We start from the raw sequence: 230686 nt of genomic DNA on the forward strand, positions 1-230686 counted from the left end.
ATGGAAAAAACTTGTACAGAAGTATGGAAGAACTGTCTTCAAATTATTAAGGATAACATTCCGAGCCAAAGTTTCAAAACTTGGTTCGAGCCAATAACGGCTCTTAAATTGGAAGGCAAGGTTTTAACTATACAGGTGCCAAGTTTGTTCTTTTACGAATGGCTTGAAGAACATTATGTGGGCTTGCTGCGCAAGACTGTAAAAAAACAACTTGGAGAGGATGGCAGGTTGGAATATAACATCGTTGTAGATAAATCATCAAACAGCGGTAATCCTTATACTACCAATATGCCCTCAAATGGAAATGGAGCGGAGGCAAAGGTACAATCGATGCCGATTCCGGTTTCCATTAATAAGGATATTAAAAACCCATTTATTATCCCAGGATTAAAAAAATTAAATGTTGATCCACAATTAAACGCAAACTATACTTTCGAAAATTACATTGAGGGAGATTGCAATCGCTTGGCACGTTCTGCAGGTTACGCTGTAGCTGCTAAACCAGGTGGTACATCTTTTAACCCTTTGATGATTTACGGTGGAGTAGGTTTGGGCAAAACGCACCTGGCACAGGCAATCGGTAACGAGATTAAACGCAGCATGCCAGATAAATTGGTGATCTATGTAAGTTGTGAGAAATTCTGTCAGCAGTTTGTAGATTCCTTAAAAAACAACACCATTAACGATTTCGTTAACTTTTATCAGGCAATGGATGTGATCATCATGGATGATGTGCACAACTTTGCAGGTAAAGAAAAAACACAGGATATTTTCTTCCACATTTTTAATCATCTGCATCAGTCGGGCAAACAGGTAATCTTAACATCTGATAAAGCACCGAAAGATTTAGCCGGTTTGGAAGAGCGTTTATTAAGCCGTTTTAAATGGGGTCTATCTGCAGATTTACAGATTCCTGATCTGGAAACCCGTATCGCTATTTTAAGAAAGAAAATGTATGCTGATGGTATTGAGTTGCCAGGCGAAGTGGTAGAGTATGTTGCGCACAACATTGATAACAACGTACGTGAGTTAGAGGGCGCTATGGTATCTCTTTTGGCACAGGCTACTTTGAACAAGAAGGAAATCGATTTAGCCCTGGCTAAACAGATGTTGAAGAACTTTATCAAAAATACTTCAAAAGAAATTTCAATGGAATACATCCAGAAATTGGTTTGCGAGTATTTTGAGGTTCCTGTTGATATGGTAAAATCGCAAACACGTAAACGCGAAATTGTTCAGGCACGTCAGATTTCGATGTATCTATCTAAAAGCCATACTAAATCATCATTGAAAACAATTGGCGCTTTCTTTGGTGGGCGTGATCATAGTACCGTAATTTATGCTTGCCAAACCGTAGAAGATTTAATCGATACCGACAAGAAGTTTAAAGCTTACGTACACGATATCCAAAAGAAATTAAAAATGAGCTAAAACCGGTTCAGGAATAGAAAGGTAGAAGGGTTTAAATTAAAACCTTTCGTTCATGTTCAAAGGTTTATGCAAATTAATAAAGGCTAGGTTTTATGCAATGGCCCCGGAAAGTCTAACTTCTTGGGGCCATTGCAATTAAGAAACTTCGTATTTCAATGTGAACTTCTAAAGTTTTTCCAGTTCTGCTAAGCCGTAGTATAAAGCGGCAACATGTAGTGCCTGGGCTATTTTGTTTTCCTTGATGAACTGTTTTACCTCGTCTACAGTATATTCTTCTACATTTAAAATTTCATGTTCATCTAAATGCTGTTCATGGGTTTTAATGCCGCCTGTTAAGAAATAGGTAAAGGTTCTGTTATCTGAGGTTGCCGGATTGGGATAAAGTTCTGCAATAAACTTACAGGTTTTAAAACTGTAACCGGTCTCTTCTAAAAGTTCACGTTTAACGGCAAATTCTGGAGCCTCATCACCATCAATTACACCACCCGGAACTTCAAGAGAAAGAATATCAGCTGCATGGCGGTACTGGCGTACCATAATTATTTTTCCTTCTTCAGTTAATGCAACCGCATTTACCCAGTTGGGGTATTCTAAAACATAATAATCATCTTTTATCACACCACCCGGAAGTTTCACTTCATCAACGCGCAAGGTAGCCCACTGTTCGCGTACTAAATATTTAGAGGCAAGTTTCTGCCACTTTTCTATAATCATTTATTTACGTTGTTTATTTTATTTAGCGCAGGTATTGTTGTATTGTTTTCTGGCGGTGCAAGTTTACCAAATGTACAATCTTGTGCTGATCTGACAGGTGTTTATAAACTAAATTAAGTTTTGGTGCAATGCTTTGGTTGCGATCCTGACTCACACCTAACTCATAATACAGAAATTCGCTTAACGAGTCGAGCTTTTCAGGAGGAAGGTTGCCTTCGGTTAACCAATTTTTAAAAACAGAAAGATCTTCATTTTCAAGAATTTCTTTAGGCAATTGAAAGCCACCTTTCATGGTTTCTTCAAAAAGCTGATTGGCTTCAGCCAACTTGCCTTCTAATTTTAAGCCCATAATACGGGCCAAAACCTGTGCAAGTTTCTGTATTTCAGCTGTAATTAAATCTCTTCGGTACATTATTGTTGTAATGTTAGGTTGTTGAAAAGTTAAAATGTTCTGTAACGTTCAAAACAAAATCTTTTCCAATCTATGGACTATGGACTATGGACTATGGACTATGGACTATGGACTATGGACTATGGACTATGGACTAAACTACCAGCTTCCGCTGCTTCCGCCACCGCCAAAGCTTCCTCCGCCAAAACCACCGAATCCACCGCCTCCTCCACCAGAAGAGCCACCTCCCCAGCCACCGCTGCTTCGGCCTCCGCCACTTCCAAACAGCATAGCCCAAAATAGCGCATTAGATGCCCCGCGTCCGCCAATTACTTCGCTTCCGCCTCCGCCACCTTTTCGCATGATGATGATGATTACGATGACAATGATGATAATAATTACAATACTGCCACCTCCGCCACCTTTTTTTGAAGAAGCTTTTGGGTTATCATTTTTATATTCGCCCTGGGTATATTTTATTATTGAAGTAGTAGCTTCATCCAGGCCGACATAATAATTTCCAGCTTTAAAATTGGGTTTAATGTCGTTATCAATAATGCGCTTGGCATAAATATCGGGCAATGCACCTTCCAAGCCATAACCTGTTTGAATAGAGATTTTTCGGTCGCCAACTGCAACAACGATCATAATGCCATTGTTTTTGCCGCTTTGGCCAACGCCCCATTTCCTGCCCAGTTCTACAGCATACTCATTAATGTCGTAATCGCCGACTGATTTTAATATCGCTATAGCAATTTGTGTTGATGACGAATCATTAAAGGTCACTAATTTAGTTTCCAGTTGCTGCTTTTGATCGGCTGATAATACATTAGCGTAATCATTAACCAAAGTATTGGGTTTCTCTGGAAAATCCTGTGCAAAGGCGAAAGTGAATAATAAACTCAGTAACGAGAAAAGGAATATTTTCTTCATCGCTTATTTCTGCTCTAGATTGTCCATAAAAACGATATCATTTGGCAATTCATTAATGTCACCTTTTTGAGGCGGGAAGAACAAGGCCAGTTTTTCTCCAGCCAAGGCTACACCTGCAATAATGCCATCGGCTAAATTTCCTTTTGCAAAATGTGCAGTCATCGCTATTTTGGTTGTTTCCCAAAAATCTTCAGGTACAACCTGATTAATGCCCACATCGCCAATAATGGCAAATTTATGATCGGCATGCGCCAGGTATATCAGTACCCCATTTCTTTTTGCTGTTTTATCCATGTCAAGTTTAGCAAAATATTCGGTGGCTTTTTCATACGGATCGCCTGCGCAATGTTTATCAATAGCAATCCTAATTTCTCCGGAAGTTGCTCTTTCTGCATCGGAGATCGCGTTTGCTATTCTTTCTTGTTCAATATCTGAAAATAACGACATGTGTTTATTTTATATGAAGTAAAAAGGGTAATAAATGTTCAGTTAAACATTCACTACCCTTATATGTTGTGTTAAGAATAATTAAAATTCTACTTTAGGTGCATTTTTAGCTGAAGCATCAGCCTCGAAATACCCTTTTGGTTTAAAACCGAACATGCCGGCTGTTAAATTGGTTGGAAATGACCTTATTTTACCATTATATTCCTGTACTGCATCGTTAAAATCTTTTCGGGCAACAGTGATCCTGTTTTCAGTACTTTCTAATTGTGCCGACAAATCACTGAATTGTTGCGTAGCCCTTAACTCAGGATAATTCTCGGTAATGGATAATAATTTACCCAATGCCTGACTTAATTCTCCCTGCGCAGCTTGGAATTTTTTGATGTTTTCTGGTGAAAGATCATCCGTGTTAACCGTCATCTGAGTGGCTTTTGCACGCGCCTCAGTTACCGCTGTTAATGTACCCTGTTCAAATTTAGCAGCTCCTTTTACGGTTGCTACCAGGTTAGGAATCAAATCTGCTCTTCTCTGATATTGGGTTTGTACTGTTCCCCATTTCGATTTAACGTTCTCATCCAATTTAACCATGCTGTTATATCCGCATGAACTTAAAGTGCTCACTGCAATAACTGCAGCTAAAATTCCAAATATTAATCTTTTCATTTTTATGGTTTTGTCTTTTTAATCAAACTGAATTTTAATTCAATTTACGAATTAGATATCAAATTGCATGCCTTTGTTACAGTTTAGGTATTTATCTGACAGGTTGACAAGCTACTCATTGAATTTAACAAGGAAAAATCAGGATATTTGATTAAGTAATTTGTGGATATCAAGCCTGTTCTTTTGTTTTGGAGCGCAGGGCTTTTCGCTTTTTTGTATCGTTGTCCCGCTCTTTGCTTTATCCCGATAGAAACCCTGTGAAACAAGCAAGCACACCAAATATAACATAAGCCAGTCCTTAAATCGGGATGCCCGCTCCGATCGGGGCTATAAACTTAGGTCTGCAGCACAGAAAACCGGCATAGTAGTAGAAAAATAACTTCATTAAACCCGATCCGAGCGAGATGCCTATTTCTTCAATCGGCAGAAGCGGGAGCCGGACTGTAGTTTCCAATGAAATACTGCAATTGCTTTCCAAAAAAATAAAAGCATTACTTAGTCTGCTAATAGTTTTTATTCATATGCTGAAATCATCAAATATGCTGTCATATATCTATCTTTGTACTGTTCGGGATAAAAACCTGACATGATATGCAAAAAGACATCGAAATTACGCTGCTCCCGCAAGAGGTAGAGCAAACAGAGATGATTAACCAGAAACTGGCTGAAGCGCTAAAATTACCTGGTTCAAGAATTAAAGGCTATGAGATCTTGAAGCGATCAATAGATGCCCGTTCCAGAAAAGTGATTTTCCGCTTGCAGGTAAAGGTTTTTGTTGATGAGGAAGCCATTGCTGGAGTTTATACCATTAACTATCCTAATGTAAAAGAAGCGAAACCCGTAATTATTATAGGCGCAGGTCCTGCAGGTTTGTTTGCTGCTTTGCAATGCATTGAAAATGGATTAAAGCCCATTATTATCGAACGTGGTAAGGATGTAAAACAACGCCGGAGAGATTTGGCTGCCATAAATAAGCAGGGATTAGTAAATACAGAATCTAATTATTGTTATGGAGAAGGTGGCGCAGGGACTTATTCGGATGGTAAACTATACACCCGTTCCAACAAACGGGGCGATATTAATAAAGTGCTTCAGGTTTTTGTAAACCATGGGGCGGAGCCAGATATTGCTATTGATGCCCGTCCACATATTGGTACCAACAAACTGCCGCATATTATTACTTCCATAAAAGATACGATTCTGAATGCCGGCGGAGAAGTGATGTTCGATAGCCGGATGACTGATATTCTAATTGAATTTGGAAAAGTAAAAGGCATTGAGATCAATTTTGAAGAAAAGTTATTCGCTGATCACATTATCTTGGCAACAGGACATTCTGCGAGAGATGTGTACGAATTGTTGAACAGTAAAAATATCCTGATCGAAGCAAAACCTTTCGCTTTAGGAGTCAGGATTGAGCATCCTCAGGAAATTATTGATTCAGCCCAATACCATTGCGATATCCGATCGGAGTTTTTACCTCCTGCCTATTACAGTTTAGTTGAGCAGGTTGGTGCCCGCGGGGTATTTTCTTTTTGCATGTGTCCGGGTGGGATTATTGCACCTTGTTCTACAGGCGAAAACGAAATCGTGGTAAATGGCTGGTCGCCTTCTAAGCGAAACAACCCATATGCCAATTCCGGAACGGTGGTTCAGGTGACTTTAAATGATGTTCAGGGTTACGATCCGCTAAGGATGTTGAATTTTCAATCCGAAATAGAAAAAGCTGCCTTTGAAGCTGGAGGAGGAAACCTCGTTGCCCCCGCACAACGTATGGTCGATTTTGTAAACAACAGATTATCATTGGATCTCCCGAAGAATTCTTATCTGCCCGGTACCAAAAGTTCGATGCTCGATAATATTCTCCCTGAATTTGTATCTGAGAGTTTGCGCGCAGCATTGCCTTTATTTGGCAAAAAAATTAAGGGTTATTACACAAATGAAGCTATTTTGGTAGGCGTAGAGAGCAGAACCTCTTCTCCGGTAAGGATTCCAAGAGATAAAGAGACTTATCAGCACCCTCAGGTAAAAGGTTTATATCCTTGTGCAGAAGGTGCGGGTTATGCGGGTGGAATCGTTTCGGCAGCAATTGATGGAATTAACTGTGCAAATGCGATATTGAATGCATCTTAACAAACTTTATAGTGCACAGATTGTTGTTTTGGTATGTTTAATATCACGAACGAAATAAAAAAAGCTTTCAATGGTGATGCGTGGCATGGTAATCATGTAATGCAAACATTGAATAATGTAAATCCGGAAAAAGCGTTTAGCCATTTAGTGCCAGGGGCACATTCGATAGCCGAAATTGCACTGCATTTAACCGCTTGGACAGAAGAAGTTTCGTCTAGATTAACCGGTAAACCAGCTGCTGAACCTGCAAGAGGCGATTGGCCCGAGCCTGAAGCAAGAACACCACAGGCTTGGGAACGCATTATCTTTGATTTTAAGATCGCGAACGAAGAACTGATCCGTGTTTGCGAAAGCCTGAAAGACAACCAATGGAATGATGAAGTAAAGAACGAGCGTAATCCTGCTTTAGGTACAGGGGTAACCAATATTGAATTGGTAAGCGGGCTTGCACAACACCATGCTTACCATTCCGGTCAGATTGCTTTATTGTCTAAATTTTAATCTGTGTAATCACATTATGAAAAAGACTTTGATTATTGGCGCCTCGCCAGATCCTTCAAGATATTCGTACAAAGCAGCGCACATGCTTAAGCGCTTTAACCATGATATTGTCAATGTTGGCATAAAAAAAGGAGAAGTTGCAGGCATTGAAATTGAAAAGCCTGGAGAAATCCACCATGATATTGATACTATCACTTTGTATATTGGTCCTGCTCTACAGCCGCAATACCACGATTATATTCTGGCTACCAAACCAAAGCGGGTAATCTTTAACCCAGGAACAGAGAATTACGAATTGGAAAAGCTCTTGGATCAGCATGATATAGAGCCTGTTGAAGCCTGCACTTTAGTATTGCTTAGTACCGGACAATATTAAAAACGGTATACCACGCCCCAGTTTACAAAATCAGCCTGGGCAAAATGCATATAGGTTTTTGCCTGTAAACCAATATGTGGTGTAATATTAAATGTAGGTCCAAATGTCCAGTACCAGTTTGCTTTATCCATCAATCTATTGTAGTGGATGTATTTACCAACTTGTGCCGCGACAGTTATGCGCCATAGGTTGATATCAGCGCCAATGCTGATCCCGGTGCGCCAGCGGTCGTAAGAAGTGCCATAGTTTTGGAAAGTATCCCCATAATTATTAGGGTCAAATACGGTATAATAATAAACGGCATCCGCACCGGCTTTAAGCGATATGACATCATTAAGGTAAAAATTGTAACCAGCATATAATCCACTTTTGTACAAGCTTTTAGTTCTATTCGCAAATACGCCCCTTGCGCCTAAACCAGCACTCAACTCAATAGAATTTCGCTTCAAAGTAGTGTAGGTGCTTTTCTGCTCAGCAGTTAATGTTTTAGGGTTGTTTAATTTAATTCCGACATAAATGTTTCCCGTATTCAAGCCACCATTTGGAACAGTTGCCCCTCCGTTAGATACATGTAGAAAACCTAAACCTAAAAGTAAATCAGTGTATTTGCTCATTGGCAGCTCCATTCCTAAATCTGCTTTAATGGTTTCATTAATCGGGCTTCCCAAAAATCTGTTTTTGGTATTGTTGTAATAATACTTATTCGTGTATCCTAAACCAACCCCTGGGGTGAAATTAATTTTAGTCTTTCCAATTTTAAACAATTGGAAATCCATCTGAGCCACCAAACTATATACCTGCCCAAAGGCATGTTCCGAATTATCTTTTGTTCCCTTTAATTTGCTTAGGTCTCTGAAAATAAAACCGATCCCGTAAGATTTAGCACCACTAAATCCAATCCATTTATCGCTATTCTGGCTAATCTCCTTGAAATAAGCTGCGTCAAATCCTGTAATCTGATCCTGAAACAGATGCCCCTGATCATTATTGATGTGTGTGCCAAATATAGGCTTAATGATAATAGAATGGTTTTCCGGAGCAATCTGAGCCTCCGCAAATGCCCAGCCTGTAATCACGAAAATAAAAGTAAGTAATTGTTTTTTCATTAGTTTTTACTAAAACGGTAAGCAAGACTATAAAAGGCATAACGGTAGCCGGTGGCGCTGTTTTTAACTTCGTTAGATGTAAAAGTAGCGGTGTAGTTGGCTGTCCAGCGTGCAATGGCGAAAGTTAATCCCATCTGTGTGGTAAAAACAAAAGGTTTTGGTTTAAAGGTAATTGGTCCCTTATCACTCCTAAATAAACCACCCTGCAAGCTCGAATCAAACGCAACAGCATGTAATTGCGGATTAACCGAAAGAAAAAGTTCGTATTTACGCGTAGTTTTGTAGTTATTGTTATTACTCACCAAACTGTTAAAAGCTGCTGAGCCTTCCATATCGTTAAATCTGCCTAACCGCAACATGGCGCCAAGATTGGCCTTTGTAATTACGTTGCCTAGCGCAGCCGAAGCCGTTCCAGTAGCATCAAATACCTTATTATTGGTGGTGATTAAAAGCTTGTTGTATTCGGCGCCAAGGTTCAGTGTCGGCTCACTTTTTAAACCGTATTCCCAACCTTCAATCTGGTTTTGACCAACTAGTTTATGAAATGCTTTTTGAAACTTTTCGCCCAAAGCATCTTTTCCGGTAATTCCAATTTGTGTAGAAACCTTTAGCATTTGTTTATTGCTATAAAAACGGCTATAATTTGCTTCGCCATAAAGGTAGGCTGTAAAAGGGCGGTCGTGTAGAGCAGGGTTTGGTACAAAGCTGTAGTAGGGATTATATATTTTTTGACCAAGCTCAAAGCCAATAATCTCTTTGCTTCTCCCGGTTTTCAGGTTTTCACCATTTAAAGCGTGCCTAAATTTAATAAAAGCACCGTTTGTATAATAGCGGTCGCTTGTAATATCAATGTAAGCATCGTTCTCGGAAATAATAACAAGCTCATTTTTATAATTTTGCGCGTAACTGATTTCTGCTATGCCGATAAATAGCAGAGAAAAGTATAATTTGAGCATCAACTTCATTTGTTTGGATGATTTATTAAGGGTATAAAAGTATTAATTATTGTTCAAAATATCGATACCACACCCCTTAGTTAAGCTTTATTATTCATTTCGTATCTATTATGCTATTTGTTTTTTTAGCAAAGCAGTTGTTATGCTACTATATAAGTATGCTCCCGCTTTCCGTTTATAGTGCCGGCGTGAAGCCGGCAGCTACCACTTCAATCGGGTTTAGGTGGCGGAGGGCAGGGGTAACTTACGAAGTTTCTAATGGCAGGGTGCAGGGAAATCGTAAGTTTTTAGGTCAAACCTCGCAGGTTTTTAAAACCTGCGAGGTTTATAAGGAGGTGTAAACACCTTTCCTTTCAAAAAGTTTTGCTGGAGGCAAAACTTTTTCATGCTGTAAACCATCAACTTACACCAATCCATACAGGATTTGACAAATTTCCTTTGCGGAAGCGATAAAAAATCCTACTTTTGCATCCCGCTTCGGAGGAAGAGGTTAATAAACTGAAAGGGTGGCATAGTGATACGGAGAGCGGGATTTATTTTAAAATAAATATTGCTAAAGAGAAAAAGATTGTTACCTTTGCAGCCCGGTTCGGAAGAATGGGAAGCCAGTTAAACCTGGCATATTGAAAAGCAAACAAGGAAAGAATAGAGCTTGAAAAAATAAAATTTATTTTATTTGGAAGTTTAAAAAAGTTCCTTACCTTTGCACTCCCAACCGAAAGGAAGCGGGAAAATCGGAACGGCGGATGTTGGGAAGATAGAAAAAAAAGATTGAAACAGACGTAAACACGTTTAAGACTAACAAGACTTGAACGAACTGAAGTTTGAAGATATATAAGTGATCGGCCGTGAGGTTTACCAGATCAGAAAGTTCTTAAAAGAGATGTCAATGTAGCGTAGCGAGGTAATGGAGTACTGATCAAAGTACATGATTACGTAGCTTTATTTTAAAGGTGGTGTCTAACAGACAACATAACAAAAAAGAAGACTATTTTTAACAATAGTTAAAACTGGTCAGCATCTTACAACACATTTTACAATGGAGAGTTTGATCCTGGCTCAGGATGAACGCTAGCGGCAGGCCTAATACATGCAAGTCGAACGATATTTTCCAGCTTGCTGGAAGAAAAAGTGGCGCACGGGTGCGTAACGCGTATGCAACCTACCTTAATCTGGGGGATAGCCCGGAGAAATCCGGATTAACACCGCATAAAAACACAGGATAGCATTATCCAATGTTCAAATATTTATAGGATTGAGATGGGCATGCGTGTCATTAGCTAGTTGGCGGGGTAACGGCCCACCAAGGCGACGATGACTAGGGGATCTGAGAGGATGACCCCCCACACTGGTACTGAGACACGGACCAGACTCCTACGGGAGGCAGCAGTAAGGAATATTGGTCAATGGAGGCAACTCTGAACCAGCCATGCCGCGTGCAGGAAGACTGCCCTATGGGTTGTAAACTGCTTTTATCCGGGAATAAACCTCTTTACGTGTAGAGAGCTGAATGTACCGGAAGAATAAGGATCGGCTAACTCCGTGCCAGCAGCCGCGGTAATACGGAGGATCCAAGCGTTATCCGGATTTATTGGGTTTAAAGGGTGCGTAGGCGGCCTGTTAAGTCAGGGGTGAAAGACGGTAGCTCAACTATCGCAGTGCCCTTGATACTGATGGGCTTGAATGGACTAGAGGTAGGCGGAATGAGACAAGTAGCGGTGAAATGCATAGATATGTCTCAGAACACCGATTGCGAAGGCAGCTTACTATGGTCTTATTGACGCTGAGGCACGAAAGCGTGGGGATCAAACAGGATTAGATACCCTGGTAGTCCACGCCCTAAACGATGAACACTCGCTGTTGGCGATACACAGTCAGCGGCTAAGCGAAAGCGTTAAGTGTTCCACCTGGGGAGTACGGTCGCAAGATTGAAACTCAAAGGAATTGACGGGGGCCCGCACAAGCGGAGGAGCATGTGGTTTAATTCGATGATACGCGAGGAACCTTACCCGGGCTTGAAAGTTAGTGAATGATTTAGAGATAGATCAGTCCGCAAGGACACGAAACTAGGTGCTGCATGGCTGTCGTCAGCTCGTGCCGTGAGGTGTTGGGTTAAGTCCCGCAACGAGCGCAACCCCTATGTTTAGTTGCCAGCACGTTATGGTGGGGACTCTAAACAGACTGCCTGTGCAAACAGAGAGGAAGGAGGGGACGACGTCAAGTCATCATGGCCCTTACGTCCGGGGCTACACACGTGCTACAATGGATGGTACAGAGGGCAGCTACATAGCAATATGATGCGAATCTCACAAAGCCATTCACAGTTCGGATTGGGGTCTGCAACTCGACCCCATGAAGTTGGATTCGCTAGTAATCGCGTATCAGCAATGACGCGGTGAATACGTTCCCGGGCCTTGTACACACCGCCCGTCAAGCCATGGAAGTTGGGGGTACCTAAAGTATGTAACCGCAAGGAGCGTCCTAGGGTAAAACCGATAACTGGGGCTAAGTCGTAACAAGGTAGCCGTACCGGAAGGTGCGGCTGGAATACCTCCTTTCTGGAGTAGACTCACCTACTCGCCACGCAACATGATATTTCGATAAGGTAGAAGGTAATAAGGTAGAAGGCTTAAGGTCTTGATACTTGATACCATATACTTTATACTAAAAAGAGAAAAAAGAAACACCCAGAAGAAAACGGTGGGCTACTATAAAGGTAAGCTTAACGGAGACAAGAAGGGGAAGCCAAAGGAAGCAGTAGCGGTAAGATACTATATACTGCAAACAATGCTTACCTGGAATTAAGAAGTCCCGTAGCTCAGCCTGGTTAGAGCACTACACTGATAATGTAGGGGTCTCCAGTTCAAATCTGGACGGGACTACACATTTAAAATCCTTTTGGGGGATTAGCTCAGCTGGCTAGAGCGCCTGCCTTGCACGCAGGAGGTCAACGGTTCGACTCCGTTATTCTCCACCATTAAGGTTGAGGGTTGAAAGGTGTAGGGTAAAACCTATAGCTGAAACAAACCACAACAGAATACACACCTTATTATCGGGATAGATAATATACATTGACATAAAGATTAAGAAAGAAGAAACGCCATGGGGCACATATATAGATATAATGATATCGAAATATGAAACGGTTCGAGACCGCAGTTTTTACTAATAAGGAATAAGCTATAGGCTTAGGTTAGGGCACATTAAACCCTACACCTTTATACCCTCAGCCTTATACCTTAATAAAGTTCTTTGACATATTGGAAGAAGTTAAAAAAGAAGAGCAAACAACAATAGGCGACTGTTGTGTTTGTGCTCACCAACCCAAGAGGCAACTCGAAGGAAGGTATGAGACATCATAACAAGAGCAAAAAAGCATACCATATGGCGCAAAAGGCATATGAGTAGAAGAAAGTAATAAAGAGTACACGGGGGATGCCTTGGCTCTCAGAGGCGATGAAGGACGTGATAAGCTGCGATAAGCTTCGGGTATTTGCAAATAGGAATTAATCCGAAGATTTCCGAATGGGGCAACCCGGCATGTTGAAGACATGTCACATATAATGAGCAAACCTGCCGAACTGAAACATCTAAGTAAGCAGAGGAAGAGAAAATAACAATGATTTCCTAAGTAGTGGCGAGCGAAAGGGAAAGAGCCCAAACCTACTTTGTTACGGCAAAGTGGGGGTTGTAGGACTGCAACGTGGCATTAGCAAACAGAAGTGGAATGGGATGGGAAGCCCAGCGATACACGGTGATAGCCCGGTACACGTATAGAATGCTAGCCTAGCAGTATCCTGAGTACCGCGAGGTCGGAGACGCCTTGTGGGAATCTGCCGGCACCATCCGGTAAGGCTAAATACTCCTGAGAGACCGATAGTGAACCAGTACCGTGAGGGAAAGGTGAAAAGAACCCCGAACAGGGGAGTGAAATAGAACCTGAAACCGTGTACTTACAAGCGGTCGGAGCGTCCAGGTGGCGTGACGGCGTGCCTTTTGCATAATGAGCCTACGAGTTACTCTTCTCTGGCAAGGTTAAGTGCTTCAGGCACGGATCCGAAGCGAAAGCGAGTCTGAATAGGGCGTATAGTCAGAGGAGGTAGACGCGAAACCTTGTGATCTACCCATGGACAGGTTGAAGGTGCGGTAACACGTACTGGAGGACCGAACCGATAAACGTTGAAAAGTTTCCGGATGATCTGTGGGTAGGGGTGAAAGGCTAATCAAACTGGGAAATAGCTCGTACTCCCCGAAATGTTTTTAGGAACAGCGTCGACGTTGAGTTATATAGAGGTAGAGCTACTGATTGGGTGCGGGGGAGTCAAATCCTACCAAATCCAGACAAACTCCGAATGCTATATAATATAGTCGGCAGTGAGGCGCGGGGTGCTAAGGTCACGCGCCGAGAGGGAAAGAACCCAGACCATCAGCTAAGGTCCCCAAGTTACAGTTAAGTTGAACTAACGAGGTCCGATTGCACAGACAGCTAGGATGTTGGCTTGGAAGCAGCCATTCATTTAAAGAGTGCGTAACAGCTCACTAGTCGAGCGATCGGGCATGGATAATAAACGGGCATTAAATTGTACACCGAAGCTATGGGATTGAAATATATCGGTAGGGGAGCATTCTATCGGCAGCGAAGGTATCTGGTAATGGGTGCTGGAGCTTATAGAAAAGCAAATGTAGGCATAAGTAACGATAAGGCGGGCGAGAAACCCGCCCACCGAAAGGATAAGGTTTCCTGATCAACGCTAATCGGATCAGGGTTAGTCGGGACCTAAGGAGAACCCGAAGGGGAAATTCGATGGACAACGGGTTAATATTCCCGTACTTTTTATAACTGCGATGTGGGGACGGAGTAGTGACACTGCCGCGATCTGACGGAATAGATCGTTAAAGACAGTAGGTATTAGAACGGTAGGCAAATCCGCCGATCTAGCTGAAAGTCGATAGTACCAAGAGGCTTCGGCTAATTGGATAGCGCAGGTAATCAGACTTCCAAGAAAAACCGCTAAGCTTCAGGTTATAAAAACCCGTACCGCAAACCGACACAGGTATCCGGGAAGAGGATTCTAAGGTGCTCGAGTGAATCATGGCTAAGGAACTCGGCAAAATGGCCCTGTAACTTCGGGAGAAGGGGCGCTGGCAGCAATGTCAGCCGCAGTGAAAAGGCCCAGGCGACTGTTTAACAAAAACACATGGCTTTGCAAAATCGAAAGATGAAGTATAAGGCCTGACACCTGCCCGGTGCTGGAAGGTTAAGAGGGGATGTCATCGTAAGAGAAGCATTGAATCGAAGCCCCAGTAAACGGCGGCCGTAACTATAACGGTCCTAAGGTAGCGAAATTCCTTGTCGGGTAAGTTCCGACCTGCACGAATGGTGTAACGATCTGGGCGCTGTCTCAGCCATGAGCTCGGTGAAATTGTGGTCCCGGTGAAGACGCCGGGTACCCGCAACGGGACGGAAAGACCCCATGCACCTTCACTACAATTTAACATTGACATTGGATACAGGATGTGTAGGATAGGTGGGAGGCTTTGAAGCGGCGTCGCTAGGCGTCGTGGAGCCAACGTTGAAATACCACCCTTTCTGTATTCGGTGTCTAATCCCTCTAAGAGGGAGACATTGTTTGATGGGTAGTTTGACTGGGGTGGTCGCCTCCAAAAAGGTAACGGAGGCTTTCAAAGGTAAGCTCAGTACGCTTGGTAACCGTACGCGGAGTGCAATAGCATAAGCTTGCTTGACTGTGAGACAGACAAGTCGATCAGGGTCGAAAGACGGATATAGTGATCCGGTGGTTCTGCATGGAAGGGCCATCGCTCAAAGGATAAAAGGTACGCTGGGGATAACAGGCTGATCTCCCCCAAGAGCTCATATCGACGGGGAGGTTTGGCACCTCGATGTCGGCTCGTCACATCCTGGGGCTGGAGAAGGTCCCAAGGGTTCGGCTGTTCGCCGATTAAAGTGGCACGCGAGCTGGGTTCAGAACGTCGCGAGACAGTTCGGTCCCTATCTGTTGTGGGCGTAGGAATTTTGAGTGGGGCTGACCTTAGTACGAGAGGACCGGGTTGGACTAGCCTCTAGTGAATCTGTTGTTCCGCCAGGGGCATTGCAGAGTAGCTACGCTGGGAATAGATAAGCGCTGAAAGCATCTAAGTGCGAAACTAGCCACGAGATGAGAATTCCATATAGGACCGTAGAAGACTACTACGTTGATAGGCTATAGATGTAAAGCTGGCGACAGCACAGTCGAGTAGTACTAATCATCCGAAGCTTTCAAAGCAAACAGACTGTTGTTTGTTCTTCAAACTAACTTCTTTCAATACTGTTTAAGGTTTAAGGCGAAAGGCTTAAGGTTTAGGGATTCCCCTCCACCTTTATACCCTCTACCTTCTACCTCAATAAAATATTCAGGTGCCTATATCGGTGGTGTCCACCTCTTCCCATTCCGAACAGAGCAGTTAAGCCCACCAGAGCCGATGGTACTGCGGTAACACGTGGGAGAGTAGGTCGGTGCCAGATCTTAAAAAGAAACCCTTTAGCAGAAATGTTAAAGGGTTTTCTTGTTATATACAAGGCCTTGTGTTTAAGGCCAGCGAAATTGAAATACTGAAAGGCTAAAAGCTGAAAGAGCAAAGACCAAAGGTGGATTACGCTTTAGTCTTTAAGCTTCTTCTTTAGTCTTAAATAAAAATATTCAGGTGCCTATATCGGTGGTGTCCACCTCTTCCCATTCCGAACAGAGCAGTTAAGCCCACCAGAGCCGATGGTACTGCGGTAACACGTGGGAGAGTAGGTCGGTGCCAGATCTTAAAAAGAAACCCCTCAACAGAAATGTTGGAGGGGTTTCTTGTTTTAATGGCTTTGTGAAGTATATTATTTAAAACTGTTAAAGCATTAAATGGGATTATGCAAAGGTTCTTTTCTTAATGTCCTTAATCCCTTAATGGTAAAGGGGCCATAAATTTTTCTCACCATTAAGGCGTTAAGCAAAGTTAAGGGTTTGCTCCCGCAGATCACGCTGATCTCCGCAGAGGCCATTCATCATCCATTTTACATCTTACCTGTTTAGTTCCAGCAAAACGTTAAAAATGATTAGGCAAAGGTTCTTTTTCTTAATGTCCTTAATCCCTTAATGGTAAAGGGGCCATAAATTTTTCTCACCATTAAGGCGTTAAGCAAAGTTAAGGGTTTGCTCCCGCAGATCACGCTGATCTCCGCAGAAGCCATTCCATCATCCATTATCCATCTTACCTGTTTTCCTTCTTCTTTCCTGTTTAATAGCCCTGATGGGAGTGAGCACGGAGACAATTCTTCATTGGCGGAGTAAAACGGACAGCAGGACGGAACCTAACCTAATGGTTACTGCTGCTGCGCTTCAAAAACAGATTGACTCTCTTGTTAAAAAATGTAAAATCTTTCAACCTCAAGGTAATAAAACCGTATTATTGTAGTATTTCGTACATATTATGATGATGAATGTGAATCTTAAGAAATTAACTTTTCTTGCTTTTATTTTGTGTGTAAATTTTAGTGTTTTTGCTCAAAGTAAAAATGTACAACTCCCTGCAAATTGGTTTAACCTCGATTTACAGGAAAATGGATATTTTGGTATTAGCACGGAGAAAGCTTATCGTGAACTTCTAAAGGATAAAAAACCAAAACAAAACGTTATCGTGGCAGTAATTGATGGTGGTGTTGATATCAATCATCCTGATTTGCAAAGTGTTTTATGGACAAATAAAAAAGAGATTCCTGGAAATGGAATAGACGATGACGGCAACGGTTATATTGATGATATTCATGGCTGGAATTTTATCGGTTCTAAAAAAGGTAATCTGGAGTTCGATAATTTAGAACTGGTGCGTTTGTTAAGAATTTATACTCCGAAGTATCAATCAACAACCAATTTAACTCCTTTAGATAGCACGCAAAAGGAAGAATTTAAGCTTTATAAGAAAATGGTTGGCGATTTTGGTAAAAAATATGAAGATGCCAGCAATACTTTTTCTGTTTTGATTGCCATTAACAAAGTATTAGATTCTGTAGCAAAGATCAATAAAAAAGAGATCCCAACGATGGCGGATGTTGATCAGTATAAAGCTGATGATGAAACTGAAGAGCAGGTAAAAACAATCATCAGAAAAGGGGCTAAAGAAGATGGTAGTTTCGAGAAGTTTTATAAGAACATAAAGGAAGGATATAAGCAATACGATGCAATGCTGAAGTATAACCTAAACCCTAAATACGATATGCGCGCGGAACTGGTTGGCGATGATTATAGCAATTCTTACCAAAAGGATTATGGAAACAACGATGTTAAAGGTCCCGATGCTTTTCATGGTACGCACGTATCGGGCATTATTGGTGCCGATCGTACGAATTCAACAGGTATTTTGGGGGTAGCCAATCATGTAAGTATTATGGCTATCAGGGTAGTGCCTACTGGTGATGAACGGGATAAAGATGTGGCTAATGGCATTAGGTATGCAGTTGATAATGGCGCCAGGGTAATTAATATGAGTTTTGGCAAAAGTTACAAGTGGGATAAAAAAGCAGTAGATTCGGCGGTAAAATACGCAGAACTTAAAGGTGTATTGTTGGTACATGCAGCCGGAAACGACAACCAGAACAACGATATTGAAGAGAATTTCCCGAATAAGTTTTTTGACAATAAAGAGGCAGAAAAGTACAAGGAAGCCAATAAAAAACCCAGCAAGCCAGATTTTACGCCACCTAAGCCTATGGCACAAAATAACGGAATGGGCATGAGACCACCTTATAACCGCCCTTCATTCGTAAAGCCTGCACCAATCGACTCAGCAAAGTTTAATCTACCCCATGCTAATAATTGGATTGAAGTGGGTGCAAGTGCTTATAAAGATGATGATAATCTAAAAGCCGATTTCTCTAATTATGGCAAGTACAGCGTTGATGTTTTTGCACCAGGGTTTTTGATCAAATCGACAGTGCCAGATAATAAATATGAAGAAGCTGATGGAACAAGTATGGCTTCGCCGGTTGTTGCTGGTTTAGCTGGTTTAATTTTAAGCTATTATCCAGAATTAACACCTGTTCAGGTAAGAGAAATAATCATGAAATCGGTTTCGAAAGTAGCACATAAGATAAAATACAAGAATGATAGAGGGGAGAACACCCGTGTGCTTTTTAGCGAAATATGTGTGAGCGGAGGTATTGTAAATACTTATAACGCACTTAAATTGGCAGAGTCGTATAAATAAAGAAGAGGTTTTTAGTTTTTTGGAGCGCAAGGGCATTACAACTATTTAGGTTTGTTCCCTTGCTCCGCTATATCCCTTCGCTGCGCTTTCGGGGATGCCGCTTCGCCCGGGGCTAAGCACTCCCAATGTCAGCTCTGCAAATGTAAACTTAACTACAGATATAAAAGCCCGTGTTTATCTGTGTGCATCTGTGGTTAAAAAACTTAATTAATAACATAAAAACAAAAACTACGAAACCAGGGTTTTAATAAACTCCTGAAAGGTGCCAAACGGATAATTTTTATGCTTCATCCACGAAATTAGCGCTTCCATACGTTCGATCATTTTTATACCTGTATTCTTCCTTACATAACCAGGGAAGCCAAAGCGTTCGAAATCATTTAAATCGGTAAATTCCCAGGGGTGAAAATATATATTCAGGTATTTATCCTTTTTATAAGTCCAACTGGCTAAGGTTTTGTAAATGCTTAAAGGAAGATTGTGGAAAGAGAGCCAGAATAGCGGGAACCGGACCATCGGGCTAACAGAAGCAGGGATCTGCAAAACATTATCTTTAATAAAATGCGTTCGCGAAATATTAAAATTATTATAGCGTCCGGGTAGATAAGTTGGATTGATGGATGTGTTGTACGTGTATCCAGCCTTTTCAATCTCCTTTTCATCAACAGGCATCATTCTCGCCATGCGGTAACCTGTAATTTCTTTACCTGAAAGTTCTTCGAGTTTGAGCTTAGATTGAAGCAGGTGTTCAGGTTTAAAATCAGAATGATAATAACCGTGAGAGGCCAGTTCATGCCCTGTTTCAGTAATCCGCTTAATCAGATCAGGTATATTTTCGGCAAAAGTAACCGTGCAGAAAAAAGTAGCTTTCACACTATATTTATCCAAAATGTCTAAAATAGCGATAGTCCCTGCTCTCGAAATGGCAATCTGATCTTCAAAGGAGATTTCTTTTCCGTATTCAAAAGGCATGTCAAACTCTTCGATATCAAAACTTAACAGTACCATTTTATTTTTGCTGGATATTGGTTGAACGGATAATATAATTTGGACGATTTTTAGTTTGCATAAACATCTTACCTACATAAATGCCTATAATACCCAAGATAATAAGCTGTAGTCCCCCAAAAAAGACGATGGTCATAATTACTGATGCCCAGCCAGAAACTTCTACATGGTTTACAAATGCGTAGATAATGTAAGGGATATACAGTACAGATGCAAAGGAAAGAATGAAACCAAGGTATACCGCAGAATATAGGGGTTTTATACTGAATGAGGTAACGCCATGTAGCGCCAGCCTTAACATCTTTTTAAAAGTATATTTGCTATTTCCCGAAAAACGTGCTGCAGGATTGTAACGAATGGCATACTGCTTAAAGCCAAGCCACTTTACCAAACCACGTAAAAATGGCTCATTTTCATGAAAATTCCTGAAAACACTTACAACTTTTCGATCAAGTAAGCGGAAATCGGCAGCACCTGGCTCAAGATCAATATCTGATAACCAGTTTAAGGTTTTATAAAATAAGCTTGAGGAGCTTCTTTTTCCTTTTGATAAATTCTTATCTTCTTCTCTGATGGTGTACACCACTTCGAAGCCTTCCTGCCACTTCTGCAACATTTGGGGAATTAACTCAGGAGGATGTTGCATATCGCAGTCCATAGAAATTACGCAATCGCCAAACGCATGGTCCATACCTGCTTTAACTGCCAATTGATGACCAAAATTTTTGGAGAATTCGAGAAAGAATATGTTGCCAGCAGTTGAAGCGTATTCTTTTATTGTTTCGAGGGTATGATCGGCGCTTCCATCATCCACCAGGATAATTTCATAATCGTAATTGATGGTTGAAAAAACTTTTTTAATACTTTCGGTTATTACAAAAATATTATCGGCTTCGTTGTAAGCAGGGATTACTATAGAAACTAATTTATTCATTTATCGGCAATCAGATAAGACTCAAAATCCTCTTTCATCATCTGGTAAATTATGGTTAGCCAAATGATAACGCAAGGTAGGGCTTTAAGAGAATATAGACGAATAAATTCTTTTACCGGCCTTGGGAAAATATCGGTTGGCGACAGGCTGGTTAATATAAATGCAAAAATAAACAAGGCAATTATCAACCCTTTTTTTGGGTTTTGCTGCACCATAAACCAAATGGCAACACCTGCGAAAGCAATAATATAGGTTGGGGATTCAGAACCACTGCTAAATATAACGGTAAAAATAAGGGTTGATGCCAATAACATTAACCTAAAGCCAATGTGTTTATATTGCTTTATCCGTAAATAGGGCAAAGCAAATAATATAAGACCACCTAATAAAAACGGGAGATTGGGAATGTTTACGTTTCCTGTTGCTCTCCTTACGATCCCCATTAAAGAAATATCCTGAAATGAAGTTAATGATGCATTTAAGTCATTTTTATGGGCTAGGGAATGGTACCAGTCGCTATATGATTGAATTACAAATGCCGGAGATGAAATTACCATTGGTAAAACAAAAAGTACTGCAAAAGCGATTAAGCCGCCTATGATAAATTTTAACTTATTTTTAGTGAAGAAGAAAAATGCCAATCCAACAATTCCGTAAAGTTTAACCAATGTGCCGAAGGCGATAAAAAAAGCCGATTGTACTTCCTTCTTTTTAATCAGATGGGAGAAACTTAGTAATATTAATCCTGTTAGTGCAATGTTAAACTGAAAGCTGAAAAGTGCAGTTAATGTTTCATTTGCACAGATCCATGCAATTATGGTTCGCTTGTTAAGTGAAATGGGTAGGCTGTAAATTCCCCAAAGTAATATGGCAATATTGGCGATGTTCCAAAGTATACAGCCCAATCCATCAGGTAATAAGGCAAAAGGCGCTATGAAAATCGAAAACACAGGACCATAATGGTTACTATCAAAGTATTCAGGATAATTATTGTATAAATTCTCTAAATCGATGGTATGCCAGTATACATATTTAAAAATCAGGTAATTATTATAGGAATGGTGATGGTATTGCTTAAAACCAGCTACAAGAGCCAATAGGAGATAAATGGCAAATACACATTGCTTTTTTAAAAGTAATGAGGACAGTTTACCAAGATTAGTTTTTGTGTAAGTGTTCATTATAATTTGGTGCCGCAATATAACTATTTTAACAGCTCACATAGACATCTATTCTTTTAAAGCTTTGCTTTTTGTTCCCGATTGAAATACATATGGAAGATTAATTTGGCTAGGGTTAATTTTTTTTTCTTTAATACACAAAACCCTGTACAAAGTCAATTGTACAGGGTTTTTAGGTTTTATTACCAGAACCTAATGCGCTTTAAATCTTAAAACGGTAAAAGAGTAAGCCGGTAGCTCAAGTTGTCTGCTTGCATCTGTATCGATTGTTGTCATAACCGGAACAGCTTTTTTATCTGCCGGGTTACCTGAAATTACAGTTTTGATGGCACTTTTTCCAAGTTGTTGCTGATTTAAATCGAGCGAGGTTTTCACGGTAACCGGAAGCAGGTTAACAAGTTTAATTATCAAATCGCCGGTTTTGGCATCTTTAACCATCGAACAGGCCATCCGTTTATTTACATTTTCCTGGTTTGAAGAAAGAACCACAGTTGATGGGATATACTCATCACCAGCATTCTGTCCGTATAATTGTTGTACGAAATAGCCAATTGTGGGTTTTACCTCTGCATTATTAAAATAAATCAGGTCAGGATCCCATTGCGTATGCCCCTCTTTAGCGATAAGTGGCGCATAAGATGCCATACTCACCACATCACCATTGCGCTCCAGAGAAATAAGGTATAGTGCTTCAGCAAGTGACGTTTCCAGGTTCGTTCTATTACCTCCAGGTAAACTTGCAGCATATTCGCCGAGGTAAACTTTCGATTTAGAACGATCGTAACTGTCGTAAAAATTTTGATTATTGATAAACCAACCCGGCGATTGGTAATAATGTTCATCAATAATAGGAACGTTAAGGTTTGAAGCAATTTGCCAGCCAGCTTCATAATCAGTTCCTTCGTAAAACGGACCTGCAGTACCAATAATTGTAATCTCGGGATGCGATTTTCTCAGTGCTTTATAGATCATCGTAAACCGTTCAGCAAATACTTCAGTAATCTGGTCTTCATTGCCAATGCCTATATATTTCAGGTTAAATGGTTTTGGATGGCCTGCTTCAGCACGTTTTTTACCCCATTCGGTTTTTACATCACCATTGGCATATTCTATTAAATCTACAATATCTTGTATATATTGCCCCATTTCACTCATTGGTATACCACCCTGTTGACCACCACCACCTGTAGCTGAATTTTGGCAGGGTACACCGGCAGCTACTACCGGAACGGGTGCAGCACCAATATCTTCGCAGAATTGAAAGTACTCGTAATAACCAAGCCCCATGGTTTGATGGTAGCCCCAAAGGTTTCGATCTGGTTTACGCGCGGCTAAGGGACCAATTGAGTTTTTCCATTTGTAGATGTTGGCTATACCATCACCATGCGCAAGACAACCTCCTGGAAAACGTACAAAACGAGGGTGTATATCTCCAATGGTTTGAGCGAGATCTGCCCTTAATCCATTTTTCCGGCCTTTAAAAGTATGCTTTGGAAACAACGAAACCATATCAATTGCAATACGCCCAGGATTGCTAATCACGATTTCGAGTTTTGCATCAGTCACATCTGCAGAAGATACCAAAGTTAATGCTTCTGTTTTCCAGTTGCTAGAAGTGATGTTTACATTTGATTTAGCCAAAATTCCCTGTTTATCACTTACCAGCCTTACTTCGAGATTTACCTTTTTTGTATTCAATAGCTTTGCTGATAACGAAAAATCATAAGTTTCGCCTTTTTTCAAAGCTATTCCATCGAAACCACTATTAAGAAAGAATGCTCCTGCAAGGGGAATATCCAAAACCGCATAGTGCGGATTATTGGGATGAATTGGCGAAATTGAATCTATTTTCATGGTAGCGCGATCACCCTTCAATATCCAGGCATAACTGCTGTTCCAGTTTTGGTCTTTGTATTCTTTATCACGGGGGTGATATTCAAAATCCCGGTTTTGGATCAGTTCGGCATACAAACCGCCGTCAGCTGCATAATTTAAATCTTCGAAAAATACACCTGTTAGCATATTGCTGATCGCTTTTGCTTTACCGGGATGGAAAGTTATTTTTGCCTCCACATTTTTAAGCCCAGCAAAACGTTGTGCATCATCCTTAGTAGTTTCTCTATCTTGTTTGTTTTTGTAATCTTTTAGTTCATATGCTTTTTTTAAGCCCAGAATAACTTTCCATGGTAAACGATGCACTTGTCCGTTAGTTGCATTGGATAGATTAACTGTTGTACTCCCATTGAGATAAGCTGAAGCAGGCACTTCTTTTACAGGGCTGTAATGTTTTAAATCTTTGGTTTTCGTTTGGAAATATTTTTCGTTAGCATCTGCATAAGTTACCGTATATTCATCTAGGTTACCATCATATTTAATAATTGGACGCAAAACATTTTTACCTTGCTTTACATAAGGATAGTTTTGCGGGCTCCAGTTTACAAGATCTTTCGAACTTGAGGTGGCAAACTGTAGCGTATGGTCATTCAGGCTCCAAATACACACCCAAAGTCCGTTTTTGCCCTGCATAAGAAAAGGCGTTATCATTTTTTTTTCGCTTCCCCATCGGCCATAATCGCTTTTCAGATAGGTATAATCGTTTCCTATTGGAGTCCAGTTCTTTTTATCTAAACTCCAGGCAAATCGAAGTCCGTTTGCATTATAAGCAAATAAATAAGCCGAATCGGGCTCGTTGATTGGTTTTTTATTTATGGCAGATACATTTACTACGGCTAAAATCAGCGCTGCAAGAAGCCAAAATTTTCTTTCCATTTTTTGTTAAAATTTAATTGTTAAATTCCATTTATTGGCCAATGCCTGGTGGTCATTTAGTTAGAAATTTTTTCTAATTTAATAATAATCGTTATAACTACGATTATTATTGATGTTACTTATCCAGAAATAATTTGGTGAGGAATCGATTAATCCAAATGCAAAGATAAAAATACAGGCCTATAGCCACGTTTTAACGCTGTTTTGCGAATTAACTTGAGTTAGCGTGCAGGTGCTAAGATCGCGATGGAATTAAATTAAGCATCGTCAATAAACTGATCATTTTATCTGCAAGGCCAATCAGACTGATGTAAGTGCACGGAAGAAATTGTTTAGTCTCCAATCATTGACTATGAGAGATTGCATATCACAGTATGGCAAATACCAATATGAAAAAAACCTTTCCAAAATGGAAGGGTTTTTTTATATCTAATTCTAATTGATGTAATGGTTATTTGTTTAACTTTATGATTATCAGTTATTTATTTGATTAGTCTCTTTTGTGGTATAAGAGTTGGCTAAGGCTTGTAAAATCATTAAAATCATGACAATATTACTTTTTTTAATCCTGGTACTGCTTTGCTGGGCTACTTACAAATCGATAAACTGGTTCGAAAAAATCTAACACTATGATCGCATTATTTATTATCGCCATCGCCGTATTTATCTATATGATTTACGTGCTGATCAAACCCGAAAAATTTTAATCCTTACCTCCTTCAACGGAGCAATTAACAAATTAAGAAATGAATACTGAATTAACCGGCATTATTGCCACATTTCTGCTCACCCTGGTTATCGCCATCCCTTTGGGTAAATACCTGGCCAAGGTTTTTGCAGGAGAAAAAGTCTGGACAGATTTTTTAAAACCATTGGAAACTGGTATTTACAAGCTTTCCGGAATCAATATTAAAGAACAAATGAACTGGAAACAGCAGTTAAAAGCACTGCTTACCATTAATATTCTCTGGTTGTTTTATGGTTTTTTTGTGCTCATTTTTCAGGATAAGCTTCCATTCAATCCAGATGGAAATCCTGGGATGACACCTGACCTCGCTTTTAACACCATTATCAGCTTTGTTGCCAATTGTAACCTGCAGCATTATTCTGGAGAGAGTGGCGTAAGTTACCTTACCCAGCAATATGTGCTCATGTTTCTTCAGTTTGTAAGTGCTGCAACAGGTATTGCTGCTGCTGTAGTTCTTTTTAAAGCTTTTAGAGATAAAACAACAACGGAACTTGGTAATTTCTGGGAATTTTTTGTGAAATCAATTACCCGTTTATTGTTGCCTTTGTCATTTGTAATGGCTTTAATCTTAACTTTTAGCGGTACACCTGCAAGTTACGATGGTAAAGATAAATTCATTTCTCTACAGGGCGATACGGTTAATGTTTCGAGAGGACCGGCTGCTCAAATGATTGCCATTAAACATCTGGGTACAAATGGCGGAGGTTATTTTGGGGCCAATTCTGCACATCCATTTGAAAACCCAAGTTACTTTACCGATATGGTTGAGTTGATTGCTCAGGTCATTATTCCAATTGCCATGGTAATTGCTTTCGGTTATTTTATCCGCAGGAAAAAATTGGCCTGGACTATTTTTGGGGTCATGACCATCGGTTTGTTTATGTTGCTCATCCCTATGCTTAGTTCAGAACTGGGTGGAAATCCAGCTTTGGCAAAAATGGGTATTTCACAAACTACAGGAGCAATGGAAGGAAAAGAAGTTCGCTTCGGTCCGGCTGCCTCTGCTTACTGGTCAACGGTAACTACGATTATTTCTACGGGTTCTGTAAACGGTATGCACGATAGTACCATGCCTATGTCGGGTACATGGCAGTTACTTGGAATGATGATCAACTCATTTTATGGCGGTTGTGGTGTAGGTTTATTGAATTATTTCATCTACCTGATCGTTGCTGTATTTATTTCGGGATTGATGGTAGGGAGAACACCAGAATTTCTTGGCCATAAGGTAGAAGCCAGAGAGATTAAGATTGCGGCCATTATTACTTTGCTGAGTCCGTTTTTGATCCTTGCCGGTACAGCCATTGCAAGTTATATTTTTACCAGTCATGGCAATGCTGCCTGGGCTGTTCAACCTAAAAGCTGGCTCAATAATCCTGGTTTCCACGGGTTCTCTGAGATGCTGTATGAAATGACTTCATCAAATGCTAACAATGGTTCGGGATTTGAAGGATTGGGAGATAACAATATGTTCTGGAATGTATCCACTGGTATTGTGATTTTCTTAGGTCGTTTCTTACCGATTATTGGCCCGGTTGCTATTGCCGGATTACTGGGAGCCAAAAAATTCATCCCTGAATCGGCCGGTACGCTTAAAACAGATACCAAAACTTTCGCACTGATGACTTTTGCGGTGATTATCGTGTTAAATGCACTTTCTTATTTTCCTGCCCTGGCTTTAGGTCCTTTGGCAGAATATTTTACCATGCTTAAATAAACAATACAATGAAACCCAATAATAAATTGTTCGAACCTGCCTTGGTGCAGACCGCACTAAAACAATCTTTCATCAAGCTTGATCCACGGGTGATGGTACGGAACCCGGTAATGTTTACCGTAGAAATCGGAACACTGGTAATGGCTTATGTTACCGTGTACTCTTTCAGCCATAGTGGACAAGGATCGCCTTTGTACAATTTCTTCATCTTTTTAGTTTTATTGCTTACCGTTCTGTTTGCAAACTTCGCTGAAGCAATTGCAGAAGCAAGAGGCAAGGCACAGGCCGACAGCCTTCGTAAAACAAGGGAAGAAACTCCAGCCAAAGTGCTTTTGGCCAATGGAACTATCGAAATCCGTTCATCCAATCAATTAAAAAAAGGAGATGTGTTCGTTTGCGAAACAGGCGATACCATTCCAACAGATGGAGAGATTATTGAAGGGATTGCTACTATTGACGAATCAGCCATTACTGGTGAGTCTGCCCCGGTAATCCGCGAATCAGGAGGTGATAAATCTTCGGTAACTGGTGGTACAAAAGTTTTATCTGATGAGATTAAAGTTCAGGTAAGCACTGCTCCAGGCGAAAGCTTTTTGGATAAAATGATTGCTTTGGTTGAAGGTGCATCACGTCAGAAAACACCAAATGAGATAGCTTTGACCATTTTGCTGGCCAGTTTTACCCTTGTGTTTATCATTGTATGTGTAACCTTGAAACCTTTTGCTGATTATGCCAATACCCCAATAACCATTGCATCGTTAATTTCTCTGTTTGTATGTTTAATCCCAACCACCATCGGCGGACTGTTATCTGCTATTGGTATTGCAGGAATGGACAGGGCATTAAGAGCCAATGTGATTACCAAATCGGGTAAAGCGGTAGAAACTGCGGGTGACATTGATGTATTACTTTTAGATAAAACCGGAACCATCACCATTGGTAACCGTAAAGCCACTAATTTTTACCCAACAGCAGGTGTAAACATTAAAGCTTTTACCGATGCCTGTGTATTAAGCTCGTTGGCCGATGAAACCCCGGAAGGAAAATCGATCATTGAATTGGCTGCTGAACAAGGTTTCAAATCTGCCGGAACGCCAGAGGGATCAACATTCATCAAGTTTACTGCCGAAACCCGTTCGAGTGGATTGGATACTGTAGATGGAAGAAGGATCAGAAAAGGTGCCTTCGATTCGATCAGGAATATTGTTGAAAAAGCCGGAAATATTTTCCCTTCTGATATCGAAAACCATGTAAAGGCTATTGCTACCAATGGAGGAACACCACTTGTAGTGTCAGAAAATGAAAAAGCCCTTGGCGTAATCGAATTACAGGACATTATTAAACCTGGTATCAGCGAACGTTTCGAGCGCCTAAGGAAAATGGGTGTAAAAACAGTAATGGTTACCGGCGATAATCCATTAACAGCTAAATACATTGCAGAAAAAGCAGGTGTTGATGATTTTATTGCAGAGGCTAAACCCGAGGATAAAATGAACTACATCAAAGATGAGCAAACCCTTGGTAAGCTGGTAGCCATGATGGGCGACGGTACCAATGATGCCCCTGCTTTGGCGCAGGCCGATGTTGGTGTAGCTATGAACAGTGGAACACAGGCTGCAAAAGAGGCCGGTAACATGGTCGATTTGGATAATGACCCTACCAAGCTGATTGAGATCGTAGAAATCGGTAAACAATTGTTGATTACCCGCGGTACATTAACCACTTTTTCCATCGCGAATGATGTGGCCAAGTATTTTGCAATCGTTCCGGCTTTGTTTATTGCCTCAATTCCAGCACTGCAAAGTCTGAATATTATGGGCTTGCACTCGCCAGAATCAGCGATCATGTCGGCTGTGATTTTTAATGCGATCATTATTCCAATCCTGATCCCACTGGCTTTAAAAGGTGTGGCCTACAAACCTATCGGTGCAACTGCCTTATTACGCAGAAACCTATTTATATATGGTATCGGCGGTGTGGTAGCGCCATTTATAGGGATTAAAATAATCGATTTATTGGTCGGATTATTTGTGTAAAAGTTTCCGTCATTCCCGCGTATGCGGGAATCGTAATGCAAGCGCTTTAAGATTCCCAATCAAGTTGGGAATGACGAATCGAATAAGAATTTAAAAAAATAAAAAGATGAAAAAGTACATCATTCAATCCATCCGCTTAACACTTGTATTATTGGTACTGTTATGCGTAATATATCCGGTTACTGTTGCCTTTATCGGTAAAATGTCTAAAGGAAACGGGGGAGGAGAAAAAATCACCAAAAATGGTAAAACAGTAGGTTATGCATTATTGGGTCAGTCGTTTACCAAACCTCAATATTTTTGGGGAAGACCATCAGCTGTGGCCTACAATGCAGCAGGTTCTGCAGGTTCTAACAAAGGGCCATCAAATCCTGACTACTTAAAAGAAGTGCAATCGCGTATTGATACTTTATTGAAATACAATCCGGGCATCAAAAAATCAGATATCCCTGCCGATATGGTTACTGCTTCAGGAAGCGGACTTGATCCAAATATTTCTGAACAAGGTGCAGCCATTCAGATCGATAGGGTTGCTGCAGCACGTAAAATCGATGTGAAAAAAGTGAAAGAACTGGTTGCCATGAACACACTTAAACCATTTATGGGTGTATTCGGCCCTTCATCAGTAAATGTGCTGAAATTAAACCTTGCTCTTGATGCACTTTAATTAGAGCTTCTAAGTATCTTCATCTCGACCGTAGTGGAGAGATCTAATTCCTACAAGTTTAAAGATCTCTCCATTCCACTGCGTTCCATCCGATAGCTATCGGATCGAGATGACGACCGTTTAAAACAAAATATTTCCCAAAACAATAACAACGGCAATGCTTTAAGGCCTGGTATCAAACGAGCCTTGGCCTTAGGCTTTGCCTAATACAAACAATCAGTAAAATGAAAAAAATACTATTACTTGCCGCTACACTTACTACAGGGTTCTTTGCTAAAGCACAGGATGAACCAAAAATTAAAGTTACGGGTTACCTTGAAGCTTATTACGGATACGATTTTAACAAGCCTGCAGACCATAACCGTCCGGGTTTTATTTATTCGCATAACCGGGCAAACGAAGTAAACCTGAATCTTGGTTTTATCAAGGCCGCTTATGATAGCGGAATGATCAGGGCTAATTTAGCAGTAATGGCAGGAACTTATGCCAATGCTAATCTTGCTGCCGAGCCTGGTGTATTAAAAAATATCTTTGAGGCCAATGCCGGGGTAAAATTATCCAAAACAGAAAATCTTTGGATCGATGCCGGAATCTTTTCTTCGCACATCGGTTTTGAAAGTGCGGTTTCGAAAGATTGTTGGGTACTTACCAGAAATATTTCTTCAGAAAATACACCTTATTACGAATCGGGTGCGAAAATTACTTATGGTACCAAAGATGGAAAATTTACAGCTACCGCATTGTACCTGAATGGATGGCAGCGCATTACCCGCCAGAATGGAAATAATAAACCTGCCGGTGGACTTCAGCTGACCTGGAAACCAACCGATAAAATTACCGTAAATTACAGCAATTATCTTGGAACAGAAGGTGCTGATTCTGTTCGCGTAAACAGGTTTTACCACAATGTTTATGGGGTTTTTCAACTTACCGATAAGTTTGGTGTAACCCTTGGGTTTGATTACGGCACGCAACAAAAACAAAAAGGCAGCAGCGATAAAAGCGAAGTCATTTCTCCGGTAGCCATTGCACAATACAAATTTGCACCAAAATGGGCCGTTGCCGGGAGGTTTGAATATTATGAAGATAAAAACGGAATTTTTATTGCCACAGGCACGCCACAAGGTTTTAAAACCAAGGGTTATTCTTTAAATCTTGATTACTCGCCAATCGCCAATGCTGTTGTGAGGTTGGAAGGAAAAGCCTACGATAGCAAAGACAAAATATTTGCCAGGGAGGGCGCTGCGGTTAATGCCAATGCAAGTTTAACGGCAAGTATTGCGGTGTCGTTTTAAAAAATAAGTGCCGTCATCTCGAACGTAGTGGAGAGATCTGTTGAGTATCTGTTACATAGATCTCTCCATTTCGTTGCACTCCAGTCGAGATGACGACCCTTTAGAAATGAATTTTTTGAAAATCCAAAAACAATGCATCCCTATATAGAAATTATATTTAGCCTCTTTTTAGCGTTCTTAGGAATATTAATGATGCGAAAATTGAATTCGTTGAAAAGGAATAAAATAAGTGTAAAAAAAAGAAGTTATGCCACAGAAAAATACTTTAAACTGCTTTATAATAAGCTCTCTTTTAGGTTTATGATCGTATTATTTACATTGGTTATGATTGTTGCAATTACTATATTGATAGAAAAAGGAATAATGAATGTTACCTGGTAAATATGATGGAAGAAGAACAAAAAGAAGAGTCGGTCAGACATTTTTTAGATCTGGTTAAAAAATCCAGGCGCGGAAAGCTCAAAATCTATATTGGCATGAGTGCTGGTGTGGGTAAAACTTACCGTATGCTTCAGGAATCGCATGCATTACTGCGAAATGGGGTAGATATTTGTATCGGTTATGTAGAAACCCACAAAAGGGTAGAAACAGAAGCCCTTGTTACAGGCCTTCCGGTTATTCCGAGGCGGAAAATCTTTTATCGGGGCAAGGAAATCGAAGAGATGGATCTTAAAGGAATCATGAATCGCCATCCGGAGATTGTTATTGTAGATGAACTTGCCCATACCAATGCCGAAGGTAGTAAAAACACCAAACGCTGGCAGGATGTTTTCGATCTGCTTGAGGCAGGGATCAGCGTAATCTCTGCAGTAAATATTCAGCACCTGGAAAGCATTAATGAAGAAATTGAGCAGATTACAGGCATAGCTGTTACCGAACGGATCCCGGATAAGATATTGGAGCTAGCCGATGAGATCGTAAATATCGACCTTACAGCTGATGAACTGGTTACCCGCCTTAAAGAAGGCAAAATTTACGATCAATCAAAGATCGAAAGGGCATTGGGTAATTTTTTTCAATCTGATAAAATTCTTCAGCTGCGCGAGCTGGCCTTAAAAGAGGTAGTACACCAGGTAGAACGCAAAATCCAGACCGAAATTCCCAAATCAATTAAACTTAGGCCCGAACGCTTTTTGGCCTGTATTTCTTCCAACGCCGAAACTGCAGGCGTAGTGATCAGGAAAACAGCAAGACTTGCTTCCTATTATCGGTCGCCATGGATGGTGCTGTATGTACAAAGCGATAGTGAAAGCATGGAACGCATTAAACTGGATAAACAACGCCATCTGATTAACCATTTTAAACTGGCTACCGAACTGGGTGCTGAAGTAATTAAAATAAAAAGTAACGCTATTACCAGGACCATCATCGATATCGCCACTGAAAAAGAAGTAACCACGATATGCATTGGTAAACCTCATCTTAATATTTTTCAGGTAATTTTACGTACTGCGGTTTTTAATGGCTTGCTCAAGAATCTGGCGATGAAAGATATTGATCTCGTTATCCTATCTTAAAAATAAAAATTGCTGATCACACAATTCTCAATTAATCAAAACCATATTCCTTTATGTCGGTTGAAATAATAGGACCTAAGGATAGTGATATGGAAAAAAAGGATACTAAAACACATTTGATTAATGAAATTACCACTACAGGATTGCAAGCTGCGGCGAAGAAACTAGGTGCTTCGGCAAGTAAGGCACAGATTAAAAAGGGTGTTTCAAAACACATCAGTTTAATAGATGAGCTAATGCATATTGCTTTAATCAAAAATAAGGATTCATCGAAAAGGGTGCAGCGCAATATTGAATTTGTTGGCCTGGGTATAATGGCGGCGCATACTTTTTACCGTGGTTTTAAAACGAGAAAAAGGTTATTGATTTTCGAAGGGATTTTTCTTACAGCTGCTCTTGGTGGAGTGTTATTGGCCACGCAACTTAAAGCATTAAACGGCAAATAGTGTGATGTATAGGAGTTGCGGAAAGTCGTCATCTCGATCCGAGAGCTATCGGATGAAACGTAATGAAATGGGGCGATCTTCAATAGATTTAGCTTCGCTAAGCACTACCTGGTTTCTAGACTGCGTTGCCCTCTGATCGAAATGACGATTTTTTTATTGTGAATTACACCAATACCGAACCACCATCTACCACAATTACTTGCCCTGTGCCGTATTGTTGTTTCATGGTGTATAAAAATGCCTGTGCAATATCGCCGGCTTCTCCAACGCGCTTTACAGGTAAACGTTCACCCACACCAACATAGAGGTTATTTCTATCCTCATCGCTCATGCTGTTCCATAAATTGGTTTTAACCACACCTGGCGATACCAAATTTACACGTACTGGTGCCAGTTCTACAGCCATTGCACGGGTAAAACCTTCCATGGCGCCACAAATACTGGCTGCTACGCCCCAGCCGGCACTTGGCCGTGGGCTGGCAATACCTCCTGTTAAATTAATAGAACCACCTGCCTTAATTTTCTTTGCTGCATATTTAACTGCAGCAAAAGCACCCCAATACCTTAATGTAAAAAACTGACGGGCATCATCCAGGTCAGTTTCATCAATCGTATTCAAGACCAGATTTTCGCCTGCGGTATATACCAGGTGATCGAAAGATTCCACTGAATTAAAAAACTGTTTGATGTTTTCTTCTTTACTCAGATCTACGGCAAAGCCTTTGCAGTTTTCGGGTAAGGATTTTAATGCCTCATTAATCCTGTTTTCATTACCGGAAACAATTACCACTTTTGCACCATCGTACGCTGCGGCCTGTGCGGTTGCAAAACCTAGACCTGAGCTTCCACCTAATATGATCACTGTTTTTCCTTTGAGTGTAAATTCATTTGCTTTTATTTTCATGATGTTGTAAATTGAAGTGCAAATTTTGAGATATCAACGACCAATTCACTTACCAATTGGTAAAAACGGTCTGAGCTTGTATTTTTGTTACTCAACTCCATATCATATATAAATCCCAATGCCGAACAAACTTATCAGCTACCTGAAACTGTACCATCAAATTTCGGCAGAAGAAGAACAGTATATCATAGAAGCCTTTAATCTCAAAATGTTTAAAGAAGGAGAAGCGCTTTCCCAGCCAGACAGTATTAGCAAAGAACTTTTTTTTATTGTTGATGGCGTACTCCGGATCGTTATCCGAAATGAAAAGGGGAATGAAGTGACTCATTATTTTTTAAAGGAAAATCAGTTTTGTACGATATTGAATAGTTTCCATAAGCAGATACCAGCAGAAGAGTGTATACAAGCAGCCTGCAATTGTGAAGTTTTAGGCATTAGCAGAACAGCACTTTTGAAACTTTACGAACAGGTACCCTATCTAAAAACACTTATTGATCAGATTACACAACAAGCTTTGATAGACAAGATTAATATCCGAAATGCCTATTTGGGGCAGGATTCTGCCAATAGATACCGGTTGTTTGTTGCCCGTCAGGCCGATATTGCCCTGCGCGTATCATTAACAGATGTAGCTTCTTATTTGGGCATCACACCACAATCTTTATCCAGGATCAGAAGGCAGATCAATAGCTAGTTATTATCTTCACTAATTACAGGAACACTTTTTTAATAGTAGATAAAACATTGGCGTAGTGGCCATACCCGGCCAAATATTGATCAAGCCATTAAAAAAGCATCCTTATACATTAGGATTACTTTTTAGTGCCTCATAGGTACGTTCATTTAAGTGTGGTTAGAGGCTACTTTTGCATTTCTTACTTTAGCCTGTCCTTGTTCAAAAGCAATACCCGATTTTTGTAGCCTTGTCATTCATTTTAACATATTTATATGACACTTTTTAGCCAGAAAATTGTTCAATTTATATCACCACATAGCAATAGAAATTTTATCGTAAACATTATTAAAAATCAAAGAATGGATTTACAGTTAAAGCATAAAACAGCTTTTATAAGTGGCTCTACCGCTGGGATCGGATTCGCCATTGCTGAAAGTTTATTAAAAGAAGGTGTAAAAGTGATTATCAATGGCCGGTCGCAAAGCAGTGTGGATGATGCCGTGAAGTCGTTGCAAGGTATTGCCGGGAAAGATTTTATTTCAGGCATAGCTGCTGACTTTTCGAAAGCTGATGAAGTAAATAACCTGATTGATAAACTTCCGGAGATCGATATACTGATCAATAATGCGGGGATTTTTGAACCTAAAGCCTTTGAAGATATCAGTGATGATGATTGGTTTAGGTTTTTCGAAGTCAATGTAATGAGCGGAATCAGGTTATCTCGGCAGCTATTCCCTAAAATGTTAAAGAAAAATTGGGGCAGGATTATTTTTATCTCCAGTGAATCGGCAGTGTTTATTCCGGATGAAATGATCCACTATGGTATGACTAAAACTGCACAGCTGGCGGTTAGCCGTGGTTTGGCTGAACTAACCAAAGGTACTGAAGTAACCGTCAATTCAATTTTGCCTGGTCCTACCAAATCAAAAGGAGTTGGTGGTTTTATTGAAGATTTGGCTAAAACTGGAAACATTACCGTTGCTGAGGTAGAAGCCGATTTCTTTAAGAACATGAGGCCTACTTCATTACTGCAACGCTTTCTTGATGTAAGTGAAATCGCAAACGCAGTTACTTTTTATGTAAGTCCATTAGCCTCGGGAACCAATGGGGCAGCCATTAGGGTAGAGGGCGGTTTGGTGAGATCGATATTGTAGTTGGTTACTTTCAGGCTATGCTTACAGATCAGAATGGCTTCAGTTAATTAAATGGCTGCATTTGATAACTAATTTAGAGCCTGTTTAAATTTTTATGACAAAAATAAATGGCTTTTTGCTGTCACAAGAGCGTAGTCTAAGTGTTTTATTAATGCGTTGAAATGGTCTTCGACTACGCTCAGACTGACATACGAAATAAATTTTATTTAATTTTAAACAAGATCTTATAATATCTCATTATTTATCCAGCAATGCAGGAGAGCTTTATCAACTGAATAAAGAATGGTTTCACTAAGACTATGGTTTCTTAAATTGGATTTAAGGTTTAAAAAAAAATATTAATGTCTCAGAAATTAGAAGTTTGGCAACGAGGGCCGCTGCCCGAAATTATTCCGATGTTACAGCCTGTAGCACATGCCTTATTGCAGGCAAGGGAAGAGATTAATGATTATATGCTCGATTTCCCAGTCGAACTGCTTTGGCAACGCCCCGCAGGAATGGCATCTACAGGTTTTCATCTTCAACATTTAAGTGGGGTGCTTGATCGGGTATTTACTTATGCCAGGGCCGAGGGCCTTTCTGAATTTCAATTTGCCCAGTTGGCCGAAGAGGGTAAAGATTCAGCAAAGAGATATACCGTAGCAGATCTTGTTAACCGTTTCAATAAGCAGGTAGATCAGGCCTTAGTGCAAATCAAGAGTACAAACGAATCAACACTGTCCGATTATAGGGGCGTAGGGCGCGCAGGACTTCCTTCAACGGTTATTGGCCTGTTGTTCCATGCAGCAGAGCATACCATGCGCCATGTAGGGCAATTGATGGTTACCGTAGCCGTAGTGAAGAATAATAAATAAATTTAATTATTTGATAACCAGTTGTATATATTCTAATTTCATAAAAGATAATTCACTACTGCCATAAGGTTGTCACTAGGCTTGTTAAATTTGCTGAATGATTAAAATAATTTATGGATCACCTTAAATTAGCTACTACAATCAATCCCCACATTTTTAAAGATGGATATTACCAAAAGATTTGACCGGATACTACAGATATTTTTTTTATTGCAGTCTAAATCGATAGTCACTACTGAAGAATTACAAAAGCGTTTCGAAATCAGTTTAAGAACAATTTACAGGGATTTAAAAGCATTGGAGATTGCAGGTATTCCGATCGTAAATGAATCAGGATCTGGTTATTCAATTATGGAAGGTTTTAGGCTGCAGCCATCCAGGTTTAGTCAGGAAGAAATTCTTAGTTTAATGGTTGCCGAAAAAGTGATGCAGAAACATGAAACTGAATTTATTAAGAAACACTTTGAGGCGGCACTTATCAAAATAAAAAGTTCTTTTCAGGTGCATCAAAAAAGAGATTTCCTTCATTTAGAAGATACGATACATCTTAAAAACAACTTTACATCCAATGATTACCTGCCCAATATTATCGATGTTTTACTCAATAGTACTTTAAAGAAGAAAGTAGTTCATATTCATTACCTTAAAAGTGGCGATATTCACACGGTAGATAGATCTGTAGAACCCATAGGCGTATTCTACGAACACAGCCTTTGGTATCTTTTAGCTTATTGCCATCTAAGAAAAGATTACCGCAATTTTAGATTGGACAGGATTAAAAAAGTTTTGGTGCTTGAAGAAAAATTTACTATTGCACACCCACCAATTAACGAATTCAGGAATAAAAGTTTAGCCGAAAATGTGTTTAAAGTCGAAATTAAGGTAGACAGGAAGTATGCTCATTTTCTATATTGGGAGCGGCAGATTTTCGGATTTACAGGCGAAGAAATTTCAGATGATTTTGTGGTGATGTATTTCGACTGTTCCCTTGCAGTGGTTTCTTTTGTCCGCTGGTTTGTTAAATTTGTTGATGTGGCCGAAATTATAGAACCAGCCCATTTAAATAATGAGCTGGTTGAAATAATGGAATCTGGTTTAAAAAGGATAAACAATAAAAGAGCTATTTAAGCTCTTTTATTGTTTAATAACGATCCCAGAAAAATGGAGGCTCAATGCCTAAGGCCCTTAAATACACAAAGCCTTGCCCGCGGTGGTGTATTTCGTTATCAATGAAATATAAAATGTGGCTAATTATCGTAAACTCGTACTGCCCGAATAATTTAATTGTTTCGTGAAGCTGATCTTCAGAGATTTGGTTGAAGTATTCCACAATTTTTGGGGTATCCTCATCCCATTTATTTAGGATCTCTTCTTTGGTATTGAGTGGAAGATCATGACTAAAAGGCACTGTTTCTCTGGTAACCATTTCTTTTAAACCCGGAACATCAATCGATAACAACTCCTTAATTAATGCTGAAAAAGGTCTCATTCCGCCGATTGAAAATTCAAATAATTCTTTTTCAGGAAATTTTTCAATGGTTTTTCGGGTTAGTTTTCTGTGGCCTAACCAATGTTCTAGTAATTCGCCTTTAGTAATCATAGTTGCTGACATTTTGTTATATTATTTAATAGAACAAAGCTAAAACTGGCCTATGACAACTGTTTGTCAGTAGAAAAATGATATGTTACATTTTTTAAAAATTTCTATTCAGCGGGTTACCGATAGTTGTGGTTACTCAATGCTGTCCTTTATTTCAAACCTCTTTCTTTTAAAAGATTTTCTATCTCCTGACTGTTATATTTTGAGTTATTAGTTAGCTTATAGATGAAAAATAAAGGGATGAGCGTCAAAAGGCCTAAAGTATTTTTCATCACGCTGTAAAATATAATACCAGCCAGAAAGCCTATTAATATTGCATTGGTTATAACTGCTGATTTCCTTTTTTTTGCTTCTAGCAAGAGTTCTTGATCGGTTAATTCAGATAGTGTTTTTTGCTCCATTTTTGGTTTATTTAGATCATTTTTTAAAGGGCATTCATCCCTTAGCGAATACTCAAATATAATTAATACCTGCTATTGGTAAAACAGAGATTGCGGTTATAATCCTGCGTTATTAATTTGGTTAGCTAAGGGCTTGTGAAAATTGAAAGCCATAAAAATAACCAACATTCTTTACCCTATAACTTTGCATCTACAATGATACGTAATATACTAAGGCGGGTTGAAAAGATTGAGAAGTTGCTTATAAGAAAGGATTTTCAATACTATTGTTTTAGGAGTACTAAGTCTTGCAAGGCTATTGATGGATAACAACAAGACTTGAGCACTCAGCCATTGAAATAACAACTACCACTCGCTTTCTAACGTTCTATCGATAACCCAAGGAATTATGATTTCAATTTCAATCTGAATCAAATTATTTTTATCTTTAAAATAGGTTAGATCATCGCCCTTGGTGAAACCGATTTTAAAAGAATCTGTTATAGGATTTAGTTTAATTGTTTGTGAGCCATTAACTGAGACTAAACTATCAGTGCCCTCAAAGCTTCCTTTAAAATGAAATATTGCGCTATAGCGGTGTGTTCCGTCGTTTTCTTTACACATTCGCCAAACCTCACTTTCTTTGTGGTAATCTACACCAAGTTGATTGAATAAATGTTTAACCTGTTCTGGGAATATGTTATCTCTATTCTGAATATAATTCAAGCAGTCATTACAATTACAATCCTCTGCGCTACCATTTTCAACGGCAGCGTAGGTTGATTTCGTGCTTTCCTGATCAACAGTTAAAACCCAATCTTTAAATGTAAATACGGTCATTGGCATTATATTCTACCTCCTTCTTGCGCGAAAGTCTTGGTGAGTAAGGGAAAAAGGCAAGTTGGCTTCTACATTCATTGTTTAATGAATTAGGGTTTTCTAAAAAAAAATAAACGGATTTAACAAAAGCATAAGCCTTGCCTTTTTGAGATCTAAAAGCTAACGATTTTGCTATATAGGTTTTTACCTTTTTTCAATCTTCACTAGCCCTTGTCTTGTTGCTAAATATAGATTGCCTTTTTCATCAAGCGTCATGGTCGAAATGTAAGATGTTGGAATGTCAGAATTTTCATTATGATAATTTTCCCAACCATCTTTAAGATCATATCTTATTAATCCAGCTCTATCCGTTGAAATCCAAATCACATTTTCATTTTTGTCATAAACAACACAGTTGGTATGGTTAAATGGCATTCCAGAATTTTCTGTTGTAAACTGTTTGATAATTCCGTTAGCATAGCTAATTGCGATACCTTCATCATTGTTTACTTTTCCTTTTTCTTTTCTTTCAAATTCGTATAGCGAAAAATAAAGGTTCCCGTTTTCATCTTCAGCCATTGAAGTAATGCACTTACCTTTTAACACTGTTGATGTGTTTTCAAAATTTGTTGCCTTTCCATTTTCATCAATCATTACTGTTCCGCTAAAAGTTCCGATCCAAATCCTGTTTTTTGAATCTCTTTTAGCATAAGTAACCCTGTTTGAAGGAAGCTCTTTAATTTTTGCTTTGTTAATATTCGACCATTTTCCATTTTTATAGATCGTCAACCCTTCATCAGAGCAGAAAAATACTTCGCTAGTTTTTGGATTATTTATTATTTCATATGCCCCATCAATCCCAATTTCAGTCGAATCGTGTTTTGTCCACTTAGTGTTGTCAAAACTGTAAATGTTTTTTGTTCCATATACCCATTTCACATTGTTATTGTCGGATGCAATTGCATAGTAAGAGAAAAACTTCCCTTTATCGGTTATATTTTGTTCAGCTTTTTTAAAATCTTTACCATCAAAAGTAACCAGGCCCTCATCAACAGTTAGCCAGATCAACCCATTTTTGTCAACAGTAATATTGTCATTCATATTGTTCGGAAGATTTGAATTTTTTGCATTCCAAACCGTTATTTTATAATTTTTTAAATGGTCGTTTTTATAATTGTAAGTTTTGTTGAATATTTCAGGACTTGTTGGTTTGTCAAAAGACCTTTTGAACGATGAAATATCAACCCGTTCAATCTTTCCTATAATTTTGTTTTCATTTATGCTAAAAATCATGGTGATCGATGATTTTTCTTCCTTTTTTCCTGCTGTTATTGCTGGTGTCCATTTTTTAAAATTATCCAGTTCTTCAATAATTTTTAATGAAATTGGATTTTTTGATTGGTCGGTGTGACTTAAAACACAAGCCTCGCCTTTTGAATCAATAAGAACTTGAAATTTAACTGCACCTTTTATTCCTGTAAGATTTAAAGATTCCTGTAATTTGGTTTGTAGCTTCAAAAACTCTTGTTCCTCATACCCTGCCTTTACATCTCCACAATCAAGACAAAATTTGTCAGTTTTACAATTGTCCAATTTCACAGGAAAAATATTCTGAGCATTAAGACTCAATGAGAATACTGTTAATAAAATTAAAATTGTGTTTTTCACTTGTTCTTTTGTTTACTGTTATTGGTTAATATTGATGTTATATCTAAATACGCGTAATCTTCTCATTATAGATGAGATACAATGTAAATATTTTAGGATGATCTCATACTTGCCCTTTTTGACTTATATTATAAATATTTAAAGAGGATCGGTGGAGCTAGAGCATGATCGTTAATTTAGTTCCACAAGATATCAATTTTCATCGGGAATGGTTATCAATTAATAAATAGACAGATGGTTTTTTAACCACTAAAACAGAACAGAAATTAAATGAAAACGGGCTTTATGAATTAAAAACATAAATCATTACATTTGCCTTTGGTGAAAAACTTTGTATTCCTTTTTTCTCTTTATCTGATCCTTCTGGGCCTAATGCCCTGCCAGGACAAGGAAGATATGGTTTCCAAGTCTCACACCGAAAGCTTTGTGCACAGCGATCAATCAAAAGCTGAACATATGCATGGCGAATCCTGTCCACCGTTCTGTAGCTGTGCCTGCTGTTCTGTCGGTCAGCACTTTCCATCCGAAAAGTTAACAAATCTTATTGTTCCGGTATTTCGGAAACCATACCCGGTTTTCCAGTGCTCGGCATTGAAAAAACAACCACTAGATATCTGGCAACCGCCTAAACTCGTTTAATCAAATTTTCTACTCATGGCGATGCCCATGAAAACGTGCTATTTACACGCATATTTTGCACCATGATTGCAATGATGCCTGCTATTTATTGATTTTGATTATACACAATGCTGAACAGAATAATACAATTCTCCATCAGGCAGAAACTGCTTGTGGGAATTATGATGCTGGCGCTGATTGCCTGGGGTATATACTCCCTTAGACAGCTGCCCATAGATGCCCTTCCAGATATTACCAATAACCAGGTACAGATTATTACTTCCTCGCCAAGCAACGGTGCAGAAGATATTGAGCGCTTTGTAACCTATCCGGTAGAGCAAACCATGGCCACTATTCCTGGAATAGAAGAAATCCGTTCTTTTAGCAGGTTCGGCCTTTCAGTTGTGACAGTGGTTTTTAAGGAAAATGTAGAGATTTATTGGGCCAGGCAACAGGTGAGCGAAAGACTTACTGAAGTGGAAAGAGCCATTCCAAAGGGGATTGGTACACCTGAGATTGCGCCATTAACTACCGGACTGGGAGAGATTTACCAGTACGTAATCCATCCCAAAAAAGGATATGAAAAAAAATACGATGCTACCGAGCTTCGCACCATTCAAGACTGGATTGTTCGTCGCCAACTCCTGGGCGTAGAGGGCGTAGCTGATGTGAGCAGCTTTGGAGGGTACCTCAAACAGTATGAAATTGCCCTCAATCCCGACAAGCTCAGAAGCATGGATATATCCATCAGCGATATCTTTAAGGCGCTTGAAAAAAACAATCAGAACACTGGCGGATCTTACATTGATAAGAAACCCAATGCCTATTTTATCAGAAGCGAGGGATTGATCAACAGTATGGAAGACATTGAGAACATTGTTGTACGGACCAACGAAAATAGCATTCCCGTGCTGATCAGAAATGTAGCTGAAGTAAGGATCGGTGCGGCCACCAGGTACGGTGCCATGACCAGAAACGATGAGGGTGAGGTAGTAGGGGCGGTAGTGATGATGCTAAAGGGCGCCAACTCTTCCAAGGTTATCGCAAACGTAAAAACCCGGATGGACCAGATTGCAAAGAATCTGCCTGAAGGCGTGGTTATAGAGCCATTTCTCGACCGCACAAAACTGGTCGACAGCGCTATTGGCACGGTGACCAAAAACCTGGCAGAAGGCGCATTGATTGTGATTTTTGTATTGGTACTGCTTTTGGGGAATTTCCGCGCCGGACTGATTGTGGCTTCTGTTATTCCGCTTGCCATGCTTTTTGCCATATGCCTGATGAATCTTTTTGGCGTCAGCGGAAACCTGATGAGCCTTGGCGCTATAGATTTTGGACTAATTGTAGATGGAGCGGTAATCATCGTAGAGGCATCGCTTCATCATCTGGGTATCCGAAAAAACAAAAACAGGTTAAGCCAACAGGAGATGGATGCAGAGATTTTTGAATCTGCTTCCAAAATCCGTAACAGCGCAGCTTTCGGCGAGATCATTATCCTCATCGTTTACCTGCCAATTCTGGCACTGGTTGGTATAGAAGGCAAGATGTTCAGGCCAATGGCCCAAACAGTGGCTTTTGCCATCCTCGGCGCTTTTATCTTGTCGTTAACTTATGTGCCGATGATGAGTGCGCTTTTCCTGAACAAAACCATCAGCACCAAAAGAAATACCTCAGACAGGATTATGTCCTTCTTTCAAAGGGTATATACCCCAATGCTCAATTTTGCACTTAGGGCAAGGGTGGCCGTTGTAGGCATTGCAATAGGATTATTTGCCGTGTGTCTTATTATTTTCAATTACCTGGGTGCAGAATTTATTCCCACACTGGAGGAGGGTGACTTTGCTGTAGAAACACGGGTGCTTACTGGGAGTAGTCTTTCGCAAACCATTGAGGCAGCTACACGGGCATCAAAGGTATTAAAAGCAAATTTTCCAGAGGTTAAGGAGGTGATCGGAAAGATCGGCTCTAGTGAAATTCCTACCGACCCAATGCCGGTAGAAGCCTGTGACCTGATCATTATCTTAAAGGATAAAGGTGACTGGACAAATGCTTCGACGAGAGACGAGCTTGCAGGAAAGATGCAGGCCAAGCTTGAACAGTATATTCCTGGGGTTACTTTCGGGTTTCAACAACCCATACAAATGCGTTTTAATGAACTCATGACTGGCGCCAGGCAGGATGTTGTAATCAAGGTTTATGGAGAGGATTTTTCAAAATTAATTGCCTATGCAGTTAAGATCGGTGCTATAGCCAGAAAAATCGAGGGTGCACAGGATGTTTATGTGGAACAGGCTTCAGGACTTCCACAGGTCATCATCAAATTTCATAGAGAAAAGATAGCGCAATTCGGCCTGAACATCGAGGATGTGAATACGGCTATCCGCTCAGGCTTTGCCGGAGAGGCTGCGGGACTTGTATTTGAGGGAGAAAAGAGGTTCGATATGGTGGTCCGCCTGGAAAAAGAAAACAGGCAGTCGCTGGAAGATGTAAAGAATCTGTTTGTAACAGCGCCGAACGGTAATCAGATTCCCTTGGAGCAACTGGCTGATATTCAGTACAAGGAAGGACCAAATCAGATCCAGCGTGATGATGCAAAGCGGCGAATTACGGTCGGTTTTAATGTGAGGGGAAGAGATGTGGAAAGTGTTGTAAAGGAAATTGAGCAGAAGATTGATACAGAGGTTAAGTTTTTGCCAGGTTATTATCCAACTTTTGGCGGCACTTTTGAGAACCTGCAGGCAGCCACTAAAAGATTGGGTATTGCCGTGCCATTGGCACTATTGCTCATTTTATTGTTGCTTTATCTTACGTTTTCATCGGTTAAACATGCGCTTTTAATTTTTACCGCAATTCCATTATCGGCGATTGGTGGCATATTGGCCCTATGGGTACGGGGCATGCCATTTAGCATCTCAGCGGGTATCGGCTTTATTGCACTTTTTGGTGTGGCGGTATTAAATGGTATCGTACTAATCAGTGAATTTAACAGGTTAAAAAAAGAAGGAATGAAAGATATTCTCGAAATTATCAGAACAGGAACTTCGGTTAGGCTTCGTCCGGTTATTATGACGGCCCTTGTAGCCTCTCTGGGATTTCTTCCAATGGCTATCTCAGGCGGAAGCGGGGCTGAAGTGCAGCGCCCATTGGCAACGGTTGTTATCGGCGGACTAATCTCAGCAACATTGTTAACGCTTTTGGTGCTTCCAGTGCTTTATATCTGGGTAGAAAAAATGGGCAGAAAAAAAGTAAAAATAGCTCCGGTATCGGGAATAATTGTAGTGTTTATTACGCTGTTTGGATTTCAACCTGCTAAGGCCCAAACTGTGTTAACCCTTAAGCAGGCCGTATCTTCAGCACTGGAAAACAACAGGGCAATTAGCGGGGCTGACCTTGGTGTAGGGTTGCAACAGGCACTCAGGAAAAGCGCTTTCGAAATGCCTAAAACTGAAGTTTCTATGCTTTATGGACAGTATAACAGTCTGGTTAAAAACGACAACAACTTTACCGTTTCGCAAAACATTCCCTTCCCGACACTTTTCGCCGCAAATGCGGCATTAGGTGATGAACGCATCAAAGCAGGCCAGCTTCAGGTCGCTTCAAGTAAAAACGAGCTTATTTATCAGGTTAAAACAGTTTACACCAATCTTCAGTACCTATATTCGAAAGAGAAACTGTTGCTGGAGCAAGACAGTATCTATAAGGGTTTTGTAAAATCGGCTTCGCTAAAGTACAAAACAGGCGAGGGCAACCTGCTTGAAAAGGTAGCCGCCGAGACACAGCTCAAGGATGTACAAAACCTGCTCGATCAGGATAGGTCTGACATTGAAATTTATAAAGCGCAGCTGGCTACACTTCTTGGCAAGGGCGGGTTATCGTTAATCGCCGACAAGTTTTTAAAAGAAACACCCGAGATTTCGATAGGCGATACGGCGCTTCTAAATGAAAATCCAGCCATTGCCTACTTCAGGCAGCAGATCGTGATTGCCGAAAAACAGCGAAAGGTAGAACTTGCCAAAGCATTACCCGATTTTACCTTGGGATATTTTAACCAGTCGCTAACTGGTTTTCAGAACGTTAATGGAAATGACGTTTTCTTTGGCCGTGACAAACGTTTCCAGGGCTTTCAGGTGGGCCTTTCTGTTCCGATATTTTACAGATCCTATTCTGCAAAGGCAAAGGCTGCATCAATTAATCGTGATATTGCTTCGAATGATCTGGAACTCCAGCAGCGAAAACTAACAGGCCAGTACCAGCAGGCCCTGGGCGAATACCTGAAAAACAGGAAACGTTACGATTATTTTATCACTTCGGCTACAGCCAATGCGGCGTTGATCTTAAAAAATAGCCGGATTGCTTATCAGAACGGAGAAATAGGCTATTCGGAATACCTGTTAAACCTTAAACAGGCAAACGGTATTTACGAAGGTTGCCTGATAGCCCTGCTCCAGTTAAGCCAGAGCATCAACCAGATAGAATTTTTAACCGGTAATAACCAATCATTTTAAGCATAAATCTCATGAGATCCATATATAAATATCTTATCCTGCTATCCTTCCCGTTTTATCTGGCTGGCTGCGGCCGTCCAGGTGAGGAAAAGGAACCTGAAAAAGAAACCATTCACGAAAAAAGCGATACCATAACCCTTACCCCAGAGCAGCACAAGCTATCGGAAATTACCCTGGGAGATATCGAACTGAGGGAATTAAGTGGAACAACAAAAGTAAACGGGATGCTCGACCTCCCCCCACAGAGCCTGGTATCTATTTCTACACCGCTGGAAGGGATTGTAAAAAGTACCAATATGTTGCAGGGAAAACGCGTAGCCAAAGGAGAACTCGTAGCGGTAATGCAGAATCCGGAATTCATTCAGATGCAACAAGACTACCTGGATTATAAAAGCCAGCTGCAGTTCTTAAAGCAAGAACTCGATCGCCAGGAAGAATTGGCAAAGGAAAATGTAAATTCTAAAAAAGCATTGCAGAAAGCAAGGAGCGAATACCAGAGTGTAAGTGCAAGATTGCTGGGGCAACGTTCAAAACTTTCCATTATGAATATCAGTTTTCCGGCACTGGAAAAAGGAAAGATCCAGACAACTTTTAACCTCTATACACCAATGGCGGGTTATGTTACACAGGTTAACACCAACATTGGCGCCTTTGCCAGTACAACCGATGTATTGTTCAAGATCGCCGATACCGAGCACCTGCATGCAGAGCTTACCATATTTGAAAAAGATGTACCCAAGCTTAAGCTTGGGCAGAAAGTCCGCTTTGTGCTGGCCAATGAGGAAAAAGAACGTATGGCTACGGTTTATCTCATCGGCAGGGAAATCAGTAAAGAGCGTACCGTACAAATTCACTGTCACCTGGACAAAGAGGATACACAGTTGCTTCCGGGCATGTACCTCAAGGCTTATGTAGAAAGTGGCATGAACAAGGTAGAAGCATTACCCGATGCGGCAATTGTTGAATTTGAAGGCAAAAAAATCGTGTTTATCAATCAGCCTGCTGATAAAGGCAATAATACTTACCGGTATAGGATGATGGAAGTAAAAACAGGTGTTGCCGAGAATGGTTACACCCAGGTTTCTTTTGCCGGGCAAATTAATAATGCGAAGGTGGTGATCAAAGGCGCTTATGATCTTTTGAGTAAGGTAAAGAATACCGAAGAGGAGGGAGAAGGACATTAAATGTTTAAGCCAGGTTCATCCTTGGTAAGAATAGCTTAATCTATTGGCTATTTAGGGGTATTTGCGGTGATGGCCGTTAATTCTATTTGCATTAATGGTCAATTTTTTAGTTCAAACCAGGCCGCAAATCATATCTTGAAAACTAAATGTAACTGGCAGGTGTTAGGTATCATAAAGTAAATCAGTTAATTAAGCGGTAAAATGGGTAATCGCAATGTTGCTTACTGTTTTTGCTGAATAGGGACATATAGCTACAGGATAATATGAATACCAGAAGAGATTTTCTACAAAAAATGGGTGCATCAGCATTGATGCTGCAATTGGGGTCGATATCAGCATTTGCTAACGCTCCAGATCTTATCGAACAGCCTTACGAGGGTAGGGTGCTTAGGTTAGCTATTATGGGTTTAGGTGGATATGGCACCCGTGTAGCAGAAGCGATGAAGGCTTGTACCAGGGCGAAGCTGGTAGGTGTAATTAGTGGCACGCCTTCTAAAATTAAAGATTGGCAAACGAAGTATAATCTCCCTGAGAAGAATTGTTACAACTATGACAACTTTGATGAGGTTAAAAATAATCCGGACATAGATGCGATTTATGTGATTACGCCAAATGCATTGCACCATAGTCAGGTTATTCGGGTTGCAAAAGCAGGAAAACATGCCATATGCGAGAAACCGATGGCATTGAATGCTAAAGAGGGACAGGAGATGATTGATGCATGCAAAAAAGCAAATGTAAAATTACTGGTTGGCTATAGGTTACATTTTGAGCCCCATACACTGGAGGTGATCAGAATGAGAAATGCTGGCGACTTCGGCAAGATCAGGTTTTTCCAGGGACAATGTGGTTTTAAAGCAGGCGACCCTACACAGTGGCGATTAAACAAAGCGCTTGCAGGAGGTGGATCAATGATGGATATTGGAATTTATGCCATTAACGGAGCCAGGTATATGGTGGGTGAAGAGCCAATTTGGGTGACGGCTCAGGAAACCAAGACCGACCCTGTAAAATTTAAAGAAGGGGTAGATGAAACCATACAATTTCAATTGGGTTTCCCGGGCGGTGCAGTAGCTTCCTGCTTGTCTAGTTATAACATCAACCACCTCGATCGATTTTTTATGAGCGGCGATAAGGGATTTGCAGAAATGCAACCGTCTACCGGTTATGGGCCGATCAAGGGTAGGACACATAAGGGTGAACTCATGCAACCCATAACTACGCATCAAACGGTACAGCTGGATGAAATGGCCACTATTATTTTTGAAGATAAAAAGCCGGTAGTTCCTGTAAACGGCGAGGAAGGTTTGAAAGATCTTAAAATTATTGACGCCATCTACCTGGCTGTAAAAACAGGAGGAAAGGTCAAACTTACTGTTTAGCTAAGGGAAATTTAAGGTAGATTTATTGGACTAATGGGGGCGCTTGCCCAAATTCATAAAGAAATAAGCTTCAAGGTTCATATATTGAAGGTCTGGCGTGAGTAAACTTTCGTCCCAGGTAGACTCTCTGGGCGGTCTTTTGTTTTTATATGTTTTTCATAGATTTAATAGGATTGTTTTGAACTTCTCTTATAGTGGTAAGAAAGTTAAACTGGTTGTATCATTTAATGGAAATAAGTGGGTTTAAATCAAATGTTCCATTATCAATACATAAAAAAGTGCAAAATTTGTGCGATTCTAAAGCCTAAACGCATATTTAGGTAAAAAGCAAAATAAAACGAGTTGTACCAATTAGTTGTATTTACTTATATTTATCTTGTAATCTTTAAATAGCCTTTAAAAGATTATTAAAGTTATCTTGTATACGCTTTAAAAAAGTACTATTTAGAAAGGTTTTGCAGTTGTTCTGCCATTAACGTTACCTTAGCTTCCAAATCGTTAAACCTCCCGTAGAGTTCTCCAGGCTCTGGGAAATCGAATAAAACACCCGCCCGCAAGTACCACAATTCCAAAACATCTGATTGATCTAAAATTATGTTCGGGTAATCTCTTTTGTTTTGGTTGTCTGATATTAAAATTAGCTTTCCAGTATCGTGAACTCGGTTTAGTACCCTTTTAATTACAATCCCTTCAGACTTTGTAACTACAATATAGATACGCCTATCGCGTATATCTTCAATGCTTTCAGTCCATCTGCCAACTGCAATAGATGAATTTGGAAGCGTTGGCATACTATGGCCTTTTACTTCGAATGCGCGATGTGTGCCACCCCTTATGCCTGGCATTTTAATAGTCGGTAGGTTTCCAATATATTCAGGATCGCCGTAACCATTTAGGTAACCAGCCGCTGCTTTTGCGGCTACAAGCGTTACTAAATCTTCATTATTTTCACTGATTGCAATAACCTTTGGCGTTCCTAAATTAAGAGTTGGGGGGGCATTATTATGAGTTGGGGTGTCAGTTGGAGTGTCAAATTTACCAAAAGTTGGGGTGTCACTATTGGCATTTTTTAATGCTGAAACTCCTGACTTTTGCATATCATCATTAGGGGTATTTGCATTTATTTTATCTAATTCATTTGGGGTTACCAGCATTTCGCCGATGCCATTAAGCAGCCATCTAGGATTTACATCAACAAACATATTGGTAATAGCTACTAAAATGTCAGTAGTAGGTATTGGATATTTCTTAGTTCTAGTATCAATATTAAATAATCTATTCAATGTTTGTTGAGATACGTTCTCTAATTGCTCTGCAAAAACCCTTACTACCCCATTGGAATAATGATTTATTAATCTTTTAACTCGTTGATTTATAGGAGGAAGAGAATCCATTGAAATTTATTTACTTAAATGTTTGTTATTTATTACTTAAATGTTTGTATAATTGTGTCGCAAAGAAACACTTTTGCAAACGCAAGATATGAAAAATCAAAACGAAATGTACCAAAACAAGAAAAAGCCTGAAATCAATATTCCGGCCTCAGTTACGGCTGATATTGTTGGCTGTAGCGAAAGCTTAGTAAAGCAAGTACGTACTGGAGACCGGAACGCAACTAAAGGCGCTGGCGCAAAGGTAGCGGTTGTTGATGATTTATTAACTATAGGCACAACCGCATTAATTCAACACATTAAAAAGGTTGTAAAATTAGGGTAATGCAGTATTTAAACACAAATATCCTTTGTTTAAGCTACTACGAATATATTGTTTATTTCGGCTTAGATGCCTATAAGAATGATAAAAGACGTAATCTGATGACCGTTCATGGCATTGGAGGCAATGGCCGTAAAGTGTTTATTGAATTTGAAAGCTTACAGCCTAAGCGTAAAGAAGTCATAGTAAAAAAGATTGGTAGCCCCTACGAATACATGGCAAAACAGCCAATACTTGACTTAATTGATTGGGATTACATGGCTCAATCTTTCTACTCTGATTTTGTACTTCCCAACGGTGACAAATTGCCGAATACCAATATTAACGCGAAGGGTAAAGAGCAAATTAACTATGTTGAGCGCTATACTAAAGCCGCCAGCTGGTTAAATATGATTGACCGTTTAACCTCTGATAAAAGGGCTTTAAAACAACTTTTAAATCTATCGGTAATGGACTTTTGGGATACCGTTAGCGAATTGATTTTAAATGAGGGTGTTAAACTTCCAAGTGCGCCAAAAAGACTTAAAGAAAAAGTTAAAGAATATAAAGCTATTGCAGATACGGAAGACCGTTATGCATCATTAGTGGACTTAAGCAAGTTTGGCAATAGTCATTCAACTAAAATTAAAGATGAAGAAAGCGAAGCGTTACTGTTGAAAATGCTTAGTGATCCACGTAAGCAAGATAATACTGTTATTGCTTCTGCCTATAATCTTTGGGCTAAGAAAGCAGAGAAACCAACTATAAGTGTTGGGGCTGTTGGCTATTTCGCCCGTAATAATGAACATATTATTGCGCCTTTAAGGGATGGTTTAAAGAAAGCTGCTAATGTTTATACCAAGGATATACAGCGTAAACGTGCTACTGCACCACTGTTATTTATCAATGCCGATGATAACTGTTTAGATTTATTCTTTGAGGTTGAAAAGCTAAAGGCTGACGGTAAAGTGCAAAAAAGCAAGCATTACCGCCCTATGTTATACGTAATTATTGATACTTACAATGATTATATCTTAGGCTATGCCGTTGGTGATACTGTTACACACGAACTTGTTTATTCAGCATTCAGAAATGCTATTAACCATATCGCTGAACTTACTGGTGGTTATTATCTTCCACACCAATTACAAACTGATAGATGGGGATTAGATGTAAAATATAAAAACGAATTAGGCCAGTTTTACAAAAAAGTCGCCCGTTTTACGCCTCAATCTCATGGTGTACCGCAAGGTAAATACATCGAAAGATCATTTGGTGTGGAATGGCACCAGGTGTTAAAAGTAATGCCAACTAATAACTATGCAGGCCAAAATATTACTGCAAAAGAACGGTTAAGCGCTGAATACATTGTAGAAGCAAGCAAAAACTATCCAAGCATTGACAGAATGCCGGAAGTTGTGGCCAGTTTCATCAATGTAATGCGCATGAAAGCTAACCCAAAAACAGGGGTTAGCCGCCAATCAGAATGGCTAAATGCCTTCCATGCATCGGAAAAAAGCCAGCAAAAAGCCATTGATGTTAGCTTAAAACTTCAATTATTCGGTAAAAAATACGAACATGATGCTACAATTACCAAAAGCGGCTTAAAGCCAGTTATAGGCGGTGAAAAGATCACTTTAAACATTCCTCCTGAAGTAATCTGGCAAAACAACGGTAAAAAGGTAGACATCATTTATGACCCTCAAAATCTTAATGAGATGATGGTAACTGATGGTAAAGGTTTAAGCTTTATCGCTCCAAAATACGACTTCGTACCATCCAATTTCGCGGATTATAAAGAAGGTGACCACGCCAGAATACAGGGGTTGTTTGATGAAAAGAGAAGCATTAACCGCCTAATGGCTGAAACCATTCAAAGCCGCTTAAAATCCTTGCCAAATATCAATGTAGAAGGCTTAATGCAAGGCGGGGTATTGCTTAAGGACTTAAAAAACGAAGCGGAACGCGAATACTTAGAAAACCTTTACCAGCCGAAAGAAATCGAAGCGCCAACAGTGGTACTGCCTGAAGCTAAGAAGAAAATTAAAGCATCGAAGAAAGTTTTAGCTATTGCTGAAGCGGAAGATATAAGAAATTTTTATTAATAAAAAAGCCGCCACGGTGGGCGTGGCAGCTAAACTTTTAACAATGTGTATTATGAATACGGTAACAAAAGAACAAATTAAAAATGAATTAGCCAATTACGTGGCTAAAATCGGTAGCCAGAATGCAGCCAGCAAAAGGCTTACCAATGTTTCAAACGCTACGATCAGCAATATTCTGGCGGAAAAATGGGATAATATTGGCGAATCAATGTGGATATCTATCCAAAAGCAAATAACAGTTTCCTTAGATGGGTGGCAGGTTGTTTCCAATGTTCGCAGGGTAAAGCAGTTGCACCAGCTTTATTCTGATGCCAAAGACTTTAGTGAAGTATTTTGTGTGGTAGCGCCTGCTGGAAGCGGTAAATCTCAACCTGCTACGCTATTTACTGAATACCCAAACGTTTACCGAGTGGTATGTAAAGAGCATTTTAGCCGTAAAACTTTCTTAGTTGAATTGCTTACCGCGATGGGTAAAGACGGTAGCGGATACACTATCCATGAATTAATGAATGAGGTTTTAAACTCTATTCTAAAAGCAGAAAAACCGCTAATCATCCTGGATGAAGTTGATAAGCTTAACGATCAGGTATTATACTTCTTTATCAGCATTTACAATACTACTGAAGATAAATGTGGTATCGTTCTCCAGGCTACAGATTTCTTCAAAAAAAGAATCACCAGAGGTGTTAGCGCTAACCGCAAAGGGTACAAGGAAATTTATAGCCGTTTCGGTAGAAACTTCGTTGAGTTGCCGAATAATACTGATAGAGATTTAGCCGAAATAATTAAGGCTAACGGCGTGAAAGAAGAAGGCGAAATAATCAGGATCACTAACCAAAGCGAGGGCGATATACGCCGTATAAAACGCCTTGTTAAAGCTTATTTAAGAAAGGAGGCTGCATAATGAATACGTTAGAATGTACCGAATATGGCTGTAGAACAAACCACATGCATGGTGAAAGGTGGAATAGTAAAGTTGGATTTGTCATCAACAAAGAAGAACACTTATGTACGCCATGTGCAACCAAAAGAATAGGATTTAAAATATTAAGTGCCATAAACGCAGAACGCAAAACAATTAAATCATGAACGCACAAAAATTTATAACTGAAGCTAACAAACAGAGAGTTTGCCAGCTCTTGGGCTGGTCACTAGGTGACTATACACAATACCAGGAAAATAAAGGGCTTGAATATTTAAGCGAAGTGGTTTGTTGCGATTTGTGGAGTGTAAACAACCTGGCTAAAGCCCCGTTTTTCTGGAGGTGGTGGGTTAACCATTGGAACGCACGGGATGTCGAATTTATAGCCGACGCGAGTAACTGGCCTTTAGATTGGTTACGCCGCAAATACAACGATTTGAATGCGGTGGATGGCTTTACGTTCTGGCCTCATAAAATCATCATGGAGCAAAGCTATGCATACATGATTGGCGATCTAAATAAAGAATCAGTACGGGTATGAAAGGCGGGGATATCATTGCTATTGTAGAGAAACAAACGGGTTTTACATTGGCGCAAATGAAGGCTACCCGTAAGGACGAAGTACTTAAGCCTCGCTATCTTTTAACCCTTTTATTGCATGAAGAAGGCTGGAGTGCGGACAGGATAGCGGAACTATTTACCCGCAATAGAACGGGTACAGGGAAAGCTTTGAAAAATGCAGATAAGCTGCTGGGAAACGATAAATATTTTAAAAAGAACTATTTGGCTTGTGTGGCCAAAATAACTGAATTAGAAGATGCGATTTAAAGCAAATAAAGACCAATTGGAAGCCGTGGTAAAAATGCTGGGCATGATGCTGGATAGCTTTCCGGCTGAAACGATTGAAGAGGAAGTTTTTGAAGAAATTGTAAATAAGATTTTTATCAGGCTACAGGCTAAATCGCTGCAAATATACTGCAATAAAAATAGCTGGGCTTTTTCCCTTAATGCAATTGAAGCGAAATGCATCCATATTTTTTGCAAAAATACTTATCTAGATGAAGTAAACTATCACTACGAAGCGCACCAGTTAAGAAAGATATTTAACGAAATAGATAAAATTTATGGCAGGATTAAAGCAAAAAATAGCCCAAACAGAGGCATCGTTACGGAATCACCCGTATACAGACTGGATCGCCCGTCACGATAAGATAACAGAATTAAAAGAACAGTTAAAACAGAAGAATATGAACACAGCAACATTAAGTAAACCAGCAAACGAATTATCCGCAGCAGAATTAAAAGCCCTATTGGCTGACAGAGAAAGCGAAGAACAAAACCAACGTATTCAAAAACGTAAAGATTACGAAGTGCTTAGGGATAGTACTGTAAATGAATTGGTAGGTGGTGCGATGCATTTTAATGGGGTTTTAAAGGGTTTTAAAACCAATGCTTACAATGACCTTGAAGCAATGTATAAGCTGCTTCAGGAGCATAGTTCACGCCATGAGAAAGGCAAAGGTACTTTTACCATTGAAAATAGTGAAAGCACAATGAAGGTTCAATTTAAAAGGCACGATGCAACGATGTTCGATGAACGTGCTACGCAAGCGGAAAAATACATTCTGGAGTTTTTAACAGATGAATTTGGCGATGACAGCGAATCTGATCCGCGCAACAAATTAATTAAAAAGTTGCTGGAGCGTAAAAAGGGTAAAGTAGATAAAGACAATGTATTGCTTTTGGCTGGAATGAAAGATGACTTTCCTAATGCAAATTGGCATAAGGGAATTGATCTTTATTTAGAAAGCATTGTGCCGGCACATACTAAATATTACGCTCAATTCTACTACCGTAATAGCGTTGATGATGCCTGGTTATCTATCGTTTTGGACTTTGCTAAACTTTAAGGACATGGCAAAATTATTTCGAGTCAAATTAAGATTGTGGTTGGCTGCAAGAAAGAAGTAATTACCCCTTGTGATTATAAATGCGCTAAGACAGTGTGCATCTATCTATAAAAGATAAGCTGATAATGAAATGAAAAGGAATGAGTTAACTATAGCGGGCGCTTTAGCAATTGGCGATACTTTCTATAAAGCCAGTGATAAAACTAAAAAGGTTTTTGAACGGATAGAAGGCGAAATGAAACAAAGTGCTTTTGCAATGTACAACGTCACCGCTCACAAACATGGGAGTAAGTTCCCTGAAGCAATGAAAAGTAATACAGCCGTGGTGTTTTTGCGCCATATCGGCTAATTATCCGATAATTTAATATATCGGGTAATTAGCCGATAAATTTCGATTTAAAATATGAAACCATTAGGAATAAAACAATTTCATCAGAAAACATTTAGCCTTTTAGATTTAAAAGGCAGCAAGTTTGCAGGGGTTTTGGGTAATGTTACCCGCCACTTTACATGCGTTATTTACGGGTATAGCGGCAACGGAAAAACAGAGTTCTGTGTACAGCTGGCTAAAGAACTTGCTAAACATGGGCGGGTGGCCTGGTTAAGTTATGAACAACGCCACGGCTTCGATTTGCAGACCGCTACACGCCGTAACAATATGGAAGAACAAAGCGGCAACTTTATCCCTATTGATCCGCTGGCGAACATTGAAAAGGGCGTAAGCTTATTAGAGGATTTATACAACTACCTATCAAAGAAAGCAAGCCCTGAATATATCTTTATTGATAGCCTGGATTATACAGGCTTCACATTTGATGATTACAAGCTTTTGAAGGAACGCTTTGATGGTAAAAAGACTTTCATATTCATTGCACACGCAGATAAGTCTGGCAATCTTAAAAAGTCTGTTAGCCGTGATGTTTTGTTTGATGGTGGCATGGGTATCCGCGTAAAAGATTTCATTGCTGAAGCTGAAAAGAATAGATACGGGGGATTTGAGCCGTATATCGTTTACGAACAAAAGGCTAGGGAACGGAATCCTGCATTCTTTACTATGAGGCTAAAAGGCCAAACAGCCCTGCCATTAGCGGAGGGCGCTGAAGCTGTACCCACTCCTAAAGATAGGGGTAATTCGCCAATACCCCCTATTGAAAGTATAGGGATAAAAGCCAAACAGCCCGTTAAAGTTGATGGGCTAAAAGTATCAAAAAACCCTTTAGTGGTATGTTAAAGTACATTTTAACCAGTCCTAAGTTTACAGGAAGTGTAACTTTTGGCTATGATAGTGGCGGTTTCCTTGTTTATTTTCTAAATGAAACGGAAATGACACCCATTCAAAAAGAATGGTTACTTAGAAAATTGCCTTTAGGCGATGGAAGTCTAAAGGAAATTAGCAAGCTTATTGAAGGTGATTTAAAAGAAGTGCCAGCAGATTTAAGTTTTGAAACCTTCTGGGATAAGTACGATAAGAAGATAAACCGAAAGCGTACAGAGCCAATGTGGAAGAAAATGCCTGATGCTGAAAGGATGGCGGCGATAATGAATATAAAGCCTTACGATAGTTATCTACAGCGCACGGGGATTGGTAAAGCACATCCCGAAAACTATCTAAAGAAAGAATATTTTAACGTTGAATGGCATAGAGAAAAGTAAAATACATATTATAACAAATCAGAAGGCCAAAATCAGCAGGACTGATAGCTAAGATGTTTAAAGCAAAAGAGGTAACTCATTACAAAATGGACGATGGAAAAGATAACGACACCCCAATTAATCAAGATTAAAATATTAATGAATCAACAGGGTTTAATTGAGTTTAGCCCTGAATTAGCCAAATCATTTAGCGATGGCCGTACTACAAGTGTTAGAGAGATGTACGGCCATGAAGCGTGGCTGCTGATTAAGCATTTAAGTGATGAAGGCAAAGAGCCAACGGCAAAAGAAAGGATGCAGCGTAAGATATTGAGCATGGCACACGAACAAGGCTGGAAGTTGCCTGGTAGTAAAATAAATATGGCTAAGGTGAATGCCTGGTGCATGAAGTATGGTGTACCAGTGCATAAGCCGTTTAATGACTACAATGAAATTGAACTACCTGCATTGGTTACTCAATTTGAAAAAATGTATGCAAAGCATTTGAGCGCAATTTAATATCTTCACGGAATGAAAAAGCTTACTTTGTTTTTTGATTTCAATTCCTTTTATAAGTTTCTCGCAAACTTTTAAGTCAGATGATAGTGTTAAAAGTGCTTACACAGATCAGCCAGCACATACTTTAGATACAGTTGTTGTTTCGAGTTTGACAAAACAGCAGTCATATAGTAATACGCTCAATTACCTAACTACGTCTTTTGAAGATTCCAGTTCGGTGATCGAAATGAAAGATGCTGATTTAGGCGAAGTCTCTTTTAATGGCGTAATTGAATCTGACATTACTAATTTGTATTTCAAATGTAGGGTGTATAATAAGGATAACAAGTTTAAGGTAGTTCTTTCAGCTTTAGGGTATGATAAGTCTATTCCGGGTTTAAGTCTTTCAAAAAGTCAGTTGAGAGTTGCTAATAAGAATTTCGATCCTGAACAGAATAAAGCAGCCAGGCAAATGGCAGTATCATTAATAAAAGATATAGCCTACCGGATCAACAAAAAGCCCGAAAATGATTTTTAATTTAAGCCCCAAATTGGTGCTTTTTTTATGTTCAAAATCCATTTTGCAAAACGAATAACTAGATGTTATTTTTGTGCAACTAAGCACAATTAATGATACGCGGCTCACAAACACTGACCTCAATTTTTCCGCCTGCACCCGAAGCCAAAAACAAGGGTAAAAGAAACGTATATGCATTAGATCGGGATACATGTATGAGTTACCGTTTTTACTATTATTACCATCTGGAGCGTAAAAGATTTGATGATGCGATCTTAGATATGGAAAGGGAATTTTTTATAAGTGGCCGTACGATTGCTGATAGATTGACCGAAAATAATGAACTGCTAAAAGATATAGCCCTAAACGCACCGAGCCGTAAGCAATTAAAGCAACGCTACCCACACTTTAACTGGAATTAGATAAAAACAAAAGCCCCGAACATTCGGGGCTTTTTAATTTTAATTAATCAATCTGTTTGGTAAACCCTGTTTTAAACACAAACACCATTACATCTAAATCAGCACGTTGTTCTTCAATGCTGCTAATGCATTCCCAACGGTTCATTTCGCTATCTCCAAAGCCTTGAAATAACGCCTCTACTTCTTCAATGGTGTCATAGTATTGCAGCGCTAAATTAAGGTGCTGTGTATCGCTTAAACTGCTGCTATCAGCAAAGCGTTCTTGTGCTATACGAATGGTAATATTGCATTCGCATAGCTGTAAAGTTTCTGTAAGGTTTTTGCGCTTTGGTAGTGATATAGAAATCAATGCGCATGGAAACTGGACGGCGGGGCTTTCGCCGGTGTCTATTTGCGCCCTATCTTTATCTACAAATTTTATTGATGGCATTTCCTTGAAACGCTCCAATGTTTTTAAATATATCTTTTTCATTTAACTTGTTTTTAAGTGATTTTATCCCTTGTTTCTATTAATGCTAACATCCTTTTCCAAAAGGTAGGGCTAATGCTTATTTCTTCCTTGTTGTTTTATGGGGTTTTGGCTTTCTTTCCTTTTGAAGGTGTAGGGGTATCGGCTTTTTCTTCTTCCTCTTTATCTTCAAAAAGCGCGTTTGCGCTATCCCAAATGGCTTTTTTTAACTGTTTGTAATTTTTTTGGCGTGGCATCCCGTATTTCTCATAAAAGAAATCATCATCAAACGGAATTTTCAATTCTTTTGCCATTTTGAAATGCAAATCAAATTCATCCTTTAAGCTTAATCCGGTTCTGCTTTTTAAGATGAACGTACCGCCTTTGGTGTCAAAGTCCGCGGCCTTTAAAACAGTTATAAAGCGGCTGTTTAAATTTCTTCTTACAAAATTTAATCTGTTTCATGTTTTCTGTGATCAGAGTTCTGGTGTATTTGCGCTTGTGCATAGCCACTGCTTTTGCTGCTGCCTAATAAAGCCTTACTGATGTAACCATCCATTTTGCTGGTAAAAAACTATCCTGTAGCTGGCCGCTTGCATTACCCGTATTTTGATGGATTTGTAATTTTGTTCCATCATAGCGAATGATCACACCGGCCCCGCCCATTTCCTGAAATGTCTTAGCCAGTTTTAGGCGCTGGTTTTCATCAAAACCATCCTAGGTGGCATGAATGATACCAAGGCCGAAAATTTCAATAAATTCAGTCCAATCACTGGTAGTGCCGCGTTTTAGAATAGCGTAGATGCCTTCACGAATGTTTATGCCATCAGTACTCATCGCCAGACTTAATGTTTCTTTTGTTCTTATTTTTTTGTTGCTCATTTGGTTAAGTGTTTAAAGTAATTACCTCTTTTGGTTCTGCTGGTTACACTGAATACAACTCCAGTAAATCTTCGTCGGCTAACGGCCATGCTTTCGGAACGGTTCTACCGCTTTGTATTTTGCCTAATTCAGCTAGAGCAGCTTTATAGCGTTTTTCGGCTATCTCCATATCAACGTTGACATTACAGATATTGATAAAATGCCATTTGGACATATCTTTAATGTACGCGCGAAGGTTGGCATACTTAATTTTATCCTCACTAACGAAAATTATATCTGTGTTGAAGCGGCTTAGGTAGCCTGAAGCTTCAGCCATTGCGGTGGCAATGGCATCGTTTAATATTTCATCATCGTTGTCGCTGATCGCATCTATACTACCTTCGTACATGTGCGTTAAAAAATCTTGTTTGGTTATAAAATCCATGTTGTTAAATTCTTCTGCTGCCTTTACGGCTTGCGTTAATGGTTTGAATATTACTGGTAAGGGTAAGAAATTGATCGTGTTGGAATTAAAGCCTTTTCAAACCAGTCATGTTTTTGTGTGATGGTGTCAGGGTTTCGGCAATCTTCATCCGTGTCAAAATCATCAACAATAATCCCGTCAGGTCTTACCTCGTCATTACGGCTACCTCTGGGGCTTTGCCCCGCGCCGATGACTCTAAAGGCTACACCTTTAAGGATGATAAATTCGCCTTCACTCCAGCTGCCATAACTTTTCTGTATTTTGTAATCAGCAATTAAACGGGTATTGTTTTCTAAAATTGATTTGATCGTGTTGCCGCTAGTTCCAACGCGTTCAGCCAGGGCTTTTGGGTTGATAATGTTTTCATGCAGGTACAGGACTTTGGCATGCTCCTTAAGCCGTTCCGGTTCCTCTTTTGTAAGTCGTTTTTTTGCCATAACACTTCAAAAATGCATGCTATATATAGACTAAAAAAACTGGGTTGCGCTATCACGGCACCTATTGCCGGAATAACGTAAACATGCTGCTGTGATACTGCAAACCGATTTTTTTGGCTGTTTTTGAAGGAGTATGTTTGTGCCAACAAAAGGAAAAAGCGGCAAATGAAAAGAGCAAGCAAGCGTATTATTCTTACCAGTGAAAATGTTAACCGCTACGGCTTTCGTGTATTAACTGATGGGATTGATTTAACGCAATACGGTAAAAATCCATTAATGCTTTGGATGCACATCCCAGCATTTTCCAATGACGCGGAAACTACAATTTTAGCTTTAAGTAAAAAATCCAATGAAGTTTTTAAATAAGATGCTTGCTACTTTCGATTATCATAGCTGGGCAGAATTTGGACAAAGTTTATTGCCATCGTCAAAATACGGGTGGACGGTGATAAGTGCTGGTTTTAGCCTGTCAATATTCCCATTCGTAGATAGGGTTTTCGGGTTAGATGCTTATGCGTTCGCTGTCTTAATCTTAGTTTTTATTGCTGAGTTGACTAGCGGCCTTATTGCTGCCAGTATTTGTAAGGAAGCAATAAGCAGCATGAAGCTAAGTCGATTTTCATTTAAGGTATTTTATTACCTGGTGCTAATCTCATTGCCTTACGTGATGGCTGAAAGCTTCAAATTGCATGGAAAAGCGGCGGCTGCTTTTATGTTCGATTGGCTGCATTTATTCTTACTCGCCCAAATCATTCTTGAAAACGTAGTAAGTATCCTTGAAAACCTAGCCGTGATCAGCGGTAAGGATAAAACGCACTGGATCGCAAAAATTCAACAAAAATTCAACAATCTAATATCATGAACAGAGCAGAAAAAATAATCACAGTAGCTAAAAGCTACGTTGGCATAAAAGAAAAAACAGGCAACAAAGGTTTTTGGAATGCGGCGTTTGAAAAGTTAATGATTGTGGTTGGCTGGTATGTTGGTGCTGCATGGTGTGCATTCTTCACTAAAAACGCTTACCTGCAAGCATATTCCGATAACAAAGCTTTCGTTGCTGTGATTAAAAATTGCTTCACTGGCGGCGCTGTTGACACCTTTAACCGCGTGAAAGCCAATGGAACGTTTGCAACAGGAACAACGCCCAAAAACGGCGCTATCGTTGTATTTAGGATGGGTGATACTTCGCGTGGTCATCATGGCATTATAGTTAATTCAGCTTATGCCACCAATACCATGCAAACGGTAGAAGGTAATACCAATTCTGCTGGCAGTCGTGAAGGCGATACGGTGGCGATTAAATTAAGGACAATTACCCGCGACTTTAAGGCCGATGGTTTAAATGTTGTTGGATATATCTATCCATTTGAAGTGTAAGACTATGAAAAATATACAGGTTAAATGCTGGAAATTATTAGTCTTTCTTGTTCTCGGATTATTGATGCTATCCAGTTGCAGGGTTCGGGAAAAAAGCTTGAATACCCAAATATTAAATAATGTTGTTATAGACAGCCTAAGCCAGCACTACACAAAAGCAAAGCTTGTTACCAGCTTTTACGATGATGTGCTTCAAGGCACTTACAACCCTGATAGTTTGGATAGCGATAGCGCTGTTTTCGAGAGTGCCGGAATAAAACTGACTTTCAAAAAAAGAGGCAAAGGTTTTGATTTTGCGGCCAAAGCAAAGCCCGTGGCACGATCAGAATTGACGGCGATAGATAGCAATATAACAGTGGCTAAAAAGAACGCAGGATTGAGCTTTAACCAACAAAACAAAGAAACAGTTGAATCTTCCCAATGGACAAAGGGGCTAACCTTAATATCTATAGTGGCAATCATTTTACTGGTTTATTGGGCTTACAAAAAGTTTATATGAAAACAGAAAATTTAGAGAGGGTCAAAGAGTTCTTCGAAAAAAACACCGAAACAAAAGCGGTTTATTTAACCAGTGATGGTAATATGTTTAAGGCAGAACACTACGCTTCAAACTGGGCGATTGGCTTATCTGATAAGGCTGTAACGCCAGTAACAAGGGCTTCAATCCTGAGATCAGAGACCATTACAAAAGCCTTAGCAAACAAAGTAGCTGCCGGTTTAAATGGTGATACTGAAGGTCAAAACCCGATTGCTCCTGTAGCGACAAAGTCTGAATTATCAGAAGCGGATGAAAAAGCCGAATTGGTTAAGCGTTATATCGAATTGTACGATAAAAAGCCAAATCACCTTACTGGTATAGAAAAGTTAAAATTAAAAATCGCAGAGAAAGAAGCTGAATCAAAATTAGCTAAAGGCTCTGGCAAATAATCCAATCAATTAATCAAAATCCTTTAATGTCATTTAAAGGCTTTTAAAAAACAAAAAAAAAACAATATGGCAACTACTTATTCACATGGTTTAAAAGTTAACGGCGTACTTATCGGCGCTATTGCTAATGATGGCGGTGCAGGCACCGTACTAACAAGTCCGGGCAAAGTTAGAGAGGACACAATCAACGTAAATCCTGCATCCAATACCGATACAGAATTTTTTGCACAAGGCGATACCAGTCCTGTAATTATCGTTACAAAAAAAGGTGTCAAAGAAGGTCAGTTTGATTTATTGACTTTCGACCCTGAAGTTATTGCAGATTTAACAGGTGGCACTACTACCGGTACTGGTGTAAATATGCTTTATCACGAATCCACCGAGCCAACAGATGTACGCAAAACTTTGAAGTTCATTGATTCGCAAGGTAACGAATGGCTTTACCCACACGTAAAACTTAACGCTGATTTAGTAGGGATGTTCCGTACTGGTGATGTGAACGTTGTTCGTGTTCAGTTTAAAGTTTTAGCACCAACTAAAGCAGGTGTAGCGTCTTTTACTTACGGTAAACCAGCGGTAGCGTAATGAATGATATAGCTATCGAACTCGAAGCAGCCGATACGCTATTAGACAGCGGCGTTCCATTTCCAATACGAGCGCCGCTGTTTTTGCGAATATTCGGTAAGAAAACAGTTATCCTGATGCTTCAAAATCCTTTTTTAGATACAGCCGTCAGGGCTGGCCGGATATATCTGAAAGTTCAGCAAATGGGCGTTGAGGTTGACACCGTAACTGAAGCGATTAAGCTGCGTGAAAAATCAGCGGTGCTGGTTTCCAGAATAGTTGCATTAATCGTATTAAGAAGCCCGTTAATGGGCTGGCTATTTGGCCGCTTATTGGCTCGTTACTTAAGGAGAAACGCAAAAGAGAAAACACTTTACAATATATCCAGGGTGATCGTAAGCAGCGGCATTTCGGATTTTTTGAATACTATCAGATTGACCAGCCATCTGCGGATGACGAAGCCGAATTTGAGTCCGATGGAAAAGAGGAGTTAAAGGCCACTGGCCTAAATAGCCTTTCAGGTATAATTTTCATGATAGCGGAAAAAACCGGATGGACTGAAAAATATATCATGCAAAAAGTAACGTGGGAAAGCTTACGCCGAATGCTGGCCGATGCTCCAGCCATGAAAAAAGTAAAACCAAAACCAAAAGTATTGGAAGGCGATGAACTCGCTAAAATCTTAGGAATGTAACCAATGAACAACGATTTAGAATTAGGTATTAATTTTGTTTTTAACACGCCTGAAGCGGAAGCCGAAGCTAAGCGTATAGAAACCAGTATCAGCAGTATTGGCAAATCTGCTGATGGTGCTGCAAAAAAACTGTCAGATAGTGTCAGTAAAATGGCTGCCGCCAATCAGGAGATACTAGATAAATATTCTAAACAAGCCCGTGAAGCTGAACAGATTTTCAAAAACAAACAATCTGCACCATCAATAGCGCCAGCTGTTCCTGAAAGCAATAATATACAGAAAGTAGCAGATGAAATTATTAAGCTAAAGAATGCCAATGAGCAAAATAACCAATCACAGGAAAAAAGCACTAGCATACTAGATGTTTTGGGCATCGAAACCTTTACCTGGACTGACTTGGTGTCGCTGGCCACAACGGCTATTATTGATAATAGAGAAAAGATATACGATTGGGCTGTTGGCTTAATTACAGGTCAAGAAGCCAACGATAAGTTAAGACAGAGCCAGGAAGATTTAAATACAGCATTGGAAAGTTCTCAATACAGCAATGCGATTAAAAGTATTTATGAGTTAAAGGCTGGTATTGAAGAGGCTGAAAAAGGTCATAGGTCTTCAAAATCCGTGATAGACCAATATAACGAAACGTTAGGGGAATCTGCTGGTAAGGAGACCACACTAAAAGGGGTAAAAGATAGCGTTGTCAGAAATTCTGATAATTATGTTGAGGCTATTTTAAAGGAGGCGTATGCGCAAACCGTTCTTACAAATGCTATAAAATCCCGTGTTGAACTGGAAGAAAGAAAAAGAAACGGCTCTAATTTTTCGGATAAATCAAACGCCATAACAACAACATTAAGCGCTGTTTTAAACAATCCGTCAGAAATAGGCGATATAGGTGATATTTATACGCAAGCTAAAAACCGCAATAAGCAATATGGCATACAGGCTTTGGCTGAAAGCGAAAAAGAAGGCTTTGAAGATTATAAAAAAGCTTACGATGGTTTACAGGTTTTTCTAAAAAAGACAAACCTTACGTTAGATAAAGCTGATAAGCCTGATAAGGTTAAAAAAGATCAGAGCATTAGTGAGCGCAAATCTTTATTATCTAAACTAGCCGATATTGATGCGGAATATTCGCGCAAAAGCTTTTCGAAAGATGCGGAAGAAATAGCCGCGTTAAAGGATCAGTTTACTAAGATTAGCAAACTTGTTTTAGACTTTAACAAAAACAATCCTAAAGCAGCTATTAGTTTAATTTCTCTTAACAACCTAGAGAAAAATGCAATTAGTGATTTAAAATATCGCCAGTCAACAGATAAGCAGGCTGTAGAATTTGATAAGCAGAAAAAGCTTTTTGAAGATTACGAAAATTTTAAAACTGCTTATGGAAAAGAAGCGGCAGATAAGCGTTTCGGAACTGAAGTTAAAAGTAGCGCTGATCTGCTGAAGCAAAAGCAAGCGGATTACCTAAAGTTAGCCTTGAAGGCCACGGTTGGCGGTGGGTTAACAGGTGGTGAACAAGAACGGTTAGCGCAGGACAAAGAACAGATTGCAGGATTACAAACTATAGAGGCTAAACGCTATCAGGATGCTTACAATTCTGCTTTAACATTCAACCAAAAGGTAGAACGGATAAACGAAGAATATAGGGCTAACGCGATTGCTTTAGGCGCTGACATTACTGAAGAACAAAAAAAGAATTTATCAGATCAGCGGGATAATGCTGTAAATACAGCAAAAGACGAAGCCTTAAAGAAAACTGCCATTTATAAAAAGCTTGCACAGGAAACATTGGAGCTCACGCAAAGTGATGCTAAAAAACAAAGTGAAGCACTAAAAACACTGCTTGCAGACGGATCAATAAACGGCGAAGTAAAATCACAGATCGAACAGCAGTTAAGTAAACTGGAGGTTACGTTGTCGATAGGTGTAAACCAATCTAACCTGAACGATCTTAAAGCCAAATTAGCTTTAACAAAAGATTTGCTCAACCCTGAAAAGAACGGGGGAATAATAGTTTCACCAGATGAAACAAAACGGATAGTCAAAGATATAACGGCTATTCAAAAGAAAATTAACGATGCAACAAATCCGAAAGGCGGCGCTAAATCCAATTTTGTTAAAGGCCTGGAAGAAAACTTTAAATATCTAAAAGGCGATGCCGCAACGGTTGCAACTGGTGTATCTAAGGATTTAGGCGCGGTATCTGGAACGTTTGGGCAGCTTTCTGAAGCTGTAGGTGGTGTAAATACGGAAACTGGTTACACACTTGATACCATAGCCAAGTTGGCTGCCGTTGGTTCTGATGCTGCTGGTTCATTTGCTGCCTTTGCCAGTGGTGATATAATTGGTGGCGTTACTAAGGCTGTCAGCGCTGTAACTGGCCTTTTTTCAATAGGGAAAAAGGTTAAAGAAATGAATGCAGCCGCCCGTAAAGAGGTTGACGATTTTTACATCAATGCAATAGCTGGAGAGCGTGAATATCAGGATTTAGTCAAAGAACGCCAGTTGCAAACCATTCGTAACAACAAAACTGCTTTACAGGGTATTCGGGATGAATTGGCATTAAGAAAATCGCAGGGTGCTGAATATGCAAAGGAATCTGAGGAAATCATGGCAAAGCTTCAGGGGAAATCTTTTATTCAAAGCGAAAGCTATACGCACGGTACCTGGTTTAGAAAAGCCAATGTTGAAAAAAGCTACAGCAGCCTTCAGGGCATGAACTTCGAACAGCTTAGTGCATTGCTTTCACAAGGCAAATTAGACGGTGAAGCGAAGGCATTAGTAGAGCGGTTAAAAGAACTGGAGCAAAAGGGCTTTGATGCACAGCAAGCGATTGCTGATCTGGCGAAGGAAACGCAAGTAATATTTACGGGTACCACCGGAGACAGTTTAACTGATAGCATTTTAGATATGTTCAAATCAGGTAAAACTGGCGCTCAGGATCTAGCCGACTTTTTTAAGAAAACGATGGATGGCGCAGCCTTATCTATTTTCAAAAATAAAGTGCTGTCTGATCTGATGAATAAGTTTTATGATGAGTTCGCTAAAAAGGCTGAAAGCAATGACGAACTGACGAAAGATGAAACTGAAGAATTGCAAACGCTTTTCACTTCTTTAACTGATGAGGCTAAAACTAAATACGAACAGTTCAAAAAAGTAGCTGGCTCTGATTTGGGTTCGCTAGGTGAAGATACCGGATTAACAGGCCAAATTACTAATTCTATTACGGAGGAAACAGGTTCGGAGTTGGCGGGCTTACAGCGCTCTATGTATGATATTACAAAACAAGGTGTGGTAGTAGCAAAGGATAGCCTGGCGGCAATTAAACAACAAACGCTATATCAATATCAGATTGAGATAAATACGCGCGAAACGGCTACACAAGTTAAAAACGCGGTTTCTGAATTGCAAACCATTAACAGCAATATGAAAGGTTCGGGTTCTACCGCATACGATAGGGGGTTTTTATGAAAAATTACTTTTTAAATGGTAAAAATCTAAAAACAGCCTATGGTATTACCGCCCTTCAGGCTGAAGGAAGTAACCTGGCTATCTCGGGTGCATGGGATTTCCCGGTACGTACGGGCAAATGCTTTCATGATTGGGGTGATGATGACGGAATAGAGCCGTATGTTTCTGCTGAAGAAATACGTTTTGCGGGCCGTGATATTGTTTTCGTTGGTATGGTGTCGGCTGCTACCGAAAAGCAAGCGCTGGTAAGCTGCTATAAGCTTTACAATGATATAGGTAGATTTAATTCCTTAGTTCCTTTCGAAGCTGAAGGGTTAGGTAAATGGATGGTTATCGTTAAATCAGAAATAAAAGCCGAATATATTGGTTCCGGCTATTGCAAAATCACCATTACATTTCGTGAGCCTGTTTGTGATTTATCCGGAATACTGCCAACTAATAAACTCGAGTACAATCCGGTTACAGATCATTTGGATAACCCTATCTACATTAATAACCAGCCTTTGCATATAGGTTCGATTAATTTCGATGGGTACGGCATTGATGGCGTAATGTTTAGAAACTTAGGTTTGATCATACTGGATTTTACAGGCCATTTCGGAAGGCCGGCAGCAAAAGACGGTGAATACAATTCTTATCAAAATGAAGGCTTTAAAATAACCCGGCATAGCGCAAGAGAAATAACAATGAAAGCTTTGATTGTACAGCCCGGTTATGAGGCTTTTAGAGCTGCTTTAAAAGGGCTTTATAAGCTATTCTCAAAAGAAGGTCTACGCTACATCACAAAAGAAAATGATTTTTTGCGTGACTTCTTTGTGAAAGATGGCTTTGCCGTGAGTGATGTAAATATTGAAGCTAAAAGGGTTGTAGCAGTTTTGGAAATGAAGCTTACTGAAGCTAAGGCGTGGCAAAACTGGAGCATCTTAACTGATGCGAATAACAATGAAATAGTAACTGAATTAGGAAATATTATAATAACATAAAAATGGAAACCCCACAAAGATTTTGGCAGGGAATGCCCAAAGCGGCTACGATTAGTTTGCTTGATAAGATCTTGATCGGCATTAATGCTGATGGATCAACAAAGTATGGAGACGTTAACCAAATTGTTGCATTGATTGAAGCAACAGGTTCTGATGGTTTTAAAGGGCCAGCGCTTGCTGATACAAATCCTGGATTGCCAACTAAACCTCAATATTATTCGGCGAAACCTGGTGTTACTTACGCTAACTTTAAAGATGGGGCTGGCACACCGATTTCAATACCTACTAAAGTTGGGGCAAATTATGTGATCAATGCAAAGCTTGTTTTTTCAGGCAACTGGCAAGCGATTTATGATCTTATAACTATAGAATTGGATAATCTGGTTACGGAAGAAGAACTATTGGCCGAAATATCAACAATAAAGCCTCAATCTTTGCCGCCAAATATAACTGATATTTCCATTAATGATCCTGATACTTATTTATCAAATTCAGCATTTGGAAATACGGGCCCCCGTACCTGTATGCCTACTAAATCATCTTATTACACTGTCGCTTATTCAGGTTTAGTTAAAAGATTTTTCTGCAAATTTTCAGGCTCTCAGGTTGGTAGAATTATAAGGTTTTATCTAGTATCTAAGTCTGGGTCAATATATACAGCTAAGTATGATTCCGGTGATATTGTAGCAGAATCGGCAGGCATTAATTATTTTACCCCTCCATTTGGAACTGTAAAGTATGAGGTAGGCGATTACATAGCGGTATACGCGAATATGGGCGAGCAACTATCAGAATTACTGGGGGCAAACGGTTCGGAAGAATCTGCTTTTTTATCAGGTATTCCAGTTGTAGGACAGCCATTTCCTGGAACGGTAAATGTTAATTCAACAATTCGTTTTGCTGTTGGTGCTGATATAACCCCACCTAATGCAATAGCAGGTAGTTCTTGGGGTGGTCAACCAAATGGATTTGCCAAATTAGACGAAAATTCAAGATTATATCCAAATCAAATGCCCACGCAGGTTTCGGGCGATGTAAATCATGAGGAAGTGGCAACTCAAATTTTTTTACCTGAAAAATCACTCCCTGCTATTGTTAGGAATTCTGGTGGTATCGAACATTATAAACCCAGTGCATTAGCATTTTCAGGAGGCTCGGCAGGTAATTTTGTAACAAATAGAATAATAGTTGCGCTACACGAAAGTTTAGGTTTCGCTAATGATGGTATATTAACTGAGATTAGAGTAGGGCCAAATTCTGTCGTACAAGCAACGTCAAAACTACAAGCGTGGATTGTACGTCCAAATAATGGAAAACTTATTTTGTTGCAAAAAATTGGAGAACTAGATGCTTCTGTAGCTAACAGGTGGCACGTTTTTAAAGGGCTTTCTGTTTTTGTTAAAAAAGGTGATGCTGTAGCTATAAGGGGCATTGATTTGCAAATAAAATATCAATCTGGAAGCACCTCGCAAACCAATCATAAAAGTTACCAATTAAATCTCTCTGATTTAACGATGGACGCTTTAAAAAAGGAAATTCCAGCATCCGCAGGCGTACTTAACAGTGGAATAGCCTGGAACGTAGAGGCTGATATCAGCCTTAGTAGCATAGGTGCTTATCCTGTATTAGATGAAAATTTGCACTTAAAAAATTCTTTTGCTAAAGCCCCTGACCTTTATTGGCAGGGAAAAAAAATAATATGGGTAGGTACCTCGATTCCGGCAGGAAGCACGGGCGGATATAAATCATATCCTGTTTTAGTCGGCGAATTCCTAGACACCAACTTAGTTAATGAATCAGTAGGGAGTAGTGGCATTATTTGGGATGGAACCAGGCTTTTGTCATTGTCGGCCACAAGTGCCGAACTAATAGCTACTTACGGTGCTAATCAAGGCGGTTATAGCTATGAAAATAAATTAATAGGAAAGGGAGCGGATCTTATTGTTTTTGATCACGGATATAATGATCGCCCGAAAGCTACAGGGGCGTCTTTAGGAACGTTGCCATTTACAATAAGGACGGGTAGAATATCTGGATCGACTGCATCGCAAACACTGACGGGAGTTAATACTCTTTTTTCTACTGAATTTAAAGCCGGGGATAAGTTGTACGATTTTAGGTTTAGATATATAGGGAAAGTTTTATCTATCGAATCTAATACCTCTATGACGTTAACATCTAATTCTTTCGTTGCTGTATCAAATGCTGATGTTTTTTATGGTACAAGTATGGACAGAACGACCTTTTACGGAGCATTTAACTATGTGATAGATAAATGTTACGATGATAAGCCTACTGTGTCAATTATGTTCGTTACGTCACCCACTGAATACGCCTATCAGGCAGCAGGTGGTGACGGGAGAGCGGCCAACACAAATGCCAGAGATGCAGTTGTAGCTTTGGCTAATGCTTATAATGCTCCTTGCTGCGATCTTTTTAATCTTATGGGTTATAACGGCTCGAACTGGCCTGCAAGGGCTGCTGATAATGTACATCCTAACGAAACCGAGCGAATAAAAGCAGCTCACATGTTATACCACTTTATTAAAGGTGTAGTTTGATGTTGTTTTTGCTAAATATTTAAAATAACTATGTCACAATTGCAAATAAAACGCTCTGGCGTAATAATAGCTACTGTTGAGATCGATGAAAACACTGTTTTCAATCAGGAATGGATGGGGGTTGAAAAGATTACTTCAACCTTCACTTTATCTAATCCTATTGATATTCGGGTTAACGATTATATTGAGTTTTTGGGTGAAAAATACACCATTAAAAACGGCATTCCATGTGATCAGTCTAATGGCTCAACATTCAAGTATAACGTTGAGTTTTTTAGCCCAACATATTACTTGTATAACGTGCCGATGATGCATTTAGATCGTGTTAAGTTTTCGTATGTGGGTACACCGTTGGAAGTACTTTCTTTAATTATAGAAAATTTAAACAATGAAGAGGCTGGCTGGAGTATCGGGGATTGTTCTTTGATTTCCGAGCCAGAAACCTTCAATTTTGATCAGCAAAGCTGTAGAACTGCATTAACCACTTTGGCCGAAACATTTAAACTGGAATATAAAGTTAAAGGCAAAAAGATTTATTTGCTTGAAAAATTAGGCGAAACGCAAAATATCGTTTTGAAGTATGGCCGTGGTTATGGCCTTATCAATGCGGCACGGCAGGCGGTTGATCGGGAATATGCAACTGTTTGGCGTTTTTATGGCGGATCAACAAATTTGCCGGAAGGTTATCGAAATAGCATGGATAGGATTGCTTTAGATTCTCCCTATTTATTAAACGATGATATTTATGGCCGAAAACATGGAAGTGTGATTTTTGAAGATGTTTTTCCGCGCCGTACAGGTTCGGTAACAGCTATTGACGGGTTAAATGCAATTATTGATAATACTTTAGATTTTGATCTAAATATTCAGTCAATAAGTGACGGCGGCGCTAAAATCGTTTTTAAATCAGGTGAATTAAGTGGAGGTGAATTTGTAATTAAATCTTATAACCCAACCACCAAAAAGATTACGTTTGGAGATAGGAAGGATGAAACAACGGGTTACGTTACCCCTAATGCAAGCTTTACCGCTGCTGTAGGCGATAAATATACTTTGATGGGTATAATCATGCCGCAAACATATGTTGATGCTGCTGAAGCAGAGGTATTGGCGTTGGGAACTGAGCATGCAAAAGCAAATAGTTTCCCGCCAGTGGCATTTCCTTTAAATATCGATGAAAAATTTATTCGCGATATGCAACTCATTTATAAAATAGTTGCTGGCGATTATGTTTACGTTATTTCTGAAGCTTTGGGTATTAACACTAAAATAAGAATGCAGTCAATTTCTTATCCTTTGGTTAATCCAGCCAATATCGCTGGTGTAGTGTCTGATGTTGCGCAATACTCCACAGTTGAAAAACTAAAAAAAGATGTTATTCAAAACAAAAAGGAAACGGCAAAAAGCGTAGCTGTTGCGCTTTATGCCCGTCAATTGGCTGATGAAATAAGTAACGCCGCTATTTTAAATCAATTTCAGCGCACTTATGTTGGCGATCAGGCTATTTTAACAGGGGCATTCGTTGCTGGCAATCCTGAAGATGGTGCGGTTGCGGGCATCAATGGCGCGGAAAACGATCCTGAAACTATTCGTTTTTGGGCTGGCTCATCATTCGCGGATAAGGAAAATGCCCCTTTTAGAGTTTCGCAAAGTGGAGATGTTGTAATGCGTAATGCTACACTTCAATCATCTGCCGCCGGAAAGCGTATCGAAATAAATAGCAAAGAAAATAATTTAAGATTTTATGATGAAGCTGGCAATACGCTTATTGATTTTGATGATGATAGTGCCTTAGAGGGTATTTCGATTACGCCTAATGATCCGCCGTCACGGCCTACGCTTCATTTTACTTATGGCCCTGGTATAAGGGTTGGTAACTTTGATAATAACTTAGGCGGTTCGTCAATTAGTCGAAAAGGCTTCTTTTCAAACGGAGTAATTGAGTGCAGGGATATCGTAACCGAAAAAGTTGTTTTTAAAGTTGAGAATGGCAATATTATGCTTGCTGGCAATATCGTTATGGCTGGTGCTATCCAGATATCAGATACTACTTCGGGTGGTATAACGATGGGTGAAGAACCTGGATTAAGCACAATTTATGATGTTCGTGTTGGCGGGGATTCTTTTGTGAGATTAAAGTGGGTTAAAGGCATTTTGGTCGGTATTACTCCTCGATAGATTTTAATGAAAAAACCGCAATACCTGACCAGGTATTGCGGTTAAACTGTAGCCGTCTGGAACTTTATTAATGTTCTTATTTAAAAGAAATCGACTTTATACCTATTAATTAAGTACATTAAAAAAGATATTCTCTTAAATCGATTCTTTTAGGCTTTGAAATGTTGCTTTTTATAAAGCAGCATAAAATAAAGCTACTTTTTATTCTGTTAAAATTCTTTAAGTTCTTTTTAAAAGGCTGTTAAACGGCTTTAGTCTATCCATTTAAAATAGGACATTTGGATTTGATTTCTTCTGAAAAAAATGACACGTTTGGTTTTGCCGATCTTATATACAGAAAGCGAAACATTTTATTTCGCAACAAAAAAGTTTCTGGAAAAAATGTTTCGGGTTGGAGAAAAACCCTTAATTAAAATTCAGCACATGAAAAATTAAGGGATCAAACAAGAGATGTATTTATAAAAAAACGATTAATTATATTGTTAATTAAAAATCGGTTAATTGATCTGAAACTGCGAATCTTCCGCATCAGTCTAAAATTGTCTGCAGCCCTGTAAAAAATGTCTGAAATGGACGGCATTATGAAGTAACTTAATTCCAAATGCTTCAAAAATACCTAAAAACCGGTATAGATTGCTGCCTGCAAGGATTTTATCTTTGGCTAACCTTTTGGGAGGCTTTATGAGGCTGTCCAAAAGAAGAATTTCATTCTTTAATCAAGTTTAATCTTATCTACATGAAAAAACAATTATTTGTGATGGCTGTCTTTATGGCTGCCAGCGTTATTGCAATGGCCCAGTCGGCATCAAAAGGCAAAGTATCGCCTAAAACTAAAGTTGAACGGGAAAGCAAGGTCTCAGCAAAAAATACGACTTCAATCAGGGCATACGGAAAAGGCGATCAATTGCTGAATATTGGTATCGGTATTGGCAGTCCGTTTTTTGGTTCAGGTTACGCTGCATCGCTGCCGGTAAATCCCAGTGTTTCTTTCGAAAAAGGTATTACCAACGAAATTAGCGTAGGTGGACAATTGGCTTATGCCAGTTCGAAATATGATCTAAATACGGCAGGTGCAAACTATAGCTTTAAACAGAATGCGTTTTACATTGGCGCCAGAGGTTCCTACCATTTTAATGAATTGCTTGAGCTTGCACCTAAATTTGATGTGTATGGCGGGGCGAGTCTGGGCTATGTTATTGCCAGTGTAAGTGACAGCGAGGGTTTTAATGGTGCTACAGGCAGCGGCATTGGCTTTGGTTTGTTTGCAGGCGGTAAGTATTACCTTTCTAACCATACAGCTCTTTTTACGGAACTCGGTTACCAGAGCCTGGGATTGCTTAACGTGGGTGTAGCTTTTAAACTTTAAGGATTAAAATATTTACTAAAAGGAATTTCCACAAATTATTGACGCTATTACTATAGTCAAATAATTATAGAACCCAAAAAGCCCATCATTCGATGGGCTTTTTGGGCTATGAAAAAAAGCCAAACGAACACTCTCCAGGTATTTTATTGCAGAGCACCATTGGATAAAACATTACTTAGCTAAGTAGGTCATGCCACCATCATGGCCAATTTTACTAAAAGCTTTCGCGATAAATATAAATGTACACCTGGTGATTTTCGGGAGCGTTAGGTGATTTTAAACAAAATAATCATTTTCTGCATTATTCTTTTAGGGTACTATAGCTTTACTTAGAAATACAATTGCTTTCTCAAAATGGCACGCCATGATGATGCCTGTTATAGGTAACATGATTAAAAAACAGCTATATAACTGTAACTTTTCATCCACAATATCCATCAACCTTCATGCTTTTTAGTTGTAGTTTAAAACCTGTAGTTGTACGCTAAAAATCCCTGGGGTTCATTCTCTGAAATTATGGACCTTAGCCTCCCTGCATGGAAAGCGGTTTCTACGCACTTTCTGCCTTTAAGTGCCAATAAGGTGCTATTTATTCAGTGTTTGGACACTGTGTATTTCTTTGATCACGATTACTGATTGCGCTCCTAACTGTTTAATTATACATCTAAATGTATTACCTTAGCAAGGATAATTTAATGATTTAATATGAGGGTATTAGTTGCAGAAGACGATGAGTTAATGCTTAGAACAATTGAATTTCGTTTAAAAAAAGACGGACATGAGGTTATTCTGGCTCGTGACGGAAGAGATGCTTTACAGAAAGTAGATGAATATGAGCCTGACCTGATTATTTCTGATGTAATGATGCCTTATCTTTCGGGGCTGGAAATCGTAGCAGCAGTAAAAGAAAATCGTCAGACGCCTATTGTAATCCTTTCTGGAATGGGACACGAGGATATGGTGCTTGAAGCTTTTCGTTTAGGTGCAGACGACTATTTAACAAAGCCCTTTAGCCCTAGTGAACTTTCTGTGCGGATAAAGCGGTTTGCAGTTATTAGTCAGAGATGATTTATCTTAGATTACTTCTATTGTTTTTCTTTGCTCTGGCGATCTGCCTGATCATATTTCTTTCTTTTTATTTATTTATTAGAAAAATCTGGAGAAAAGAATATGGGAACTGGGATAGAATGATAGAAATGTTACTTCGTGAAGCTATATTTTTTCATGAGGCCGATACCGGCCAAGTGGCCATAATTCCGGTAACCCAACGGTTCCAGGCTAACTTAAAAAACAGGAGATTCTATAATCGATTTGTAAAAAAAATTATCGCAGCAAAACGTAACGTATCGGGACAGTATGGAGACAATCTCCGTAATTTATACATTCAGCTTGGTTTGGATAAAAAAGCACTCCGATTACTTGGAAGCCATAAATGGCATCTGAAAGCTTATGCCATTCAGCAGCTTGGAACGATGGGCCTTAAAGAGCATCTTCCCAGGATATACCGTTATACCAATCGTAAAAATGCCCTGGTGCGTGTTGAGGCACAAATTGCCGTATTAAATCTTATTGGGGCCGAGGGGCTTCGTTTTCTTGATATTACCTCCTACCAGATCACCGATTGGCAGCAGATTAAGCTTTTAAAAGAATTATCCATAATACCCCAGGCGGAGTTGACCGGGATGGACAAATGGCTAAGCTCCGGGAATTCGAGTGTTATTGTTTTTGCACTTAAACTAGCGCGAAATTATCGCCGTTACGAGCTTTATGCAAATATTGTGAGTTGCCTTGATCACAGCGAGCCTAATGTACGTAAGGAGGCGATCTTAACACTAACCGATATATACGTAGAAAACACATCTGAAGTGCTGCTGGCCAGGTTCGATGGAGAAACTTATGAAAATCAAATTGCTATCATGGATGCAATAACAGTGATTGGAGATGTGGAAAATGTTTCAACACTGTTTAGTTACCTGGATGCCGGGAACGCCCAAATGAAATTTGCGGTTGCACGCGCCATTGTTAATGGAAGTGCTAATGGCCTGGAATGCCTGATGAATGATCACAGATCGAAAACTTACCCGCTAACAGATATGATTCCTCAACTAAAAAACGAAATTAAATGGTGAGCTGGCAATCGTTTTTAATAGATTTTTTTACTTATGGATTGTTAACCTATTCGGTGTTACTTTTATCCTGCTACTTTTTTTTCGCTACGCTCTCGATTGGGGAAATTCGTAATTACATGCGTAAAAATAGCTTTACAGATTATGGATTGCTTGCTGGCTCTACGCAGGCTCCAAGTGTCAGCATATTAGCACCAGCCTATAATGAGGGGGCAAACATTACTGAGAATGTTCGGTCTTTGTTATCCATCAATTACACCAATCTTGAAGTAATTATTATTAATGATGGAAGTAAAGATGATTCATTATCAAAGCTGATTGAGGTTTATGATCTTTATAAAGCTGATTTTTTTATCAACAGCCAGATTGAAACCAAAGAAGTAAATGGTGTTTATAAAAGCAGAAAGGAAGTTTACAAAAAGCTAATCGTTGTTGACAAGCAAAACGGCGGAAAGGCAGACGCCTTAAACGTTGGTATAAACGTTTCGAGCAACAGCTATATTGTTTGCATCGATGTTGATTGTATTTTAGAGCAGGATGCTATTCTCAAACTGGCAAAACCTTTTTTAGAAAACACGAAAAAACGGGTTATTGCAACCGGTGGGGTAGTTCGTATTGCCAATAGTTGTATTGTTGAAAGTGGGCGTTTGCTCAAAGTTCAGCTTCCCGAACAGTTCCTGCCCCGTGTTCAGACGCTTGAATATATCCGGGCTTTTTTGCTGGGTAGGATGGCCTGGAGCCGCTTAAATGGTTTGCTGCTCATATCTGGCGCTTTTGGAGCATTCGATAAAGAAATCGTGATCAAGTGCGGAGGATATAATCATAAAACAGTGGGTGAGGATATGGAATTGGTGGTAAGGATGAGACGATATATGCAAGAAAAGGGGATTGCACACAAAGTGAGCTTTATCCCCGATCCGCTATGCTGGACAGAGGCACCATCGACCTTTAAAATATTGGGGCGACAGCGAAATCGCTGGACCCGCGGCACCATAGAGACCTTGAAGTTGCATAAAGTCATGTTTTTAAATCCGAAATATGGCGTTTTAGGTATGATTAGTTATCCTTATTGGTTTTTCTTTGAATTTTTAGCTCCATTAGTGGAGTTTTTCGGAATTATTGCCTTTATTGTATTTGCCTGCCTGGGGGTGATTCAATGGTCATTTTTTTTCAGCTTATTGCTTTTCATTTTCAGCTTCGGATTTTTGTATTCAGTTTTTGCAATATTAATGGAGGTGCTCACTTACAACCAATACAAAACGAACAAAAACCTGATGGCATTAATTCTTACCGCTTTTCTGGAGCCGTTGATTTTCCATCCGTTTGTAGTATGGTCTGCTGTAAAGGGTAATATAGACCTGTTACGGAAAAAGAATTCCTGGGGAGAAATGACCAGGCAGGGATTTACAAAAGAAAAAGCTCAACAATGATCAAGCGTTTTAAATCAGCAACCATCGTTTTTCTGCAAATTGCCCTCGTTTGGCTTATTGCTTTAATTGTGATCAGAGCACTGGAAGTTCTGGTTAACGGATTAATTCATCAATTCCCGGCTAAGCTATTGGGCTTTATGTTATGGTCATGGTTGGCAGATCTAAGCTTTTGGCTTAAATGGTTAATCTTTGAACTGATTTTATTTGTGCCGCTATTTTTTGTTCACCCCAAACGGGCGACAATTAGCTTTAAAGTATTTGTTGCCATTATCATCTTCATTCAATTGCTTCTCTGCCAGTATTTCTCTACTGCCCTGGTGCCTTTGGGAGCCGATTTTTATGGCTATTCTTTTGCTGATATCAAGCAAACAGTTGGCGCTTCCGGTACGATAAAACTTCCTTTAATTTTAAGTTTTTTAGGTATGATTGTGCTTCTGGTAGTTACACTTAAGCGATTGCCCAAGCGTATCAAGGCCCCGTTATGGTTGGCCTGGTCTTTGCCTGTACTGTCCGTTTTTTATCTGATGACCAATGGAGAGGAACATCTTTTCAAAAAAAACTTTGAAGACCTTTTCATCAATAACCTCGCGCTAAACAAGGCCGATTACTTTTTTAAAAGTTCTTATCTTCATTTTTATCCCGGGGATGAGGATGTGGATATTTATGCCGATGCCTATATTGGGGATTATGGTAATGGTAGTATTGCACACAGTACTTTCAGCTATCTGGGTGGATCGGAATATCCCTTTTACAGGAAAGCGAATGATCCTGATGTGTTAACACCATTTTTCAACAAGGCGAAAAGTAAACCGAATGTTGTAATCATTGTCGTTGAGGGGCTGGGCCGGGCGTTTACCAACGAAGGTGCCTATCTGGGAAATTTCACTCCCTTTATTGATTCATTAGCCAATAAAAGTCTTTACTGGAAAAATTTTTTAAGTGCTGGTGGTCGCACGTTTGCAGTCCTCCCATCTTTAATGGGATCTTTACCTTTCGGTAAAAATGGTTTTCTTGATCTGGGGCGGCAAATGCCAGATCATCTATCTTTGTTCAGTTTGCTGAAGTATAATGGGTATAAAACTTCATTCTATTATGGAGGTGACGCAACCTTTGATAATATGAACCTGTTTCTTCAAAAGAACCGTGTTGATGAAATCAGAGACATTAAGACCTTTCCCGCAGGTTATTCTAAACTGCCGGCGGAAAATGGATTTTCATGGGGATATGGAGATCAGGAACTATTTCAATATTATCTGGCAAACAGACCTTCAAAAGCCGATAAACCTGCGGAGTTGAATGTAATTTTAACAGTATCAACACACAATCCTTTCCTGATTAATGAACAGGAAAAATACAATTTGAGGTTTGAACAGCGCATGGTTGATTTGGGATTCGACGAAACTAAGAAAGATAATTATCGTAATTACAAACACCAATACGGGACTATTTTATATACGGATGATGCTTTGAAGAGCTTTTTTAACAATTATAAGAAACGGGAAGACTATAGCAATACCATTTTTGTAATCACGGGAGATCATCGGATGCCTGAGATCCCAATGAGTAACAAGATAGACCGCTATCATGTGCCTTTGATTATTTATTCACCACTGTTAAAGCGTAGTGCGCAGTTCGCATCCATATCTACACATTTCGATGTAACCCCAAGCTTACTTGCGTATCTTCAGTCAGGCTATGGTATAGACTTACCGGGCACTGCAAGCTGGATCGGATCGGGGCTTGATACTGCCCGCTCATTCAGAAATGTTCACAGTTACCCGCTTATACAAACCAAAACCGAGACGATTGATTTTATCCAGGATTCATATCACCTCAATGGCACATCGCTTTATCAAATAGGTGAAAATATGCAGGAGGAGTTAGTAAGAGATGACGTGAATTACGAACGCATAAAAAATGCCTTCGAAAATTTCAAGCGAAAAAATGCGGGTTTGGGTTCAAAGACCAGCGTGTTGCCACCATCCATCATTCAGAAATACAGTCCGGTAAAGAAATAGCTATTTGTTGTTGTACCCGCTTTCCTGATCAAGGATTGTGGTCATCATTGGGCGATAAAAATTCCAAAAGAAGCTGGATCGTTCCATCGGGTTACTGCTGTCGTAGAATAACCATTTGAAGGCACCAATTCCTCCGAAATAAGAAGAAGACAAGCTGACTGGATTGTCGCAGAAATCTCCGGAGAAGTAATAGAAGCGATAATCGGTATTTTTGTGCATTAATACTGCAGGAAAAACAGCGGTAAGGCCATTTGCTTTCAAAAGCGCCTGCCCTCTTGAGTTAACATCCATCCGGAAGCTGGCAACCTGGGTATTGATAGTTTTGTCTGGCTGAATGACGTCAAACCAGAATGCATATTTAATCTCTTCAGGCAAACCCAGTACTTTTTGTCCGTATTCACTACTGATAATATGCGGCATTGGGTTTTTTAAGTCGCGGCCATCCTCCAGAATGATGACCCTATCTTGATCGCTAACCAAAGCAATGCCCGACTTTTTAAATGGCCAGTTGTTGTTGTTTGCCCGTTTATAGTTGTTAATGAGCCACTTTGGAAGTTCTTTATTTTTTGCTGTATCAAGGTTTTCAAAATAACGGCCTGTCCAGCCGGTCCAATGCATTGCGAACATATTCTCGAACTGCTTTCTGGTTTCTTTGCCTGTTGGACTTCCAATGCTATTAAATTCTGTAATAATGAGTTTTCTTTTCTGCTTCATCTGCTTTAGTAACTCAATATCCTGGCCGCTCATCCCGCCATAAACCATTCCGGAGCGTTCATTATTATTCTTTTGGGTATACCATTCGTTTCGATAAATCCCATAGGTATCAGTAAAATAAACCAGGTTGATGTCCTCACTTAATTGCTGTAATTGATCATTATTAAACCGCTCCAGGCCTTTCAGACGGAATTTTTCTTTCTCCAAAGGGAAGAAACCAAAATAATCATGATCTATTTTATAAAACTTGCTTGCTGTTTTCGTTAGTTTCTGATGATTTAGCACCCATAAGAAAGAGATATGTTCCTGGCCGGCTGGTGTGAGAACTGTTTTATCGATTATTGCAGCAACCATTTTGGTTTTTGGTTTTAAATACCAGCAGAGCCACATTATTAATGGAATGCCGGCAACAACAGCAAGGGCAATCCATGGTTTCTTTATCTTTTTTGTCATTAGAAACGTCTTATATAGCCAATCCCAAGATCAAGTTGATTACCTTTGGTATTAAGTCTGTATTCCTGGTTCTCCAACCCGAGGTTAACGGTGAAGATATTAAGCGATTTAAACGCTTTCCGGTAACCGAGCGTAATATTATTTGAACGAAGCTTGTAAGCTGTGTTTCCGATTAAAACATTGTTTTGGGGGTCATCTGGCGATAAACCAGTGCCCAGCCGAAGGCTAAAATAATCATCAGCACCACCGAAATAGTATCGGGTGGTTAAGGCGAAAGACTGAGAGACCTGATCGTTGGAAGGGGTTAAAAAAGTTCTGAAATTAAACCAAAAGTTTTTATAGTATTTCCCTACAGATGCAGTATAGCTCCAGGTTGATTCGCCAAACGTTAAATAGCGAAATCCAGCTTCAGCTTCAAAGCTTGCCGGTAGGTTTGCATACAATGAAAAGCCTGCACGGTAATGAGGAAATACCCCTACATCATTAGAGTACCCACCACTGATGTAAGCCTGAAAGGTGTCTGATATACGAGGATATGCATCTACCTCGAACTGAAGGCCGCTGCGGTTAAAACGATTCGCATAATTTACTCTTCCGGTAACCGAGCCCAGTTTGGTTTGCCTGCTATAGTCTAAACTCACAATGTGCCAGGGATCATCGAATTGTTTATCGAAGTATACAAAGTCGTAATTGAGTCCTATTTTGTTTTTGGAAGAATTTTCCCTTACTCTTACTGCAAGTGTACGTGCCTCAGTAAGGTTAGGCGATCGTTTTAGTACCTCTTCAATAGTTGCATTCGCTTCGGTCCATTTTTTTAAGCTGTTAAGTATTTTAGCTTTTAACAGCAGAAGCTCATCGTCTGCAGGATGGAAAGTAAGACCTTTATTCACGTTGAGCAGGGCCTTTTCATTATTGTCTTCCCAAAATTCCAGGGTAGCATTAGCAAGATTTGCGTCTTTATTGTCAGGCTGTTTTGCTAAAACCATGGCAAAAGCTTGCCTGGCACTATCAGGCTGCTTGTTCCAGGTGTAAATTCTGCCTAAAAAAATCCTGATATCAGCATAGTCCGGGCTTTTGGCTAAGGCCTTTTTGCTGAGTGCTATGGCTTTAGTATAGTCTTTTGACTTGAAGGCTGCAGCCCTGGCTTGGGTAAACAGCTCATCTGCACTGCCATCCTGCGCTTGCGAGAATGTCGAGAATAGTAGACCTGAGAACAGTAATAAATAAAATTTAGACTTCATGATAGCAAAACTAGATTTTAGCAAACGAAAATTACAAATTACTTTGGGGAAGTTCAATGCGAAAGGTTGTTCCCTGGCCTTTTTCAGAAGTGATGAACATTTCACCATGCATTTTATCGATTAAGTGTTTTACTAATGATAAGCCAAATCCGTAACCTTTTTCGCCTCCGGTTCCTTGTTTTGTACCCATGCCTCCCGTTAGAATTTCTACAATTTCATCTTCGCTAATTCCGACTCCGCTGTCTGCAACTAAGATTTGTAAAATATTTGCTTCCTGTTTCACCAATAAGTCAAGTTCTACAGTTATTGTACCACCAGCTGGGGTAAATTTCACCGCATTTGAAATCAGGTTTCCACTAATCTGCAGTAGCTTGTTTTTCGAAAATACAATATTTTTTTTATCCGGGTTAATGCTGATTTTAAGATTGATTTTTTTGTAGGCTGCCTGTGGTCCGTAAAGCTCCAGAAGTTTGGCGCGAAAGCTACTGAGGTCAAACTCATTCATACCCGGAGCTTTCACTTCATTATGATCAGAAAGTATTTCGTCGGCAAGATCCAAAAGTGATTTACTTCCGCTATGGATCAATTTGATAAACTCAATTACCTGATCTAAATCGGTATTTTTTCCTTGCTCAGTAATAATTTCAGATAAACCTATTATCCCTGCGAGTGGTCCGCGAATGTCATGAGCAACTTTTTTGTTTGATTCACCGGCATCTTTTAATTTGTTTTGCAGCGACTCCATGGTCTGATAGGTTTTTATCCTGTTCATGATCTCTACAGCAATGATCTTTAGTAGCTCAATCTTCTCCGGACTCAGCATTTTCAGTTTGGTATCCAACACACAAAGCGCACCGATGTTTAACCCATCATTATCCTTAAGCGGTACCCCAAAATAATAGCGAAGCGACAACGGTTCTCCAACATAAAAATTTTTATTGAAACGGTCATCTGCCGAAAGATCGGGTACTTCGAACTGATCGGCTTGCGTAATCGTGTATTGGCACACCGATTCTTCCCGGGTCATCTGATGTAAATCAAGGCCGTGCCTGGCTACTGTCCACTGTGTATAAACGTCGATGAGGTTAATCAGTGAAATTTCTGTGCCAGCTACTTTAGCGGCCAGATGGGTAAGATCTTTAAAGCTTTCAGACAAACTTCCGTAATCAATATCGAGATCAGATAATTTTAAAAGCCTCTCGGTTTCGTTAGGTGGTAGAGGATAATTTTCAGACATATTTTTGTTTCTACTTTGAATAACCATTTGCTTCTATACAGGCATACTATGGTCCTATCAAAAACATATCGAAGATACGATTTTGACGATAAAAATTCAGGTACACAACTTATATGTTTCTTAATTATATTCTTGCGGTCAGTAATGCAAGAATATTAAAACAGAGGATATATTAATGATAAAAAGGGACTCGAATGTAAGTTCAAAGGAGGTTTTTGAATCAGAAATGGAACGAAGGATATGTTTTTGAGCTCAATTAATGTCGCTCAAAATCAAAATTTGCCGCCTCTTTTCATTTTTTCTCTTCCTATTGATCGTCAACAAATTTTTCTGAAAGCGGCTTTTCGCAATGGGATTACTCACTAGTCAATGACAATTATAACCAAAATAGGGTAGGTACTGCGGGCATGTTGCTTTACTATTTTGAATTACCTGCTTCAGGGCTGCTTTATATTAAATGTCCACTCATAATCATACTCTGGGGTATCTTTGGTGATGACCGGGTATTGAAGCAATTTAATTGTTTTAATATGATCATAATCTTTGTTTTCCAAAAGATATATGCCCAGATTCCTGTTTATAAATTCAATGCTCTTCGGGTTAAGTACCTTAGCACCACCAGCTGCGGGCATAATTTTAATTCTAATCTTTTGTACTGCGCCCATAACAAGTTTTTGATTCAACTCATAAGGCCCTGGCATGTGGTCGGTTTCTCTTGACTTGGTTAAAACTTTCTGATTCAAATAGATTTCAAAATCGATATTCCGGGGGATCTCATGGTTTAAAAAGAATTTTCTGGTTATCGTACTTGTTTTGGCCTTACCTGTCTCGCTACAGGAATTTGCCATTAATAGCGTTAATAAAGAGAGAATGCTGATTAAGGTATGTTTTATCATCATTACTGAGAATTTTGTTTATCAGTTTAAATTTGAAAAGTAATAATTCTCCAAATGTACTATGATAACACGGATTTTATTCACAATTGATCTATGTTTACTGCTTGTATAAGGTGATTTTATTTGCGCAAAGCCCATTAATAGTATGTTAACTTGGAAATAGCCTAACATTAACTGATCCGCCAGCCTAAACACAATTGACTTTTACATTTATAACTCCCAATAAAACCAGTTTTCAATCTTTCTTCACCAATATCAGTTGGCCAGACTGGTTAAATTTATAAATAAAGCTGCTCCATCTTGTTCCGTTTTTACATCTGGTGATAAGCCTTTTGTGTACTTTATCAACTTTTAAATTCTCCATCAGGCCACAACCTGTATTATCTGGTTCCGTAAGTCTGTTAAACCTTGTGTTTAAAGGATCATATATAAAAACATCATAAGAACTGTTCATGATACTGCCCCTGGCTGTCTCAAATGCGATATCATCGTTGCCGTCGAAATTGAAATCCTTAATTTCTATCCGTCTTGCCTGATTTTTATCGAGGTGGTTTAAAAGGTGTTTTGTGCTGCCTCCATCGGGGTAAATTAAGGTTAAATTATCATCATAAAAGGCATTATAATAAACTTTTACATCGTTTAAAAGAACCATACTTTTTCCGTCATAAAATTCATCATCCTGAACCAACTCGAATGTAAATTTCTTCCCATCTTTAAAGCGGATGTAGTAAATATCAGCAACATTTCGCGGCCACTCGGTAATACCATATTCACCTGTAGCCTTGCCCCTATAAATCTCAGTATACTTATAGAAGTGAAAATCAGGCTGACCGCTTTCTCGTTCAGAACTATCTACATCAAACGTTTTTAATTTTAGTGTTATAGGCTCTTTTTGGCCTTTGTACCAAACAAAAGCACCTTTTTTATGCTGGAAGCCAAAAGTAAATTCAATAGGTTTTGCAGTACCAACAGACCTGAATTTCATTTGTGAAAAAGTTAATAACGGCATTAAAAATGCAATACTGACAAATATTTTAAATTTCATCTTATACCTATTTATTTAAGAATAACTGTGAATAAAAGCTTTGTAATTTCTAATGATGAAAAACGATAAGGCAAAAACGAACAAATTAAAAGGCATAGCGCTCAAAATAGCTAAGCCACCCCAGGTTAAACCATAAAATATATCTGAAAATAATTTTTTAAAAAAATCAGATCCCTGGGGAAAGTAGCCTGCGTTCATATCAAAAAAAGACCATAATAAACCAGAAAAAAGCTAAAGAAAGCAAAATCCAGCATACATAAAAAATGAAATAGAAGATGCTGGCAGGTGTTATCTTTTTGTTGCCTGTTAACAACAACGTTATTATAAAAAAAACAGCGAATACCATTATAAATGAATAAGGATGCATCCGGTGATAGGCCGATCCCAAAGGAGAGCCAACAACCTGATCAACGAGTTTATTTAAAATAAAATATAGTACGGATGTAGTCACATAAAAAACAGCACTACATAAAACTGCGTATGATAATCTATTCAATTGCCTGAGGGATATCATTACATTTTTATATTAAAGCGGGAAATGGTCAATATGCCCGATAAATCTGGTGATCATAATTTCTGTTGTTCTGCATCAATTAAACTGCGTATCTTCTCGTCTTTAAAGTTTGTTAATAACATTTTAATCAGTTTATTGGTTGGGCTCAACGGATATTTGCGCATAAATCTGTTGAATTCGTCTACATTTTCGGGGTTTATGAACGCTTTTTCAGAACTTTGATATTCTATTGTTGACGTATTATCCATTCCAAATAGATAGTCACTCTGGTAAGATTGGTATTGTTCCCTTATTTTATTCCTGAGCTTAGATGTCGGATATTTTGCCAATAGTTTTTCCCAAACTATTACTCTTTCGCCAATTTTTTCAAAAGATATGAGTAAGGATGCATCTGCACTATAAGAAACTTTATCTTCCTCACTTTTGATCGCTATATATTCTTTATAATCATCCGAAACATAGTTTTTGAAAATGTTATGGTAATAATCATTTTTGGTTTTTATTTCAACCATGCCTTCGCCAATTTCGTCGTAATCAAGATGATACTGTTCCAGAAGCGTTCCTAATTTTTTTACCCTGATTTGGGTTTGGGCATCTTCTTCATAAAATTTGTCGAGTAATTGGCTTTCAGCTTCTGTAATTTTTCCAACGAGCATCTCATTTGCTGCTAAATAAGCGTCATAAATTCCGTCAGCTTCGGTTTTTGAGGCGGTTGAAAGCTTGGCCTCTATTTTTTTCCTCTCGCTACCAATCAATAACAGCAGCTGTTCAGTGGTCATCTTATGTTTTAATGAAGTGGTCGCGATAGTGTCTGCTATTGCACTGGTATCAGGATTTTCAAGAGCAATTTTTTTAGTGTCTGTTTTCAATTCAGTAGTAGTACCGGCTGTTCGTGTATTATCCCGGCAGGAGACCAAGATGAGGGCGACGAATAGATAACAATAAAATTCAGTTTTCATGGGCACTATTAGTAATTATAACTTATGATTTAGCTAAAATACAGAACTAAGTGTAAATAAAAAGATGTTCCTGGTATTATTTCTCATGTGTGTGATGTTTTTTTACCTTTGTTGTAATCTACAGCTACAACTTTCGAGGAGTTTTTGGAGCGGAAACTCCTACCTTTGCTTTAAGTATATGTGCTTGAAACCGTTATTTGCCATCCAATTCAAAATATCTATTTGTGTTGGCATTTAAATAAGTTTATGCTGGCTCGATATCGAATTAAAATTAATCGTCATTGTGAAATACTTTAAGATAATTATCCTCTGTTTTCTCATCGCCTCAGTTTTTAGCTTGAGCGGTGTGTTTGTGCTGCAATCCACCAGTTTGATTGGTAAAGCAGATTCAGATTTTAAAAACCTACCATATGGTATCGCTATCGGTATTAATCTCTGTCTTTTTCTTGGAAGCTTTACCATTTTATTGAATCTTCAGGAACATGTTAGAACTAACATCCTATATAAGGCGCTAAGTTTTTTTCTGCTACCGTGCATATTTATATTATTTTTATTATTGGTCATGTGGGATCAGCCTTGGCCAGGCGTGCTATTTTGCGTTCCTTACCTTATTTTCTTATTTATCTTTTTTGTTCGTTCAAAAAAACAAGATAACAGGAATTATAAAAATTGAAATCGATTTTGAGTATTTGCGGATACTGCTCCTATTTGCACCAAATACTTTCATGATTTTGTAGGCATTGTAGTATCAATTTCACGCAGCAATTCAATTCACTTGCGCCACTAACTTATCTATTTTTTTCAACCGTCTCGGTCTCTGGAGGGATTTTAAAATTGGTTTAACTATTACGCAAATTTTTTATAGCCAATTAATCGGGGATAAATATTAAGCAGGTGTAACTTACCTGTTTAATTCGCGTCCTTATTACAAGCTTCCAATATTTATATCATTTTTATGAAAAATATATTTTTTGTTTTTACGCTTTTGACTTCTACCCGTAGTGCCTCGGGTCAACATAATCAATATCCAATGATAAATAGAATCACAAAGATGATAACAATATTCATTTTTGTTCTTGTAACTAATGCTTCGGCTCAATCTTCTTCCATCAAAGCTCTGGTAGAAAGTTATGCCAGTCAACACCAATTTAATGGAACAGTCTTAATTCAAAAAGACTCAAGGGTGATTTATCACAAAAGTTTTGGTGTGGCAGAACGTGCTTTCAATTCGCCCATCACCAATGATACCAAATACCAGGTTTGCTCTTTTACTAAAACCTTTACAGCAGTTTTAATACTCCAGCTTGTTGAACAAGGAAAAATTGATCTGCAGAAGAAGATAATCGATTATTTGCCTGACTATAAAGGGGAGGGAGGATCGAAAGTTTCCATTCATCAACTGCTAAATCATACATCTGGTATGAAAAACACGGATACCGCAAAAGATGAAAATTTTCTAAAATATGGGATCGGGTTTTACCATAAACCATATCAGTTAAAGGAAATTGTCGCTAATTTCTGTTCAAACCCAATTATTAATGAGCCGGGAACAAAATTTGACTATAACAACGGGGAATATATGATCCTGGGAAGAATATTAGAAGTAATATATAAAATGAACTATGAAGCAATATTGGACAGGCAGATTCTAAGTACCCTGGGAATGCGTAATTCCGGGCTGATATCGCATTACAAATTAATCGCCGGTCTTGCTACTCCATATTATAAAGACAAAAGCTTAGACCATCTAATTCCCAATATTCCCTTATATGTAGAAGATTTTTCAGCTGCAGGCGCAATGTATTCCTGTACAAAAGATATGATGCAGTTCAATAATGCATTGTTCACCTTTAAGCTAATTAAAAAAGAAACGTTACAACAACTGTTAACCCCGGGATTGGATGGTTATGGATATAGCGTTTGGATCCGTGGCAATCAGGAATTTAGACGAATGGAACGCTACGGAAGGATAGCAGGTGCCAATGGGGTATGGTTTCATTATTTGAATGATGGATTGAGTATAATCATCTTATCAAATACAAATTTAACTGATCTTGGAGACTATGCCAACAAGATCGGGAACAGCATTTTGTCCAAAAAGCCATAGATAATAATTTTAGGACATTATAGAGAAAGAAGGCTGTATCGCATTTCCGACAATAGTCCTTGCGAAAAATTACTGTTTGATAAGATTCAAATCTTCCCAGTCTTAAAGTGAACTAATTTGAATCACTATATTGCACCATGAATTTTAAACTTTACCGGAGCTGCAATGGTCGTTTTTAATTTTTATACCCTCCTGACCGGTATTGCTGGCGTAAACCTGATTTTTATTTCTTTTTATTGCCAGTTAAACAAAGAGCGAAGAAAAAGCCTTACTGCAATTTTTCTTTCTTTATTCTGCCTGTTTATTACACTAAATCTTTTGTATGATATCTTAATGCTTAACCAGGTATTTGGGTTTTATCTTAAATTTTTAGACGAATTTTCTCTTTTGCTGGCTTTTCCCTGCCTGTATTTTTATGTACTGTCGCTTACAAATAACAACTTAAATTTTAAAAAGAAATATTTGCTCCATTGGGTTCCTGCCCTGATCTTTTTAGTTGTGTGGGTATTTCCACCTGAAAGTTTTTCATCCTGGAACCGGAACGCTCCAATGAGCTGGCTTTACTTACATTTGAATCATATACAGTTCCTGCTCTACATCATACTGATCTTTAGAATCCTGAAGAAAAACGATGAAATTTCCAGGGAACTAATTTCCTCCATAGAAAATAGCGGGTTGAAGTGGATCAAAGAATTGCTGGTATTTATGTCCATCATATTAGTAAGCTGGATTCTGGACAATGCAGGATTGATTAATGGGAATCTGATGTCTGTACCACTTCTTCTCTTTAGTTATTGGCTGGGCTATCAAACAATTAACCAAAAAGACATTTATTATAATGTTTCTGCAGATTTTAAAATAGAAACTGTCATTCCGGAACAAAGCCGCTATAGAAATTCCAAGCTTACAGAGGCTAACAAGAAAGCTTATGCAGCAAAAATTGAGGAATTTATGTCCAGGGAAAAGCCTTACTTAAATAATGAACTAACCTTAACTTCCCTGGCAGATAAACTGGATCTTAAACCGATTCATCTTTCCCAGGTTTTAAATGAAGCGTTCAAAGAAAATTTTTATGCCTTTATAAACCGGTATCGCATTGTTGAAAGCCAAAGGTTATTAAAAGATCTACGATATCATAACTATAGTATACAAGCGATAGCTTTCGAAGCCGGTTTCAATTCAATGTCGACATTTAATAAAGCTTTTAAAGAAATTGTGGGGAAGTCACCGTCTATATACCAAAAAGAGTCTTAATCTCTTCCTAAAGCCTATGCGGTTATCCGCTTAAGCTTAGTCGGAAGACTTTTCTTACAATTACAACGAGTTTTGGATTATGATTTTAAATCCATTGCTCATGAAAATTTCTATGTTCTTTACGCTAATACTGATTAGCAGCCTGGCTTTTGCGCAGTCCAACCTGAGCCTGTCAGGCCAATTAAAATATAAAGATGGTTTTATTGCAAATGACATTACTGTTTCACTTATAAGAATCACTGATTCCGTTATCGTACAACGACAAAGTGCTTTAAAAGATGGCAAATTTTTGTTTCAAGACGTAAAGCCTGATACATACATCATTATATTTACGTCATTAGGCACCCAAAAAGCAAGGTTAGGACCGGTAACTTTAAATAAGGAAAGCCTTGTTCTTGACACTGTATTTCTATATCGAAATGTAGAACAATTAAAGGAAGTCAGCATAAAAGGAGCCCGGCAATTAATCCAAAAATCAATTGATAAAACCACCATTAATGTTGAGAATACGAGTCTGGCAGTTGGCAATACCGCGTTGGATTTATTAAATAGAGCCCCGGGATTAACTGTTTTGAATGATGGTACTATTCAGTTAAACGGTAAGGCAGGCGTAACGGTGATGTTAGACGGCAGACTTACTTATTTGTCATCTTCACAACTTGCCACTTTATTGCGGAACACCAATTCAGGTCAGATTAAATCAATAGAAATCATGACTCATCCACCTGTAAAATTTGACGCATCCGGAGGTGCCGGTTTAATTAACATCATTTTAAAAAAGAATAAAGATTTGGGGAGCAATGGAACGATTACAGCAGATGTTGCCCTTGGGGAATTCATAAAGGCTAATACAGGGATTTCAATCAATCACAGGAGTAAAAAGATAAATGTATTTGGAAACTATAACTTTGCTGATAATAAAAGATACGGGATCCTGAATTTAGATCGCTCTGTAAATATGCCAGAGGATCTAAGTAACATCAGCCAGCAGAGCAACTCAACAACAAAGAATTATAATCATACCTATAAAGCTGGTCTCGACTACGATATTAATAAAAATAACACGTTCGGTTTAGTGGTGGCCTGCTATAAAAATGATCAAACCGAGATCATACACAGCAAATCGGCCATCAGCAATAGCAGTACAGATCTATCCAACATTTCAGCCCTGAATACTGGAAAGAACCAGTATTCAAATACATCCTATAATATAAACTATAAATCTGTTTTAGATACGCTTGGTCAGCAACTGGATATCGACCTGGCACTTTTAAATTATAAAAATGCAGAGAAGATTATTTATGAGAATAACTTCTTCGATGACTATGGTAATCCTGTTAAGATGACCAAAATATTTAGAAATATATCTCCAACCGATTTAAAGATAAAAGCGATCACAATTAATTACACGCTTCCGCTTTCAAAAACATCAATGGTAGAGGTTGGTATTAAATCAAGTCTGGTTAAGACCGACAATGATTTTTTAGTTGAAAACCAATTGGGAAATGAATGGTTAAAAGACTTGGCTCAGAGTAATAGATTCCTGTATCAGGAACGTATAAATGCTGCCTATTTAAACTTTAAAAAAGAATTTTCCGGATTCGACATGCAGCTAGGAGCTCGTGCAGAGCATACTTCAACTCATGGGAATTCAATCACGATGTCTGAAACCTTCGAACGGAAATATCTGGATTTGTTTCCCATAGTCTCTTTTAGCAAAAAAATTGATAAGAATCATACAATCAGCTTAACGGCTAACAGGCGGATTGATCGCCCCAGTTATGGTTCATTAAACCCATTTATATACTATTTAGATTTATACACGTATAAGCGTGGGAATCCGGATCTAAAACCGCAATACACCAACAGCCTGGCTTTCGATTATCTTTTGCACCAGAAATATGGCATCGAAATCGTTTATAGCAACACGAAAGATGTTATTTCAGACATCATAAAGCCAGATGCCACTCGCGGAGCGCTATTTACGATACCTGATAATCTAGCTAAACAGAATTCAATTAGTTTGAGTTTAAGTGTTCCGATAAGCGTAGGGAAGTTCTGGAATATGTATAACAATCTTAGTGCTTACCATGTTAGTTTTTATTCAAATGATATTTTAGGCACCATCTATAGAAGCGATCAAAATGCTATGAATTTCAAGTCGTATTCTACCTTCACAATAAGTGAGAGGTTTAATTTTGATGTGTCTTTTTTCTATCAATCCAGACAACTATATGGCACCTCCTACTTAAGGTCGTTTTCATTTGTGGATGTGGGCACCTCCTATAAATTTTTCAACAGTCGTTTAAATTTGAAAGTTTCCGTGAAAGATATCTTCAATCAAAAAACACAAATTATGTATAGTAATCTGCCAAACGTTTATTACACAATCTATGATAAACCAGAGACCAGGCTATTTTCTTTTGGCTTGAGTTATTCTTTTGGTGGCAAAGATGTAAAACAATCCAGAAAAAGACCTACGGGAATAGAGGAAGAAAAAGGAAGAATTGGTGGCATTCGGTGAAATGGCTGATTATCAAAAAAACATATAATCATTCACTTTTATTTGGATTAAGATATTCCATCGATAGGTGTAAATAAAAAGCCGGAATGCGCAAATTATTATATTAAGTATTTCATTTTTTAATTACTCATATCATTACTGTCTTATTAACCTGAGTTCGATTCTTAAAAAGCAAACATACATATTACGGAAAACCTTAATAAACGGGTTAAGTTAGGCGCTAGCTTTAACCCAATATTTAGACGATATTTTTAAGGATGAAATACTCATTTATCAGTATTGTTTTTATGGTGAAATAGCTGCTTATTGGAATACAGTTTAAAAAATCTTACTATCCAAATAACTACGTTCCAAACCAGAAAAGCCAACGAAATTCAAGTAGTGGTTTTTTACTTAAAATCAAACATGTTAAATTCTTTCTATGGATAATAATTTTATGCCTGTTATTGGCATTGGTTGCTAAAAACACTAATAAACAAAATAGCAAACGTAAAGAGAAACCGGAATATGTAGCTAAGAAAAAACAAAAGCGAAAGAAGAAAAAAAGACAGGCATTTCAAGCTAAAATTATTGATACTATATCAGTTACCAAAATAGAGGAATTACCAGCAGATACAACTTCAATTTTGAATGTCGTTAATGCTCAAGACTCTTTATGATTCCATGTATAAATGCTTTCGCCGTCACGAGATTAAAACTCATTATTAATTTAAATATGCCCCCACTATCCGTAGCGTTCCTCAGGAGTTCTACGGATGAGCCAATAAAAAAGAGTCTCCGACCCGGCTTAGATAAAATGAAATAGCTTTAACCAAAAAAAGCCTATCTTTCGATGAGCTTTAATCAGTAGAGGTAATAGGCGAAATGTAGAGCTTTTATGGTGATTTGCAAACAATCTATGATCATAATCTTTCCGCCAATACTGAAAAGAAACTGTAGCCTGACCATGATTTCCTGCTACCTATCACGTAAAAACGTCTTTTGGCACGCGTTAATGCAACATTGAGCATATTGGGCTTAGATGATGCCCATTGTCTAGATCCAGGTTTCTCGGGATCACTGCCGAGTATCAGAAAGACAATGTCTGCTTCCTTACCTTGAAAGGCATGGATGGTTCCGCATTGTATTTTTGAGTCTATAGAATGAAATTCCTGTTTACATCGGTCTGCAACCGATTTAAAAGGAGAGATAACAAATATCTACTGATGTGCTTTTCCGAGTAACTGAATTTTTTCTTTTAATAAGGAAATCTCCTCTTCAATAACTTGTTTGTTTTGGATATGTGTACCGTTAATATCGAACCAGGCAGATGCTCCCAGCACACATTCGAAGGGGATATCTGCCATGGCCTTCACCATTTGATTACCGTAGGCAACCTCATTGGAGATGGCAAACATGGGGTTGTTGCACCGGCGGTGGGTACGTAATGGGAACCCCGTCCATATATCTTCATCATCAATGTCCTGCTTCATCCAGGTACCCCCGGCAGTTATTCTATCAGCCAAAATTTGTGCTGAGCTTCGTAATGGTGACCAAACTGCATCGGTCTTATGCTGTTGATTCAATATGTTGATCAATTTAACGGGCGTAGTAACGACCGGTTCGATCTGTAAGGGGTCGCCGATAATAATGCTCCTTTGGGCTCGATAAATAATTCCTGCTGCAGATTGCGGTGTGGCCTGTCCCGCTTCATCGAGTAACAACCAACCGATACTTTCTTTTCCCAGACTACCGAATAGGCGGCTGACAGAAGCTAACGAGGTTGAAACAACAGGAATGCAAAAGAAGAAGGACTGCCATAAACTTAAAGCGATATGTTTGGAAACCTCCACTTTGCCATCCATTAGTTCCATTAACAGACCAATATTGTTTTTAAACTGCTTGGCATTTCTCAAAATGACATGTTCATGCAATAACAGGCTCTTAAGAAATATCTCGCTCCGCAGTTTATTTATACTAATGGATGACCAGGGATTACATTTGTGAAAGGTGTTCTTATCTGTTTCAAACGCGTTCAACAAATTTTCATCGGGAATATCTTTATAGGCTATACCATAATCGCTGTGGAGTCTTTCTTTTTTCTTATTGTAAATGCCCATCCGCTGATTAATCTCTTCTAATTGGGCCAGTAATTGTTTTATTTCTTTTTCCTTATCAGTAATTTTCCTGTCTAGGTTATCTTTCTCTTTTTGAACCGTTATGCTTTTGGTAGTAAGTTCTGTGTGTTCATTTAATAGCAGCAGGTATGGTCCGTTCCATTTTTTTAATGTTTTCGTATTAAACAGTTTCTGGAAAAAGAAAAATCCCGGTTTTGTAGATTGGTGCACCTGAATACCATATTGAATTTCAGCAAGCCGATTTTTAAGGCCTGCCAAATCTTTAACTATCTGCTTTCTGCTATTCTGGATCTCCTCAAGAAGGGCAGCAAGCTGGTCAATAATGTGTATTGTCCTTATTTTATTCTTTTGGTCATTTAAATATCCGGGAACCAATTGATAGAATTCGGAAGCTACTTGTCTGAATTCATAAAATTCTTTTAGTAATGCCTCAAGTTCAGATTTTGTTTTTTCGTAGTGTTTAAGATGTTCGAACGTACGGTCCTCTTTTTCCGGATTGTTATATAGGGATTGTAGGAAAGCAGCAAATCCAGGTTTGCTATCGTTCCTGTACCAGAAATTATTCTTAAAAAACGCCCTGTTTTCCGAGTTCCCCAAAGCTGCGGCTAGTAGTCCCCAACTGTCGGCCTCAATTAAATTTTGGGAGAAGTCAGCGAAATATCTGGCATTTGGGAACGTGCCCCTGTCTATTTTTCGCTCATCAGGCAGTTCTTTCGATATATTTTCTACGGCAGCATTATTATTGCTAGCCACGACTATACCCACATCTTCAAAGACATCACTATTGGTAGGGAAATGATAGGCGAAGTTGTTTTCCCTCTCTATTTTCTGGCCTCGGGCAAATAGGGAGGAAATATCCTTTTTCATCAGTTTCTGTGCACGAATCACTATCACCTCGGCTACGATGTCTGATAAAAGTGTCGTTTTTCCAGTACCAGGAGGGCCATTGATGCCTATTAGACCGTTGTCCTTAAGTAATTCTAAACTGGTATTGACAGCACCTGTTTGCGCTGAATAAAGACCATGGCCGGGATTGGAGGGCCAGCGTCCAGCTGGTATCTTTGACGGGTCTATAGTCTTGAAAAAGGCGTCTGAATTCAGTAGTAAATCTGTACGGTCAGGCTGATGGGTATTGATGCGCAAATAGTCATCCAGCCCTTTTCCAAAAGAGCTGGAGTTGTTGACGAGTTGATTGAGGTCTTCGAGATAGAAACTGTTCAAAAATGCGGTGTCACCCTTGGACTGTTTCGAGACTTGTATGGACTGCACATAAATATGGCTATCGCAGACTATGCCGGCAACGTTGAGATTGTTTAGAACAGCGACCTCTTTTTTTAAATGTGCGGATGTGATTGTAGGTGCTAAAGCACTGTTTAGGTCCTCTGCATCCTGGTTGTAGGGATATCGTTCCCTAAACTTTTCTTATGCCTCGTCCAATAGCTTGGTAATCTCTGATAATTTTCTGCCGTCCTGCAAGCATTTGATGCCATATAAATAGGAGGCCTGTAAATAGGGGCTGTCGCCAGACAATCTCCCTTGTTCATTTAAGATCAGCACAGCCATACAGGTATTACCGGTCGGCCTCTCCAGCCAGTCCGGTTTTTCAGGGGTATCGTCCAGGGCTTTCCCTATAAGATCGATTATCTTTTCTTTACTATGCTTGCCCAAAAAAACAATATGCCTCCACATACTATTCTGTTTGGGCACAAAAGGTAATTCCCAAGGCAATGCCTTGTTCAGGTCCACCAATTTGGCACTAGAGGACAGATCAGGGAGGGAGAAGATTTCGATATCTTTCCAGAATGATAAAATGGATTTTTGTTTGTTCAATTCAGTTTTTAAGTTTTACAAGGCCTATATTTTACTAAAAATACATATTTATTAATTGATGAGCCAAAAGCAAACTATTGGTTTGAATATAAAAAGCTCTAAGGGTATAAAAAAGGAACCCCACCATCCGTACAGTTCCGCAGGTTCTACGGATGAGTCAATAAAAAAGAGTCTTCGACTCGGCTTAGATAAAATGAAAGCTTTAAACAAAAAAAAACATCTTTCGCAAATAATTATCAACAGTTCCTTTCATTGTTTTTGACGGGCGTCAGGGCCGGGCCATCATAAAATTTATAAATAGTATGGCGTTCTTAAGTAGCGAGGCCATGGAGTTTGACTTTCTTTTTTCTTTGTTAAAACTTTCCGGCTGACCTTTCATGATGGAAATCTTCCAGCTTAAGCAGTAAAGCAATCAGTTCCATTTTTTCCGGAGCGGAAAGCGGCTCGGTAACATTTGCTGAAGCCATTTTAATGTTTTCTATACTATTGTTCAATTCCTCCGTCCCTTTAGCGGTAATATTGATGATCCTGCTTCTTTTATCGTTATCGGTGGTCTGCTGCTCTGCCAAACCTTTTTTTAGCAGCCTGTTGACAATCAGCGTACCTGTAGCCTTTTCATGAACATTCTGTCTGATCAGTGCAGTTTTACTCATACTTCCGCCCGAGGCAAGGCAGATCAGGTAGATAAATTCATCGGGTGTGGAAAAGGCAGATTCAGCAATAGCTGCTTTTGCATGCAGCCTTGCATAACGGTACAGGTGGACCAGCGAGGTGTTGATTACGCTGTCTGCCGAACGTCCCCTTGCTTTGCCTTCCCATTGAGGGTTAGGTGCGCTTGTTTCCCTGTTCCCATGGCGGCCATTGAGCCAGCTGAGGAACGGAGCCAGTTCCGCTACCGGGTTATCATTGCTGCTTTCATAAGTTTTCACAAGCAAGATAAGTTCACTTAAAAGGTTGTACATCATGGTGCTATTTTTTATGTTTTTGAACAGCTTTCTCAACTATCCGTTTTAAGTATTTCCTCTACAACAGTACGGGCACTTTTCATTGCGCCGTTTATCGAACCGTTCAGCAGGTAATCGCCGCATAGGTAGCAATTCCTGCTTATGCGCATTGTATCCACATCCATTTCGTTCTTTGCAGTCCTGTTATCGGGAAGGGCGTGTGGGATAGAATAGGTGGCCAGCAATTCCCATTGTGCCGAACCTGGGTACCATTGCATAAGCTCTTTCCTTATCATTTCTTCAAGACCAGTTTTTGTGCCGGTACCGGCTGTTCTGACAGAAACTGAAATCAGCGACTGACCTTTGGGCGCGTATGAGGGTGCGATATGTTCCATAAAGGCAATATTGTTGATCAACTGCCCGCTGATGGCATTCAGCGCAATGCGTTTGGAGTGCGCTGTCCTTTCCCTGCTTGAAAAATACATCGTTAATGCATCTTTTTTCAAATGCCTGTCTATATCCACGGCCGATTGGGAAAGGTTTTGTGGTTCGGTTGCGATAATGATATTATCGGCCTCATAAATTTTCCCGGAGCTCCCAAAAGCCTGGCCGTTTTTTATCTCTGTGATTTTCTCGCCAAGCAAAAGTTCATTCCTATCCAGGCACCCGGCCAGCTGTTTACTGATTTCGCCCATCCCCAGGGCAGGAACGGCAGCAGCGCCTTCGCTAAGCATTTTAAAGACGAATTCAAACATCCTGCTGGATGTTTCAAGTTCGGTTTCCAGAAATATGCCGGAAAAGAAAGGCCTGAAGAATTTTGTGATAAACTGCTCACTGAAGTTCAGCGAAGTTAGATATGAGTATGTGCTGGTTTCTTTTCTGCTGAATATTTCTTCCACGGTACTGGAATGTAGCCTGAGTTTGAGCTTTAGCAGGCGTAGCTTATCTCCAAAGCTTCCGATAGGGGAAAAAAGGGTTTTGATCAGCATCAATGGTTCCCTTAAGGGATCGCCTATTTTATGGCTTCCCCGTTCATCGAGAATTTCTGCCCCGGGAAGAAAGGCCTTCAGATCAAGTTTCTTGTAATCCAGGAGCTTTTTGGCTTCCGGGTAGGCGGTAAGCAGGACCTGAAATCCCCGGTCGAGGATGAAGCCGTCTTTATGATCGCTCCCCGCCCTGCCACCAACTTGCTGCGATGCCTCAATGACGAGGATCTTTTTACCCGCCTGTTTTAGTAACCTGGCTGCAGATAGCCCCGCTATTCCGGCGCCTATGATGATCACATTCAGTTTTTCTATTTTCATAACTGCTTTTTATAATAACCGGTTAAGGGAAATACAGGGCTTTGCACATTTGAACTTTGCAATACGCTGCCCCGGAAAATAGCTGTCCGGTCTCCTTACCATTAATACCTGCCTGTTAGATGTTTGTCCTCAAACTGCCCATGCCGCCATCAATCGCGATCACCTGTCCTGTTATCCAGCTGCTGTCTTCAGAAAGCAGGAATGCAATGGCGGCGCTGATGTCGCCCGGTTCCCCGTATTTTCCCAATGGGTGTCTTTTTGCGGAGGCCTCCATTTTATCAGGAGTATTGAGAAATTTTATGGATAGCGGGGTATTGGTCAGCGATGGCGAAACTACATTTACCCTGATCCTGTTTGCGCTCAGTTCTGCAGCCAGCGATACAGCAAGCCCCTCCAGCGCAGCTTTGGAGGTTGCAATACTGGAATGATAACCCATACCTGATCTGGCAGCAACCGAGCTGATGAAAACGGCCGATGCAGAGTGAACATTTTTCAGGGACTTTAATGCAAGCTGCATAGTGCGTGCTGCACCCACCACATTCAGTCTGAAATCATCTATCAGATCATTTTCGCTAATCCTTGAAAAAGGTTTGAGGTTGATGCTTCCGACGCTGTATACCAGTCCGTGAAGTTCCTCCGGCAAAAAAGAAGCTAGTACATCCATATTTTCCATCACATTAAGTGGCTGATAGCGGACCGATGCAGGCCAGCTATCTGAGCTGCTTCTGGATGCGGCGTAAACATTTGCGCCCTCTTTGCTCAGTAACTGCACCAAATCGAGGCCTATGCCCGAACTCCCTCCGATTACCAGTATATTTTTACCTTGAAACCTCATTAGCCTATATATTTTAAAAATTCGTTTCTTGTTTCCGCATCCCTGAATTTTCCGCTGAAGGAGCTGGTTACCGTTGAGCTGCCGGCATCCTGGATCCCACGTGAGGAGACACAGTGGTGGCTGGCATCGATCATCACGGCTACATCATCTGTTTCCATTACGCGCTTAATCTCCCGGGCGATCTGGATAGTCAGCCTTTCCTGAACCTGTGGCCTTTTGGAATAGTACTGTACGATCCGGTTGAGTTTGGACAGGCCAATTACTTTTCCTTTGCTGATGTAGGCCACATGCGCCTTGCCCGTAATAGGGACAAAGTGATGCTCACAGTTACTGAATACAGCAATGTTTTTCTCAACCAGCATTTCGCTGTACCCGTAACGGTTTTCAAAAAGGGTTGCAACAGGTTTATTGGCCGGATTAAGTCCGCTGAATATTTCTTTAACGTACATTTTGGCGATCCTGTCCGGAGTATTCTTCAGGCTATCATCGCTCAGGTCGAGTCCGAGGATATTCAGTATGCTGGTAAAATGGTCCGAGATCATCGAAATTTTTGTCTCATCGTCCATCTCAAAAGCATTCGCCTTCAATGGCGTACTAAAGTGTAACGAGTCGATTTCGTAATCTGCTAGGTTTTGTTCTGGCATATAATAGTATATTTTTATACTAATTTAGTGTATTAATATATAATATAGGTATATAACGACTGATATATCTCCAATTTTAAAATTGTATGACGCAGCCCCAGTCCATCAGATCATAAATTTTAATTGTATGCTGATAAAACATTAGGTTAAAGAGCAGTATCGGAAGAAGAGGGGTTGTAGAAAGAAAAAAGGGTTAGTTTTTTAATGGTATTCTATCAATTTCAAGATACGTAGAATTATTAGATGGTAGGTTGAAGTTTGCCAACTTCAACCTCTTATTGGAACGATAAAAACCAAATCTGTAAAGTATTAATGGTTTTTAATGTTATGTTTATTTAAAATATCGCTTATCAAAGGAGTGATGTATTGAATCATCCGGTCATATCCAAGGTCGTTGGGATGGGTTCCATCTATTGTGCCTTCATGATCATCGCCAATCATGTTTTCTGAAGTGATCAAGTAAAGGTTTTTCATACCCTTTTGCAGTAAAGAAAGTACTTCCTTTTGTATATTTATATTTTGCTGTCTAACCTGTGTTCCTAAAACTTTATCCCAATAACCATTTTCTCTTATCAGGCTTTGCATTACTATTATTGGTATATCAGGATTTCTTTTGCGGACGGTGCTGATGAAATTAGCGGTTCTTTCGGTTATCAGTTCAGGATTCGTATTTGGCACACAATCCAGGATATAGGCATCAGCATCGATAGCAGCTACCATATCAGCAACTTCAGGTTCCATTTTTGCATTTCCGCTTAAACCCAAATTAATAAAGTTGATACCCGTTCCTCTGGAAAGCCTTGCGGGATAAGCCATACCAGGCCTGCTTGCACCCGTTCCCTGCACAATGCTTGAACCATAAATAAGGACTCTTTTTACAAATGGGTTATTGTTTGCAGCGATGTCTGCATTTTTTGCAATGCCGATCTCCAGTTTGTCTACCTGATCATATAGAGGGAGATATAACAGACATTCTTTTTCAGTGTTATCCATCCTGCCAATCAGGATTTCTTCGTTACAAATACCTGTTACCTTGCCTATTCCGGCAAACTGCCATTTCTGTCCATTTTTTATATAAAGATCTAATCCCTTTTGAGCTGTAGGAACCATGTTTGGAAGTGCCTTGCTTGCTGAAACGCACCATTTCGCAGCGATTACATTACTATTGGTTTTGAAAGAAATCGCAATACCTGCAGAATGACTAAGCAATTGCACTACTCTGGGCGGCAGGTCTTTATATTTGTTGGTATCGATTCGGTTATAAGGGTTATGTGTAGGTTCGCATTTTCCCACCAGGGTAAATCGATCCGCAGGTATAAACTTTAACTCACCTGTTCTTTGTGCGCTTGCTGAAAAAGAGGTAATAATGGTTATTAAAATTAGCAGATATCTCATAATAGATAAGGAACTGTGTTGTGAATTATTAAAATAAATACCATCAAAAGCCCATCGACAAGTAGCGCTCACAGTATACAATCAAGATCACACTTACTGTATACATGAAAATTTAAGAGGAAACATTAAATTTCCTCTTAAAAATCATTAAAAAATGAAAGCCAGATTTATTCTATGTAGCCTGGTGTATTGGTGATTTTTGCACCGCATAATTTAATTCAGCAATGCTGCGTTAAACAGATGCATCTGATTTTGAAAATTACCTGTTTAAAATTAGTACCATCGGGTAGTGGTCAGATGCGTAATCCGTAAAAGCATCTTTAACCAGGTAAGAATTTGCATAACTGTTCACTAAAGTTCCATTCATCCATATGTAGTCTATTCTGGTAAAATTCCCATGACTACGCAGTTTAGTAGGTGCGCTTTTATCATAATTTGTTCGAAAAAGTTTCCAACTGTCGTGATAGTCCTCGTCAATCATACTTTGGATTGTACTGTAGTCAATTTTTCCATTATTCAATACCTTAGTGCCGGGGTTATTTATTTCTGAAGCCCTAACCAGGTTCATTTTAGTTTCATTGTTGTCATAGAACGATGAATCTTGCGGCGACATATTATTAAAATCACCCATCATCAATACTTTTTCAGTTTTTGGAATCAGTTTAGCACGATTTAATATAATTCCAATTTCCTCCTTACGTTTTTCATAAGTATTTGGGTTAAGATGGATTACAAAAAAGTGATAATCGAGGATTTTAGCCTGAATAAGGTGTAATGTAGAAGGCTTAGACTTAATGTCAGTAATGGGGGATTTTGAGATTAGTGCTACCGGCAATCCATTTTCATGGTGCATTAATGTATAATTAAAACCCATGCTTTCTGCAAAAGTCTGCAAACTTGCCTTGGTAAATCCTTTCATCTCCTGAAATGCAATTGCGGCAGGCTGGAGGGTATCTACCCAGAGTTTAAACTTTGCTATCCGTGCAGAATCAGCTCTGAAGCCCTCGTAAATGTTGTAAGATAACACTTTAAAAGTTGAGGTATTGCCCGTTGCCAATGTCATGCTTGTACCAGGCCTCTTCAGCGTTGTAGCAGTAGTTTGTTCTATTCTTTCCTTTTGGCAGGAAACAAATACAAATGCCGATAATAATACGGAGACTATTGTGCATTTAAAGAGAAATAATTGCTTGTTCATATTGTTGGTTTTTAGTTTTGCCACCATACTTTACTTGTTAATTTATCGCCGCCGATTTTAGCTGCGGCTGCATCGTAATTTGCTTTATTTGTAGCTTTGGTAATTAACGGGTATTCAAATCTTGTGGGTAATATTCCATTATTTTTTACCGCTGGTCCCTTCGGCAATACAGGATAGCCTGTTCGCCTGTAATCATACCAGGATTCGAATCCTGAGAAAAACATGGCAATGTATTTCTGTCCGATTAACCTTTCCATATTCGCATTTGCACCGGTAAACCTGACTGTAGGCCGACCCAAATAGGTGGTTCCGGCGGTGCCATCCCAGGTGCAGTTCCATTGTTTCCAGGATGCTTCTATGCCCTTATTATAATAAGATTGTGCATCTGCCGTAATCCAGCCTTTTAATGCAGCTTCAGCTAATAAAAAGTTGACCTCCGACCAGGTTAGGATAGGGAATGGATAGGACCCACCCTTCAATGTGGTAGCCAGGGTAGAAGTTTTAAGTCCGCCGTTATCTGCAAAAGCAATGGTTTGCTGCTCATCGTAACCGCTCGGAATACCTACATAGGCTCCCGGGGTGTTGCGTGTTGCGTACCGAAACCTTCTGCCATCTACGGTATTGTTCATCATATCCATTAGCGGTTTCCCCATTCTCCTGCTCCCGCTAAATTCTGCGGCTGCCATTTCTAAAAAAAGGTTTATGAATGGCTTTGTTCCTGAGTATCTCATCATTGCTTCATCATCATTACTGCCAATAAGAGGGTATTTGGTAGGATTACCGAACATTTCTGCGATCTGCCCGGGGGCATTCATCTCTGATTTATTTGATACCCTAACCAGTAAACGCAAACGCATAGAGTTGGCAAATTTTTTCCATTTAATAATATCACCAGAATAGATCAGATCAGTGGTTTCAAAAGCTTTGTTTTCATCAAAAATTTCGTTTGCCTTTTTAAGATCAGCCAATATGCTGGTATATATGGACTGTTGAGAGTCGTATTTTGGATAAAGTAAATCATCCCTGCCTCTAAATGCTTCGGTGTACGGTATATCGCCAAACATATCGGTAAGGTTTGAAACAAACCAGGCTTTCATAACCAGGGCTGCTGCCATATTATTCACATCATTTCTTTGTTCGGCACTTTTATACATTTCACTCATATCGTTGGCTTTCACATAAAGCGTTGTCCAGATGGGATCAAACTCGTTTTCCTTGAATTCATAACGGGCAAAGTCATTCAGCGCACCTGTCTCTACGGTGTATTGCATAATTTCATTATTTAAGCGGTGAGCACGCCTGGTAATAAGCCACATGCCATCAAATTGAGCAGGTGCAAGCAGGCTTCCCGGGGCTACGCTGGTTACCCTTACCGGATCGGTATTTAGTTTATCAAAATCTTTAGTGCAGGAACTGCCCAAACTAGCCGCAAGCAGGAAAGATATTAGTTGAAGGTGTTTTAATAATGTTTTCATATCAGATATTTAAAATGATGCTTTAAGTGTAGCGCCAAAACTCCTGGTGGATGGGAATTGTCCTGTTTCGAAGCCTGGTTCAATTCTATTTCTATTTAAAGTGGCGATTTCCGGATCATAGAGTGGAAATTTGGTAAATAGTAAGAGATCACGACCATAAAGGCTGAATGATGCGGAATTGGCACCTAAACTTTTAAGTAGTTTTGCACTAAATCTGTACTCCAATGATACTTCGCGAAGTTTGATAAAAGAAGCGTCAAAAATGTTTGCCTCTGCATTATCCCTGAGGTACTTTTGGTTGTAATAATCTCCTGGTGTGGCTACGATATCATTTTTACGGTAGCTTCCGTCTGCATTTTGCACTACACCCTCTCCAATTATTCCATCATATCTTCCTGGTAATGATGATTTCAGTTTTCCTGCTCCTCCTAAAACGGAGTGAGAAAAGGAATATATGTCACCCCCTTTTTGTCCGTCAAATAAGAATGAGAAGCTAAATTGGTTATAGCTCAGTTGGTTCTGGATGCCTGCTTTAAAATCGGGCACCGCTGAACCCAATATTTTTAGGTTTTCAGTATCTATCAAAGGTAATCCCTTATCATCGTGAACGATCTCACCATTGGGCGCTCTCAAATAGCCTGAACCGTAAATGTCTCCAATAGATCCGCCCACAATGGCTTTAACAAAACCTCTTGGTCCGGTGGCCATTATAATTTCACTCACATTAGGCGCCAGTTCCTTAACCAAGCTTCTGTTAGATGAATAGGTCAACATTGTTTTCCATTGCAATTTGCTTTTTTTGTGAAGCAGGCTGGCATTTACCGCGAGCTCAATTCCCCTGTTATTGATCAATCCGGCATTGAAGATCCTGCCGGTAAAACCCGTTGCCGGATCGTTGGGTACAGTTAGGATCTGATTGGAACTGTTGGCATTGTAATAGGTAAGATCAAAACCCAGCCGGTTCCCGAAGAACCGAATGTCTATTCCTAATTCCCTGTTGGTAATAATTTCTGGTTTAAGGCTATCACCACCAGGCAGGGTTGTTGGATTGGTATAGCTTCCTCCAAATTCTGATGGCGTTAAATAATAACCCGTCCGGTAAGGGTCTGTATCATTTCCAACCTGAGATACGGAGCCCTTAATCTTTAGGTAAGATAATGCCCTAAAGGCAGACAAATCAAATATTTCACTGGCTATAGCGCTTCCTGAAAAGGAGTAATAAAAGTAGGAGTTATTGGCTTTTGGCAAGGTGCTGGACCAATCATTACGACCGGTTACGTCCATGAACAAAAAGTTTTTGTAATTAAACTGAGCCAGGGCATAAAGACTTTGAACTTCCTTGTTGGCTGGTGAGAGCACAATTAAGGGCCGGTCTTTAGCGTTACCAAGCGTATAAATTCCGGGAGTACTGAGTCTTTCAGCAGTGATGAGGTTGTTTTGGATCTTATTTTTAAAAATACTACCTCCTGCCGAGAAAGAAAGGTCGAGATCACGGAGTAATTTTTCATCGTATTTATAAAGGAAGTCATAATTCTGTTCCTGCATCATTACCGTTTGCTCCTGGTAACGGCCAACGGCAAATCGGATACTGCTGTATGGTCTTCTGGTGGTTCTGAATGATGAATTTTGGTCGATACCACCTCTCAGCATTAAGCTCATTTTTTTACTTAAATTATAGGTTGCTGTGACGTTACCGAAAATTCGGTCCTGGTCTAAAGTGTTCAGGTTCTCATATAGGATAAAATAGGGATTGTCAACAGAAGGGTTAAGCAGGTTATTCTGATCCACATCCTTAACATCCCAGTAATCCTTATAATAGGAAGCAGGAATGTTAGCCGAGCGGTACATCAACCCATACATAAAGGAATTGGTATTATAACCCGAAAGCGGTAAGTTATCACTTTGCTTATGATAATAGTTGAACCCCGTAGATAATTGAAAATTTTTGAGTTTGCTGTTACTGGAAAAAGCAAGCCTGTTGAAGGTATAACCAGTATTTGGCAAGATATACTTGTTGCGTACATCGTTGTAAGATAACCTTACTGAATTTTTACTGTCACCACCTGTTAGCGAGAGTGTATTGTTATAGGTAACGCCTGTTACAAAAGCATCTTTTACATAGTTTTTATCAGCAACCCACGGCGTTTTTTCTATTCCCCGAGTTTTGGTTACCGGATCATACTGATAGTAGAGCTGTCTGGAAAAAGCCGGGCCAAAGGACCGGGTAGAATTTGTACTTGGTCCGTCAGGGCTGGCACCGTAAGAGAAATAAGTATTGATGGTGTTTCCCGCGCCATATTCGTACTGAAAATCAGGATAATGCAACACGCCTTCGAGGTTAGCACTGCTATTAAAGGTTACGTTCAACCGTTCTTTACGTTCAGCATTATTTTTGGTAGTGATCAATATCGCACCTGATGCAGCTCTCGAACCATACAAGGCTGCGGCAGAAGGGCCTCTTAAAACCGTTACGTCTTTAATATCTTCGGCATTGATATCACTCAGGGCATTTCCATAATCAACCGGAGGCTCAGTGTTTCCGGTTGCTCCATAGCTTAACCCATTATTTCCCACCATGCCACTCAACACGGGTACACCATCGATTACAATTAAAGGTTCTCCTTTATCAAGATCCAATGAGTTTTGTCCGCGCAACGTTATCCTAACTGTACCACCTGGACCTGCTCCTGCCCGGCTAATGTTTAATCCCGGCACCTTACCCGATAAGGCATTTACCCAGTTACCGGGAACCGTTTTCGAAATTTCCTCCCCATCAATTTTGGTTACAGCGTACCCCAGGCTCTTTTCTTCCCTTTTAATACCCAACGCGGTTACCACTACGTTTTCTAAGGTATGCTCATGGCCAGATAGTTCGATATGAATAGGGCTACCTCCTGTTTTTACCCTTTGTATTTGCTTCGTCTCATAAGAAACATGGCTTATTTCTAATGTATAAGTTCCAGGTTGAACTGCTAATTGGAAAAAACCACTGCTATTTGTTGTTGTATGCTTGCTTAATTCAATTAGCTTAATATTAGCGCCCGGAAGCGCTTTGCCCGTTTCATCGCTTACCTGCCCTGATATAGATGTTTCCTGACTGCCATCTTCGCTTCCTTGTTTTGCTAAAATTACGATCTTGTTGGCTTGAGCGATGTATTTCAGCTTAGTATCTTTTAAAACCTGGGTCAATACTGATGATACTGAAACATTGCTTACATTAACGGATATATCATGGTAAGGTAAAACCAGCTCCTCATTAAAGACAACCTGAATTCCCGACGCTTTTTGTATGCTTGAAAGCGCCGTTCTTAAATTTTGATGTTGAAGCTTGAGGGTGATTTTAACCGCTGCAGGAGATTGTGCATTTGCTGGCCTCGGCATCAGTAACTGACTTCCAAGAACCAGAAGCACTAATAAGTAAATTTGTTTCATTTGAGATTTTCTTGTCGTATTTATACAGGTATATCCAAGAAATCTGCAAGTGGTAGTAGAAAAATTTGAAAATTGTTTTATTTATGGTAAAAAGCGCCTGAAAAGGTCACCAGTTACCTGGATCGCTTTTTAAAAGTTACTGTTCTGTCTCGCTGTTCGTAAGAAAGGCCATTGGCACTAGCCAAAATACTTAGGATATCGCTTATCTTTTCGTTTGATATAAAGCCCGCCGTTACGCGATAATCCTTAATTTCTGCTTGCTTGAAATGGAACTGAAGCCTATATTTTTTGGACAGCACGGCACACACGTCTGCTAGCCGGTCATTATTAAAGGAGAGATCGCCGTGTTGCCAGCTGATAACCGTTTGAGCGTCTACAGTACGTTGTATCATAACACCAGTTTGACTATCTACCGTGACCTGCTGATTGGGTAGTAATACTGCCGATCGCGTTCCTGTGCTATTGGAAACACAAACTTTTCCCCGGGTTACTGCAACCTGCAGGTTACTGAGATAACGATAGGCTTTTATATTGAATGCGGTACCGAGCACCTGCGTATTAATATTTTTTGAGGTAACGATAAAAGGATGGGAGGGATCATGGCTGATGTCAAAATAGGCTTCACCTTCTACGAGGTTCACCTGGCGGTTTGCTTTAGAAAAACGATTTGGGTAAGTTAGCTTACTTCCGCCGTTTAACCAAACCATGGAACCATCAGGCAATGAAATTTTTATGCGTTCACCTTCCAGTGCTGTTTTTTCCAGAATCACCACAGGATCTGCCCAATCGCGAATATCGTTTCTGAATATCAGTAAACTGCCCAGCGTGATAAACAACATGGCTGCAATGCGCATTATTGGCCATAGGGATTTACGTTCAAACAGTTTTTGATCGATGTTTCTTTTGATCCGCTGCTTGGTGATGATCTCTTCAGGCTGGCTCCATTCCCAATCGCCTTTTTCGGCCCTTGCATCAAACCACTCCTCCAAAGCTTTCTTTTCATCAGCTGTACAGTGTCCCTTTCGGTAACGCTCAAGAAGTTCGTTAATACCTTTTGAATCCATCATTTAATAATATCCGGAAAAGTAGGTGTTGGTAGTAGATATTTCAAAATATTTTTTCAAATCCAGTTAAGCGGGTACGAAATCTTTCAAAATTAGAACATTATTGAATAAAATATAATACAGACTTTAAATACAGAATCATATTTAAGCACCGTCCTGAAATGCTTTAAGACGTTGCTAATCTGCTTTTTCACGGTTTTATCAGAAATCTGCAACCGATCTGAAATCTCCTTATGACTAAGCTGTTCCCGCCTGCTGAGCATAAAAACCTGACGCATTTTGGAAGGAAGCTTTTCCAATTCAATATTAATGAGCGAATCGAGCTCCTTCGCCTCAATTACATCAGTTGCGGAATGTTGTTGCTTGGAATTGAAGTAACTGATTAAATTTTCCTCATGTTTTCCTTTTTTGAGCTGATCCTGTACAAAGTTGATCCCTTTAAAACGTGCTGCGGTAAAAAGATAACCACTAAGCGTGCGCTGATCAGCTATTTCTTCCCTTCTTGACCACAAGGAAATAAATATTTCCTGAACAATATCTTCTGCGGCTTCCTTATCGCGGATAACTTTTACTACATAGAGAAACAACTTTTGCCAGTAGGCATTATAGATATCATCAAAAGCATCCTTTTCACCACGGCATAACCGGCGGAAAAGCTCTTGGTCATCGTAAGCTTCTGGCATATCCATCAGGAATGTAATTAATATCGCAAAACTACTGTGGTAATGTTAAATCAAAGTTTAGCCAGTATTATGCTATGTTCGGTCTATTATGCTGTTTTGGATGATAGAAATAAAAATAATCTTCGAAATTTCTTTGCTTCCGGCTGGCCGAATGAGAATGGAGGATGGGAGTTGAGGAATAAGTATTTTAAAGGATGCCTCGGGTATAAGGGGTGATTTTTTGGAAAGGTATACGATTTAAAAGCCATTTGCATATGGTATAATTAAGCCAATATATTTTAATGTTGTAGGATTTTTTTAGATTTGATGTATAGAAAACCGCTAAGTTTAAATACGTGCCCTCTCCAATTTGAATTTATATGTCTGATAGTTTTATACATAAGCCAGCTGAACAGCATTTAAAAAAATGACCATCACAAATAAAGAAATACAGGCCGATTATCAAAATCGAATTAACCGGGTATTTGAATTTATTGATGAAAACCTGGATGCTGATTTGTCATTAAATACAATTGCAGAGATTGCTTTTTTCTCACCTTTCCACTTTCATAGGATTTTCAAATTTATTACAGGTGAAACATTAAACGAATATGTAAACAGACAGAAAATTGAAAAATCATCTTTAGCCCTGTTGCATAAAAATATAACAACATCTGAAATAGCACATCGATACGGTTTCAGTGACAATTCTTCATATTCAAGAGCTTTTAAAAAGTATTTCGGAATAAGTCCAAAAGAATTTAAACTGCAAAATCCGAATAGACATAGCAAGATTTGTCAACTTGAAAGCAAGAACGGACAAGAGTACCCCGATTTTGAAAAATACATTTGCATCATTGATAACCTTAAAAAATGGATAAAAATGAATGCAAAAATTGAAATTAAAGAAATGCCAAAAATGGATTTGGCATATGTATCAAGTATTGGAACACAGAACCTTGAATCTGCTTATCAAACATTAATGAAATGGGCTACACCTCAAGGTTTGATTAATGAGCAAACTAAAATGGTTACAATTTACCACGACAGTTTTAAAGTTACAGAAGCCAGCAAAGTAAGAAGGAGTGCTGCAATCTTACTAAATAAACCAGTTGAAGTAAATGGCGAAATTGGGCTAACTTCAATTCAAAAAGGAAAATTTATTGTAGGCAGTTTTGAAATTGGTCTGAATGAATTCGAAAAATCCTGGACGGGATTATTTTTATGGATGAACGAAAATGGATATAAAAAAGCTGATAAAAAGCCATTTGAGGTTTATCATAACAACTTTAATGAACATCCGGAAAGAAAGGCAATTGTTGATTTTTGCATTCCAATCGAATAGTAAAGCTTGATATAACGCTGTGTATTGGTAGTGGTGGTTTTGTGCTAAAAATAAAATTTTAGTATTTAATAACCTCAGTGTTAAAACAAAATTTAGGTGCTTATAAATCCACTACTAACAATACACAGATCATTAAATCTGATAGTTAAAATTTATCAAATTTCCCTTTTTAAATGATGCTATGTTTTAAGCAAAGCAACGTTCCTCATGTTAAGGCAAGTCCTTTCAAAGCGATTAATTTTCCAATACATTCAATATGCATTTCTGTAACAAGACTTCTGCTATTCAACGAATAATATCGATACTTTTAGATTTTTATTCAATTCCGCTTCGCATCTGCTCAAAACCTTTAAGAAGGTCATCGATCGTTTTTAGCTGTTTTTTTTGTTTATAAAATCTGTTCCATAAAGAGACTGCTACAATATAGGCGGTAGTAATGGCCAGGGCTGTCAGGGTAAAAATTAAACTTCCTCTTTTTGTGATTTCGACAATATATCCAACCAGCGCCAGATATAGCAAAACCGAATATATCCACATATATTTTGTCAGCATTTTCTTCTGCCATTTGAGTTTTCCAATCTGATTGTTCAGGTATTCAATACCCGAAATATCGCGCTGATCTTTTTTGAAGTCATAACTTTTCCAGCTTAAGACGGCAAAAACAACCATCAGGGTAAAGGCCGAAGCAATGCTCATATCAAAAGGCCAGTTGTATTCGTTGTGGTAGGTAAAATATACCCAGGTAATTACCGAACCTGCAATGATAAAGCCAATACTCATGCAGATATTAGATCTGCGCAGTTTGCGCTGATGTTTTTCCCATTTATCCTGGACAACATGAGCGGCATGGTCTATGGTATTGTTTTCTACCGGCTGCGATAGCCAGCTGTTTTGAAGCTCCTGAAAATTTGTCATTTTTTATTCTCCATGAGGTTAAGTAAACGTTCTTTAATGCGGTTTATCCGTACACCGGTATTGGTTAAACTTGCACCGGTTATCTCGGCGATTTCTTTATAGCTTTTCTGTTCGAGTACAAGTGAAATGATGATGCGGTCCTGAGCAGCAAGCTGACTTATACAGAACCTGAGTTTTTCCAGCTTTGCTTCCTGTTCCATCTTTTCGGGAATTTGTTCAATATCAGGAATTTGGAAAGTATCAGAAATGGACAGATAATCATGGCGCTTGTTTTTGGAATTGAAACCAATGGCAGTATTCACTGCAATCCGGTATATCCAGGTACTCACTTTTGATTTCCCTTTGAAATTCTGAATGCTCTTCCAGATCTGAAAAAGGATTTCCTGATACAGGTCATCTGCATAAGAAATATCGTACAGATAGGCTCTGCAAATCCGGTAAATGCTTGCATGATTGGCCTTAACCAGCTCATTAAAGTATCCCTGCTGATCGCGATTGTTCTCTGGCACAGTTTTATTTATAATTTGGTTATAAAAGTATCCATTTCGGCTAACATCCAGTTTGGCTCATCAAACATGATAAAATGCCTGGCATTATTGCTCACCTTTATTGTACAGGTTTTGCATTTAGCATACTGCTTTTGAAAGGTTCTGCTAACATACTCACGCGTAAAGCCAATAAACTGGGGAGATTCTTTAAAAGCAGCAAGTACCAATACCGGCACATGTATCGATGCAATTTTATCCTGAATGTCCTCGCTCATCATTTCGGTAAAAGTATAAGCCATTGTTTTCCGGTCTGAGTTTGCACCCCATGTCGCGATCGCATCCCATCTGGTTGAATCTGCACACAGGCTTTTTGCAACATTCAACTGATAGGCTTTGAGCTGTGCATCGTTCATCTTATTGTATTGCGCCAGCAATGTTTTTGCCTGTGTCTCGTTAAAACCACTTTGGGCATTCGGGTTCATCGCTGCAGCATAAAAAGGCATCGCATCAATCACGATAACCTTGCTTAATGCATCTTTCATTTCGGCTGCAATTTTGAGTGCAAGAAAGCCACCAATGGAATGTCCAACGAGAATGACGTTTTTGAGTTTATGGACTCTGATATAATTTATTAATGCCGATTTAAAAGTGCTAAGATATGGGCCGCCATTTAATGGAGGAACACCTGCATATCCTGCGAGCGTGAAAACATGACACTCATATTTTTTATTGTAATGCGCTACTGTACTTTCCCATTCCTCACCACTGCAGGTTGCACCAGGTATAAATATCATGGCTTGCCCTTTGCCACTTACCTGTACTGTAAATGGTTCGTTTGAGCGGTTCGCATGTGTAGAAATGGCCGAGACTAAAATAAAGGTAAAAATCAAAATTGCTTTTTTCATAACCGGGTCTTTTCTTCTTTAGTAGACCATAACTTTAATTTCTTACATTAAAATTCAAATTTTATGAAAACAGGCTCTATTTTATCCATTTGGAAGATGAAAGAATAATCAGGAGGGCTAAATCAGAAATGACTCAGAAGGTTAAATGGAGGGTGTATAGCTGTTCGCCGAAAATAATTATGCATAAAATATATCGCATGATAAATTTCGAGCTTTTTCCCAGCTGATTTGCAGGAAATAGAGAAAGTCTCCAATTTATTTTAAAATTTAAAGGTCAACAACGGTTTAATGAGCAACAAATTGAAACGGCAGCCTGCGCTTAGTGTAAGATTTCCCCCAGGATCGAAAGCAGTCATCACTTTTGCGTATGCAATATCCACTGCGTCATTGGCGGCACTAAAAAGATGTCCGGTTGAGGCATCATAAGTATTTCAAAGATGCATATCCTATATATCTCAAACTAAAAACATTAAATTTATTAGACGTATTTAATAAAGGTTATGTATATCTTGGACAACTTCACTACTATAGAATATGAGTTATACCGATCAAGAATTAGTGGCTTTGTTACTAAATGAGAATGGGATACATCGACTTCCAAGACTTGAGTTTGCTGAGTTAATGAGAAAGAAGCCATATGATAAAGTTGTAGGCAAAAGAATAATCTTCATCGACTTAAAATATTGGGTTAGTTTCCGAATGTCATTGGAAGATGATATAACAATTAAACTGGAAGAAAAGATCTTATACAAAAGCATCTATAAAAATCTATTACAATTAGTGAGCAACAATATAGCTGTTTGTGTCACTTCTGACTCAATTTTAACTGAAGTAGAAAAAATGCCATTCGATAGAAAATTGGAGACAGCAAAAATAATGGATAGTTTGCAAGTGGTAGTTGTATTAAACGGACTTAACGCATGCACATTTGAATATATTAATATTGATCTAATCACAGCTGGTAAAGAACCTATTGATCAATACCATTTGAGTTCAGTTTTCGAAGCAAATAGATTTCTCTCAGCAGTTACATTGAAAAAAATGGAGAATGAGCCTGATTTGTTATATAATATTATGTATGATTCCATGTCCCAAATGACGGTACAGGAATATTTGAAAGAAACTAACGGAGATTTTTATGATCCTTCTGAAAAGTTCGCTGAATTGGTTAATGATACCAAATCGAAAGATACAACTAAATATAGTTATGAGGAACTTCTTATCCAAGGACTGGCTTCTCAATCTAAATCATTGAATAAACTCATTAATTATACTCCAATCAGTAAAGCAAATCCTTTAGAACACTTATCTCTCTATATAGAATGTGCACCTTTTCTCTACCTTCATTCGGCTATTCTGGCTGCCATAAATATCGAAAAGGCTAGAACGGTTCGAAAAAATGATTTTTATGATCTTTCACATTCCTGCATAGGCGTAGGTTATGCCGATTATTTTTTTACGGAGAAGAAATTTCATCATCTTTTAAAAACAAAACCAATCGATTGTACAGCACATTACAAATGCAAATTATATTCAGACCCTTTTGAAATTTTAAATGTAGTAGTAAATCTTAATAGCCAGATCTAGGTTATAATACCCCGTTTCGCTGGCGAACCTGTGCTGTGTGTGCAAAACTACTTGCCCCTCAAACAAAAAAGCCCATCTTTTGAACTTTTTCTTTGCACCATGGCAATATACGGGAAGACTATTCAAAACAAGATAAAAATCGGTACATAGCTAACGATGTTTTTTAAACAAAAGGTTGCATAGCAAAAGATCCAGGCAACAGCAATTGCCTGGATTGCGGTTTACTTAATCATTATGATCAGGCCACTGAGTAACGTCCTTATTCTTAATATTAAAATTCCCTCTTATCATTTTTGACACTATGCCCGGCTCACCGCCTATATCAGCAAGAAGAACACCACCGATATGCAGACTGATGAAGGAAAGCATATAATAAAGCGATTTAACATGGATGGCCTCCATGATTTCCTTTGTTTCCTTCGGGCCGTTTAACACCATAAAACCGGTAAAGAGTGAGGTAGCAAAAAGAACATAAAAAATGATGTAGAGCCATGACTTGAACTTATCTTTAGGAGAGGTCTGTTTTGAAAAAGGATTTTTAAAGGCAATTCCCTGAATAAAAGTAATGCCCATCCGAATCAAATATAAACCTATCAAAACATACCCGGTAATGACATGATAGCGCCACATCGGCTTGCGGATTTCTTTCCCGATTGCAGCGGCATCAGTTTCTGAAAGCTGAATTCCTTTGTTCTGGAGCGCTTCCCTCAAAATCTCTCCCATAGCATCTTTATTCATCCATCCAAGCCTTAAAAAAACAGTTAAAAGCAGGAACATTATAGCAAAGGCAATGGCCCAGTGTATCACACGGCTGGCCAGATTAAATCTTTTTTCTATCATAACAATTTATAAATCATAAGGTTCAACATGAATGAGCGCATCTTTGATGTACAGATCTGATGCCAGAAGCTCATCTTTAACCTGATGGGCGACCGAATGGGCGTGGAACACATTGATATTGCCATCCACCTCGATATGCATATCTACATAATAGTCAAGGCCCATTTTTCTTACAAAACACTTCTCCACTCTTTTCACTTCTACATGCAGAGAAGCAATATGGCTGATTGCCGAAACGAGTTCATCAGCAGGCGCCTTATCCATAATCTCCTCGAAGGCAGGGCGGATGATCTTAAAAGCATTATAGATGATAAAAAGGCAGGCGATCAGTGCTGCCCAGTCATCAAGACCTTCATAACCTTTTCCTAAGAAAATGGCTAAAGAAATTCCCATGAATGCAGCAATTGAAGTGATCGCATCACTCCTATGGTGGTAGGCATCGGCAATTACTGCCTGGCTGCCTAATCTCTTGCCAATCGAATAGACATGGCGAAAGAGGAACTCTTTGGTCAAAACAACAATCCCAAGTACAATAAGGGTATATTTTTTGGGAATATCATGCGGGGTGCGAATGAATTCAACCGAATGGTAGGCGATCCAACCTGCAGCTGCAAGCAGAAAAAATCCGATAAGGATGGCTGCCACCGGTTCAGCCTTACCATGTCCGTATGGATGTCCCTTATCAGGTGGCCGCTGTGCATATTTAAGTGCAATCCAGAGCAGCCCTGAACTGATTACATCTGCACCAGACTCGGTGGCATCGGCAATAAGTGCATAAGACTGGCCCAGGTGGCCAGAGATCCCTTTGACAAAAATCAGCACAATACTGATGATAATGCCCAACTGGGTGGTGCGGATAGCTTCCGCAGATGAGCTTCTTTTTAAAGGCTCCATAGAAATTTAAGATAAATTACAAAACAGAAATACACCCAGGTGCATAGCTGAGCTTAGTACCAAATTGATAAACGATTAACTGAATAGCGTGGCTTCAGGTTTCGGTGGCCTGAAAAGTTTGATCGATGAGGCAAAAGCGAGTTCATCATCATATGGAAAACCTGATACAGGATGTACACTTATTGCAGCCAAAGGCAGATTTTCTTTCACCGTGTGCTGGAAAAGCGTTTGATGGGAGCCATGAATAATCTTTTTGAAAGGCAGTTTGAGGTCCTTATCGGCATCATTATCCCTGATATCCTTCCCAAGGTAGTGCATGGCAATAAAGTGTGCAAAGCTAATCTTATGGTTCAGGGCACGGTGTTCGAGGAAATGGATCGCGATATATGGCGCCTTTAGTAATTCCATCGTTCCGGGATTACTAAAAGAATAAAGAAAGACCATCAGGTATATCCAAACATTTCTCACCGGGCAAAAATAACCATTTTTATCCGGAGATAACATACCCAAAAAATTGATCAGGTAATTGCGCGTCAATAAAAACATATAGCGGTCTAGCCGGAGCGCTTAAATATACCTGGTAAATGCCCTGCCACTTAAAAAGCGGAGTATTCAAATGTTGATAAAATAATCCTCCTCTTCGTTACCCGCCTTGGTATCCGATTTCTAATCTTGTCCTGAAGTCGGTTGGCGTTTGGCCCAATAATTTCTTAACGTACCGTGTAAAGAAAGAAGTGCTGCTGAACTGCATTTCTTCGGCAATTTCGGCGATATTCAGATGCCTGTTTTGTAATAGCAGAATGATCCTTTCTTTAGCGTGACTATGTATCCAATCGGAAGCGGTGCGATCCGAGTGGATTTTACAAAGGTGGTTTAGGTATTTTGGAGTAATGTTTAATTCATTGGCGTAAAACTGTACTTCCCTTTTGGTGAGGCAATGCTGTTGCAGCAAGTTGATAAACTGTTCATATAGCGTTCCGGTTTGCAAACTGTGGCGGCGACGTTCATATTCGTTTGCAAAGCTATGCCACATCTCTAAAATAAATAGACGCATCTGTAATTTAAGGGCTTCCTCATAAAATCGGTGGTCAGTTTCTTGAAAACGGAGCAGTAGCCAATTGAAATTGTTTAATATTTTTTCTTTTTCAGCTTCAGTATTAATGTCTTTAACAGGGTGTACCCTGGAATGAAGCTGGGCATTGATGCTCCAACCCTGATCAGGAACGTTATCTATCAGGAAATTTTTTTCTACCAGTAAAACCGTTGCCTTAAAATCTCCCGATACTTCTACTACATCCCATCTGCTTTCGGCAAACCAAAACAAAAACTGGCCAGAATTACAGGACATAGACTCGTCATTAAAAATGAAATCCAGCCTCCCACCATGACAATACAGGTGGACATGGTACTTTTTTAGCAGGTTTTCAGTAGCATCATCAATATTGCAAAGCGATAAGAATAATACTCTTGGAACAGGGGTTTCACTCATCTATTAAAATTTCATGTTAAATTAAGTAATATTTGACATTTTTGGCGTCATTAGTGCCATAAATCAGAACTAAATTGGTCGGAAATTTGGTGTTGTAAAAACATGGAAAATTTAGATAATTCAATATTTGATGATTTAAAAAATGGCGAAATGATAACCTCTGACCATCCCCAAAGAGCTGAACTCAGAAAATCATCATATGCAACTATTCAACTGGTACAGCAGATGAATAGTAGTGCCGATCCCTTTACTATTAATGAAATTTTAGGTAAAATAATCGGGAAAAAGATAGAGGATACGGTAGCCGTTTTTCCACCACTGTACATTAATAATGGCAAGCACTTAAGTATTGGAAAGAATGTTTTCATCAACTTCGACTGTACTTTCCTTACTTTAGGCGGAATCATTATTGAAGATAATGTACTCATCGGCCCAAAAGTAAGTTTGCTTTCCGAAGGTCATCCATTGGCACCTACAGAAAGAGGTGCATTAGTGCCTGGTAAAATCCATATTAAAAAAAATGCCTGGATAGGTGCCAATGCAATCATTTTGCCGGGAGTAACCGTTGGTGAAAATGCTGTGATTGCCGCAGGTGCAGTGGTATCTAAAAATGTTGAAGATAATACGCTTGTAGGTGGGGTGCCTGCGAAGTTTATAAAACAAATCAATGCAGTTGATGATGAAAAAAATGATCATAATGGGCTTGATCACCTCCTTTAGTATGCTACAGATGAAAGCACAAACAAAACCTGAAAAAACAGAAAACAAGATGAATATAGACATTCCAAAAATAAGCGATTTCCCAACGGGAGAAGAAAACACAGGCTTTGCCAACTATTTTACAGGCAAATCTTATCTGGCTCCTTTAACCAGCAATAAAGATCTTAATGTTCCATTAGCAAATGTAACCTTCGAACCTGGCAGCAGAAATAATTGGCACAGCCATACCGGCGGCCAGTTGCTAATCGTAATTGGTGGCGAAGGCTTGTACCAGGAGCGGGGGAAATCAGTGAGACATTTAAAGGCTGGTGATATTGTGGAAATTGCACCAAATATAGAACATTGGCATGGCGCCACAGCCAACAGCTGGTTTTCACATCTTGCCACCAATGGCAGTCCTGCTTCAAACGAAAACAAATGGCTGGAGGCTGTTACCGATGCAGATTATCAGAAGGCTAACGATCAAATCTTTAAATAATGAAAGTGATCAGCTGGAAAGTTGGATTGCTATTGGTGCTGTTCAACCTCATCATTCCTAAAACGAAAGCACAAGAAATGGCAACATTAACTAAACAGGAAAAAAGCCTTGCTGGTATTTCTGCTACAACGGCAACCGGCAAGTTAGACTTACTTAAAATTCAATTAATTGAGGGATTGGACAACGGACTAACGGTTAATGAAATTAAGGAAACACTGACGCAATTGTATGCATACTGTGGTTTCCCAAGAAGTTTAAATGCCATCAATACTTTTTCTGCCGTTTTAGCCGATCGCAAGGCCAAAAATATGATTGATCCTGAAGGTGAAAAGATTATCCAAAATACCGTAGAGGATAAATATGAACAGGGGCGCAAAACTTTGGAACAATTAACCAAAACACCACAAGCCAGGCCCGCACCAGGTTTCGGCGAATTTGCCCCGCGTATCGATACTTTTTTAAAAGAACATTTATTCGCTGATGTTTTTGCAAGTAAAGTGCTCGATTTTCGCAAGAGAGAACTGGTTACCATTTCTGCACTGGCTGCTATGGAGGGTGTAGAAAGTCAGTTAAAATCCCATATCAGTATGGGCAGAAACACCGGAATTACAGATGCGGAACTGAAAGAACTGAGCGTTATTATCCGGAAAACGGTGAGTACGACCCAGGCGAACACCTTATTAAAGAGTATAGATCAACCTATGCTTGCCGTAATCAGCCCCGGTATGATGATCCGTATTTCTGAAATAGAAATAGTTCCTGAACATTTGGAAGCGTATAAGGCCATCTTAAAGGAAGAAGCAGCTGCATCTATAGCTAAAGAGCAGGGCGTGATTGCTATTTTTCCAATGCTGCAAAAACAACATCCTTCGCAAGTCAGGATTGTAGAGATTTATGCAGACAAAGCCGCTTATCAAGCGCATTTGCAAACACCTCACTTTCAGAAATATAAAACAACTACTTCAAAAATGGTGAAAGAATTAAAATTGATAGATATGGAGCGCCTGGATCAGGAAACCATGAAATTGATATTCCGGAAGTTGGAATAAGTCTGTATTACAAAAATAAGATAACAAACCAATATCAAAGATAAAAGCCAGCGTGATAAATAAATTGAGTCAGTGCATCACAGTTTTGACTTCTGTTTTGTAGGCATTAACCTAACTTAAGTATATTCGTTAATCAAACGCTTATCGTTGCTTTAAAGACTGTTATAAACTCCCTCTAAACAAAAAAAAAGCCCTTCGTTCGATGAGCTTTTAATGAGTAGCCCTTACTGGACAAATTTCGAATTTTTTCTTGTCTGATTTGCAGGAATTGGTGAAAGTTGCGAAGTACTTCAAAACTTAAAGGAGGTTTTTACTCTTGTAATCAATCATCGTTAACCGACTACGTTGACAGTATAATTTATTTAATATGGGGCAAACCGTGAACGAACAAACAGTATAAATGATGAGCAGATCAGAATTAAATAGTACCTTAGGATCTTCCTTTTTGCGGCGAAAACTATTGTCAATAAAAAAATATCGATGAAATTCAAATTACTTATTGTATCGCTACTTATTTCGAAATCCATTTTTTCTCAGACCATCAATATTCCAAAGGTTGACGCTTACCTGAAGTATATCGAAAACAATAATTTAGGGATCGGAAGTTTATCAATATTTAAGGAGGGTAAAGAGATTTATAGCAGAGATTTTGGTCAGAAAAACCTTACTGGTGTTGTTGACCATGCCGAAAAGAAATACCAGGTGGGATCTGTCACTAAAATGGTCACTGCCGCTTTGGTTTTTAAGCTGGTAGAAGCAGGGAAATTAAGCCTGGATGACAAGCTATCAGATTTTTTTCCGCAAGTACCCAATTCAAAAAAAATAACCATTAAAAATATGTTAGGGCATACGAGTGGGCTTGGGAGTTATGTGGTCAGGAATGGTGAGATATGGGTAACTGAAAAAGTAACCGAAAAAGAGATTTTTGATCTGATCATCCAACAGGGCGTTAGTTTTGAGCCCGGAGAAAAGGTAGCGTATTCCAATAGTGCTTATTATCTTTTGGCAAAAATTGTTGAAGAAAAATATGGCAGGCCTTATCATACGCTAGTTAATAGCGAAATTGCACGGCCATTAAAGCTGAAAAGTTTTGCTTCAGTTAAATCCCATCCAAAGAATGTGTTAAAGCCTTTCCAATTTAAAGAAAACGCCTGGCAGCAAATTAAGGATATCGACTTTTTGAATATTATAGGAGTAGGCGATATTTCCTCCACTCCACGAGACCTTAATATCTTCATAGAAAATCTGTTTAAGTATAAAATCGTTAGTAAAGAGTCTTTGGGGATCATGATGCCTGATGCTTCAGCTGAAACCTGGGGTAGGGGCCTGGCCAGATGGGATTTTGACGGCACTGAATTTTATGGCCATGGTGGTGATGCAATCGGATCTCATGCGGTTGTTATACACAATATTGACGGTGATGTTTCAATTTCCTATAATACCAATGGTGAGCGGATCCATAAGGAAGAATTTATAAAAAACATCGTTTCCTCAATGTTTGATAAGCCATTCAAACTGCCCGAGATAAAATAAAAACATATTTTCAGTTTAGCCCTGGTATAAATCTGATATTTACCATTTCATAACCTGCAGCTTAAGTGCTGTAATCATTCAAGTTAACTATGCAGCGACAAATAGCCGGTTTTTTAATTGCTAGTTTAGTCTTGGTATTAATCGACCTTTACATATACTCTGCAATAAAATCGTTCAGTTTCACCTATAAAAAGCAATTCAAAACTCTATTTTGGTTTTTTTCGGCATTAATTATCCTTGATGTTTTCTGTAATGTGTTCCTTGAACTTAAGGAAGGGGTCAGGACCGTGCTGACTGTAGCCATTTTGCTTAGCACGGTTTCTAAAGTCTTTTTTATCCTGTTTGTTTTGATCGATGATCTGAGAAGAACAGGCCTAAGACTATATAACTGGTTATTCAATCAGCAAATAAAAAAAAGGAATTCTGAACATCTGGAAAAAAAAACAGCCATTACAAGGTCGGCGTTTTTGACTAAAGCCGGAATATTGGCAGCCTCCGTCCCCTTGGCCGCTTTAAGCAAAGGCATGGTTTCAGGGGCATACGACTATCAGGTTAAATTTCAAAAACTATGTTTAAATAATCTGCCAAAAGCATTTGCAGGATTAAAAATTGCACAGATCTCGGATATCCACTCGGGCAGTTTCTTCTATAAAAATGCGGTCAAAGGAGGGATTGAAATGCTGTTAAGGGAAAAACCTGACTGCGTTTTTTTTACCGGCGACCTGGTCAATGATTTTGCGAATGAAATGAGGGATTATCAGGACCTTTTCTCCAGGATAAAGGCGCCATTGGGTGTTTTTTCAATTCTTGGAAACCATGACTATGGAGATTATCATTTTGGCCCCACAAACTCGCTGAAAAAGGCCCGGAATCTAGCGGACATCAAAAAAACACACGGAAATATGGGCTGGGATCTACTGCTTAACGAAAACCGGATCTTGAAAATAAATAATGAGCAGCTGGCTATTATAGGGGTAGAAAATTGGGGTGTGGGTGGATTCACAAGGTATGGCCAAATGGATTTAGCAGTAGAAAATACAGATGACTGCCCTATTAAGTTACTCCTGTCCCATGATCCCTCTCACTGGAGAGCTGAAGTTATTCCGAAATATCCCCAGATCGACGCCATGTTTAGCGGACATACCCATGGGATGCAATTGGGGGTGAGGACCGACGATTTCCAATGGAGCCCCATTCAATACCGTTATAATGAGTGGGCAGGCCTCTATAAACAAGATGCCCAACAGCTTTACGTCAATGTTGGATATGGCTTTTTAGGGTATCCAGGCCGAATTGGGATTTTGCCGGAAATAACCATATTCGAGCTGGCGTCTGTATAGTTCTCTGTGCCAAAGATTGCATAAATAAGAATGGTTTGATTTCATCTCCAGTTCAAACTAATTATAGATAGACCTGAACAAAAAAGAACATCGAAAGATCCCGCCTTTTCGGTAATACACAAACTCTTAGTGGTAATTTTACATGCCAAAACGCAAATGAAAATAAGCATCAAAAAAATATTTTTATTCTCAATAATCTTAATCGTGATTGTAATTCTCCCAGACATTAATATGTACCGTGAGAGATATAAATTACGTTCTCAAAAACTGCCTGAAATTTATAAAAATCAAACAGAATTAGATAATTTAAAAGATGATTATTACGAAGTCCTTAAAATTAAGGAAAACTCTACCGAACCAATTCTTCAGGTAAATGACAGCACTACAGTAATATTCACAAAAAACAGTGAAGATTCAGAAAAGGGAGGGGCGGATTATGAAAATATATGGTACAAAATTAATCTGAAAGGACAAATTGCCGATTCCCTAATATATAGTTGTAATAGCTTAAATAATGAACATAATTACAATACTTTTAACGACTACATTATAGACACAAAGCAAAACACCTACAGCAATTGGATTAAAAATAATGATACTACGCATTATACTTTTAAAAATATAAATGAAAATAAAATATTAACAAAAGAAGAAGCAGACAAAATAACAAGTGATGGAAAAATAATGCAAATCGATTACATCTATTTGGGAGATAATGGAATTGATTCAAAAAATAAAGTAATTATCTTTAAAAATAATGTTTGGAATTATTTTTATACTGAAAAAAACTGGCACAAATCTGCTAATTATACAACTAACGAATTTCAAGCCCAATCTTATTATCCCATAGACAAAGAACCAGATAGAGCTCCTACAGCGGGAGGTGAAGAAAAAAGCAAACAGATTTTTTTTGACATTAATAATCCCAAAAGTATAATTTATAGAGAATATATATTTAAGGAAAAATGGAATGAAAACTCTTTTTGGTATGATATTATTAACTGGCATTGGGGTAGCGGAAATGCTTCAAATTCAGGCGGATGGACTGGAAGTAGTTATTTTTCGATAAAAATGCCTAAAAAAACTTTACATTATAAACAAGTTGTCTATATAGATTCTCCTGATGAATCTTTGCGGGATATTGCTTCTTATTCTGTATTTAAGCCAAAAAATGGGGAATATATTTTACTTGATTCTTATTTAATAAGACCTAAACAGTAAAAAACTACGCCAGCACACAACAAAGAACTATAATCAGTGGCCTTGCCGGTTTCTCATTCAAAATCCATTCTTTTTTTTCAGTCATATTTATTTTTATTGGCGGTATTTCGTTCTGCCACAGCACTAAGCATACTATCCATTATCTTTTTATCTATCCATTTGCCATTCAGGAATACACCAGCTATTTTTCTTGTGTTTCGTATATCCTCTAGTGGATTAGCATCCAGTAATACAAGATCGGCATATTTTCCAACTTCTACAGTTCCTATCTTGTCTTCAATTCCCAGCCAGATTGCAGGTAATCGTGTGGCCGATACCAATGCTTCTTCCGGACTAAGACCGGCTTTCACGAGGAGCTCAATTTCGTCGTGAAGCGAGAATCCCCAAACGACTCCAGGATTCCCGGCATCTGTGCCTGCGACAATAGGTACTCCAGCTTCCTTAAATGCTTTAACTAAACGCATGTTAAATTTAACCATTTTCTCAAAATAGCGAATGTGTCCAGTCGTACTTTCCTGGTTGTAAGAATTTGAATATAACCATCTGCTTTGTATGAGCGGATGCACATATTTAAGACTGGAAAGATTACGAACACCGTCAAGCGAACGCGACTGGCTGAGAATCCACTCCATCGTAGTTAAAGTCGGTGTAAACCAGGTTCCATTTGCTTTAGTGATCTTCGCATAATATTGTGCGTCCTTATCAGTGAAATCCTCGCTTTGTTTAGCATATTCTTCCGCATGAGCAACCATAGCGAAATTAGGCACAAAGGCGTCATCTATGTGGCCCTTAAACACATCCAGAATATGACCAACAACCTTCATTCCCTGCTTGCTGGCTTCATCAACGATCGCTTTATACGTTTCTACGTTCAGGTGAGAGTATACTTTTACAAATTCGTACCCCTGGGCTTTAGCCATACGTACTGTCTGTCGACCGTCAGCGGCTGTATTGGCCTTATTACCAGAACCCTCTCCTCCATCTATCAGAATTGCCAGCGCCATGCGAGGGCCGTACAGGTTTCCTTTTAAGATTTCATTTCTCTGTCCAAAATGCTCAACCCTTGCATTTAACTCAAAAGCTGTCGTAACACCGTTTACGACATATAATAACATAAAATCCTGTGTGTCTGTAAAAATTGTGGCTCCTTTTGTTGGATAACTTGAGCTTAGATTGATGTCGGCCAAATTGTGGACATGCATATCAATTAGTCCCGGAATTAGCCATTTACCTTTTCCGTTAATAACCTTAGCCTTATCTGGAACTGGCTGGTTAATGGAAAAGATCTTCTTATTTTTAATGATCACCGTAGCATTACTAATGATCTTACTTTCCATTGTCATCGGAATAATGTTGATAAAAAATACCTCATATCAATCAGGCCTTTTATTAATGATTTTATTAAATTGTGAGCTTACAATACTTAAATGGAAAAAGAAAACGAGCTTGTCCTAACAAATTTGGTGTTACCTGTAGTTAAGGAACTGTTATTGCCTAAGATAAAAGCTGTTTTGGCTAGCCTTTTTAAAGATGAAAAAGATGTCGATATTATAAAGGATAATTTTACTCAATATTTGAGTCAACAATATGAGAAATTTCTTACGATAGATACATTGGCTTTGCCAAATAAGCAAACACTTTTAAAGTTATTATACGAACCATTAACTGTTATCACCCATGAAAATGCTAGGCCTGTCGAAATACTAATTGATGGCTATAATGAAAACTTTCTTCCCAAATTTCTGCGCATTATTATTGAAGATACCGCTGGCATGGGTAAATCAACTTTAACGAAGAGAATTTTTCTTTCAATAATTGAAAAAGCAATCGGCATTCCAGTTCTAATAGAGCTTAGACAAATTAATAAAGAAAATAATTTCATAACTGATATACAAACGCAATTTTCTAGAATTGGTGAAAAAATTTCATTAGAAATGATTTCTGGTTTACTTGATGATGGACAGTTTATTTTTCTCTTAGATGGATTTGACGAAGTGGCTCATGCCGACCGAGCTTTTGTAAATAAGGAACTTCATAAGTTTATTGAAAAGGGTAATAACAATTCATTTCTAATAACTTCAAGGCCAGAGGATTCGCTGGTTTCATTTGGAGATTTTCAGAAATTTACTATCAAACCACTCAAGAAAGAACAAGCTTTTAGTCTCATTAAGAGATATGATAATTACAATACCAACAAAAACGCAGCACCGTTAATTAAGCAGTTACAAGTACAGGAAAAATCAAAAGTAATTACTGAATATTTGGGTAATCCATTGCTTGTATCATTACTTTATAAGTGTTTTGATTATAAAAAGGATATACCATTAAAGAAAACTCAATTTTACAGACAGGTTTTTGATTCATTATATGAATCACATGATTTATCAAAAGAAGGTTATCTGAATCGAGATAAGTACAGCCATTTACACCAGGACGATTTTGAAAGAGTATTGAGACACGTAGCTTTTTTGACTTCTATTCAGAATAAAGTAGAGTATGATAAAGATTACATTATCAAAATTATAGATGAAGTAAAGACTTTGACGCCAGATTTAAGTTTCAATTCTTCAGACCTTTTAAAGGATTTAATAGAAACAGTACCTTTATTCAAAAAAGAAGGAAATAATTTCAGATGGGCTCATAAATCACTTCAAGATTATTTTGCGGCAAAATTTATCTGGAATGATGCAAATGATAGTCGGATTAGAATTATAAAAAAAATATACAACGATATTGATAATAGGCGATTTTCAAATGTGATAAATTTATATTGTGAGCTAGACCCAAAAACATTTGAACAAACTTTTCTTATGTGGTTGTTGGAGGAGTTTGTTGAATATTATAACAATTCAAAGAAAGACTTTAAATACATAAGCAAGCAATTGTTTGAAGCAAGAATAGAATTGACTTTTGGAGATGAAGTAAGCTTTATTTATAGTGAAGATGATAACAGAAAGTCTGAGAATCTTCTCAAGGAGAGAAATGGTGTTAAATCATTGGCTTTTTTAAGAAAAGCAAACAGTACCTTTTATAGATATTCAAAAAAACCTAAAGGTATTTTGAAGACAGTGTTTACTTCAAGACCGAATTTAGAAACTCTAAAACAAGTTGTTGCAGACAAGTATCCAAATTTGATAATGCAATCTCACCATGATATTGACTTAGGGAGTATTTCTTTTCTAGAATTTTACAAAATCTATAATCTCGACAACCTTGAAACTAATATTTTAAATCAAAAAGAAAATTTTGGAGTTACTAATACACTTCTAGGAGGAGCATATAAAATGAATTGTTCGAACTGCATAGAAAAGCTGAATAACTTAAAATTGAATATTAGTGTCAGTCCTGAAAAAGATAAAAATCTACTTAATTGGTAGATCGATTATCTGACTTATAATTGATTATTCTATTTCAAGTGAAAAGTTATTCATACGTTAAGGATACAAGAATGTATTGGTTTATGAGCCCCAATTTTGATTATATTAAGGGGCTAAATGATTTTAAGCCCCTTAATCAGTTATTTAGTCGTTATTCATTGTCATCATCATACCTTGCATGTAGCGCTTCATCATCCTGTTCTGGGCGTCTAGATTTGAATTTTTCGCTTAAGAGTTGGCTGGGATTTAAGACTATAGGATATGTGTCCGAGATATCAAAAAATGAAATTTTACCAATAATTTGTTTTTTGTATTCTAGAACAATTTGTTTGCTGCTAATGTTTTTTATTCCAACTTCAAGTTTTCCTTTGAATAATGGGTCTACAAATGGGCTATGTAATAATTGAGCGCCTTTCTTGATTAAATCACTGGACTGTCCAAAAAGTGCCATTATTTTATCACTTAATGTGAATGTTTCATGGGTTCTGATGATAGCAAAATCATTTGGTTCGATTGTCAAAAATCGGTTGTCGGAATCAAGCTTAAATGGGTTGCCATTAATTTGCCCCTCGCTACCTAGTCGAAAATAATAGAAAGTGTGTTCTAGATTAGACTCTTTAAAATTCCAAATATTTAAAGATGATGTGTTTGACTTTATGTGGCCAAGAATAAGATGATGATTGAGTAGGAACATTTTTTAGATTTTATTTGATTAAAAAGTTTTCTAATTCTTTTGTTAGGGTATTTACCTTAACTCTAAATTCATTTGCTTGAAGATGGTCTGTTTTTTTTAATTCATTATACTTCGATTCATATATTGATATTAAAACTGTTAAAGCTTTAATCTTTTGTTCAGTATCGAATTCTTTTTTGTTGTTATTTATTTGAATTGTATTTTGATTAATCAGCGCATTTTGCTGGTAAATAGTGTAGACTAAACCAAAAAAACCTAAACAACTAAAGAAGGATGTGAGTCCTCCAAACATATCGCCAAATGGCCCCTGTAGGTTAGCGGTAATTAGTTTCGAAACAGTTAGATAATAAGCTATAAAAATTATTATAGTCAAAGCTATAACTAGAATAACGGTTTTTAAATTCATGAGAGCGGATTGAATTGTAAATATACAATACGGTTAATAATCTCTATAATTTTTAATATATTTTTTTGAACATTGTAACTAAGTTTGAGATGTTGTTTTTTGGTGCAATTACTTTATTAATCACATAGTGAAATACTCACCATCTTTGAAGTTTTGAAGTAATGATAGGATTTGAAAAACTTTAATAAATTTCACACCCACTATCCATAGCGTTCCGCAGGAGTTCTGCGGATGAGCCAATAAAAAAGAGTCTCCGACTCGGCTTAGATAAAATGAAATAGCTTTAAACAAAAAAAGCCCATCTTTCGATGAGCTTTTAATCAGTAGAGTCAATCGGCGGAAAATCGAACTTTTATGAACATTGTGAGGCCATAGTAATTTTGAAAAAGTGGTCAATAACAAGATTGAGGGGCAGTATAGGAAAAAGAAAAAGTTGTAAGTGTTTTCCTTAATTAGCATGATAATTCACATTTTATTCGGAATCAAAAGTCTGTCTGATACCAACTAAATTGCCTGTTTTTCGTATCTTTACTAATTAGAAGGTAAATTTATTTATAGCCTAAAATGCTTGTAAACCAATCTATAATATCAGACCTGAAAGCTATCATAGCTCAATCCAATGATAGGGCGGTGCGAGCTGTCGATCACCAAAGGACGCTAATGTACTGGCATATCGGCAAACGGATTTTTGAAGAAGAACAGCAGAGCAAAGACCGAGCAGATTATGGAAGTTTTTTGATCAAATACCTTTCAGAAAAGTTGCAACCTGAATTTGGAAGTGGCTTTTCTGTTCGTCAGATGAATCTCTATCGCCAATTTTATCGTACTTTTCCGATTGTGCATGCACTGCATGCACAATTGAGTTGGACACAGTATAAATTACTCCTTAGTGTTGCTATAGCGAATTTTGAAAAAGTGCTGAATCGCAGGGTTATTTTGTTTAAAAGCACAAGTCATCCAGCTCACCGCTCTCCTCAGCGCGCTAGTGATGGCATTTCAGTGAAAGTGCCGACTCTGTTTCGGACCAAACTGGCCACCAATTTGATTACCGGATGATGTATATCTGAGTTGCTTTCCTTCTGAACAAATATACAGTGTGTGCACCCGAAGAGATTTTTATCTACCATTTTCTAGGTAAAATTCAACAAGAGGAATGTCAGCTGGCGCAAGGTCATAAGAAAGGAGTTCGTGTTTTTCGACCCACTTGTATTCCTCATGGTCATTTAGGACGATTTTTCCGGTATTCATTGTACAAAGAAAAACTTTCATGCATACCACAAACTGTCCGTAATCATAAATTTGTTCTGTTAGGAAGTTATCTATCTTGACACTTATCTCAAGTTCTTCCGCAAGCTCCCTATGTAGGCAAACCTCCGGAGTTTCACCTACTTCGATCTTGCCACCAGGAAACTCCCAATATCCACCGAGAAATTTTCTGGCGGTCCGCTTTGCAATTAGAATTTTTGAGTTATTCAGAATGATGGCAGCAGCAACATTGACCATTGGATAAGGATTAATTTCAACATGTGTTGAGATGTTAACAATTCTGGCTAAATGTAGGACAAATATTTTGTAAATTGATATTGTTTCAATAACATTGCGCTTTAATGTTTGGGAACATTAATTTAACGATCTGTTAACGGAAACTTAGAAAGACGACTCTCTTGGAACTAACTTTTGTGAGCGAAAACGTTCGCGATATATGCTATAATGAAGATAAAGCAAAAGCCATGTTAGGTGAGCCGGTAGCACTTGCGCTTAAAAGACGTTTGGCCGATATGCGGGCCGAAGAATTTGTCTCCAGACTAATGGCTGGCGCACCAGGAGAGACTACCCATCAAGGCAATCCTGCCTATAAATTAAATTTATCAACACAAGAGCTGCTGATTTTTTGTTCAGGACATACACCTTCACCAATTTTGGAGGATGGAAAGATGGATTGGCATCAAGTCAGTCGTGTTAAACTTATGCAAATAGGACCAATATGTTAAATTCTACGTCATTTCTGCCGAACTGGACTTCAGCGCCAGGAGACACGATAATAGATTTGCTCAACGAAAGAAATATATCCGTTGAGGCATTTGCAAATAGAATGGAGAATTCTGTTGAGACGGTAGAAAGCCTCATTGAAGGACAAATGGAGATCACCACAGAGATTTCTCTAAAACTTTCGAAAGTCCTTGGTTCATCTGTTGACTTTTGGATGCGACGGGAATTTCAGTACCGCGAAGATTTGATTCGACTGAAAAAAGTCGCTGAAACGGCTTGGTTGAAATTGCTTCCGATAGCAGACATGGTTAAATTTGGATGGATTCAACAGCATGTTTCAAAGAGTATTCCTGCACTTCTGGAGTATTTCGGGGTTGGATCGATTACTGAGTGGCAAATTAAATACGAAGCTGAAATGGCTCAAGTGTCATTCAGGACCTCATCCGCCTTCAAACAACAACCTGCGGCGGTAGCTGCATGGCTTAGGCAGGGAGAAATTCAGAGTAATCCCATCAAGTGCGTACCTTGGAGTTCAGAACTGTTCATGTCATCTCTTGTCGAAATCAAAAAACTTACAAAAATTAAAGACCCGGTTGAATTTCTCCCTAAACTCGCGAAAATCTGTGCCAATTCTGGTGTAGCAATCGCAATAGCCAAAACGCCTAGTGGATGTCAGGCCAGTGGGGTGACTAAATTCCTTACTAAGGATCGGGCACTGATCATGCTTAGTTTTAGGTACCTAACCGATGACCATTTTTGGTTTACCTTTTTCCACGAAGCGGCGCACCTACTTCTTCATGGCAACAGATCTGTTTTTGTTGAAGAGATCGGCAAAAACAGAATGATTAGCAATGAAGAAAAGGAAGCAAATGAATTTGCTGCAGAGACATTAATCCCATCAGAAAAAAGGCCGCAGATGATGAAGTTATCTGTTACCAATAAAAAGTCGATTGTTGGTTTTGCCAGTTCTCTGGGGGTGTCGCCAGGTATCGTTATCGGTCAACTTCAGCATCTGGGCAGGATAGAACACAATCGGTACAATTATTATAAGCGTAGGTTTACCTGGGATAATATGCCAACAACAATCAACCCGTAAAATGTATATAGTTGTTTGGGGACTTCTGCCAATTACAAAGGGCGTCCTCAAGCACTTGCATGCCGAAAGGCACGCCAAGAAGTCCTTCCAATTGCCCAAGATCGGTTTCAAGCTTGGTGTTGGAGATTGTTGCATGTGGATTGTTTGCAAATAGAAGTTTAGCTCCTGATACCGGTCCTGTAGCTCCTTTGATATAAATCAGGTCAGGTTCAATATTCAATATTCCCACTTTTCCCATCATTGTAAGGAAGTCAAAAGCACCCATACGGGCAAAGCCGTAAACATGTCTTGAGAAAGCTCTATAAAATGCGTGAAACCTAGTTCTAGCTGTGGCATTTGCCGGTTCCAGTTGCGCAAATTTGAAGATATGACTTTGTTGAGGGCCTATCCAATCCACATAACTATCAATAGTAACCCCCGTACCTGAATATTTCAGGCTCGCATATTTTCTGTGGTTGCCAAAGTTGCCACGTGCCTTCAGTTGGATTTGATTTGCAGCTACCCAATGACCCAGTAGTTGTGGAGCCGCCGAAACAGTAGCCCAATCCCAAGTGTGAGCACCTAGCCCAGAATAGACCGCCCTCATTAGCCCCCATCCATTTTTTTTATCCTTTCCGAAATGGGTAGCAAGAAATACAAGCCAAGCCGCTTCGTCAATATTTCCATTAACAAGGTAGTAAACAGCAGCATTGAGAGGGTTGAAGCCGCTGAGGTTAGGATTTGTGCAACTTGCATTATGTGCCTTTAAAGCTATGGTTTGAACATATTGAATCCTGCGTATACTATCTTCCAATTGGAGTAGGAAGCAGTCGAATTCAGCCGCATTTTGGATTCCATTTAATGGGGTGTAATTTTGATCGAAATTTTGAAGGTCGGCGCGTAATTTAGCTACAAGCGCTACATTTTTTGGTGGTCTCATAATAATTGTTTTGATTTCTCTGTAATCCACAAACGGATTTGGTACTGAACAGAGGATGTTACCCCGAAACTGCTTTGAATATTGTGATTGAAGCCTAAGATAGTTATTTCGTTATTTAGTTGTATAGTGCCGATACGATGGATTGTTCCTTCGTATGAAAATCCTGCGATATAATTATCGCCTGTCCGTTGCAACTTCCATGTTGGCTGTTCAGTTACACGGTAATCAACATCGGATATCTGAGAAAGTGTATTTACAACAGTCCTCCCATTCAGTACAAGAACTTTTATCCGAGAGGCATTTATCAGTTTTCCCAATATATCCCCATATTGAGAAAGCAGGCTTTTCTTTTGTTTTGTGGACAACATAGCCCACTTGATACCTGTAGCAAAAGGCACTAGATCGAGATGACAGGCTTCGTTAGAAGGAAAATAATAGGAAAGTGAGGTTCCCGATATAAGGAAATCGAGACGTTTGAACCAGTTATCATATGGGTTTCTGGAAAAATAATCTCTGCATTGCTGGGCTATCATTGAAACCTGATCCGGTGTAGTTTCACCCCAGTTTTTCAGGTTTAATGATTTTAAGGTATGAAATCTTCGATTAACACCATTGAGTTCGTTTCCGGAATTATCAGTAAATTCTTTGTCGCTTGGATTCAAGCCTAGCGTAGCTATCCTAGAGATTGCTGGATCACCAAAGGAGGCAATTGGCGCTGCCCACTTTAAAACATCTAAACCATCAATTTCATCTTTCTGTAACCTCCCAATAAGGTCATAAATTTCATTCTCCATCCTTTTGGTTGAGCTTGTTAACTTTTTTTATTCGTGGTGTGATATACACCTTATAGATTGGGTCCATTGTAGCCATAATATCCTTGATCTTATCTTGTGTGTTCTTTGAATAAGAAAGCTTATAGATAAGCAGTAATTTTGCCAAATTTTCCCAATAATCATCAAGCTCCGATGAATCCACCTCGCTTATCTTTCCTGTTCTAATACCAGCTTCGTATTTTAGCAAATCAATTATAGATGGCCATGGGTCACCAACAGGCATTGGTGCCATATTTAAACCCAATTCCTGATAGCCTTCGCCCACAAACTGTGTTGCCTGTTTGACTTGCTCGTCGTAAAGGTGGAGGCTACCTACTGAATGATGGTAGTGTCCCAATTCAATACCAAGCTTCCTTGCCATAATTTCCTGCAACATTGTAAAAGCAAATATATCATGGGGTAGGCCTTTGTAGGCATCATTTGATCTCATTGAAACATACATGTTGAGCTTTTTCGCCCTGATCAAAAACTGTATAGTGCACGTGCACGGAATTTCCTTGTGCTCACCTACAAGGTCCATCGCGTCAAAAAGCTGAATAACTGCCTTACGGGTTAATGGATTTTTTGTAAGCAATTTGGTTATGTTCTCAAATTGATTATATTGGTCCCTCATGTTGAACAGCCGAGGGCCGTATGCCCCATAAAGAGTTTTTCCATCGTCACTATCGTCCTTATAATCTTCGATATAATGCTCGATGAACTTCAATTCATTGCTTCCTGCAAGGTACCATAACAACTCACCCAAGGTGCTAAAAGCTTTCGATTTGATCTCGCTTCTGCTCAATCTTGCTCGGGGATTTGTTAAAGTGAAAGATAGTCCAATGATTTCGCTACTAGTTCCTCTATGGTTATTGTTGTTGAAGGGTCTTTTGAGCAGTTCTTCGAAAACAGCAAGTAGTATATCATCTAATGTTTGGTATTGGTTAAATGCTAGTGATGCCATGGTTTGAGCGTTATAAATGCAAGTTAAGCATTTTTGTAAATGCTTTGGTGGAAATGTCAGAAATGATCACATATTTGTTTGCTAAAATTCTTGTCAATTAAAACCAATAAGCAGCTTTTTTACATGTTGGCAAAATTGAGATAGAATTAAGAGTATCGTTTGTCCGATATTTAAAGTAAAATGGAGATTTATGAAGATTTGTCTCGTCCTAAATTTACTTGTCGTTTTAGAGTTATAACTAGAAGTTTGTCTCTTTTTGTGAGGGAAAGCTTTTGATAATCGACCTCTCAAAATCTCTATCTATTTAGAAGTTTAAAGATTCTTAATGAAAGCAAGAATAAGTGCGTCAGCTAATGCATCAGTAAATGAGGTCTGTGATTGATGTTTTCTTATTTAGATAAAAGAAAATTGGTATATTAGATCAATGAGGATTTAGTGGTTATTAGGTCTAAAACACTTATAACAAAATCCCCTCTAACAAAAAAAGCCCATCTTTCGATGAGCTTTTGATCAGTAGCGGGGAGCAGGATCGAACTGCCGACCTCAGGGTTATGAATCCTGCGCTCTAACCATCTGAGCTACCCCGCCGGGCTTAATATTTACAGAATAATGTAAATATCGATGTGGTTATTTTTAAGAGTTGCAAATATAGAATAAATATACATTTTAATAAAAAGAAATGTGAAAAATACTTTAAAGTGCTATTGCTCAGTAAATTTGATTGTTTTTTGGTAGGCTGTTTTTGTTGTTTTAAGCCTTGAGCGCAATGTTTTTTGGAATAAATAACGCAACGAATTGCTGTAAATCGGCAGGTATGTGCCAAAATTAAATTCATTCCTGGTCTTAGTATGTTATTTAGAATGTTGTTTATGGCAACTGCGGGCGTATTTCAGCAGGCCATTTGAGCTGATAAATTAATGCGTTCAACAAGATTGATTACCCCCTGGTGCTACCAGGTTCTCACCAAAGTAACCCTTACTCTAGCTGATGTTCGTCAATCCTTTACCCTTTAGGTAATAAATGAGGTAACGCCAGGGTAAAGAATAGGTAAGCAAAGGGTAACGCTGGGGTTAACCTGGTATAGAGAAAGGGTAAACAAAAGGTACAGGATGGGTAAAGGAATTTGGTGTGTCCTATACTGAAGCCAATTAATCAGTCCGGAGCCTTATTCGAAGTTACTTAACAGATTTCAATAATTACCGGCCTTTTTTAACCATATAAGACATATAAGGTTCATATAAGTTCAATCGAAAACTTAAATAAACTAATATTCCTTATATGGTGAAAGACCTGTACGCCAGTTTTTTATAGCAGATTTAGTGATATTCTTTATCACCCAGCTCGGCGACTTTTTGCCTTCTATCGGTGTGCTTCGTGGTTAAATAACCATATAAGACATATAAGTTCAATCGAAAACTTAAATGAACTAAATTCCTTATGTGGTGAAAGGACTTTACCCCCGCTTTTTATAACAGATTTAGCGGTATTCTTTATCCCTCCCAACTCTGCGACCTTTGTGCCTTCTCTCGGTGCGCTTTGTGGTTAAGAATATGGAGAATATAAGATAGATGATGGAGCTTTTGGTCAGAAGCCAGTTAACCGATGAAATCAGGCCGGAGTCCAGAGTTGGTAGTCTTGAGTCGATTAACCGATTTAAACAATTTACCGATTAACCTCAATAATCAGTAAAGCAATGGCAAATGAACCACTAAACCTGCACCATGAACCAATAAAAATTATATTGTTGCAGATATAGAATAAATTACCTTTCTTTAGAAAAATAATATTAAAAAATAGTCCGGAAATTATCCTGGTAGTGTACTAAAAATGGCAGAAAAGAAAAAATTTACACTAGAGTACGAAGTTAGATCGTCACCACGCATATTGTATAGTTTTATAAGTGAGCCAAACGGCTTATCGCAATGGTTTGCGGATGATGTAAATTTTCGTGATCAGGTATATACTTTTACCTGGGATGATGAGCAGTTAAAAGCCAAACTGGTTTCCATTAAAGAAAATAAACTGGTTAAATTTAAGTGGCTGGATGATGAACCTCAATGTTATTTTGAGATGGAAATTGTACAGGACGAACTAACCAATGATGTTGCCCTCTCGATCACCGATTTTACTACTGATGAGCTTCTTGCAGAGAAAAAATTAATCTGGGATAACCAGATCGATTATCTGATTAGCGTTTTGGGTGCGTAATATTATCTCCGTATTGTTTACCTTTGCAGGGTGAAAAAAATACATCTTCTATTAATAAAAGCATTTGTGAAGCCATTCATAGCAACATTTTTTGTTATGATGTTTATTCTATTGATGTTTTTTCTGTTTAAATGGATTGATGATTTAATTGGAAAAGGTTTCGAATGGTACACCATTCTGGAGCTGATGTATTATGCTTCGGCTGCCAACGTATCCATGGCGCTGCCACTATCGGTATTACTTTCGTCCATCATGACTTTCGGTACACTGGGCGAAAATTATGAGCTGGTGGCCATTAAATCTGCAGGTATTTCTTTGCAGAAAGCCATGCGCCCACTGTTCGTGGTAATTTTAATGCTCACGGTAGCCTCTTTCTTTTTTGCCAATTACATGCTGCCCAAAGCCAACCTCAAATTTGGCTCATTGCTGTATGATATCAGGAATAAAAAACTTTCATTTTTAATTAAACCAGGGGTCTTTAACAATGCCATTCCGGGTTATGCCATCCGTGTCGATTCGAAGGAGGAAGACGGTACGCTGCACAATATCATGATTTACGATCACCGTGAAAATAATGGTATCCCGAAAGTAATTCTGGCAAGAGAAGGGAAAATGAATAAAACCGCCGATGGTAAGTTTTTGGTGCTTAACCTTAAAAATGGTGTGCAGTACGAGGAGCAGTCTTCGAAAAACGGCATGTACAACCCCCGGCAGATTTTTACAAGGAACCGTTTTAAAGAAACTTCACCGCGTTTTGATATGTCGTCTTTTGATGGCAATACCACCGACCCTAATGCTTTCGGAAACAGTACGCCCATGTTAAACCTGAAAGGGATTGTAAGAAAGCGCGATTCGTTGACGAAACAACTGGATACGATGAAGATGCGTACTATTGCTAACCTCAACAGTAACTTCAAACAGTTTAATGTGGCCAGAGGTTATACAAAGGTAAAAACCGCACCGAAAGAAATTGATGATGTAATATTGAAGAGCATTCCTAACGGATCGCGAAAGCTGGCCCTCGATAATGCAAGCAGTACGGTTGCAAATATTATGCAGCACGTACCCAACTGGGGTCCGCGCCAAACCGATTTAACCGGCGAAATTATTTTTGCCACAGTAGAATACCAGCGTAAATTTACCCTGGCAGCATCTTGCATCCTGTTGTTTTTTATTGGTGCGCCATTGGGTGCCATTATTCGAAAAGGAGGCATGGGTTTACCTGTGGTGGTGGCCATTTGTTTTTTCCTGGTGTACCACATTATTACCACGGTGGCCGAAAAATCAGCACGTGAAGGTAATTTAAACCCTATATTCGGGATGTGGATTGCCGTAATTGTTTTGTCGCCGCTGGCAGCTTTTCTAACCTATAAAGCTACAGTAGATTCGGCCTTATTTGATGTAAATTACTACAAGCAGCTCTTTCTTAAATTGTTTAAAAAGAGGGAAAAATAGGCCTCTTTTCCTTTACTTACAGATGATATTTTAATCCAAATATTGCTCAATAAGGTTGTACATTTGTATGGGTTATTGTTTGTGGTATAAATTGATTTAAATACGTCTTACACACCATTTGCCCCATAATGTTTATAAAATGCAAACAAAATTAAACACAATAGAAGAGGCCATCGCAGATATAAAAGCTGGTAAAGTGATTATTGTTGTAGATGATGAGAATAGAGAGAATGAAGGTGATTTTTTAACGGCAGCCGAAAATGCAACGCCCGAGATCATCAATTTTATGGCTACTTACGGCCGTGGCTTAATCTGCGCACCTTTAACAGAAGAACGTTGTAAAGAGTTAAATCTTAGTTTGATGGTGGGCAAAAATACGGCAGCTTATGAAACCAATTTTACGGTTTCGGTAGATTTGGTTGGCCATGGTTGCACCACAGGTATTTCGGCGAGCGACCGTTCTAAAACGATGCTGGCTTTGGTGAATCCTAAAACTGATCCTGAAGAGTTGGGCAGGCCAGGACATATTTTTCCGCTAATAGCCAAAGATGGTGGCGTAATCCGCCGTGCAGGTCATACAGAAGCGGCAGTAGATTTAGCGCGTTTAGCCGGAATGAAACCTGCAGGTTTGTTGGTAGAGATTTTAAAAGAAGATGGCGAAATGGCCAGACTTCCTGATTTATTTAAAATTGCCGAACAGCACCAGTTAAAAATTATATCAATCGAAGATTTAATCGCCTACCGTTTAACCATGGATAGCCTGATTAAACAAGAGGTGAGTATCGATTTACCTACCGCCTGGGGCGATTTTAAAATGACAGCCTATACGCAGTTAGATAATAATGCTACACATTTAGCCATTTCTAAAGGTGAATGGGATAGCAACGAGCCTATTTTAGCACGTGTACACAGCTCTTGTGTAACTGGCGATATCTTTGGGTCTTGCCGTTGCGATTGTGGCCCGCAGTTGCATAAAGCCTTAGAAATGATCGAAAAAGAAGGTAAAGGTATTGTGGTATACATGAACCAGGAGGGGAGAGGTATCGGACTGATTAATAAATTACGTTCGTATAACTTACAGGATGCTGGTTTTGATACGGTTGAAGCAAATATTAAATTAGGCTTTAAAGGCGACGAACGCGATTATGGGGTAGGTGCGCAGATCCTGCGATCGGAAGGCGTGACTAAAATGCGCTTGATGAGTAATAACCCAACCAAAAGAGCAGGTTTAATTGGATATGGCTTAGAAGTGGTAGAAAATATCCCGATCGAGATTGCCAGTAATGTACATAACGAACGTTATTTAACCACCAAAAGAGATAAAATGGGCCATTCGATTATGAAAGGATAGTCCAGTTTGGAGTCAGCCCAAGTCTGAGTGAGAAAAAAGCCAGTATTGAACTTAGTTTTGATACTGGCTTTTTTGTTTAATTTAAAATCAAAAATGCTGATTATTCCAGTATAATTTGTCATCCTGAACGCAGTGAAGGATCTTATCAAATACATTTTACAATCATAAATTTATGGGTAATAAAGTCAGTGATTCTTAGGTTAGGGATTCTTCATTTCATTCAGAATGACAGACTTTTCCAGTTCATTCTCCTGGAATAGATTTCTTATAAACGCTGCCTGCAATCGTCATTTCGACCGAAATGCAACGGAGTGGAGAGATCTATTTTGCTCGCTTCTAAGTCGGTTAATCCAAAAGCAAATTTTGTCATCCTGAACGCAGTGAAGGATCTTTATCAATGCATTTTACAATCATAAATTTATAGGTAATAAAAGCCGTAATCCCTTAGGTTAGAGATTCTTCATTTCATTCAGAATGACAGACTTTTCGAATTCACTCTCTCTGGATAGATTTCTGCTAAACGCTGCCTGCAATCGTCATTTCGACCGGGAGTGCAACGGAGTGGAGAAATCTATTTTGCTCGCTTCTAAGTCGGTTAATCCAAAAGCAAATTTTGTCATCCTGAACGCAGTGAAGGATCTTTATCAATGCATTTTACAATCATAAATTTATAGGTAATAAAAGCCGTAATCCCTTAGGTTAGAGATTCTTCATTTCATTCAGAATGACAGACTTTTCGAATTCATTCTCTCTGGATAGATTTCTGCTAAACGCGGCCTGCAATCGTCATTTCGACCGAAGTGCAACGGAGTGGAGAAAATCTATTTTCTCGCTTCTAAGTCAGTTAATCGAAAAGCAAATTTTGTCATCCTGAACGCAGTGAAGGATCTTTATACTTAACCAAATAGCCATCGATCGGTTTTAACCATATAAGCAATATAAGATCATATAAGCCCTTGGTGTCGATTAATCAGTCCTGCGGTTCGTCCTCCTGAACTTGTTTTATTAGTTGCATTGATTGTTTTCAATGGTCTAATAGCTAATCGTGGTCAGGTTCTATGTTGCACGGTTGTTATATTCGTTCAAGACCATGATGCAATAGGCGCTAAGATTGCCGCCAGAACGAATGACGCCCTCGCCCATACCAATGAACTATTGACCATTGAACAAATGAACCAACCTCTACCTCCTTTGGTTCCCTTTACTCTGGTTGATAATCGCGTCTTTGTTAAAAGATTTATTTGTTTTAACCGGTGCCTGGCTCTTTCTTTTCAGGTTTCGGCGGTAAGCACCAGAAATTTTCTGAACAAACTCTTTAAAAGTATCAAACTGCTGGGTATACACCAGGCCGAAAGAGGTAACGTTTGCGGTTGAACTAATTCCGCTGTTTAAGAATATACTCTGTTGCGTAGGTGGTTTATTTGCCGCTTTTACTGTTAAGCTTCCGTCTTTTTTAATCAGGAACAGTGCCTCAACCTCTCTACCCACATTATCTTTAGAGAAATCGATCACAGTAAAATCGTTCGCACTGTTTCGGTCTACAATGCCCGCATTAATAATTAAACGATCGTTAAAGAACTTAAACGATGCATTGGCCTCGCTTAAGGAACGGACGTTTAAATCGACAAAATTTAAGTTTAACGAAGAAAGTACGTTGTTAAACTGGTTAAAAACCAATTCAGTAGCCGTACTGGTAGCGGTTGAGCTCAACTGGTTCCCAATGGACTGCCCACCGTTTCCGGGAGCGAAACTTCTTCTGATAATTAAACTGAATGCCTGAAGGTTCAGGTTGTTCTGATCGCTCAAATAGGTTTGCAGTTCTTCTTTAATTGAAGGTTGTGCCGGAAAATTGATATCGAGCTTAATATCCGGTTGTAACAGTAAGCCCGTTAAGCCCATTTCTACTTCGGTATTCACCCTTTGGTTGGCATTACTGCTGGCGTCGCGGTTTGCTGCCTTGTAAAGGTCATTTAAGCTTGCCCTTAAAGCATATACCGCTTTTAAGTTAATCTGCGCGGCAGTAGGGTTACCCGTCCAGCGGATGGTTCCACCTTGCCTGATGTCGAATTTTTTGTTGATTACCTCCTGGGCCGTAAAGTCGAAACTTCCGGTCTCAATAATATAATCGCCAGACATTTCGAAATCACCAACACTATTGATGTTTAAGGCCAGCTCAGCATTACCCTTTCCACTTAAATTGCCGAGGGTGGTATATATGTTCGCTGTGGTATTCGGATCGATGGTTAATTTGAAACTTAAAGTTAAACCATCAAAGTTTGTTCTTTTCTTAACCAGCACAGTCGAATCGCGGCTCACGAAATTAATGAAATCTTTATCCGATATGGTTTCAGAACTATTTAGCGGCAGGTTAAATACAGTTCCTTTTTCCGTTTTCGCCTTAATATCGATCTTCATTTTGTTGGTTGGGCCCGTAAACGTAAATACACCTGTGCCATATGCGCGGCCATAGTAGATGGAATTGTCTTTCGAGGTAGTGTTTAAGGCCATTAAACTGTTGGCATTCACCTTTACATTCAGTGTTGGGTAGTTAATATCGTTTAAATCTACAGTGCCGTTTGCTGTAGCTTCGTGGCCTTCAAGATCGCTTAAGGTGAAGTTATCCAGTTTAATCACACTATTGTTTACTTCTACATTATCGGTAATTACATAGGTGGTTTTAAGGTAGTTTACCATCAGCTGTCCCTTATCTAACGATAAATTACCATTAATTTCTGGCTTTTCTAACTTGCCTTTCACCGTTAAATCGGCTGAGATATTTCCTTTTAAATTGGATACCAGTTGTTTAACAAAAGGCTCAATTACAGTGAGCTTACTGTCATCCATTTTTACGCTGAGGTCGATTTCTTTTTCTTTCAGATCAATATTTCCAGTCAGTTTAAAATTCTCCGAATTGTCGGCTACAATGCGGGTAAACACATTAAGCTTTTTGCTTTCATTGCTATATGATGAGGTATCGGTTAAGGTGCCGATATAGATATCGTTAAAGTTTAACGAATCGATCTTTAAGTCGTCTGTTACCCTAAGTGTTTTTAATATGCCATACAAATCAGTCTTCCCGTTAAGGTTTCCACCCAATTTAACACCAAAACCTTTGGTAAAAGGGTTCAGGGTTTTTAAGCTAAAATCTTTAAAACCCACACTGATTAAATCTTTAGGGTCTTCTGAAATTAATCCATCAATCACAACCTGTTGCTTTCCGTTGGTTAAATCGAAATTACTGATCTCTGTTTTACCATTGTTGAGCACGATCCGTACTTTTTCCTGGATGCGCCATTCTTCGTTATTGATTTTTAAGATAGAAGGTAATACGCTCAACCTTGCCGTTGTATCCTGGTTTTTTGTGAACTCTACCAATCCGTTTAAATCGAGCTGATTGTCTTCCTCAGCGTTCGACATTTTTACGTTGAAGGCCAGACTGTCGTTCCGCAGGATGTTGGAAACGTTTACATCTTTAATAAATAAACTGTCGTTAATCTGCACCCGATCAGAGGTTACAATCAGTTGAAGTTGTTGTGTGGTGGTATTTTCATCGAGGATGATGTTGTTTACCACAATACCGCTGTATTTTAGTTTCTTCACAAAACCGTTCAGCGTTGCGGTATTGTTGCGCGAATCGAAATCTCCTGTTAGTGTAGCGCCTTCTTCTAATTCCAGGCCTGGTGCAAATATCTGCGCCAGCGGTTCGAACTTTTTAACCTTCAGGTTAAACTGAAAAATCTGGTTTTTGTATTTTATAATATCGGCCTTTAACGAAGGAATATACGTTTTGGCGATGGCTTTGTAATAAGAAACAATAGAATTGAGATCATATTCGCCTTTAATACTGGCATCTAAAATATCCGACCGGATATCCAATACGCGACTTGCGCCCGTGCCATTGGCTGTTAACTGTACCGAATCTACGCTGTAAGTGCCTTTTGGATTTTGCATCCTGATCTCTTCGATCAATAACTTACCCGATATGTTATTCAGGTTGGTACCCGAAAAATTAGTGGTAAATTTAGCATCCACCATCAACGAATCTTTCAACAGTTTTAAGGATTTTAAACGTGCCTTGGAAATGGTTGCATTAAAATTGAATACCGGCAGTTTAGGGTTCAGGTTAACACCTCCATCAAATACCAGTTTAATGTTCCGGTCGTTAATGCTCAGCTTGCCATCAAAATATTTTTTATCAAAAGTACCATCAATCTTTACGTTATGGTACCTGTATTTGTTAAAGTCGATATAATCTACATCGCCATTTATTTTTTCGGTTAAATCTTTTAATTCCGTTCCACGGCCTTTCACATATAAAGAAGAGCTGATCCGGCCCAGGCTCTTTTCATCTAACAGATCGCCGATGTTAAAATCATAGGTTTTTACGTTTCCGGTGTAAGATGGGACATCCTTTTTATCGATTTTCATGTTCACATCCGAAACGATGCGACCCAGTTTGGTTTTAAATTCGCCATAGGCAATAAAATCGTTCTGAAAACCCGTAAAACTTCCGTTGAAATTGATGTTACCAAATTTGTTTACAATTACCGGAACAATTTTCTTTTTGCTGTTGGTAATGCCCGCCAGCACTTCTTCGAGATCGGTTTTATTTGTTCCTGCCATCTCAATATTCAGGTCCATAAAAGTTTCTTTCCATTTCGGAAGCCCTTTTATAATAAAATCGCCTTTAATATGTGTGGCTTTTCCAGTCCTTAATGATAATTTTTTGGCTTTAAGGTTATTCACTAAACCCGTAATCTGACCATCAACATCCAGGTCGAGTTTCATGGTATTCAGCTCAGGGGCAAAAAATGCAACATCTTTCGAGGTGATGTGGCTATCTTTAAAAATAGCCTTCATCCGCACATTATCTATGTAGTGGTTAAAATCTTTATAGCTTTTAAACCGCATTTGGTAGTAATCGGTTAAACGGCTCTGATTGGTTTCGAGCAACAGGTTTTTCAGCTCTATCGCATTACTGTCTATCGTGGTTTGGGCCGTTAAGTTTTTCAGGTAAAATCCGCTACGCTCTTTAAAAGTTAGGTTTTTGATATTGGTTTTAAGCAAATGATTCTTGGTGTCCAGTCCTTCAAAAATTCCACTCAGCTGTTTAACGTTTACGTTATCAAAGTTTACACTTTTGCCTTGCGTGGTGTCTTTTGCCCTGTAGTTGATGTACCTGAAGGCAAACTTATTTAAAATAAGGCGGCCTAGACTTACATCAAAAGGCTTACTTTTCTTTTTCTTTACCTTGGGTTTACCAGAATCGAAGTAGTTAATGATAAAATCGAGATTAGAAGACTTATCTTTGAACTCCTTTAGGAAAAACTGGCCATCGTTAATTTGAACGGTACTGATATCAATAATCTTTTTATCAATGGATAATTTAGTAATGTCGACCATAAATTGAGGCGTGCTCAATAAAGTGTCTTTTTGTAAATCTAAAACCAATAAATCTTCGAGTACAATAGATTTAAAAGGCTTGATATAAAGACTCTTGATTGATATGGTTGTTTTAAGCTCTTTAGATAAATATGCGGCAGCTCTCTGCGCAAAATAAGTTTGAACAGGCTTAAATTGTAGCGAAAAAACAAGAAGCGCAGCCAGCAAGATTATTGATGCGATTACCCAAAGGAGTATTTTAAATAGTTTTTTAATAATTTTGCAGCTTAAATATTAATAATTTGTCTGTTATACTTGCTATTGAGTCTTCTTGCGATGATACGTCCGTTGCTATTTGTAACAACGGCAAAATTACTGCCAATGTTATTGCAAACCAAACAATTCATCAAAATTATGGTGGTGTTATACCTGAATTAGCTTCAAGGGTACATCAACAAAATATTGTGCCTGCCGTGCAACAGGCTTTAATTAACGCTAAAGTTACAAAACAGGACATTAATGCGGTAGCTTTTACACGAGGCCCAGGTCTTTTAGGATCTTTATTGGTCGGCGTTTCTTTCGCAAAATCTTTTGCATTAGCTTTAAATATACCTTTAATTTCTGTCAATCATATGCATGCGCATATTTTAGCGCATTTTATTGATGATCCAAAGCCGGTTTTTCCCTTTATCTGTCTGACGGTTTCTGGCGGACATACACAAATCGTGCTGGTAAAAGATTACTTTGATATGGAAATCGTGGGCGAAACATTGGATGATGCTGCTGGTGAAGCTTTTGATAAAACCGCTAAATTACTGGCCTTGCCTTATCCCGGGGGACCACTGATTGATAAACATGCACAGCATGGAAATCCTTTGGCGTTTAAATTTGCAGAACCCCAAATCGCAGATCTGAATTTTAGCTTTAGTGGTTTTAAAACGTCTATTCTGTATTTTATCAGGAAGCAGGAAAAAGAGAACCCTAACTTTATTGCCGAAAATTTAGATGATATTTGTGCATCGGTTCAGCATAGCATTGTACAAATTTTGCTGAACAAATTAAAGAAAGCGGCAAAACAATACGGAATTAAAGAAATTGCTATTGCAGGTGGTGTTTCGGCAAACTCTGGTTTAAGAAATGGCCTGCAACAAACAGCCGATGAATTGGGCTGGAACATCTATATACCGGCGTTTCAGTATTGCACTGATAATGCGGGTATGATTGCCATTGCAGGGTACCAAAAGTACCTGAAACAGGATTTTGTAGGGCAGGATGTTTCGCCAATGGCGCGGATGGAGTTTTAGTTTTGGTTCATTGGTCATTGGTTCATTAGTTAATTGGTCAATTGTTTGATTGTTGAATTGTTCATTGCGATATTGCAAACTGTTAACTGGACATGGTTAATTGTTGAAATTGCTTAACTGGTTGTCCTTTTTTCGTCATCCGATAGCTATTGGATGCGAGAAAGCTTTTTCAGCCGACGAAGCAATCTTACAACGATAGCTCGTTGCGAGTTGATGTAAAGGACTCCAGGGTGATTAATTATCCGGATAAGATCCTGACCACGAAGTAGCTATTAGACCATTGAAAGCAATCAATACAACTAATAAAACAAGTTCAGGATGACGACTGCTTAGGGGATTATAGCCCTTAAACCGCCAATTGAAAACTGGCAACGAGAATTGTTTAAATTGAATTTATATATATGACTGGAGCATCGTTAATATTTTGGATTGTTTGTGCGATACCGCTAATCGGTATTTTATATTGGTTAATCAGAAATGACAAAAACAAACTAAAAGGAAGCTGGGGGGTGATTATTTTAGGTGCTCTGATTATTGCCGCACTTTTGGTAATTGTTTATGTGACCAAAGATTTCGAAACAGTTTTCAGCCAGAATTAATTAAGGTATTCTAATTCTTATTTAGACCTATTCTTATTAGTGTATAATTTCTATCTTTGCCGAAAATTAAAGATAGATGAAAAAAACTATACTAATCGTTACCATATTAATGTGTAATCTTCTTTTGGGGCATGCCCAAAACGTGAAGATTGAAGGACACATAAAGGATCAAAGAAATGAGGTTCCATACTCAACCATTTCTTTATCAGGTCAGAAAATCCAGGCAGATAGCAAAGGTTATTATACGTTGTATATCAAAAGCGGTGTTCCGTTTAATATTCAGGTAAACGCTATTGGATATAAATCATTTACGCAGCAAATTGCAGGCATAAGGGCCGATACAATTATTAATTTTGTATTGGAACCAGTAGCCAATATGCTGGATGATGTGTTAATTTCTACATCGAGAAAGCCGGAAAACATTAAAAATATTACCACTTCAGTTAGTATTGTAAACAAGAAAAAACTGGAGAAAGAGATGGCCATCACACCAGATTTGAGCACTATACTAGCCAATCAGGTGCCTGGTTTTGCGCCTACAGCACAAACAGGGAATAATGTAGGGCAAAACTTAAGAGGCCGCCCAATGCTGGTGATGATAGATGGTGTTTCGCAATCTTCGCCATTAAGAAATGCAGAAGTAGATTTAAGGTCGATAGACCCTTCAGTACTTGAGCGTATAGAAGTGGTGAAAGGGGCCACTGCCATTTATGGTAATGGTGCTGCGGGAGGTTTGGTGAATTACATCACCATGGTTCCGGATACTGCAGCAAGATTTGCCGGTAAAACCCAGCTTAATTTAAACGGATCGCTGGTTAAAGTTAAAAACTCTGAAGGGGGTAGGATTAACCAAATGTTTTATGGAAAACTGGGTAAATTTGATTACGTGGTGAGTGGAATGTATGAGCAAACCGGCGAATATAAAGATGCAAAAGGTGATGTGGTAGGGCCAAACTACAGTTTAGGTGAAACCGATAGCTATAATGCTTTTGCCAAGTTAGGTTATGTACCGGCAAAAAATCAACGCATTCAGCTTACCTACAATACATACAGCAGTTTGCAGAACAGTAATTTTACGTTGGTAAACGGTAATCTGGCAACTGGTCAGAAAGCAACCGGTGTTTTAGGAAAACCGCTTGGTATCCCAACCGGAGTAGATTATAACCACAATTTAAATCTATCGTACAAGATTGACAGTACGTTTCTCAATTCGAGTTTGAATGCGGATGTTTACTACGAAACCCGTAAAGATGTTTTTTACGTTTCTTTAGGTCGCTTTGATGGGGGCGATGGACAATCGCTCGCCAAAAATGATAAAAAAGGAGCACGTCTGTTTTTAGAAACACCAATATTGAACCTCGACTTTTTGAAAATGAATCTGGCTTATGGTGCAGATTTCATGAAAGATAAAACCGCACAGCCGCTGGTTGATGGGAGGGTATGGGTACCAACGATGAATATGACCAACATTGCACCTTTTGCGCAGGCAGATTTTAATATTTTAAGCAAGCTTGTATTTAAAACTGGCTTGCGCTACGAAAATGTAAATATTGCAGTTGATGATTACCGTACTTTAAGAACTACCGGAGCAAACAATGCTACCATTACGCCATCTTTTGATGTAACCGGAGGCAATTTAAAATACAGCACTTATCTTTTTAATGCGGGTTTAAGGTATAATCAATTTAATGTTTTTAGTCCTTTTGTAAGTTTCTCTCAAGGTTTTTCCGTAATGGATATTGGACTGGCATTACGTGATGCCAAAGTAAACAGCATTGATAAGATCAATACGGATGCGGTAAAGGTTAATAATTATGAGGCTGGCTTTGAAAGTAAAATTGCCGGATTAACATTTTCTGCGTCGGGTTATATCAGTACCTCCAAGTTAGGTATTGAAGTGGTTTATGACCCTGCTACCGGTTTATTTAATACCGCAAGGAACCCTGAAAAAATTTATGGTTTTGAATTGGCGGCCGATTATCATTTATTTGATCAGCTGGGTTTAGCCGCAAGTTACAGTTATACAGAAGGCAAGCGTGATATCGATAAAAATGGAAAGTTTAACGATGCTGGTGACTTGTATCTCAATGGCCGCCGTATTTCGGCTCCAAAAGTTACTGCTTCGGTAACTTATAGTCCATTAAAGGTGTTGGATTTAACCCTAAACTATACGGGTATCAACTCGCGCAACAGATTTGAGAAAAATGCGAACGGCATATATAATGGAAATGAGGGTGCGGTAAAAGCATATCATTTATTCAGCTTTGCAGGAATTTATCAGGTGAAGAAGAACACGAAACTTACCTTAGGTGTAGACAATATATTTAACCAGGATTATTTCCCGGCAAGGGCACAATGGTTTATGCAACCGGGCTTTTATTCAAAGGGAAGGGGTACTTCGGTAAACTTTGGTATATCGGTTAGTTATTAACCAGATCTAAAACAGAAAAAAGCGCACTAATTTTTAAATTAGTGCGCTTTTTTCTGTTTAACGGAATTGATCCGGCTTATTTCTCAGCCAATTTTTCGCCTGTTACTTCGGCTTTAATTTTAATTTCCAGCTCTTCTGCAAGTTCAGGGTTGTCGCTTAACAATTGTTTTACGGCATCCCTACCCTGACCAAGTTTAGTATCTCCGTAAGAGTACCAGGATCCTGCCTTTTTAATGATGCCAAAGTCAACACCTAAATCAACAATTTCACCATTTTTAGAAATACCTTCACCAAACATCACATCAAATTCTGCGATACGGAAAGGTGGAGCCACTTTATTTTTAACAATTTTTACTTTAACGCGGTTACCAGAAACTTCGTCTGAATCTTTGATCTGTGAAATACGACGGATGTCTAAACGTACTGATGCATAAAATTTCAAGGCATTACCACCGGTTGTGGTTTCAGGGTTACCAAACATTACACCAATTTTATCACGTAACTGGTTAATGAAAATACAGCAACATCCGGTTTTAGAAATTGTTCCGGTTAATTTACGTAAAGCCTGACTCATTAAACGGGCATGTAAACCCATTTTACTGTCGCCCATTTCACCTTCAATTTCACTTTTAGGAACTAAAGCGGCAACAGAGTCGATTACAATTACATCTATAGCGCCCGAACGGATTAAGTTATCGGCAATTTCTAGTGCCTGCTCACCATTATCTGGTTGAGAGATTAAAAGGTTATCCGTATCTACACCTAGTTTCTTTGCGTAAAACTGATCAAAAGCATGCTCTGCATCGATAAAAGCAGCAATACCACCTTTTTTCTGTGCTTCGGCAATAATGTGTGTAGCTAAAGTTGTTTTACCAGAGGATTCTGGTCCGTAAATTTCAATTACACGGCCTTTTGGAATACCGCCAATACCTAAAGCAATATCTAAACTGATTGATCCGGTAGAAATAAAATCTATGGGTTCAATGGCAGTATCGCCAAGTTTCATGATGGTGCCTTTACCGTATGATTTCTCTAACTTATCTAAAGTAAGTTGTAGGGCTTTTAATTTATCTGGATTTGCAGTACTCATTTCTTTTTTCATTGATTGCGTAAATATAATTGATTATCGGCTAATATGCTTAAATGTTGATATTTATAATACTAAAATATTTAGCTAAGTTAAATGTTTTCTGGCTAATGTCAATAGTAAAGTGAAAATATTTTTTAAGCTTTTAATTTGTCTCTTTCGTTTTGGGCGGTTAACCGTTCAAAGTACCTGCACATGTAGGTAATTTCACAAACATCACATTTGGGGTTTCTGGCCACGCAAACGTAACGACCGTGCAAAATGAGCCAGTGGTGTGCAATATGAATATCGTGTTCGGGAAGGTTTTTCACTAAATCCTTTTCAACTGCCAATGGTGTTTTACCGTTCGTTAAACCCAAACGGTTAGCCACACGGAAAACGTGGGTATCAACCGCCATGGCCGGTGCATTGTAAATTACAGAGGCAATTACATTGGCAGTTTTGCGGCCCACGCCAGGCATTTTCTGTAAATCGTCAATCCCCGAAGGCACTACATCATTAAATTCATTAACCAGAATATTAGCCATGCCCACCAGGTGTTTTGCCTTATTGTTCGGATAACTGATGCTTCTGATATAATCGAAAACAATATCGGGCGTAGCTTCAGCTAAAGCCCTGGCATTGGGAAAACGTTGAAAAAGTGCAGGGGTTACCATATTCACCCTTTTGTCGGTACATTGTGCAGAAAGGATTACCGCTACTAAAAGCTGGTAAGGATTATTGTAATGTAACTCGGTTTCTGCATCAGGCTGCTTGGCCGAAAAATGTTCTACAAAAAGTTTGTAGCGTTCTTTTTTAAGCATGTGCAAATATAGGTTAAAGATGGAAAATGTAATATGCTAAATAGAGATGGAAGAGAAAGGATGGAAGAGGTAGGATGGGAGATGGAAGAGAAAGGATGGAAGAGGTAGGATGGGAGATGGAAGAGGTAGGATGGAAGATGGAAAAGGTAGGATGGAAGATGGAAGAGGTAGGATGATGACAGATATACAAGTGGTGTCATTTCGACCGCAGAGGAGAATTTACATAGTTCAAAGATCTCTCCATTTTCGCTGCGCTACAGTCGAGATGACGACCATTCTTTTGGAGCCTGCCATTTATGCGTAGTAAAAGGATCTTTACCTGGAGAATAGGTAACTCTCTCTAAACGCCAGACTAATCAATCGACTCAAGACTAAGGACTTCAGACTAAAGAACTAACTCATCTCCCTTAACAACTTGTCGCATTCGGCAAAGGCATTATACAGGTATTTATTGCGGTGTTTTTCGCCCTGGCCGCTAAATGAAACTGATTTCATAATCAGCCCCTGCATCCATTTTTTGGTTTGTTTGCAGTAGTACTGGTCTTCGGTTTTTAAATAATTAAAAGTATTAAACCTATTGTAACAGGTCATGCGGTCTTTAAAATCAACCAGGTACGCAATGCTCCCCAGTACATCACAACTATACCAATTAAAGGTGTGGTTGGGGTCGATGGTTTTTTTACTGCTAATGGCATACATATTCATATCGGTTAGGCAATACCTTACCTGTTCTACAATTTTTACAGCCAGTTCATTATCAGTAAGATGGCCAGCTTCGAATGCATACCTGATTTGTTCGAGTGTGCCGGTTACCGTATCTTTTGACCATATTTCGGTGCTTGGTATTTCCAGGTAGGCAGCGTGCAGCTCCTGCGAAATTTTAATAATTTCGTCGGATATATAGGACGAACTAAAAGGTATTCCGGTGTTATTGGTGCTATTTGCCCAAAAGAAAAGTTTAAAGCTGGTGAGTTCCGGGTACTTGAAAAAATGAAATAAAGGAATATCATCAGTGGTGATGGTAATATGTTTTTTATTACTGTTTTTAATGGCTTTTATATTGTCCAGTAAATTTTGGAGATAGCCAATCATATCTAAATCTTCATTTACACTTAAATAGCTAAACGTAACAGATAACGATTGTTTCGGGTTGTAAAGAAATGGGACATCAAAACAATCAGAAAGCTTGATGATTTGCTGAAAAGTAAGGTTGCTGTCGCCCCTGATTTTCTTATAGGCCTCATTGGTGCTTATCCCTAACTCTTCGGCTATACTCAATGCCAGGTTCTGGTATTCGGGCAATACAGCTTTAATGGCTTGAAAAAATAGTTCTTGCTGATTATCCATAAAGATTAATTTATTAATTGAATATACTGTTTTTTAATAATCAAAGGGATTATTGCAAAAGATTAAATTGCAAAATATAATTTATAAACTTTATGTGTATTATTTATTTTCTTTAAACAATAATTATTGCGGTTATTGTAATCTTTAAGATTTATTTCGGTTTGTACTATGCTTTAGATTTGGTTAAGATTAAAACGCACTGTTATGAACAAATTACGATTTATAAAAGATGAAGGCTCCGAATTCTATAAAGAATTGAATGAGCAGATTGAGCAGTATTTTATTGATAAGGGGTTACAGAAAACCGGGAACGCTAAAATGTTCTTCAAGATTTTCCTTTACTTCGGTTTGGACATCCTGTTTTACACCTTAATGATTACCAGTCATTCGGTATTTGCATTTTACGCTTTTTACCTGCTGATGGGACTTTCTATTTTGTTAACTGCTTTTAATGTTTCGCATGATGCGGCTCATGGCGTTGCAGTAAAGAGTAAATTCTGGAACCGGATACTGTTTTCGCTCAGTTTTAACCTCCAGGGGAACAACGCCTATGTATGGGGCAAAAACCATAACGAATCGCACCATTTATATACCAATATAGAAGGCAGTGATATCGATGTGCTGAATAACCCATTATTCAGGATGACTGAATCTCAGCCTTTGTTATGGTTCCATCGGTATCAGTTTATTTACGCACCGTTTCTTTATCTGTTCTATTCCATTAACTGGTTCTTTTTCAGGGAAATATTGATGCTGTTCAATTTATCGAGCCGCACCATTAAAGTGGAGATTCCCCGAACTGAAGCTGTAAAGCTGGTGATATATAAACTCTTATATATCGGTTATATGATCATTTTGCCTGTTTATCTGTTGCCTTTCGGCTGGCAGACGGTTTTACTGGCTTTTTTGTTAAATCATTTTATCATTTCGCTATTGTTTGTGGCTGTATTAGGCGTGGCACATTTGTCGGATTATGTAGCTCACCCGGTGCCTGATCAGGATCATAAATTGAATATGAGCTGGCCAAAGCTGCAATTGCTTACCTCAATAGATTATCATGCTGAAAGCAGGTTTTTAAACTGGACACTTGGCGGCTTTAATGCACATGCGGTACACCACCTGCTCCCTAACGTATGCCATGTACACTACCTTGAGATTATTCCAATTTTTAAAGCGCTGGCTAAAAAACACAGGCTTACTTATATGGAAATGTCTTATGGCGAATCGTTGGCCTCTCATTTCAGGTTCTTGAAAATGATGGGTAAAAGTGAACACTTAATCCCGATGCGATATGAAAGATAAACATATTCATGTAGCGGCTGATAGTCAGTTGCTAAAAGCGATATACAAACGCGTTAGCGAAGAAGTGGTAGCTGATCAATCTGTATTTATGCGGATCATCATACTTAAATTCGTGGTGTATTTCTTCCTCACCTTATTGACCTATTTAGCTTTGTACCATATCGCTAACCCGATTGGTTTTGTGGGCTGCTTTGTGATCTATGGTTTTATCTCGCTGCTCTTTGCTTTTAATTTTTCACACGACTTTTCGCACAATACCATCTTTAAAAGCAAGCGACTTAACCACATTTGCTTTGTAGCTATTTATACATTGGTTGGAGCGCATGCTGAGGCCTGGAAACTGCGTCATGTTAATTCTCATCATTATGCGCCAAATGTAGAAGATTATGATTCAGACCTTAAAATATCGAAATTGATCCGCGTGGTTCCAGGCAGCAAATATTATTGGTTTCATGCGTACCAATACCTGTATGCGCCATTAGCTTATACAAGCTATTCGCTGTTCTGGATTTTTATTAAAGATTTTGTGATTCTATTTAGTGACGATGGTTATGGCGCCAAAAAGAACATGAGGTATTACCTGTCGTTTGTGTTCCAAAAATTTATCTATATCAGTTTGTTGCTTGTATTGCCTATGATATTTGCAATCCAGCCCTGGTACGTGGTGCTAACTGGTTTTTTAATGATGCACCTAAGCCAGTCGTTATTCTTGTTGTTTACCTTTTTTATGACTCATCATGTAGAGGAAACACAATATCCGAAAGCTGATGCGCAGGGTTATATTAATGCCTCCTGGTTAATGAACCAGATCAGGAGTTCAAACGACATGCATCCTTTCAGTAAAACGGCAAACTTTATTTTAGGCGGTTTTAATAACCACATTGCCCATCATTTATTTCCCCACTATCATCATGTGTATTATCCGCAGATCAGTAAAATATTGTACGAAATGTTAAACGAAAGTGGCATAACGCCTAATTGCACCAGTTATTTTGGGGGAATAAAATCTCATTTAAAGCTGTTGAAGAGAATGGGGGAGGCAGCGTTTTGAGTGAGTGAAATAATTGAGTTTTAAATGAGAGGATGACTTGTATTGTCTTATTTAATCATTCACTCATTCTGTCATTCAAAATTAGTGAAAAGAAGTGACTGGTACTTTAACTTCTTCGGTTGCACCTTGATTGCTCTTAATCAGCCAGAAGGCAAAAAACGCACCAACCAAAGCCATCGCAGCACCAACATAGGCTGGCGAGGTGTAATCGTAGCCATACACTAACGGAAGTCCGCCAAAGAATGCGCCTAAAGCATTACCAATATTAAAACTCGCCTGACTTGCAGAAGCTGCCAGCATTTCGGAGCCTTTGGCACTCTGGATCATCAACATCTGTATAGGGGCAGCCAACGAGAAAGCGACCGCACCGGTAATAAAAGTCATGATTAAAGCTAATGGCTGACTTGCAGATACGAAGTGCACAATAGTTAAGGTAACCACCATGGTAAGCAGTAATGCTGCAGATGCTTTTGCCGGGGAAAATTTATCAGCCAAACGTCCACCAATGTAATTGCCGAACATCATGCCCAAACCCGCCAGCATTAATATATAAGTTACAGCATTGGACGAAAAGCCTGCAACATCTGTCATTAACGGAGCGATATAACTGTACCAGGTAAATAACCCGCCTGTTCCGATCGAGATCATGAAAATGATGATCCATGCTTCTCTTTTTTTGAAGAAACTTAATTCTGCTTTTAAATCGCGGTTTTTTGTGGCTTCTAAAGCAGGTAACCACAATTTTAAACTTAATAAGGTTACCAAACCTACAAATACCACCACGGCAAAAGATATGCGCCAGGAGAAATTGTGCCCGATAAAGGTGCCCAATGGTACACCTACAATATTAGCAATGGTTAAACCCATAAACATTAATGATACGGCTTGTGCGGCTTTCCCTTTCTCTGCAATTCTGCTGGCCACTACTGATCCGACACCGAAAAAAGCTCCATGAGGTAAACCCGAAAGCAACCTGGCGATAAATAAAGTATTAAAAGTTGGGGCAAAGGCAGAGAAAGCGTTAAAAACGGTAAACATAACCATCAAAGCGATCAAGATCTTTTTTGGTGGATATTTGCCTGCAATCATAATTAATAAAGGTGCACCGATTACTACGCCCAAAGCATAAGCGGAGATTAAATGCCCGGCTTGTGGAATGGTTACTGTTAAACTTTTTGAAATATCAGGCAACAGGCCCATCATTACAAATTCAGTGATCCCAATGCCTAAACCGCCTAAAGTAAGTGGAAGTAAGTTCTTGTTCATAGCGCCCTTAGTGTTAAAATTACACTATGCAAAGGTATGGCTTTTTATGGAAGGAGATTGTAAAAATTAGGACATTTATAGGGGGATGGAAGATGTGGGATGGAAGATGGATGAGCTAAGAGGTGGTAGGATGGTTCATGGTTGATAGACAATAGTTCATTGCTAGATTGTTTTATGGTTGAATTGTTTAGGGCTTATAGTCAGATGGTTCATGATTGATAGGCGATAATTCATTGCTAGATTGGCTTCTGGTTGAATTGTTTAGGGCTTATAGTCAGATGGTTCATGGTTGATAGGCGATAGTTCATTGCTAGATTGCTTCTTTGAATTGTTGAGGGCTTATAGCCAGATGGTTCATGGTTGATCGCGAAATAGTTTATGCGCTTGTCGGTTAGGCCGTTCGCCAATGAACTATTAACCCATAACCCAGCAAGTTTGCCATAACAAATGAACCAATGACCAGTGAACCAATGAACCATCTAGTCTTCCGTTGGTATTGACAAATGAACAAATGGCCAGTGAACCAATGAACCATCACCCATCTTACCTCTTCCATTTTCCATACACAAAAAAAAAGTTGCCCCACCCTGTGGAACAACCTTTTTTGACGTGTGTAAATTTATAACGACCTACTGTAAGTTAAAATCTTGCTGATGGTTTCATCTTTAGGATCTTTAGCCAGTCTATCTAACTTACCTTTTATTTGATCATAAAATAAGTCGATTTCTGCGTCCGATTCAATATCAGTTCTAGGCTGAAACATATTGGGTGTAGGTGAATTTACATTGTTTTGTGATGTAGAGGTTTTTGTCATAAGCAACTAAATGTGATAAGTTTTATAAACTTAACGATTGTTCAGATGCTTTATTTCAAGTCTTCAAAAAAAACTATGTAACTTTTTTACTACCCTTTATAGGTCATCTCTTTTGTTTTAAGCATCTTACGTAAATTGCTAAGGGCATAACGCATACGGCCTAAGGCTGTATTAATGCTGACATCAGTTAAATCTGCGATTTCTTTAAAGCTCAAATCTGCGTAATGCCGCATAAGAAGTACTTCTTTCTGTTCATCAGGTAATAAATGGATCATTGCTTTTAAATCTTTATGGGTTTGATCGCGAAGCATTTTATCTTCTGCGCTCTCATCATAAAACTGTAGCATATTGAATACATCCATTCCATCAGCACTGGTGATGATTGGTGTTCTCTTTTCTTTTCGGAAGTAATCAATAACCAGGTTATGTGCAATGCGCATTACCCAAGGTAAAAACTTGCCTTCTTCATTATATCTCCCCGATCGCAGGGTATTGATTACCTTTATAAAAGCATCCTGAAATATATCCTCTGCCAGATATTGGTCTTTCACCAATAAGTAGATAGAGGTATAAATTTTGCTTTTATGTCTTCTAAGAAGTTCCTGCAATCCATTCTCGTTCCCGGTAATATATACCTTCACCAGGTCCTGATCATTATATGATTGTAAATTCATAGGTTTACCTACACTAAATCCCGTACTATTTGCTAAAAATTAATTAGTAAATGTTTAATTTCTATAGCTGCTCTCCTATGTTTTTTGAAATGTGTTAGTTTGGTTTTGAGGTTGTTAATGTTCAAAGAAAGTTATTTTTTTATCAAAAAACAAAAAATAAAATGTTAAAAAATAAATTAACCGTCTTAGTACCCTATTTTTGTATCTTCTTAAAACCCTAACCACATTCTGGGGTTATACATTTATATTCGTTACCATACATGAGCAAAAAAGAGGCCGAAAAAGATCCGCATAAAAATATTATCATAAAAGGTGCCCGGGTGCACAACCTAAAAAACATTGATGTTGCCATTCCAAAAAATAAACTTGTGGTGGTAACGGGTATGTCTGGTTCGGGGAAATCTTCGCTTGCATTTGATACATTATATGCAGAGGGACAACGCCGATATGTAGAAAGTTTATCGTCTTACGCCCGTCAGTTTATGGGCAGGATGAATAAACCCGATGTTGATTATATTAAAGGTATTGCTCCGGCAATTGCCATCGAACAAAAGGTGATTACTTCCAACCCACGTTCTACCGTTGGTACCTCAACTGAAATTTACGATTACCTGAAACTGCTTTTCTCTCGGATAGGGAAAACCATTTCGCCTGTTTCAGGCAAAGAAGTAAAAAAGGACTCGGTGAGCACGGTGGTAGACTATGTAAATGCGATGCCTGAAGATACAACGGTCACTATTTTTTGTCCGTTATATCCGCATAACAACCGTACAATTAAAGAAGAACTGGCTATTTTATTACAGAAAGGATTCTTACGTGTCCTGATTAATGATAAAATAGAAAAGATAGAAGCTGTTTTAGACGATGCTGATTTTAAAGATGCGGAGCTTACAGATGATAAAACTGTTCAGATCCTGATCGATCGGATTGTAACCAACCAGGAAGAAGAAACATTAAGCAGACTGGCTGATTCGGCTCAAACCGCTTTTTTTGAAGGTAAAGGCGATTGTTATGTAGAAGCCCAGGGTAAAACGAAACATTTTAGCGATCGTTTTGAACTGGATGGAATTAAATTTGAAGAACCTACGCCAAACTTTTTCTCTTTCAACAACCCTTACGGCGCCTGTAAACGTTGCGAAGGTTATGGAAACGTAATCGGGATTGATGAAGATCTGGTTATTCCGGATAAGAGTAAAAGTATTTACGATAATGCCATTGCCCCATGGCGTGGTGAAAAAATGAACGTTTGGTTGCAAAACTTTATTAAAGCTGCCCCGAAATTCGATTTTCCTATTCACCGTTCATATAGCGCGCTTACTGAAAAAGAGCAGCAATTACTTTGGACGGGCAATAAATATTTTGCTGGTTTGGATGCTTTTTTCAAGGAACTGGAAGAGCAGACGTATAAAATCCAGTACCGGGTAATGTTATCCCGCTATCGTGGAAAAACCACTTGCCCTGATTGTAAAGGCTCGCGTTTGCGTAAGGATGCATCATATGTTAAAATTGCTGAAAAATCAATTATCGATGTGGTACTGATGCCGTTATCGAAAGCGCTGGTTTTCTTTAATGGCTTAAAATTAAGTGTGAACGACGCCAAAATTGCCAAACGTTTGCTCGCAGAGATTGATAACCGTTTCCTGTATTTAAATAATGTTGGTTTGGGTTACCTTACCTTAAACCGTTTATCAAATACCCTATCAGGAGGAGAATCGCAAAGGATTAACCTGGCAACTTCATTGGGAAGTAGCTTGGTGGGCTCCATTTACGTTTTGGATGAACCGAGCATTGGTTTGCATCCACGGGATACGAATAAACTGATCGAAGTATTGATTTCGCTCCGTAATGTAGGTAATACGGTTATTGTAGTGGAGCACGAAGAAGAAATGATGCGTGCGGCCGATTACATCATTGATATTGGTCCTGAGGCCGGTACACATGGAGGTAACCTGGTTTTCAGCGGTAATTACGAGGAGATTTTAAAAGATAAAAATAGTTTAACAGGCCGCTACCTGTCTGGCATAGAAAAAATTGCCATTCCGGATAAACGCCGTAAGTGGAAAGATCATATCCTGATTAAAGGAGCAAGAGAAAACAATCTTCAGAATATTGATGTGAAGTTTCCGCTGGGTGTTTTTACTGCAGTAAGTGGAGTTTCCGGATCGGGTAAAACCAGTTTGGTTAAAAAGATTTTGTACCCCGCTTTACAAAAAGCGATCGGGAATTATGCTGGTGAACTAACAGGTGCTTACGATGGCATTTTCGGTAATTACGATCTGGTAAGTGCTGTAGAAATGGTTGATCAGAACCCGATTGGCCGTTCCAGCCGTTCAAATCCAGTTACTTATGTAAAAGCCTGGGATGATATTCGTGCACTTTTTTCAGGCTTGCCAGCTGCAAAGGCTGCCGGACTGAAACCTGCTGCTTTCTCGTTTAACGTAGAAGGTGGCCGTTGCGATGTTTGTCAGGGTGAGGGTGAGGTGAAGATTGAAATGCAGTTCATGGCTGATATTTATCTGCCTTGTGAGGCTTGCAACGGCAAACGCTTTAAACAACAGGTGTTAGATATCACTTATAAAGAGAAAAATGTTTCGGAGATTTTGGACATGACCATAGATGAAGCAGTTGATTTCTTTAAGGATGAACAAAAAATCCTGAATAAATTAAATCCTTTGGTTGATGTAGGTTTAGGTTACGTGCATTTGGGGCAGTCATCAAATACCTTATCTGGCGGTGAAGCGCAGCGGATTAAACTGGCTTCGTTCCTGATTAAGGGCAATAATGCCAATAAAACGGTATTTATTTTTGATGAGCCAACCACTGGTTTGCACTTCCATGATATTAAAAAACTTTTGAAAGCATTAAATACACTAATTGAACAAGGGAATACCATTTTGGTTATCGAACACAATATGGATATGATTAAATGTGCCGACTGGGTAATCGATATTGGTCCTGAAGGAGGTGATGGCGGTGGTAATGTGGTATTTGAAGGGGTGCCTGAAGAACTGGTTAAAGTAGAAAATTCGTATACCGGAAAATATTTAGCATCGCATTTAAATTTAAATCCATAATTTCGGCAATGCTTTTTCTAACGTTTTTCATCGGCATCGCTCTCAATGCCATGGGGTATATTCCCCCGGGCAACATCAATCTTACTGTTGCGCAGCTGGCCATTAACAAGGGTATGCGCCAGGTTTGGTATTTTATTCTATCCTTCTCCTGCGTAGAAGTGTTTTTTACTTTCGGGATGATGCGTTTTGCGAGATGGGCCATGAGCGATATCAATCCAAATGAGGCGGTAAGCGAGGTGCGGCTGAGCACTTTGGTAGATTGCTTTATGATTGTAATGTTTCTGGTAATGGGTACCATTACCTGGAGAAACCGAAAGAAAGTACCTAAAACAAGCAATAAAAAAGAGGATAAACGTAGCGGAAGTGTTTTGTACGGATTAATTCTGGGCGTTTTAAACCCTGTTCAGATTCCATTCTGGTTGTTTTTTGGCAATTACGTAATTTTACATCAATGGATCCAGACCGATTACCTTTCACTGGTAATATTTAGTCTAGGTTCGGGTGTAGGCTCGTCTTTGGCCCTTTATGTATATGCTCATTTTGCAACGTATATTCAGGAAAAATTTGCGCTAAGCAGTTTGATTATCAATAAATCTATAGCGATATTTTTGTTCGCACTGGCAGCCTATCTGGTTGTCAAACAGGTAATCGTTATTCTATAAATCTAATTCAAGGCCTGTGGAAACACAGGCCTTTTGTTTTTGTCTTTTAATGAATTTCATTACGAAACTATATTTTCCGTTCTGTGAGGACACAGACCGGGGAATATTTTGGAGATTTGTCATCCTGAATGCAATGAAGGATCTTTCTCCTTAGTAGCAATAGCAATGAAAAACTGGGGGCAAGGGTTTCAGTAGTTTCAATCATTAATCCAAAGTCTGTGTCCCCACAGACTATTTGTTTTTAGCCTTTTTAATTAATTTGTTCATTACGACACTATTATTTTTCATTCTGTGAGGGCAGATACCAGGGAATATGCATGTATTCTCAAGTCGATTTGGTTTGAATTTTCCATAGTTATTTTTTTTTGCCACGGAAGCACGGAAAGCACGGAATTAATATGATTGGTTTATGGTGATTTATTTTATAAAAATTAATATAAATGGACAGATGGATAAAGAAGGCAGATTGTCTCGAAGTATCGTCATTTCGAGCGGAGTGCAACGTAGTCGAGAAATCTGTTTCGATAGATCTCTCCACTGCGCGTTGCTCCGGAGATGACGACCATTCTATTGGAATCTGTCAATCATAGAGGTTAGAATTTTTCAAATACATAGGAGTATTGATGACGGGTTTTGGCGGTTCGTCATTCCCAACTTGATTAGGAACCACGGAGTGTTCATGAATGCCTTTGAAACAAGGGAAACTTATGAATAATCGTAATGCAAGCGCTTTAAGATTCCCGCCTGCGCCTATCGTGTGGTCACAATTAATTATAACATTCTTCTACCGCTCTATGCCGCGGGGGCATGGTACTTTGGAGCGCCAAAGTACCCAAAGCGCTTTGTCAATCCAGCAATGAGCCTTTTGCACAATCCCATGCGCATCAAAAAACAGCGGCACTTCGTTTTGTGTTTAATATTTTTTTAAAATTAAATCATCTTTTATGAACACAAAACCACTGCGTTTCAGGCTTGTTAGTGCCGATTTATCTTAATTGCAACTGTTTTTTGATTTCCCCGGCTCTTGGGATTGACAGCGTCCTTGGTTAAAATCCGTGCTTTATTAAAGTTGGTTAGCAAAACGCCTAAAAATACTTAAAAAAGATGTGTCCACACGATAGGCCTGCGCGGGAAAGACGACCACTCTTTTAATCTGTCAATGATAGCTCGTCGAAGACTAATCCAAGCTCTTGTGTCTCCATAGTTTCTTTTGTTTTTAGCCATTTTAATCAATTTTTATTGCCAGACTATTGTTTTTTGTTCTGTGGAGACATAGACCGGGGAATAATAATCCAGCCAATTTCTTTACCGGCATTGGCAATGAGTTGGTAGTTGCCAAAAGTACCTAGAAGCTTTACGGTTTGCCCTTCTTTTAAAGTTGTTTTAACCGCTGCTAAACTATCGGGTTTATCGTAAACTTTTTGCTGGAGTAAATTTATTTTAAGCTTTTTTAAAGGCTCAGCAATTTCTACAAGGCTGTTGCTTTGAATAAAACCTTTGCTTCCATCTGGCAGTTCTGCCTTGTAATAATTTCCTGTCGCAGCATTTGCCTGTACAATTGTTCCTTTATTAAGTGTAGCTAAAACAGTTGCTTTACCTTGTGGTGAAGAAAACATTTTAACGGCAGATAGGGTTCTTAAGGTTTTATTTAACTTACTGCTCGAAGCGGTAATGGCAGCTGGGGTTTTGGTTACGGGATCAATAAAAGGAAGTGGATTTACCGCACCGTTAAAGGTATAAATACCAAAATGTAAATGAGTAGGGGTAGTACGGGCATTGCCGGTGTTGCCCATAAGTCCCAAAGTATCGCCAATTTTTACTTCCTGTCCTTCTACCGCGATCTGTTCATCCAAATGGGCATAATATAATGTGTAATCTTTACCTTTCGGGCGCATCCAAACCACTTTTCCACCCAGGTTATTTTCGTTTACCCGTGTTACCGTTCCTTCCGAAATTGCCAGAACTGGCGTTCTGAAATTGCCAAAAATGTCTACACCTTCATGTTTTCTCGCATCATTATCCCTGCCATCTCCCCAATAGCTTTTTATACTGTTGGTGTTTTTTGATTTAATAGGAAAAGCAAGAGATGGGCCGGCGGTAATTTCTAATTCATATGATACATTCTGCAACAGTTCTGGTTGCAGCCTGATCAGATAGGTGCCCGTTTCATCAATATCGAAAACAATCGGATTATTTAAAGTATCTGCAGAGGCAATAAGTTTTTGGCTTTGATCTGTGTTATACCAAACGTCAATATAAATCAAGGCAGCACCCGAAGGTGTTTTATTTAGCTTAATATTCAATTTTTGTCCTTTGGTTGCTCTGAATTTATAAGCAGTCGCCGGAATTTTATCCGCAGCAAAATAACCGTTTTCTTTATAAGGGATATTAATGTTTAATGCTTTTTGTGTACTCGTAGCAGCAGCATTTAACCATGCTGCACCCATTGCCGTTTTATCCAGGCCAACATTCACTAACTTTTTTTGATATTGCTCATGTGGAGTAGCGGCCTTAAACAGATTAACAGATCCTGTTTTACAGGAAAGTAAGCCCGTTGCAAAAGCAATGGAAAAAAGCCACCACAAGGACCGGTAAGTTTTCATTGTGCTAAGCCTTTTTTAAGCGGTTAAAAACCGCTGCCGTTACCAGTCCGCCGATTACGTACCACGCTACCGTTAATATTTTGGTTTTATCCGTTTTAGTGACAGGAGTATCGTCTAATCCAACTTGATCAGGGATGTTTATTGCGCCCAAACCAGCGGTAACACCGGCGATTGCACCTTTCAAATAAATGTTTTTGCTGTCTCCAGCACCAATAGCACTATAATATAAACTGTTGCTTATGATGTCACCTGCCAGGGTGGCCAGATAAAGATTGTTTCCGACAGGAGCTTTAAGGTTTAAACGGTTCATCGATTTGGATAAGGCTTGTTTGCCTAAAAGATCAATCCTGGGTGCATCAGGATCAAGCCGCCTAAAGCTTTCATGCAATATATTCAAGGCTGCAGCACCTGCAAAGCCAGCGAGTAAGGATTTAAGTACTTTCATAATATAATAATCCCTGCAAGCGGTAAATTGTTTTATCGGGTTAACATTATGCCTTGAATAGCTGTTTCCGGTCTTTTTCTGTTATAAAATTGATACACAGATAAGGTTCTGTTAACCTAATGATAACATGAAATTTATGTTTAAGAAGCTTGGTCACCCTAATATTGGGCTTTAATACAAAACATATTTTATCCTTATGTCTAACAGACGGTTTTTTCTGAAAAATAGTCTGGCTGCTGCGGTTGTGGCCAGTATTTCGCCGGTTTTATCCTCATTTGCCGATGAACAACATCCTGTTTCTGCTAAATCTGGTAAAGCACCCAAATTGCGTTTTGCCCTCGCATCCGATGGTCACTATGGCCAGCCGGGTACGGAATATAAACTCCATCATGAAAATATTGTAAAATGGCTGAACGAAGCACACGATAAAAGTCCACTGAACTTTGTGATCATCAATGGCGATCTGGTACATGATCGTCCTGATTTGTTGCCCGAAGTTAAAAAGGATTATTACGATAAACTTAAAGTCCCTTTTTATGCTATCCCGGGTAACCATGATCACGCCGACACCAAAATCTGGAAATCAGTTTTTGGATACGAGGATAATTTTTCTTTTGAAAAAAATGGAGTAGGTTTTGTTCTGGCCAATACTTCTGATACCAAAGGAACTTATTTGTGCCCCAATAACGATTTTTTAAAACAGGAACTAGATAAATTTAAAAACCTGAAAACTGTTTTTGTCGTGCTGCATATCCCGCCTCATTTCTGGGTGCCGGAAAGTCCGTTTGTCGATTGTCCGGACACCATTAAACTGCTGCATAGCTATGCGAATGTAAAAGCAGTATTCCATGGGCACGACCACAGTCTTGATGCTGTTTTTTATACCGATAAATTGCCTCATTTTTTTGATGCACATATTGGTGGAAACTGGGGCACGACTTATAAAGGTTACCGGATTGTTGAGGTTGATGAAAATGATAAGATCCAAACTTATCAGGTAAATGCAAGCCAGTCGCCATTATTAAATGAAACCAAATTTTAATTGATAGATCATCGCAATGAAAAAGACATTTTTGATGCTCATTTTGGCGGGTGCCGTTTTAAATTGTGCCGCACAGAAAATAAATGAGACCACACCTGAAATTAAAATAGGAACTGATGCCGCTCAGCCCTTTCTGTTTTCGCTGAACACCTTAACGGCAGAAAATCCACATTGGAATGTCCATTATTCTGGGAGTTATGGCGAAAGAACGAATGGACAATTCGGTTATGATGGCTTAGGGCAGCAGTTTGGCGTTAAAGGGTATTTAGGCAGCAGGCTTACCTTGTATGCAACAGCAGCAATTGGTTTTGCCAATTCAGGAGGTGTAACCTCTGCCGAACAGGCTGAAGTAATCAGAGATTTAGTGGGTGGTAAAGGCATTGCAGGTTTTAGGCTCGGTGCGGGTTTAGGGTTGAGCAGAGACTGGTCTAACACGGGTTCGGCGATTAGCCGGATTACTGCTTCATTTGATCAGACAAACTGGAGAATGGCGGGTAACCTTCGTTTCGAAAAGGCTTTTGATAAAAGCAGAGATAAGCTTGATTTTATTAGCAGTTTTGGCTATCAGCACCGTGTATCCAGTGTGTTATATCTTGGATTTGAAGCGTTAGGGCAGGACTTGGAAGGTTTTTGGGAAAAAGACGAGGCAGAAGGTGGCGCAAAAGTAATGATCGGGCCATCAATCAATCTCGAGCCGAACCATTCAAAACTTTCGTTCTCTATTTCGGGCGGACCTGTTTTTTACGCAACTCATAGTCAGGTTATTCCATCTGAGGCCATCCGCGAAATCGGTTCGGTAGCATCGGGCAATGGCTACACCATTAGGGCCCTGGTTAATTTTAATCTTCATCGGTAGTGCTACTACCTTCAATTTAAGAAAAATGAAAAAATCATATTTATTATTACTGCTGTGTTCCTTTTTTATACGGAATGGATTTGCACAAAAGCCAGGCAAAAACGAAAGCACTCAACAGATTTTATTGCCCAATGGATGGAAGCTGAGTCCGGCGGGGCATTCTCTGCAACTGGGCGATTTGCCTTTGAATATGCAATTGAGTGCTTCGGGTAAATATCTTGCTATTACTAACAACGGACAAAGCACGCAGTCGTTGCAACTGCTTGATGCCAAAACAGAAAAGATTATTGATGAAAAAGTGCTAAGCAAATCGTGGTATGGCATTGCCTTTAGTAAAGATGAAAAACACCTGTATGCTTCAGGAGGTAACGACAACTGGATTTTGGATTTTAATATTCAGAACGGTAAACTCGCCGAAAGTGATACGATTAAACTTGGCCCGGTCTGGCCAAAAGGAAAAATCAGTCCGGCGGGGATTGCGGTTAACAAAAACAACAGTAAATTATATACGGTTACCAAAGAAGACAGCAGTTTATACATCATCAACCCTGTTGAAAAGCAGATCCTTAAAAAAATCCAGCTCCCTGCAATTGCTTACAGCTGTGTTTTAGCTGCAGATGAAAGCAAACTTTATGTTTCACTCTGGGGCGGGAAATCGGTTGCGGTTATCGATCTGGATGCTGAAAACATTGAAAGGCTCATCCCTGTAGGCGATCATCCAAACGAACTTTTACTCAATAAAAAAGGAAATACTTTGTTTGTGGCCAATGCAAATGATAATACCGTTTCAGTCATCAATACTTTGAATAATAAGGTGATCGAAACCATTGCCACTACGCTTTATGCTACTCAGTTAACCGGTTCGACCACCAACGGTTTGGCTTTGAGTACCAACGAGAAAACTTTATACATCGCCAATGCCGATAACAACTGTTTGGCTGTTTTTGATGTGAGCAAGCGAGGTGTAAGCCAGAGCCAGGGTTTTATCCCGGTAGGCTGGTACCCAACAAGTGTTAAAGTATTGGGCTCGAAAATTTTGGTGACCAATGGCAAAGGCAATACTTCTATGGCCAATCCACAGGGGCCGCAACCCATTTCTAAGGTAGATAACAGTGGTTACCAGATGGGAAGTACCGCCAATAGCCGGCTGCAATATATAGCAGGATTGTTTAAAGGAACATTATCTTTTATAGATTCACCAAAGCCAGAGCAATTAAAAATATACACCAAACAAGTATATGCCAATACTCCATTTACTGATAAACGTACGATTACTGCCGATGGTGAAGCCGGAAATCCAATTCCGCGAAAACAGGGCGAAAAATCGCCTATTAAACATGTTTTTTATATCATCAAAGAAAACAGAACTTACGACCAGGTACTTGGCGATGTTGCAAAAGGAAACGGTGATTCTAGCTTAACACTTTTCGGGAGAAAAATTACCCCTAACCAGCATGCCTTTGCTGAGAATTATGTGCTGCTTGATAATTTTTATGTGGATGCAGAAGTAAGTGCCGATGGACACAACTGGAGTATGGCCGCTTATGCCACTGATGTAGTAGAAAAGACCTGGCCTACCAGTTACGGCGCACGCGGCGGCAGCACATCTTTTGAAGGAGGTCGACCAGTTACCTATCCAAAAGGAGGTTTTATCTGGGATTACTGTCAGCGGGCAGGCGTAAGCTACCGCAGTTATGGCGAGTTTGGCGATTATGGAAAAGCGAATATTAAATCGCTGCAAGGCCACATGTGTTCTGCGTCGCCAGGTTTTGATATGGACATTAAAGATCAGGTGCGGGTGGATGCCTGGCAACACGATTTCGATTCGTTATTGGTTGCAGGTGTTGTACCGCAGTTTAATACTTTAAGGATTTCTAACGACCATACCAGCGGACAAAAGAAAGGAAAATACTCGCCACAGGCTGCCGTTGCAGATAACGATTTAGCCGTTGGTCGCATTTTGGAACATTTATCGCACAGTAAAATCTGGAAAGAGTCAGTTGTGTTTATTTTGGAAGATGATGCACAGAACGGTCCCGATCATGTTGATGCGCACCGTTCGCCAGCTTATGTGGTTGGTCCTTATGTTAAGCGGAATACACCTGTTCATACGATGTATTCTACTTCTGGATTTTTAAGGACAATGGAGCTTATTTTAGGTTTGCCACCAATGAGTCAGTACGATGCTGCTGCCATGCCACTATACGAATGTTTTACCGCTACACCAGATTTTACGCCCTACAAAGTAATTCAGCCGCTTATTGATTTGGATACGAGGAATGTAGCAGTGAATGAGAGCAGCAAACGCTCTGAACTGTTTAATTTTGCCAAAGAAGATGCTGCACCAGATTTAGATCTGAACGAAGTGGTGTGGAAATCGGTTAGAGGAGAACAATCGGTAATGCCGGCACCAAAACGGAGCGCTTTTGTGATTTTGGAGAAGAAGAAAAAAGATGATGACGATTAGTCGTTATTTATAATAACATTTTTAGATTAATCGTCATTGCGAGGTACGAAGCAATCTTACAAAGGTCGCTATACTAAAGCGTTAGGATTATTCATTTTTGCAGTTGTTTTTAAAGGCATTCATGAGCTCAATCGTTCGGTTATCTTCGTGCCTTATAATGATGTTTATGTAAACAACTGAATATTTATTGTTATTTTTTTTGACCATATAAGACATTTAAGAACCACATAAGCTTACATGTTCTTTATGGTGTGAAAGCCTAAAGGATTATTTAATGAATTAGATTCTCTTAGGTGTCTAAGGTGGTTAATTAAACTGCCTGGTTTTTAATTTTTTATAACCACCTTAGACATCTTAGCTCATTTGAGTTTTACAGGATGCAAATTTTAAACCTAATAAGTTAGAAAGCGCATATAGGACGTCATTCCTGTTTTTTTCAGGCCACAGACCTGATGGTTACTCGCAACGACAGATTTTTTGAGCTGCTTCCATGGTCTGTGTCCTCACAGATCATTTTATTTTTACGCATTACATCAAGGATTTCTCCTCCACAGGAGCTCCTTTGGAGCACTGCGGTCGAAACGAAGATCTGATTTAAAATCAGTTGTTAATTCAATTTCCAGTCTGGTCTTTCGAAATGGCAGGTATAACCGTAAGGGTTTTTCTGTAAGTAATCCTGGTGTTCTTCTTCAGCGTTCCAAAAATCGGCTTCAGGTACCACCTCGGTTACAATTTTGCCCGGCCATTTGCCAGAAGCATCCAACTCTGCAATTAATGCATCGGCCGTATTTTTTTGTTCTTCACTATTATAAAATATGGCAGATCTGTACGAGGTGCCCACATCATTTCCCTGTCTGTTGCGTGTGCTCGGATCGTGGATCTGGAAGAAATATTCTAATAATTTGCGGTAGCTTAAAACAGTTGGATCAAAAGTAACTTCAATGGCTTCGGCATGTGTGCCATGGTTCCGGTAAGTGGCATTGGGAACATCACCACCAGTATAACCTACAACCGTAGAAATTACACCTGGGTAATGACGGATGAGTTCTTCTACTCCCCAAAAGCAGCCGCCTGCAAGAATGGCTTTTTCAGTATTCATATATCTTTCCTTTTTTTTGATTAATAAAGATACGACGAAGATGTGTAAAAGGAAAGTAAAGAAGGGAGGCTAATTGGATGACTCCGCGGGCAAGTAACATATCAATCGATGGAACAAATAGGTGATATTCTTTTTTCCGCTCTATGCCGCGGAGGCATGGTACTTTGGAGCGCCAAAGTACCCAAAGCGCTTTGTCAATCCAGCAATGTGGCTTTTCACTGCCCCACGCACATCAAAAAAACAGCGGCACTTCGTTTTGTGTTCAATTTATATTAAACTTTGAATTCAGTGAAAAGAACACAAAGCCACTGCGTTTCAGGTTTGTTAGTGCTATTTGCATTATTGTACACCTGTTTTTTTGATTCTTCTGCCACTTGGGATTGACAGCGTTCTTCGGTTAGGCCAGTGGTTTATTAACGGGAGTTAGCAAAATGCCTAAAAACAAGACAGAATAGATGTGTTCTGATAGTAGCTGCTTCGGGCCGAGGTATAATTAGCCAAACCAGCTTTTCATTTTTGAGGTTGCAGTGTGCACAAACCTTTGTTTATAAACCCGACAGTAGCGGCAGCCTCCGATTTTTTTCTATCGGAGCTATAGCGAATGGCGGGACTGTAAACTGCCAAGAACCACAAGCCATTCGTTTCCTAATTTGAAGAAATAGTGAGTATTTTTATTTCGGTCGGTGAGACACCGACCGATAGGAGGAAAGAAGGGTTGCTGTTTAGTTGTATGGTTTAGTAGATGATGACAAATGATAGGATAAGCCGCTTAGTGTCATCCTGAGCGTAGTCGAAGGATCTTTTACTAGATCAACTTACATGATCTTATATTTCTTCTATGGTTAAACGTATCCAAGGGTCTTCGACTCCGCTCAGACTGACAAAATGTGGTAAGTGCAAGCTTATGTTTTGGAGCGCAAGGCTTCTGCAACACAAAAAGTTTTCTCCCGTTTTACGCTTTTACGCTTCGCTTCCTCGTACCTCGTTGCTGCAGGGTAAACGCTTCAACCGGTGCTAAGTGGCTAAAGCAGTATTTCATTTGTAAGGTTGCAGGGTGCACAATCCGTAGTTTATAAACCCGACAGCAGCGGCAGCCTCCGATTTTTTTCTATCGGAGCTATAGCGAATGGCGGGACTGCAAACTGCCAAGAACCACAAGCCCTCCATTTCCTAATTTGAAGAAATAATGAATATGTTCCATTTCGGTCAGTGAGACACCCGACCGATAGGATAAATTTATTGCTGTATTGTTTTATTGTTGGGATTGTCGCTAATCGCCAACCGAGAAATCCATAAAACTCACATTATTTTTACGAGCAGAGCTTACGGCAATCCCTTTATTGGCCTTATCGGTAAAGGTAAAACCTTCCAGTTCATCCAGTTTGTCGGTTTCTATCACTTTGATAACAGATTCCTGGCCGCTGGCAAGTGATCTTTCCAGATTTAGAAAGGTCAGTCGCCATTTGCGGCCTTCAATCTGGTTTTGGATTAGAACCAATATACCTTTATCTGCAATCCAGTGTAGATTTTGGACCCATGGTGAGCAGGTGAATTTTTTAAAGAGGATTCCCTTTTCACTTGTTTTATCGGCTTTTGATAAGGCTTCGGGATTGTACAATCGTACTTCGTTTGCTTTATTGCCATAATCGGCAGTGGCTACAAACCATTTGCCTTTGTAATTTACATATTCTGGTCGTGTACCCTGGATACAGGCATCATCTTCTATGCTTTTAATCAGGTTTCCATCTAATTTTCTGGTTTTTAAAAAGCCATCCCAGTTGATGCAATTAATTACCGCTTTCCAAAGAGTGCCTGCTGCATTTTGTTTAACCGAATTGCCCACAAATGTTGGTAAACCCTTATGGTAGGCTATCCCGGTAGGGTGTTTGATGATATTTTCGCCTTTAACGGTGAATTGGTATTCCCGATGCTGATAAATTAAAGAATCTTTCCGGAGCTGATATTCGCGCATTACACCTACTTCTCTGTCGCCGTAAAGAAAATAACGGCCATTCTGGTAAGAAATCCCCTGACATGCACCTAATGAGTCGATTGTAACTGTTTTCGTGATTTTTCCTTCCATTTTATTGTACCTGGCTACAAAAAACATCACGATAAGGACTAAAACAGGATTTAATGTTTTCATCAACTAAGGATCTAACGGTTCATCAAAATCGATCTGTAACGAAGAGGTATTCAAATAAAATTCTGATTCGGTATCACTTAAACGTTTTCCGTTTTTGTAAGGATAGTAGCCGAGTTCTTTTTTGCAGCGCTCGGGGAGCAGATTGGTGATATTATAACTCTGCGATTTTACGGTACAGGCTAAACCCGGTTTATCTATCGGCATACCGTACCTGAACATCAGTCTGGCACAATTGCGCAGGTTGGTGGTGGTGTGGCGGGCATGTGGTTCCATAATAATGGCACTTTCGGGGATTTGAAGCACTTCTATCAGGAATTTCTTCATTTCGTAGGCTTCACTGAATTTGGTTTTGTAAGGATGTACCCGTCCGCCCGAAACCACGATGAATGGAGCCATGCCTTTCTGGTATTGCAAAGCCGCTAACCGGCAACGGATCATTCCGCCAGCACTTAAGGCTACTTCTTTTTCCTCCGGACCAGCACCTGGAACCAGGATTACGCTGTATGGATATTTTTTCCAGTCTGTTTTTTTGATCAGGTTAATGGCGGCAAGGTTTACGCCTTTAGCCATCGGTTCGTAATCGGCGGCATCATTGCGTTCGTTCAATTCTAAAGCTTCCAGTGCAAATAACATGGCAGGTTCGAAAAAGAGCTTAGTATTGCCCTGCAGCGATAACAATGCACTGGCAGAGGTGAGTTCTGCATATTCTTTATCCCTTAAACTAAAGCTGATCGAGTCTATTTTCGGGTAATTGGGTTTCTTTCCTTCTACGTAAACACCAATTGCATAATTTATAGCACTGGCATCTTGTTCCCAGGCCTTAACTAAAAGGGCTTTGTGTTGCTCTTTGGCAAACATGGAATAACAACCTGAGGGGATCAGATGATTTTTTACCAAATCTCCCAATGAATTATTTTCTGTATAAAGCAGCGCCAAACGGTTTCCAATACGGGCTATTTCTTCATTGTTGAATTTTAAAGCGTTGGCATAACAACTAATATCTGTTTTGCAGGTTTTCACCGCTTCATTTACCTGTTTGGTTTTTGATTTATAGATGTTGCTGAACGCCGTATCTGTACTGAGCATTTTGCGTAGTGCGGGCAATTGCTGAAAAAGCGTAAGCAGGTAATAATTTTTGTATTGTACTTCGTTTCTGGTCTTAATTAATTGATAAGATTGTTGCGGTGCATCCTGTGCAGCTAAACCTGTGTAGAACAGGCAGAGCATAAGGAAAGGATAGAGGGATTTCATCGAAAAGGTTTTGGAAGCAAATTTAAAGACCTCCCATTAAAGAAACATTAAGAGGGTGTTATGCTTTAATTCCTCAATAAACCGATTTAGGTGTTGTTTAATTTGGCTTAATGTTAATTTAAAGTATACGTCGTGATTGGTGTGAAGAGTTAACACAGGGGATACATCGTGTTAAAAGTACACTCATACTTTTGTCGCCGTAGAACGCTCCGCAAATTAACCTGTTAACGATAAAGGATAAGCCTATGTAAATGTGAAAATCTACGCTTCTACTTAAAAACACAAAACCCAATTATATTTCAAAACCATTACTAAGAACAAAAAGATGACATCATTTTTTTTAACCGCAGGTATAAAAAATACCTGCCGGAAATTGCTTTTGCCTTTAGGCTTACTGGCCATTTGTAATTCAGAAGCAATAGCAGTAAACCACGGTATGCTTGCCTCAGGATTACACCGTAAAACCTTTGCTTCGGTAAGCGGAACGGTTACCGACCAAAACAACCAACCTTTACCAGGTGTAAGTGTATTTGAAAAAAAGACCAAAAAAACAACGGTTACCGATGCTAATGGTAAATACGCCATTTCAGTTGAGGATGGGGCAATTTTAGTATTCTCTTATATCGGTTACGATAACCAGGAAGTTATGGTTAACGGACGCCAAAATATTAATGTTATATTAAAAGAAAGCAGCAATACCCTAAATGAGGTTGTGGCCATTGGTTACCAGAAGATCAGAAAATCGGATGTAACCGGTGCCATAAGTAGTGTGAAGGCCAGTGAGATGAATTTAACTTCTCCTACTGTTGGTCAGGCCCTGGTGGGTAAAGTTGCAGGTGTACAGGTATCACAAACCAGTGGTGCACCATATTCGGGCACTAAAATCAGGGTGAGGGGTATCGGTTCTATTAACGCCAGTTCTGATCCTTTGTACGTAATTGATGGTTATCCGGCAGGAAACAACGTATCCATCAATCCGGAGGATATTGAAACCATCGACATTTTAAAAGATGCGGCCTCCGCAGCCATTTATGGCTCAAGGGCATCGGGTGGGGTTGTGCTAATTACCACCAAAAGAGGTGCAGATGGAAAAGGTAAATTTGAATACGATGTTCAGGGCGGAATTTCTCAGTTGGCTAAAAAAGTAAAATTATTGGATGCCAACCAGTTTATCCAATTGTTAATTGATGGAAGGAACAATGCCTATAAAGATTTATGGGTAAACTCGGGCAAAACCTGGAATGATGCGATGTTTAGCGACAACAATACTACCCGTATCGCCAATGTAGGTAATGGAAGTAGCGTAAGCATACCAGCCGATCTTTATAATTTTAGCACGCAACAGGCTATCCCTGCTGCCTATAATACCGATTGGCAGGATGAACTTTACCGCAATGCTGCTTTTCAACGCCATAACCTTTCCTTTTCTGGCGGTACCAAAGATGTAAAATACTTTTTAAGCGGTGGTTACCAGAATAACGATGGTATTGTAACCAACACCAACCAAAAGGTAACCAACTTCAGGGGTAATATTGATGGCAAGGTGAGTGAACGTTTACGTGTAGGCGCAAATATTTCATATACGCAAAACGATAACCGCGAAGTGAGGGAAGGTCGTTATGATTTAAGTCCGATGATGTCGGCTTTGATTTACCTGCCTTACCTGCCGGCAAGGGATGCCAATGGAAACCCGATCCAGTTTGGCATGGGTGCTTTATCCTCTCAATACGGTATCCAAAACCCTGAGAATCCTTTGGCTACAGTTGAACAAGTAAAAATTACCAGAAAGGGGGCTAGAAGCACCTACAATGCCAATGCTACCTATACCATATTGGATGGATTAGATTTTAAAGCCAATTTAGGTACGCAAAATTATAATGAAAAATATGATTTTTATCTGCCAACGAGCTTAAGTAATGGCAATAATCCGCCTTATTCTACTGCTTCGATAACGGCGGCGAATGCCATTGCACAAACGCTTAGTCAGGTTGATCAGCTTGGTGAGTTTACCCTACACTACAATAAAACCTTTGGTAAACATAAAATTGATGTGCTTGGAGGATATTCTGCGCAAAAAACAACCAGTGATCTGATCCGTATTTCTGCCAGTGGTTTCCAGAATGATAAAATAGGTGAAATTACCGATAAAGGTGCCGATGCAGGATTTTTGACTTTAATTACCGACGGAACGAATAAAACAGCTAAAGCTACCAACACCTTACTTTCTTATTTCGGCCGTTTCAGTTATAACTATGCCGGCAAATACTTTTTAACCGGTTCATTTCGCCGTGATGGATCATCAAGGTTTGGTCCGTTAAATAAATATGGTAATTTTCCTTCGGTAGCCGCAGGATGGAACCTTTCGGAAGAGGATTTCTATAGTAATTTTCTTGGCGAACAATCAACTGTTAAGTTAAGGGCAAGTTGGGGATTGAGTGGTAACAACAACATCCCGAATTACAGAACTGCACAAGAAATGAGTGCACCTGGTGGTGTGGTTTTTGGAAATGCGATTTCTACGGGGATCTGGCCAAATGCCATTCAGGATCCGAAGCTGGGATGGGAATCTACGTCTCAGTATAATTTTGGTACTGATATCAGCCTATTCAAAAACCGCCTAAATATCATTGCCAATTATTACCTGAGTTATTCGTATAATTTGTTGTTCAACCAACCAATTTCTGCCGTATCAGGAACTTCTTCAATCCTAACTAATCTGGCCGACAGTAAAATCCGCAATAAAGGTTTTGATATCCAGCTGGATGGAAGAATTATCCAAAAACAGGATTTTACATTGGGCCTTAGCGGAAACATTGCCGTTAACCGCAACAAAGTATTGAATATGGGTGGAGCAAGTACCATTTTAACCAATGGTGCTGAGCGTTCATATTTAACACACATTACACAAGAAGGTCAGCCTGTAGGGATGTTCTACGGATTTAAGGCTTTGGGTAGAATTACTGCCGATAATCTGGGCAAGGTTGCTCCATCAGCTTCTTCAACCAATCCGGCAAAAATCGGTGATCTGTATTTTCAGGATACCGACGGTAACGGAATTGTAAACGATGCAGACAAAACTGTTATTGGCACACCATATCCTAAATTTACCTATGGTTTTGCCTTAAACACTTCTTACAAAACGTTTGATTTAAGGGCATCTTTTAACGGATCGTATGGAAACCAGGTGTTGGATGGTCAGGATTATTACCTGTATAATTTTGAAGGTTCGGGAAACCAATATGTAGAGGCTGCCGATCGTTACAGAAACGAGGCCAATCCAGGTAGTGGCTTAAACTACCGTGCATCGCGTGCAGGTACGCAAAGTAACAGTACCCGTTTATCGTCTTTCTATATTCAGGATGGATCTTACTTCAGGTGTACCAACATTACTTTAGGTTATACCTTCCCTAAAACACTCGCCAATGCTATAAAAGTGAGTAATATCCGCGTTTATGCCAGTGTTGATAATGCCTTTACGATTACTGATTACAAGGGTTATAACCCGGAGGTTGATTATAGTGGAGGTTCTAATTTGACTCCTGGTGTAGATTATGGTAACTATCCATTGGCAAGAGCTTATAACCTGGGTATTAAACTTACTTTTTAGAATTACAGAAATGAAGAACAATATTTATACAATTTTGGCCCTTGGAGCAGTTTTAACGCTAAGTGCCTGTAAAAAAGATTTTTTAGCACAAAACAACCCAAATGCGGTTACCGTTGAAGACTATTTTAAAACTGAAAACGATGTATTGCTGGCTGTAAACGGTGCTTACCAGTCGCTGAGGAGTAGTAATACCCTGGGTGAAAACAGTGGACTGTTTACCGATGAGCGCTCGGACGATGCGGGGAGAAATGACAACCAAAGTAATGCAGGAGAACCCTTTCAGTTTAATGATTTCTCTTTATTGCCAAGTAACTCTTATTTAAAAACACACTGGCTGGCGCTTTTTAACGCGATTACCAGAAGCAACGTAATTTTAGCAAATATTGATAAGGTAACCTTTGTGACGCCTGCAAATAAGATCAATTACACTGCCGAAGCTAAATTTATCAGGGCAATTATGTATTTCGAGCTGGTAAGGAAATGGGGGCCTGTACCATTAGTTACCAAACAATTGAATAATTCTGATGAGGTTACTGCAGCAACTTTCCGTGTACCTGAGGCTGATGTTTACAACCAGATTGTTGCCGATTTAAAAGATGGTTTAAACAGTACGCTGCCAAACTTCCAGTCAACAGCGAATATCGGAAGAACATCTAAAGCAGCCATAAATGCTTATCTGGGAAAGGTTTATTTAACCATGGCGGCCACCCTGCCAAACAATAAGGCCGAAAACCTAAGCAATGCCAATACTTACCTGTTGGCCGCTTATAATATGAAAGCTTTTGGGAACCTTTCCGAAATTCCATATACTGATGTTTTTGACGTAACGAAAAAAACAACCTGTAAAGAATTGATTTTCCAGATTTCTAACAAACAGGGCGATATTAATTATAGCTCAAGCATCGCTGCCAACAACCAGGCAAAAGGAGAAACCATTAATTCGTTAAAGGTTTCTACCGGTATTGGTGGCAATGTAAAGTTAGACCTGATTAATGAATATGAAACAAGTGATTTAAGGAAAGATTTTTCTGTAAAGTTTGCAAATGATGCTACGGTAAAAGATTGGTTTATTACCAAATTCCGCGATGCGAGTGCCTTGGCAACCAATAATGGTTACGGAGGTAACGACTGGATTTTAATGCGCTATGCCGATGTAATTTTGATGCTTGCTGAAGTTAATATGTTGCAGGGAAACGATGCTGTGGCGATTCAGTATTTGGATATGGTAAGAACAAGAGCAGGTATGCCAGTTTACGCGGTTGCCAAAACGGATGCTACCTATGCCGCTAAATTTCCGACCTTAAAACTAGCCATTTTACACGAGCGTAGGGTAGAGTTTGCTTTCGAACACCAAAGATGGTTCGATTTAATCAGGAATTTTAATGCTGCAGAGTTGGTTACTTACTTAAAAGCGAAATCACAATCATCGTATGGAATTGCTAAGCTGTCTAACGTAACCACAAAAGACAGGTATTATCCTATTCCTTTTGATGAAGTGAAATTAGATCCGGTTAAAATGTACCAGAATCCGGGTTACTAAACAAGTTGTGATGTATTAAGAAGAGCGGCCTGATTAATGATCGGGCCGCTTTTTTAGTTTGGAGTTCTGGGCGTGTATTTTATCTAAGTCTATTCAATAAACTGTGCGATTGATTAAATTTTCCCCGATTTTCTCGGGAAGCGACCTTGGCAGATTTTAAAGAGCGGTCGTCATTCTCGCGCATGCCTATCGTGTGGGCATATCTCTGTTAATTTACATTTGTTTTTAGCGTAGTTACCTAGGTCGATCGTCATGCTGAATTTATTTCAGCATCTTTCCTGCTAATAGCAAGCTTTAATATCTTAAAAACTACTTTGGAGATAAATGTTGTTTTTTTTCGCTCTATGCCGCGGGGCATGGTACTTTGGAGCGCCAAAGTACCCAAAGCGCTTTGTCAATCCAGCAATGAGCCTTTTGCACAATCCTATGCGCATCAAAAAAACAGCGGCACTTCGTTTTGTGTTCAATATTTTTTTAAAAAATTTAAATCATCGGTTATGAACACAAAACCACTGTGTTTCAGGTTTGTTAGTGCCATTTTTACTGTTATGCACCTGTTTTTTTGATTTCCCCGGCTCTTGGGATTGACAGCGTCCTTGGTTAAAATCCGTGCTTTATTAAAGTTGGTTAGCAAAACGCCTAAAATACTTAAAAAAGATGTGTCGTCATTCTCGCGCAGGCGGGAATCTTAATGCAACATAAAAACCTACTAGTGCATTACGATTATTCATAAGTTTTTTCCTTTATTTAACGGCATTCATGAGCACTCCTTGGTTCCCAATCACCTCGATAGCTATCGAGGTGGGAATGACGATATCTCGCGCCCTTTCCTCTTCCCTACAATGTTTTTCTGAAAAACTGAACCCTCAGGATGACAATTTTTGAATACAAACCCAAACTCAAAACAGTGAACTGAAAACTGCTTTGCCTAAATAATATTCCGTGTAATTTTTCCTTTGATAATATAAAGTGCCAGGATATTTTTTTTGCTGACTACGGTATCGCCTTTAAAATTTGGATTTGAAGAACGGAGAATTAATTTAGTATCATCAGTATGCTGAAAAATTAGTTTTATGGTACGCAAGCTGTTACTATCTTCATCCGTCATTACCACATAAGCCTCGCCCCATTGTAAAATTTCGTAATTGGTAATTTCTTTTATCGCTATAATTTCGCCTGCGGCATATTGAGGATACATGCTATCGCCATAAACTGGTAAATAGGCCGTGCAATCGTTAAAAGGGAGATAATTTACCAGGTATTCTGCCCGCTGTTCTTCTACGATGCGGTCTTTCGCATCTGATAGGCTCATGTCGAAATAAGGAACGCCCTCTTTGCTTTCTCCAACGGCTCGTTTCTTTTTGAAAAAAGGTTCGCCAATTCCATCTTCAAGCCAGGTTAAATTGACGTCGAATTTCATTTCTAACTTATCTTTAATGGCATTAGATACGTTGACCCTTTCTCTTAAAATATCTGATAAAGAACCTTGTTGAATATTCAATGCAGCAGCAAAATCCTTTTGAGTCTTAAAATGTAGTAATTCCATTAAATTTTTTAAGCGCTGATTTTCATTCATGAGAAATGTTGATAAGTTTTATGAATTAATTATAGTTTAACTATATATTTTTTGCTAAATTCGTTAGCTAATATAATCATTTAAAAAATATACACTATGGAAGGGAACTTAAATTTTAAAAAAGAAACTGTGGCATTTATTGGTGCAATTGAAAGCTTTTTTTCAACAAATGGCGTAAGCTACCATTTAAATTTTTTAAAAAACTGGTTAATCCCTCCACAGAACGAATTCGATTTTTCGCCACAAAAGCACCCGGCACAGCTGTTGGTTTTTTACGAAAAACTGGTGCCGCTTTTCGATTATTCGGATTTAATTTTTAACCACAGTGAAACCGATACCGCATTTGTGAAAGCAATTGGGGCTGATGAATGTGGTGTAGAACGCGAAACGGTATTGCTCGATTACTATCCGAAACTGTTAAGCAGCGGAGAAATGCAAAACCCAAAACTTACCTTTCTTGATATTTTCCTGTTTTTTCAATCAGACACCTACAAGCTGGTTTACAAAGAATGGCTGTTGGCCGCATTGGAAAATAACCTCGATCTGGATTGGGACCATTATGTTGCGGAGTTTTACGAAAATACCAAAAAAATGCTGGAGGCTTGCTGGCTCATCCACGAAAGGATTATTACTAGAAATAGTTTCAAAAAGATCGATCGCTACTACCATATGGCCATATTCGAAAGTACATCGCCTTTGGCTTTCGAACAGGAATTATTTAACGATCCATTTAAAGCGATTCAATTTTTCTTTAGCCTGGATAACCTTAGCGGGCATAAAGCTTATTTAAAAAACTGGTACAAAGCTGCCCTGGCAGAAGAGCAGTGTGTGAGCGATGTGGCCGATTATTTTTTCTTCTACAACCAATTTACAAAACTGCTTAATGCGGGTTATTTAATTACGGCTAAAAAACTAACTTATCAAGGTGCCGGAGGTTTGCCCGCTGCTAAAGAGCAATTTATAAACAGCGATGCCTACCGCAAAGAACTATGTGAGGTAAATACGCTGACTGCAGTACATATAGAAAATCCTTACTTGTTTGTGGAGTCCTTTTTTATTCCCGAAAAAATTAAACAGCTGCGTTTAGGTCTCTTAGAGTGGTTGTATGCGGCTTTCAGTACCAGGAGCAGCATTAAACTAATGGATAAGGAATTTTTGTTTGAGCAGTATGAAAGCATGATGATGATTATGGAAGCCTTTTTTGTAATGATCAATACTCCTGCACTAATTGAAAATGATAAAGGAGGGTATTATGTGGAGTAAATCTTTAAACCTGGACCATGATGCGCTAAAAGATGAAAGCATAGTGCGTTTATTAAAGGGCATTACGGCTGCAGTACCTGTTCAGTATATTTATCTCCATAATAACTTTTTGGCTGGTAAGGCAGCACCAGAAATGCTGATTATGGTTTCGTTTAAACACGTGCGTATTTTAAACGAATTAACGCCGGTATTAAATATTGTGTTTAACGGGCAAATGGAATTGAGTTACCGGGTTTTCCATGTACACGAGGTGGAGCAGGAGTTACTGCAGGGAAGTTTGTTTTTTTACTATGCCACCACCGCTCAAAATTGTTTATTCAGTATTTCAGGAACTTTTCTAAACGGGGGCACACCGGAACTTGTTGCAGATCAGGTGAGCACTACGTATCAGCACGGAATTGATAAGGCCAATAAATTTTTATCGGGCGCAACATTCTATTTTAAACAGCAACATTTAGCATACTGCGCTTTTATGTTGCATCAGGTTTTCGATTTGATGTATGGGGCCATCGAAACTCTGGTAATGGGAAAGGATAAAAAAACACACCGCATTAAAGTTCATCAATTGTATATTAAACCTTATGTAAAGCCGCTTTCCGAGCTATTTAATGATAGGGAAGAAGAGGTTAGCCTGTTGCATTTGCTTGATGAGGCTTATCTGGCTGTGCGCTACGAAAACAATTACACGATCGGTGAAGCAGACGTGTTACGCTTGTTTGAGAAAGCAGATTTATTGTATGTGCTTGCAGAGCAGGTTTATCAGCGTATGATGAATAAGCATTTCGATCAACAGCTTAGCAGAATAGATACGGGGTAAGTGCTGCTGAGAAACTCTGAAGGGGTTTTCCCGAAATGTTTTTTTAATTCTGAACTAAATATTTACGATAGTTAAAACCTACCGAGTTGGCAATTTGTTTTTGTACCAGGTTATCCCAAAGCTTAAGTTGAATTTATTGTTTTTAGCTGAAAATGAATGTTCAGTATTTCTTTGGGAACAGCAGTCCCGTTATTCGCTTTATCCCGATAGAAGAAATCGGGATGCACGCTACTACCGGGTTTATGAACGGGGGTTTGTGCAAAAACTGCGAAAATTAATGTTTGCCGGCTGTACTATTAACCAGTAATAGTAATGCCTGCCCTGCCATATAGACCCGATTGGAGTGGTAGCTGCCGGCTTCACGCCGGCACTACAAACGAGCGGGAAGAAACCTGAATAATTGTACTGAATTTGCTCTCCAAATAATTGGAAAAAACTCGCTTTAGCTATTAAACGCAGATATTTAACGAAATGAAAATATAGACTTATTTTTCTGCCTTCTTGATCTGTTCGTAGTTCGCTTCGCCCGGCTTTTAACCCTAGGACTGCCTGCCGATCATAAATTCTGGACAGATGTACCCGCACCCTGAACCAGTTTAAAAGCCTGGAGCGGACAAACCACAAAAAAGGATTATAAAGTTGAGTATTCATACCAATAATAAATATCGTATAAATATATTTGCCATAGGATCTGTTATGAGTTCAGGTCCCGATCTCAAAACTCAATTTTTAACCAATGAATAAATTCGAAAGCCGTTACGCTCAAAGCCCTAAAGAAGTTAAACAAATGGATACCGCAGCTTTGCGGGAAAATTTCTTAATTGAAAACGTATTTGAGGCCAACCAGGTAAACCTAACCTTATCTCATTTTGACAGGTATATTGTTGGTGGTGCAATGCCTGTTGATCAGAAAATAGCACTTCCAAACCCTGATGATTTAAAAGCAACTTACTTTTTGGAACGTAGGGAACTGGGGATTATTAATGTTGGCGGAAAAGCTATTGTTACTGCTGATGGCGAAAAATACGAACTGGATTATAAAGAAGCTTTATACATTGGTAAAGGTACAAAAGAAGTGTTTTTTGAATCTGCCACACCAGGTGAGGCCGCTAAATTATACATCAATTCTGCTCCTGCACATCATACTTACCCTACTAAAAAGGTAAGCAAAGCCGAAGCGGAGATTGTAGAGTTGGGTACGCCAGAAACTGCTAACCACAGGATCATCAATAAATTATTGGTGAACAGCGTTTTGCCAACCTGCCAGTTACAAATGGGTATGACCGAGTTAAAATCGGGCAGTGTTTGGAATACCATGCCTGCACATACGCACGATAGAAGGATGGAAGCCTATTTCTATTTCGAAGTTCCAAAAGGGCAGAGTGTTTGCCACTTTATGGGCCAGCCGCAAGAAACTCGTCACATCTGGATGCAGAACGATCAGGCGGTAATTTCGCCAAACTGGTCTATCCATTCCGGAGCAGGTACAAGCAACTATACTTTTATCTGGGGAATGGCCGGCGAAAACTTAGATTATGGTGATATGGATCACTGTGCCATTAACGAATTGAAATAATAATTTCTTACCGTCATCTTATGAAGATTAGCGGAATGGAGAAATCTAAAAACTGAATTTTAAACATCATGTCTGACATATTTAATTTAGCAGGTAAAACTGCATTAGTTACCGGCTGTAAAAGAGGAATAGGGAAAGCTATGGCTTTAGCTTTGGCCGAAGCAGGTGCCGATATTATCGGTGTTTCTGCAAGTCTCGAACTTCAGGACAGTACTGTTGAAAAAGAAATTTTAGCACTGGGTAGAAAATTTTATGCTTACCAGTGCGATTTTGCTAAACGCGAAAAGACCCTGGCTTTTGCGGCTCAGGTAAAAGCAGATCATCCTGTTATCGATATTTTGGTAAATAACGCCGGAACGATTTTGCGTCAGCCAATTGCCGAACATTCTGATGAATACTGGGATGAAGTAATTGCGGTAAACCAAACAGCACCTTTTATTTTAACACGCGAAATTGGCAGGGAGATGATTGCCAGAGGCAGCGGAAAAGTAATTTTCACGGCATCATTACTGTCATTCCAGGGTGGTATTACCGTTCCTGGTTATGCCGCCAGTAAAGGTGCAATTGCTTCTTTAACCAAGGCTTTTGCAAATGAATGGGCCTCAAAGGGTGTAAATGTAAATGCGATAGCACCCGGGTATATCGCAACTGATAATACTTCTGCTTTACGCGAAGATCAGGATAGAAGCACTTCTATTTTATCGCGCATCCCTGCCGGAAGATGGGGAACGCCAGAAGATTTTAAAGGACCAACAATATTCCTGGCCTCACAGGCAAGCGATTATGTGCATGGAACAATTTTGACCGTTGATGGCGGTTGGATGGGACGATAAGAAAGTCCGAAGTATTTAGTCAGAAGTCCGAAGTTTGAGTGCATAAACACCTACTTCGGACTTTTGATTTCTTATAAACTTTGATTAGGAATTAAATGCTTCCGACCTCGGACCGTGGACCTCGGACTTAATATAAGTTATAAATCTCCTTAATATCCTTCAAAATGGCTTCGAAATCGATTTTAAGGTCGATTAATTTACCTGTATGGATATCGAAAACCCAGCCATGTACCGTTATCCCACGGTTGGTAATTGCTTCCTGCACTGCCGCGGTTTTTAACAGGTTCACGCATTGTTCCTGAACATTCAGCTCCACCAGTCTGTTGTAACGTGCACCCTCATCCTCAATGGCATTTAACTCATCTTTATGGATGCGGTAAACGTCGCGGATATTCCTTAACCATGGATTGAGTATGCCCATATCGGCGGGTTGCATTGCCGCTTTAACACCCCCGCAGTTGTAGTGACCACAAACCACAATATGGTTCACTTTCAAATGGCGCACAGCATAGTTTAGAACCGTCATTACGTTTAAATCTACGTTGTTTACCAGGTTGGCTACATTCCGGTGTACAAAAGCCTGACCAGGTTGTATGCCCATTAAATCTTCTGCTGTAACACGGCTATCTGAACATCCGATATATAAAAACTCGGGGCTCTGTCCTTTTGATAGTTCAGTAAAGTAATCAGGATTGATAGCCAGTTTATCGGCGATCCATTTTTCGTTGTTCTTAAAAACGTCTTCTACATTCATATTTGTGATTTAAATAGCCTTTTTGGATCTATAAATTATGTTAAACTGTTGTTTATGCGGATATAAAATTAACAAAGATTTCCTGATTCCGGCAGCATTCTTCATCTGTGATTGTTGTATTCAGATTGAAATAAATGGGCCATACAGATTTTCTTTTATAGATTGTTCTAACAAACTTTATCCTGAAATGTTTGCTGATTTGTGAGCTATTGAGGAAGGAAACGCAAGGTAGAAATTGTTGAGAGGTGTAGTACAGGTTTTGAATGTTAGCGCCTTCACGCTGACCTGTGGCGATAGGGAAAGCTGCGATTGAATTTGTTTCAGGTTTTATATTGCAGGCAAGAATTATTTCCAGCAAATAGGCCTATTGTGTTTAGCCCCTCTCTAAGGCGATCGTTCTGCTGATCCGAGCTATCGGATTAATTTTAGCATATTTCCTGGCTAGCTCTAACGCAAATATTGAAATTTTCCGCTCTATGCCGCGGTGGCATGGTACTTTGGAGCGCCAAAGTACCCAAAGCGCTTTGTCAATCCAGCAATGGGCCTTTTACACAACCCTACACGCATCAAAAAAACGGTGGCACTTCGTTTTGTGTTCAATAATTTTTTAAAATTAAATCATCGTTATGAACACAAAACCACTGCGTTTTAGGTTTGGCAATGCTATTTGTTCTTTCCTGCAACCGTTTTTTTGATTTCTCCGGCCCTTGGGATTGACGGCGTTCTTCGGTAAAATCTGTGTTGTATTAAAGTTGCTTAGCAAAAGGAGCAAAAAACCCAAACCAGAAGATGTGTGTACACGATAGGCAAAAAGTTGGAAAATTTCAATGACTTAAACAGATCATGAAAACACACGGTTGATTTTAAAATAGCTTTTGAGCGATAATAATAGATTATCTTAATCTTTCCAGCAGTTTTTTCATACTTGTTAGCTGCAGGATGTTTTTAAATTCAGGTGTGTCAAAACCACCCTTAGCGATTACCTGTTTCAGGCTTCTGTTAAAGCTTCTTACAGAGATACCCAGGTAGGCCGCCATGTCTTCCTTAGAGATGGAAATATGCTCATCAGCCTGTAATTTAAGCAATTTTAAAAGGGCATATTCTAAAGTATATAATTGTTGGAAGGATGCCCGTGTACTGGTCTGGATAATTCTGGTAGACAATTCCTGGAGTAAGATGGTAGTAAACTCACTACTTTTATTAATCAACGAAAGGAAAAGATGATCAGGTATCACATAGGCAGTAACCTCACTTATTGCCGCTACATTGCACAAACAATTGATCTTTTTTATAGCTTCTAATTCGCCAACTACTTCGCCCTTACCTAAAAATTCGATAATAAAATCTTTACCGTTTTCTTCAGAAATAAAACATTTGCTAATCCCATCTTTAATAATGTAAATGTTGCTGATTTGTTCGCCCTGCTCAATAAATCTATACCCTGCTTTAAAGTTTTTAAGCGTAATGGCCTCTTCTTTATTTTCGGCGCAAAAATGTTCAATAAATGACAGGAAAGTAAGGTTGGTACGTAGCATATTTATTTAGTCGAGACAAATGTCCTTTTTTAAAGGTAATTGTTGCTTTACTTTTGTGTTGCTAAAGTAAGCATAACCATGAAAAATCAAATTACTGTAATTGCTTTTGATGCTGATGATACCCTTTGGGTAAATGAACCCTATTTCCGCGAAACGGAAGAGCAGTTTGCAGGTCTTTTGGAAGATTTTATGCCCCGGCACAGCATTCTGGCAGAACTTTACAAAACAGAAATAGCCAATTTACCACTTTATGGTTATGGAATTAAAGGTTTTGTATTGAGCATGATCGAAACCGTTTTAAGGATAACAGCAGGTAAAATAGACCCTGTTGTGATTAGCAGAGCCATAGAACTGGGGCAGGAAATGCTCAATAAACCGGTAGAATTGCTTGATGGGGTAGAAGATGTACTGAAAGCCCTGCATGGAAAATATAAACTGGTAGTGGCTACCAAAGGCGATTTGCTTGATCAGCAACGAAAATTGACCAAATCAGGACTGGATCATTATTTTCACCATATCGAAATTATGAGTGATAAACAGGAAAGCGATTATCAAAAACTGCTCAAACACCTGGATTGTAAACCTGAAGAATTTTTAATGTTGGGCAATTCCTTAAAATCGGATGTTTTACCGGTACTAAATATTGGCGGACATGCCATTCACATCCCTTTTCACACTACATGGGTGCATGAACACATTGATCATACCATTGATCATATAAATTTTTACCAGATGGAAAGTCTATCTGATGTTTTACCAAAATTAATTGAATGAAAGAAAAAATAGATATCAATACCTGGATCAGAAAAGATCATTTTAAATTTTTTAGCGCCTTTGAAGAACCTTTTTTCGGCGTAACCGTAGAGGTAGATTGTACCGCTACCTACGAAGAAGCAAAAGAAAATAATGTTTCTTTTTTTCTTCTTTACCTGCACAAATCGCTGGTAGCCGCCAATCAGGTAGAGCCTTTTAGCTACCGCATTATAGATGGTGAAGTTTGGAAATACGATACCGTAAATGCTGCGGCTACCATTAACCGGCCAAACGGCACTTTTGGGTTTGGTTATATGGATTTCTATGAGGATTTTGAAGATTTCAGAACAGCAGCCAATCAGGAGATTGAAAAAGTACAGGCCAGCACTGGTTTAATCCCTTCCTCATCAGGCGAAAATGTAATCCATTATTCTGCACTGCCCTGGTTAAATTTTACTTCTTTATCGCATGCCCGAAATTATGCTTACCAGGATAGCTGTCCTAAAATATCTTTTGGCAAGCTTAGAGATGAAAATGAAAGAAAAATAATGTCGGTTTCTATACATGTAAACCATGCTTTGATGGATGGATTTAACGTTGCCCAGTTTGTAGACTGCTATCAGGCGCTGTTAAACCGCAAAGAAGTTAATGCGTATGGCTAATCTAAGCCTTGAATGAATAAAATCTAAAGGGGATTTAATACCCGGTTAATATTAGAAATTTATTTTCGGGTGATGTTTATAATTGCCGTTACTGTTCCGTTTTACCTTTTGGCTATTGTAGCCATGTGTTATATGGATACGGCTTTTAAGGCCATTATGTTTTTTGTAATGTTGCTCATTGCCACATTTGTACTTTTTTTATTCATCAATTATCCTATGCAATCGGCATTTGGTGTAATCTGTTTAATGGCATTGTTTGCTGTTAAAATTAAAGATTAATTAAAAAGATAAATTATCATTTGCATTCGAGAAAGTATTTGCTATTTTTGCTGCTCAAGCCGGAAGCTTGTTTTCAATATTGATTTGGTCATTCTCACTTTGGTTATTGAATATTTAAATTTTGGGGGATTAGCTCATTTGGCTAGAGCGCTTCGCTGGCAGTGAAGAGGTGATCGGTTCGAATCCGATATTCTCCACCATTAAAAGCCGATTTATTAACTTAGATCGGCTTTTTTTATTTGATGGAGAAAGTATCACTTTGAATGGAATAGATAAAGGTGCTGTGAAAATGAAAGTGCTTTACCTGAATCCCAGCTGGAATATCAATTACACTTCGACTTACGAATTCAAGGACAATAAGGTTAAAATTGGCATTTCGATAAATAAAATTAGCACCTATACTGGAGATATTTATAGGGAGAAGGATATGCGTGACTTCTTTAATAAGAAAGGTGAGGTTAAGGATGAAAAGGCAATAAAAGCATTAGAGGGATATTTTAATTCAGTAATAGAGAAATATTTCAAGGCGATCACCAGTAAAGATGAAAACTGGTAATAATTAAGTTTATGCCTCCGTTAACCGCAAAGCCCAGATGGGAACATGAAGTATTACAGTTTGCTTTGGAACATATTAGGTGGATAACCCGGGATAAATTGACCCCGTCTCACCAGCAATAGATTTGTTGTAATTTTTTGATTGGCTGCGTATTGGTAAATTGGCGAGAAGGGGTCAAATGTATTGATATGGCCAAGTATGGTAGAAAAATTGCTCAAACAAAAGGATCTTTCTATGGTTTAGATTGGTAATATCCATAATTAAACCCATGAAACACCTGTACCAATCCCCGATTTTCCTGTTGGCTTTTGTCGTTATGACTATGCTCTTTAGCGGTTCGACTTTTGCACAGTCACAAACTGCCATGAATATGAATGCCTATTCTGACTATAAAAAGGCAGATGCGGAACTAAATGGCGTGTACCAAAAGATCCTGAAAAGCTATTTCAGGGAAACTACTTTCATTAAAAAATTCAGGAATGCACAACGGCTCTGGATTCAGCTTCGTGATGCAGAACTGGCCGCTAAATACCCCAAGAGCGGAACCTATGGTTCGGTGGCACCCATGTGCGAATCAATATACCTGGAAACGCTGACCAGAGACCGGATTAAATTTTTAGATGTATGGGTTACGGGAATCGAAGAAGGTGAAGTTTGCCTGGGCTCCGTCAGGATGAAATCTTAACATTCCGGTCTTTCAATGATGCATTACTCAATCCTATCAATTTCCTATACTTTTACCTAACGCCAATAACAATGACTTTTTATCAGCTCCTAAAACGATTCTTTTGTCTAATCTTACTGATCAGTATATTAACCTGCTGTAAGAAAAAGGAAGATCAACCCCAACCCGAGGTAGATGTGCCGACGGTAGTTACAGGAAAGCTATACGGATCGCCTTTTACGGCGAAAGTGACACTGGAGCGTTATACAAAATTTAGTATGAACAACTATCGCCCCGAAGACCTGTTCAGTATATACCTGGCAGGAGATGGATCTAAAACCTGTAGCTCGCCATTGAGTGATTTTTCGATACGACTGACGGTGCCCAAAAAGACAGGCACTTTTTCGGGCAACGATACCTATATCCTGGTTAATGATCCGGGCGACCCCAGCGGTCAGAATGGTTCATTATTCTCTTCAGAACAAACCATTATCACCATCAGTTCCATCACAGGGGATAAGGTGAGCGGTCAAGTTAATGTGAAATGGCCGGAACAGAATATTGATTTTAAAGGACACTTTGAGGCTTACTATTGCAAATAAGATGAGAAATGTTACTTTCGATTAGGCTTCATTACCTGGGTAATCCAACGATGAGTATCTTTCCATCGGCTAAATCTGGCTCCATGGCTATAACTACGGTCATTAGAATAACCGAACAATAACTATCTATCAATATTGGCAGCATATACCAATCTGGAGGTAAGCTATGGCCATCCCGTAAAGGGCCATTAGTGGCCGACTGCAGGTGATAAACATAGTCAAGTTTGTATCCAGGCCTTATTTAACAAAAGCAGTCTTGACTGCGGTTTTATTAATTTGGCCTTTTACTGTGAACAGTTCTGTATCAAACCTGAACAAGGTAAAGTTGCCAAAATTAACTAAATACCTGCCGTTAGTGGTAGATATTGGTTTACCATAATAAAGCTCATTTATTGTTGGGAAAGTAAGCAGCGTTTTGCCGTTCTTATAATCCAGTATCTGCAGCCAGTTATCGGTATCAAAAGCATAGATAATCTCCTCTTCACCGCTTCTATAACTAAAATCGCCCGCATTGCCATGTGCCAGATAGGTTATCTTGCTGAGGTAGTTGTTTGCTGGGTTGTGTATATACTGCTCATAGGTCTGGATCATATAGAGGTTATTGTTCTTTTTATTCGGAACCACTCCACCAAGGGAACCATTTACTGGAATGGTTATATCCCTGATCACGTCCTGGACAGGGTCTATACTGAAAGTGATATTACTGAAATAAGCTTTGATAATCAGTTTGGTTCGGTCATAATTGACTTCTATCTTTCCATATTCATAGTTTTTATCCTTTTGCTTATGGTAATAAACCAGGTCGTTTTTTCGGCTGTCTATCATCTTCCAACTGGTGGCACTGCTCACCCTCGCGCCGCAGACCATTGCTCCGATGCCGGAGCTGGTAAAAGCAAGAGCCTGCGGATATATGGTCGGGTAGGTGTTATTGTCCCCGTCCAGCACTTCTAGTTTAATCTGTTTGACAATTGAACCGTCATCGGGATCCATCACATATATGTCCGGAGTATTCGTTAATAGGTAAATCAGTTTGTTGTAAGGGTTATAGACCAGTTTTCTGACCTTGAAATCGACCGGGTAATTTTTAATGACGGTAAAAGTTTCCATATCAATTTTTTGGACTATCTGCGTATCGAAAATAGAAAACCAGACTGTTTTATTATCATCGCTTACAAAGTATGTCGGCGTGCTCTCGCTCCAGACCGCAGGATAGGCAATCCGTTTAGAGAAAAAATCCACATTAAAGTTTTCGGTATAGCTAGCAATCTTATCCTTAAAGGTAACCTGGAAAGGGTAGGACTGGCCTAATCTGCCACAGCTATATTTGAAGCGTACTTCTTTGCTCATAGGTGTTCTGTTGTAGGCGAGGTCGCTTAAACAAAGATCATATTTGGAGGTGATCTGCACTTCACTCACTGGTGCACTGAAGGTCAAGATAACCGTATCGGTAATGGGATGGGTCATCGATACACTTAATAGCTTGATTTTGGGGTACTGGATGATCGTGATAACCTTGACGGCCATACCTGCCGTTAGTGTCAGGGTCGCGGTCCTTGCAGTATCCGCCTGGTTCTCTTCCGCAACAACATAGATGCCCTTGTCGCCCAGTCCTATCGGGTTGTCAACGTCTAGCCAATCGGTAGAAAGTGTTACCATCCAGGCGGTATTGGACTTTATTTTAATGAGATTCGAAGTCTTGGTATAAGGTAGCTGATAACTGTCCTTTTCGATTTCCAGAGTTGCTTCACCGACTTCCAGGTGAAAGTCCAGTTTTGTGGTACCATCCTGGGTTACAGTAGTTCTTTTACTTTCCGAAAGGTATTTTTCCTTGGCTGCCAGTATGCTGTAACCGCCAACTGGAATGCGGTCAAATGTGTATTTTCCTTCACCGTCGCTGAACACGTAAGTTCTCTGTTCGTTGTCCAGGGAAATTTTTACGCCGGAAAGCGGCAGTCCGTTCTTGCTTAAGACAGTGCCTGTGATAAGGCCGGTTGAGGTGATCTTTTCTTTTTCCTTTTTACAGGATTGCAGGCAGATAAAGACCAGCATAACCAAGGTCAGTGCGGTTTTTAAAAATCCGGATGTAGGTTTTTTTAAAGGGTTGAGAGCGGAATTATTCATAAACATTATTTGTGTAAAAATAGAAAAAAAACATAGAAATGATATGAAGAATAGGTGTTATATAAATCTAAACGTTTCTTGAAAGAACCAGCGGATGTTTAAGCTAAGATTTATAACGTCCCGCTACAATACTGTTGTAGTAATTTGTTGAGATGCCCTTTTTTGATTGCGACTTTAGCAAAAAAGTTGAACACCGGCTCCGCTATTTTCTGAAAGCCTGCCATTCTGGAATTGCTTAAGTAGACAAACAAGACCAGGTCTGAAAACTTCTTCGGCGTTCCCGCTCTGGTGGACAGACCATCATTTGCTAATCCTTTTAAAATAAAAAGAGCATTTTCAACGTTTTTATTACCAGGATTAATGGTTGTGGTTACCGTGCATTCTACGTTAGTAACATTATGGTAATAATGTTTTTCGTTTGGGGTTATTGTCGCCACATCTCCCTGTTTCAAATGGAGAATGTCTTTACCCTTTCCTACTTCCAGTGCTCCTTTTAAGACCGTGAATGTTTCTGAAAACAACTTATGGTAATGCCATGGGGTTTTTCTCCCGGGAGAATGCTGAGCTCCACCATACTATTGTTGTTATTTGCAAAAAGCGTTGTTGAAATTGAGAAATTTATTTTCCTGTCCAACCCAAACTTGTATGTTTAAAATCATCTGGAAATTTCAGACCATAACCCAGCATGCGGTCAAAAGATGAATGTGCAACCAGTAGTAATCCTATGGAGATAAGTACATCTATGTGCATCGCAAAACCAGCTGCCAGCAGAACTATTGCTACCGCACGATGATGAAATAAGTTATAGGTGAAAGCGCCTACGCGGGTATTCACCAGGTAACCGATCATAGAAAGATCAGGCGCAAAAAATAGCAATACCCACAGCCAAACCGATAATCCCAGATTATATTTCGTTAAGAAATAAATAGCTATTGCAGTTATGGCTGCTTCTTCAATTCTGATGGTGAAATCCATCACTTTTTGCTGATTCATGACAATGATTTTTGTTAGCTCAAATGTATGCCTGAAACAATGGGTAAGCTCTTGACAAAAATCAAGAAACCATTTTCCTCCGTATCCGGCTGAAAGTTTCAGGTGTCATGCCGAGCATAGAGGCCAGGTATTGAAGCGGTACCTGATTAAAAAGTTCACGGTTGTGCTCTAAGAGTTTTTGATAACGGTCTTCGGCGGTCAGGGAAATGAGGTCCATGATTCGGTTCTCCATCATTACAAAACATTTACCCGTAAACAGTTTTTCAAATTCATGCCATTTGGGCACCAGTCTTCCCATCGTTAAGTACGCTTCGTAATCGATCGTAAACAAACGCGTTGGTGTGAGTGCCTGGATATCAAACCGAGAGGCATTCCTGAACATGAAACCCTGGAGATCTGTGATGAAATAACCGGCAGTGCCTATCCATTGGGTAACTTCTTTTTCTGGCAGCTTTACAAAAACTCTTAAAATACCACTTTCTATAAAACTAAGTTTATTGCAGAATTTACCTGTTCTTAAGAAATAGTTTCCCTTTTCAATTACCTCGGGTTTAAATAATCCGCTCACTTTTTGACAGTCATCCGGACTAATGCCGAAATGGTGGTGGATATAACTTTCAAGTTCGTTCATCTATATTTTTTTATGATCAAGGTAGCTGCATTAAAATGCTCCAGGCCAAAACAGTGATCTGATACAAGTTTCCGTTTTTTGATCGTAGCATATTTGCATAGTCAATTATAAACAACAATTAAAGAATACAAAGATGAAAAAGAAAATAGTAATACCTGGGGCTACAGGCAGGGAAATCGCTTTTAAATGATTACGGTCAAAAAAATGGCATTTTCAGATCCCGACTATATATCCATCTATTCCTGGCCAATCCAGATCTGCCAAAACGATTTGAAAAAGAGGCAACACTCAACGAACCGGACAGGGCTACCATGTTTGGGAACGGAGCGCATGGTTATGTCGATTATCCATTTTTAAATGATTAAATGCATTTAACGATATCCAACACGGTGATCAAAAAGAATGTACAGACGCAGCATGTTTGCGTCTGTTTCATTTCGATGTGCGCTTTGGTAACGATTACCTGCATTTCTGGGTACAGTTGTTCCGTTTGGTGTATCCTTCCGATCAATAGCCAACACAGGTTTATTATTCTGCTGAAGGATAAAGTTGCCTTGTGTTTACCATTTGAGATATTTTAAAGGTTTTTAATCCGAGAATATATATGATAACATTGTGGCGTGTAAAAACCGCCGGTTCAGATATGCGTTATGCCTGCTTAATTGCTTGTTCACTAAGCCATTCCAAAAACAATTTTTAACAATAAATCGATTTAGAATGTTAAAAAGCTTATCTTGGTGTGTTGATCCAGATAAGCTTTTACTTAAAACATTTTATGAAAAATACGATTTTAAATATCCTTTTTTTAACGATTTTTTTTCAGGTAAACTACTGCGGATATACTTTCGCCCAAACAGCTAAACTGCCCACAAAATGGACTCAGGCAGCAATGGCTTCTTCAAACCCGTTTCCAGACTATCCGCGGCCTCAGCTGGTCCGTGGAGAGTGGAAGTCGCTCAATGGAAAATGGGACTATATTGGGGGTAAAGAAAAAAAGGCTGCTTTAAATCCCCGTGTACCTATTGAATTCCCCACTAATGGCGAGCAGATCCTTGTACCATACTGCCCTGAATCCGTGATTTCCGGAATCGAGCGTAAACAGGAAGTAAATATGTGGTACCGCAGATATTTTGAAATTCCACAGAAATGGAGAGGTAAAAATGTACTGATTAACTTTGAGGCGGTAGATCATGAGGCGACCGTTTTTGTAAATGGACAAAAGGTTGGTACTCATTCCGGCGGATACGATGGCTTTTCGCTGGATATTACCAGGTTCTTGAAGGCGGGTCGTAATGAGCTTATTGTCTCCGCCTACGATTCCAACGACGGGACAATGCCTTCAGGAAAGAATGGCCCCCGCGGCGACTACACCTTCAGTTCGGGGATCTGGCAAAGTGTATGGCTCGAGCCGGTTAGTCTGGTGCACATCACAAATATCAGACTTTTACCAGATCTGGAGCATAGCAGGCTGCAGGTGAAGGTGGAAGCTGGCACGTCAAATTTATCTGCTGTTGCCATGGATGGGAAGAAAGTAGTCTCACAGTGGGAAGGAAGCGCCGGAAATACTTTTTATCTGCCCATTACCAGCCCCAAACTTTGGTCTCCGGAAGAGCCTTTTCTATATGATCTTAAAATCTCGGTTAAAGACCGCAATGGGAAAGTAACTGATGAAATTAGCAGCTACTTCGGGTTGCGCGATATCAGGCTCGGCAAGGTGGCCGGCATAGTACGTCCACTTTTGAATGGAAAGTTTATCATGCAGGTTGGGCTATTGGACCAGGGCTATTGGCCAGACGGCATTCTTACAGCACCAAGTGATGAAGCGCTAAAGTCGGATCTTGAGTTTACAAAAAATGCCGGCTTTAATCTTATTCGCAAGCACATGAAAACTGAGCCCAAACGCTTTTATTACTGGGCAGATAAACTGGGAATGCTGCTTTGGCAGGATATGCCGGCGATATGGTACCAGAATGAAGATACGGCCAGGGTGCGGCCGGCATTCCGCAGAGAACTTAAGGAAATTATGGACGAGCATTATAACGCCCCTTCCATTATTGCATGGGTGCCTTTCAACGAAAATTGGGGTGCCTTCGATGTGCCGAAAATTACCGATTGGGTTAAAAAGTATGATCCATCCAGGCTGGTTAATGGAAATTCAGGCTTTAATAATAACCCTGACTACCAAAAGGCTGCGGGAGACCCGGGTAATGGAGACTTTGTGGATACCCACATTTACATTGGTCCTAATGATGCCTCGAAACCCGACGCTAAACGGGCAGCATCTTTAGGTGAATTTGGAGGGGTGGGGCTTTTTGTGAGGGGGCACATGTGGCCTGTAGAGAATAATGCTTATGCTTATGAACCTACCTCTGAAGCATTGACGGATAGGTTTGTGCTGTTAATGAGCCAGGTTGAGCAGTTGATGAAATATCAGGGACTCAGTGTAGCGGTTTATACCCAGACAACCGATGTGGAACATGAGGTAAATGGACTGCTGAGCTACGACCGCGCTGTTGAGAAAATGGATATCAAAAGGGTTAGCGAGATTAACAGAGCGATAATTGCAGAGGGAAACAAACTAAATTCATTAGAGTATAAAAGGAAATAAGGTTAATTGACGCATAAGTTAATTAAATTTTAAGCTAATTTGTAATCTCCAAAACGAATACTTACGATGAGCGACGACAATTTGAAACATTTAGGTGAGATGACCACATTAAGCGAGGTAATGAATCACTTATCCAAAGAAGGCTATACTTTCGATTTTAATACAGCTGTAAAATCCGTTGATGAACAAAATGCACTCGCGCAGCATCCGGAAAATTTTCTGATTGATAAATTTTACAGATTTGAGGGTGCCTCAGATCCTGAAGATGAATCTATCTTATACGCTATATCATCAACAGACGGAAAAATAAAAGGATTACTTGTGGATGGTTATGGTATCTCCGCTGAGTATCCGGTAGAAGAAATTATTAAAAAAATAAAAACCAGGACAAAGTAGCGTATGGACAAACTTAAACTATACGGCGTTCCCGATTCTCAGGAAATTTATCCGATCAGGGATTTTTTAAAAAGAAGTGTTGTTGATTTCGACTGGTTTGACCTCTCGCATGACGGGCAGGGCCAGGGAATTACTTCTTTCGACAATCCACAAAAGCATCCGGTAATAGAATTTCCTGATGGAAAAATAATTGTTAATCCTTCTTTAGAAGAGATTGCCTGTAACCTGGGTTGGATTACGGAACCTAAGTATGATGAATATGATCTGTCCATATACGGTGCGGGTCCGGCGGGATTAAGTGCTGCAGTTTACGCTGCATCTGAAGGATTGAAAACCATTCTTATAGAAAGGGAAGCGGTAGGCGGACAAGCAGGTACCAGCTCTTTAATTGAGAATTATCTTGGCTTTCCGGAGGGTATATCGGGTGCAAATCTGGCTGAGCGGGCCAGGCAGCAGGCTTTAAAGTTTGGCGTGGAAATTTTACTGCTCAAAGAAGGGATTAAGGGCACTTTTTACGATAATAAGATTCATGTCGATTTTGCCTCTGGTGAAAAACTGGTCGCGAAGGCTAATATTTGTGCAACAGGAGTGGAATACGCAAGACTGAACCTGCCGGATGAAGAAAGGTTTTTTCATAAAGGCGTATACTACGGAGCCGGTGCCAGCGAAGCTTTTTTTTGCCAGGACAAGGATTTATACATCATAGGCGGGGGAAATTCAGCCGGCCAGGCCGCAACTTATTTTTCAGGATTTGCAAAACGCGTCTTTATGGTTATCAGAAAAGGAAATCTTGCCGAAACCTTGTCTGAATACCTCATTCAAAGAATTGCCAGTATCAAAAACATTTTTGTTTTGTATCATTCACAGGTTACTGCGCTGGAAGGCGAGGATTACCTGCAACGGATTAAAATAGCCAATAGCGAACAGGGAACGGAATCCTGGCATGAAACATCAAAACTGTTTATTTGTATAGGCGGAAAGCCCAACACAGAGTGGGCCTCGGAAACAGCCATTTGCAGGGACAGGAATGGATACCTGTATACCGGAAATGATGTGATGGCGCTGGATCAATATAAAAAATGCTGGGAACTTGATAGGCCTCCCTTTCACCTGGAGACCAGCGTGCCCGGATCTTTTGCTGCGGGAGACGTACGATTCAATTCAGTAAAGCGTGTAGCATCCGCCGTTGGAGAGGGTGCAATGGCCGTTACACAAGTACATCAATATCTATCAAAACTATAATTATGGAAAATAATCAACCATGCAGCCATTTATCGGCTATTAAAGAATTGAAGTTGGCGAAACAGCCTGTTTGTGAAGAATGCGTAAAGCAGGGCACAGATTGGGTTCATTTACGTACCTGCCAAACTTGCGGTATAACTTTGTGCTGCGATTCCTCTCCAAAACAACACATGTCTCAACACTTTAAAATCAAGGAGCATCCTGTAGTGATTTCTTCAGAGCCCGGGGAACGATGGTTGTACTGTTATGTTGATGATCAGGTTGCAGAATACTAAATTTTATAGAATCATTTGATAATGAGGTAAAGGTTGGGGCAATCTATGTTCAGCCTGGCGAAAGTGGGTGGTAAATGGGCTACCAGAACAGTACAATCAAACCAAAAGACACTTAAAAAGTCATATAAATAATACGGGTATAACCAGTATCTGTGTTTTTTTACATTCCTAAAAACGCTAAAAAGCAACCTCAGGGCACTTTGTTGATATTTATCAAAAGCTCTTTTATTGTTAACTTAACTTTAAAAAATAATTAATCATACCTTTGGCCCCATGAAAACCGCTCTTAAAATCATGGTGTTATCATTGTTAATGATTAATGCTAAAGCCCAATCTGTTAAACAGTTATCAGTTGAATTGTTATCAACTACCCGTGCAGACTTTAACAAAAATTTAATGAAGTTGGATTCGGTCAATCTTAATGATCTGCCTCCATCTGTTTATTTATTCTCCAGAGATGGTAAACAGGAAGTAAACATTGCCGGAGTTACAGTCTTAACTGATCAAAAAGTTATTACTGGTATTAAAGACATGAATCTGTCTGAGGAATCATTGAAAAATATCAGCGACAGACTAAAAGTTCTGGATAAACTTCAGAAAGCCTATAGCGAAGCATCCAATGATGAATATAGGTCTAACAAAAGAAACAAGAATAACATTGTTTTCTATGATCGTAGATTTTTTGTAGCTCTAAACGCAATGAAAGCAACTTTGAAAGACTTTAAAAAGATGTATTCTGCAAGTCAGGATGATAAAACTAAAACAATATCATTTGCAGCAATGAGAAACCCTAACGTTGACTGGAAGTTCTATAGTCATTTGATAGAAGTTGAGCAAGAAAAGATAGCACTTACCAAATAGTTGTTATCCCGGTTAAAACTGCCATCTGTAGCGAAAGTTGTAGGTGGCTTTTGATTTTATAGGCATGCCTGGATACTCAGTTTTTGTAATCTATTAAAATTAAAGAAGAATAGAATGATCTTGAAAAGGAGCGGTATTTTGTTGATTCTAGGTTAGAATTTGAGCTCCAAACCTCAGCTACACCAAAAACCTTGTGCGGCTGGCAAGTATAGTAACGCAAATCCGCTCGTTTAAGAACTGCTTTTGTAATCGAACCAACTAAAATTAAACCATTTATTTACTTATTTTAACATTGTTCTTTCCTTAATTGGTACGCACTGTTTTAACATTTAGATTTGAGGATGAGTACAATCAAAACATCATCCTATCTGAGTTTATCCATGTTATTGTTAACTGTGCTATTTTGTGGAGCAGTACATGGTCAGGTCAGGACAGAATACCTGTTGGAAAAAAACTGGAAGTTTAGCAAAGGTGATTTTCCTGAATCTAAAAACCCGGCTTTTGATGATACAAAATGGGAAACGGTAAGTATACCTCATGATTGGGCAATAAAGGGTCCTTTTGATGGGAATAACGATAGCCAAAATGTACAGATTGTACAGAACGGTGAGAAAACGGCATCATTAAAAACAGGAAGAACAGGCGGCTTACCTTTTGTTGGCAAAGCCTGGTACCGTAATACTTTTGTTGCGCCTGCCTTTACTAAAGGTAAAAAAGCCGTTATCTTAATTGATGGAGCCATGAGCTATCCCAAAGTGTTCCTGAATGGAGAGGCTGTTGGCCACTGGGCCTACGGATACAATGCTTTCTCTATTGATGTAACCGACAAAATGAAAGCAGGCAAGAATACACTTGCCATCAGCCTTGAAAATTTACCTGAAGCCTCGCGCTGGTACCCAGGCGCTGGTTTGTACCGGAACGTGCATGTCATTATTACGGATGAGGTAAGTATCCCGGTTTGGGGCACCTATATTACTACACCTCTAATCAACAAAGATTTTGCACGGGTAAAGATAAAAACTCAGGTAAGTTCACTTAGTGGCAACTACACTGCTTTGAGCCTGCAAACAACTATTGTAAACGCCAAAGGCGAAACGGTAGCTTCGGGAACCAGGGCTTTGAATGAGGGCGATTTGAACGAGTTTGAGCAAGATTTATTGGTCAGAAATCCTGAGCTGTGGTCTCCTGAAGCACCAAACTTGTACTCTGCCGTAACAAAATTATATGCCGGGAACACTTTAAAAGACGAGTATAGCACTACTTTTGGAATCCGGTCTATAAAATACGAGGCGCAAAAAGGCTTCTCGTTAAACGGGGTTTACCGTAAGTTTAAGGGAGTTTGCAACCACCATGATCTTGGGCCACTTGGAGCCGCTATAAATGTTGCCGCCCTGCGCAGGCAACTTACATTATTGAAAGATATGGGTTGTGATGCCATCAGGACCTCGCACAATATGCCTGCACCAGAGCTGGTAAAATTATGCGATGAAATGGGATTTATGCTTATGGTCGAATCTTTTGATGAATGGAAGGCTCCTAAGGTTTTAAACGGCTACAGCCACCTTTTTGATGAGTGGGCCGAAAAAGATATCGTGAACATGATTCATGCCAACAGAAACAATCCTTCTGTGGTAATGTGGAGTATTGGAAACGAAGTGCCTGATCAATCTACCAAAGAAGGTGGTAAGATCGTAAAATTTTTGCAGGATATATGCCACCGCGAAGATCCAACCAGGCCGGTAACTGCTGGTATGGACAGGATCAAAGATGCCCTTGACAATAATTTTGCCTCCGTATTAGATATTCCCGGGTTTAATTATAAACCACTATGGTACGGAAATGCCTATACCCGCCTGCCACAAGGTATGATCCTGGGGTCAGAAACGGCTTCTACCGTGAGTTCAAGAGGTGTGTATAAGTTCCCTGTTGTGCCTCAGAAGATGAAAATGTATGATGACAATCAAAGTTCATCATACGATCTTGAATATTGTAACTGGTCTCAAATTCCGGATGATGAATTTGTGATGCAGGATTCACTCAAATATGTAATCGGCGAATTTGTTTGGACAGGTTTTGATTACCTGGGCGAACCAACGCCTTACGATGAAAAATGGCCGTCTCACAGTTCTTATTTTGGGATTATTGATTTGGCAGGCATTCCTAAAGATCGTTTTTACCTCTACCGGAGCAAATGGAATACCGAAAAACCCACCCTGCATATTGTTCCACACTGGACTTTCCCCGGTCGTGAAGGGCAGGTTACGCCCGTATTTGTGTACACCAGTTACCCATCAGCGGAGTTGTTTATTAACAAAAAAAGCCAGGGCAGGCAAAGTAAAAATAAAACCACCAATACCAGCAGGTACCGGTTGATGTGGAACGATGTAAAATACGAACCCGGAGAAATAAAGGTAGTTGCCTATGACGGGAATGGTAAACCTGTTGCCGAACAAACGGTTAAAACGGCAGGCAAACCTCACCATATCCTATTGGAATCCGATCGTAAAACCCTGATGGCTAACGGGAAGGATCTTGCTTACATTACAGCAAGCGTGGTAGATGCTAATGGTACCTTATGCCCTGATGCAGAGAATAGCCTGTCTTTTAAGGTTACCGGAAATGGAACCTATAAAGTGGTGGCCAATGGTGATGCGACCAGCCTGGAATTGTTTCACCTGCCTAAGATGAAGGCCTTTAAAGGCAAACTGGTTGTTACTGTTCAATCAACAGAACAGGCAGGGAAATTAAATCTGAGTGTTTCGTCTAAAGGTTTAAAAACTGCCATACTGCCGGTTCAAACGCAATAATAATAGGATCGGAAGATATTGTCGGGAATACTTTATTTTATAAAATCAACATACATATACTCCAACAGCGACCGCGATTTGAAAAAAAATACGAAAATTGATCGCGTTATTACCCTATAAGCCATTGAAACGGCAGTTGAAAAACTATAGCTAATAAAATGTTTTTTCAAGTGCACAGACTGCCCTAACTCTGCTCAATGTTTCGTTACGCATTCCTAAATAGCTGGCGAGATAATGAAGAGGCATCCGGTTAAAAATCTTCGGATAATTTTTCATCAATATTTCGTAACGGTCTGAAGCTTTTGGGATTCTGGCCAGATTTGCCCTTTCTGATGCTTTGAAGGATTCTATTGCCATTAATTTCCGTCCAATGATATTGGTTTCAGGGAATCTATCGTAAAGGCTGTTGAGCAACCCATAGGGAATGGCAATCAGGATACAGTTTTCCATTGCCTGAATATATTCTGCCGAATATTTTTCCTGTTTAGCCGGATTGCTTATTGCACAAACAAACTCATCCTCGAAACTGATTCGTGTGGTGATATCCTTTCCTCCATGCCTGATAAAGTTCCTTAATAAGCCTTTAACGATAAAATACATACATTCATTGGCATGTAGAGGTGATAGTACAAACTTAGTTTTTTTGATAGTTAACTCATAAGCTGATCCGATATAAGCATCCATATATTCTTGTGATACCGGATGATATTGTTGCAAATAATTAAAAAGGGGAGTGAGATATGGCGGGGTTCGTATGATGGACATTGACTATTGTTTATTCGACAGAATTATCTGTAGTTCTTATTATTGTCAGCTAACAACATTTCATTTACAAAAAAATATATGTCTTTTATTGATATGCATATCTCCAAAAACCTATAACATGGTGTTGCTGAAAAGATGATGCTTTATAAAAAATAAAAAAATTGACATAAACAAGTACCATTTCTCCCCGGTGATTTTATAGGAATTGTTACCGTATTTTGTAAATTATTTTTGTTTCTTATCTGTAAGAAATTCCGACAAAATTTGTCGATGCTGTATATGAGCACTTACTTATAGAGACTGAATCTACTCCTGCGAAAGTAACGGGTTATTTACGTTGGTTGAAGTGTTTTTGATAAATATCAAAGCTTTTTGTTTCGAAATGATATAATCTGGTTAATATTACACCGAAAGGCCGTAGTTGTTTTATAAATCTTGATTAAAATATCAAATACAGGTTTTGAAATTGTTTTTTAGTTTCAGGAAATGTCTTACAGTGCCCTGTTATTATTTTAATAATTTTATTATCAGGTAATTGAATAAAGAGTGAGACGACAAGTCGGATTATATGTTAAGACATTGTAAATAATAAGGTGATACAGTAGATGTAATTAAAACCAGAAGAATATTTTGGCTGAGGATGGGGCGTAGAGATTTTTTGCCAATAGGACTTAGCGCGCATTAATTGCTGAAGAGATAGTAGTTAGAGCAGGATATCATACAAGCCCGGCGGAATGGCCAGACTTGTATGATTCAAAAGCAATTTCACAGCATCATAGCGTGCCAAACCTGATGAAGATAAGGTGTGCCGTTCCTGTAAAGCCTTTTAGATCTATTTGTTTAATTGCCAGGCTTTCCATGCGGAATTACTGTTCTTTTGTTGTAAACCTGAGTTCGATTAATATTTGAATCATAGTGAGAGTTTACAGCCGCTTTACCTCACGCGATCGTCATGCTGAATTTATTTCAGCATCTTTTCCTGCTATTAAGACCCTGAAATGAATTCAGGGTGACGACAAAATTAAGTAAAACTTATTTTGCATTTCAGTCTGAGCGTAGTCGAAGATCATTTCAACGCACTAATGAAGCAATCGACTACGCTATCATAGACGTTATTTCGCAAATTACTATTAATCAAAAGCTTAACTCCTTTTGTGTTTCCATCCAGCTAGGCCATATCACGGTATCCCCGTTCTACTTAAATCCGGCCTAACAAATTTTTCGGGCTGCACTGTTCTGGCCGAACAACTGGCTTCAAAAGAAAACGGCGAAGCCCTCATGAATGCAGCTGAAAGTTATAAACAACAAATGAATAAATTTTCAGCCGGTGTTTTTTGTTTCTTTTTGACACCAAAAAGAAAGAGCCCTTCGGCGGCGGCGAGCCGAGGCAAGACCGCGCCGTAGGATAAGAGAAGACAATTCTACGTCACTAATTTGATTTTATACCATAAATTACCCCTCAGTGTGACAGCAAAAGACAATTTATATTTGTTATAAAAATTTAAACAGGCTTTTTATTCAATGGTAATTAAAAACTTAAATGTAGCGGTAACTTTTTTATTGGTTTCATATTCATAAACAAGTGCCTGGCTGATTGTAAATTGATCGCCTTTAACTACATGCTGTGGAAATTGGCCCAGATCAAAACTTAACTTTGTACCATCCAGTTCTGAAAAAACTTTTGCATCAGTACCCCAATTAATTACATTTCCGCTTGCATTAAACCAATGTCCGTAACCATTCGCTGTTGTTTGGGCATTCAAGCTACCATTACTTTCTACCCCGTAGAATTTTATGGTTTTATTGGCTAAACCTTCGGTAATTTTAGCAGGTAAAAGCGTAAAAGCCTGAACCAGTTTATCCTGATCAAAGTTTACCGTAGTTCTGGTGTAGTTAGTTAAATCAAGTGGTATTTTAACCGGAATAGAGAAGGTAACATCCTTTGGCGTTGCCCCTGGATTCACAGATAGGTCATTTAAAAGGGTCGTATTGGTAAACTTAACTTTGTATGGCCATTGGTCATCGTTACTATTATCATCATCCCATCCGTGTTGTGTATATGTTTTTGGGGCACCAGACACTACAAACCAGAGTTTACTGCAATCAGCCGGCATGGTAAAGGTTGCATTCCCGTTTGTACCTTCGAACATGTTGCTGTACACTCTTGTACCATTGTTAAGCAATGCAACATATCCATATCGCCAGCCCGCTCGGGATGCATCGACCTGGTTATAACCTGACGCATTTGCTAAACCGGTAAATTGGGCATTTAAAACAGTACCTGCTGCTGGTATTTTCAATGGCACCAGATTATATCCGGTGGTACCTGGGCAGCGTGCATATTTTACCTGAAAACTTCCATCAGTTAACTTATCAAACTCGTAAGGTTGCTTGCCGATAAAGTCGGCCCCTAAGGTTTTTATACTTGGGATATCCCAGGTTGCAAATTTGGTTGCAGCATCGTAAATTTCGTCATTTAGCTGTTTAACATTAATGCCGGTTAAACGCATATAGGCCTCAATCGGATCTTCTGGTTTTATTGCGCCCCGCCAGATTCTTCCAATGATATCAATACCATGTTTCGAGGCCCAGTAATAGTGGATAAAGTAGCTGGCATACCGTTGCCCTTCGTGGTTGATATGGCGATGAGCATTATCCATATAAACTCCGAAATTGTAGGAGGTAAATGCTTCGGAAGGATAACTTTGAAATGATTGCCATTGTGCCGTTTGCTCCCAAAATCCATTATTAGGTTTACCGCCAAAACCATATCTGAATCCAGTTTGGCCGCCCTGATCGCAAAAAACCTGATATTGAAAACAGTGGCCAATTTCATGCGCAAGTACAGAACCCACAGGTTGTACTGCTTGCGGATTGATCCATAAAGCACCGATGGTATCATCATAACCAGACCCGGTTGCGCGCCACTCATCCTGATAATATAAAAAGATAAGCATCTTATATTTATCTAATTTCGACTTCCCAGGTTCTGCAAACTTTAGTGTATTAACGTTGATCTGATAAAAAGTTTCTGCTTTTTTAAGTAAATCAACGATGTCTACCCTATATTTTTCGGGTACATTTTGAGAACCTGGATTGTCACTGCCATATTTGAGGTCCCAAAAAACGATAAAATGTTCTGATTGACTACTTCTTGCATAACTCCATGCACTATTTTTATTGTTAAAATCCATTTCTTTATACTCATTTGGAATATAAATAGATAGTGTATCCTTCCCATTCAAAGCAGTAGTGGAAACTTCTTCAAGCGGTTTCTCTTTTTTGCAGCCAACAAAGAGAAGCATAGGTAAAAGCAGTAATAAAAAGAATGCTAATTTCATAAGCCCAAGGGGCTTGTACAGGTCTGTTTTTAGTTTCATATAAGTTATAGGTTGTTTACTCAAACATAAGTAATAATACAAGGTTGTATTCTTGTATTTTAACAATTAATGGCTTGATATTGATGTTGTTATGCGTGTTTTGACCTGTTTTATTATGAAAAAGGTCGTCATTGCGAGGAGGAACGACGAAGCAATCTATCATGCTGGTGATCGGTTCGAATCCGATATTCTCCACCTATTAAAAACCTAATTAGCTATTTATTAGTTAGTTAGGTTTTTATTTTTAAAGAGGGTATTACAAAGGGTGCCACTTTCGTAATCTATAAAGTCAAAAAACTCGATTATATTGTTTTATTCCTTTGTCGTTATTGGAATAAAATAAAATGGTGCTGGCTTAATTGTTAGCACCATTTTATTTACGGTTTCCGGTATTTCAATCCCGAAACATTTGGTTATATTTGTGAATTATAATTGACTACATTCAATAAAAATTAATCTCTCATTATATCAAAAATTCTTACCGCAATCCTGCTACTAATCAGTATAGGTTTATTAACCACAAATTATACAATGATAGCTATCTGGTTTATGCTATTGATTATCGCTTTAGAACCTCAAGAAATATCAAATAAAAAAATAAAATGAAAAAATCAATTTTAACACTCTTGGCATTATTGCCGCTTATTAGTTTTGGTCAGGCTTATGCAGAACCTAGTGGCACACCTTTAGGTGCATTTTTAATGTTTCTTTTAGGGCTTGCAGTATTTTTAATAATTTTTCTTGCTCTTAGGCAGGTAGTACTTTGGTATTGGAAGGTAGAAACTTTATTAAAAAATCAAAATGAGCAGACTAGGATACTTACTAGTATTTATAACTCAATAGAAGAAAATAATAGGCTGACCCAATCGCAAATAGAATTAGTTATAGGAAAAGATACTGATATACTTTAATTATGAGTGTGAAAGAATGCCCGAATTGCGGCAAAAAGCTATAATGTTAGGTGGTAACGGAATAATCGCAACCGATGTTGATTATGCCGAAGTTGGTGGTGCTAAAGCTATGGTTATGGTATGTATGGCTGGTACTGCTGTAAAAATAAAAAATCAAGATACGGTATTTAAAGGTGACTCAAAAAAGTTTGTACTAATTAATGAAATACTTAAAAAGAGTAGAATTTTTAAGTAATTTAAAATACACATCATATTAAAAATAACCCTTCCAAATCGTAGGGGTTTCTTTTTATTAATTTTAAAGGGCGTTTTTGTTTCTATGATTTGCCATAAATCACTCTATTCAGGGTTAAGCGGAAAAGTTGGGGGGAGGGATTTTTAGGCATATATTTTTGATAGTCTTAACAGTAATGTATATATACATTAGCTGAATCAAATATTAAGTTTGTTGGCTGCATACTTTAATTGATCTTCAATTGCTTTACGAAATTCATCGTTTTTGAGATTCCATATCATTTAATTGCAGTCAAGGAAATATCTTGTATATGTCGTTTCTTTTTACAAATCGGGCTAACTCGCTAGTGTTTTCATCTTTATAAAATCCCAATCGATAATCCCCAACTCTCCAACGATAAGCTGTGGAGAAACCTTTCATTTTTTAATACTTGGAAGCTCTTCTAAGCTTTCAGCATTTTCAATCTCCATAATAAATTCTTTGATTTTATCTTTCGATTTTTTATCGTTGAGTTTCTTAATATCATTTAGAAAATTTCGTAAAACAATAATTTCCATTATTCCAAAGCCTTTTATTTAATTACTGATCAGATTGATAACTCTGATTCTGATGGCAATTTTTTACGGAAACCCCGTATAATGATGCAGCTTCATTTTTAATCTCTGAATTTCCGTAGTTTCTGGATTTTTATTAACAAGAAATTCGGATAAAAGAAAAGGCATCTCAAACCGCCAGAGTCCGGTCTCTTTTATCGATAAGTAAACCTTCGATAGCGAGAATATCAATTTCTGTATTTAAAAAGCAACATATAGCATCTTTCGGACTGGAGGCCATGGGTTCGTTCATTACATTTAAGGAGGTATTAATTACTGCTGGGCAACCCGTAAGGTTGTAAAAAGCGGTGATTACCTTATGAAAATCAGGATGATGTATTTTGTTCACGATCTGAACCCGGGCTGTTCCATCAACGTGTACCGCTCCCGGAATTAAAACTGCATTGGATGCCTGATGGCCATTGCTATGGTCTGAATAATTTTCTGTAAATAGCATATATCGGTTTTTTGAGCCTTCACCAAAATATAAATCTGCGAATTCATCCAAAATAGCCGGGGCAAACGGACGGAAGGACTCTCTAAACTTAATTTTTGCATTAAGTATTGCTTTCATCTCACTGTTTCTGGGGTCTGCGAGAATGCTGCGGCAACCTAGTGCTCTTGGCCCAAACTCTGTTCTTCCTTTAAAATATGCGATTACTTTGCCTTCGGCCAGGTACTCCGCTATTTTAAGATAATAAAGTTCATTTTCAACTTCTTCATAATTCAGGCCATAGGCAGAAAGTGCTTTGATTACTTCATTTGGGGTATAGCTTGGTCCTAAAAGTGATTGTTTCATCCCATCAGCCTGCGGATTAACATTCCTAACTCCAGATAAATGCTCGTAAAATACGCTGTAAGCGGCACCCAATGCGCCACCAGCATCTCCTGCTGCAGGTTGTACCCAAACCTGTTTGAAACCAGAATGTTGCCTGACAGCTGAATTCGCTATGCAGTTCAGCGCAACTCCTCCTGCAATACAGAGATTATCTATTGCAAATTCCCTGTAAAGACTTTGGGTCAGTTTAATCATGATCTCTTCAGTCACTTTTTGTATGGAGCTTGCAATATCTTTGTGAAAGGTCAAAAGCGCTTCGCCTTTCGCTCTGGGTGGATGGCCAAAAAGCTTGTCGAATTTTTTATTGGTCATTTTCAATCCTGTACAGTAATCAAAATAATCCATGTTCAGGAGAAAAGATCCATCTGCTTTAATATCAGTCAAATGATCATAAATCAGCTGTTTATATACCGGCGTGCCGTACGAAGCTAAACCCATTACTTTATATTCGTCAGAATTGACTTTGAAGCCTAAATAATAGGTGAAGGCAGAATATAAAAGTCCGATGGAATTAGGGAAATTTATCTCCTTTTTTAAAGTTAGTTGTGCCGAATGGCCTAATGAAACAGTTGTTGTGGCCCATTCGCCCACACCATCTACAGTTAATACCACAGCCTGTTCAAATGGACTTGGGTAAAAAGCGGAGGCCGCATGTGAACGGTGATGATCAGCAAATAGGATGGTGCGCGATTTTTTCCAGTTTGGATCTATAGTATTAAGCGCCCTGGCTATATTGTTTTTTATGAATAGTTTATCCTTTAGCCAAACCGGCATCGACTTCAGGAAAGACCTCAATCCTTGAGGGGCAAAATTGACATAAGTTTCGAGCAAACGCTCAAATTTCAAAAATGGCTTTTCGTAAAATACAACATGATCTAACTCTGCCAGGGAGATGCTGGCAAATTTAAGGCAGAACTTTATCGCTTCTGCAGGGAATGACTCATCATTTTTAATCCTGGAGAAACGCTCTTCCTGCGCAGCAGCAATAACTTCTCCATTCTTCAACAAACATGCAGCGCTATCATGGTAGTAAGCAGAAATACCTAAAATATAAGCCATGCTGCGTGCCCGATTAGAATAAACTATAAATAAATGGGGCCAATACCGAGCCGTGCGCTGCTACCAGTACTAAACCCAGGGTAATCAGGATGATAAATAAGGGCCACAACCAGTATTTTTTGCGCTGGGTTAAGAAATGGAAAAATTCGACCAGTGTATTCATGTATGTATTAATTTAGAACTGTTGATTAAGTGAGCCCATCGCCCTGCCCGACACATCTTCCCAATAAGAAACCAACTGCTTATTTTTTGTTGTTTCTAAGCTCTGCTTTTTAAACAGGCGTATTAAAAGGGCAATAGGGGTTAGGACGAAGATAAATACCAGGGTTAACAAAATTGTACCATTAACCATTCCCAGAAAATTACCAACTTTTATCCATATTGTTCTAATTGGTTCGAGGTAATGCGGAATAAAAACGGCCATTATGATTAAGCCCGCTGATAGCAAAAGCATTATTTGCTGAAGGTAGGTTCCCTTCCAAAAAATAAGGCAAAGCAAAATCATTGTGGCGCCTAAAATAAATCCGAATTTCTTGTTTTCTAATTTTTTGTTGCTCATTACCTGCTATTTTTATTCCTATATTTTGCTGCTGTTTCATCGGCTCTGAGCTGGTGATAATAGCTGGCAATCAACTCATTGATGTTATTTGATGGGACTTCTTTTTTTAGTTTGATGATATTTTTCAGTATTTCTTCAGTTTGTGCATCCAGGTAGGATTGCTGACCGGAGCGCTTTAGTATATCATTATGGTGCAAAGCTTGCTCGGGAAGATCTGATTTAAAATAAAACAAGAAAAGATTATTAGCATTCCCGCGTGTTGGTTCAAGGTCATACGCTTTTTTAAAATAAAATTCAGCGGTTTCCAGGTTTGCCAGTTCAAAAGCTAAACGGCCTGCGTAAGTGTAATAACTTATTTGATAAGGATTTTCCAGCAGCACAGCTTCGGTAACCTTTAAGGCTTTTTGTTTGTCTGCATTGGCCATAGTAGCTTTATACAGTTCATCCATTGCTGTCCTCCAGGTAATCCTGTCTACAGCCAATGCCCCTGCAAGTTGTTCATCTATCGAATTTCCACGATTGTAAGTAGCTGTTATGGGCTCATTAAAGGGCCAACCCGAACGGAGCATCATAATCTGATATGCACCATATAACGAATCTACTTTGGTAACGGGCATATTAACCAACAATTGTGCGAACGACATTTCACTTTGTTTTTTTGTCGGTATTAAATTTCTGTTGTTAATCTGTTGATAAAAAGATTCGCTCATGATTGCGTAACCCAATAAATTTGGATGAACATGCTCTAAAATGGTTTCTTTGCCAATTATTCCACTAACCTCGTTTTTCTCAAACAAGGCACGGGTATCCGCCAGGTAAATACCAGGGTACTGCTTGCACAGTTTTCTAATGATTTGGTTGAAGGCTTCCGGCGCTCTGAAACGCAGCTGATCGTATTCTTTAGCCAAAACAAAATTTGTTTTTGCGGCTTTAAAATCACCATTTACGTATAATTTTTTGCCATTTGTGTATTGCTTTTCAGCTGAAAATTTGCCTGAACTTATAAATGGTTTAAGGTCTTTTTCATTGCTTACCAGCGTACTGATTACGGTTGGGATATGTTTTCTTGACAATAACTGGCACAATTCGTCCATATTGCTGTTAAACTGAGCTATACCACGGTTAAAATCGGCAGATTGATAAGGTATTTGCTGATTGGTTACCATACGTTTCATCAGGTTTTCGCGCTTATCAATTCTTTTTCCAAAAAGTTTTGCAGTAGCCTCAATGATGCGGTCTGATAACTGTACCAACTTAAGTTCACGCAGTTTAATCACCAGTTTTATCCAGGTGCTATTGCCCCTAATCCGGCTGGTAGAGCCGATACCCAAAGCGCCGTAATATTCGTTATGCCCGGTATATACCAATACCAGATCCGGCTCATAATTAACAATTTGTTTTGCGAAATCTAGTACCGTGTACGAATTTACTGCGGTAAGCGAAACATTAATCACCTCGAAGTTCAGGCTGGGATATTGGTGCATCAACCGGTATTGCAACCACCTATGAAACGATCCATTGTGCATATATGGGTAGCCTGCAGTAGTCGATTCGCCAATTACAAATATCCTGAAGGTGTTTTTAGATTTTACGATGCCGAATCGTTCCCGGTTACCCTGGGTTGCATTGGCACTAGTAGAAAAAAACTTATAAGAGGCGGTAGGGTTCATCATCATGTAGCCCTGCTGATCGGGATCTTTAATAAACAATGACGGATCAAAACCATAATTGAAAATTCTCAAAAGGATTTCGATGAAGCATAAAAATACCAATGGCAGCGACAATGCCGCTGCCTTAAAGTATATTTCTTTTCCCTTGCTCATGTTTTATTTAGTGGATAAGTGTTACTACATTCACTACCTCATTTTTTTGCTTAGAGTTTAACTGAAAGTTTACGGCCATTATAATTAACTGATTTGTTAATGGTTTGATTGTCAATGCTTATTCCATTCTGTTTGCTTACCATCACAATATTAAATTTGCGTTTGCCTAACATGCCTTTAAACTGTCCTTTTCTATCTTCAACGGTAAGTGTTTTTGAGGCATCGTTCCATTTGAAGTGGATTTCTGAAAATGCTCCCTTCTCGTAGTTATAACTGTCATTTTCATCCTCATACAAAACGAAATCACCGTTGTCGCCAGGATATATGCGGATATCCAGGTCATTCCATCTCTTTTCTGTTGCATATTGCACTTTTGGTCCCCAAGGTACAATTGAGCCTGCTTTTACGTAAAGTGGTATAATCTCCATCGGCGTTTCACGTTTAACCGTTTGGCCGCCTTTAAATACTTCACCTGTCCAGAAATCGAACCATTTGCTGGCTGCCGGGAGGTATATTTCCTGATTGGTAACACCTTTATCGGTAACTGGTGATACGAGAAACGAGCTTCCGAACATATATTCCGAGTTGTTTTCGAAACCTGCTGGATCGTTAGGAAATTGTGAGTATAATGGCCGCATAATGGATCCTGCATGATGCGTTACCGACCAGGCAGTTGCATAAGTGTATGGCAGTAAGCGGTAGCGCAGGTTGATAAACTTTTCCTGGATATCAAATGCCTGATCTCCTTTTTTGCCAAACTGGTATATTTCTCTTGGTATGTCGGTACCGTGCGAGCGCATCATTGGTGTAAAGGTTGCAAACTGCATCCATCGGTTATATAATTCCTGAAAATCGGGATTTTTTGCGCCACCACCTTTCACAAAGTCACCTGCGAAAAAACCACCAATATCTCCATTCCAGTAAGGTAAACCGGTTAATGAGAAATTTAGTGCTGCCGGGATCTGTTTTTTTAGCGTAGGCCAGTTAGAACCAACATCTCCGCTCCAGGTGTTTGTTCCGTATCGTTGCTGACCTGCAAATGCTGAACGGGTTAACAGGAGTACGCGTTTAGTATTACTTACTGCTCTCTGGTGATCATAAACACCGCCGGTGTGTTGAAGCGGAAAAGCGTTCTCTACGCTTCGGTAACTCCCCAAAAAAGTGGGCTGATCGAAATCTTTTTCTTTAATGTTAATGTGGTCTGGTTCGGTCGAATCGAGCCACCAGGCATCTATACCCAATGAGAATATGCCTTTATTTAGGTAATCCCAGTAAATGTTACGGGCAGTAGGGTTATAAACATCATAAGGTTTGGTGTTTGCACCCGGCGGCCAGGTATCAAAGTTAATGAGCATATTCTTTGATTTAAACTCCTGGTATTGTGGTGTTTTTGGTGCGAAACCTGGCCATGAAACAATAAAGAGGTGGGCGTTAAGCTGGTGCACACTATCTACCATGGCTTGTGGTTTTGGGAAAGTGCTAGGCTCAAAACTCATGGCATTCCAGTTATCGTCTTTTCCCCAATATTGCCAGTCTTGTACAATACCATCAAGTGGTATTTTTAATGCTCTGTATTTTTTTACCACATCAACAAGCTCAAACTGGGTTTTGTAGCGCTCGCGCGATTGACTGAAGCCAAATGACCATAAGGGCATCATAGGAGATTGCCCGGTAAGCTCACGCATTTGTGCAACCACCCCGTCGCCACCTCCGCCAAACATAAAATAATAATCAGCGCAGTTTCCAACTTCTGAATCAAATGAAGTTTCCTGAACATTATCTGTAAAAGTTGTTGGTGAATAGTTGTCCCAGAAAATTCCATAACCTTTTACCGATTGGAAGAAAGGAATACACACCCTCGTGTTCTCTTGTTTAAGGAGTAATTTTTGACCCCTTTGGTTCAGTTTTCCATTCTGCTGCTGGCCAAGTCCATAAATAATTTCGTCCTTGTCTAATAAATAGGCCTGTCTAACCACATACGTTGGATTTCCGGCATCTTTTATCGCGGTAAACTGGGTGCCATAATCTTTTTCTGTAAATAACTGACTGCCATTCGGATCTTCAAATGAAATTTTTCCGGTTTGCAGGTTAACTGTTGCAGATATTAGTTTACTGCTGATGGTTACACTTTGCCCGTTGGTTTTAATATCAGGTGTTAACTGTTCAGGAAGTTTTACAACAGAGAGGCTTTCTTTTTTTTGCTGGCTCCCTTCTGGCTTTTTAAAAACCCGAACAATAGATGGTGAATAAAAACTGACCTCTACATCCATTGATTGAATAACGACATGGATACCCTGCGGTGTTTTTTGAAAAGACTGGGCATGTACGGAAATGTGGTAGCTTAAAAATAATGTAATTACGGCAATAAATTTTCTTTTCATAGTTTATATAATTTGAGGCTGTATCATAAGATATTTTTTCTAGATGTTGTCACGTTGAGCCATCAATGATAGATACCTAAGAAATGTCGTCATTGCGAGGAGGTACGACGAAGCAATCTTTCATGCTAACGATCCTTGCTATAAAGATTGCTTCGTCGGCTGAAAAGCCTTCTCGCAATGACGATTTCCAGAGGAGATCCATAATGTTAAATTCTCCTGTAATTTATATTTATTGTTATGTGATAAATTAATGCTCAGGATGACAATTTTATATCTTATGATACAACCTCTGTAATCAGGGTTAATATCCTGGGTTTTGTTTTATGTTCGGGTTTTTAGCAAGTTCGGCACGTGGAATGGGTAGCAATGTACGGTAATCTCCATTTGGCGAATGTGATAACCACGATTTTTTAGTGAAAACACCAAATCTGATCATATCCTGCCTACGTCGTCCTTCGGTATTAAATTCCCAGCCCAGTTCATCAAGAAACCTTCCGTATTGAATGTCACTTCCACCTTCTACAGTAGAAGTTAAGTGATTGCGGAGGCCATAGTTATACACGCTGCCTGACAGAAGCTGGCTACCTGTTACAGTTGCTTTTGAAGGATTGCTTAAGAAAGACCGCTGACGAACCTGTGTTACCAATGCAGCGGCACCGGCAGCATCTCCTGTTCTTAACAGGCACTCGGCCTTCATCATTAAAACATCGGCATACCTAAGCAAAGGGAAATCGTTGTTCATCCCTACCAGTGCACCTGGCTTGAATTCAAATTTTCCTAACCTGAAACCATGTACTTCATCTGATTGATCAACACCAGGAAGCTCATTGATATAAATCAGCGGTTTCCCATTACTTGCGCCAATTGTGCCTAATAAAACAGCACCTGCAGCGGTATATTGCTGCCCCTGCACATAATTGTCTTTTAACCGGTTATCTTCAGGATCGAATGTGCTTACAAACTGTGGTGTGGCACAGATTCCGCCCCATGGCGAGTTCTTGAAGTTATAAGTAGACTGGTTTTCTGGCTGAAGTGTTTCCATGTGAAGCGTAAAGGCATCAGCGTCATTGGCTGTGAATTTCTCGTCAAAAGGAATGGCAAAAATAGTTTCTCTGCTGCCTTCATTTGCGTCAAGAAAAATAGTTTTCTGATTGGCTTCAAGCGTATATACGTTCGATGCTATGATCTCATTACAGGCTGCAATGCATTGAGCATAAGCTGGAGTACCGATATATACATTAGCATTCAGGTAAACTTTAGCAAGCAGGGCAGTGGCAGCCCAGTAATTAAACTTACCATAAGTAGCCTGGGTATTGGCCTTGCTTAGGTTTGGAAGGCTTTCAGTAAGTTCTTTAACAATAAAAGCATAAACCTGGGCGCGTGTGCTCTGCTGTGGAAGAAATCCGGATGGCACATCAAATTTATCTACTATAGGTACCCCGCCAAAGAAATCGCAGAGTGCATAATAGTAAGATGCCCTTAAGGCACGTAACTCGGCTATGGTAGCATCTTTACCCGTAGTAATTGGAATCAGGTTTGATTGAATTTGATAAAGTACACGGTTGCATGATGTAATGCCTCCATAGGCATTGTTCCAGATCTGGTAGCTATTGTCCTCATCAGATGTCCATCTATGTTCATGCATGCGGCGATAGATCCCATTGTCAACCCAGCCGTTCGGGCGGGCGGGTATTACGGCTTCATCACTTGAAATCTCGTTGGTACGAAAGATAGAGTTATTGCTTCGCCCGAGCATTAAGGGCCTCCAATAGGTGTAACCTGCGCCAACCAGCGCCGCAACATCAGAGGTATTAGGGGTAAAATTATTTTGAATGAATGCAGCGTAGTTTTCGTCCTTTAACTTCGTGCAGGATGCTAAACTAATAACCAGGACCACAAGTGCCATGATGCCGGTGCTCAATATAAATCTTGTTTTCATGATGTAAAGGATTAAAGATTAAGAGAAAAACCTAGTGTAAAAGTACGGGCGGTAGGATACTTATCCCTATTATCATTACCAGGTGCCAAACCGCTCCAGTCTACTTCTGGATCTAATCCCTTATAGCCAGTAATGGTAAAAGTGTTTAATGAAGAAACATAAACCCTTGCGCCTTTAAGGTATTTGGTTTTTAGCTTGTTAAAGGTATAACCCAATACAATGTTGTCAATTTTCCAGAAATCGCCGTTTTCTACGTAGTAGCTGTTAAATTCTACAGGCATGTTTTTATTGAGAACAGCTGTACCAAAAACAGGATCGTAAGCTGATGTTAGCCGGTTATAGTTCTGAATACCCGTGTTTTCATAATACATTCTTTGGAAATTGAGAATCTGGAAACCAAATGCGCCCCGCATAGTGATGCTTAAGTCGAGGTCTTTATACCTGAAGTTATTGTTCCATCCGCCGGTAAATTTAGGAATACCGTTTCCAAGTACTTTTTTATCTTCAAAAGCATGATTAAACTGGTTGTAGGAAACATCTTCACCGTTTTTACCTTCATAAATCCACTGACCATCAGCGGTTACGCCTTTAACTTTAAAGCCATAAAAATCTCCAATGTTATCGCCAACACGAACAATATTGGTAAAAGTGGTTGCTGGCGGACCTGTTGCCCCCGTAGTGAAATAGTCGTTTGTGGCCTGGTATAAATCATTAGATAAACTAACCAGTTTATTTCTGTTGGTTGAAAAGTTGAAACTTGTTGTCCATTCAAAATCCTTGCTCTGAATCGGTACAATATTTAGTAAAACCTCAATACCTTTATTTTGCATGGTACCAACATTTGCCCTTGTACTAGGGAAAAGGTTTGGTGGACTAGGTACCTGATAATCAAATAATAAGCCATTGTAGTTTCTGTTGTAAACATCAACGGTACCCGTAACTCTTCCTTTATACATGCTGAAATCAAGACCAATATTAGTCTCTCTTTTTTCTTCCCAGCGTAAAGCCGGATTAGGGTTCTGAGTAGGAACAAGTGTCTGGATCCAGTTGCCGTTAGATAGCACATTAGCACCATAACCCAATAATGCAACAGCGCGGAAACCATCGTTTGGCTGGTTACCCGTTACGCCATATCCTGCACGAAGCTTTAAGTCGTCAAAAATCGTTTGATCTTTCATAAATGCTTCGTTGGTGATTTTCCATCCAACAGATACGGATGGAAAATTACCATACGGTTTTTCAGCACCATAAAGCTGGCTGGCACCTTCTCTTCTTAAAGAGGCCATTAACAGGTATCTGTCTTTGTAGCTATAGGTTAACCTGCTAAAAAAACCAATCAGGTTGGTTTCTGAATATTTACTTCCCAATAGTGCATCTAAAGCGCGGTTTGCACCACGCCCTTGCTGAATATTATAATAGCCAAAAGCATCTGTAGGGAAATCATAATTCCGCTCATAGAAATTGAGGTACGAATTATCCTGATAACTGTACCCGCCCAGTAGCGTGAAACTATGGTCGCCCAGTTTTTTCGAGTATTGAGCTGTAAGTTCAAGCAATCTGTCTATACTTTGGGTAGAACCCAGGGCGGCATAGCCATTAAGTTTGTCTCTGATGTTGGAAATGTGGAACTTCGATTCTGAATAACCACCATTCGAAACATATTTGGTATATGAACCTAAGGCACTTAATTTAAGATCCGCAATCGGGTTATACGTAATCTGCGAATTTAAACGCTGTGTGGTATTTTGGTTTAGCCCCGTGCTTTCGAAAAGGCGCGCAACAGGGTTGTCATATTCAAAATTGTTCGGTTCTTCAAAGTAATGTCCGTCACTACCGAAAAGGGGAGAGGTTGGGTTACGGATCAGGGCCTGACGGTAAACAACGCCATTGAAACTTTCACCATCCTGGGTTTGGGTATATTTATTGTTCTGTACCAAAACGCCCATGTTAATTTTTACTTTATTATCAAACATGGAGTGATTAATATCTGCCCTTGCAGTAAGCGTAGAGTTGTCAGATTTTTTAAATATCCCGTTAAAATAACGGTAGTTTACAGTAGCCAGGTAATTGGTTTGTCCGTTACCTCCACGGAAAGTAATATTGTGTATATTGGTAATAGGTGTCTTATTAGAAATCTCTTTTAGCCAATCCGTGCTCGTGCCGAGATCGTATGATGCAAGACGCGTTCCTTCGGCAATCTGCCTACGGTAATCATCTGCAGTAAGCATGTTGAGTTTTCGGGCAATAGTTTGTGTACTTACAGAGCCACTATATTCCACCACGTTGCTATTCTTTCCTGAAGATCTTTTAGTGGTAACGATAATTACACCATTGGTACCGCGTACACCGTAAATGGCAGCTGCTGAACCATCTTTTAATACATCTATTGATTCAATATCTTCTGGTGCAACCAGCTTAAGGCTACTTGGCACACCATCTACAATAACAAGCGGATCGGCATTGGCGCCAAAGAGCGTATTGTTTCCGCGAAGCCTGATTTTGCTACCTGAGGTAGGATCGCCACTTGGCGTATTAACGGTTAGTCCGGCTACTTTACCCTGGATTAACTGGCCAGCATCTAATACCGGCGATTTTACAAAATTCTCGGCTTTAACACTCGCTACAGAACTTGTTACATCACCTTTACGTTGCAATCCATACCCGATTACAACTACATCGGTTAAATTATTAAGTTCGGCCTTTAGCTGAACATTGATTTCGGTTCTGTTGTTGACCGCGATTTCCTGGGAAGCGAAGCCTACCGAGCTAAAAACCAATGTTTCGCTACCAGTAGGAACCTTGAGGCTATAGGTTCCGTTCGGTGCGGTTTGAACACCGGTATTGGTACCTTTAATTTTAATGCTAACAGAAGGGATTGGAAGACCAGCCTCATCAGTAACTTTACCTGTTACGGAGATTTCAGTTATTTTATTTGTTGTGAGTTCAGTTATTGCTCTTCGCTGGATGATGATAATATTATCTTCGAGCTTGTAGCTGATGGGTTGTGACCTCAGCGAGAGATCCAATGCCTCTGCCAAACTCATTTTGTTAATTTCGATACTCACCGGGTGAGTTCCGCTAAGCATTTGCCTGGTGTACAAAAACTGATAACCGGTTTGGCGCTCAATTTCCTTGAAAATTTTTTCGACAGCCGCATTCTTTTTTGAAAGCGTAACCGTTTGTCCGCTGCTGGCTAATGAGAGCTGTAACATTAAGGAAACTAAAAGTAAGCATGTTAATTTCATAACCAGTAGCGGTTTACGCAGATAGGCCAAAAGCCTATTTACGCGTGGTACATAATAATTCATATATTTGAATGTTTGGGTTTATACTTGGTTGTACTATTTGTCTGGGATACTTGGTGGCGATCCAAACGTTAGGTCAGAGTGTTACAGCACTCTGGCTTTTGTTTCATGGATGGGCCAACCTATTTTTGTAAGGTTATGGCATAATGGTCACGCTCCTTCCTCTGATTTTAAAATGTAACAATCCGGTCAACTCCAGCCTGTGGAGCACTTCTTCCAAATTTTTGGATTTTGGAATCGAACCAACAAATTCTTCCTGCGTTATTTCACCCTGATATTTGACATCAACATCATACCATCTCGATATTTTTCCCATCACAGTGCCGATTCGTTCATGTTCAAATGAAAAATTTCCGTTTTTCCATCCCATCACGTGGTTCGTATCAACATTAACAATACCGATGTTATGACTTAAAATGGCCTGCTGGCCAGGTAAAATTATCTTTTTTCTATCACCTTTACTTATCTCTACTGAACCCTGAAGCAAGGTTGTTTTAGGAATTTCGCCATCCCCGTATGCGCAGATATTAAAATGGGTACCGAGCACTTTTACATTTGAGCCCTCAAAATCGACTATAAAAGGTTTTTTAGGATTATGGGCAACCTCAAAATAAGCTTCGCCTTGAAGGGCAATTTTCCTGGTATTGCCCGAAAAAACTACCGGATAAGTTATTTTACTCTCTGCATTCAGCCAAACTTTACTCCCATCAGGAAGATTAACGCAATATTGTCCACCGCGTGGCGTTTCGATGGTGTTTGAATTACCTGCTGCTAAAGCGGCAGCTGTATTGATTTTTGTGTATTTTAAAAGACCATTACTTTGTTTTTCGATAGAATAGCCATTTTCTACGGCGAGTTGTCCATTTGTGAAATTATTTACTTCAATACGCTTACCATTTGAGAGAATAAGCAATACTTTGTCACTTCCTCCATAGATAGCTTTTGCATGTGGGATGGTTGTGTTTTTGGACAATGTGGTGCGTTTGTTCCCATCTGCATTAGCATAGTACAAAAATATAGATGAGCAGGCCAGCACCAATACTGCAGCGGCAGCCATGAGTTTAAAAGCTGAGCGTTTCCAGAATGGTGTGCCGGTAGCCTCTAAAGCATCTAAGCGCATTTCGATCTTTTTCGCTAAATCTCCGTTCTGTTCTACCGCTACGCTGTCTGTTTGTTGTTCGAATGATGCGCTGTATTCTTGCATGAATGCGTTTAGCTCTGGCTGATCTAATTGCTTTAACCAATTAAAAAAGTCCTGCTGTTCAGGCGCAGTCAATTCACCCTGAATCAATTTTTGCCTGAGTTGCTCAACATCCTTTTGTTCCATATCTGCTTAAGACGGATGTGGAACAAAAAAGGCCCCCTCGTTAAAGAAAAAAATATAGAAAAGAAATAAAAGGTGCAATCCTGTATAAATGTTTCAGGTGATTTCTCAGAAAAGCTATTCCGGTATATAGCTGTTTTTTGACCACCGATTTGGATATTTTTAACTGTAGTGCAATTTCATCAAGAGAAAGGTCATCATTTATTTTGAGCTCAACAATTTTTTTTCTTTTTTCAGGAAGCAGGTTAATGCCGTTGTATAGCTGGCTTAAGGTTTGTGAATAAATTAAATTATCGTCTGTGCTGACAGAACTGTTCTCTTCAAGGGTTTTTGAAACCTCTTTTATCCTGATCTGTGTCTTTGATTTTCGGATATGATCGATTAAAAGGTTCCGCGCACAACGGTAAAGGTAAGGTTTGAAAGATCCGATAAGGGACAGGTTTTTTCTGTTAAGCCATATTTTAACAAAGATGTCCTGCACAAGCTCATCTGCCAGATCGGTATTGCCAGAAATCGAAGCGACAAATTTTCTTAAATTTTGGAGATATTTCTTATACAACAAATTAAACGCCAGACGATCACCATCAGCTACACGCAACAAAAGTTCTAGTTCCTCTGAAACATCTTTCATCTGTTTGATAAATTTGGTTAGTATAAAAACCCCTTAATTACTAAATTGAGGCCGTTAGCGCTCAAAGAAGTTACGCTATAAAGTTATGTTGATTAACTTGCCAGCGTCTGATTTCATAAGACGTCCGCACGAATGTAGTAACACTTATTAAATAAAAAAATAAAGAAGCAGTATTTTTAGCGTATTTATAACGTTTATTTTTTTCTAGTCCTTTCAGGTGCCTGTAAAATTGGTTCTAAATGAGTTAATGGGGCTTTTTTTATTAGAAGGAATATTTTAAATATACTGGTGTAAATGGTTGTTAATAAGTTTTTCGATACACTAGGATAAGGTATTATAAATCTGGTCGGGCTGCATGCAAAGATTGGACTCTTGTCTCCAATAGACTATTACAATTCCAGGCGAATGGTCTCAAAGTATCGTCATTTCGCGTTGCTGCGGTCGAGATGACGACCGTTTTATTGGAATCTGTCAATGGTAGTTGAGTTTACAAACTCAATTAAAACGAGTCACAGACTCTTTCTATTATTATCCGTAGAACCCTTCGGAACGCCACGGACAGACACGAATAAATTGTATTTCTGCTGCCCGCGCCAAAAATTAAGAAGCTCTTTTTTTGCCCGCTTCACCATAATTTTTTATATTAGGTTAATCAAAAGCGATGATAACCCAAATCAATTCGTCTGATTAAAGATCCTCCCAAAAAAAACATTTCAAGTCCACCTTTACGCCACATTTACCCCACGTTTATGCCACCTTCCGGCCAGGCTTGCTTTACACCTGCTTGCACACTGCTTAACCCTTGCTTTAGTTGAGCGATGCCCCTGTTGGAGATCAGGTAGACCAAAGATTTGACTCGCTTTAGATCGGCAGGCTAACAATAGCTAAATAAAAGATAAAGGGAAAGTTATCTTAAGGTATTGTTGGTGTATTACTGTGTCGGAGCAGCCTGGTTAAAGAAACAATAAACGGCTGTCCGGATTTTTTTATCCCGCGCTGTCCGTAGCGTTAAGCATAGCGTACAAGAATAAAATTGAGTTTATAAACTCAATTAAAACGAGTCACAGAATCTTTTCTACTATTAATCCGTAGAACCCTTCGGAACGCTACGGACAGACGCGGATCCGTCATTGCGAGAAGGCTTTTTTAGCCGACGAAGCAATCTTTAGCGAGGATTACTAGCATGATAGATTGCTTCTTCGTTCCTCCTTATAATGACGTTTATATAAATAACTGATATTTAGTGTTATTTTTTTGACCATATAAGACATTTAAGGACCATATAAGCTTACATGTTCTTATATGGTGTGAAAGCCTAAAGGATTATTTAATGAAATTAGATGTTCTTAGGTGTCTAAGGTGGTTAATTAAACTGCGTAGTCTTTAATTTTTACGACCACCTTAGACATCTTAGCTCAATGAGTTTTGCAGGATGCAAAATCTTAAACCTAATACGTTAGAAAGCGTATATAGGACGTCATTCCTGTTTTTTTCAGGCCACAGACCTGATGGTTACTCGCAATGACGACCATTCTATTGTAGTCTGTCTATGGTAGCGTAGCGGATTGCTTTTATTATCGCGTTGAAATGGTCTTCGACTACGCTCAGACTGACATACCAATTAATTTTTAAACAAGATTTTATTATTTCGATTTAAGCATTTCCCCAATTGCTTATTTTAAGGTTACATCCAGGTAAACGGAATGACGGCCGTATGTTTCATAAAATGGTTTAAAAACAAGATTGTCAATCGTGAATCTTAACTGTTGTGGATCGCCTTTAATGGTTTTGCTAATGTCCTGTGAATTTAAAGTAATTTTACGCCATTCTTTTCTTGCTTCCGGCTCCTGGGCGGCAAGCAGTACAGGGCCATAAAATAAGCTGGCTATGTTCTGCTGGTCCATAACCGGATCAAGGTGGAATTGGAATGGCATTTTTAATTCTATCATATCGCCATCCTTCCAATTACGGTTAATTTTCAGGTAACTGCCTGGGCTTGCCGCAAGCTTTTGTTCTTTACCATTAATTTTTACAAAAAAACCTTTGGTTGCCCATCCCGGTACACGCACATGGAGGTCAAATTTTCCACTCCCTTTAATCGTCAGTTTGGTGTGGTCTTCTTTTGGGAAATCTGTTGTTTGTTCTATTCTTATATTGCGCGCTTTCCATTCTAGCGTAGAAGGGATATACAGATTCACGTAAAGCGCCTGGTTATCCTTGCTTTTAAAATAAATCGAATTTTGTAGCTTTGTACTGCTCTCTAATGCTGTACCGTTACAGCAGGTAAAGCCTTTCATATCCGGATTGCCAAATTGTTTAACAGAACCTGGTCTGAGCGGAACATGATAGGTATTTGCCGGACTTTTTTCGGCAACTGATGCCAGGATATGATTGTAAAGGCCACGTTCATAATAATCCATCAACTCTGCCTTTTGATCGAAGAGGAACAGATCGCCTGTTAACTTAAGCATATTGTAGGTCGCACAGGTTTCATTCTGGCCCCCTTCAGAGAAACCATTTTCATACAGTGTTGATGGCTGGGCAGTAAAACATTCTGCATTAGCCGGATTACGTGCACCTGCAACGCCTCCGATACTATACATGTATTCATTTACCATTTTGTGCCAAAAATTATCTGCTACTTTGTAATACTCAGGATTGTTGGCAACACGGTACATTTCTATACTTCCCACCACCTGTGGGATATGTTGATTGGCATGCAACCCACGGAAATTGTCGACATTTTTCGCCAGGCCATTCGAATGTGCGGTATCGCCAAAGAATACTTTTATATTATCAAATAATTGTGCTGTTTTAAGGTAGCGTTGTTCGCCAGTGATGCTGTACATGCGGGCCATCGACTCGTTCATTCCGCCATACTCACCGGCAATGTAGGTGTTCCACATCTTGATGAGCGTTTCTTGTGGCAACTGGCTTAAACGTGCATATACCCAGTCACTCATGTTTGATGCTATTTCGAGGGCTTTTTTATTGCCACTTACTTCGTAAACATCGATTAAGCCTGCCAGGATTTTATGCAAAGTATAATAAGGTGCCCAGATCTGGTTGTTCTGTCCGCCGTATTTAGCTCCTTTTTCCAGCATGATAAATTGATCGGGAGGGTAAGCGCTGATAAATCCTTTTCCCCAGTTCCAGTAATCGGTGCGGATGCCCTTATCGCTAAGGTCTGAATCAAAATCCGATTTGCCGGGCCCATGCGGAACAGCTGCAGGATCTGATACATACGGGCCGCCAGGGTTTTGTGGCTTTCCCGATAACATGGATAATTCGTAAAGCGTATTGACCATATCATCAATCTTTTTTGCGAAATTAGCATGGAGTGCCTTATCATAACCTGTGCCGGCATAAGCCTGTGCAATGGCAGAAAGGTAATGGCCTGTAGCATGCCCCCTTAATTTAGTATCCTGACTATCCCATACACCTAAGGGTTCTGCACCTTGAGGTTGTTTTTGACCAAAAGCATGGCGAAACATATACAAAAAGGAATTTGGATCGGTTTGGGCTAATGTTCTGATAAATTTATCGCGGTTTTCGATAAATTTAGTTTCGTGTCCATGCGCATCGGTTTTAAGTGAAACCTGGTCCAGGTGAAAAGCCTCCAGATTTGAAACCGGAGTACTCTGCTCTTTTGACGCATTTATGGTAACAAATGCCTTTGGTTTAAAATCTGTTCCGGAAACCCGGCCGGTTACGGTATATTTTCCCGGTTTAAGAACCGCCGTATTATCTATGTCAGAAGGCCACAACACCCGTACTTTTGGGCCTTTTAGTCCATTCTTGTAAGTGCCCTTAAGGTAAGCTGGTAATCGCGGTAAATTCCCAACTGCTGTTTCTATTTCAATATCCGCAACATGTGTGAGGTAAGTATTGTAAAGCTGTGCCTTGTCTTTGTTAAAGCGTGGAAGATCGTCCTCGCTTTTACCAACGTTCACCGCAGTCTGCTGTGCGCCTTTCTGCGAATTGTTGTAAATCCCGGCAATCTGTCTGGCGGTTAGGGGAATACGATAAATGCGGAAATCGTGCAACAAGGCATTAAGATATGGTGCGCCTGGCGACATCGATTTTCCAATATAGAGTAATTTTTTTTCTTTTAATTGCTGATCAAATACGGCCGTTAGTTCCTGTGTAATATCTTTTGCTTCGGCTACAAGCTTGCCATTTACATAAGTACTCATAGATTTTGAAGGCGCATCAATGACTACCGTAAGATAGACCCACTTGTTCATTTCGATGGCTGCAGAAACCGCTTCCTTGCTGTTGCGCTCATTCGCTTTTAGCTGCGCCAGGAAACCTTTCTGGATTTTTGTGCCTAGTGGTGCTGCAAAAAAATGTTTGCTGGCATCCTTTCCGAAATCAAAAAACGATTGCCCAGCTTCGCCCGACCGTAGGTAGATCCATCCGGATATGCTGAGCGATTCAACATCAGCCAGTGCCTCTGATGGGATTGTAACAAAGGAATTGTCGTTCCCGGAAAGCGATAAAACCTTTCCAAAACGATTATCATTAACAAACCCGGGGTTGGAGCCGTGAAATTTTGCATGCAGATTATTTCTTGACCAGTCTTTTAAATCTCCATTAAAGATATACCGTGCGCTCATTCCTGTTTCACCGATGCCATCAAGGATCTGATCACCATTTTGTGCCAGAACCGTGTTACTTGCCGCTATAAAAACAGCAAGATATAGAATGGAGCGGAGCACTTTGTAAATTTTCATATTTAATCTATTGTCAATAATGAGGTCGTATCATAAAATTAGTTTCCATGGGCGTTGTTATCCTGCGCTAAGCCTTTACTGAGTTTGACGATGAATCGAAATACCTCAGGTGGTGTTATGGCAGTCTATAAACTCGCGATGACAATTCTATATATGATGCTCCCCGTAAATGTATCTGTCTATGCTATTTTAGTTCATAAGGTTTTTTGCCCATCACCTTAATGAAGTTTAAAAAGACCTTTTCCTAAAGATAAAATTAAGCAAAAGGAGTAAGGAATAAATCGCTATAAATTGCAGGTATTGTGCATATTTTAACCTTATTTTATGCTACGGATCCAAAATTATTACTGATGGAGGTATGAATTGGTTCACTCTGATCTTTTTTGTATCATATTATTCAGACTGCTATTTCCAGATACAAAAGGTTAAAATATTGATACTATGCATTAATATACAACGGTAATCTGGGGTTTACTTCGTCTATATTTACATGCAGACCTATAAAGCCGTTTCCTAAAATTTGAGGTAACACTTAACCATGAAGAAAAAATATCTAAAGCCATTCATTTTATTCCTGTTGTGTTCTACTTTTCAAATCCTAATGGCGCAATCTGCAAAGGAGGCTGTGCTACATGGAAATCCAATTATACCGGGTTATTTTGCAGATCCAACGGTAAAGAAGTTCGGAGATACCTATTACATATATGCTACAACAGATGGTAACGGTGGTGGTTTCGGTCCTTCTCAGGTATGGACATCTAAAGATTTTGTGAATTGGACCATGCAGGATATGAACTGGCCAACCACGCACTACTACTGGGCGCCGGATGTAACCCAGGGTGCGGATAGTAAGTACTATTTATATTACTGCCAGCCTGTTGAGATTTTTGGTGCTTCAGCTGATACCCCTGTTGGTCCCTGGACATCGCTATTGCCTAAGGGTAAACCGATTGTATCTAATTTTATGGTGCCAAATGTGATTACGCTTGATGGACAGACTTTTAAAGATGATGATGGCCAGTATTATATGTATTGGGGCACCTGGGGCATCTATCCAAACCATGGTTGTGGAGTTGGTCTTTTAAATAAAGATATGAAATCCTTTTCCAGGCTGGCGCAGATTCCCAATACTGATGCAAAAGAGTTTTTCGAAGCACCCTTTGTGTTTAAAAGAAAAGGAATTTATTATTTGACTTATTCCTCAGGTTATTGTGAGGATGGCACTTACAGGGTTCAATATGCAACTGCAACCAACCCGATGGGACCTTTTAAATATGCCGCTAATAACCCGATTTTATCTACAAATAAAGACGGAACGGTGCACGGACCGGGGCACCAATCTGTATTGCAGCAAGGTGATGATTTTTACCTGGTTTATCACCGGCATAATAATCCGCATAACGACGGCGGTTACCACAGGCAGGTTGCTGTAGATAAAATGCAGTTTGATGATGAAGGGAATATATTGAAGATTTTACCTACCCATACCGGAATCGGTTATCTGGCAAAAAATGCCAACCCACATCCAAATTTAGCGTATGGTAAAAAAGTGTCCGCATCCTCCAGCTATGATGAAAATTTTAAAGCGGAATTTGCTTTTGATGATGACAATGGAACATTATGGAAAGGCAAAAGTAATGTAGGGCCTGCCTGGGTGCAGGTAGATTTGGGAAAAACAGCGCATGTTAGAAGTATCCACACGCAGTTTGAATATGCCACCTGGTACTATCAATATAAGATCATGTATTCGGTTGACGGGAAAACATGGAAAATATATGCCGATCGCAGCAGAAATACACAACATGGGAGCCCGATGATTGATTTCGGAAATATAAAGGCGAGATATCTTCGTACAATGGTTTTACAGACGGAATATCCGGGATTGAATAAAGCGATATGGAATATTAAGGTTTTCGATGATGCGGAATATCATCCGGTAATGAATACCAAGATTAAAAAATGGCAACCTTTAAAAGCTTTTGAACCAAAAGGTTTATTGGTAGACCTGGCATTAGATCATCTCCGGACAGGCACCGTTGTAGCAAACGTTCAAAATAAAGGGAAGTTGGGAGGGCATTTTGTGGCTGGTGGAATAACTAAACCCATTACCTCCATGATCGGAGGCAAAAAAGCATTAATTTTTACTGGTCAGGAGCGCTTATCTTCATCAGTTCCTGCACCACAGTCACTGCTAGGAAACAGCAGTTATAGTGTAAGTATGTGGGTTTTAAATCCGGAGATTGATAAGGAAGAAACTATTCTTTCGTGGACAGGGCGGGGAGGGGTTAATTTAAGTAATGCTGCCGTTGGTTATGGGAATAGTAAAACTGCCGGTGCAATAACCCACCTGGGATGGGCAGATTTAGGATACAAGCATTTGCCAAAAGCTAGTGAATGGCATCTGATCAGTATTGTTTTTGATGGTACAATGGAACAGATCTATGTTGACGGGGAATTGGATAGGAGCGAAAGAAGGATGCTTTTTATCAATAACCTCAAGCATTTTCTAATCGGCGGAAATGAAGATGGAAGTGCAGGATTTTCCGGTGCATTGGCTTCATTAAAAATTTATGATGTGCCGCTAAGCCATGAAGAAATTAAAGCGGCCTATCAAAAAGGGGTTCGCAATAATACCGTGCTGCAGGTAGAGGCGAAAAATCTGGACTATGGCAGTTTAGATAAATGGACCAACAACGGGGCTGCTTTGGGAGTACTTGTAATTAGGGGAAAGGCAGAAGTTGCTGATGTAAATGGGAAAATAGCAGTGGTGTTGCAAAGTAAGGGTAAATTGCTTCTTAGCAATGAAATGGCTGAAACACCAGACTTTTCAAAACCTTTTAGTGCCATTTTTTCATTGTATTCGCAAGCCGGATCAAAAACAGATTTATTTTTTTGCAAAGGAAATAAAACCGCCAGGATAGCGGGAACCGGAAAGTGGCAGCAGGTGATCTGTACGTATTATAAAGGGAAATTTAAGATTTTTGTAAATGGTAAATTAGCCGGAAATACCGATGCCTCTAAAAGGCAAAAAGATCAGCGTATGTTAATCGGAT

General features: G+C 39.3%; 187 protein-coding genes, 4 tRNA genes, 4 rRNA genes and 1 pseudogene (1 of these 196 cut by a window edge). 108 read left to right on the plus strand and 88 right to left on the minus strand.

The window, feature by feature from the left end; translation table 11 throughout:
* On the plus strand, positions 1–1431 hold the full coding sequence (dnaA, locus tag KYH19_RS00005; protein ID WP_121287815.1) for a chromosomal replication initiator protein DnaA: 1431 nt from the start codon (positions 1–3) through the stop codon (positions 1429–1431).
* 165 nt (positions 1432–1596) lie between these two features.
* On the opposite strand, the gene KYH19_RS00010 is transcribed toward dnaA, so the two are convergent.
* The 5 genes from KYH19_RS00010 to KYH19_RS00030 form a co-directional block, all read right to left on the minus strand.
* A complete protein-coding gene (locus KYH19_RS00010; protein ID WP_219077073.1) occupies positions 1597–2145 on the minus strand; it encodes an NUDIX hydrolase in 549 nt (182 codons plus the stop codon).
* 22 nt (positions 2146–2167) lie between these two features.
* Positions 2168–2557, minus strand: coding sequence for a hypothetical protein (locus tag KYH19_RS00015; protein ID WP_219077074.1), 390 nt, complete (start codon positions 2555–2557; stop codon positions 2168–2170).
* Between the two features lie 138 nt (positions 2558–2695).
* Positions 2696–3469 (minus strand): YgcG family protein, encoded by a 774-nt coding sequence (locus tag KYH19_RS00020; RefSeq protein ID WP_219077075.1) that lies wholly within the window; start codon positions 3467–3469, stop codon positions 2696–2698.
* 3 nt (positions 3470–3472) lie between these two features.
* Positions 3473–3916 carry a TPM domain-containing protein gene (locus tag KYH19_RS00025; protein ID WP_219077076.1) on the minus strand — a complete coding sequence of 148 codons (444 nt, stop codon included), beginning with the start codon at positions 3914–3916 and terminating at the stop codon, positions 3473–3475.
* Between the two features lie 81 nt (positions 3917–3997).
* On the minus strand, positions 3998–4579 hold the full coding sequence (locus KYH19_RS00030; protein ID WP_132403466.1) for a LemA family protein: 582 nt from the start codon (positions 4577–4579) through the stop codon (positions 3998–4000).
* A 591-nt stretch (positions 4580–5170) separates the two neighbouring features.
* Here KYH19_RS00030 and KYH19_RS00035 point away from each other — a divergent pair.
* Genes KYH19_RS00035 through KYH19_RS00045 form a run of 3 tightly spaced genes read left to right on the plus strand, consistent with a single transcriptional unit; the run spans position 5171 to position 7589 of the window.
* On the plus strand, positions 5171–6712 hold the full coding sequence (locus KYH19_RS00035; protein WP_219077077.1) for an NAD(P)/FAD-dependent oxidoreductase: 1542 nt from the start codon (positions 5171–5173) through the stop codon (positions 6710–6712).
* 33 nt (positions 6713–6745) lie between these two features.
* The gene (locus KYH19_RS00040; protein WP_121287822.1) at positions 6746–7213 is read left to right on the plus strand and encodes a DinB family protein; all 468 of its coding nucleotides are present in this window, start codon (positions 6746–6748) and stop codon (positions 7211–7213) included.
* Between the two features lie 16 nt (positions 7214–7229).
* The gene (locus tag KYH19_RS00045) at positions 7230–7589 is read left to right on the plus strand and encodes a CoA-binding protein (RefSeq protein WP_121287823.1); all 360 of its coding nucleotides are present in this window, start codon (positions 7230–7232) and stop codon (positions 7587–7589) included.
* Here KYH19_RS00045 and KYH19_RS00050 read toward each other — a convergent pair.
* Positions 7586–8695: an acyloxyacyl hydrolase gene (locus KYH19_RS00050; RefSeq protein ID WP_219077078.1), complete on the minus strand. Its 1110-nt coding sequence runs from the start codon at positions 8693–8695 to the stop codon at positions 7586–7588. The two genes, KYH19_RS00045 and KYH19_RS00050, sit on opposite strands and share 4 nt — an antisense overlap.
* Positions 8695–9651, minus strand: a complete 957-nt coding sequence (locus tag KYH19_RS00055; RefSeq protein ID WP_219077079.1) for a lipid A deacylase LpxR family protein — start codon at positions 9649–9651, stop codon at positions 8695–8697. Before KYH19_RS00055 ends, KYH19_RS00050 begins: the two co-directional genes overlap by 1 nt.
* Before the next feature lie 158 nt (positions 9652–9809).
* On the opposite strand from KYH19_RS00055, the gene KYH19_RS00060 reads away from it, so the two are divergent.
* The 8 genes from KYH19_RS00060 to KYH19_RS00095 all read left to right on the plus strand — a co-directional run bounded on the left by KYH19_RS00060 (position 9810) and on the right by KYH19_RS00095 (position 18894).
* Positions 9810–9992, plus strand: a complete 183-nt coding sequence (locus KYH19_RS00060) for a hypothetical protein (protein ID WP_219077080.1) — start codon at positions 9810–9812, stop codon at positions 9990–9992.
* Between the two features lie 695 nt (positions 9993–10687).
* Positions 10688–12209, plus strand: a 16S ribosomal RNA gene (locus tag KYH19_RS00065).
* Between the two features lie 249 nt (positions 12210–12458).
* Positions 12459–12533 (plus strand) — tRNA-Ile (locus tag KYH19_RS00070).
* Between the two features lie 18 nt (positions 12534–12551).
* Positions 12552–12628, plus strand: a tRNA-Ala gene (locus KYH19_RS00075).
* A 431-nt stretch (positions 12629–13059) separates the two neighbouring features.
* Positions 13060–15934: ribosomal RNA gene (locus KYH19_RS00080) — 23S ribosomal RNA — on the plus strand.
* A 128-nt stretch (positions 15935–16062) separates the two neighbouring features.
* Positions 16063–16174: ribosomal RNA gene (gene rrf / locus KYH19_RS00085) — 5S ribosomal RNA — on the plus strand.
* 175 nt (positions 16175–16349) lie between these two features.
* Positions 16350–16461, plus strand: a 5S ribosomal RNA gene (gene rrf / locus KYH19_RS00090).
* Together the 16S, 23S and 5S rRNA genes with 2 tRNA genes alongside form the textbook arrangement of a ribosomal RNA operon.
* A 666-nt stretch (positions 16462–17127) precedes the next feature.
* The gene (locus tag KYH19_RS00095; RefSeq protein ID WP_219077081.1) at positions 17128–18894 is read left to right on the plus strand and encodes a S8 family peptidase; all 1767 of its coding nucleotides are present in this window, start codon (positions 17128–17130) and stop codon (positions 18892–18894) included.
* A gap of 228 nt (positions 18895–19122) precedes the next feature.
* Here the strand turns inward: KYH19_RS00095 and KYH19_RS00100 are convergent, their stop codons facing one another.
* From KYH19_RS00100 to KYH19_RS00115, 4 genes are all read right to left on the minus strand, one after another.
* On the minus strand, positions 19123–19902 hold the full coding sequence (locus tag KYH19_RS00100) for a polysaccharide deacetylase family protein (RefSeq protein ID WP_219077082.1): 780 nt from the start codon (positions 19900–19902) through the stop codon (positions 19123–19125).
* Between the two features lies 1 nt (position 19903).
* Positions 19904–20836 carry a glycosyltransferase family 2 protein gene (locus KYH19_RS00105; protein ID WP_132401946.1) on the minus strand — a complete coding sequence of 311 codons (933 nt, stop codon included), beginning with the start codon at positions 20834–20836 and terminating at the stop codon, positions 19904–19906.
* A complete protein-coding gene (locus tag KYH19_RS00110; protein ID WP_219077083.1) occupies positions 20833–22017 on the minus strand; it encodes a glycosyltransferase family 87 protein in 1185 nt (394 codons plus the stop codon). The genes KYH19_RS00105 and KYH19_RS00110 overlap by 4 nt, the downstream gene beginning before the upstream one ends.
* A gap of 192 nt (positions 22018–22209) precedes the next feature.
* The gene (locus KYH19_RS00115; RefSeq protein ID WP_219077084.1) at positions 22210–24786 is read right to left on the minus strand and encodes an alpha-L-arabinofuranosidase C-terminal domain-containing protein; all 2577 of its coding nucleotides are present in this window, start codon (positions 24784–24786) and stop codon (positions 22210–22212) included.
* 629 nt (positions 24787–25415) lie between these two features.
* Between KYH19_RS00115 and KYH19_RS00120 the strand changes: the two genes are divergently transcribed.
* The 7 genes from KYH19_RS00120 to KYH19_RS00150 all read left to right on the plus strand — a co-directional run bounded on the left by KYH19_RS00120 (position 25416) and on the right by KYH19_RS00150 (position 33212).
* Positions 25416–25493: a potassium-transporting ATPase subunit F gene (locus tag KYH19_RS00120; protein ID WP_082035969.1), complete on the plus strand. Its 78-nt coding sequence runs from the start codon at positions 25416–25418 to the stop codon at positions 25491–25493.
* A 39-nt stretch (positions 25494–25532) separates the two neighbouring features.
* Positions 25533–27251 (plus strand): potassium-transporting ATPase subunit KdpA, encoded by a 1719-nt coding sequence (gene kdpA / locus KYH19_RS00125; RefSeq protein ID WP_132401937.1) that lies wholly within the window; start codon positions 25533–25535, stop codon positions 27249–27251.
* Between the two features lie 8 nt (positions 27252–27259).
* Positions 27260–29287: a potassium-transporting ATPase subunit KdpB gene (gene kdpB, locus KYH19_RS00130; RefSeq protein WP_193426084.1), complete on the plus strand. Its 2028-nt coding sequence runs from the start codon at positions 27260–27262 to the stop codon at positions 29285–29287.
* Positions 29288–29393: 106 nt separating this feature from the next.
* Complete coding sequence (locus KYH19_RS00135) at positions 29394–29954, plus strand: K(+)-transporting ATPase subunit C (RefSeq protein ID WP_132401931.1); 561 nt, start codon at positions 29394–29396, stop codon at positions 29952–29954.
* Between the two features lie 224 nt (positions 29955–30178).
* Positions 30179–31249, plus strand: a complete 1071-nt coding sequence (locus KYH19_RS00140; protein WP_132401928.1) for a porin — start codon at positions 30179–30181, stop codon at positions 31247–31249.
* Positions 31250–31635: 386 nt separating this feature from the next.
* A complete protein-coding gene (locus KYH19_RS00145) occupies positions 31636–32766 on the plus strand; it encodes a sensor protein KdpD (RefSeq protein ID WP_132401961.1) in 1131 nt (376 codons plus the stop codon).
* A 53-nt stretch (positions 32767–32819) separates the two neighbouring features.
* Entirely contained in the window at positions 32820–33212 is a 393-nt protein-coding gene (locus tag KYH19_RS00150; RefSeq protein WP_219077085.1) for a hypothetical protein, read from the plus strand.
* A 163-nt stretch (positions 33213–33375) separates the two neighbouring features.
* On the opposite strand, the gene KYH19_RS00155 is transcribed toward KYH19_RS00150, so the two are convergent.
* Positions 33376–34116, minus strand: coding sequence for an SDR family oxidoreductase (locus KYH19_RS00155; RefSeq protein WP_219077086.1), 741 nt, complete (start codon positions 34114–34116; stop codon positions 33376–33378).
* Between the two features lie 118 nt (positions 34117–34234).
* Here KYH19_RS00155 and KYH19_RS00160 point away from each other — a divergent pair, with 118 nt between their 5' ends.
* The 4 genes from KYH19_RS00160 to KYH19_RS00175 all read left to right on the plus strand — a co-directional run bounded on the left by KYH19_RS00160 (position 34235) and on the right by KYH19_RS00175 (position 37928).
* Positions 34235–34810 (plus strand): Crp/Fnr family transcriptional regulator, encoded by a 576-nt coding sequence (locus tag KYH19_RS00160; RefSeq protein ID WP_219077087.1) that lies wholly within the window; start codon positions 34235–34237, stop codon positions 34808–34810.
* A 341-nt stretch (positions 34811–35151) separates the two neighbouring features.
* Positions 35152–35946 carry an SDR family NAD(P)-dependent oxidoreductase gene (locus KYH19_RS00165; RefSeq protein WP_193423922.1) on the plus strand — a complete coding sequence of 265 codons (795 nt, stop codon included), beginning with the start codon at positions 35152–35154 and terminating at the stop codon, positions 35944–35946.
* A gap of 341 nt (positions 35947–36287) precedes the next feature.
* Positions 36288–36800, plus strand: coding sequence for a DinB family protein (locus KYH19_RS00170; protein ID WP_219077088.1), 513 nt, complete (start codon positions 36288–36290; stop codon positions 36798–36800).
* 162 nt (positions 36801–36962) lie between these two features.
* The gene (locus KYH19_RS00175; RefSeq protein WP_132401910.1) at positions 36963–37928 is read left to right on the plus strand and encodes a YafY family protein; all 966 of its coding nucleotides are present in this window, start codon (positions 36963–36965) and stop codon (positions 37926–37928) included.
* A gap of 13 nt (positions 37929–37941) precedes the next feature.
* On the opposite strand, the gene KYH19_RS00180 is transcribed toward KYH19_RS00175, so the two are convergent.
* The 4 genes from KYH19_RS00180 to KYH19_RS00195 form a co-directional block, all read right to left on the minus strand.
* The gene (locus KYH19_RS00180; RefSeq protein ID WP_255562518.1) at positions 37942–38400 is read right to left on the minus strand and encodes a DinB family protein; all 459 of its coding nucleotides are present in this window, start codon (positions 38398–38400) and stop codon (positions 37942–37944) included.
* 149 nt (positions 38401–38549) lie between these two features.
* The gene (locus tag KYH19_RS00185; RefSeq protein ID WP_219077090.1) at positions 38550–38801 is read right to left on the minus strand and encodes a hypothetical protein; all 252 of its coding nucleotides are present in this window, start codon (positions 38799–38801) and stop codon (positions 38550–38552) included.
* A 345-nt stretch (positions 38802–39146) separates the two neighbouring features.
* Entirely contained in the window at positions 39147–39620 is a 474-nt protein-coding gene (locus KYH19_RS00190) for a hypothetical protein (RefSeq protein WP_219077091.1), read from the minus strand.
* Between the two features lie 183 nt (positions 39621–39803).
* Positions 39804–41267, minus strand: a complete 1464-nt coding sequence (locus KYH19_RS00195; protein ID WP_219077092.1) for a two-component regulator propeller domain-containing protein — start codon at positions 41265–41267, stop codon at positions 39804–39806.
* A 746-nt stretch (positions 41268–42013) separates the two neighbouring features.
* Here KYH19_RS00195 and KYH19_RS00200 point away from each other — a divergent pair.
* From KYH19_RS00200 to KYH19_RS00210, 3 genes are all read left to right on the plus strand, one after another.
* Positions 42014–46390, plus strand: a complete 4377-nt coding sequence (locus tag KYH19_RS00200) for a CusA/CzcA family heavy metal efflux RND transporter (RefSeq protein ID WP_219077093.1) — start codon at positions 42014–42016, stop codon at positions 46388–46390.
* A gap of 11 nt (positions 46391–46401) precedes the next feature.
* Positions 46402–47574 carry an efflux RND transporter periplasmic adaptor subunit gene (locus KYH19_RS00205; RefSeq protein WP_219077094.1) on the plus strand — a complete coding sequence of 391 codons (1173 nt, stop codon included), beginning with the start codon at positions 46402–46404 and terminating at the stop codon, positions 47572–47574.
* A gap of 263 nt (positions 47575–47837) precedes the next feature.
* Positions 47838–48956: a Gfo/Idh/MocA family protein gene (locus tag KYH19_RS00210; protein WP_219077095.1), complete on the plus strand. Its 1119-nt coding sequence runs from the start codon at positions 47838–47840 to the stop codon at positions 48954–48956.
* Between the two features lie 440 nt (positions 48957–49396).
* On the opposite strand, the gene KYH19_RS00215 is transcribed toward KYH19_RS00210, so the two are convergent.
* Complete coding sequence (locus KYH19_RS00215) at positions 49397–50350, minus strand: S24/S26 family peptidase (protein WP_219077096.1); 954 nt, start codon at positions 50348–50350, stop codon at positions 49397–49399.
* Between the two features lie 88 nt (positions 50351–50438).
* Here KYH19_RS00215 and KYH19_RS00220 point away from each other — a divergent pair, with 88 nt between their 5' ends.
* From KYH19_RS00220 to KYH19_RS00285, 14 genes are all read left to right on the plus strand, one after another.
* Positions 50439–50672 carry a hypothetical protein gene (locus tag KYH19_RS00220; RefSeq protein ID WP_219077097.1) on the plus strand — a complete coding sequence of 78 codons (234 nt, stop codon included), beginning with the start codon at positions 50439–50441 and terminating at the stop codon, positions 50670–50672.
* Positions 50672–52753, plus strand: coding sequence for a hypothetical protein (locus KYH19_RS00225; protein WP_219077098.1), 2082 nt, complete (start codon positions 50672–50674; stop codon positions 52751–52753). The genes KYH19_RS00220 and KYH19_RS00225 overlap by 1 nt, the downstream gene beginning before the upstream one ends.
* A gap of 52 nt (positions 52754–52805) precedes the next feature.
* The gene (locus tag KYH19_RS00230) at positions 52806–53657 is read left to right on the plus strand and encodes an AAA family ATPase (RefSeq protein WP_219077099.1); all 852 of its coding nucleotides are present in this window, start codon (positions 52806–52808) and stop codon (positions 53655–53657) included.
* The gene (locus tag KYH19_RS00235; protein WP_219077100.1) at positions 53657–53842 is read left to right on the plus strand and encodes a hypothetical protein; all 186 of its coding nucleotides are present in this window, start codon (positions 53657–53659) and stop codon (positions 53840–53842) included. The genes KYH19_RS00230 and KYH19_RS00235 overlap by 1 nt, the downstream gene beginning before the upstream one ends.
* Entirely contained in the window at positions 53839–54216 is a 378-nt protein-coding gene (locus tag KYH19_RS00240) for a hypothetical protein (protein WP_219077101.1), read from the plus strand. The genes KYH19_RS00235 and KYH19_RS00240 overlap by 4 nt, the downstream gene beginning before the upstream one ends.
* A complete protein-coding gene (locus tag KYH19_RS00245; RefSeq protein ID WP_219077102.1) occupies positions 54213–54503 on the plus strand; it encodes a hypothetical protein in 291 nt (96 codons plus the stop codon). Before KYH19_RS00240 ends, KYH19_RS00245 begins: the two co-directional genes overlap by 4 nt.
* Positions 54493–54885, plus strand: a complete 393-nt coding sequence (locus KYH19_RS00250) for a hypothetical protein (protein ID WP_219077103.1) — start codon at positions 54493–54495, stop codon at positions 54883–54885. Before KYH19_RS00245 ends, KYH19_RS00250 begins: the two co-directional genes overlap by 11 nt.
* 37 nt (positions 54886–54922) lie before the next feature.
* Complete coding sequence (locus tag KYH19_RS00255) at positions 54923–55585, plus strand: DUF3164 family protein (protein ID WP_219077104.1); 663 nt, start codon at positions 54923–54925, stop codon at positions 55583–55585.
* Positions 55586–55715: 130 nt separating this feature from the next.
* Complete coding sequence (locus KYH19_RS00260) at positions 55716–55934, plus strand: hypothetical protein (protein ID WP_219077105.1); 219 nt, start codon at positions 55716–55718, stop codon at positions 55932–55934.
* A gap of 54 nt (positions 55935–55988) precedes the next feature.
* Entirely contained in the window at positions 55989–56816 is an 828-nt protein-coding gene (locus KYH19_RS00265; RefSeq protein ID WP_219077106.1) for a hypothetical protein, read from the plus strand.
* On the plus strand, positions 56810–57238 hold the full coding sequence (locus KYH19_RS00270) for a hypothetical protein (RefSeq protein ID WP_219077107.1): 429 nt from the start codon (positions 56810–56812) through the stop codon (positions 57236–57238). The genes KYH19_RS00265 and KYH19_RS00270 overlap by 7 nt, the downstream gene beginning before the upstream one ends.
* Before the next feature lie 93 nt (positions 57239–57331).
* On the plus strand, positions 57332–57736 hold the full coding sequence (locus tag KYH19_RS00275) for a hypothetical protein (RefSeq protein WP_219077108.1): 405 nt from the start codon (positions 57332–57334) through the stop codon (positions 57734–57736).
* Positions 57737–57770: 34 nt separating this feature from the next.
* Positions 57771–58253 (plus strand): DUF4468 domain-containing protein, encoded by a 483-nt coding sequence (locus tag KYH19_RS00280; RefSeq protein WP_219077109.1) that lies wholly within the window; start codon positions 57771–57773, stop codon positions 58251–58253.
* Between the two features lie 92 nt (positions 58254–58345).
* The gene (locus KYH19_RS00285; protein WP_219077110.1) at positions 58346–58654 is read left to right on the plus strand and encodes a hypothetical protein; all 309 of its coding nucleotides are present in this window, start codon (positions 58346–58348) and stop codon (positions 58652–58654) included.
* 43 nt (positions 58655–58697) lie between these two features.
* Here the strand turns inward: KYH19_RS00285 and KYH19_RS00290 are convergent, their stop codons facing one another.
* From KYH19_RS00290 to KYH19_RS00310, 5 genes are all read right to left on the minus strand, one after another.
* Positions 58698–59126: a hypothetical protein gene (locus tag KYH19_RS00290; protein WP_219077111.1), complete on the minus strand. Its 429-nt coding sequence runs from the start codon at positions 59124–59126 to the stop codon at positions 58698–58700.
* A gap of 95 nt (positions 59127–59221) precedes the next feature.
* A complete protein-coding gene (locus KYH19_RS00295) occupies positions 59222–59416 on the minus strand; it encodes a hypothetical protein (protein WP_219077112.1) in 195 nt (64 codons plus the stop codon).
* Positions 59417–59819: 403 nt separating this feature from the next.
* Positions 59820–59984, minus strand: a complete 165-nt coding sequence (locus KYH19_RS00300) for a hypothetical protein (RefSeq protein ID WP_219077113.1) — start codon at positions 59982–59984, stop codon at positions 59820–59822.
* 43 nt (positions 59985–60027) lie between these two features.
* Positions 60028–60408 (minus strand): DUF1320 domain-containing protein, encoded by a 381-nt coding sequence (locus KYH19_RS00305; RefSeq protein ID WP_219077114.1) that lies wholly within the window; start codon positions 60406–60408, stop codon positions 60028–60030.
* A 50-nt stretch (positions 60409–60458) separates the two neighbouring features.
* A complete protein-coding gene (locus KYH19_RS00310; RefSeq protein ID WP_219077115.1) occupies positions 60459–60884 on the minus strand; it encodes a hypothetical protein in 426 nt (141 codons plus the stop codon).
* A 165-nt stretch (positions 60885–61049) separates the two neighbouring features.
* On the opposite strand from KYH19_RS00310, the gene KYH19_RS00315 reads away from it, so the two are divergent.
* From KYH19_RS00315 to KYH19_RS00395, 17 genes are all read left to right on the plus strand, one after another.
* Positions 61050–61250 (plus strand): hypothetical protein, encoded by a 201-nt coding sequence (locus KYH19_RS00315; RefSeq protein WP_219077116.1) that lies wholly within the window; start codon positions 61050–61052, stop codon positions 61248–61250.
* The gene (locus tag KYH19_RS00320; RefSeq protein ID WP_219077117.1) at positions 61234–61746 is read left to right on the plus strand and encodes a phage holin family protein; all 513 of its coding nucleotides are present in this window, start codon (positions 61234–61236) and stop codon (positions 61744–61746) included. Before KYH19_RS00315 ends, KYH19_RS00320 begins: the two co-directional genes overlap by 17 nt.
* Positions 61743–62261 carry a CHAP domain-containing protein gene (locus KYH19_RS00325; RefSeq protein WP_219077118.1) on the plus strand — a complete coding sequence of 173 codons (519 nt, stop codon included), beginning with the start codon at positions 61743–61745 and terminating at the stop codon, positions 62259–62261. The genes KYH19_RS00320 and KYH19_RS00325 overlap by 4 nt, the downstream gene beginning before the upstream one ends.
* 97 nt (positions 62262–62358) lie before the next feature.
* Positions 62359–62760: a hypothetical protein gene (locus tag KYH19_RS00330; protein ID WP_219077119.1), complete on the plus strand. Its 402-nt coding sequence runs from the start codon at positions 62359–62361 to the stop codon at positions 62758–62760.
* Positions 62757–63188, plus strand: a complete 432-nt coding sequence (locus KYH19_RS00335) for a hypothetical protein (RefSeq protein WP_219077120.1) — start codon at positions 62757–62759, stop codon at positions 63186–63188. Before KYH19_RS00330 ends, KYH19_RS00335 begins: the two co-directional genes overlap by 4 nt.
* A gap of 66 nt (positions 63189–63254) precedes the next feature.
* Positions 63255–63773 carry a hypothetical protein gene (locus KYH19_RS00340; protein WP_219077121.1) on the plus strand — a complete coding sequence of 173 codons (519 nt, stop codon included), beginning with the start codon at positions 63255–63257 and terminating at the stop codon, positions 63771–63773.
* Positions 63773–64246, plus strand: coding sequence for a hypothetical protein (locus KYH19_RS00345; RefSeq protein WP_219077122.1), 474 nt, complete (start codon positions 63773–63775; stop codon positions 64244–64246). Before KYH19_RS00340 ends, KYH19_RS00345 begins: the two co-directional genes overlap by 1 nt.
* Before the next feature lie 38 nt (positions 64247–64284).
* On the plus strand, positions 64285–64446 hold the full coding sequence (locus KYH19_RS00350; protein WP_219077123.1) for a hypothetical protein: 162 nt from the start codon (positions 64285–64287) through the stop codon (positions 64444–64446).
* Positions 64447–64449: 3 nt separating this feature from the next.
* The gene (locus KYH19_RS00355; RefSeq protein WP_219077124.1) at positions 64450–67920 is read left to right on the plus strand and encodes a hypothetical protein; all 3471 of its coding nucleotides are present in this window, start codon (positions 64450–64452) and stop codon (positions 67918–67920) included.
* Positions 67917–68903: a hypothetical protein gene (locus KYH19_RS00360; protein WP_219077125.1), complete on the plus strand. Its 987-nt coding sequence runs from the start codon at positions 67917–67919 to the stop codon at positions 68901–68903. The genes KYH19_RS00355 and KYH19_RS00360 overlap by 4 nt, the downstream gene beginning before the upstream one ends.
* Before the next feature lie 32 nt (positions 68904–68935).
* Positions 68936–71464, plus strand: coding sequence for an SGNH/GDSL hydrolase family protein (locus KYH19_RS00365; RefSeq protein ID WP_219077126.1), 2529 nt, complete (start codon positions 68936–68938; stop codon positions 71462–71464).
* 30 nt (positions 71465–71494) lie between these two features.
* On the plus strand, positions 71495–73642 hold the full coding sequence (locus KYH19_RS00370; protein ID WP_219077127.1) for a phage tail protein: 2148 nt from the start codon (positions 71495–71497) through the stop codon (positions 73640–73642).
* A gap of 736 nt (positions 73643–74378) precedes the next feature.
* On the plus strand, positions 74379–75008 hold the full coding sequence (locus KYH19_RS00375) for a porin family protein (protein WP_219077128.1): 630 nt from the start codon (positions 74379–74381) through the stop codon (positions 75006–75008).
* A gap of 705 nt (positions 75009–75713) precedes the next feature.
* A complete protein-coding gene (locus KYH19_RS00380; RefSeq protein ID WP_219077129.1) occupies positions 75714–76076 on the plus strand; it encodes a response regulator transcription factor in 363 nt (120 codons plus the stop codon).
* A complete protein-coding gene (locus KYH19_RS00385; RefSeq protein ID WP_219077130.1) occupies positions 76073–77137 on the plus strand; it encodes a HEAT repeat domain-containing protein in 1065 nt (354 codons plus the stop codon). Before KYH19_RS00380 ends, KYH19_RS00385 begins: the two co-directional genes overlap by 4 nt.
* Before the next feature lie 116 nt (positions 77138–77253).
* The gene (locus KYH19_RS00390; RefSeq protein WP_219077131.1) at positions 77254–78564 is read left to right on the plus strand and encodes a glycosyltransferase family 2 protein; all 1311 of its coding nucleotides are present in this window, start codon (positions 77254–77256) and stop codon (positions 78562–78564) included.
* Positions 78561–80582: an LTA synthase family protein gene (locus KYH19_RS00395; RefSeq protein WP_219077132.1), complete on the plus strand. Its 2022-nt coding sequence runs from the start codon at positions 78561–78563 to the stop codon at positions 80580–80582. The genes KYH19_RS00390 and KYH19_RS00395 overlap by 4 nt, the downstream gene beginning before the upstream one ends.
* Here KYH19_RS00395 and KYH19_RS00400 read toward each other — a convergent pair whose 3' ends face one another.
* The 6 genes from KYH19_RS00400 to KYH19_RS00425 form a co-directional block, all read right to left on the minus strand.
* Positions 80583–81749: a hypothetical protein gene (locus KYH19_RS00400; protein ID WP_219077133.1), complete on the minus strand. Its 1167-nt coding sequence runs from the start codon at positions 81747–81749 to the stop codon at positions 80583–80585. It lies immediately after the preceding gene.
* Complete coding sequence (locus tag KYH19_RS00405) at positions 81749–82990, minus strand: YaiO family outer membrane beta-barrel protein (RefSeq protein ID WP_219077134.1); 1242 nt, start codon at positions 82988–82990, stop codon at positions 81749–81751. Before KYH19_RS00405 ends, KYH19_RS00400 begins: the two co-directional genes overlap by 1 nt.
* A 31-nt stretch (positions 82991–83021) precedes the next feature.
* Positions 83022–84227 carry a GAF domain-containing sensor histidine kinase gene (locus tag KYH19_RS00410; protein WP_219077135.1) on the minus strand — a complete coding sequence of 402 codons (1206 nt, stop codon included), beginning with the start codon at positions 84225–84227 and terminating at the stop codon, positions 83022–83024.
* Positions 84228–84664: 437 nt separating this feature from the next.
* Entirely contained in the window at positions 84665–85126 is a 462-nt protein-coding gene (locus tag KYH19_RS00415; RefSeq protein WP_219077136.1) for a hypothetical protein, read from the minus strand.
* Positions 85127–85358: 232 nt separating this feature from the next.
* Entirely contained in the window at positions 85359–86168 is an 810-nt protein-coding gene (locus KYH19_RS00420; protein ID WP_219077137.1) for a hypothetical protein, read from the minus strand.
* Positions 86169–86735: 567 nt separating this feature from the next.
* A complete protein-coding gene (locus KYH19_RS00425) occupies positions 86736–87641 on the minus strand; it encodes a hypothetical protein (RefSeq protein ID WP_219077138.1) in 906 nt (301 codons plus the stop codon).
* 1051 nt (positions 87642–88692) lie between these two features.
* Between KYH19_RS00425 and KYH19_RS00430 the strand changes: the two genes are divergently transcribed.
* The 4 genes from KYH19_RS00430 to KYH19_RS00445 all read left to right on the plus strand — a co-directional run bounded on the left by KYH19_RS00430 (position 88693) and on the right by KYH19_RS00445 (position 94185).
* Complete coding sequence (locus tag KYH19_RS00430; RefSeq protein WP_219077139.1) at positions 88693–89748, plus strand: serine hydrolase; 1056 nt, start codon at positions 88693–88695, stop codon at positions 89746–89748.
* 675 nt (positions 89749–90423) lie between these two features.
* Positions 90424–91002, plus strand: coding sequence for an AraC family transcriptional regulator (locus KYH19_RS00435; protein WP_219077140.1), 579 nt, complete (start codon positions 90424–90426; stop codon positions 91000–91002).
* Positions 91003–91102: 100 nt separating this feature from the next.
* Positions 91103–93526 (plus strand): outer membrane beta-barrel family protein, encoded by a 2424-nt coding sequence (locus KYH19_RS00440; RefSeq protein WP_219077141.1) that lies wholly within the window; start codon positions 91103–91105, stop codon positions 93524–93526.
* 446 nt (positions 93527–93972) lie between these two features.
* Positions 93973–94185, plus strand: a complete 213-nt coding sequence (locus KYH19_RS00445) for a hypothetical protein (protein WP_219077142.1) — start codon at positions 93973–93975, stop codon at positions 94183–94185.
* A 243-nt stretch (positions 94186–94428) separates the two neighbouring features.
* Here the strand turns inward: KYH19_RS00445 and KYH19_RS24325 are convergent, their stop codons facing one another.
* The 13 genes from KYH19_RS24325 to KYH19_RS00510 all read right to left on the minus strand — a co-directional run bounded on the left by KYH19_RS24325 (position 94429) and on the right by KYH19_RS00510 (position 110450).
* Positions 94429–94725, minus strand: coding sequence for an AAA domain-containing protein (locus tag KYH19_RS24325; protein ID WP_219078845.1), 297 nt, complete (start codon positions 94723–94725; stop codon positions 94429–94431).
* Complete coding sequence (locus KYH19_RS00455; protein WP_219077143.1) at positions 94726–96864, minus strand: ATP-binding protein; 2139 nt, start codon at positions 96862–96864, stop codon at positions 94726–94728.
* Between the two features lie 201 nt (positions 96865–97065).
* Positions 97066–97473, minus strand: a complete 408-nt coding sequence (locus KYH19_RS00460; RefSeq protein ID WP_219077144.1) for a hypothetical protein — start codon at positions 97471–97473, stop codon at positions 97066–97068.
* A gap of 353 nt (positions 97474–97826) precedes the next feature.
* The gene (locus tag KYH19_RS00465; RefSeq protein ID WP_219077145.1) at positions 97827–98438 is read right to left on the minus strand and encodes a MarR family winged helix-turn-helix transcriptional regulator; all 612 of its coding nucleotides are present in this window, start codon (positions 98436–98438) and stop codon (positions 97827–97829) included.
* 32 nt (positions 98439–98470) lie between these two features.
* The gene (locus KYH19_RS00470) at positions 98471–99721 is read right to left on the minus strand and encodes an FAD-dependent oxidoreductase (RefSeq protein WP_219077146.1); all 1251 of its coding nucleotides are present in this window, start codon (positions 99719–99721) and stop codon (positions 98471–98473) included.
* A gap of 115 nt (positions 99722–99836) precedes the next feature.
* Complete coding sequence (locus KYH19_RS00475; RefSeq protein WP_219077147.1) at positions 99837–100556, minus strand: SDR family NAD(P)-dependent oxidoreductase; 720 nt, start codon at positions 100554–100556, stop codon at positions 99837–99839.
* Positions 100556–101200, minus strand: a complete 645-nt coding sequence (folE, locus tag KYH19_RS00480) for a GTP cyclohydrolase I FolE (protein WP_219077148.1) — start codon at positions 101198–101200, stop codon at positions 100556–100558. The genes KYH19_RS00475 and folE overlap by 1 nt, the downstream gene beginning before the upstream one ends.
* 309 nt (positions 101201–101509) lie before the next feature.
* On the minus strand, positions 101510–102595 hold the full coding sequence (locus KYH19_RS00485; protein ID WP_219077149.1) for an SGNH/GDSL hydrolase family protein: 1086 nt from the start codon (positions 102593–102595) through the stop codon (positions 101510–101512).
* Positions 102596–102854: 259 nt separating this feature from the next.
* A complete protein-coding gene (locus tag KYH19_RS00490; protein WP_219077150.1) occupies positions 102855–103790 on the minus strand; it encodes an endonuclease/exonuclease/phosphatase family protein in 936 nt (311 codons plus the stop codon).
* A gap of 11 nt (positions 103791–103801) precedes the next feature.
* The gene (locus KYH19_RS00495; protein ID WP_219077151.1) at positions 103802–105265 is read right to left on the minus strand and encodes a SusD/RagB family nutrient-binding outer membrane lipoprotein; all 1464 of its coding nucleotides are present in this window, start codon (positions 105263–105265) and stop codon (positions 103802–103804) included.
* 9 nt (positions 105266–105274) lie between these two features.
* Complete coding sequence (locus KYH19_RS00500) at positions 105275–108697, minus strand: SusC/RagA family TonB-linked outer membrane protein (RefSeq protein ID WP_219077152.1); 3423 nt, start codon at positions 108695–108697, stop codon at positions 105275–105277.
* 113 nt (positions 108698–108810) lie between these two features.
* Positions 108811–109761 (minus strand): FecR family protein, encoded by a 951-nt coding sequence (locus KYH19_RS00505; RefSeq protein WP_219077153.1) that lies wholly within the window; start codon positions 109759–109761, stop codon positions 108811–108813.
* 92 nt (positions 109762–109853) lie between these two features.
* Positions 109854–110450: an RNA polymerase sigma-70 factor gene (locus KYH19_RS00510; protein ID WP_219077154.1), complete on the minus strand. Its 597-nt coding sequence runs from the start codon at positions 110448–110450 to the stop codon at positions 109854–109856.
* A 400-nt stretch (positions 110451–110850) separates the two neighbouring features.
* Here KYH19_RS00510 and KYH19_RS00515 point away from each other — a divergent pair, with 400 nt between their 5' ends.
* The gene (locus KYH19_RS00515) at positions 110851–111768 is read left to right on the plus strand and encodes a GyrI-like domain-containing protein (protein WP_219077155.1); all 918 of its coding nucleotides are present in this window, start codon (positions 110851–110853) and stop codon (positions 111766–111768) included.
* Between the two features lie 315 nt (positions 111769–112083).
* Here the strand turns inward: KYH19_RS00515 and KYH19_RS00520 are convergent, their stop codons facing one another.
* Genes KYH19_RS00520 through KYH19_RS00530 form a run of 3 tightly spaced genes read right to left on the minus strand, consistent with a single transcriptional unit; the run spans position 112084 to position 114076 of the window.
* A complete protein-coding gene (locus KYH19_RS00520; RefSeq protein ID WP_219077156.1) occupies positions 112084–112683 on the minus strand; it encodes a hypothetical protein in 600 nt (199 codons plus the stop codon).
* Positions 112680–113192 carry an RNA polymerase sigma factor gene (locus KYH19_RS00525; protein ID WP_219077157.1) on the minus strand — a complete coding sequence of 171 codons (513 nt, stop codon included), beginning with the start codon at positions 113190–113192 and terminating at the stop codon, positions 112680–112682. Before KYH19_RS00525 ends, KYH19_RS00520 begins: the two co-directional genes overlap by 4 nt.
* Before the next feature lie 8 nt (positions 113193–113200).
* On the minus strand, positions 113201–114076 hold the full coding sequence (locus tag KYH19_RS00530; protein WP_219077158.1) for an alpha/beta fold hydrolase: 876 nt from the start codon (positions 114074–114076) through the stop codon (positions 113201–113203).
* 534 nt (positions 114077–114610) lie between these two features.
* Between KYH19_RS00530 and KYH19_RS00535 the strand changes: the two genes are divergently transcribed.
* Positions 114611–115663: a hypothetical protein gene (locus KYH19_RS00535; RefSeq protein ID WP_219077159.1), complete on the plus strand. Its 1053-nt coding sequence runs from the start codon at positions 114611–114613 to the stop codon at positions 115661–115663.
* 225 nt (positions 115664–115888) lie between these two features.
* On the opposite strand, the gene KYH19_RS00540 is transcribed toward KYH19_RS00535, so the two are convergent.
* The 4 genes from KYH19_RS00540 to KYH19_RS00555 all read right to left on the minus strand — a co-directional run bounded on the left by KYH19_RS00540 (position 115889) and on the right by KYH19_RS00555 (position 118886).
* The gene (locus KYH19_RS00540; protein ID WP_219077160.1) at positions 115889–116503 is read right to left on the minus strand and encodes a cytochrome b/b6 domain-containing protein; all 615 of its coding nucleotides are present in this window, start codon (positions 116501–116503) and stop codon (positions 115889–115891) included.
* Between the two features lie 6 nt (positions 116504–116509).
* Positions 116510–117397: a cation diffusion facilitator family transporter gene (locus KYH19_RS00545; RefSeq protein WP_219077161.1), complete on the minus strand. Its 888-nt coding sequence runs from the start codon at positions 117395–117397 to the stop codon at positions 116510–116512.
* A gap of 75 nt (positions 117398–117472) precedes the next feature.
* Entirely contained in the window at positions 117473–117943 is a 471-nt protein-coding gene (locus KYH19_RS00550; RefSeq protein ID WP_219077162.1) for a hypothetical protein, read from the minus strand.
* Between the two features lie 97 nt (positions 117944–118040).
* On the minus strand, positions 118041–118886 hold the full coding sequence (locus KYH19_RS00555) for a helix-turn-helix domain-containing protein (RefSeq protein WP_219077163.1): 846 nt from the start codon (positions 118884–118886) through the stop codon (positions 118041–118043).
* A gap of 102 nt (positions 118887–118988) precedes the next feature.
* Between KYH19_RS00555 and KYH19_RS00560 the strand changes: the two genes are divergently transcribed.
* From KYH19_RS00560 to KYH19_RS00585, 6 genes are all read left to right on the plus strand, one after another.
* A complete protein-coding gene (locus KYH19_RS00560; RefSeq protein ID WP_219077164.1) occupies positions 118989–119606 on the plus strand; it encodes a DapH/DapD/GlmU-related protein in 618 nt (205 codons plus the stop codon).
* Positions 119607–119616: 10 nt separating this feature from the next.
* The gene (locus tag KYH19_RS00565) at positions 119617–120084 is read left to right on the plus strand and encodes a cupin domain-containing protein (RefSeq protein ID WP_219077165.1); all 468 of its coding nucleotides are present in this window, start codon (positions 119617–119619) and stop codon (positions 120082–120084) included.
* Entirely contained in the window at positions 120084–121133 is a 1050-nt protein-coding gene (locus tag KYH19_RS00570; RefSeq protein WP_219077166.1) for a carboxymuconolactone decarboxylase family protein, read from the plus strand. The genes KYH19_RS00565 and KYH19_RS00570 overlap by 1 nt, the downstream gene beginning before the upstream one ends.
* 480 nt (positions 121134–121613) lie before the next feature.
* The gene (locus tag KYH19_RS00575; protein WP_219077167.1) at positions 121614–122666 is read left to right on the plus strand and encodes a serine hydrolase; all 1053 of its coding nucleotides are present in this window, start codon (positions 121614–121616) and stop codon (positions 122664–122666) included.
* A gap of 89 nt (positions 122667–122755) precedes the next feature.
* Positions 122756–124006, plus strand: a complete 1251-nt coding sequence (locus tag KYH19_RS00580) for a metallophosphoesterase (RefSeq protein ID WP_219077168.1) — start codon at positions 122756–122758, stop codon at positions 124004–124006.
* A gap of 156 nt (positions 124007–124162) precedes the next feature.
* The gene (locus KYH19_RS00585) at positions 124163–125227 is read left to right on the plus strand and encodes a hypothetical protein (RefSeq protein WP_219077169.1); all 1065 of its coding nucleotides are present in this window, start codon (positions 124163–124165) and stop codon (positions 125225–125227) included.
* Between the two features lie 77 nt (positions 125228–125304).
* Here the strand turns inward: KYH19_RS00585 and KYH19_RS00590 are convergent, their stop codons facing one another.
* On the minus strand, positions 125305–126564 hold the full coding sequence (locus KYH19_RS00590; RefSeq protein ID WP_219077170.1) for an amidohydrolase family protein: 1260 nt from the start codon (positions 126562–126564) through the stop codon (positions 125305–125307).
* Positions 126565–126654: 90 nt separating this feature from the next.
* On the opposite strand from KYH19_RS00590, the gene KYH19_RS00595 reads away from it, so the two are divergent.
* Complete coding sequence (locus KYH19_RS00595) at positions 126655–128604, plus strand: NACHT domain-containing NTPase (protein ID WP_219077171.1); 1950 nt, start codon at positions 126655–126657, stop codon at positions 128602–128604.
* A 151-nt stretch (positions 128605–128755) separates the two neighbouring features.
* Here the strand turns inward: KYH19_RS00595 and KYH19_RS00600 are convergent, their stop codons facing one another.
* Both KYH19_RS00600 and KYH19_RS00605 read right to left on the minus strand, forming a co-directional pair.
* The gene (locus tag KYH19_RS00600) at positions 128756–129298 is read right to left on the minus strand and encodes a hypothetical protein (protein WP_219077172.1); all 543 of its coding nucleotides are present in this window, start codon (positions 129296–129298) and stop codon (positions 128756–128758) included.
* A 10-nt stretch (positions 129299–129308) separates the two neighbouring features.
* A complete protein-coding gene (locus KYH19_RS00605; RefSeq protein WP_219077173.1) occupies positions 129309–129704 on the minus strand; it encodes a hypothetical protein in 396 nt (131 codons plus the stop codon).
* A 564-nt stretch (positions 129705–130268) separates the two neighbouring features.
* Between KYH19_RS00605 and KYH19_RS00610 the strand changes: the two genes are divergently transcribed.
* Positions 130269–130760 (plus strand): DUF1016 N-terminal domain-containing protein, encoded by a 492-nt coding sequence (locus tag KYH19_RS00610; protein WP_255562519.1) that lies wholly within the window; start codon positions 130269–130271, stop codon positions 130758–130760.
* 60 nt (positions 130761–130820) lie between these two features.
* On the opposite strand, the gene KYH19_RS00615 is transcribed toward KYH19_RS00610, so the two are convergent.
* Complete coding sequence (locus tag KYH19_RS00615) at positions 130821–131207, minus strand: (deoxy)nucleoside triphosphate pyrophosphohydrolase (RefSeq protein ID WP_219077174.1); 387 nt, start codon at positions 131205–131207, stop codon at positions 130821–130823.
* A gap of 176 nt (positions 131208–131383) precedes the next feature.
* On the opposite strand from KYH19_RS00615, the gene KYH19_RS00620 reads away from it, so the two are divergent.
* Positions 131384–131695 carry a hypothetical protein gene (locus KYH19_RS00620; RefSeq protein WP_219077175.1) on the plus strand — a complete coding sequence of 104 codons (312 nt, stop codon included), beginning with the start codon at positions 131384–131386 and terminating at the stop codon, positions 131693–131695.
* Positions 131689–132789 (plus strand): ImmA/IrrE family metallo-endopeptidase, encoded by a 1101-nt coding sequence (locus KYH19_RS00625; RefSeq protein ID WP_219077176.1) that lies wholly within the window; start codon positions 131689–131691, stop codon positions 132787–132789. The genes KYH19_RS00620 and KYH19_RS00625 overlap by 7 nt, the downstream gene beginning before the upstream one ends.
* On the opposite strand, the gene KYH19_RS00630 is transcribed toward KYH19_RS00625, so the two are convergent.
* The 4 genes from KYH19_RS00630 to KYH19_RS00645 all read right to left on the minus strand — a co-directional run bounded on the left by KYH19_RS00630 (position 132779) and on the right by KYH19_RS00645 (position 136072).
* Positions 132779–133708: a hypothetical protein gene (locus tag KYH19_RS00630; protein ID WP_219077177.1), complete on the minus strand. Its 930-nt coding sequence runs from the start codon at positions 133706–133708 to the stop codon at positions 132779–132781. The two genes, KYH19_RS00625 and KYH19_RS00630, sit on opposite strands and share 11 nt — an antisense overlap.
* A complete protein-coding gene (locus KYH19_RS00635; protein WP_219077178.1) occupies positions 133705–134502 on the minus strand; it encodes a hypothetical protein in 798 nt (265 codons plus the stop codon). Before KYH19_RS00635 ends, KYH19_RS00630 begins: the two co-directional genes overlap by 4 nt.
* Entirely contained in the window at positions 134492–135484 is a 993-nt protein-coding gene (locus tag KYH19_RS00640) for a thymidylate synthase (protein ID WP_219077179.1), read from the minus strand. The genes KYH19_RS00635 and KYH19_RS00640 overlap by 11 nt, the downstream gene beginning before the upstream one ends.
* A gap of 514 nt (positions 135485–135998) precedes the next feature.
* Positions 135999–136072 (minus strand) — tRNA-Met (locus tag KYH19_RS00645).
* Positions 136073–137311: 1239 nt separating this feature from the next.
* On the opposite strand from KYH19_RS00645, the gene KYH19_RS00650 reads away from it, so the two are divergent.
* From KYH19_RS00650 to KYH19_RS00660, 3 genes are all read left to right on the plus strand, one after another.
* Positions 137312–137692 (plus strand): START-like domain-containing protein, encoded by a 381-nt coding sequence (locus KYH19_RS00650; protein ID WP_055911440.1) that lies wholly within the window; start codon positions 137312–137314, stop codon positions 137690–137692.
* A 30-nt stretch (positions 137693–137722) separates the two neighbouring features.
* Complete coding sequence (locus tag KYH19_RS00655; protein WP_219077180.1) at positions 137723–139147, plus strand: LptF/LptG family permease; 1425 nt, start codon at positions 137723–137725, stop codon at positions 139145–139147.
* Between the two features lie 139 nt (positions 139148–139286).
* Positions 139287–140498 carry a bifunctional 3,4-dihydroxy-2-butanone-4-phosphate synthase/GTP cyclohydrolase II gene (locus tag KYH19_RS00660; protein ID WP_121282076.1) on the plus strand — a complete coding sequence of 404 codons (1212 nt, stop codon included), beginning with the start codon at positions 139287–139289 and terminating at the stop codon, positions 140496–140498.
* Positions 140499–141680: 1182 nt separating this feature from the next.
* Here the strand turns inward: KYH19_RS00660 and KYH19_RS00665 are convergent.
* Positions 141681–146108 carry a translocation/assembly module TamB domain-containing protein gene (locus tag KYH19_RS00665; protein ID WP_219077181.1) on the minus strand — a complete coding sequence of 1476 codons (4428 nt, stop codon included), beginning with the start codon at positions 146106–146108 and terminating at the stop codon, positions 141681–141683.
* Positions 146109–146182: 74 nt separating this feature from the next.
* Between KYH19_RS00665 and tsaD the strand changes: the two genes are divergently transcribed.
* The 3 genes from tsaD (at position 146183) to KYH19_RS00680 (ending at position 150214) form a co-directional block, all read left to right on the plus strand.
* Complete coding sequence (tsaD, locus tag KYH19_RS00670; protein WP_219077182.1) at positions 146183–147184, plus strand: tRNA (adenosine(37)-N6)-threonylcarbamoyltransferase complex transferase subunit TsaD; 1002 nt, start codon at positions 146183–146185, stop codon at positions 147182–147184.
* 401 nt (positions 147185–147585) lie between these two features.
* Positions 147586–147783 carry a hypothetical protein gene (locus tag KYH19_RS00675; protein ID WP_219077183.1) on the plus strand — a complete coding sequence of 66 codons (198 nt, stop codon included), beginning with the start codon at positions 147586–147588 and terminating at the stop codon, positions 147781–147783.
* Between the two features lie 76 nt (positions 147784–147859).
* Positions 147860–150214, plus strand: coding sequence for a TonB-dependent receptor (locus tag KYH19_RS00680; RefSeq protein ID WP_219077184.1), 2355 nt, complete (start codon positions 147860–147862; stop codon positions 150212–150214).
* Positions 150215–150290: 76 nt separating this feature from the next.
* Here the strand turns inward: KYH19_RS00680 and recA are convergent, their stop codons facing one another.
* The 3 genes from recA to KYH19_RS00695 form a co-directional block, all read right to left on the minus strand.
* The gene (gene recA, locus KYH19_RS00685) at positions 150291–151304 is read right to left on the minus strand and encodes a recombinase RecA (RefSeq protein WP_132403300.1); all 1014 of its coding nucleotides are present in this window, start codon (positions 151302–151304) and stop codon (positions 150291–150293) included.
* Between the two features lie 134 nt (positions 151305–151438).
* Entirely contained in the window at positions 151439–152104 is a 666-nt protein-coding gene (nth, locus tag KYH19_RS00690) for an endonuclease III (protein WP_132403171.1), read from the minus strand.
* A gap of 393 nt (positions 152105–152497) precedes the next feature.
* Complete coding sequence (locus tag KYH19_RS00695) at positions 152498–153451, minus strand: hypothetical protein (protein WP_219077185.1); 954 nt, start codon at positions 153449–153451, stop codon at positions 152498–152500.
* 204 nt (positions 153452–153655) lie between these two features.
* On the opposite strand from KYH19_RS00695, the gene KYH19_RS00700 reads away from it, so the two are divergent.
* Entirely contained in the window at positions 153656–154753 is a 1098-nt protein-coding gene (locus tag KYH19_RS00700) for an acyl-CoA desaturase (RefSeq protein WP_219077186.1), read from the plus strand.
* Positions 154743–155804, plus strand: a complete 1062-nt coding sequence (locus KYH19_RS00705; RefSeq protein ID WP_219077187.1) for a fatty acid desaturase — start codon at positions 154743–154745, stop codon at positions 155802–155804. Before KYH19_RS00700 ends, KYH19_RS00705 begins: the two co-directional genes overlap by 11 nt.
* Positions 155805–155885: 81 nt before the next feature.
* Here KYH19_RS00705 and KYH19_RS00710 read toward each other — a convergent pair whose 3' ends face one another.
* The 3 genes from KYH19_RS00710 to KYH19_RS00720 all read right to left on the minus strand — a co-directional run bounded on the left by KYH19_RS00710 (position 155886) and on the right by KYH19_RS00720 (position 158558).
* Positions 155886–157070 carry an MFS transporter gene (locus tag KYH19_RS00710; protein WP_219077188.1) on the minus strand — a complete coding sequence of 395 codons (1185 nt, stop codon included), beginning with the start codon at positions 157068–157070 and terminating at the stop codon, positions 155886–155888.
* Positions 157071–157689: 619 nt separating this feature from the next.
* The gene (locus KYH19_RS00715) at positions 157690–157884 is read right to left on the minus strand and encodes a hypothetical protein (protein WP_219077189.1); all 195 of its coding nucleotides are present in this window, start codon (positions 157882–157884) and stop codon (positions 157690–157692) included.
* A gap of 89 nt (positions 157885–157973) precedes the next feature.
* The gene (locus KYH19_RS00720; protein ID WP_132403189.1) at positions 157974–158558 is read right to left on the minus strand and encodes an RNA polymerase sigma factor; all 585 of its coding nucleotides are present in this window, start codon (positions 158556–158558) and stop codon (positions 157974–157976) included.
* A gap of 260 nt (positions 158559–158818) precedes the next feature.
* Here KYH19_RS00720 and uvrA point away from each other — a divergent pair, with 260 nt between their 5' ends.
* Positions 158819–161632 (plus strand): excinuclease ABC subunit UvrA, encoded by a 2814-nt coding sequence (gene uvrA, locus KYH19_RS00725; RefSeq protein ID WP_219077190.1) that lies wholly within the window; start codon positions 158819–158821, stop codon positions 161630–161632.
* An 8-nt stretch (positions 161633–161640) separates the two neighbouring features.
* The gene (locus tag KYH19_RS00730; protein WP_193424072.1) at positions 161641–162294 is read left to right on the plus strand and encodes a LysE family transporter; all 654 of its coding nucleotides are present in this window, start codon (positions 161641–161643) and stop codon (positions 162292–162294) included.
* A gap of 1247 nt (positions 162295–163541) precedes the next feature.
* On the opposite strand, the gene KYH19_RS00735 is transcribed toward KYH19_RS00730, so the two are convergent.
* Positions 163542–164897 carry a M23 family metallopeptidase gene (locus KYH19_RS00735; RefSeq protein WP_219077191.1) on the minus strand — a complete coding sequence of 452 codons (1356 nt, stop codon included), beginning with the start codon at positions 164895–164897 and terminating at the stop codon, positions 163542–163544.
* Between the two features lie 4 nt (positions 164898–164901).
* On the minus strand, positions 164902–165342 hold the full coding sequence (locus KYH19_RS00740; RefSeq protein ID WP_219077192.1) for a hypothetical protein: 441 nt from the start codon (positions 165340–165342) through the stop codon (positions 164902–164904).
* A 196-nt stretch (positions 165343–165538) separates the two neighbouring features.
* Here KYH19_RS00740 and KYH19_RS00745 point away from each other — a divergent pair, with 196 nt between their 5' ends.
* From KYH19_RS00745 to KYH19_RS00755, 3 genes are read left to right on the plus strand one after another with little or no spacing between them, the layout of a single operon-like run.
* Complete coding sequence (locus tag KYH19_RS00745) at positions 165539–166384, plus strand: metallophosphoesterase (RefSeq protein ID WP_219077193.1); 846 nt, start codon at positions 165539–165541, stop codon at positions 166382–166384.
* Between the two features lie 16 nt (positions 166385–166400).
* Positions 166401–167240, plus strand: coding sequence for a hypothetical protein (locus tag KYH19_RS00750; RefSeq protein ID WP_219077194.1), 840 nt, complete (start codon positions 166401–166403; stop codon positions 167238–167240).
* 25 nt (positions 167241–167265) lie between these two features.
* Positions 167266–169707: a bifunctional YncE family protein/alkaline phosphatase family protein gene (locus tag KYH19_RS00755; protein ID WP_219077195.1), complete on the plus strand. Its 2442-nt coding sequence runs from the start codon at positions 167266–167268 to the stop codon at positions 169705–169707.
* Positions 169708–170314: 607 nt separating this feature from the next.
* Here KYH19_RS00755 and msrA read toward each other — a convergent pair.
* From msrA to KYH19_RS00770, 3 genes are all read right to left on the minus strand, one after another.
* Positions 170315–170806: a peptide-methionine (S)-S-oxide reductase MsrA gene (msrA, locus tag KYH19_RS00760; protein WP_193424085.1), complete on the minus strand. Its 492-nt coding sequence runs from the start codon at positions 170804–170806 to the stop codon at positions 170315–170317.
* Positions 170807–172076: 1270 nt separating this feature from the next.
* Positions 172077–172952 (minus strand): hypothetical protein, encoded by an 876-nt coding sequence (locus KYH19_RS00765; RefSeq protein ID WP_219077196.1) that lies wholly within the window; start codon positions 172950–172952, stop codon positions 172077–172079.
* Between the two features lie 3 nt (positions 172953–172955).
* Positions 172956–174203 (minus strand): YdcF family protein, encoded by a 1248-nt coding sequence (locus KYH19_RS00770; protein ID WP_219077197.1) that lies wholly within the window; start codon positions 174201–174203, stop codon positions 172956–172958.
* Between the two features lie 325 nt (positions 174204–174528).
* Between KYH19_RS00770 and KYH19_RS00775 the strand changes: the two genes are divergently transcribed.
* Both KYH19_RS00775 and KYH19_RS00780 read left to right on the plus strand, forming a co-directional pair.
* Positions 174529–177810, plus strand: coding sequence for a TonB-dependent receptor (locus KYH19_RS00775; protein ID WP_219077198.1), 3282 nt, complete (start codon positions 174529–174531; stop codon positions 177808–177810).
* Positions 177811–177820: 10 nt separating this feature from the next.
* The gene (locus tag KYH19_RS00780; RefSeq protein ID WP_219077199.1) at positions 177821–179350 is read left to right on the plus strand and encodes a RagB/SusD family nutrient uptake outer membrane protein; all 1530 of its coding nucleotides are present in this window, start codon (positions 177821–177823) and stop codon (positions 179348–179350) included.
* A gap of 928 nt (positions 179351–180278) precedes the next feature.
* Here KYH19_RS00780 and KYH19_RS00785 read toward each other — a convergent pair.
* Positions 180279–180896, minus strand: a complete 618-nt coding sequence (locus KYH19_RS00785; RefSeq protein WP_219077200.1) for an XRE family transcriptional regulator — start codon at positions 180894–180896, stop codon at positions 180279–180281.
* 126 nt (positions 180897–181022) lie between these two features.
* Between KYH19_RS00785 and KYH19_RS00790 the strand changes: the two genes are divergently transcribed.
* The 4 genes from KYH19_RS00790 (at position 181023) to KYH19_RS00805 (ending at position 185415) form a co-directional block, all read left to right on the plus strand.
* Entirely contained in the window at positions 181023–182189 is a 1167-nt protein-coding gene (locus KYH19_RS00790) for a hypothetical protein (protein WP_219077201.1), read from the plus strand.
* The gene (locus KYH19_RS00795) at positions 182179–183006 is read left to right on the plus strand and encodes a HEPN domain-containing protein (RefSeq protein ID WP_219077202.1); all 828 of its coding nucleotides are present in this window, start codon (positions 182179–182181) and stop codon (positions 183004–183006) included. The genes KYH19_RS00790 and KYH19_RS00795 overlap by 11 nt, the downstream gene beginning before the upstream one ends.
* A 736-nt stretch (positions 183007–183742) precedes the next feature.
* The gene (gene kduI, locus KYH19_RS00800; RefSeq protein WP_219077203.1) at positions 183743–184582 is read left to right on the plus strand and encodes a 5-dehydro-4-deoxy-D-glucuronate isomerase; all 840 of its coding nucleotides are present in this window, start codon (positions 183743–183745) and stop codon (positions 184580–184582) included.
* A gap of 68 nt (positions 184583–184650) precedes the next feature.
* Positions 184651–185415: an SDR family NAD(P)-dependent oxidoreductase gene (locus tag KYH19_RS00805; protein ID WP_219077204.1), complete on the plus strand. Its 765-nt coding sequence runs from the start codon at positions 184651–184653 to the stop codon at positions 185413–185415.
* 127 nt (positions 185416–185542) lie between these two features.
* On the opposite strand, the gene KYH19_RS00810 is transcribed toward KYH19_RS00805, so the two are convergent.
* Both KYH19_RS00810 and KYH19_RS00815 read right to left on the minus strand, forming a co-directional pair.
* Positions 185543–186169, minus strand: a complete 627-nt coding sequence (locus KYH19_RS00810) for a carbonic anhydrase (RefSeq protein ID WP_132403240.1) — start codon at positions 186167–186169, stop codon at positions 185543–185545.
* A gap of 893 nt (positions 186170–187062) precedes the next feature.
* A complete protein-coding gene (locus KYH19_RS00815) occupies positions 187063–187704 on the minus strand; it encodes a Crp/Fnr family transcriptional regulator (protein ID WP_219077205.1) in 642 nt (213 codons plus the stop codon).
* A 78-nt stretch (positions 187705–187782) separates the two neighbouring features.
* On the opposite strand from KYH19_RS00815, the gene KYH19_RS00820 reads away from it, so the two are divergent.
* From KYH19_RS00820 to KYH19_RS00850, 7 genes are all read left to right on the plus strand, one after another.
* Positions 187783–188478 carry an HAD family hydrolase gene (locus KYH19_RS00820; protein WP_219077206.1) on the plus strand — a complete coding sequence of 232 codons (696 nt, stop codon included), beginning with the start codon at positions 187783–187785 and terminating at the stop codon, positions 188476–188478.
* Positions 188475–189119, plus strand: coding sequence for a chloramphenicol acetyltransferase (locus tag KYH19_RS00825; protein WP_219077207.1), 645 nt, complete (start codon positions 188475–188477; stop codon positions 189117–189119). Before KYH19_RS00820 ends, KYH19_RS00825 begins: the two co-directional genes overlap by 4 nt.
* A gap of 72 nt (positions 189120–189191) precedes the next feature.
* A complete protein-coding gene (locus KYH19_RS00830; protein WP_193425716.1) occupies positions 189192–189398 on the plus strand; it encodes a hypothetical protein in 207 nt (68 codons plus the stop codon).
* Positions 189399–189521: 123 nt separating this feature from the next.
* Positions 189522–189598: transfer RNA gene (locus KYH19_RS00835), tRNA-Ala, on the plus strand.
* 89 nt (positions 189599–189687) lie between these two features.
* Positions 189688–189954 (plus strand): hypothetical protein, encoded by a 267-nt coding sequence (locus tag KYH19_RS00840; protein WP_219077208.1) that lies wholly within the window; start codon positions 189688–189690, stop codon positions 189952–189954.
* A gap of 268 nt (positions 189955–190222) precedes the next feature.
* Entirely contained in the window at positions 190223–190639 is a 417-nt protein-coding gene (locus tag KYH19_RS00845) for a lysozyme inhibitor LprI family protein (RefSeq protein ID WP_219077209.1), read from the plus strand.
* A 71-nt stretch (positions 190640–190710) separates the two neighbouring features.
* Positions 190711–191220, plus strand: coding sequence for a hypothetical protein (locus tag KYH19_RS00850; protein WP_219077210.1), 510 nt, complete (start codon positions 190711–190713; stop codon positions 191218–191220).
* A 237-nt stretch (positions 191221–191457) separates the two neighbouring features.
* On the opposite strand, the gene KYH19_RS00855 is transcribed toward KYH19_RS00850, so the two are convergent.
* The 4 genes and pseudogenes from KYH19_RS00855 to KYH19_RS00870 form a co-directional block, all read right to left on the minus strand.
* Entirely contained in the window at positions 191458–193341 is a 1884-nt protein-coding gene (locus tag KYH19_RS00855) for a carboxypeptidase regulatory-like domain-containing protein (protein ID WP_219077211.1), read from the minus strand.
* A 110-nt stretch (positions 193342–193451) separates the two neighbouring features.
* Positions 193452–193901: pseudogene (locus KYH19_RS00860) on the minus strand (cupin domain-containing protein); the annotation flags it as partial.
* A 58-nt stretch (positions 193902–193959) separates the two neighbouring features.
* Positions 193960–194334 carry a DUF4260 domain-containing protein gene (locus tag KYH19_RS00865; protein ID WP_219077212.1) on the minus strand — a complete coding sequence of 125 codons (375 nt, stop codon included), beginning with the start codon at positions 194332–194334 and terminating at the stop codon, positions 193960–193962.
* Positions 194335–194395: 61 nt separating this feature from the next.
* The gene (locus KYH19_RS00870; RefSeq protein ID WP_219077213.1) at positions 194396–194965 is read right to left on the minus strand and encodes a Crp/Fnr family transcriptional regulator; all 570 of its coding nucleotides are present in this window, start codon (positions 194963–194965) and stop codon (positions 194396–194398) included.
* A gap of 775 nt (positions 194966–195740) precedes the next feature.
* Here KYH19_RS00870 and KYH19_RS00875 point away from each other — a divergent pair.
* The 6 genes from KYH19_RS00875 to galB all read left to right on the plus strand — a co-directional run bounded on the left by KYH19_RS00875 (position 195741) and on the right by galB (position 203154).
* Positions 195741–197573: a glycoside hydrolase family 2 protein gene (locus KYH19_RS00875; protein ID WP_219077214.1), complete on the plus strand. Its 1833-nt coding sequence runs from the start codon at positions 195741–195743 to the stop codon at positions 197571–197573.
* A gap of 66 nt (positions 197574–197639) precedes the next feature.
* Entirely contained in the window at positions 197640–197969 is a 330-nt protein-coding gene (locus KYH19_RS00880; RefSeq protein ID WP_219077215.1) for a phosphoribosylpyrophosphate synthetase, read from the plus strand.
* 3 nt (positions 197970–197972) lie between these two features.
* Positions 197973–199211: an NAD(P)/FAD-dependent oxidoreductase gene (locus tag KYH19_RS00885; protein ID WP_219077216.1), complete on the plus strand. Its 1239-nt coding sequence runs from the start codon at positions 197973–197975 to the stop codon at positions 199209–199211.
* Between the two features lie 2 nt (positions 199212–199213).
* The gene (locus KYH19_RS00890) at positions 199214–199486 is read left to right on the plus strand and encodes a UBP-type zinc finger domain-containing protein (protein WP_121282124.1); all 273 of its coding nucleotides are present in this window, start codon (positions 199214–199216) and stop codon (positions 199484–199486) included.
* A gap of 273 nt (positions 199487–199759) precedes the next feature.
* A complete protein-coding gene (locus KYH19_RS00895) occupies positions 199760–200347 on the plus strand; it encodes a hypothetical protein (RefSeq protein ID WP_219077217.1) in 588 nt (195 codons plus the stop codon).
* A gap of 341 nt (positions 200348–200688) precedes the next feature.
* Positions 200689–203154 (plus strand): beta-galactosidase GalB, encoded by a 2466-nt coding sequence (gene galB / locus KYH19_RS00900; RefSeq protein ID WP_255562520.1) that lies wholly within the window; start codon positions 200689–200691, stop codon positions 203152–203154.
* Between the two features lie 150 nt (positions 203155–203304).
* Here the strand turns inward: galB and KYH19_RS00905 are convergent, their stop codons facing one another.
* Positions 203305–203919, minus strand: a complete 615-nt coding sequence (locus KYH19_RS00905; protein ID WP_132403969.1) for a Crp/Fnr family transcriptional regulator — start codon at positions 203917–203919, stop codon at positions 203305–203307.
* Positions 203920–205433: 1514 nt separating this feature from the next.
* Positions 205434–207260 (minus strand): DUF4859 domain-containing protein, encoded by a 1827-nt coding sequence (locus KYH19_RS00910; protein ID WP_219077218.1) that lies wholly within the window; start codon positions 207258–207260, stop codon positions 205434–205436.
* Between the two features lie 641 nt (positions 207261–207901).
* On the opposite strand from KYH19_RS00910, the gene KYH19_RS00915 reads away from it, so the two are divergent.
* A complete protein-coding gene (locus KYH19_RS00915) occupies positions 207902–208210 on the plus strand; it encodes a hypothetical protein (RefSeq protein ID WP_132403975.1) in 309 nt (102 codons plus the stop codon).
* 16 nt (positions 208211–208226) lie between these two features.
* Positions 208227–208445 (plus strand): heavy metal-binding domain-containing protein, encoded by a 219-nt coding sequence (locus tag KYH19_RS00920; protein ID WP_132403978.1) that lies wholly within the window; start codon positions 208227–208229, stop codon positions 208443–208445.
* Positions 208446–208861: 416 nt separating this feature from the next.
* On the opposite strand, the gene KYH19_RS00925 is transcribed toward KYH19_RS00920, so the two are convergent.
* The 11 genes from KYH19_RS00925 to KYH19_RS00975 form a co-directional block, all read right to left on the minus strand.
* Positions 208862–209002, minus strand: a complete 141-nt coding sequence (locus KYH19_RS00925) for a hypothetical protein (RefSeq protein WP_207908523.1) — start codon at positions 209000–209002, stop codon at positions 208862–208864.
* A 166-nt stretch (positions 209003–209168) separates the two neighbouring features.
* The gene (locus tag KYH19_RS00930) at positions 209169–210935 is read right to left on the minus strand and encodes a carbamoyltransferase N-terminal domain-containing protein (RefSeq protein WP_219077219.1); all 1767 of its coding nucleotides are present in this window, start codon (positions 210933–210935) and stop codon (positions 209169–209171) included.
* 13 nt (positions 210936–210948) lie between these two features.
* Complete coding sequence (locus KYH19_RS00935; protein WP_165902767.1) at positions 210949–211098, minus strand: DUF5989 family protein; 150 nt, start codon at positions 211096–211098, stop codon at positions 210949–210951.
* Between the two features lie 12 nt (positions 211099–211110).
* Positions 211111–211494 (minus strand): SxtJ family membrane protein, encoded by a 384-nt coding sequence (locus KYH19_RS00940; RefSeq protein ID WP_219077220.1) that lies wholly within the window; start codon positions 211492–211494, stop codon positions 211111–211113.
* Complete coding sequence (locus tag KYH19_RS00945) at positions 211494–213317, minus strand: GDSL-type esterase/lipase family protein (protein WP_219077221.1); 1824 nt, start codon at positions 213315–213317, stop codon at positions 211494–211496. Before KYH19_RS00945 ends, KYH19_RS00940 begins: the two co-directional genes overlap by 1 nt.
* 50 nt (positions 213318–213367) lie before the next feature.
* Entirely contained in the window at positions 213368–215698 is a 2331-nt protein-coding gene (locus KYH19_RS00950) for a TIM-barrel domain-containing protein (RefSeq protein WP_219077222.1), read from the minus strand.
* Between the two features lie 301 nt (positions 215699–215999).
* Positions 216000–217637 (minus strand): RagB/SusD family nutrient uptake outer membrane protein, encoded by a 1638-nt coding sequence (locus tag KYH19_RS00955; RefSeq protein ID WP_219077223.1) that lies wholly within the window; start codon positions 217635–217637, stop codon positions 216000–216002.
* Between the two features lie 11 nt (positions 217638–217648).
* On the minus strand, positions 217649–220882 hold the full coding sequence (locus KYH19_RS00960; RefSeq protein ID WP_219077224.1) for a SusC/RagA family TonB-linked outer membrane protein: 3234 nt from the start codon (positions 220880–220882) through the stop codon (positions 217649–217651).
* Positions 220883–221078: 196 nt separating this feature from the next.
* Positions 221079–222269: a FecR family protein gene (locus KYH19_RS00965; protein ID WP_219077225.1), complete on the minus strand. Its 1191-nt coding sequence runs from the start codon at positions 222267–222269 to the stop codon at positions 221079–221081.
* A gap of 40 nt (positions 222270–222309) precedes the next feature.
* Positions 222310–222897 (minus strand): RNA polymerase sigma factor, encoded by a 588-nt coding sequence (locus KYH19_RS00970; RefSeq protein ID WP_219077226.1) that lies wholly within the window; start codon positions 222895–222897, stop codon positions 222310–222312.
* Between the two features lie 1673 nt (positions 222898–224570).
* Entirely contained in the window at positions 224571–227633 is a 3063-nt protein-coding gene (locus KYH19_RS00975; RefSeq protein WP_219077227.1) for a beta-L-arabinofuranosidase domain-containing protein, read from the minus strand.
* Between the two features lie 538 nt (positions 227634–228171).
* On the opposite strand from KYH19_RS00975, the gene KYH19_RS00980 reads away from it, so the two are divergent.
* A protein-coding gene (locus KYH19_RS00980; protein WP_219077228.1) for a family 43 glycosylhydrolase crosses the window boundary here: on the plus strand, positions 228172–230686 show its 5' portion. 1019 nt of this gene lie beyond the right edge of the window; the window shows 2515 of its 3534 coding nt (coding positions 1–2515); the start codon lies at positions 228172–228174; the stop codon falls past the right edge of the window.

The organism is Pedobacter sp. D749, assembly GCF_019317285.1.
Taxonomy (GTDB): domain Bacteria; phylum Bacteroidota; class Bacteroidia; order Sphingobacteriales; family Sphingobacteriaceae; genus Pedobacter.

Excerpts from the sequence above, each read along its gene's own strand:
- KYH19_RS00420 (WP_219077137.1), bottom strand. The coding sequence starts at position 86,168 with ATGAAATTTAAAATATTTGTCAGTATTGCATTTTTAATGCCGTTATTA.
- KYH19_RS00890 (WP_121282124.1), top strand. The coding sequence starts at position 199,214 with ATGGAAAATAATCAACCATGCAGCCATTTATCGGCTATTAAAGAATTG.
- KYH19_RS00515 (WP_219077155.1), top strand. The coding sequence starts at position 110,851 with ATGACCATCACAAATAAAGAAATACAGGCCGATTATCAAAATCGAATT.
- nth (WP_132403171.1), bottom strand. The coding sequence starts at position 152,104 with ATGCTTAAAAAAGAACGCTACAAACTTTTTGTAGAACATTTTTCGGCC.
- KYH19_RS00365 (WP_219077126.1), top strand. The coding sequence starts at position 68,936 with ATGCCCAAAGCGGCTACGATTAGTTTGCTTGATAAGATCTTGATCGGC.
- KYH19_RS00615 (WP_219077174.1), bottom strand. The coding sequence starts at position 131,207 with ATGGTCAATGTTGCTGCTGCCATCATTCTGAATAACTCAAAAATTCTA.
- KYH19_RS00285 (WP_219077110.1), top strand. The coding sequence starts at position 58,346 with ATGATACGCGGCTCACAAACACTGACCTCAATTTTTCCGCCTGCACCC.
- KYH19_RS00600 (WP_219077172.1), bottom strand. The coding sequence starts at position 129,298 with ATGTTCCTACTCAATCATCATCTTATTCTTGGCCACATAAAGTCAAAC.
- KYH19_RS00150 (WP_219077085.1), top strand. The coding sequence starts at position 32,820 with ATGTCGGTTGAAATAATAGGACCTAAGGATAGTGATATGGAAAAAAAG.
- KYH19_RS00820 (WP_219077206.1), top strand. The coding sequence starts at position 187,783 with ATGAAAAATCAAATTACTGTAATTGCTTTTGATGCTGATGATACCCTT.
- KYH19_RS00810 (WP_132403240.1), bottom strand. The coding sequence starts at position 186,169 with ATGAATGTAGAAGACGTTTTTAAGAACAACGAAAAATGGATCGCCGAT.
- KYH19_RS00930 (WP_219077219.1), bottom strand. The coding sequence starts at position 210,935 with ATGGCTTATATTTTAGGTATTTCTGCTTACTACCATGATAGCGCTGCA.
- KYH19_RS00315 (WP_219077116.1), top strand. The coding sequence starts at position 61,050 with ATGAAAAGAGCAAGCAAGCGTATTATTCTTACCAGTGAAAATGTTAAC.
- KYH19_RS00485 (WP_219077149.1), bottom strand. The coding sequence starts at position 102,595 with ATGAGATATCTGCTAATTTTAATAACCATTATTACCTCTTTTTCAGCA.
- KYH19_RS00380 (WP_219077129.1), top strand. The coding sequence starts at position 75,714 with ATGAGGGTATTAGTTGCAGAAGACGATGAGTTAATGCTTAGAACAATT.
- KYH19_RS00045 (WP_121287823.1), top strand. The coding sequence starts at position 7,230 with ATGAAAAAGACTTTGATTATTGGCGCCTCGCCAGATCCTTCAAGATAT.
- KYH19_RS00405 (WP_219077134.1), bottom strand. The coding sequence starts at position 82,990 with ATGAAGTCTAAATTTTATTTATTACTGTTCTCAGGTCTACTATTCTCG.
- KYH19_RS00410 (WP_219077135.1), bottom strand. The coding sequence starts at position 84,227 with ATGTCTGAAAATTATCCTCTACCACCTAACGAAACCGAGAGGCTTTTA.
- KYH19_RS00975 (WP_219077227.1), bottom strand. The coding sequence starts at position 227,633 with ATGAAAATTTACAAAGTGCTCCGCTCCATTCTATATCTTGCTGTTTTT.
- KYH19_RS00305 (WP_219077114.1), bottom strand. The coding sequence starts at position 60,408 with ATGGATTTTATAACCAAACAAGATTTTTTAACGCACATGTACGAAGGT.
- KYH19_RS00300 (WP_219077113.1), bottom strand. The coding sequence starts at position 59,984 with ATGAGCAACAAAAAAATAAGAACAAAAGAAACATTAAGTCTGGCGATG.
- KYH19_RS00720 (WP_132403189.1), bottom strand. The coding sequence starts at position 158,558 with ATGAATTTACAATCATATAATGATCAGGACCTGGTGAAGGTATATATT.
- KYH19_RS00345 (WP_219077122.1), top strand. The coding sequence starts at position 63,773 with ATGAATGATATAGCTATCGAACTCGAAGCAGCCGATACGCTATTAGAC.
- dnaA (WP_121287815.1), top strand. The coding sequence starts at position 1 with ATGGAAAAAACTTGTACAGAAGTATGGAAGAACTGTCTTCAAATTATT.
- KYH19_RS00375 (WP_219077128.1), top strand. The coding sequence starts at position 74,379 with ATGAAAAAACAATTATTTGTGATGGCTGTCTTTATGGCTGCCAGCGTT.
- KYH19_RS00340 (WP_219077121.1), top strand. The coding sequence starts at position 63,255 with ATGGCAACTACTTATTCACATGGTTTAAAAGTTAACGGCGTACTTATC.
- KYH19_RS00950 (WP_219077222.1), bottom strand. The coding sequence starts at position 215,698 with ATGAAAAGAAAATTTATTGCCGTAATTACATTATTTTTAAGCTACCAC.
- KYH19_RS00250 (WP_219077103.1), top strand. The coding sequence starts at position 54,493 with ATGCGATTTAAAGCAAATAAAGACCAATTGGAAGCCGTGGTAAAAATG.
- KYH19_RS00545 (WP_219077161.1), bottom strand. The coding sequence starts at position 117,397 with ATGGAGCCTTTAAAAAGAAGCTCATCTGCGGAAGCTATCCGCACCACC.
- KYH19_RS00030 (WP_132403466.1), bottom strand. The coding sequence starts at position 4,579 with ATGAAAAGATTAATATTTGGAATTTTAGCTGCAGTTATTGCAGTGAGC.
- KYH19_RS00335 (WP_219077120.1), top strand. The coding sequence starts at position 62,757 with ATGAAAACAGAAAATTTAGAGAGGGTCAAAGAGTTCTTCGAAAAAAAC.
- KYH19_RS00880 (WP_219077215.1), top strand. The coding sequence starts at position 197,640 with ATGAGCGACGACAATTTGAAACATTTAGGTGAGATGACCACATTAAGC.
- KYH19_RS00650 (WP_055911440.1), top strand. The coding sequence starts at position 137,312 with ATGGCAGAAAAGAAAAAATTTACACTAGAGTACGAAGTTAGATCGTCA.
- KYH19_RS00190 (WP_219077091.1), bottom strand. The coding sequence starts at position 39,620 with ATGACCGTATTTACATTTAAAGATTGGGTTTTAACTGTTGATCAGGAA.
- KYH19_RS00740 (WP_219077192.1), bottom strand. The coding sequence starts at position 165,342 with ATGAAAGTACTTAAATCCTTACTCGCTGGCTTTGCAGGTGCTGCAGCC.
- KYH19_RS00320 (WP_219077117.1), top strand. The coding sequence starts at position 61,234 with ATGAAGTTTTTAAATAAGATGCTTGCTACTTTCGATTATCATAGCTGG.
- KYH19_RS00550 (WP_219077162.1), bottom strand. The coding sequence starts at position 117,943 with ATGTTTTTATTGACGCGCAATTACCTGATCAATTTTTTGGGTATGTTA.
- KYH19_RS00415 (WP_219077136.1), bottom strand. The coding sequence starts at position 85,126 with ATGATGATAAAACATACCTTAATCAGCATTCTCTCTTTATTAACGCTA.
- kduI (WP_219077203.1), top strand. The coding sequence starts at position 183,743 with ATGAATAAATTCGAAAGCCGTTACGCTCAAAGCCCTAAAGAAGTTAAA.
- KYH19_RS00205 (WP_219077094.1), top strand. The coding sequence starts at position 46,402 with ATGAGATCCATATATAAATATCTTATCCTGCTATCCTTCCCGTTTTAT.
- KYH19_RS00790 (WP_219077201.1), top strand. The coding sequence starts at position 181,023 with ATGGAAGGGAACTTAAATTTTAAAAAAGAAACTGTGGCATTTATTGGT.
- KYH19_RS00040 (WP_121287822.1), top strand. The coding sequence starts at position 6,746 with ATGTTTAATATCACGAACGAAATAAAAAAAGCTTTCAATGGTGATGCG.
- KYH19_RS00745 (WP_219077193.1), top strand. The coding sequence starts at position 165,539 with ATGTCTAACAGACGGTTTTTTCTGAAAAATAGTCTGGCTGCTGCGGTT.
- KYH19_RS00840 (WP_219077208.1), top strand. The coding sequence starts at position 189,688 with ATGAAAGTGCTTTACCTGAATCCCAGCTGGAATATCAATTACACTTCG.
- KYH19_RS00605 (WP_219077173.1), bottom strand. The coding sequence starts at position 129,704 with ATGAATTTAAAAACCGTTATTCTAGTTATAGCTTTGACTATAATAATT.
- KYH19_RS00265 (WP_219077106.1), top strand. The coding sequence starts at position 55,989 with ATGAAACCATTAGGAATAAAACAATTTCATCAGAAAACATTTAGCCTT.
- KYH19_RS00105 (WP_132401946.1), bottom strand. The coding sequence starts at position 20,836 with ATGAATAAATTAGTTTCTATAGTAATCCCTGCTTACAACGAAGCCGAT.
- KYH19_RS00775 (WP_219077198.1), top strand. The coding sequence starts at position 174,529 with ATGACATCATTTTTTTTAACCGCAGGTATAAAAAATACCTGCCGGAAA.
- KYH19_RS00260 (WP_219077105.1), top strand. The coding sequence starts at position 55,716 with ATGAAAAGGAATGAGTTAACTATAGCGGGCGCTTTAGCAATTGGCGAT.
- KYH19_RS00940 (WP_219077220.1), bottom strand. The coding sequence starts at position 211,494 with ATGAGCAACAAAAAATTAGAAAACAAGAAATTCGGATTTATTTTAGGC.
- KYH19_RS00400 (WP_219077133.1), bottom strand. The coding sequence starts at position 81,749 with ATGACAAAAAAGATAAAGAAACCATGGATTGCCCTTGCTGTTGTTGCC.
- KYH19_RS00635 (WP_219077178.1), bottom strand. The coding sequence starts at position 134,502 with ATGGAGAATGAAATTTATGACCTTATTGGGAGGTTACAGAAAGATGAA.
- KYH19_RS00575 (WP_219077167.1), top strand. The coding sequence starts at position 121,614 with ATGAAATTCAAATTACTTATTGTATCGCTACTTATTTCGAAATCCATT.
- KYH19_RS00230 (WP_219077099.1), top strand. The coding sequence starts at position 52,806 with ATGAATACGGTAACAAAAGAACAAATTAAAAATGAATTAGCCAATTAC.
- KYH19_RS00735 (WP_219077191.1), bottom strand. The coding sequence starts at position 164,897 with ATGAAAACTTACCGGTCCTTGTGGTGGCTTTTTTCCATTGCTTTTGCA.
- KYH19_RS00505 (WP_219077153.1), bottom strand. The coding sequence starts at position 109,761 with ATGGATTCAAAAGGTATTAACGAACTTCTTGAGCGTTACCGAAAGGGA.
- KYH19_RS00120 (WP_082035969.1), top strand. The coding sequence starts at position 25,416 with ATGATCGCATTATTTATTATCGCCATCGCCGTATTTATCTATATGATT.
- KYH19_RS00490 (WP_219077150.1), bottom strand. The coding sequence starts at position 103,790 with ATGAACAAGCAATTATTTCTCTTTAAATGCACAATAGTCTCCGTATTA.
- KYH19_RS00595 (WP_219077171.1), top strand. The coding sequence starts at position 126,655 with ATGGAAAAAGAAAACGAGCTTGTCCTAACAAATTTGGTGTTACCTGTA.
- KYH19_RS00050 (WP_219077078.1), bottom strand. The coding sequence starts at position 8,695 with ATGAAAAAACAATTACTTACTTTTATTTTCGTGATTACAGGCTGGGCA.
- KYH19_RS00360 (WP_219077125.1), top strand. The coding sequence starts at position 67,917 with ATGAAAAATTACTTTTTAAATGGTAAAAATCTAAAAACAGCCTATGGT.
- KYH19_RS00610 (WP_255562519.1), top strand. The coding sequence starts at position 130,269 with ATGCTTGTAAACCAATCTATAATATCAGACCTGAAAGCTATCATAGCT.
- KYH19_RS00695 (WP_219077185.1), bottom strand. The coding sequence starts at position 153,451 with ATGGATAATCAGCAAGAACTATTTTTTCAAGCCATTAAAGCTGTATTG.
- KYH19_RS00100 (WP_219077082.1), bottom strand. The coding sequence starts at position 19,902 with ATGGTACTGTTAAGTTTTGATATCGAAGAGTTTGACATGCCTTTTGAA.
- KYH19_RS00175 (WP_132401910.1), top strand. The coding sequence starts at position 36,963 with ATGGATATTACCAAAAGATTTGACCGGATACTACAGATATTTTTTTTA.
- KYH19_RS00520 (WP_219077156.1), bottom strand. The coding sequence starts at position 112,683 with ATGACAAATTTTCAGGAGCTTCAAAACAGCTGGCTATCGCAGCCGGTA.
- KYH19_RS00440 (WP_219077141.1), top strand. The coding sequence starts at position 91,103 with ATGAAAATTTCTATGTTCTTTACGCTAATACTGATTAGCAGCCTGGCT.
- KYH19_RS00960 (WP_219077224.1), bottom strand. The coding sequence starts at position 220,882 with ATGAAATTAACATGCTTACTTTTAGTTTCCTTAATGTTACAGCTCTCA.
- KYH19_RS00805 (WP_219077204.1), top strand. The coding sequence starts at position 184,651 with ATGTCTGACATATTTAATTTAGCAGGTAAAACTGCATTAGTTACCGGC.
- KYH19_RS00580 (WP_219077168.1), top strand. The coding sequence starts at position 122,756 with ATGCAGCGACAAATAGCCGGTTTTTTAATTGCTAGTTTAGTCTTGGTA.
- KYH19_RS00715 (WP_219077189.1), bottom strand. The coding sequence starts at position 157,884 with ATGACAAAAACCTCTACATCACAAAACAATGTAAATTCACCTACACCC.
- KYH19_RS00215 (WP_219077096.1), bottom strand. The coding sequence starts at position 50,350 with ATGGATTCTCTTCCTCCTATAAATCAACGAGTTAAAAGATTAATAAAT.
- KYH19_RS00385 (WP_219077130.1), top strand. The coding sequence starts at position 76,073 with ATGATTTATCTTAGATTACTTCTATTGTTTTTCTTTGCTCTGGCGATC.
- KYH19_RS00240 (WP_219077101.1), top strand. The coding sequence starts at position 53,839 with ATGAACGCACAAAAATTTATAACTGAAGCTAACAAACAGAGAGTTTGC.
- KYH19_RS00755 (WP_219077195.1), top strand. The coding sequence starts at position 167,266 with ATGAAAAAATCATATTTATTATTACTGCTGTGTTCCTTTTTTATACGG.
- KYH19_RS00660 (WP_121282076.1), top strand. The coding sequence starts at position 139,287 with ATGCAAACAAAATTAAACACAATAGAAGAGGCCATCGCAGATATAAAA.
- KYH19_RS00625 (WP_219077176.1), top strand. The coding sequence starts at position 131,689 with ATGTTAAATTCTACGTCATTTCTGCCGAACTGGACTTCAGCGCCAGGA.
- KYH19_RS00425 (WP_219077138.1), bottom strand. The coding sequence starts at position 87,641 with ATGAAAACTGAATTTTATTGTTATCTATTCGTCGCCCTCATCTTGGTC.
- KYH19_RS00925 (WP_207908523.1), bottom strand. The coding sequence starts at position 209,002 with ATGGAAATTATTGTTTTACGAAATTTTCTAAATGATATTAAGAAACTC.
- KYH19_RS00895 (WP_219077217.1), top strand. The coding sequence starts at position 199,760 with ATGAAAACCGCTCTTAAAATCATGGTGTTATCATTGTTAATGATTAAT.
- KYH19_RS00165 (WP_193423922.1), top strand. The coding sequence starts at position 35,152 with ATGGATTTACAGTTAAAGCATAAAACAGCTTTTATAAGTGGCTCTACC.
- KYH19_RS00350 (WP_219077123.1), top strand. The coding sequence starts at position 64,285 with ATGATAGCGGAAAAAACCGGATGGACTGAAAAATATATCATGCAAAAA.
- KYH19_RS00865 (WP_219077212.1), bottom strand. The coding sequence starts at position 194,334 with ATGAATCAGCAAAAAGTGATGGATTTCACCATCAGAATTGAAGAAGCA.
- KYH19_RS00765 (WP_219077196.1), bottom strand. The coding sequence starts at position 172,952 with ATGAAAACATTAAATCCTGTTTTAGTCCTTATCGTGATGTTTTTTGTA.
- folE (WP_219077148.1), bottom strand. The coding sequence starts at position 101,200 with ATGCCAGAACAAAACCTAGCAGATTACGAAATCGACTCGTTACACTTT.
- KYH19_RS00185 (WP_219077090.1), bottom strand. The coding sequence starts at position 38,801 with ATGGAGCAAAAAACACTATCTGAATTAACCGATCAAGAACTCTTGCTA.
- KYH19_RS00675 (WP_219077183.1), top strand. The coding sequence starts at position 147,586 with ATGACTGGAGCATCGTTAATATTTTGGATTGTTTGTGCGATACCGCTA.
- KYH19_RS00020 (WP_219077075.1), bottom strand. The coding sequence starts at position 3,469 with ATGAAGAAAATATTCCTTTTCTCGTTACTGAGTTTATTATTCACTTTC.
- KYH19_RS00825 (WP_219077207.1), top strand. The coding sequence starts at position 188,475 with ATGAAAGAAAAAATAGATATCAATACCTGGATCAGAAAAGATCATTTT.
- KYH19_RS00495 (WP_219077151.1), bottom strand. The coding sequence starts at position 105,265 with ATGAAAACATTATTAAAACACCTTCAACTAATATCTTTCCTGCTTGCG.
- KYH19_RS00875 (WP_219077214.1), top strand. The coding sequence starts at position 195,741 with ATGAAAAATACGATTTTAAATATCCTTTTTTTAACGATTTTTTTTCAG.
- KYH19_RS00815 (WP_219077205.1), bottom strand. The coding sequence starts at position 187,704 with ATGCTACGTACCAACCTTACTTTCCTGTCATTTATTGAACATTTTTGC.
- KYH19_RS00035 (WP_219077077.1), top strand. The coding sequence starts at position 5,171 with ATGCAAAAAGACATCGAAATTACGCTGCTCCCGCAAGAGGTAGAGCAA.
- KYH19_RS00955 (WP_219077223.1), bottom strand. The coding sequence starts at position 217,637 with ATGAAAACAAGATTTATATTGAGCACCGGCATCATGGCACTTGTGGTC.
- KYH19_RS00010 (WP_219077073.1), bottom strand. The coding sequence starts at position 2,145 with ATGATTATAGAAAAGTGGCAGAAACTTGCCTCTAAATATTTAGTACGC.
- KYH19_RS00210 (WP_219077095.1), top strand. The coding sequence starts at position 47,838 with ATGAATACCAGAAGAGATTTTCTACAAAAAATGGGTGCATCAGCATTG.
- KYH19_RS00830 (WP_193425716.1), top strand. The coding sequence starts at position 189,192 with ATGTTTATAATTGCCGTTACTGTTCCGTTTTACCTTTTGGCTATTGTA.
- KYH19_RS00965 (WP_219077225.1), bottom strand. The coding sequence starts at position 222,269 with ATGGAACAAAAGGATGTTGAGCAACTCAGGCAAAAATTGATTCAGGGT.
- KYH19_RS00060 (WP_219077080.1), top strand. The coding sequence starts at position 9,810 with ATGCTCCCGCTTTCCGTTTATAGTGCCGGCGTGAAGCCGGCAGCTACC.
- KYH19_RS00140 (WP_132401928.1), top strand. The coding sequence starts at position 30,179 with ATGAAAAAAATACTATTACTTGCCGCTACACTTACTACAGGGTTCTTT.
- recA (WP_132403300.1), bottom strand. The coding sequence starts at position 151,304 with ATGAGTACTGCAAATCCAGATAAATTAAAAGCCCTACAACTTACTTTA.
- KYH19_RS00500 (WP_219077152.1), bottom strand. The coding sequence starts at position 108,697 with ATGAAACAAATTTACTTATTAGTGCTTCTGGTTCTTGGAAGTCAGTTA.
- KYH19_RS00510 (WP_219077154.1), bottom strand. The coding sequence starts at position 110,450 with ATGGATATGCCAGAAGCTTACGATGACCAAGAGCTTTTCCGCCGGTTA.
- KYH19_RS00910 (WP_219077218.1), bottom strand. The coding sequence starts at position 207,260 with ATGAAATTAGCATTCTTTTTATTACTGCTTTTACCTATGCTTCTCTTT.
- KYH19_RS00935 (WP_165902767.1), bottom strand. The coding sequence starts at position 211,098 with ATGAATACACTGGTCGAATTTTTCCATTTCTTAACCCAGCGCAAAAAA.
- KYH19_RS00885 (WP_219077216.1), top strand. The coding sequence starts at position 197,973 with ATGGACAAACTTAAACTATACGGCGTTCCCGATTCTCAGGAAATTTAT.
- KYH19_RS00630 (WP_219077177.1), bottom strand. The coding sequence starts at position 133,708 with ATGAGACCACCAAAAAATGTAGCGCTTGTAGCTAAATTACGCGCCGAC.
- KYH19_RS00325 (WP_219077118.1), top strand. The coding sequence starts at position 61,743 with ATGAACAGAGCAGAAAAAATAATCACAGTAGCTAAAAGCTACGTTGGC.
- KYH19_RS00475 (WP_219077147.1), bottom strand. The coding sequence starts at position 100,556 with ATGAGGTTTCAAGGTAAAAATATACTGGTAATCGGAGGGAGTTCGGGC.
- KYH19_RS00135 (WP_132401931.1), top strand. The coding sequence starts at position 29,394 with ATGAAAAAGTACATCATTCAATCCATCCGCTTAACACTTGTATTATTG.
- kdpB (WP_193426084.1), top strand. The coding sequence starts at position 27,260 with ATGAAACCCAATAATAAATTGTTCGAACCTGCCTTGGTGCAGACCGCA.
- KYH19_RS00160 (WP_219077087.1), top strand. The coding sequence starts at position 34,235 with ATGCCGAACAAACTTATCAGCTACCTGAAACTGTACCATCAAATTTCG.
- KYH19_RS00015 (WP_219077074.1), bottom strand. The coding sequence starts at position 2,557 with ATGTACCGAAGAGATTTAATTACAGCTGAAATACAGAAACTTGCACAG.
- msrA (WP_193424085.1), bottom strand. The coding sequence starts at position 170,806 with ATGAATACTGAAAAAGCCATTCTTGCAGGCGGCTGCTTTTGGGGAGTA.
- KYH19_RS00870 (WP_219077213.1), bottom strand. The coding sequence starts at position 194,965 with ATGAACGAACTTGAAAGTTATATCCACCACCATTTCGGCATTAGTCCG.
- KYH19_RS00395 (WP_219077132.1), top strand. The coding sequence starts at position 78,561 with ATGATCAAGCGTTTTAAATCAGCAACCATCGTTTTTCTGCAAATTGCC.
- KYH19_RS00155 (WP_219077086.1), bottom strand. The coding sequence starts at position 34,116 with ATGAAAATAAAAGCAAATGAATTTACACTCAAAGGAAAAACAGTGATC.
- KYH19_RS00530 (WP_219077158.1), bottom strand. The coding sequence starts at position 114,076 with ATGAAAAAAGCAATTTTGATTTTTACCTTTATTTTAGTCTCGGCCATT.
- KYH19_RS00710 (WP_219077188.1), bottom strand. The coding sequence starts at position 157,070 with ATGAACAAGAACTTACTTCCACTTACTTTAGGCGGTTTAGGCATTGGG.
- KYH19_RS00730 (WP_193424072.1), top strand. The coding sequence starts at position 161,641 with ATGCTTTTTCTAACGTTTTTCATCGGCATCGCTCTCAATGCCATGGGG.
- KYH19_RS00310 (WP_219077115.1), bottom strand. The coding sequence starts at position 60,884 with ATGGCAAAAAAACGACTTACAAAAGAGGAACCGGAACGGCTTAAGGAG.
- KYH19_RS00220 (WP_219077097.1), top strand. The coding sequence starts at position 50,439 with ATGAAAAATCAAAACGAAATGTACCAAAACAAGAAAAAGCCTGAAATC.
- KYH19_RS00970 (WP_219077226.1), bottom strand. The coding sequence starts at position 222,897 with ATGAAAGATGTTTCAGAGGAACTAGAACTTTTGTTGCGTGTAGCTGAT.
- KYH19_RS00270 (WP_219077107.1), top strand. The coding sequence starts at position 56,810 with ATGTTAAAGTACATTTTAACCAGTCCTAAGTTTACAGGAAGTGTAACT.
- KYH19_RS00795 (WP_219077202.1), top strand. The coding sequence starts at position 182,179 with ATGTGGAGTAAATCTTTAAACCTGGACCATGATGCGCTAAAAGATGAA.
- KYH19_RS00905 (WP_132403969.1), bottom strand. The coding sequence starts at position 203,919 with ATGTCCATCATACGAACCCCGCCATATCTCACTCCCCTTTTTAATTAT.
- KYH19_RS00390 (WP_219077131.1), top strand. The coding sequence starts at position 77,254 with ATGCGTAAAAATAGCTTTACAGATTATGGATTGCTTGCTGGCTCTACG.
- KYH19_RS00055 (WP_219077079.1), bottom strand. The coding sequence starts at position 9,651 with ATGCTCAAATTATACTTTTCTCTGCTATTTATCGGCATAGCAGAAATC.
- KYH19_RS00555 (WP_219077163.1), bottom strand. The coding sequence starts at position 118,886 with ATGAGTGAAACCCCTGTTCCAAGAGTATTATTCTTATCGCTTTGCAAT.
- KYH19_RS00850 (WP_219077210.1), top strand. The coding sequence starts at position 190,711 with ATGACTTTTTATCAGCTCCTAAAACGATTCTTTTGTCTAATCTTACTG.
- KYH19_RS00110 (WP_219077083.1), bottom strand. The coding sequence starts at position 22,017 with ATGAACACTTACACAAAAACTAATCTTGGTAAACTGTCCTCATTACTT.
- KYH19_RS00700 (WP_219077186.1), top strand. The coding sequence starts at position 153,656 with ATGAACAAATTACGATTTATAAAAGATGAAGGCTCCGAATTCTATAAA.
- KYH19_RS00640 (WP_219077179.1), bottom strand. The coding sequence starts at position 135,484 with ATGGCATCACTAGCATTTAACCAATACCAAACATTAGATGATATACTA.
- KYH19_RS00095 (WP_219077081.1), top strand. The coding sequence starts at position 17,128 with ATGAATGTGAATCTTAAGAAATTAACTTTTCTTGCTTTTATTTTGTGT.
- KYH19_RS00115 (WP_219077084.1), bottom strand. The coding sequence starts at position 24,786 with ATGGAAAGAAAATTTTGGCTTCTTGCAGCGCTGATTTTAGCCGTAGTA.
- KYH19_RS00915 (WP_132403975.1), top strand. The coding sequence starts at position 207,902 with ATGAAAAAATCAATTTTAACACTCTTGGCATTATTGCCGCTTATTAGT.
- KYH19_RS00295 (WP_219077112.1), bottom strand. The coding sequence starts at position 59,416 with ATGGCAAAAGAATTGAAAATTCCGTTTGATGATGATTTCTTTTATGAG.
- KYH19_RS00770 (WP_219077197.1), bottom strand. The coding sequence starts at position 174,203 with ATGAAATCCCTCTATCCTTTCCTTATGCTCTGCCTGTTCTACACAGGT.
- KYH19_RS00290 (WP_219077111.1), bottom strand. The coding sequence starts at position 59,126 with ATGAAAAAGATATATTTAAAAACATTGGAGCGTTTCAAGGAAATGCCA.
- KYH19_RS00780 (WP_219077199.1), top strand. The coding sequence starts at position 177,821 with ATGAAGAACAATATTTATACAATTTTGGCCCTTGGAGCAGTTTTAACG.
- KYH19_RS00535 (WP_219077159.1), top strand. The coding sequence starts at position 114,611 with ATGAGTTATACCGATCAAGAATTAGTGGCTTTGTTACTAAATGAGAAT.
- KYH19_RS00370 (WP_219077127.1), top strand. The coding sequence starts at position 71,495 with ATGTCACAATTGCAAATAAAACGCTCTGGCGTAATAATAGCTACTGTT.
- KYH19_RS00920 (WP_132403978.1), top strand. The coding sequence starts at position 208,227 with ATGCCCGAATTGCGGCAAAAAGCTATAATGTTAGGTGGTAACGGAATA.
- KYH19_RS00255 (WP_219077104.1), top strand. The coding sequence starts at position 54,923 with ATGAACACAGCAACATTAAGTAAACCAGCAAACGAATTATCCGCAGCA.
- KYH19_RS00855 (WP_219077211.1), bottom strand. The coding sequence starts at position 193,341 with ATGAATAATTCCGCTCTCAACCCTTTAAAAAAACCTACATCCGGATTT.
- KYH19_RS00945 (WP_219077221.1), bottom strand. The coding sequence starts at position 213,317 with ATGAGCAAGGGAAAAGAAATATACTTTAAGGCAGCGGCATTGTCGCTG.
- KYH19_RS00025 (WP_219077076.1), bottom strand. The coding sequence starts at position 3,916 with ATGTCGTTATTTTCAGATATTGAACAAGAAAGAATAGCAAACGCGATC.
- galB (WP_255562520.1), top strand. The coding sequence starts at position 200,689 with ATGAGTACAATCAAAACATCATCCTATCTGAGTTTATCCATGTTATTG.
- KYH19_RS00180 (WP_255562518.1), bottom strand. The coding sequence starts at position 38,400 with ATGATTACTAAAGGCGAATTACTAGAACATTGGTTAGGCCACAGAAAA.
- uvrA (WP_219077190.1), top strand. The coding sequence starts at position 158,819 with ATGAGCAAAAAAGAGGCCGAAAAAGATCCGCATAAAAATATTATCATA.
- KYH19_RS00560 (WP_219077164.1), top strand. The coding sequence starts at position 118,989 with ATGGAAAATTTAGATAATTCAATATTTGATGATTTAAAAAATGGCGAA.
- KYH19_RS00570 (WP_219077166.1), top strand. The coding sequence starts at position 120,084 with ATGAAAGTGATCAGCTGGAAAGTTGGATTGCTATTGGTGCTGTTCAAC.
- KYH19_RS00465 (WP_219077145.1), bottom strand. The coding sequence starts at position 98,438 with ATGATGTACAACCTTTTAAGTGAACTTATCTTGCTTGTGAAAACTTAT.
- KYH19_RS00235 (WP_219077100.1), top strand. The coding sequence starts at position 53,657 with ATGAATACGTTAGAATGTACCGAATATGGCTGTAGAACAAACCACATG.
- KYH19_RS00275 (WP_219077108.1), top strand. The coding sequence starts at position 57,332 with ATGGAAAAGATAACGACACCCCAATTAATCAAGATTAAAATATTAATG.
- KYH19_RS00565 (WP_219077165.1), top strand. The coding sequence starts at position 119,617 with ATGAAAGCACAAACAAAACCTGAAAAAACAGAAAACAAGATGAATATA.
- KYH19_RS00540 (WP_219077160.1), bottom strand. The coding sequence starts at position 116,503 with ATGATAGAAAAAAGATTTAATCTGGCCAGCCGTGTGATACACTGGGCC.
- KYH19_RS00470 (WP_219077146.1), bottom strand. The coding sequence starts at position 99,721 with ATGAAAATAGAAAAACTGAATGTGATCATCATAGGCGCCGGAATAGCG.
- KYH19_RS00590 (WP_219077170.1), bottom strand. The coding sequence starts at position 126,564 with ATGGAAAGTAAGATCATTAGTAATGCTACGGTGATCATTAAAAATAAG.
- KYH19_RS00145 (WP_132401961.1), top strand. The coding sequence starts at position 31,636 with ATGGAAGAAGAACAAAAAGAAGAGTCGGTCAGACATTTTTTAGATCTG.
- KYH19_RS00225 (WP_219077098.1), top strand. The coding sequence starts at position 50,672 with ATGCAGTATTTAAACACAAATATCCTTTGTTTAAGCTACTACGAATAT.
- KYH19_RS00785 (WP_219077200.1), bottom strand. The coding sequence starts at position 180,896 with ATGGAATTACTACATTTTAAGACTCAAAAGGATTTTGCTGCTGCATTG.
- KYH19_RS00705 (WP_219077187.1), top strand. The coding sequence starts at position 154,743 with ATGAAAGATAAACATATTCATGTAGCGGCTGATAGTCAGTTGCTAAAA.
- KYH19_RS00585 (WP_219077169.1), top strand. The coding sequence starts at position 124,163 with ATGAAAATAAGCATCAAAAAAATATTTTTATTCTCAATAATCTTAATC.
- kdpA (WP_132401937.1), top strand. The coding sequence starts at position 25,533 with ATGAATACTGAATTAACCGGCATTATTGCCACATTTCTGCTCACCCTG.
- KYH19_RS00680 (WP_219077184.1), top strand. The coding sequence starts at position 147,860 with ATGAAAAAAACTATACTAATCGTTACCATATTAATGTGTAATCTTCTT.
- KYH19_RS00750 (WP_219077194.1), top strand. The coding sequence starts at position 166,401 with ATGAAAAAGACATTTTTGATGCTCATTTTGGCGGGTGCCGTTTTAAAT.
- KYH19_RS00245 (WP_219077102.1), top strand. The coding sequence starts at position 54,213 with ATGAAAGGCGGGGATATCATTGCTATTGTAGAGAAACAAACGGGTTTT.
- KYH19_RS00430 (WP_219077139.1), top strand. The coding sequence starts at position 88,693 with ATGATAACAATATTCATTTTTGTTCTTGTAACTAATGCTTCGGCTCAA.
- KYH19_RS00170 (WP_219077088.1), top strand. The coding sequence starts at position 36,288 with ATGTCTCAGAAATTAGAAGTTTGGCAACGAGGGCCGCTGCCCGAAATT.
- KYH19_RS00845 (WP_219077209.1), top strand. The coding sequence starts at position 190,223 with ATGAAACACCTGTACCAATCCCCGATTTTCCTGTTGGCTTTTGTCGTT.
- KYH19_RS00200 (WP_219077093.1), top strand. The coding sequence starts at position 42,014 with ATGCTGAACAGAATAATACAATTCTCCATCAGGCAGAAACTGCTTGTG.
- KYH19_RS00355 (WP_219077124.1), top strand. The coding sequence starts at position 64,450 with ATGAACAACGATTTAGAATTAGGTATTAATTTTGTTTTTAACACGCCT.